Here is a 225,588-nt window from a genome sequence, read left to right on the forward strand (position 1 = left end):
CGGCAACTCGACCTCGATCGCATCGCCGGCGCGCATGCGCGGCAGGATTCCGTCGGTAAAGGCGCCGCCGGGAATGCGCCGCACATGCAGGTCGATGCGCCCGTCGCGCGGCACCGAAGCCATCGAGAAGCTGCGCGCGAGCCCGTCGGCGCTCAACAGCTTCAAATACTGGCCGGGCCGGTAGTCCAGCGCACCCGCGCCGGGCACCTCCAGCTCGACGTGCATGACGTCGGCCGACAGCGGACGCAGCGCCCGCACCACCGCGCGATGCCGCGCCGGTTCGGCGCAGGCCTCGTCGTCGCTCGCCGTGCTGATGACCAGGTCGGCCTGCGGCTGCGCCTGGCACGCCAGCGCGTAACCGGCAGCGGCTTCGTCGGGGGCCAGGCCGAACGGTTCCTCGTCGTAGCGCACCTGTCCGTCGAGCAGCCGGATGCGGCAGGTGCCGCAGCCGCCCAGCTGGCAGTCGTGGCGCAAGGCAACGCCGGCGCGCTGCGCGGCCTCCAACAGCGTCTCGCCGCGCTCGACAAGGAAGACCTGCTCCGTTTCGGCGATCTGGATGCGGTACGACATGGAACCTCCCGGCAAGCGTGCTTACTTCTTGATGTCGGCCTGCACCAGCACCTTCAGGTCCTGCGGCGCCAGCAGTTCGGCCAGCGCCTGCAGCGCGGCCAGGCCGGCCTGCGTGTCCTGCTCGCCATTGCCGCCGGACAGGCCGATGCCGCCGATCACTTCGTCGTCAACCACGATCGGGAAGCCGCCCACAAAAGCGGCGAACTTGCCCTCGAAGCTCCACTGGATGCCGAAGGCCTCGTTGCCGGGCAGCGCCGGCCCGTTCGGCGGCGTGGTGAACAGGTGCGTGGAGCGCTTGTGGCCCGCGGCGGTGAACGCCTTGTTCCACGCGATCTGCGGACCGGTGATGCGGGCGCCGTCCATGCGCTCGAGCGCGAGCGGATAACCGCCCTCGTCGACCACGCAGATCGACTCCAGCACGCCGATCTCTTCCGAGCGCCGGATCGCGGCGGCAACCATGTGGCGCGCTTCGCGCAGCTCCAGCTTGATGGCTTTCTTCATGACGATGACTCCTTGCTGCGGGACGGGCTCATGCGCCCCGGTAGACGGTCTTGACTTGCGTGTAGAACTCCAGCCCGGTGCGGCCCGACTCGCGGAAGGTCGAGGTGCTCGACCGCTTGACTCCGCCGAACGGCGCATTGACCAGATTGCCGGTGGTGGTGCGGTTGATCTTGACCGTGCCCGCCTCGATGTCGTTGGCGAAGTGGTGGATGTAGCGCGGGTCGCTGGTGACAATGGCCGCGGCCAGGCCGTACTCGGTATCGTTGGCCTTGGCGATGGCGTCGGCGTAGCCGCTGAAGCCGATGATGGCGATCACCGGGCCGAAGATCTCCTCGCGCGCGATCCGCATCTGCTGCGTCACGTCGGTGAATACCGTCGGCGCGACGTAGTAGCCCTTGTCGAACTCCCCGCCGCTCAGGCGCATGCCGCCACAGCGCAGCGTCGCCTCGGACTTGCCGATGTCGATGTAGCGCAGCACGGTTTCCAGCTGCTTTTGCGAGGCCAGCGGCCCCAGATCCATGCCCGGCGTCATGCCGCTGCCGACCTTGAGCGTTGCGACCTTCGCCAGCAGGCGTTCGGTATAGGCGGCCTTCACGGATTCGTCCACCAGCACGCGGCTGGTGCCGGTGCAGGCCTGCCCCGACAGCGAGAAGCCGCCCTTGATGGTCAGGTCGACGGCGCGGTCCAGGTCGGCGTCTTCCATCACGATCAGCGGATTCTTGCCGCCGAGTTCCATCTGCGTGCGCGTGGTCAGCGGCGCCGCGCGGTGGATCTGCTCGCCCGCGCGCGACGAGCCGGTGAACGAGATCGCGCGCACCGCAGGCGCTTCGGTGATGGCTGCGCCGATCTCGGCGGCGCTGCCGGTGATGAAGTTCAGCACGCCCTTGGGCAGCCCGGCCTTGACCAGCGCCTCGGCCAGCCGGTAGCCCGACAGCGGCGCCTCGGACGACGGCTTGAACACCACCGTGTTGCCGGTCACCAGCGCCGGCGCGATCTTGCGCGCGGGGATCGATATCGGGAAATTCCACGGCGCGATCACCGTCACCACGCCCAGCGGCTCGCGCTGGCTGTAGACGAGCTGGTCGGGATCGTCGTTGGGATACACCTCGCCGGTGAAGGTCTGCCCTTCGACGGCATAGAAGCGCAGCGTCTGCGCCGAGCGCAGCACCTCGTCGCGCGCCAGCGCCAGCGCCTTGCCTTCCTCGCGGGTCAGCTCGGCGGCGATGCTGTCGGCGTTGGCCTCCAGGTGCTCCGCCGCGCGGTTGAGGATGGCGGCGCGCTTGCCGACCGGCGTCTTTTTCCAGCCGGCAAAGGCCGCTGCCGCGGCGGCCACGGCGGCTTGCCCGTCCACCGCGGACGAGGCCTGGAAGCGGCCCACCAGGTCGGCGGTGTCGGCGGGGTTGACGTTGTCGAAGGTCCGGCCCGACTGGCAGGCCGTCCATTCGCCGTCGATATGGTTCAAGAACACAGTCATCGTCGGTCCCGTTGCGTGGCGCTGCTCAGGCCGCCATGTCCAGTTCGGGCAGCGGCAGCTCTTGCTCGACATAGTCGTGATAGAGCGCGGTCGTGTACAGCAGCCGCATTTGCGCGCCGATCTCGCAGATCTTCAGGCAGCGCTGCTGCAGCTCCGGCGTGTTGGCGTGCTCCAGCACGATCTGGTAGCCGCGCTCGCCGTGGATCTCGTCCGAGACGATATGCAGGTCGAAGAACTCGACCTCTTCGTCGGTGAACTGGTACTTGTCGCGCAGCGTCGGCGTCTGCTTGCGGTAGATCGACGGCACCTGCGATTCCAGCCCCACCACCAGGCCGGCCACGGCCACGATCGGATCCTCGCGCATCGCCACCGCGTAGCACCAGCTCTGCAGGCCGCGCGTGGTGGGCGACATGTTGTCCGGGTCGAGCACGCGTTCGCGGGTGGTGCCGCAGGCTTCGGCAAAGCGGATCAGCAGGTCGGTGTGGCGGTCGCCGCCGATCTCCTCCTCGTACATATTGGCCAGCAGGAAGTCCTTGGCCTCGGTGTAGCGGTCCGGCGTGCGCGCATAGATATAGCCAAGGTAATCCGCGAACGGTCCGACGTAGTGGTAGTGGTTCTCGGCCCAGCGCGCGAGATGGGCACGGGTCAGCTTGCCACTGGCCCAGGCCACGCTGAACGGCGCCTGGTTGGCGCTCTTGCCTTTGATCGCTTGTTCGAGGGCGGCTCGGAATGCTTCGCGGTTCATCAGTTCGGCCATAACGGACTCCTTGGTGTCGAGGGGACGATGCAGTGGGTCGGAATGCCGGAATCCAGTTCGCTTCGAAGTTGTTCCGGCATTTTTGTATACTATATACATTCATTCGGCGGCGACAAGGGCCCTGTTGACTCATCACCTCAGTGTTTACCCGCGGGCGTTGGCCCGCGAGGATCAGCCGGCGCGGCGCTCCACCTCGCCCGCGATACGCGACCACGCGTATCCCGCCAGCGCGACGTCCTCCAGCCCCACGCCGACCGACTTGTAGATCAGGATGTCGTCATCGCGCTGTCGCGGCGATATCTTGCCGAGCACCACGTCGGCCAGTTCGACGATCTTTTCCGGCGGCAGCGCGCCGGGACCGGCCAGCACGATATCGCCGGCCTCGCGGGTGGATTGCGGCCGCCACTCCACCACCACCGCGGCGGCGCGGCGCAGCGCGGTGTCGTCCAGTTCGCGCGTGTGCGGCAGGCTCGAGCCGATCGCGGCGACGAACGCGCCGGGCCGGATTGCCGCACCGGAGAACAGCGGCGTGGTCGCACGCGAGGCCGTGACGATGATGTCGGCTTCGGCCACCGCGGCATCGGGCTCGGCCAGCGCAACCGGAATGCCGCACTGCGCCGACAGCCGTTCCGGCATGCCGGCGTCGGCGTGCGGATCGGACACCAGGATGCGCTCGAGCCGGAGCGTGGCGCTGAGCTGGCGCGCGTGCTGCGCGCCCTGCGTGCCGGCACCGAACAAGGCCAGCGTGCGTGCGCCGGCGCGGGCCAGCCGCTGCGCCGCCAGCGTGGTGCAGGCCGCGGTGCGCAGCCGCGTGATGGCGCCGGCGTCGAACGAAGCCAGCGGGCGGCCGTCGTCGGTGGAGAAGATCAGGATGACGAAGGAAAACTGGCCGTTGATGGTGGTGTAGACCTTGGCCCCGGCCACGCCCTGCTGCGGAATCACCGCACCCAGCGTCGAAAGCTTGACCCCGCCCGCCTCGGTGCGTATCCGCGCCTGCATCGCGGCATCGCCGCGCCCGAAGCTGGAAAAGGCGGACGCCATGACGTCGAGGGCCGCTTCCGGCGTGACATGGGCATCGATCATGGCATCAGTGATGTGCTGCATGGAAACTCCGCTGGTGGGTTAGTTGGCAAAGCGAGAAGGTCCGTGGCGTGTGGGCACGCCGTCTCAGGCAAATGCCGCGCGGCCGAGCACGCCCAGCGCGCCGGCTGCGCACAGGCCTAGCAGCAAGCGGCGCACGGCTTGGGCGGAAACGCGCCCGCGCAGCCGGTTCGACAGCGCAAAGCCGGCCACCAGGAACGGCGCGAGCGCCAGTGCCAGTAAAAGCTGCGGCATGCCGAAGCGCCCGGCCAGCGTCAACATGGCCAGCGACAGCACGGCGCCGCCCGAGAGGATGGTGCCCATGGTTGCGCGCATCGGCGCGGGCGCCATGTGCTGCATGACCAGCGCGAACGGCGGCGCGCCGGCCGAAGTGATGGTCCCCATGAAGCCGGACAACGTGCCGGCGATCACCACGTTGCGCGGGCCCGGCAACAAGCGCCAGCCAAGCAAGCTCAGCGCCACCGCGGCCAGGATAGACAGCGAAAACAGCACCGCCAGCGGCCCCGGCGCTAGCCAGGCGATGGTCAGCACCGCCGCCGCGCCGCCGGCTGCCCGCCCCACCAGGGCAAAACCCGCCACCGGCCAGACGATGGCTTCGCGCTCGCGCAGCGCGCCCATCAGCGACAGGCAGCAACCCATCGCGAGGAGCGGTCCCGGCACCAGCTCCGGGAAAAAGATCGCCCCCAGCGGCGCGCACAGCATCGCAAAGCCGATCCCGCCCACGCCCTGCAGGCAGGCGCCGGCCAGGATAAGCGTGCCCATCCACAGGTAGTCCGGAGCGGAAAGGTCAGGTGGCAGCAGCGTCAGCAAGGCGGCGGGGATGGCGTCGGTCATGGGCAGGGAACAGCATGGCGGGACGGCTGGTGTGCATCGCCGGTTTACACGTCTCTATTGGTATACAGTCTACATATCGACATGAGCGTAGGCAACTCATAGACCGGATCCATGCACCATCGCACAGCACACGACAACCGGGGAATCCCAATAAATGTGCGGTTCCCAGCCACATTGCACCGATCCGGAATCCGCGTAAGTCCCGATGAAAAATCGCTTGGCGCGGAATAACTCTGGAATATAGTATACCGACACGGACCAACGCAGTCCGATGGAACCGCCCCCAAACCCCTCCGCCCCCAGGGAGTCTTCATGTCACAACAAGTCGTGATCGGTGCCGCGCACTGGATCTATCTGTCAGGGGTAGCAGTCATCGTGCTGACGATGATCCTGCGCGCCAATGTCGTCGTTCCCTCGATCGTAGGCACCGCCCTGGTCGTGTTTGCGCTGACCGGCAGCCCGGTGTCGGCGCTGGCAGGGGTGTTCTCGGCCAGCCTGGTCGCCGCGCGCGAGCTGTTCAACATCTTCCTGGTGATCGCCTTCATGACGGCGCTGCTCAATGCGCTCAAGACGCTGCGCTCGGACATCCGCATGGTCGAGCCCTTCCGCGTGGTGATGAAGAACGGGCATTCCGCGTTCTTTATCCTGGCCGGCATCACCTACGTGATCTCGCTGTTCTTCTGGCCGACGCCGGCGGTGCCGCTGGTGTCGGCCATCCTGCTGCCGGCCGCGATCGCCGCCGGGCTGCCGCCGCTGGCGGGGGCGATGGCGATTGCCATCGCCGGACAAGGCATGGCGCTGTCGTCGGACTACGTGATCGGAGTCGCGCCCGGCATCAGCGCCAAGGCCGCCGGCGCGGCGGTCAGCGCCGCGGTGGTGGCCGACCGCGCGCTGGCGCTGTCGCTGATCACCGGCGGCATTGCGCTGTGCCTCGCCTACCTGTCGATGCGCAAGCACATCGTGCCGGCGTGCGGCACGCTGCTCGACCGCTGGCAGGCGCGCGCCGGCGGCAGCGCCGAAGCCATCGACGGCGGCATCACCTTCGACAAGGCCGAGATCGCGAAGGGCACCGCCCACGCCGAACCGCTCGCCACCGACAGCAATATCGAAGCCAGCCTGTCCATGGTCGCACTGCGGCGGGTGAAGTGGTCCAAGTGCTTTGCCATCGTGACGCCGCTGGCCTTCCTCGCGGTGGTCGCCGTGATGGTGCTGCCCAAGGTGGGCACCGGCGTGCAGGACCTGAAGGGCGGCGAGGCCGCCGCGCTGGTGGGCGGGGTCGCCGTGGTGCTGATGATGCTGGCGACGCTGGCCGCGGAAGGCCCGCGCCGGATGCTGGACGTTTGCCCGGAGCACATCACCGACGGCTTCGTCTTCGCCTTCAAGGCGATGGGCTCGGTGCTGCCGATCGCGGGCTTCTTCTTCGTCGGCGCCGGCGAGACCGCGGCGCACATCCTGGGCCTGCCGCCGGGCAAGGCGCCCAGCCTGCTGTTCGAGCTGATCCAGGCCTACCAGCACCTGATCCCCGACAACCACATGCTGGTCGCCTTCGGCGTGCTGCTGGTCGGCATGATCACCGGCATCGACGGCTCCGGCTTCGCCGGCCTGCCGCTGACCGGCACGCTGGCCGGCGCCCTGGGCCCGGTGGTCGGCTTCGACCCCGCCACGCTGGCGGCGGTCGGCCAGATGGGCGCGGTCTGGACCGGCGGCGGCACGCTGGTGGCATGGTCGTCGCTGATCGCGGTGGCCGGCTTTGCCCGCGTGCCGGTGCTCGAAGCGGTGCGCGCGCTGCTGATCCCGGTGCTGATCGGGCTGGCCTGCTCAACCGTGGCCGCAATGGTGCTGTGGTCGTAGGCGGCCGCGGCACCGCGACGAATTTCCCTGACCTGTTTCGCGACCTTTGCCCAGACCAACGATGCCAAAAGTCATCCTGCACAAGTTCGGCCAGACCTTTACCGACGAGGTCGGCCCCAACACCAACCTGGTGGTCCGCGCCGGCATCCGGCAGTTCCCCTACCCCAACCTGCGCTACGAATGCGGCATGGGCAAGTGCTCGAAGTGCGCGTGCCGCGTGATCGCCGGCGCCGAGCACCTGCCGCCGCCCAACTGGAAGGAAAAGAAGCAGCTTGGCGAACGGCTCGAACAGGGCTACCGGCTGGCCTGCCAGCTGTGGCTCGAGCATGACATCGAACTGGCCCAGGACGATGTGCCGGCCGCGGCCGCGCTGGCCGGGGCAAGCGCGGGGGCCTGACATGTTCGTGCTGCTGACCAGCCGCCCCGGCCAGTTCCGTACCGAGCCCACCGACGGCATGACCGCCGTCGAGGCCTACGACTACGTCTTCTACGGCAAGCGCACCGCCCGCTTCGTCATTGCCGAGCTGGCCGCGGATACCAGAGTCCGCATACGGGAGGAAGCGCCGCCCGGCATCGTCAACCTGGTCTCGACCCGTTTCCTCGACAAGTACGCCACGCTCGAAGCCGCCCGCGACGCGCTGCGCCAGCTGGCCAGCTTCGGCAGCATGGATATCGCCTTGGTAGCCGTGCCGGTTGCCGCGGACGGCCGCTCCTGAAGCCTTACACCTGCCGCCAGGCATCTATCGCCATGATCCAGATCACCTTCCTCACCAACCACGGCAAGACCGTCACGGCACCGGCCAACAGCAACCTGCTGCGCGTGTCGCTGCGCGAACAGGGCGGCATCCCGTTCAAATGCGGCGGCGGCCTGTGCGGCACCTGCAAATGCCGCATCGAGCAAGGCCGCGAGCATACTGATGCGGTCAAGCCGAAGGAGCGGAAGCTGCTGACGGAAGCGGAGCTGGCCGATGGCTTCCGGCTGGCATGCCAGACCTTCATGGCCGGCGATGTCGCGGTCTCGTGGCAGCCGAAGGCGATGGCCGGGCGGCCGCAGCCGGCCGCCGCCAGCGGCGAATAAGCGGGCGCCGCCGCTAGCGCCGCCTGGCCCCTACCAGCCCCGCGACCTCATCCAGCATCGCCATATCCACCGGCTGCGACAGGTCCAGCGCGAGCGTGTGGCGGTAATACGGGCTCAGGTCCAGCCCAACCCCCAGCCCGAGTATTTCCACATCCCGCAGCGCCTCGTGCCGAGCCACCACGGCCTTCAGGTGGTTGTCGAGGTAGCAGGCGTCGTTGGCCTGCCCGGTCGCGGTATCCATCGGGCTGCCGTCGGACACCACCACCAGGATGCGGCGCGCCTTGCCGCTGGCATGCAGGCGCGCGCAGGCCCACTCCACTGCCTCGCCGTCGACGCCCTCGCGGAACAGGTCGGCCTTCAGCAACGCGGTGATGTCGGTGCGCGCGCGGCGCCAGCTGCGCTGCGCGTCCTTGAACACCATGTGGCAGGTTTCGTTGAGCCGGCCCGGGTGCTGCGGGCGGCCGCGCGCGAGCCAGTCGCTGCGCGCCCGCCCGCCGTTCCACGCGTTGGTGGTAAAGCCCAGCACTTCGGTGGCGACGCCGGCCTGGTCCAGCGCGCGGGTGAGCAGGTCGACCAGCAGGGTCAGCGGCTCGGCCTGCGCCTTCATCGAGCCGGAGCAGTCGACCAGGAAGCCGACCACGCAATCGGCATGGGCCTTGTGCGCTTCCTGGCGAAACAGCCGTCGCTCGGCCGGCGAACTGACCAGTTGCGCCAGGCGGCGGCCGTCGATGCGGCCGCTTTCCTCGCCGAACGACCAGCCGTCCACGCGCGGCTGCGACAGCGCGGCGCGCAGCCGGCGCGCCAGCCGGGCGATGTTGACGCCGGCGCGCGCGATGCGTGCGTCCAGCCGCGTGCGGTACTCGTCCAGCAAGGCACGGCGCACCAGCGTGGCGGCGCACACTTCGCGGTCGTAGCGGGCGGTATAGATGCGGTAGCCATCGGTGGCGTCGGCAAGCACGCGGCTATGGCCGCTGTCGGCCAGGGCAAAGGCCTCCGCGGGCGGTTCGTCGAAGTCGAGCCACAGCGCGAAGCCGGCGCGCGCGGCGGAGGCAGCATGCTCATCGTCTTCGCCGGCACCTGGCGCTTCGGTGCGGATCATCTGCGCCACCGCATGCGCCAGCGCCAGCGCGTGCACGGCGTACGCGGCCTGGTCGTGGCGTTGCGCGCGCAGCCCCGCCAGCTGGTTGCCCAGCATCGGCACGATGGCGGCGCGCGTGGCCTCGATCAGGTCTTCGGTTTCTTCCAGCACCGGCGCGCCGGTCAGCCGCGACCAAGCCACCTGCGCCACGGTATAGAGCAGGATGCCGAGGTGGCCGTCGGTCAGGCCGGAACGATGGAAGGCGCGCGACCACGCCAGGAAGCGGTGGCGCAGGTTGGCCTCGACGCCGGCCATGCCGCGCGGCAGGCGGGTCTCGCAGCGCAGCTGCTCGAGCAGCTCGAACACCAGGCGCTCGACCGCATCGGCCGGGCACAGCCGCCGATGCAGGGCGGCGTCGGAATGCGCCTGGCGCAGCGCGGCGCCATCGGCGGCCCCACGCAGGCACGCGGCAGTGTCGGTGTCCGCATCGGTGCGCAGGTGCGGCGCATGCAGCGGCACCGGGCGCAGCGCGCGCCACAGCTGGCCGTCGCGGAAATGCAGCGCCGCATCGCCGGTGAGCGCGCGCACGGCCGCGCCGGACAACTCATCCTGCCGCTGGCGCCGACGCAAGCGCTGGGCCAGCGCCGCCGCATTCATTGCACGGGCTCCGATGCCGCGCTGGCGCCAGCGGCCTCGCCAGGCAGATGGCCGAAGCAGCGCTGGTAGTACTCCGCCACCACCGGGCGTTCGGCCTCGTCGCACTTGTTCAGGAAGGTCAGCCGGAACGCAAGCGCGGGGTCGCGGAAGATCTGGCAGTTCTCGGCCCAGCTGATCACGGTGCGCGGCGACATCAGCGCCGAAACATCGCCCGCGGCAAAGCCGCGGCGGGTCAGGCCAGCCAGCGCCACCATGGCATCGACCAGCGCGCGCCCGCCGGCGTCGTCCAGCTCGGGCACGCGTGCCAGCACGATGCCCGCCTCTTCGTCGTGCGGCAGGTAGTCCAGCGTCGCCACCACGTTCCAGCGGTCGATCTGCGCGTGGTTGAGCAGCTGCGTGCCGTGATAAAGCCCGTTGACGTTGCCCAGCCCCACGGTATTGGACGTGGCAAAGAGACGGAACGAAGGATGGGGGCGGATCACGCGGTTCTGGTCGAGCAGCGTGAACTTGCCGTCGCGCTCCAGGATGCGCTGGATCACGAACATCACGTCGGGCCGGCCCGCGTCGTATTCGTCGAAGATCAGCGCCACCGGACGCTGCAGCGCCCACGGCACGATGCCTTCCTGGAACTCGGTGACCTGGCGGCCGTCGCGTACCACGATGGCATCCTTGCCGACCAGGTCGAGCCGGCTGATGTGGCCGTCCAGGTTGACGCGCACGCAGGGCCAGTTCAGCCGCGCGGCCACCTGCTCGATATGGGTCGACTTGCCGCTGCCATGCAGGCCCTGCACCATCACGCGCCGGTCGCGCATGAAGCCCGACAGGATCGCCAGCGTCACCTCGGGCTGGAAGCGGTAGGCCGGATCGATCTCCGGCACGTGGTCGTCGCGCTGGCTGAAGGCCGGCACCATCAGGCCGGAATCGATGCCGAACACGCTGCGCACCGGAATCATCCGGTCCGGCTTGCCAAACTGCTCTTGCGTCACCTTGTGCTCCTCGTTGCCTCGCTGCCCCATCGGGGCACGCCATGCCATCGGCACGGCGGCAAGCGGTGCGGTGCCGCGTAACGCCGTGCCTCTATTCGTCCTCTTCCGCGGCGTCCGTGGCCTCGGCGCCGCCCTGCCAGCTGCCTGCGCTGTCGGCCTCGATTGCCGCCAGCGCCGCCGCCGCCCGCTGCAGCGCGGGCAGCAGCTGCACTGCCTTGTCGCGCGACACGCGCATCACCGGGGCCTGCAGCGCCAGTCCCAGGTTGGACTTGCCGCCGTCGGCGGCCGGCACCAGCACGCCGATGCAGACCAGCCCCGGCAGGAATTCCTCGTCATCCATCGCGTAGCCGTCGCGCTTCACGCGCTCCAGTTCCGCTTCCAGCTGGCCATGGTCGGTCAGCGTGTTCTGCGTGTAGCGTTCCAGCTCCACGTTGGCCAGCAGGCGCTGCCGCTGCGCCGGCGCCAGCTGCGCCAGGAACAGCTTGCCGGTGGCCGAGCAGTGCGCCGGCACGCGCGAGCCCGGATGCAGGTAGAAGCGCAGCGGCGCCGCGGTCTCGACGCGGTCCAGGTACAGCACCTCGCCGCCGGAGAACGCGGTCAGGTTGCAGCTCTCGCCCACCTCTTCCACCAGCCGGCGCAGCACCATGTGGCGCGCGCCATGCGAGGTGCTGTTGAGCAATAGGTTCTCCGCCAGCCGGCGCAGCCGCAGGCCGGTGCCGTATTGCCGCCCGTCGCCGTTGCGCTGGATCAGTCCGGCCGCCTCCAGCTGCTGCAGCATGCGGTGCAGCGTGGGCTTGGGCAGGCCGGTCTCTTCCACCAGCGCCTGCAGGTTGAAGGACTGGTCCTTCTCCGCGATGACCTCGAGCAGGCCGAACAAGCGCAGCGCCGGCGTGTCTCCGTCCGGCCTGGCTTCACTTTTGGCGAGGCGCATATCGTTCATGCCTGGCTCCATCATAGGTAAGTTTCATTTTCAGAGTCAAATCATATCAATTATCGAAACTTCTGGTTGACCTTCCCGCTCGGACAGCCTACATTCCGGTTAAACAATAATTTTTTGGAACTTCTGGTTCCATTTTTTAAGCGAACACCGGAGACAAGTCGACATGTACGGATAGGCCATCCTCTCCCCGGGATTGCAAATACTGAACGACCACGGCCCCAGGCTGGCATTTACTGCCCCGCCACCTATACCGAAGAGAAGCCGTGGCGCCTGCCTTAATCGCTGGACTGGCTGCAATGCAGTACCGACAGCAAGCGCAGCACAGGAGACATAACATGATCCAACAATCACCGTCCGGCAACGGACTATCCCACGGCCTCAAGCAACGCCACATGACCATGATCGCGCTCGGCGGCGTGATCGGCGCGGGGCTCTTCGTCGGCAGCGGCGTCGTCATCAAGTCGGCCGGCCCGGCCGCGGTCCTTTCCTTCCTGATCACCGGCCTGCTGGTGGTGCTGGTGATGCGCATGCTGGGCGAGATGGCCTGCGCCATGCCCGGCAGCGGCGGCTTCTACGAGTATGCACGCGAAGCCTGGCGCGATCGCCCCGCGGTGGGCAACCTGGCCGGCTTCCTGACCGGGTGGATGTACTGGTACTTCTGGGTCATTGTGGTGGCGCTGGAAGCGGTGGCGGGCGCGGACCTGGTGCGCTACTGGCTGCCTGACGTGCCCAACTGGATCATCAGCCTGGTGCTGCTGGTGATGCTGACGCTGACCAACCTGGTATCGGTCAAGTCCTTCGGCGAGTTCGAGTTCTGGTTCGCCTCGATCAAGGTGGCGGCGATCATGGTGTTCCTGTTCGTCGCCGGCGTCTACGTGCTGGGCCTGGCCCCTGGGTCGCACGGCATGGAGGTGGCCAACCTCACCGCCAACGGCGGCTTCATGCCCAACGGCATCGTGCCGGTGCTGACCGGCGCGGTGGCGGCCACCGGCTTCTACTTCGGCGCCGAAATCGTCACCATCGCCGCCGCCGAAACCGCCGAGCCGCAGAAGGCCGTGGCCAAGGCCACCAGTTCGGTGATCACGCGCGTGCTGGTGTTCTATGTCGGTTCGATCCTGCTGGTGGTCTGCCTGGTGCCGTGGAACTCCACCAGCATCGCCACGCCGTACGTGAGCGCGCTGAACGTGATGGGCGTGCCGGCGGCCGCGCAGATCATGAACGCGATCGTGCTGACCGCGGTGCTGTCGGCGCTCAACTCGGGCCTGTACGCGTCGTCGCGCATGCTGTTTGCGCTGACCCGTCGCGGCGACGCGCCGCAGTCGCTGGCCCGCGTCAGCCGCAACGGCGTGCCGGTGCGCGCCATCCTGGTGGCGACGCTGTTCGGCTACGGCGCGGTGGTGATGTCCTATGTCTCGCCCGACACGGTGTTCGCCTTCCTGGTGAATTCGTACGGCACGGTGGCGATCTTCGTCTACATCCTGATCGCGATCTCGCAGCTGCGCCTGCGTTCGCGGCTGGAGCGCGAGGCGCCGGACCAGCTGCGCGTGCGCATGTGGTGCTATCCGTACCTCACCTATGTGGCAATCCTGGGCATGCTCGGCATCGTGGTGGCAATGGCCTTCATTCCCGACCAGCGCACGCCCCTGGCGCTGGGCGTGGTGAGCCTGGCGCTGCTGCTGGTGGCCTACTTCGCGCGGCAACTGTTTCGGCGTGGCGTGGATCCCGTAGTGCCGCTGGCGGAACTGCCGCGCCGCGACCTGCGCAAGTTTTGAAGCGCAATCAAGGCGCAAGGAAGCGTCGCTGCCTGGCGCCGACATGCCCGAAGCAACTTAACCATGACTGACGTGGCGCGCCGGTGCGGTATGCTGGCGCGCTTCGCCGTTCAGGAAACGCCCCCTGTCCCATGAGCCTGAAGTCTCCCACCACCCTCTGGTCGCAGCTGTTCCAGCAGCATGTGCATTCGGGCCTGAGCCTGCAGGGCAAGATCCGGCAGATGCTGGTCTCGGCCATCCTTGACGAGCAGCTGCCGCAAGGCGAGCCGCTGCCCAGCAGCCGCGAGCTTTCGGCGCAGCTGCGGGTGGCGCGCAATACGGTGGTGCTGGCCTACCAGCAGCTGGTCGACGAGGGCTACCTGGTCGCGCGCGAGCGCAGCGGCTACTTCGTCAACCCGGAAATCCTGGGCACCCGCGTCAGCGGCGTCGCCTCGCTGCGCGGCGAACCGGTGCCGGCGCGCGCGGGCGAGCCCGACTGGGAACGGCGCTTCGTGTTCCGTCCCACGCAGCAGCGCAATATCGTCAAGCGCGCCAACTGGCGCGACTATCCCTACCCCTTCATCTACGGCCAGTACGACCCGGCGCTGTTCCCCACCGCGGACTGGCGCGAATGCTGCCTGAAGGCGCTGAGCGTGCTCGACATCCACGACTGGGCCCAGGACATGATCCTGCGCGACGACGAGTCGCTGGTGCAGCAGATCCGCACCCGCGTGCTGCCGCGCCGCGGAGTGTGGGCCGGCACCGACGAGATCGTGATCACCGTGGGCGCGCAGCAGGCGCTGTACCTGCTGGCCGACCTGCTGGTCAGCCCCGACACCCCGGTCGGCATCGAGGACCCCGGCTATCCCGACGCGCGCAATATCTTCGGCTCGCACACGTCGAACCTGGTGCCGCTGCCGGTCGATGACCAGGGCCTGACGCTGTCCGACGCGCAGCGCGCCTGCGACTACGTCTACGTGACCCCCGGCCACCAGTGCCCGACCACCGTCACCATGCCGCTGGCGCGGCGCCAGGCGCTGCTGCGACAGGCCGAGGAAGCCGACTTCGTGCTGATCGAGGACGACTACGAGGCCGAGAGCCGGTTCGAGGGCGATCCCACGCCCACGCTCAAGAGCCTGGACCGCAGCAACCGCGTGATCTACGTCGGCAGCCTGTCCAAGAGCCTGGCGCCGGGCCTGCGCATCGGCTACATCGTCGGCCCCGCCGCGCTGATCGCGGAGCTGCGCGGCGCGCGCCGGCTGATGCTGCGGCACCCGTCGGCGTATATCCAGCGCGCGTTCTCGCTGTTCCTGTCGCTCGGCCACTATGACGCGCACCTGCGCCGGCTGGCCGCCGCGCACCGGGAGCGCGCCGAAGCGGTGCTGGCGGCGCTGGCCATGCATATGCCGGACTTCCGCGCAGTGCCGATCGCCGGCGGCGCGTCGTGCTGGATCGAAGGGCCGTCCTGGCTCGACGCCGATGCGCTGGCACGGCTGGCAGAGCTGCAGGGCGTGCTGATCGAGCCCGGCAGCGTCTTCTTCATGGCCGAGCCCGCGCCGCGCAACGGCTTCCGGCTGGGCTACTCGTCGATCTCGCTGGACCGCATCGAGCCCGGCATCCGCGTGCTGGCCGGCGTCGCGCGTGAACTGCAGGCCACCGCCGGCAGCGCAACGGCCCCCGCCGCCGTTACTTCGCGGGCCCGCCCCGCCGCCTGAGCGGGACTGCGGCCGCGCTGGCGCCGCTGGCCCAAGCGATAGTCCCGAACTGGCGCTACAGCGCCACGGCCGGTTTCCCTATCCTCGAGTTATGGCCGGTTCCCGACGGACCGGCACACAACACTCACGGAGACCAAGCCATGTCCAAGGACAACACCGCCGCCGGCATCGAACTGCTGCAAGCCTTCAACGACGCCTGGAACCGCCACGACATCGACGCGCTGATGGACTGCATGGCCGATGACTGCGTGTTCCACGGCGTCGCCGGCCCCGACCTGCTCGGCCGCAGCTTCGTCGGCCGCGAGGCGGTGCGCGAAGGCTTCCAGCTGGCCTGGCAGACCTTCCCTGATGCGCAATGGGTAGATGGCGACCACTTCGTCACGGGCGACCGCGGCGTCAGCGAATCCACCTTCCGCGGCACCCGCGCCGATGGCGCCCGCGTCGAGGCCCGTATGGTCGACGTGTTCACCTTCCGCGGCGGCAAGATCGCGGTGAAGAACGCCTACCGCAAGGACCGCCCGCCGGTGGTGGCCGCCGCAGCCTGAGCGAGGAGACGCGCCATGCAAGCCGTAGCCCCCCGCAGCAGCCTCCTGGCCGGCGAGCAGTCGACCGCCCCGACCCGGCCGTACGACCCCGCCTACGACCCGCTGCACACGCCCACGCCCGGCCATGGCCGGGAATATGCGCCCACCTACTGGATCGGCACCGCGGGCGAGCCGCCCGCCGACGACGGCCCGATCACGCACGACATCGACGTCGACGTGGCCATCATCGGCTCGGGCTTCACCGGCCTGACCTGCGCCATCTTCCTGGCGCAGGAATACGGCATCAAGGCCACCGTGCTCGAGGCCAACCGCGTCAGCTGGGGCTGCAGCACGCGCAACGGCGGCCAGGCGCAATGCGCGTCGGGCCGGCTCAAGCGCTCGCAGTGGATCCAGCGCTACGGCCTCGATACCGCGCTACGCCTGCACCAGGAGGTCTGCGACGGCATGGAGACCTTCAAGGGCCTGATCAAGGACATCGACTGCGATCCGCAGCCCGGCGGCCACCTGTATATCGCGCACCGCGACAAGGTGATGCCCGCGCTGGAGAAGGAAGCGAAGATCCTGCGCGAGGTGTTCAACTACGACGCGCGCATCCTCGATGCCGACACCGTGCGGCGCGAATACGTCGACGACAAGGAAGCCGCGGGCGCCATGCACGAGCCCGAGGGCATCGGCATCCATGCCGGCAAGCTCGCCTTCGGCTACCTGCGCCGCGCGCGCGCGCTCGGCGCCAAGGTGCATCCGTCCAGCCCCGTGACCGGTTGGGAAACGCGCAACGGCGTGCACTACCTGCGCACCCCCGGCGGCATCGTGCGCGCCCGCGCCGTGGGCGTGGCCACCGGCGGCTATACCTCGCAGTCGCTGCACCGCGAGCTGAAGAACCGGCTGTTTCCGATCCTGTCGAACTCCATCGTCACGCGCCCGCTCACCGCCGACGAACTGGCCGCGTGCAACTTCCGCACCACGCAGGTCATCACCGACACCCGCATCCTGCGCCACTACTACCGGCTCATGCCCGACGGTCGCCTGCAGATCGGCAGCCGCAGCGCCATCACCGGCAACGACGCGCCGCAGGACCAGTACAAGCAGAAGCTGATCGCCGACATGCACCGCAAATTCCCCGCGCTGCAGGGCATCCAGATCGACTATTCCTGGTGGGGCTGGGTCGACGTCAGCCACGACATGATGCCGCGCATCACCCAGCCCGACCCGGCGCAGTCGATCTACTACGCCATGGGCTACGGCGGCAACGGCGTGATGTATTCCGCCCAGGCCGGCAAGCGCCTGGCGGCGCTGATCGCCGGCAAGTCGTCGGCGCTGCCGGAACTGCCGATCTTCCGCTCGCCGCTGCCGTTCCCGAACGTGCGCGAAATGGTGGAATCGCAGATGTTCGCACCGTTCCGGAGGCTGGGGCAGCGGGTGCTGTATCACTGGTATCACTTGAAGGACGACGTGCTGTAAGCAGTCTGGCGCTGCCGGCTGAAAGCGCACGCCATCCCTGCCACCGTCCTTCGAAACTCGCGATTGCGTACTCCCTCTCCCGATTGCGGGAGAGGGAGCACACCGTCAGCCGCGTTGCGTTGAATCGGTTCGTCAAGCGCGACCCCGCTTGTCAGACCCCCACCGACACCCGAACCAGCCCCCACCGCCTCCACACCCGGCAACGCTGCGCAGTATGATGCCCAGGTCTCCCTCCGCGGGAGCATCGCGGCCGCGCGCCGGCCGCAGTGCATCAGGAGGCACGCTTGGACACGACCCGGCAGCTACCCGATTCCGCCCGCCCCGGCGACCTCATCGTCGCCCGGCCGGAAGGCCTCTATTGCCCGCCCGGCGACTTCTACATCGATCCGTGGCGCCCGGTCGAGCGCGCCGTCATTACCCACGCCCACTCCGACCACGCCCGCTTCGGGCATGCGCACTACCTGTGCGCGGCGCCCGGCCGCGGCGTGCTGCTGGCGCGGCTGCCCGGCATCCAACTCGATACCCTGCGCTACGGCGAACGCATCACCCACCACGGCGTCACGCTGAGCCTGCATCCGGCCGGGCACGTGCTGGGCTCCGCGCAGGTGCGGCTGGAGCATGGCGGGCAGGTCTGGGTGGCCTCGGGCGACTACAAGCTGGAAGCCGACGGCACCTGCGACCCGTTCGAGCCGGTGCCCTGCGACACCTTCATCACCGAAAGCACGTTCGGCCTGCCGATCTACCGCTGGCCGCCGCAGGCGACGCTGATGGCCGAAATCTTCGACTGGTGGCAGGCCAATGCCCGTGCCGGGCGCGCCAGCGTCGTCTACGCCTATACCTTCGGCAAGGCGCAGCGCATCCTGCATGGCCTGCTGCGGCATGCCGGCGCCGATGGCATGCCCGGCCCGGTGATCGTGCATGGCGCGCTGACGCAGCTCAACGCCGCCTATGCCGGGGCTGGCGTCGCGCTGCCGCCCACGGCACTGGTCTCCGAACTGCCCGCGCGCAGCCCGCTGCTGCGCCAGGCGCTGGTGGTGGCGCCGCCGTCGGCGCAGCGTTCGCCCTGGCTGCGGCGTTTCGGCGATGCCTCCGACGCGTTCGCCAGCGGCTGGATGCAGCTGCGCGGCACGCGCCGGCGGCGCGGCGTCGACCGCGGCTTTGCGCTGTCGGACCATGCCGACTGGCCCGGGCTGCTGCAGGCGATCAGCGCCACCGGCGCGGCCCGCATCATCGTGACCCACGGCAACGTGCCGGTGATGGTGCGCTATCTGGGCGAGCGCGGCTGGCAGGCGCAGGCCTTCGATACCGAGTACGGCGACGACGATGAAGCCGCGCGCCCGGACCCGGCGGTGTCCGCCGAAGCGGGCCAGGAAGCGGGCCAGGAAGAGGGCCACGAAAAGGCCGCGCCATGAAGGCCTTTGCCGACCTCTACGCCGCGCTCGACGGCACCACGTCGACCAAGGCCCGGCTGGCCGCGCTGGTCGAATACCTGCGCGTCGCGCCGCCCGAGGATGCCGCCTGGGCGGTCTATTTCCTGGCGGGCGGCAAGCCGCGCCAGATCGTGCCGGTATCGCTGCTGCGCGACCTGGCACGGCAGGCCGCCGACCTGCCCGACTGGCTGTTCGAGGAAAGCTACCAGGCGGTCGGCGATCTTGCCGAGACCATCGCGCTGCTGCTGCCGGAGCCGCGCGATGCCGACCACGCCGGCCTGGCGGAATGGGTCGAGCAGCGGCTGCTGCCGCTGCGCGGGCTGCCGCCGGAAGCGCTGATGCCGCGACTCGATGCGCTGTGGCGCCCGCTCGATGCGCATGGCCGGCTGGTGCTGTTCAAGCTGATCACCGGCGCGTTCCGCGTGGGGGTGTCGCGCCTGCTGGTCACGCGCGCGCTGGGCGAGGTGGCCGGCATCGACCCCAAGCGCGTGGCCGAGCGCATGGTCGGCTACACCGATCTCTCGGCGCGCCCCGACGCGGCGCGCTTGCTGGCCCTGCTGGCGCCCGAGGAAGAAGACGACCGCGCCCTGCGCGCCGGCGGCCAGCCGTATCCGTTCTTCCTGGCCCATCCCCTGCAGGCCCCGGCCGAGCAGTTCGACACCGTGCTGGGCGCGCCCGGCGCGTGGCTGGTGGAATGGAAGTGGGACGGCATCCGCGCCCAGCTGGTGCGGCGCGGCGGCCAGACCTGGCTGTGGTCGCGCGGCGAGGAACTGATCACCGAGCGCTTCCCGGAACTGCAGCAGGCCGCCGCGACGTTGCCAAACGGCACCGTGCTCGATGGCGAGATCGTGATCTGGCAGCAGGGGCGCGTGCAGCCGTTCGCGTTGCTGCAGCAGCGCATCGGCCGCAAGACGCTGAGCGCCAGGCTGCTGCGCGAAGCGCCCGCCATCCTGATGGCGTACGACCTGCTCGAGTGGCAGGGCGAGGACTGGCGTAGCCGCCCGCAGGCCGAGCGCCGCGCGCGGCTGGAACAGGTGGTCGCCGCGCACGTCCACCCCGCGCTGGAACTGAGTCCGCTGGTCGACGCCGACAGCTGGGAACACTATGCCCGCCTGCGCGACGCCTCGCGCGAGCTGGGCGTGGAGGGCTTCATGCTGAAGGCCGCCGGCGCGGCCTATGGCGCGGGCCGCACCAAGGACGTGGGGGTCTGGTGGAAGTGGAAGATCGACCCGTACTCGGTCGATGCCGTGCTGGTCTACGCACAGCGCGGCCACGGCCGCCGCGCCAGCCTCTATACCGACTTCACCTTCGCCGTCTGGAACGGCCCGCCCGGAACGCCGGGGCGGGCGCTGGTGCCGTTCGCCAAGGCCTATTCCGGGCTGACGGACGCCGAGATGCGCGCGGTCGACGCCATCGTGCGCCGCACCACGGTCGAGAAGTTCGGCCCGGTGCGCAGCGTGGAGCCGACCCAGGTGTTCGAGCTCGGCTTCGAAGGCATTGCCCGCAGCGGGCGCCACAAGAGCGGCATCGCGGTGCGCTTTCCGCGCATGCTGCGCTGGCGCACCGACAAGCCGATCGACGAGGCCGACACGCTGGCCACGCTCGAAGCGATGCTGCCGGCCACCGGCGCGCCGCGCGAGGATGCGGCATGAACCCGCCCCGTGGCGCAAGCCGGCAAGCGACGGCGGCGGTCGACCCGGCCCTGCCCGACCCGCCCGCGTTGACCGTGGCCCAGGGCATGCAGGCGCTGTTCGACGCGCGCGGCTGGCAGCCCTTCGCCTTCCAGCGCGAAGTCTGGACCGCGATCGCGCGCGGCCAGAGCGGGCTGCTGCATGCCACCACCGGCACCGGCAAGACCTATGCGGCGTGGCTCGGCGCGCTGATGGCGTTTGCCACGCCGCGCGCGGCCCCGTCGCACGGCAAGCCCGCGCCGCCGCTGACCGTGCTGTGGCTGACGCCGATGCGCGCGCTGGCGGCGGACACCACGCGCGCGCTGCAGGCGCCGCTGGCCGAGCTGGACCTCGACTGGACCGTCGCGCTGCGCACCGGCGACACCGGCAGTGCCGAGCGCGCGGCGCAGCAGCGGCGCTTGCCGACCGCACTGGTGACCACGCCCGAAAGCCTGACGCTGATGCTGACCCGTGCCGACGCGCACGACACCCTGCGGCGCGTGCGCATGGTGGTGGTCGACGAATGGCACGAGCTGCTCGGCAACAAGCGCGGCGTGCAGGTGCAGCTGGCGCTGGCGCGGCTGCGGCAATGGCAGCCCGCGCTGATGGTGTGGGGGCTGTCGGCCACGCTCGGCAACCTGCCGCACGCGGCCGACGTGCTGCTGAGCGGCGTGCCCGGCGAGCGGCGCGTGCTGGTGCACGGCCATACGCCGAAGACCCTGGTGATCGATACCCTGCTGCCCGACAACGCCAGCCGCTTCCCGTTTGCCGGCCACCTCGGCCTGTCGATGCTGCCGCACGTGGTCGAAGAACTGGCGCACGGCGGCACCACGCTGGTGTTCCTCAATACGCGCTCGCAGGCCGAGCTGTGGTACCAGGCGCTGCTCGACGCGCGCCCGGACTGGGCGGGCGAGATTGCCCTGCACCACGGCTCGCTCGACCGCGCGGTGCGCGAATGGGTCGAGCTGAACCTGAAGAACGGCGCGCTGCGCGCGGTGGTGTGCACCTCCAGCCTGGACCTTGGTGTCGACTTCCTGCCGGTGGAGCGCGTGCTGCAGGTCGGATCGCCCAAGGGGGTGGCGCGCCTGCTGCAGCGCGCCGGGCGCTCCGGCCATGCGCCCGGCCGCGCCTCGCGCGTGACGGTGGTTCCCACGCACAGCCTGGAACTAGTCGAGGCCGTGGCCGCGCGGCATGCGGTGCAGGCCGGCCGGATCGAGGCGCGCGAGTCGCCCGACAAACCGCTCGACGTGCTGGTGCAGCACCTGGTCACGGTGGCGCTGGGCGGCGGCTTCCGGCCCGAAGCATTGCTGGCCGAGGTGCGCTCCGCCTGGGCCTACCACGGCCTGACCGGCGAGGAATGGCAGTGGTGCCTTGACTTCGTGCGCCAGGGTGGCGCCACGCTGACGGCGTACCCGGATTTCCGCCGCGCGGTGCCCGACGACGAAGGCGTCTGGCACGTGCCGGATGCGGGGCTGGCGCGGCGCCACCGCATGAGCGTGGGCACCATCGTCAGCGATGCCACCATGCAGGTGCGCTACTGGAGCCGCGCGGGCAGCGGCGGCGCCTCGCTGGGGTCGGTGGAAGAAGGCTTTATCGCGCGGCTCGCGCCCGGCGACTGCTTCCTGTTCGGGGGCCGGCTGCTGGAACTGGTGCGGGTGCAGGAGATGACCGCCTTCGTGCGCCGCGCGAGCGGCCGGCGCCCGGTGGTGCCGCGCTGGAACGGCGGCAAGATGCCGATGTCGACCGAGCTGGCCGAGGCCGTGATCGACACGCTCGCCGCCGCCGCGGCGGGCCGGCTGGATCCGCGCGACACCCCCGAGCTGCCGCTGATCCAGCCGCTGGTGGACCTGCAGGCGCAGTGGTCGGCCCTGCCCACGCGCCACACCCTGCTGGCCGAATCGCTGCATTCGCGCGAGGGCTGGCACCTGTTCCTCTATCCGTTTGCCGGCCGCTCGGTCCACCTTGGCCTGGGCAGCCTGCTGGCATGGCGGCTGGGGCAACAGGTGCCGGCCACGTTCTCGGTGGCCGTCAACGATTACGGGCTGGAACTGCTGGCGTCGGCGCCGGTGGACTGGGCCCGCTGGCTGCCGCAGGTATTGGCCGACGAGCGCCGGCGCGACCTGGCCGCCGACGTGCTGGGCAGCCTCAACGCGGGCGAGCTGTCGTTGCGGCGTTTCCGCGAGATCGCGCGCATTGCCGGGCTGATCTTCCAGGGCTACCCCGGCGCGCCCAAGAGCGCGCGCCAGCTGCAGGCGTCGTCCAGCCTGTTCTACGAGGTCTTCCGCAAGCATGACCCCGGCAACCTGCTGCTGGGCCAGGCCGAACGCGAAGTGCTGATGCAGGAGCTGGACGCGCATCGGCTCGCCGCGACGCTGGAGCGGCTGGCGGCGCTGAAGCTGGACCTGCACGCGCTGAAGCGGCCCACGCCGCTGTCGTTCCCGCTGGTGGTGGAGTTCCTGCGCGAGAAGCTCAGCACCGAGAAGCTCGCCGACCGCATCGCCCGGATGCTGGCCGACCTGGAACTGGCGGCCGGACCCGAGCCCGGCGAAGCCGCGGGCATGCCGGCCGAAGCGACGGCCGATGCCGTTGCCGAGGCCGCGCGCTTCGGCATGGCCGACCATGCCGGCCCGTCCGCCAGAACACCGCGCCGGGCGCGCCGGCCACGCAAGCCGTCGAAGCCGTTGCCGCTGCTATGACGCCCGACGCCCGCACCTTGCAGCAGGGCGGCGCGACGGCGGTGGCGGTCGCCGGCGAAACGCTTTGGCTGCTGCCCGAACATGCGCTGTGGTGGCCGGCGGCCCACATGCTGATGGTGGCCGACGTCCACTTCGGCAAGGCCGCGGCGTTCCGCGCGCTCGGGCAACCGGTACCGCACGGCACCACCGGCGACAACCTGTCAGTGCTGACCCGGTTGGTGCGACAACTGCCGGTCGATGAACTGGTATTCCTCGGCGACTTCCTGCACGCGCGCGCCGCGCGCACGCCAGCGGTGCTGCAGGCGTTATACGACTGGCGCCAGGACCTGCCGGCGCCGTTGCGCTGCACGCTGGTGCGCGGCAACCACGACGCGCGCGCCGGCGACCCGCCCGCGTCGCTCGGCATTGCCGTGGTGTCCGAGCCCGCGGTGGCGGGCCCGTTCGCGCTCTGCCATATGCCCGGCACGTCGCCGCTGGGCTATGTGCTGGCGGGCCATCTGCACCCGGCCTGCCGGCTGCGCGGCAGCGGCGCCGACAGCCTGCGCCTGCCCTGCTTCCTGTTCGGGCCGCGCGGTGCCATCCTGCCCGCGTTCGGCGCCTTCACCGGCCATGCCACGGTGCGGCCGCAGGCCGACGAGCGCGCCTATGTGGTCGGCGGCGGCAGGGTCTGGCCGGTGGGCACGGGGCGTCAGAACAACGTATAGCCGCCGTCGATGACGAAGGTATCGCCGGTGTGGTAGGCCGAGGCCGGGCTCATCAGGTAGACCGCGATGCCGGCGAAGTCGCTGCCCTCGCCCCAGCGGCGCATCGGCACGCGCTTGTGCACCATCTCCTGGAAGGCATCGTTGCCCTGCGCCGCGCTCGTCATCTCGGTCTTGATCCAGCCCGGCAGGATCGAATGGGCGCGGATGCCCTTGCGCGCATACTCGACCGCGAGCCCCCGCATCATCGAGATCACGCCGCCCTTGGTGGCGGCGTAGTGCTCGGCGCGCGGCGCGCCTTCGATGGCGGCGACCGAGGCCGTGCTGCACAGCACGCCGCCGTCGCCCTGCGCCAGCATCTGCCGCACCGCCGCGCGCAGCGTGAAGAAGGCGCCGTCCAGGTTGACGCGCAGGGTCCGGCGCCAGGCCTCGGTGGCGATCTGGTCGAACGGTGCCTTGCTGCCGCTGCCCACGCCGGCGTTGGCAAAGCAGCCGTCGAGGCGTCCCAGCGCCGCCACCGTGCGCATCATTGCGGCGTCGACCGCCTGCTCGTCACCGACGTCGCAAAGCTCCGTATGCACCTTGCGCCCGTGCCGGCCCAGCCGGTCCGCGGCGGCGGCGTTCTTGTCCGCGTTGGTGCCCCAGATCGCGATATCGGCACCGGCCGCGGCCAGCCCCTCGGCAATGCCCAGGCCAATGCCGCCGTTACCGCCGGTCACCAGTGCCACCTTGCCGGTCAGGTCGAACGGATGCGTGCTCATGTCTGTCTCCTCGGATGGTTTTGTCGCTGTCTTGGCCGGACATTGTTGGCAAGACAGGCGCAAAAACTCGTCGTCGGAACAGATGAAATTGACCCAGCGGAAGGGGAAATCAGGGAAGCGGGCGTGGCGCCGCCACGCCGCACTGCAGCAAAGGCATCCTGCGATGCCGGCGGTACGCGCATGCCGCGGCGATTGCGCCGGCGGCGCGGCGCGGCACGCTACGCGATGTGGTCTAGCGCAAGCCGAAGAAGCTGAGTACCGCGAGAATGATGACCACGGCTCCAACAAGCCAGACGATATTCATGACAGCTCTCCTTGTCCCAAAGGTCCCGACGCGGCCTCTACCGACGCCTTGTGGCGGGTGGATGGTCGACCCGGTCACATGACTCTCGGGCCAGCGATATACCCATCGCTGCTGGAACTACCGCAACATCCGTGCCTTGCGATCCCGGCGCGGCGGGTGGCGCATCGTTGGCGGCTCCGCGCCCGGGCACCTGCCGCTGGCGCCACGACTCCATGGATTACAAAGAAAACCCGCGCCTTAATTACAAAGGCATGACATGGCGGCCGGCGGCAGCGTCGGCAAGGCAGTTGCCTGGCGGGGTGGTCCGTCATGCGGCACTCCGTCCTGCGCACCGCGATATGAGTGCTGTCCTCCGGATCGGGCACCCGATGGCGCACCGGGGCCTGGCCGCCGATCTGGTCACGAGTGGCGCTATCATGGCCGCCTCCCCATACTCAGGTTGCCAGTCATGGACAAGGCCCGAGTCCTCACCCTCTTCCTCGGCGTGGTGCGCGCCGGCAGCTTCCGGCGTGCCGCGGTCGAGGCCGGCGTCACCCCGCAGGCGGCGAGCAAGGCGGTGCGCACGCTCGAGGCCCACCTGGGCGTGCGCGCCTGCTGCACCGGACCACGCGCAAGCTCAGCCTGACCGAGGAAGGCGCGCGGCTGTTCGAACTGACCGCCCCCGGCATGCGCCAGCTCGACGAGGCGCTCGAGCAGGTGCGCGCCAGCCGCGGCGACGACGACGGGCTGATCCGCCTGACCGCGCCGCCGTCGCTCGGCAGCCGCGTGCTGGTGCCGCTGGTCAAGGGCTTCCGCGACCACCACCCCGGCATCGGCTTCGACGTGGTACTGAGCGACCTCTTCACCGACCTGGTCGAAGCCAGGATCGACGTCGGCTTCCGCGTCGGCACCAGCCCCGGCCAGAACCTGGTGGCGCGGCGCCTGTGCGACCTGCCGCTGGTGATCTGCGCCGCGCCGGATTACCTGGCGCGGCACGGCGAGCCGGCCACGCTCGACGCCCTGATGCGGCATCCGTGCACCGGCTTCCGCCGTCCGGCCACCGGGCGCATGGTGCCATGGGAATTGCAGGTCGACGGCAACCTCGTGTACCAGGAGATACCGGCCGTGGCCAGCTTCAACGATGTGGAGGCCGAGGTCGAGGCGGTACGCGCCGGCATCGGCATCGGCCAGCTGCCCGCCTACATGGTCCATGCCGACCTGGTCAGCGGGCGCCTCCGGGCCATCCTGCCCGGATACAGCAGCAGCCAGGTCGGGCTGTACATGTACTACCCGCACCGCAGCCAGATGCCGGTGCGGGTCCGGCGCTTCATCGACTTCGTGGTGGCGGCCTCGCGCGGCGCGGAACAGTCGTTGTCGCGGCTGGTAGGGCTGGTGGATTAGGTCTTCCGTTGCGGACTGGTGGCATGGTGCCCGAAGCCAAGCGGCTGGCCTGATTGGCAACTATCGGTTGCCATTGAAGCGCTATTGCTGCGTCTAGTGTTGCGGGCTGCGCCAGCCTAAATTTGTCTCCGTGGCCCCCGCCATCCGACATCGCAGTCCAACACCAAGCAACCGCAAAGGAGATTCACCATGTCCACCACCCAAATCCAAGCCATTCCCACCCACCCCGCCGGCACCGGCGCCAAGGTCTGGTTCATCACCGGCGCCTCGCGCGGCTTCGGCCTCGAGCTGACCCGCGCCGCGCTGGCCCGCGGCGACCGCGTCGTCGCCACGGCGCGCAACCCGCAGGCCGTCATCGGCGCCGTGGGCGAGCATGAACACCTGCTCGCGGTGGCGCTCGATGTCACCAGCGAAGACCAGGCGATCGCTGCTGCCGCGGCCGCGGTGGCGCGCTTCGGCCGCATCGACGTGCTGGTCAACAACGCCGGCTACGGCCTGCTGGGCGCGGTGGAAGAGGCCTCGGCCAGGGAGGTCGAGCAGCAGTTCGCCACCAATGTGTTCGGCGTGCTGGCAGTGACGCGCGCGGTGCTGCCGCAGATGCGCCGCCAGCGCAGCGGCCATATCGTCAACATCTCGTCGATCGGCGGCTATGCCGCGTATCCGGGCTGGGGCGTGTACGGTGCCACCAAGTTCGCGGTCGAAGGGCTGACCGAAGCGCTGTCGGCCGAGCTGGCGCCGCTGGGCGTCCGTGCCACAGTGGTCGAACCGGGCTTCTTCCGCACCGATTTCCTCGATGCCAGCTCGCTGGTGCGCGTCGGCACGGAGATCGGCGAGTACGCGGAGACGGTCGGCGCGATGCGCGCGCACATGGCCTCGGCCAACCACCAGCAGCCCGGCGATCCTGCCCGCCTGGCCACCGCCCTGCTCGCGCTGGCCGACAGCGATAACCCGCCGGTGCGGCTGCCGCTGGGTTCCGACACGGTCGCGCGCATCGCCGACAAGCACCGCAAGGTGGAAGGCGAGCTGGCCGCGTGGCATGCGCTGGCGGTGTCGACCGACCACGCCGACGCGCGCGGCTGAGCCTGCGCGGCACACGGTTTGCTGCACTGCAGTCAAGCCCGTGCGTCTCCAAAAGCGGCCGGCGGAGAGCCGGCCGCTTCACTTGCAGTCACCCTTGCGTCGGGCATTGCACGGTATCGGCACGCATATATGTCGCTTCCGCCGAATTTCGCCAATAATGCCCTGAGAGTCATTGCCGGACGAACCGAGAGCCACCATGCACGAGAGTCCCGATGCCATCCGCACTGTCGCCCTGCTCGGGCACGCAGGAAGCGGCAAGACCTCGCTCGCCGAGGCGCTGCTGCACAAGGGCGGTGCGGTGCACACGCCTGGCAGCGTCGAACGCGGGTCCACCGTGTGCGACAACGATCCGCTCGAGCGCAAGTACAAGCGCTCGCTCAGCGCCGCGGTCGCCCACCTGGACTACCGCGACACCCGCATCTACCTGATCGACACCCCGGGCTACCCGGATTTCTCCGGGCACGCCATCAGCGCGCTGGCCGCGGTCGAAACCGCGGCCATCGTCATCAATGCGCAGACCGGCATCGAAATGACCACGCGCCGCGCCATGGCGTGGGCGCAGGCGCGCCAGCTGTGCCGGATGATCATCATCAACGGCATCGACGGCGAGAAGGTCGACCTGCCCGCGCTGCTGGCGGAGATACAGGAGGCCTTCGGCAAGGAATGCCTGCCCATCAACCTGCCTGCCGACAGCGGCGGCAAGGTGGTCGACTGCTTCTTCAATCCGGCCGGCGAGTCGGATTTTTTATCGGTGGCGTCCGCGCACGACGCGCTGATCGACCAGGTGATCGAGATCGACCCCGAGCTGATGGAGCTGTACCTGGAGCAGGGCGAGGCCATCACCCCCGAGCAACTGCACGCGCCGTTCGAGCGCGCGCTGCGCGAAGGCCATCTGGTGCCGATCTGCTTTACCTCGGCCGTCACCGGCGCCGGCATCGAAGCGTTGCTGGACGTGTTCGTGCGGCTGTTGCCCAACCCCACCGAAGGCAACCCGCCGCTGTTCTACCGCTCCACCGGCGCGGATGCCGAGGGCACCGAACAGCGCCAGGCGGTGCGCGCCGAACCGGTGCCGGACAAGCATGTGCTGGCGCATGTGTTCAAGGTGGTGATCGACCCCTATGTCGGCAAGCTGGCGATTTTCCGCATCCACCAGGGCACGGTCACGCGCGACAGCCAGCTCTATATCGGCGAAGGGCGCCAGCCGTTCAAGGTGGCGCACCTGCTGCGGCTGCAGGGCAAGGAGACCCAGGAAGTGCCGCGCGCCGGCCCCGGCGATATCTGCGCGGTGGCCAAGGTCGATGAACTGGGCTTCGACGCGGTGCTGCACGACGCCACCGAGGACGGCAACATCCACCTGACGCCGCTGGAATTTCCCACCCCCATCTATGGCCTGGCGATCGAGCCGGCGCGGCGCGGCAACGAGCAGCGCCTGGCAGAAGTGCTGCACAAGCTCAGCGCGGAAGACCCGTGCCTGCGCGTCGAGCATCCGGCCGGTACCAACGAGACCGTGGTGTTCGGCCTGGGCGAGTTCCACCTGCGCTGCGCGCTGGAGCGGCTGACCGATCAGTACAAGCTGGAAGTGGCAACGCGCCCGCCCAAGATCGCCTATCGCGAAACCATCGGCGGCAAGGCCGAGGGCCATCACCGGCACAAGAAGCAGACCGGCGGCGCCGGGCAGTTCGGTGAAGTGATGCTGCGCGTCGAGCCGCTGTCGCGCGGCGAAGGCTTCGACTTTGTCGATGCGGTCAAGGGCGGCGCGATTCCGGGCCAGTTCATTCCCGCCGTGGAAAAAGGCATCCGCCAGGTGCTCGACAGCGGCCCGCTGGCGGGCTTCCCGATGCAGGACGTGCGCGTGACCGTGTACGACGGCAAGAGTCATCCGGTCGATTCCAAGGAAGTCGCGTTCGCTACCGCCGGACGCAAGGCCTTTATCGACGCGGTGCTCAAGGCCAGGCCGAGCGTGCTCGAGCCGATCGTCGATATCGAGGTCACGGCGCCTGGCAGCGCCATGGGCGACATCATCGGCGACCTGTCGACCAAGCGCGGTCAGGTCCATGGCACGCGCACCGCGGCCGGCAATACGGTGATCGTCGCCGGGCAGGTGCCGCTGTCGGAGCTGAACGACTACCAGTCACGGCTGAACAGCATCACCGGCGGGCATGGCAGCTACACCATCCAGTTCAGCCACTACGACAACGTGCCGCCCGCGCAGCAGGAGAAGATGGCGGCGCGGCACAAGGCGCAGCCGGATACGGACTGAAGGCCTTACGCCGAAGATTTACGCGCACAATGCCGCGGGTGTGCTCCCTCTCCCCCAAGCAGGAGAGGGAATACACAAGCGGTTGACGGGAGACAAAGCAAGTTCAATACGTCTCCAGATGCAAGCGCCCCTCCCGCTTCAACCGCTCAGCCACCCCCTCCCAATTCAACCCCGCCTGCTGCGCCACATCGCGCAGCGCCAGCACCACGCCCTCTTCCATGCTCTTCAGCCCGCACACATAGAAGTACGTGTCAGGGCTGGCCAGCAGTGCCGCCAGGTCCGCCGCGCGCTCGCGCATCAGGTCCTGCACGTAGCGCTTCGGCTGCCCCGCCGTGCGCGAGAACGCCAGGTTGATGTCGATGAAATCCTTGGGCAGCTTCTGCAGCGGACCGAAATAAGGCAGTTCCTCCTGCGTGCGGGCGCCGAAGAACAGCATCAGCTTGCCGCCGTCGAACTTGCCCGCCTTGCGCAGGCGCCGGCGCCATTCGGTCATCGCCCGCATCGGTGCGCTGCCGGTACCAGTGCAGATCATCACGATGTTGGAGCGCGGATGGTTGGGCATCAGGAAGCTGGCGCCGAACGGGCCGATCACCTCGACCTTGTCGCCCACCTTCAGGTCGCACATATAGTTCGAGCCGACACCGCGCACGGGATTGCCGTCGTGGTCCTGCAGCACGCGCTTGATGGTCAGCGACAGGTTGTTGTAGCCCGGCCGCTCGCCGTTGCGCGGACTGGCGATGGAGTACTGCCGCGCATGATGCGGGCGGCCGCTGGCGTCGGTGCCAGGCGGCACGATGCCGATCGACTGGCCTTCCAGCACCGGGAACGGCGTGGTGCCGAAGTCCAGCACGATGTGGTGGGTGTCGTAGTCGCGGCCCACCTCGGTCACGCGCACGTTGCCGGTGACGGTGGCGGTGATGGTCTTGGTGGGCGCCTTGGCGCCATACAGGTTGGTGTAGGCATGCGCGGCGGACCACGGCGGCACGGTGGCGCCGTAGCGGGCGCTGTTGAAGGCCTCCTCGGCGCTGCCGGCCAGCGGCGATGCCGTGGGAACCTCCGGCGCTGCCGGCTGCAGGCCGGCGCCAGGGGCCATGTCGGCGAGCTGCTCCGGCGACAGTTCATCCGGCAGCGCGTCCCAGGTCAGCTGCTCGTCGACGCTATAGGCGCGCAGCTTCGGCACGTCGCGCCAGTTGTCGATCGATCCGGTCGGACACGGGGCAATGCAAGCCATGCACAGGTTGCACTTGTCGGCATCGACCACGTAGTTGCGCGAGTCATGGGTGATCGCGCCCACCGGGCAGGTGGCTTCGCAGGTGTTGCAGCGGATGCAGATCTCGGGATCGATCAGGTGCTGCTTGATGACTTGAATTTCTGCCATGTCCATGGCGGTCTCCAGAATCAGAGGGCAACGCGGGGACTGCGCTCGGGCTTGCCAAGGCCCGTCGCGAACGCTCCCCTCTCCCGCGCAGTGGGAGAGGGGTGGGGGAGAGGGCCGGAGTGTCCACGAAGTGAAGCGCGTCGGTATGCCAGCGCCTGCCCTCTCCCCTGCCCCTCTCCCGCAAGCGGGAGAGGGGAGCAAACAGGGAGCGATTGTGAGACCGTGGCTCAGTTAAACCGCACGTACTCGAAATCCACCGGCTGCCGGTTGATACCCATCACCGGCGGCGCGATCCAGTTGGCAAACTTGCCCGGCTCGACCACGCGGCCCATCAGGCTGGCGACAAAGGCGCGGTCGCCGTCGGTGGGCAGCCACTGGTCGCGGAAGTCGCGCCATTCAGCGTCGGAGATCACACGGCCGTCGGGCGAGACCTTGACCCCGGCGAGCGCGCCGATATTGCGGTGGAAGGCCTTGTGCGGCACCTTCAGGCGGAACGGGATGCCGGCCTTGTCGATGACCTTGTTCCAGCGCTCGATGCCGGCCATGCTGTCCTTGATGTAGTCGTCGCGCAGCACTTCGTTGAGCGCGTTCAGCATCGGCACTTCCTTCTCGGTCAGTTGGCCGTTCTGCGCCTGCAGGATGCGGTAGGTCTGGCCCTTGAGCACGTGGTCGTCCATGCGCTTGCCTTCTTCGTAGCGGCCCTTCAGGCCGGTGCTGTAGAAAGTGGCGGCGTTGCTGGATTCATCGGCACCGAACAGGTCGATGGTGACGCTGTAGTGGAAGTTCAGGTAACGCTGCAGCGTGGGCAGGTCGATCACGCCCGCGGCGCGCAGCTTGGCCGGATCGTCGGTCTTGAGTTCGTTCATCACCTGGCAGGTGCGCTGGATCACGCGCGACACGCCCGATTCGCCCACGAACATGTGGTGCGCTTCCTCGGTCAGCATGAACTTGGTGGTGCGCGCCAGCGGGTCGAAGGCGGACTCGGCCAGCGCGCACAGCTGGAACTTGCCATCGCGGTCGGTGAAGTAGGTGAACATGAAGAACGACAGCCAGTCGGGCGTCTGTTCGTTGAACGCCTGCAGGATGCGCGGGTTGTCCTGCTGGCCGCTGCGGCGCTCCAGCAGCGCCTCGCCCTCTTCGCGGCCGTCGCGGCCAAAATACTTGTGCAGCAGGTAGACCATGGCCCACAGGTGGCGGCCCTCTTCCACGTTCACCTGGAACAGGTTGCGCAGGTCGTACATGCTGGGCGCGGTCAGGCCCAGGTGGCGCTGCTGCTCGACCGAGGCGGGCTCGGTATCGCCCTGCGTCACGATGATGCGGCGCAGGTTGGCGCGGTACTCGCCCGGCACGTCCTGCCACGCGTCCTCGCCCTTGTGGTCGCCGAAATGGATCTTGCGGTTGGCCTCGGCCGGGTTCAGGAAGATGCCCCAGCGGTAGTCCGGCATCTTGACGTGGCCGAAATGGGCCCAGCCCTGCGGATCGACGCTGATCGCGGTGCGCAGGTAGATATCGTGCTGGTGCGAGCCTTCCGGGCCCATGTCGTTCCACCAGCTCAGGTAGTTGGGCTGCCATTGCTCGAGCGCGCGCTGCAGCGTGCGGTCTTCGCTCAGGTTGACGTTGTTGGGGATCTTGTCGCTGTAGTTGATGCCGGACATGGTGGTCTCCGTTTCCGTTATGCGGGCGATTCGGTATGGGTTCGGCGGGCGGTCAGACCCGGTTCCAGTCGAAGGCGGCCTTGTCGCCCTTGCCATAGACCTTGAGCGCGCCCTTGTCGCCGACCGCGTTGGGGCGCTGGAAGATCCAGTTCTGCCACGCGGTCAGGCGGCCGAAGATGCGGGTGAACATGTTTTCCTGGCCGTTGAAGCGCAGGTTGGCTTCCATGCCGGTGAGCGCATCGGGCGACATCGCCACGCGCTCTTCCAGCGCGATGCGCACTTCGTCGGTCCAGTCGATGTCGTCCGGGTTGGCGGTGACCAGGCCCAGCGCGTAGGCGGCATCGGCATCGAGCGGCTGCCCTGCCCTGGCGCGCACGGCATCGAGCGCGGGCTGCTCGTCGTAGAAGCGCCGTCCCAGGCGGCTCTGGCCGGTGGCCATCGGGTACAAGCCGAAGTTGACATCGGCCACGGTGATCTTCGGCGCGCGCGCCTCGTCGTCGGGCAGCGCCAGGTGGTAGCTGCGGTCGCACGCCAGCGCCAGTTCCAGGAAGGTGCCGGCAAAGCAGGAGCCTGGCTCGATCAGCGCGAACAGGCTGCGCGACGACACGTCCAGGCGGCTCAGCGTGCGGCGCAGCAGGCCGATGGTCTCGCGCACGAACCAGTGGTCCCTGTGCGCCAGCAGCGTGGCGTCGGTGGCCAGTACCGCGGTGGCATCGCCGCTGGTCTTGATCAGCCAGGTGCCGATGTCGAGCTCATTGGTGCGCATCGACAGGATCGCGTCTTCCAGCTCGCGCGCCAGCTGCAGCGGGTACCAGCCGGCGCCGGCCTGCACGATCGCGCCGATGTCCTGCGGCTGCGCGCCCGTCGGTGCCTTCACCGTGAAGGTGGCGGTGCGGCCGGCGCGGTCGATCTCGACCGTGACGTGCGTATAGCGCAGCGCATCCGCTTCGATCACGCGCTCGATCGGGGTGAGCGCGACGCCTTGCGCATCGGCCGGGCGGTCGCTCTGCGCGGCCAGCGCCAGCGCGCGTTCCCGCACCTTCTGCGCAAACACCGCGGGCTTGGCGATATCGTCGACCAGGCGCCAGTCCTTGGCGCGCTGGCCGCGCACGCCCTCGGTGGTGGTGCAGAAGATATCGGCGAGGTCATGGCGCACATGGCGCTTGTCGGTGACGCGGGTCAGGCCGCCGGTGCCCGGCAGCACGCCCAGCAGCGGCACTTCCGGCAGGCTCACCGCCGACGAGCGGTCGTCCACCAGCAGGATCTCGTCGCAGGCCAGCGCCAGCTCATAGCCGCCGCCGGCGCAGGCGCCGTTTACCGCGGCCAGGAATTTCAGGCCGCTGTGTGCCGAGGAGTCCTCGATGCCGTTGCGGGTCTCGTTGGTGAACTTGCAGAAGTTGACCTTCCACGCATGGCTGCTGACGCCGAGCATGAAGATATTGGCGCCCGAGCAGAACACCTTGTCCTTGCCGCTGGTGATGACCACGGTGCGCACTTCCGGATGCTCGAAGCGGATGCGGTTGAGCGCGTCGTTCAACTCGATGTCGACGCCGAGGTCGTAGCTGTTGAGCTTGAGCTTGTAGCCGGGGCGCAGGCCGGCGTTCTCGTCGATATCCACCGCCAGCGTGGCGACGGGGCCTTCGAAAGCCAGCTTCAGGTGCTTGTATTGGGAAGGATCGGTCTGGTAGTCGACGCGGGGGGCGGTGGTCACGGCGGGGTCTCCTCAGCGAAACTGCACTATCGTGCATCAACGGGTATCTGGTTTAGACGAACTATAGTTCATCAATCAGATCTTCAGCAAGCACTATTGTGCAGATTTTCAGAGGCGTGACTCGGGATGCTCTCCACCCCCGCTGACTGAGGCAGCGCCGTCACACCGGCATGCGCAACGCCTCCCGCACCAGCCCGCGCAGGCCGGCAAAGGTAGCGTCGAGCGGCTGCGCGCTGGTGTCCAGCGAGAATTCCGCCTTGGAATAGAAGGCGGCGCGGCCGGCCAGGATCTGGCGCAGGTCTTCCATGGCCTCCTTGCTGGCGGCCATCGGACGGAAGTCACCCTGCGCCCGCACCCGTTCCATATGGTGTTCCGGCTCGGCCTGCAGCCACACCGTGGTGCAGTGGGCCAGCAGCAGGTTGAAGGTGGCCGGGTCCGACACCAGGCCGCCGGGCGTGGCGATCACGGCCTCGGGATAGATCTGGATGGCCTCCTCCAGCGCGCGCCGCTCATAGCGGCGATAGGCGTTCATGCCGTACAGGCCCTGGATCTCGGAGATGCTGCAGCCGGCGAATTTCTCGATCTCGCGGCTCAGCTCCACGAACGGGAAATCCAGGTCTTCGGCCAGCATCCCGCCCAGCGTGGTCTTGCCCGCGCCGCGCAAGCCGATCAGCGCCACGCGCGGACTGCGCGCGGCCTGGGCCGCGTTCTCGCCGCCGGTACCGAGCAGCTCGCCCACGGCAATACGCACGCGCCGCAGCGTGGCTTCGTCGCGGTGTTCCAGCAACTCGCGCAGCAGGATCCATTCCGGCGACGACGTGGTGACGTCGCCCAGCAGCCCGGCCAGCGAGCACTGCAGCGCCTCGGCCACATGCTGCAGCACCAGGATGGAGGCGTTGCCGCTGCCGTATTCCAGGTTGGCGAGGTGGCGCTCGGAGACGCCCGCCGCCTGCGCGGCGGCCTTGCGGGTCAGGCCCCGGCAGGCCCGCTGCTGGCGCACGCGCTCGCCCAGGGCCACCAGGAAGGGGTTTTTCTCCGGCCCGTTGGCGGCCGCGTCGCTTGAACCATGGTGCAGTTCCGCCTCAGGGGTTAACCCAGATTCATGCAATATAGTGCTTGACATGATTTCCCCGCGGCTCTATTTTTCATACATGCACAATAATGCATGATGCCGGTGAAGGCAACCGGCGCATCAGACGGAGCCCCTCCCCTATGTCCCCAACAGAATTCCGCAGCCAGATCGCGCGCCTCACCGCGCAACTGGAAGGCCGCCCGCTCGATACCGCGCTCGATGCATGGCTGAATGCCGAGCACGGTGCGGGCAGCCCGACCTACCAGCAACTGATGGCGTCATGTCAGGCCGGCGTAGCCGAAGGCTGGCTGTGCGACCGCGAAGGCGGCGGCATCCGCTACGGCCGGGTCTTCAAGCCCGCCGACGACCTGCACGGCTTTTCGGTCGACGTGGTCGACATGCACGACATCGCCGGACCGCACCACACCCATCCCGAGGGCGAGATCGACCTGATCATGCCGCTCGACCGCGACGCGCGCTTCGACGGCCGCCCCGCCGGCTGGCTGGTGTGCCCGCCGGGCAGCGCCCACCGCCCTACCGTCAGCAACGGCCGCGCGCTGGTGCTGTACCTGCTGCCGCAAGGCCGCATCGACTTCACGCGCTGAGAGCCACCATGACCGAACTCCTTTCCAATTACCTTGGCGGCACCTGGCAACGCGGCAGCGGCGCCGGCACTGCACTGTTCGATCCGGTGCTTGGCAATGAACTGGTGCGTGTCGACGCCACCGGCCTGGACCTGGCGGCCGGCTTCGCCTTCGCCCGCGAGCAGGGCGGCGCCGCGCTGCGCGCATTGACCTACCGGCAACGCACCGCGCTGCTGGGCGAGGTGGTCAAGGTGCTGCAGGCCAATCGCGATGCCTATTACGACATCGCCACCGCCAACAGCGGCACGGTGCGCAACGACTCCGCGGTCGACATCGATGGTGCCATCTTCACGCTGGGCACTTACGCCAGGCTGGGCGATACGCTCGGCGACCGGCATTACCTGCCGGACGGCGAAGCGGCGCGGCTGGGCAAGGATCCGCTGTTCCAGTCGCAGCATGTGCTGGTGCCGACGCGCGGCGTGGCGCTGTTTATCAATGCCTTCAACTTCCCGGCGTGGGGACTGTGGGAAAAAGCCGCGCCGGCGCTGCTGGCGGGCGTGCCGGTGATCGTCAAACCCGCCACCGCAACCGCCTGGCTGACGCAGCGCATGGTGCGCGACGTGGTCGAGGCCGGCATCCTGCCAGCCGGCGCGCTGTCGGTGGTGTGCGGCAGCGCCGCGGGGCTGCTGGACGCGCTGCAGCCGTTCGACGTGGTCTCGTTCACCGGTTCGGCCGATACCGCCGCGGTGATCCGCTCGCATCCGGCCATCGCCCGGCGCTCGGTGCGCGTGAACATCGAAGCGGACAGCATCAATTCGGCCGTGCTGCTGCCGCAGGACGGCGCCGGCAGTGCTGCCTTCGACCTGCTGGCGAAGGAGGTCGTGCGCGAGATGACGGTCAAGTCCGGCCAGAAATGCACCGCGATCCGGCGCGTTTTCGTGCCCGAGGCGCTGTACGCCCAGGCCGCCGAGGCCATCGGCGCGCGGCTGTCCAAGGTAACCGTGGGCAATCCGCGCCACGATTCGGTACGCATGGGCGCACTGGTCAGCCGCGCGCAGTTCGACGCCGTGCAGGCGGGACTGGCCGGGTTGCGCGCGCACGCGCGGGTGCTGCATGACGGCGCGCGCCAGCCGCTGCTCGATGCCGACCCGGCGCTGGCCTGCTGCATCGGCCCGACGCTGCTGGGCGTGAGCGATGCCGACGCGGCCGCCGCGGTGCACGACACCGAAGTGTTCGGCCCGGTCGCCACGCTGCTGCCCTACCGGGATACGGCCCATGCCCTCGACCTGGTGCGCCGTGGCCAGGGCTCGCTGGTGGCCTCGCTCTATGGCAGCGACGCGGCCGCGCTCGGCGCCGCCGCGCTGGAGCTGGCCGACAGCCATGGACGCGTGCATGTGATTTCGCCCGAGGTGGCGCAGCTGCACACCGGCCACGGCAACGTCATGCCGCAATCGCTGCACGGCGGCCCGGGCCGCGCCGGCGGCGGCGAAGAGCTGGGCGGCCTGCGCGCCCTGCACTTCTATCACCGCCGCTGCGCCATCCAGGCCAGCACCGCAGTGCTCGGCAGCCTGGCCTGAGCGAACCGCCCCACCCGCATTCTCGCGCCGCCACATCCGCATGGCGGCGCGCGGCACACCGTACACCAGCAACAGGGGAGACAACCCATGAACGCCACGCCCGCAGCGCCACCGGTCCGGCCACCCGGCACCCCCTTCAACTTCGCCGCGCACCTGCTCCAGGGCAATGCCGCGCGCGCCGGCAAGGTGGCCTATGTCGACGACGACGGCCAGCTCACCTATGGCGAACTCGACCAGCGCGTGCGGCGCCTGGCCGCGGCGCTGCTTGCCGCCGGCATCCGCCGCGAAGAGCGCGTGCTGCTGCTGATGCACGACTGCACCGACTGGCCGGTGTGCTTTCTCGGCGCGATGTACGCCGGCATCGTCCCCGTTGCCGTCAACACCTTGCTGACCGCCGACGACTACGCCTACATGCTGCAGCACAGCCGCGCGCAGGCAGTGATGGTGTCGGCCGCGCTGGTGCCGGTGTTGCAGGACGCGCTGGCACGACCGGGGCATGAGGTGCGGCAGGTGCTGGTATCGCGTGCGCAAGCAGCATTGCCCGATGGCATGGCGACGCTGGAAACTGCGCTGGCCGCGCAGGCGCCGCTGCCGGCGCCCGCCGCCACCGGTTGCGACGATCCCGGCTTCTGGCTCTATTCGTCGGGCTCGACCGGCCAGCCCAAGGGCGTGGTGCACAGCCACGGCAACCCGTACTGGACCGCTGCGCTCTACGCCGGGCCGGTGCTCGGCCTGACCGAGCAGGATGTGTGCTTCTCCGCGGCCAAGCTGTATTTCGCTTACGGCCTGGGCAACGGGCTCAGCTTTCCGCTCAGCGTCGGCGCCACGGTGGTGCTGATGGCCGAGCGGCCCACGCCCGATGCCACGTTCCGGCGCTGGCTGCAGCACCAGCCGACGGTATTCTTCGGCGCGCCGACCGGATACGCCGGCCTGCTCGCCTCGCCGGCGCTGCCGGCCCGGGCCGAGGTCGCGCTGCGGCTGTGCTCGTCGGCCGGCGAAGCGCTGCCGGCGGACCTCGGCGAGCGTTTCACCGCGCATTTCGGCTGCGAGATCATCGACGGCATCGGCTCCACCGAGATGCTGCATATCTTCCTGTCCAACCGTCCCGGCCAGGTGCGCTACGGCACCACCGGCTGGCCGGTGCCGGGCTACACCATCGAGCTGCGCGACGAGGACGGCCGCCCCGTGCCCGACGGCGAGATCGGCGACCTGTATATCCAGGGCCCCAGCGCCGCGATGATGTACTGGGCCAACCGCGAGAAGTCGCGCGAGACCTTCCGCGGCGGCTGGACCAAGAGCGGCGACAAGTACGTGCGCAACGGCGACGGCAGCTACAGCTACGCCGGGCGCAGCGACGACATGCTCAAGGTCAGCGGCATCTATGTGTCGCCGTTCGAGGTCGAGGCCACGCTGGTGCAGCACCCCGCGGTGCTCGAAGCCGCCGTGATCGGCGTGCCGGACCACGACGGGCTGGTCAAGACCAAGGCCTTCGTGGTGCTGAAGGCCGGCGCGCAGCTGGGCGAGGACGAACTGAAGGCCTTCGTCAAGGAACGGCTGGCCGCCTTCAAGTACCCGCGCGCGATCGCCTTCGTCGAGGCGCTGCCCAAGACCGCTACCGGCAAGATCCAGCGCTTCATGCTGCGCGAACGAGAACTGCAGGCCGCCGCAGAGCGTGCCGCCGCGGTGGCGTGAGCGGCAACGCCGCCCACCGCCGCACCCCAACCATATCCGGAGACAAACCATGCGTCAGATCGATGTCCACCAGCTGGCCGACACGGCCCGCTTCAACCGCTTCCATGCGCTCATCCTGTTCTGGTGCGCGCTGATCATCATCTTCGACGGCTATGACCTGGCCGTCGCCGGCATCGCGCTGCCGTCGATCATGAAGGAGATGGGCGTGAGCGCCACCAGCGCGGGCTTCATGGTCAGCTCGGCGCTGTTCGGCATGATGTTCGGCGCGATCTTTCTCGGCACCGTGGCCGACCGCATCGGACGCCGGCGCGCCATCGCCATCTGCATCGCGCTGTTCAGCGTGTTCACCGCGGCGGCGGGCCTGACCAGCGACCCGGTCAGCTTCAGCGTGACGCGCTTCCTGGCGGGGCTGGGCATCGGCGGGGTCATGCCCAACGTGGTGGCGCAGATGACGGAATACTCGCCGCGCAAGCTGCGCGGCACGCTGGTGACGCTGATGTTCAGCGGCTATTCGGTCGGCGGCATGCTGGCCGCGCTGCTGGGCAAGGGCCTGATCGAAAGCTACGGCTGGCAGTCGGTGTTCCTTGCCGCCGGCCTGCCGGTGGTGCTGATCCCGCTGGTGCTGCGCGCGCTGCCGGAGTCGATGCCCTACCTGATCCGCACCGGCCAGACCGATGCCCTGCAAGCCGTGGTATCGCGGCTGGCGCCGTCGCATCGCCCGCAGGCCGGCGACGTCTTTACGCTGGCTGCGGACGACAAGGCCGGCAGCACGCCGATCCGCCGCCTGTTCCAGGATGGCCGCGGCGTCAGCACGGTGATGTTCTGGGTCGCGTTCTTCATGTGCCTGTTCATGGTGTATGCGCTCAGCTCGTGGCTGGCCAAACTGATGGCGGGCGCGGGCTACAGCCTGGGCTCGGCGCTGACCTTCGTGCTGGTGCTGAACTTCGGCGCGATGCTGGGCGCCATCGGCGGCGGCTGGCTGGCCGACCGGCTGCCGATCAAGCACGTGCTGGTCGGCATGTATGCGCTGGCGGCGGTGTCGATCACGCTGCTGGGCTATCCGATGCCGAGCGCCGCGCTGTTCGTGGTGGTGGGCCTGGCGGGCGCGTCCACCATCGGCACGCAGATCGTCACCTACGCCTACGCGGGCCAGTTCTACCCGATGGCGGTGCGCGGCACCGGCATCGGCTGGGCCTCCGGCGTGGGCCGCAGCGGCGCCATCCTGGCCCCGATCGTGATCGGCGTGCTGGTGGGGATGTCGCTGCCGCTGCAGCAGAACTTCATGGCGATGGCAATCCCGGCGGTGATCGCGGCGGGTGCGGTGTCGATGATCAACCACCGCAAGTCGGCCTCGGCGCAGGCGGAAGTCGCTGCGCCGGTGCGGGCGGCGGTGCGGGAGGCATGAGGGAAATTGCTTGTGACTTGAGTCCTCCCGCATGCCCATTGTTTGCTCCTTCTCCCGCAAGCGTGAGAAGGGAGCAAACCGGCAGCTTGGCAAAGGGTATTCCTACTTCCCGCCCTTCACAGTCGTATAGGCCGTGATCAGGTTGCGGTAGTCCGGGATATGGTTCGAGAACAGCGTGCCCAGGCCTTCGATGTCGTTGCGCCAGTCGCGGTGCAGCTCGCACGCCACGCCGAACCACGTCATCAGCTGCGCGCCGGCTTCCGCCATCCGGTGCCAGGCCGAATCGCGCGTGATTTCGTTGAAGGTGCCCGAGGCATCGGTCACGACGAACACTTCAAAGCCTTCTTCGATCGCCGACAGCGCCGGAAATGCCACGCATACTTCCGTGACCACGCCGGCAATCAGCAGTTGCTTCTTGCCGGTGCCGCGCACGGCCGAGACGAAGTCTTCGTTGTCCCAGGCATTGATCTGGCCCGGGCGTGGAATGAACGGCGCATCCGGGAACATGGCCTTGAGCTCGGGCACCAGTGGTCCGTTGGGGCCATCCTCGAAGCTGGTGGTCAGCACGGTCGGCAGCTTGAAATACTTGGCCAGGTCGGCCAGCGCCAGCACGTTGTTCTTGAACTTGTCGGGCTCGATGTCCCGCACCAGCGACAGCAGGCCGGCCTGGTGGTCGACCATCAGCACGGCGGCCTGGGTCTTGTCCAGGCGCTTGTAGGGCTTACTCATGGCACGCTCCTGTGGAGAAATTGCGGGCGCTGCAAAGGATCCCTTGCAGCGCCCGCGTTGAGAGGCAGTGCCTACAGGTTAGGACGTTAACGCTGGGAGTCCAGTACCTCGTGCTTCTTCTCGACTTCCTGCGCCTTCATGTAGCTCTCGATCAGCAGCTGGTAGGCCGGGAAGATCCTGGTGTAGACCTCGGCCCATTGCTGCGCGTCCGGGCGGTTCCAGGTCTGCTGCAGCTCCGACGCCACCGCGGCGGTGTCCATCGGCACCACGCCGGCCTGGACGATGCGCGCCAGCGTGATTTCCTGCGCCATCTTGGAATAGGTGCCGGAGGCGTCGACCACCGCGAACACCTTGTAGCCGTCGGCGACCGCGCTGATCGACGGGAACGCCATGCATACGCTGGTGATGGTGCCGGCGATGATCAGGGTCTTCTTGCCGGTCTCGCGCACGGCGGCGACGAAGTCGGGGTTGTCCCAGGCGTTGATCTCGCCCTTGCGCGCGACGTATTTGGCATGCGGGGCATTTTCATGGATCTCGGGGATCAGCGGGCCGTTGGGGCCCTGCGGCACCGACGCGGTGGTGATCACCGGCAGCTGGCACAGCGTCGCCATCCTGGCCAGCGCGGCGGCACGCAGGCGCAGCTCGGGCATCGGCATGTCGCCCACGGTCTGGAACAGGCCACTCTGGTGGTCGATCAGCAGCATTGCCGTATCGGCGGGATCGATGGCCGGACGCTTGCCGTTGAATTTGGCGGGTGTGGTCATTGGGCATTCTCCTATGCAGTGGGCAAAACCGGCGGTCCGGGCCATCCGGAACCGACCGTGTTGCGAAAGCATAGGACTTGGCAAATCCTGCCGGTAGACCGGAAAATCTGCCTTCAGCGTCCTACTGGCAGGACGACAGGAGCCGCCCTTTGCATCCGGACCTCAATGACCTGTACTACTTTGCGCAGGTGGTCGACCACCAGGGCTTTGCCCCGGCCGGCCGCGTGCTGGGCGTCCCCAAGTCCAAGCTCAGCCGGCGCGTGGCCCTGCTGGAAGAGCGCCTGGGGGTGCGCCTGATCCAGCGCTCGACGCGGCGCTTCTCGGTGACCGAGCTGGGACAGACCTATTACGCCCACTGCAAGGCCATGCTGGTCGAGGCCGAGGCCGCCGAGAGCGCGATTGAGCAAAGCCGCGCCGAGCCCAGCGGGCTGGTGCGCATGACCTGCCCGGTGGCCCTGCTGCATGCGCACGTGGGCGGGATGGTGGCCGACTTCATGGCGGCCAATCCCAAGGTCATCGTGCACCTGGAGGCCACCAACCGGCGCGTCGACGTGGTCGCCGAGGGCATCGACCTGGCCGTGCGCGTGCGCGTGCCGCCGCTGGAAGACAGCGACCTGGTGATGCGGGTGCTGGCGCAGCGCGCATGGTGCTTTGTCGCCAGCCCGGCGCTGCTGGCCAGGCACGGACCGCTGCTGGCGCCGGCGGACCTGAACGCCCTGCCCACGCTGGACCTGGGGCCGCCGCGCCCGTCGCACACCTGGTCGCTGTACGGGCCCGGCGGCGCCAGCGCCGACCTGCACCACAAGCCCCGGCTGGTCACCGACGACATGATCATGCTGCGCACCGCGGCGATGGCCGGCGCCGGCGTCGTGCAACTGCCGGTGATGATGATGACCGACGAGCTGCGCGATGGCCGCCTGGTCAAGGTGCTGCCGGAATGGTCGGTCAAGGGCGGCGTGATCCACGCCGTGTTTCCGTCGCGGCGCGGGCTGCTGCCGTCGGTGCGCGAGCTGATCGATTTCCTGTCGCAGCGCTTCGCGCAGATCAACGAATCCTGAGAGCGGCGGCGCGCCCCGCGCCAGGGGCAGTGGCCGTCACGCGGGCGGCCGTGGGCCGGAAGTGGTATCATCCACGTTCCCATGTACAGACCGGATCGGCAACGCCCGCCTTCTGTGCATCTGCCGCAGACACTCTCTGCTTGTAAGCACTTCAGTAGCGGCATATCAGGCGCAAACCCGGGTCGACACCCTCTGCGTCCTCGGGCCCACAGCCCATCACCCTTTTCCGACCAGCGGCTGGTCCGCTCCGCGACGATCGCCCGTACCCTCCCCCGGTACGCCGGCGCCTCGGCTTGCGCAGGCATGGTCCACTTCACGCCAGATGCAACGCCCGTGCTTGCGCGCGGGCCCGATGCTGGCACATCGCAACGGCTGACGGCCGCCACCGCGCCACGCGCCGCATCGGCATGCCGATGCCCACGCTGCCGACGGCCGCGCCCAAGAACAGGTAACCCATTGAATCGAGTCAACTCCATCCAGCACAGCCCTTATACCGTTTCCGTCTATCCGATCGAGCAGGAACCCGGCCTCTGGTTCGCGACCTACATGATTGCGGAATACCGCAACGGCGCCGAACGCATCGTGGCCAACGTGGCCATGCGCCATGACACCCACCGCTCCGAAGCCCGCGCCAGGCAGGCAGCGCGCCGCGCGGGCGAACATGCCGCGGCGCGCCTGCGCCAGCAGTAGGCCGCGCCGCAAGCTGCTTCGTCAGTCCCCTCCCATCGGCCTGCCGCTATCCGGCTGGCCGCCACCACGGCGCGCGCGCAAGCCGCGCGGCTACAGCAAGGAGCTCCCTTGGCAAAAGAAGAACTGGTCGAATTTGGCGGCAAGGTGTCGGAAGTGCTGCCCGACAACCGCTTTCGCGTGACCCTGGAAAACGGCTTCGAAGTCTGGGCGTATTCGTCCGGGCGGCTGAAGAAGAACCGCATCCGCGTGCTGGCGGGCGACCGTGTCACGCTGGAGATGTCGCCCTATGACCTGACCAAGGGCCGCATCAACTACCGGCACAAGTCCTAGCCGGCACCCCTTCGCCATGGCATGCGCCGCGCCGGCGCGTGCCGTCCCGCAATGCTCTATCCCTCAATCAAGGAGAATCGATCATGTCCGTCATCGAAGAATGGGAAGCCCTGCACCTGACGCCGGAAGGCTGGCAGCCGGGCAGCTACCGGCACGCGCCCTGGCAAGCCGTGGAAATCGCACCGCCCGCGGCGGGCGTGCTGACCGTCAGGCGCCATGTGACAGCCACCTATTGCGGTCCGTCGCGCGCGGTGGAGGACCGTACGCCGGAGATCACGGACATGGCGCTAATCGAAGCGCTGCTGGAGCGCCACGGCGACCCCGTGTTCCGGATCTGATAGCCAGGCGGCGTTCCGCGCAGCCGCCTGCCGTTGCCGCCGGCGCACTGACACGTCAGCCAAGCACGCGCACATGCGGCCGGGCCGTCCTGAGCCCGGCGCCGACCGTGCGCAACTCGCCGTCCCACGGGGCGGCGGACAGGTCCAGCACATAGTCGCCCTCGCGCGCCTTGTCGTGCAGCTGGTCGCGCACCACCTGGCCGATGGCCAGGCGGCACAACGCCTCGCCACTGGTGGCAAGCTGGCCGCGCAAGGCAGCCGGGTCGGTCAGCACGCCGAACGAACGCCGCCCCACGCCCACGAAGCTGGTGAACAGCACGCCGGTGGGACGCTCGGCATCGATAAAGCAGATGGCCACGTGATAGGTGGTGCCTTTGCCCTCGCCGGGCAACGTGCACAGAAAACCGGATGATCCCGTACGCATGTCCATGAACGGACTCCTTGCAGTCTGACGGATGACGCCGCGCGCCTCCGGTTGCGCAACCGGCCGGATCTGCCGGCACGCTGCAAACACCCGCGCCCTGAAGCGACGCCCCGCAGTGACGCCCTGCAGTGACGCCCTACAGCGACGCCACGGATTCGCCGGCAACCAGGCCGTTGATGATGTCTTCGCCGAACTGCAGCGCGCCGCGGCGGGCCGAGCCGATGTTCTCCCAGCGCGACTGGCCCAGCGGGAACACGCGTGCATGGTCCTCGCCCGGGCGATAGCCTTCGCGGCAGATCACGATCGAAGCCTGGAAAGTGTTGTCGGGCCGGGTACGCGGCCAGGCCTGCCCGGGCCGGTTGCGGTAGACCAGCGGGTACAGGTCAAAACCCTTGTAGCTGGCAAAGGGTGTGGTGCCGGGAACATTGTTGCCGGGACTACGGCTGGGACTGCTGTCGCTCACGACGGCTCCATGCGGCATGGCGCCGCGTTGATGGAAAGAGAAATGCAGGAACGGCGCCGGCCTTAGCTCAGGACGCCGGCAATCCGGACGAGGTCACCGATACCCCGGGCACCGCGCCGTTGATGATCGCTTCGGCATAGCGCAGCGCACCACGGCGGGCGCCGCCGACGTTGTCCCACGGCGTGGCATCCAGGCGGAACGTGCGCGCCTGCGCGCCGTCCGGCGACTCGCCCTCGAGGCAGATCACCACCGCCGCATCGAACGAGCGGTCGGGCCGCGGCTCTGGCCACACGCGCGTGATGGTGTGCTTGTACACCAGGGGATAGAGGTCGTACCCCTTGTATGTCGCAGCTGGATAGATATCCATGGCAGCCTCCCGCGCAATGATGGTGTTGCCCCCACTCTACGCCTGTTGCGGGCCGCGCAGTGGCTTTATTTCACCATCGGCCGGCATCATGCCGGGCAAAATGAAAAAGCTCCGCCGCAGCGGAGCTTTTCTTATCAAGCTGGCGCCGGGGCGCTCAGCTCAAATCGGTTCGACGCGCTCAGATCGGCTCGATCTTGGTCGCGGCCGGGCCCTTCTGGCCGACGCCGGCGACATAACGCACCTTCTGGCCTTCTTGCAGCGACTTGAAGCCGCTGCCCTGGATTTCAGAGAAGTGCGCGAACAGGTCGTTGCCGCCTGCATCAGGCGTAATGAAGCCAAAACCCTTCGAATCGTTGAACCACTTTACGGTACCGGTTTCCATGCTGGATTCCTCAATAAGTTTTTCTCACCGGCAAAAGCGCCGGCAAGGCATGACGATCAAGGAAGACACAAGGAGAAAAAGTGGCGCCGTGTGGGCAAGCACCTGGACTTCTAGGTTGCTGCTTGAAAGATCCTGCACCGACCCTTGTACACGCCAGCCCTTGCCGTGTCAATCAACTTCGCCGGATCGATGGTGAATCGGCACGCAAAGTGCGGGGTGAAGGTCTTCCCGTCCTGCACGCGGCATGCATGCTACAGTGGCCCATCGAACGGAACGCTACGGATGACACTCTGCACTGCCTGCCAGGCCATCGAACGCCATGTGCGCGGCGCCCCCGGGCACGCCGCGCTGCGCATCACCGACACCCGACGCATCAAGCCGCCCCGCTCGGCGGCCGTCACCATCAGCAGCTTCGTCTGCCAGGATTGCGGTGCCGCATGGACCTACCGCGACCAGAAAAGCGGCCCGGAACAAGGGTGGGACCTGCCCGCCGAAACGCCGCAGCCGTAAGCGGAGCGGCGATGCAAGGAAAAAACCCCGGACCAGGGTCCGGGGTTTTGCTCACGCGCGGCCCGCAACGCGGGCCGACCGCGCTCAGGCAGCCACCGCAGCCAGCGCGGCGTTCAGCGTCTGGCTCGGGCGCATCGCGGCGCTGAGCTTGGCGGCGTCCGGCTGGTAGTAGCCGCCGATGTCGACCGGCTGGCCCTGCACCGCGGCGAGTTCGCCGACGATCTTCTGCTCGTTGTCGGTCAGCGTCCTGGCCAGCGGTGCGAACCTGGCGGCCAGTTCGGCGTCGTCCGACTGCGCGGCCAGTTCCTGGGCCCAGTACATCGCCAGGTAGAACTGGCTGCCGCGGTTATCCAGCTCGCCGGTCTTGGGCGACGGGCTCTTGTTGTTGTCGAGCAGCTTGCCGGTGGCGGCATCCAGCGTCTTCGCCAGGATCTTGGCACGGGCGTTGCCGGTCTTGATGCCGACGTCTTCCAGCGACACCGCCAGCGCCAGGAACTCGCCCAGCGAATCCCAGCGCAGGTGGTTTTCTTCGACCAGTTGCTTGACGTGCTTGGGTGCCGAGCCGCCCGCGCCGGTTTCATACATGCCGCCGCCGGCCATCAGTGGCACGATCGACAGCATCTTGGCGCTCGTGCCCAGCTCCATGATCGGGAACAGGTCGGTCAGGTAGTCGCGCAGGATGTTGCCGGTCACCGAGATGGTGTCCAGGCCGCGGATCACGCGCTCGAGCGTATAACGCATGGCGCGCACCTGCGACATGATCTGGATGTCCAGGCCGCTGGTGTCGTGGTCCTTCAGGTACGTTTCCACCTTCTTGATCAGCTCGGCCTCGTGCGGACGGTACGGGTCCAGCCAGAACACCGCCGGCATGCCCGAGTTGCGCGCGCGCGTGACGGCCAGCTTGACCCAGTCGCGGATCGGCGCGTCCTTGACCTGGCACATGCGCCAGATGTCGCCCTGCTCGACGTTCTGCGTCAGCAGCACTTCACCGGTGGCGAGGTCGACGATGTTGGCGACGCCGTCTTCAGCGATCTCGAAGGTCTTGTCGTGCGAGCCGTATTCCTCGGCCTTCTGCGCCATCAGGCCGACGTTGGGCACGGTGCCCATGGTGGTCGGGTCGAAGTTGCCGTTGGTCTTGCAGAAGTTGATGATCTCCTGGTAGATGCGGGCGAAGGTGCTTTCCGGGATCACCGCCTTGGTGTCCTTCGGACGGCCGTCGGCGCCCCACATCTTGCCGCCGATGCGGATCATGGCCGGCATCGAGGCATCGACGATCACGTCGTTGGGCGCGTGCAGGTTCGAGATGCCCTTGGCCGAGTCCACCATCGCCAGTTCCGGGCGATGCTCGTGGCAGGCGTGCAGGTCGCGGATGATCTCTTCGCGCTTGGAGCTGGGCAGCGACTCGATCTTCTCGTACAGGTTGACCAGGCCGTTGTTGACGTTGACGCCCAGTTCGTCGAACAGCGCGCCGTGCTTGGCGAAGGCTTCCTTGTAGAAGATCTTGACGGCGTGGCCGAACACGATCGGGTGCGACACCTTCATCATGGTCGCCTTGACGTGCAGCGACAGCATTACGCCGGTCTTGCGCGCGTCTTCGAACTGCTCTTCATAGAAGGCGCACAGGGCCTTCTTGCTCATGAACATGCTGTCGATGATCTCGCCGTCCTGCAGCGAAACCTTGGGCTTGAGCACGATGGTCTTGCCGCTCTTGGTGATCAGCTCCATCTTGACGTCGCGAGCCTTGTCCAGCGTCATCGACTTCTCGCCGTGGTAGAAGTCGCCGTGCTTCATGTGGGCCACGTGCGTGCGCGAGGCCATGCTCCACTCGCCCATGCTGTGCGGGTGCTTGCGCGCGTAGTTCTTGACCGCGGCCGGGGCGCGGCGATCGGAGTTGCCTTCGCGCAGGACCGGGTTCACGGCCGAGCCCAGGCACTTGGAATAGCGCTTCTGGATCGCCTTTTCTTCGTCAGTCTTCGGGTCTTCGGGGTAGTCGGGCACCTTGTAGCCCTTGCCCTGCAGCTCGCGGATGGCGCTGACCAGCTGGTGCACCGAGGCGCTGATGTTGGGCAGCTTGATGATGTTGGTGTCCGGCAGCTGCGTCAGCTTGCCCAGCTCGGCCAGGTTGTCCGGCACGCGCTGCGCTTCGGTCAGGAATTCGGGGAACTCGCCCAGGATACGGCCCGCCACCGAGATGTCGCTGGTGGTCACGTTGATGCCGGCCGGCTTGGTGAAGGTCTGGATGATCGGGAGGAACGCACTGGTCGCCAGCAGCGGGGCTTCGTCGGTCAGCGTGTAGATGATGGTGGGTTGCTGGGTACTCATTGCTTCTCTCAGATCCTCTATCGGTGGGTGGGACTTCTGCCTGCCGGGTCACGGTCAGGGCAACAAACTAGGCGAAAAGTAGAATTTTGCCTCAGTTTGCTTTCAGGAATCTGAAAACCACCGCATCCGGGGCGGCAATCGGGCAGAAAATTGGGCTGATCACGGGCTTGTGCAGTCGGATGGCGTCCATTGCACCTGAACGGTGCCGTCCGCGCCGCGCCTCAAAAAATGGGGACAGGAATCCGCCGCCGGGTGGCCGGCAAGTGCCACCGACGGATCACATCCGCTCGGAGGGCGCGCCCCTCTCCGCTGAGGGGAGAGGGGAAAACTGCAGCAAGCCCCTCAGGCCGCCAGCCTGAACGTCGCCACCGCCTCCTTCAGCCGCTGCGCCTGCTCCTCGAGCGAACCCGCCGCCGCCGCGGCCTCTTCCACCAGTGCCGCGTTCTGCTGCGTCACCGTATCCATCTGCGTCACCGCCTGGTTCACCTGCTCGATGCCCGAGCTCTGCTCGGCCGACGCCGCGCTGATCTCGCCCATGATGTCGGTCACGCGCTTGACGGCCGCGACGATCTCTTCCATGGTCTGGCCCGACTGCGTCACCAGCATCGAGCCCTTTTCGACGCGATCGACCGAATCGCCGATCAGCGCCTTGATCTCCTTGGCCGCGGTCGCGCTGCGTTGCGCCAGCGTGCGCACTTCGCCCGCCACCACGGCAAAGCCGCGGCCCTGCTCGCCGGCGCGCGCGGCTTCCACCGCGGCGTTCAGCGCCAGGATATTGGTCTGGAACGCAATGCCCTCGATCACGGCGATGATGTCGACCACCTTCCTCGACGCGCCGTTGATCTCTTCCATGGTCTCGGCCACCTTGCCCGCGACTTCGCCGCCCTTGGCCGCGATATCGGAGGCGTTGACCGCGAGCGTGCTGGCCTGGCGCGCGTTGTCGGCGTTCTGGCGCACGATGCTGGTCAGCTCTTCCATGCTGGCCGCGGTCTGCTGCAGCGACGAGGCCTGTTCCTCGGTGCGCTGCGACAGGTCGGTGTTGCCGGCGGCGATCTGGCTGGTGCCCGACACGATCGACTCGGTGCCGGCGCGCACCTGGCGCACGATACGCAGGATATTGGCGTTCATGTCCGCCAGTGCCTGCAGCAGCTGGCCGGTTTCGTCGCGCCTGTCGACGTCGATGCGGCTGGTCAGGTCGCCCGACGCCACCGTGCGCGCCACCGCCACGGCGCGATGCAGCGGACGCGTAATGCCGATGGTGAGCCAGAACGCGAACGCAATGCCGATGCCCAGCACCACCACGCCCAGCCCGATCAGGCTGTTGCGCGCGTTGACGTAGATGGCGTTGATCTCGCGCGCGGTGGCGTCGATGCTGGCGCGCTGGATGTCGAGCAGCTTCTGGATCTCGGCCAGGTAGGCGTCGCCGGCGGGCACGAACTCTTTCTCCAGCACCTGGTTGGCTTCCTCGGTCAAACCTTCCTGCTTGAGCTTCGTGATCTTGTCGCGCCCGTTGTTGTACGGGTCGCGCACGCTCAGGATTTTCTGGAACGCGGCCTTTTCCTGCTCCGAGCTGAGCATCGGCTGCAGCTTGTCGCGCAGCTGGGCAATGCCTTCGATCGATGCCTTGGTCTCGGCGGCAAAGAACTGGCCCAGCGACGGGTCGGCGCTGCGCGCCACCGCGGTGGTGCGGCGCACGCTGGTATGCATGAGGCGGTACCAGTCGCTGACCAGCCGCTCCTTGGTCAGCGGCTGCTGCATCATCGCGTGGGTGCGCTCGGCCACCTGCTGCAGCCGCAGCATGCCCAAGCCCGTCATCAGCGCCGCAAGCAGCAATACCACCCCAAAACCGATGCCGAGGCGAACCCCGATACCTAGATTCTTCATTTCTTCTACCTGATTAGCATTGGTCACGGCGAAGTGCTGCCGCGCACGGCATGGGTCGGCGCAGCGCTCTTCGCTCTCATCGTCCGCGGGCGGGCCGGGTCGGGCCGACGCACAGGCGGGCTATGGATGCCAACGGCAGGGGCGGCGGTAACTTTAGGGTCTTCCTCGATTGACGGCCAGAAGTGTGCGGATACCGGCTATAGTGGACAAGATCCCGGCCAAAACGGACACGCCGTCCCCGCCGCCGGCCGACCTGCCAGTCCTTCCACCAGGAGACCCAGCATGGCCACCACGCCTCCCAATCCCTTTGCCGATTTCACCAGGATGATGGAACAGTTCCGCCTGCCGGGCGTGGACATGAGCGCGGTGGTCGAAGCGCGCCGCAAGGACATCGAAGCCCTGGCCGAGGCCAACCGGCTGGCCTATGAAGGCATGCAGGCCATCGTGAGGAAGCAGCAGGAAATTTTCGCCCAGACCATGCAGCAGTTGCAGGCGGCCGCCCAGCAGTACGGCACGGCGAGCAATCCGGCCGAGGCCATGGCCAGGCACAGCGAGTTCGTGCAGCAGCAGCTGCACCAGGCGCTGGAGAACATGCGCGCACTGGCCGAGACCGCGCAGAAGGCGCAAGCCGAGGCGCTTGCCGTGATCAGCAAGCGCGCCGAACAGAACGTGAAGGAGGCCGGGGAAATTCTCCAGCCGAAAACCAAACCCCGCGGCTAGCGCCGCTCAGCGAAACCGCGCGGCTAGCGCCGCTCAGGCGGGACCTGCCCCACCGCCTCGACCAGGCGGGCATGCGCGGCCAGGTCCACCGGCCGGTGCTTGACCTTGGTACTGGCCGGGTTGTTGCCCAGGTAGTTGCCGTTCTTCCAGTCGCGCGCCGGTCGCACCGGCCGGGGCGCGAAACCACCCCCGCAGTTCGGGCAGACATTGCCGAGCAGTTCGACGCAGCCCGCGCAGAAGGTGCATTCGAACGAGCAGATGCGCGCTTCGGCGGAATCCGGCGGCAGGGCCTTGTTGCAGTGTTCGCAGCCTGGTCTGAGTTCCAGCATGGCGCATGGCTCCTTTTCTGGATGAGCGGTTCGGGACCGCCATCGTAGCCGGATTCCGCGCGGCCGGCATGGCGCCGGCCGCTGCTTCAGGTCAGATCACGCCTTGCGCCAGCATGGCGTCGGCCACCTTGACGAAGCCGGCGATGTTCGCGCCTTCCACGTAGTTGATGTAGCCATCCGCCTTCTGGCCGTGGTGGATGCAGTTCTGGTGGATGTCCTTCATGATCGCGTGCAGCTTCTCGTCGACCTCGGCATGGTGCCAGGACAGGCGCATCGCGTTCTGCGACATCTCCAGGCCCGAGGTCGCGACGCCGCCGGCGTTGCTGGCCTTGCCCGGCGCGTACAGGATCCTGGCCTCGACAAAGCGGTCCACCGCCTCCAGCGTCGACGGCATGTTGGCGCCTTCGGCCACGCAGATCACGCCATTGCCCAGCAGGGTCTCGGCATCGTTGCCGTCGAGTTCGTTCTGGGTGGCGCACGGCAGCGCCACGTCGGCGGGCACGTGCCACGGGGTGCGGCCGGCTTCGAAGCTCATGCCGTGGCGGGCGGCAAAGTCCGACAGGCGGCCGCGCTCTTCATTCTTGAAGGCCATGACTTCGGCCAGTTGCTCGGTGGTCATGCCCTGCGGGTAGTGCAGCACGCCGCCGGAATCGGACAGCGTCAGCACCCTGGCCCCGAGCTCGATCGCCTTCTCGGCCGCGTACTGCGCCACGTTGCCCGAGCCGGAAATCAGCACGCGCAGCCCGTCGAAGCCACGCCCGCGACGGTGCAGCATTTCCTGCGCGAAGTAGACCGTGCCGTAGCCGGTCGCCTCGGGACGCATCAGGCTGCCGCCGTAGGCCAGGCCCTTGCCGGTAAACACGCAGGCCGACTGGTTCGACAGCTTCTTCATCATGCCGGCCATGAAGCCGACTTCGCGCGCGCCCACGCCGATATCGCCGGCCGGGATGTCGGTATCCGGGCCCAGGTGGCGGTACAGCTCGGTCACCAGCGCCTGGCAGAAGCGCATCACTTCACCGTCCGACTTGCCCTTGGGATCGAAGTCCGAGCCGCCCTTGCCGCCGCCCATGGGCAGCGTGGTCAGCGCGTTCTTGAAGGTCTGCTCGAACCCCAGGAACTTCAGCACCGACAGGTTCACGGTCGGGTGGAAGCGCATGCCGCCCTTGAACGGGCCGATGGCCGAGCTGTGCTGCACGCGGAAGGCGCGGTTGACCTGCACGCGGTTCTGGTCGTCGGTCCATGCCACGCGGAACTGGATCACGCGCTCGGGCTCGACCAGCCGCTCGAGCAGGGCCTGGTCGGCGTAGCGGGGATTGCGCTCGACGAACGGCCACAGCGTCATCATGACTTCCTTCACGGCCTGGAGGAATTCGGGTTGATTGGGGTCGCGGCGGGCAACCCCCGCCAGAAATGCGTCAAGGGAAGGAGAATTCACGGATGTCTCTTGCTGTGCTGGAGTGGCAGGATGCGGCAGCCTTGCCGGCTGGATGCCGGTCTGCGGTGCCGTGTGGCGTTGCGCCGATGGAAGGTGGGTCGCCTCCGGTTTATCGGACGGGCACGGCTGACCGTGCCGGTCCGACAACCCAGCACTTTAGCACCACCATGGGGCACAGGACAGTCAAAACACCTGTGACAGCGGCGTCAAAGCCGCATTTTGGTCCGAGGGCGGACGGATTTGCGTGCGAACAGCGGACAGCCCGGCCCTGGCCTGGCGAGACCGTCAGGCTATCAGCAGCTTGTTGCCCCGTTCCTTCAGCGCCGCGCCCAGCTCCGGCTCCGGCGCCATGTCGGTAATCACCCAGGCGGCCAGTTCGGCATGCTTGATGGTGACGCCGGTGTTGCGGCCGAACTTGGTGTGGTCGGCGACCACGCAGGCCACGTCGGCCGCCAGCAGCATGCGGCTGCGCAACTCCGCCGCGGCGCGGGAAAAGTCGCAGATCTCGCCGCGCGGCGTGATGCCGCCGATGCCGATAAAGGCGAAGTCGGTGTGGTAGCGCGACAGCTGCTCGATGGTGTCCCAGCCATGGGTGGCGTCTTCGTTGTCCTGCAGCTCGCCACCCAGCACGATCACGCGGTTGCCGTTGCGCCGGCCCAGCAGCTGGGCGATGGCCAGGTCGTTGGTGTAGACCAGCAGGTTATGGTGCCCGTGCAGCGCCTGCGCCACCGCATGGGTGGTGGTGCCGTAGTCCAGGATCAGCGAGGCACCGTCGCGCACCAACTCGGCCGCGCGCACGCCGATGGCGCGCTTGCCCTCGGCATTGACCTGCGCGCGGGTCTGGGTATCGGGCTCGGTCCGGTCCGGCGCCAGCGCGCCGCCATGGGTCAGCACCAGCAGCCCGCGCGTGGCCAGCGCATTGAGGTCGCGGCGGATGGTCTCGCGCGATACGTCGAGCTCGCTCACCAGCTCGCTGATGGCCAGCGCGCCGGTCGCGGACAGCTGGTCGAGGATATATTTCTGCCGTTGTTCGGCGAGCACGGGGACTCCGGAAGGGTCGGGGACTTGGGGGCTGATTCTAGCGCAGCCTATCCTTCGCATGCCAAGGCACCATGACCCGCAGACGACCGCTGCTGGTTTGCACCCCTCTCCCGCCTGCGGGAGAGGGGCCGGGGGAGAGGGCAGGCGCTGGCACACTGACAGCCTTCACTTCGTCGACGCTCCCGCCCTCTCCCCAACCCTCTCCCGCAAGCGGGAGAGGGAGTCAACCAGCGGTCAGGTCATGCATTGCGGTGCCTCACCCCCACGGCAACGTAATCGTCTTCAAATTGGTAAAGCTCTTCGCCGCCTCCTGCACCCCCTCCTTGTACCCCAGCCCAGAATCCTTGATCCCGCCGAACGGCGTCAGTTCGATCCGGTAGCCAGGCACCTCCCACAGGTTGACGGTGCCCACATGCAGCGAATTGGCGATTTTCGTGAAGGCCTCGATATTGTTGGTGCACACCCCCGACGACAGCCCGAACGCGGTGCCGTTGGAAATCCGGATGGCATCGTCCACATCGCGGAAGGTGATGATGGGCGAAACCGGACCGAAGGTTTCCTCGCGCACCACCGTCATCGACGGATCGACGCGGTCCAGCACCGTGGGCGCATAGCTGGCGCCGCGGCGCTGGTTGCCGACCAGCAGCCGCGCGCCCTGCGCCACCGCCTCGTTGACGCGGGCCTCGAACAGCTGCGCGGCCTGCTCGTCGATCACGGTGCCCATGTCGACACCGCGGTCCATCGGGTCGCCGTACTTCCAGGCGCGGGTCTTCTCCACCACCAGTTCGGTAAAGCGCGCCGCCACGGCCTGGTGCACCAGCATGCGCTTGACCGCGGTGCAGCGCTGGCCGGAGTTCTTGTACGAGCCCTGCACCGCCAGGTCGGAGGCACGGTCCAGGTCGGCGTCGTCGAGCACGATCAGCGGGTCGTTGCCGCCGAGTTCCAGCACCACGCGCTTGTAGCCGGCCTTGCTGGCGATGTACTTGCCGATCGCGACGCCGCCGGTGAAGGTGACCAGGTCCACCGCCGGGTGCGTGATCAGCTCGTCGGCGATCTCGCGCGGGTCGCCGGTGACCACCTGGAACATCTGCGGCGGCAGGCCGGCTTCGTACAGCAGGTCGGCCAGGTAGAACGCCGACAGCGGCACCTTTTCCGATGGCTTGAGCACCATGCGGTTGTTGGTGGCGATCGACGGCGCGACCTTGTGCGCGACCTGGTTCATCGGGTGGTTGAACGGCGTGATGGCGCTGATCACGCCCATCAGCGGCTCGCGCTGCGTCATCACGCGGCGCTTCTTGCCGTGCGGCGTCAGGTCGCACGAAAACAGCTGGCCGTCGTCGCGCAGCGCCTCGGTGGCGGCAAAGCCCAGCACGTCGGCGACGCGGCCGATCTCGTATAGCGAATCCTTCTTGGACAGGCCGGATTCGAGCGTGATCAGGTCCGAGGCCTCCTCGGTGCGCTCGCGCAGCAAGGCCGCGGCGCGGTTCAGGATGGCGGCGCGCTCGTAGCGGGTCAGCGTGGCGCGGTAGGCCTGGCCCACCTCGAAGGCGCGGCGCACGTCCTCGAGCGTGGCCTTGGGCACGGTGCCCACCAGCGATCCGTCAAACGGGTTGCGCACTTCGATGACGCGCTCGCGCACGATCTTCTGGCCGTCGATGCGCAGCGCTTCGGCACGGAAATGGGGGCTGACGGCGCCAGCGGGAAATTGGGGGGCGTTCATGAGTCTCCTCCGGTCAATGCGTGTTCAGGCGGCGGTTCGCACCGCCGTTGTGATCCTGACGGTCAGTGCAGGTGGTTCAGCGCGACATCGAAGATGTCGAAATTGCGCAGCACGGCCTTGCCGGGAATGCCGGCGGTGGCGCGGTTGAACACCAGCGGCACGGTCTGCTCCGACACGCCGCCATGCGAGCGCAGCGGCGCGTCGAGGCCGGACAGGTCGTGGCGGCTGCGGCTGGTGCCCAGCACCACGTGCTTGTCGCTGGTGACCACCAGGTCGCCGACGCGGTCGGGCGGCAGCTCGAAGCGCGCGCAGGCGTCGGCGTTGGTCAGCACGCTTTCCACGCCCTGCAGGTCCGACAGGCGCGCCTGGATCGCGGCAGCGTCGGCATCGTCGGGCAGGTAGATGGTGGCGTAAGAGCCCAGCGCGCCATGGTGGACCACATAGGGATCGGTGATCGGCAGAATCACGCGCGCGCCGCCGTCTTCCACGCCGCGGCCCAGCCAGGCATCCAGCTGGTCCTGCAGGTAGATCACGTTGGGCGCCTTGGTGGCCTCGTCATGCTTGGCGTTCATGCCGTGGTCGGCGGTCAGCGCCACCACGCAGCCGAGTTGGTCCAGCCGCGCCAGGTACTTGTCCATCATCGCGTAGAAGGCATTGGCGCCGTCCGAGCCGGGCGCGAACTTGTGCTGGATATAGTCGGTGGTGGACAGGTACATCAGGTCCGGGCGGCGCGTTTCCATCAGGCGCACGCCGGCGGCGAAGACGAACTCGGACAGCTCGGCGCTGTAGACGTCCGGCACCGGCATGCCCACCAGCTCGAGCACGCCGTCGATGCCGTTTTCCGCCACCGTGGCCTGGTCGGCCTTCTCCGACGAGAAGCAGATGCCGCGCATGCCGTGGCCCAGCAGCCGGCGCAGCTTGTCCTTGGCGGTGACCACCGCCACGCTGGCGCCGGCCTCGGCAAAGGCGGCCAGGATGGTGCCGGCGCGCAGGTACTTGGGATCGTTCATCATCACTTCCTCGCCCCGCCCGCCATTGGCGCTGCGGTCGAAGAAGTAATTGCCGCAGATGCCGTGCACCGCGGGCGGCGCGCCGCAGACGATCGAAAGGTTGTTGGGGTTGGTGAAGGTCGGCACCACGCACGCGCCGCGGAAGGCGGAGCCGGCTTCCAGCAGACGCTTCAGGTAAGGCGCGCGGCCGCTGGCCGCGGCGGCCTCCAGGTAATCGAACTCGCAGCCGTCGACGCAGACCACCACGACGGGCTGCTGCATCCAGCGATAGCTGCGCTGGTTGACGGTGATGGTGCGGGCGTTGGTATCGGGCATGGTCGGTTCCTGTGCGGGATCGCGGTCGGTAAGGCGGTAGCTGAATTGGATTGGGTCAGGTTCAGGCGGCGCTATCGATGCCGGTGCCGGGGCCCGCCGGGGCCACCGCGGCATGCATGCGCGCGCGGCCGCGCTCGACGTGCTCGCGCATCAGGCGCGCCGCCAGTTCGCCGTCGCGCGCGGCAATCGCCGAGACGATAGCGCGGTGCTCGCGGGTGGAATCGGGCATGGCGGCGTGGCTGCGCGACAGCGCCTCGCGCCGGAACAGCGTCAGTTCCTTGACCAGGCGCCGGTAGGTCTCCAGCAGCTTGCGGTTGCCGGCCAGCTCGACCATGCGGTCGTGGAAGGCCAGGTTCAGCCGCGTGTATTCATCGACATCGCGCGCCTGGCTCGCCGCGTCGAGCGCCTCCACCAGGGCGCGCAGTTCGCGCAGGCTCTCGGTCGTGATGCGCGCGGCCAGCTGCCGGCCGATGAATTCGTCCAGCACCGCGCGCAGTTGATAGATCTCATCGGCTTCCTCCACCGAGATGGCGCGCACGTACACGCCGCGGTTCTTCTCGGTGCGTAGCAGGCCTGCCTGCTCCAGCGCCCGGAACGCCTCGCGCACCGGACCGCGCGACACATTGAGCTGCCCCGCGACTTCGATCTCATTGAGCTTGGCGCCGGGCGCCAGTTCGCCGGACATGATCCGCAACTCCAGCTCGCGCTGCACCAGGGTGGTCAGCGACTGGCTCTGCAGGATGGTGATTTCGCTCGCCAGCGGGGCTTGGCGTGACATGAACACTCCCGTTTGTGACGGATTCAGCAGTATCGAAAATCCTTGTTGCCATTAAAGCAAGCGGTTTGTATATTGTCAACAATCAAGACATCGGCGCAGTCAGATGGGTGACGAAGCAAGCGCCAAAAGTTTGGCACATGTCTTGCAAGTGTTGTAGCACAAGGGTTTTACGGTGATTCGATGTTGTGCAGCGCGCCCCATGGCATTGCAACAGATTCACCACATTGACACATTTCTCCACCTACAATGCCGGAAGGAGTCCCCATGCAACCGTCCTTCACCACCACCCTGCGCACCGCCGCCACCCTGCTTGCGCTAGCCGCCTCCGGCACCGCGCTGGCCCAGAAAACCACCCTCACCGTCTATACGGCGTGGGAAACCGAGACCCTCAAGCCCTATGCCGAGGGCTTCGCCAAGGTGGCGCCCGATATCGAGCTGAAGTACGTGCGCGATTCCACCGGCGTGATCACCGCCAAGGCACTGGCGGAAAAAGCCAACCCGCAGGCCGACGTGATCGCCGGGCTGGCGGCGTCGAGCCTGGAACTGCTCAAGCAGGAAGGGATGCTCGCGCCCTACACCCCCAAGGGCTTCGAAAAGCTGACGCGCGACTACAGCGACAAGGCCACGCCGCCGTCATGGGTGGGGCTGGATGTGTGGGGCGCGACCATCTGCTTCAACACCATCGAGGCCAAGAAGCGCAACCTGCCCCGCCCCGACACCTGGAAGGACCTGGCCAAGCCGGTCTACAAGGGCACCATCGTGATGCCCAACCCGGCCTCGTCCGGCACCGGCTTCCTCGACGTGACCGCCTGGCTGCAGCTCTACGGCGAGCAGGAAGGCTGGAAGTACATGGACGCGCTGCACGAGAACATCGCCCAGTACACGCATTCGGGGTCCAAGCCCTGCAAGCAGGCCGGCTCGGGCGAGTTCCCGATCGGCATCTCGTTCGAGCTGCGCGCGCACAAGACCCTGGCCGCGGGCGCGCCGATCGAGATGATCTTCCCCAAGGAGGGCCTGGGCTACGACATCGAGGCCGCCGGCATCGTCAAGGGCACGAAGAAGATGGAGGCCGCGCAACGCTACCTGGACTGGCTCGCCAGCAAGGAAGCCAACCAGCTGTTCGCCAAGGACTGGGCCATCGTGGCCTACCCCGGCGTGGCAAGAAAGGTCGAGACCATCCCGGCCAACTACGAGCAGATGCTGGTCAAGAACGATTTCGGCTATATCGCCAAAAACCGCGAGAGGGTGCTGACCGAATGGCAGAAGCGCTACGCCAGCAAGTCGGAGAAGCAGCCCTGAGCGCCTGAGCGCCGTTTTGTACCGGCGCCGCCGGCCCGCCTCGCTGGCGGGCGGCGCCGGGGTCCCCCAACAGAACACACCAGGCCCCACGCCATGCAGACCTCCACATCCACGGCCGAGACCTATCTCAGCCTGAAAGGCATCCACAAGCGCTTCGGCGGCAGCAGCGGCGCCTTCGTCGCCCTGCACAACATCGACCTCGACGTGCGCCAGGGGGAGCTGCTGTGCTTCCTGGGCCCGTCGGGCTGCGGCAAGACCACGCTGCTGCGCATCATCGCCGGGCTGGAATCGCAGAACGCCGGCACCATCCACCAGGGCGGGCGCGATATCTCCACGCTGCCGCCGATGGAGCGCGACTACGGCATCGTGTTCCAGTCCTATGCGCTGTTCCCCAACCTGACCGTGGCCGACAACGTCGCTTACGGCCTGGTCAACCGGCGCATGCCGCGCGACCAGCGCCGCGCGCGCGTGGCGGAACTGCTGACGCTGGTGGGGCTGCCCGATCGCGGCAACCAGTACCCGGCGCAGCTGTCGGGCGGCCAGCAGCAGCGCGTGGCGATCGCGCGCGCGCTGGCCACCTCGCCCGGCCTGCTGTTGCTGGATGAGCCGCTGTCGGCGCTCGACGCGCGCGTGCGGGTGCGGCTGCGCAGCGAGATCCGCGCGCTGCAGCAGCGCCTGAACATCACCACCATCCTGGTCACGCACGACCAGGAAGAGGCGCTGTCGATGGCGGACCGCATCGTGGTGATGAACCAGGGCGCGATCGAGCAGGTCGGCACCCCGGCGCAGGTCTACCAGCGCCCGGCCACGCCGTTCGCGGCGGACTTCGTCGGCAAGACCAACATGCTGGGCGCGCGCGTCTGCGGCGACGGCGAGCTGCACCTGGGCGGCGTGCGCATGCGCTGCGCCGCGCCGGCGGGCTGCTGCCCCGACGAGGACGTGCAGGTGTTCTTCCGCCCCGAAGATGTCTGCGTGCGCGGCATCGAACAGCATGGCCCCAACGTGCTGGAAGCCACCGTCGACAAGATCGAGTTCCTCGGCGCCTTCTCGCGGCTGACGCTGCGGCTGCCCGATGCCGGGCCCGCGGCAGCGGGTGCCGCGGCCGGCGGCGCGCTGTATGCCGACCTCTCGCTCAATGACCTGCACGAGCTGCGCCCGCACACCGGCGACCGGCTGCGCCTGGCCATTCCCGCTGACCGTATCCGCATCTTCCGCCACGCATGCGCATGAGCCTCACTGCGGCGCCGGCCACCACGTCTGCCTCCCTGCCGGCTACCGATACCCTAGCCCCCGCCTCGGCCAGCGCGCCGGCGGGGCCCGCCAACCCCGGCGCGCAGCCCCCGCTGCCCGCATCGCCGGCCTCGCCCGCGCTGGTCGCCAGCGCGGTGCGCGCGCACTGGACCGACCGCCTCGCCCATGTGCTGCTGGCGCTGGCCGCGCTGGCGCTGGCCTGCTTCGTGCTGGCGCCGATCGTGATGATCCTGGCCAAGAGCGTGCAGAACCGCGACGGCACCCTCGCCGGCATCGCACACTTCCGCGCCTACTTCGAATCGCCCGCGCTGCTGCGCTCGGTCTGGAACAGCCTGTGGGTCTCGGCGCTGGCCACCTGCATCACGGTGCCGCTGGCGTTCGGCTTTGCCTATGCGCTCACGCGCAGCCGCATCGCCTGCAAGGGGCTGCTGCGCAACCTGGCGCTGATCCCGCTGCTGGCGCCCTCGCTGCTGGCGGCGATCTCGTTCATCTTCTGGTTCGGCAACCAGGGCCTGCTCAAGCCGTGGATGGGCAGCACGCAGATCTACGGGCCGCTGGGCATCGTCGCGTCGCTGGTGTTCGCCACCTTTCCGCACGCGCTGATGATCCTGATCACGGCGCTGTCGCTGACGGATGCGCGGCTGTATGAAGCCGCCGATGCGCTGGGCACCTCGACCGTGCGCAAGTTCTTCACCATCACCGTGCCGGGCGCGCGCTACGGGCTGGTCAGCGCCGCGATGGTGGTGTTCACCTATGCGATCTCGGACTTCGGCATTCCCAAGGTGATCGGCGGCAACTTCCATATGCTGGCGACCGACATCTACAAGCTGGTGATCGGCATGCAGGACTTCTCGCAGGGCGCGGTGGTGTCGCTGATGCTGCTGGTGCCGGTGGCCGTGACCTACTGCGTCGACGCGCGCGTGCAGCGCCGCCAGATGGCGCTGATGTCGGCGCGCTCGGTGCCCTACGTGCCGCGCCGCAGCCCGCGCTTCGACCTGGCCATGGCGGTGTTCTGCTGGCTGATGGCGGCGCTGATGCTGGCGGTGATGGGCATGGCGGTGTACGCGTCCTTCGTCAAGCTGTGGCCGTACAACTTCTCGCTGTCGCTGAACCACTACCGGGTCGGGCTGGTCGAGGGCGGCGTGGTCGATTCCTACCTGAACAGCCTGCGCATGGCGGGCCTGGCCGCGGTGATCGGGCCGGTGTTCATCTTCGCCACCGCCTACCTGCTGGAGAAGACCCGCGGCATGGACTGGCTGCGCGGCTTCGTGCGGCTGATGGCGGTGCTGCCGATGGGCGTGCCGGGGCTGGTGCTGGGGCTGGGCTACATCTTCTTCTTCGTGCCGCAGGCCAATCCGCTGCACGGGCTGTACCAGACCCTGGGCATCCTGGTGCTGGTGACCATCGTCCACTACTACGCGTCGTGCCACCTGACCGCGGTGACCGCGCTCAAGCAGCTCGACAGCGAGTTCGAGGCCGTGTCGGCATCGCTCAAGGTGCCGTTCTACAAGACCTTCTTCAAGGTCACGGTGCCGGCCTGCCTGCCCGCCATCCTGGAGATCTCGCGCTACCTGTTCATCAACGCGATGACCACGGTCTCGGCGGTGGTGTTCCTGTACGGCGCCGACACCAAGCTGGCCTCGGTCGAGATCGTCAACCTGGACGAGTCCGGCGACATCGGCCCGGCCGCGGCCATGGCCACGCTGGTGGTGCTGACCTCGGCCGGCGCCTGCCTGCTCTATTACCTGCTGCAACGCGTGCTCGATTGCAAGACCCAGGCCTGGCGCCAGGGCCAGGGCAACGACTGACCTTCCCTTTCCAAGCCTTCCCAATCAGGAGCTCAACATGATTCGCGGCAACGACCCGATCCTTCTGACCCCCGGCCCCCTGACCACCTCGCTCGCCACCAAGCAGGCCATGCTGCGCGACTGGGGCTCGTGGGACGCCGCCTTCAACACCATCACGCGCAGCCTGTGCGACGACCTGGTGCGTATCGTCCACGGCGAAGGCACCCATGTCTGCGTGCCGATGCAGGGCAGCGGCACCTTCTCGGTGGAGGCCGCCATCGCCAACGTGGTGCCGCGCGACGGCAAGGTGCTGGTGCCGCAGAACGGCGCCTATTGCCAGCGCATCCTGAAGATCTGCAAGGTGCTCGGCCGCGCCAGCGTGGAGCTGCCGATCCCGGAAGACCAGCCCGCCAGCGCCGCGCTGATCGAGGAAGCGCTGCGGCGCGATCCGTCGATCACGCACGTGGCGCAGGTGCACTGCGAGACCGGCGCCGGCGTGCTCAACCCGCTGCAGGACATCGCGCTGCTGTGCCAGCGGCTGGGCAAGGGCCTGATCGTCGATGCCATGAGCTCGTTCGGCGCGATCGAGATCGATGCGCGCACCATGCCCTTCGACGCGCTGGTGGCCGCCACCGGCAAGTGCATCGAGGGCGTTCCCGGCATGGGCTTCGTGCTGGTGAAAAAAGACGTGCTGGAAGCCAGCCAGGGCAACAGCCACTCACTGGCGCTGGACCTCTACGACCAGTACGTCTACATGCAGAAGACCACGCAGTGGCGCTTCACCCCGCCGACGCACGTAGTGGCCGCGTTCCGTGCGGCGCTGGACCAGTTCCTGGAAGAAGGCGGCCAGCCGGTGCGCGGCGCGCGCTATCGCCGCAACTGCGACACGCTGGTACAGGGCATGGCGGCGCTGGGCTTCCGCGCCTTCCTGCCGGCGGCGGTGCAGGCCCCGATCATCGTCACCTTCCACGCGCCGGCGGATGCGCGCTATGACTTCAAGAGCTTCTACGCCAAGGTGCGCGAGCGCGGCTACATCCTGTATCCGGGCAAGCTGACCCAGGTGGAAACTTTCCGCGTAGGCTGCATCGGCGCGATCGACGACAACGAGATGCGCAACGTGGTGACGGCAATCGGCGAGGTGCTGAGGGAGATGGGGATCGAGATGCAGGGGCGGCTGGCGGAGGCGGCGTAGCTCATATTCCTCCAACGCCCAGCAGCAAGCTCCCCTCTCCCGCGCGCGGGAGAGGGGAGCAAACAAGCGGGCGTACGAATGCACCAGCAGATCACAAGAACAACTACCCTTCATGTCCCTCCCCCCCGATTTCCACGGCCTCGCCTTTGCCGCCGTGATGCTGTCGGCACTGATGCATGCGTCGTGGAACGCCATCGTCAAGATCGGCGGCGACCGCCTGTCGTCGATGGCGCTGATCGACACCTTCTGCCTGCTGGTGGCGCTGCCCTTCCTGTTCCTGGTGCCCGTGCCGGCACCGCAGGTATGGCCGTTCCTGCTGGCCACGGTCGCGCTGGAGGTGGTCTACAAGCTGTCGCTGGTGGCCGCCTACAACCGCGGCGACTTCAGCCAGGCCTATCCGCTGATGCGCGGCTCGGCGCCGATGATGGTGGCGATGCTGCTGTTGCTGACCGGCAGCGAACGGCTGGGCCCGGGCGGCTATGCCGGCATCGCGCTGATCTGCTGCGGGCTGGTCAGCCTGGTGCACTGGCGCCGGCAGGCGCCCGACCTGCTCGGCTTCGCGCTGCTGGCGGGGGCTTGCCTGGCGGGCGGCACCGTGATCGACGGCACCGCGGTCAAGCGCCATGGCGAGGTGCTGACCTACATCGTCTGGCTGCAGGCGATGTCGCATGTGTTCATGCCGGGCTATGCCTTTGCCCGCCGCGGCACGTCACTGCTGGCGCTGTTGCGCACGGAATGGAAGCGCGCCGGCATCGGCGGTATCAACCGCGTAGGCTCGTATGCGCTGATGCTGTGGGCCATGACGCTCGCGCCGGTGGCCAAGCTGGCGGCGCTGCGCGAGTCGAGCGTGATCTTCGCCGCGCTGCTGGGGCACTTCCTGCTGCGCGAGGCGTTCGACCGGCGCCGGCTGATTGCCACAGCGCTGGTGCTTGCGGGCATTGTGACGCTGCAGATGGCGCGGTAGGGATCATTTTCCCGTGGCGATCCGCGTCAGCTAGCGGTTCATTTCGCGGGCTACCCGCGTGAAGCAGGCGATGGCATTCTGCGCCATCGGCGATGGCGTCCGGTTGCGAAGGCTCACCACTCCCATTTCGGAATACAGCGAGGGCAGCCCGCGGATTTGCAGCGGCAACAGCGCGCCTGACTCAACATCTGCCCGCATCGACACCTGCGTCGCGGCAAGCACCGTGTCGGTGGACAACGCCACGCGCCGGAGCACGGCAATGTCATCGCATTCCAGCGCAAGGACGGGTTCCTGGCCCGCAGGTAAACCAAGCAACCTTGCCAGCGCAGCTCGCACCGGGCTTGGCAGCTTCGTCGCCGCGATGCCGTACGCCCAGGCGTCCTTCAATGAGCATTGACGTCCGGCAAGCGGATGCGCGGCGCGGACGTAGAGGTCGCCGCGCTGCTTTCCCAGGGGACGGATATCCAGCGCCGCGTCATCGGGCAGGTCGCGCACATCGGCGACGAAGAACTCGATATCCTCGGCGCGCAGGCGTTCCAGCAACTGCTGCCAGTTGCTCTCCTCCACGCGCAAGGCAACCTCCGGATGCAGTCGGCGCAATTCGGTCAGCACCAGCGGCAAGAGGGTCGCGGCCGGGAAGGGCCCGATGCCGAATGCCGTGTCGCCCAACTGACTGTCGCGATAGAGATCGACATCGCGCTGCAGGCAGCGTGCCTCGAACAGCAGCCGCCGCGCCCGCGCGACCACGAATTCGCCGGCCGGGGTTGGCCGCACGTCTCCGATGTCGCGATCGAACAGGCGGATGCCAAGGTCGCCTTCAATGGCCTGGATGCTGCGACTGAAGGCTGGCTGGCTAAGGTGAACACGCTCCGCCGCCCGCGCGAAATGCAACTCATCGGCAAGCGCCAGGACATGACTGAGGCGGCGGAGGTCCATCATTTCAATGCTCTCAACGCATTAGAACATTGCGAATGTATGCATTGGACGCATTAGCACGGCAAGCCTACAGTCATCCGGACGCTGGCGTCATACAGGCCATAAAGCGAGATCGGAGACACCCACATGAGTCCGCAGCTACAGAACATATTGATCGTGACACTCATGCTTGGCTTTGCCGGGCTGGAGATCGTCACACGGCGCTACAAAGATAGCGTTCACGCTACACAGGACGACACCCGGCTGGAACTGGCCATGTTCCTGAGCTTGCTGGCGGTCGTGCAGCCGCTGCTCTTGCTCGCCACGAACGTGCTTTGCACGTGGCTGATGCCGGAACAGCGTGGCGCCTGGGCGGACCTGCCGTGGTGGGCCATGGCCGCGATCCTGCTGGTTTGCGATGACCTGACCCAGTACTGGTGGCATCGGATCTCGCATACCCCATTGTTGTGGCCATTGCACCGCGCGCACCACACCGCGCAATACATGAGCATCCGCATCACGTACCGCAACAACTTCTTCTATTACCTGATGATGCCGGGTCTCTGGTTCGCGGGTGTGTTGCTGTACCTCGGCTTTGCCAAGGTCTACGGCGTCTACTTCGTCATCAAGATCGCCGTGATTCTCGGGGCGCATAGCGCATGGCGCTGGGACGAGCCCTTGTACAGGATCCGTGTGCTGCGCCCGCTGATGTGGCTGCTGGAACGGACCATCTCGACGCCTGCCACGCACTGGGCCCATCACGCGCTGACCAACGAGGACGGCATCGGGCATTACAAGGGCAACTTCGGCAATCTCCTGTTCTTCTGGGACATCCTGTTCGGCACCGCCCACATCACGCGCAAGTACCCGGCCAAGGTCGGCTTGCAGGACGATCTGATCTTTGGCCAGGAGCGCTGGTTCATCCAGATGTTCTACCCGCTGTGCCAGTCTCGTCGCGAACATTCCGCGCTGCGCTTTGGCGGCCGCGCCTATGCCGAAGAGGAAACCCGATCCGATGCGCTGCCGCAGGCCACCGAACAGCGGAGGTCGGCATGAATGACCGCGCGCTGACAGATCAGCAGGCCAGCCAGGCCATTGAGCATGCCCGCGTGGAAGCGCTATTCGCTGCCCAGCAGCAAGCCTTCCTGCAGGACACCTGCCCGGACGCCGGCACAAGACGGAACCACCTGCACGCACTCAAGCGGCAACTGCTGCGCTACCAGGACGTGCTGGCCGAGGCAATTTCGCGCGACTTCGGCGAGCGGGCCGTGGCCGAAACCAAGATGTTGGAAGTCCTGCCGACCACGCTCGAAATCCGGCACGCGATCTCGCACCTGCGCCGCTGGATGCGCCCGAGCCGACGCAGGCCCGAACTGCTGTTTGCGACCAACAGCCTCCAGGTGAGATACCAGCCCAAGGGCGTGGTCGGGGTTATCGCCACCTGGAACTTCCCGGTCTATCTGTCGCTCGGGCCGCTGGTGACAGCGCTGGCGGCAGGCAACCGCGTCATGATCAGGATGCCGGAGACCACTCCGGCCACCAACGCCACGCTCAGGAAGATGCTGGGCGAGGTCTTCGCCGAGGACCATGTTGCGCTGATTGGCGAGGAGCTGGAAGATCCCGCCGTCTTCACCGCCCTGCCCTTCAACCACATTGTCTTCACCGGCTCGCCGGCGGTGGGCCGCATTGTCATGGCCCAGGCAGCGCGCAATCTCACGCCGGTCACGCTGGAACTCGGCGGCAAGTCGCCTGCCATCGTGTTGCGCGACTATCCGGTGCGCGAGGCCGCCAGAAGCATCGCCCATGGCAAGGGGATCAACTGCGGGCAGATCTGCGTGGCACCTGACTATGCATTGGTGCCGCGAGAACAGGTGGACGCCTTCGTCGAGGCATTGCAGCAGAGTTTCGGGAAACTGTTCGGCAAGCTGACTGACACCAACGCCGACTACACAGCGCTGGCCACCGACCGCCACGCGGCGCGGATACTGGACCTGCTGGACGATGCACGCGCCAAGGGCGCGACGGTCATCGCCTGCGGCGAGGTTGGCAGCGGGCGGCGCATGCCACTCCATATCGTCACGCATTGCACGCCGCAGATGCGCCTGATGCGCGAGGAAATCTTCGGCCCCGTCTTGCCCGTGGTGCCCTACGACACGCACGAGCAAGCAATTGAAATGGTGCAGCGGCAAGCACGCCCGCTGGCGCTGTACTGCTTCAGCCATGACAAGCCTGAACGCGAGAAGCTGCTGGCGCGCACGCATTCCGGCGGGGTCACGATCAACGACTGGGCCTGGCACGTGGTCAACCACGATGCGCCCTTTGGTGGCGTCGGCCAGTCAGGGATGGGCAATTATCACGGCGAGGAGGGTTTCCGGGAACTGTCGCACGCGCGCACCGTGTTCAAGCGGCATCGCTTCTTTCCCATCGGCTTGTTCCTTCCGCCGTATGGCAACCTTGCGCAGCGCCTGACGCTGAAGCTGTTCGCCGGACATGGCGATCCTGAGGTGAAAGGGCCCTTCTGACCTCCGGCGCTTTAGTTGCCGCTGCCGCGCGGCCTCGCGAGCTATGTTGCATTTTGCGTTGTTATTTGGCATTTTGTGGAATAAGATTCAGCCACACGCTGATCATCGTTCCCAAGGTGCCCTACATGCCCCCACTGCCCTCCCACTCCCGCGTCGTCATCATCGGCGGCGGCATCATCGGCTGCAGCGTGGCCTACCACCTGACCAAGCTGGGCTGGAAAGACGTGGTTCTGCTTGAGCAAGGGCAGCTCTCGTGCGGCACGACCTGGCACGCAGCGGGCCTGGTCGGCCAGTTGCGCGCGCAGGAGAGCATGACCAAGCTGATCCGCTACTCGACCCGCCTCTACAGCGAGCTGGAAGCGGAGACCGGCCTTGGCACCGGCTGGAAGCAATGCGGGTCGCTGTCGGTGGCGCGCACGGCTGAGCGCATGACGCAACTGCGCCGCACCGCGGCGGTGGCGCGGGCCTATGGTGTTGAATGCGAAGTCATCTCTGCGTCCCAGGCCGGCGAACTGTGGCCAGTGATGCGCACCGATGATCTGCTTGGCGCGGTGTGGCTGCCCGGCGACGGCAAGGCCAACCCGACGGACCTCACGCAGGCGCTGGCGCGTGGCGCGCGCTCACGCGGCGCGGTGGTCGCGCAGGACACCAAGACCATCGCGGTCCACACCCGCGATGGCCGCGCCACCGGCGTCAGCTGGCGCAACAAGGCCGGCGAGGAAGGCCGCATCGATGCGCAGATCGTGGTCAATTGCGCCGGCCAGTGGGCGCGCCAGGTTGGGCTGATGTGCGGCGTGACCGTGCCGCTGCATTCGGCCGAGCACTACTACATCGTCACCGAGCGCATTGCCGGCGTGCATCCCGACCTGCCGGTGATGCGCGACCCCGACGGCTTTATCTACTTCAAGGAGGAAGTGGGTGGGCTGGTGATGGGCGGCTTCGAGCCGGACGCCAAGCCGTGGGGCATGCAGGGCATCCCCGAGCCGTTCGAGTTCCAGCTGCTGCCCGATGACTGGGACCAGTTCCAGATCCTGATGGAAAACGCGCTGGTGCGCGTGCCGGCGCTGGAAACCGCGCAGGTCAAGCAGTTCTACAACGGCCCGGAATCGTTCACGCCGGACAACAACTTCATCCTGGGCGAGGCACCGGAGCTGCGCAACTTCTACGTCGGCGCGGGCTTCAACTCGATGGGCATCGCCTCGGCCGGCGGCGCCGGCATGGCGCTGGCCGAATGGATCGTCGCGGGCGAGCCCACCATGGACCTGTGGCCCGTCGATATCCGCCGCTTCGCCGGCTTCAACGGCAACCAGTGCTGGCTGCACGACCGCGTCAAGGAAACGCTCGGGCTGCATTACGCGATGCCGTGGCCGAACCGCGAACTGGAGAGCGCGCGGCCGTTCCGCCGCTCTCCCCTGTTTGCGCAGCTGCGCGAAGCCGGCGCAAGCTTCGGCAGCAAGATGGGCTGGGAGCGGCCCAACTTCTTCGCGCCGCCGGGTGCATCGCCACAGATCGAATACGCCTTCGGCCAGCAGAACTGGCTGCCGTGGAGCGGCGCCGAGCACCGCGCCTGCCGCGAGGGCGTGGCGCTGTTCGACATGAGCTCGTTCTCCAAGTACCTGGTCAAGGGCGCCGACGCCGAGGCGGTGCTGCAGTATGTGATGAGCAACGACGTGGCGGTGCCGCCCGGGCAGACCGTCTATACCGCGATGCTCAACGAGCGCGGCACCTATGAGTCCGACCTGACCGTGACGCGGCTGGCGCACGACCAGTACCTGGTGGTGACCGGGTCGGCGCAGACCACGCGCGACTTCAGCTATATCGAGCGGCTGATTCCCGCCGACAAGCGCTGCGTGATCGTCGACGTCACCGGCCAGTACGCGGTGCTGGCGGTGATGGGACCGCGCTCGCGCGAGCTGCTGCAGAAGGTATCGCGCGCGGATTTCTCCAATGAGGGCTTCCCGTTCGGCAGCTCGCGCGAGATCGACCTCGGCTACGCCACCGTGCGCGCGACCCGCCTGACCTACGTCGGTGAGTTGGGCTGGGAACTGTACGTGCCGGTGGAATTCGCCGTGGGCGTGTACGACACCCTGCATGAGGCCGGCCGCGCGCTCGGGCTGGTCAATGCCGGCTATTACGCGATCGAGTCGCTGCGGCTGGAAAAGGGCTACCGCGCCTGGGGCCGCGAGCTGTCGCCGTCGGTCGATCCGTTCGAGGCGGGACTGTCGTTCGCCTGCAAGCTGGCCAGCGGCATCGATTTCCGCGGGCGTGAAGCGCTGCTGCGGCTGCGCCAGGCGGGCGCGCCCAAGCGGCGCATGGTGGTGGTGACGGTCGACGGCGCCAGCGACGCCATGCTGTGGGGCGGCGAAGCCGTGCTGCGCACCGGCCCCGACGGCAGCGTGCGCGCGGTGGGATCGCTCAGTTCCGCCGCGTTCGGGCATACGCTGGGCTGCCCGGTCGGCATGGCGCTGCTGGCGCGCGCGGACGGGCCGGCCGATGCGGCGTGGCTGGAAGCCGGCAGCTACCACGTCGACCTGGCCGGCGCCCTGCTGCCCGCGCGCGTGCACCTGCGGGCGCCCTACGATCCGGCCTCGGCAAGGCCCAGGGCCTGAACGGAAAGCCGGCGGGGAATATTCGCGCCGGCTGATAACCGTTATTCAACGCCCCGCCTTGAGGTAAACCCTAGGCCACGGCGACAATCGCGGGGTCAGCGCAGCCGTTCAGCGCCAGGACCATGACAACCATGCCCCGCCCCGATTCACCCGCGCCGCAGCCGTAGTGACTGGCGGCACGCCATGCCCTGCAGCGGCCGCACCATCGCGGCCGCGTCCCCTGAACACCTGAACCGTATCCGCGCCAGCCCCCGGGCTGGCCCGCGGATGGCTGCCCTTGCCGCGCAATCTTGCGCAACCCCCAAGGAAATCCATGCCCAGCTTCAACCCTTCACGGCGCACCTTCCTCAAAGCCAGCGTCGTGGCCGGGGTGTCGGTCTATATCGCACCCATCGGCGGCAAGGCCTTCGCGGCCTTGTTCGAAGACAAGATCCTGACCCCCGTGCAGTGGGACGCCAGGGCCGGCGCCCCCAGGTTCCGCATCGACGGCATCGCCAAGGTCACCGGCGCCAAGGTGTTTGCGCGCGATATCCGCTCGCGCGACATGCCGCACTGGCCGCGGCAGCAGTCGCACGCCTTCATCCTGCGCGCGGCCCGGGCCGACCGCATCTATGAGGGCTTCGACCTGGGCGTGCTCGGCGACGGGCTCAAGCCCGACCGCGTCGTCACCGCCGACGACCTGGCCCGCGACGGCGTCGCCTTCCCCGCCTTCTACGGCGACGACATGCTGCTGCCCGCCGGCAAGACCCCGGCCTACCTGGGCCACGCGGTGGCGATCCTGATCTACCACGACTTCGCGCGCTTCCGCTTTGCCAAGGACAAGCTCAAGTTCCGCGACGACGTGATCCGCTACGGCGCCAAGACCGGCCCGCTGGAACGCGACCCGTGGGGCACCTTCCGCTTCGTGCGCGTGGGCGGCGCCACGCCCTATGCGGACGACGTGTTCTCCAGCCTGAAGCATGCGCCGGTGTTCCCCAGCATGATGCGCAAGCACCAGCCGGTCTGGCCGGACGGCAAGGACCACGGCCAGCTCGGCGAACAGGGCATGCACCACGCCGCACGGATCCGAGCGCAGCTGGCAAGGCCGTCTGACGACTGGCTGGTGCTCGAGCGCGAATACAACTCGCAGTCGGCCGATACCGCCGCGCTCGAGCCCGACAACGCCAACTGCTGGTACGACGCCGCCGCGCAGGCGCTGCACATGGTGGTGCCGACGCAAGGGCCGAACGAGGTCGCCGAAAGCGTGGCCGAGATGCTGGCGAAGGCCAAAGGCGCATTCCCGGTGAAGCAGGTGTTCCTGCACCCGTGCTACACGGTCGGCTACGGCTCCAAGGACCACTACAACTTCCCGTTCTATGGCCTGGTCACGGCGCTGTACGCCGACGGCAAGCCGGTGCGGCTGGCCAACGACCGCTACGAGCAGTTCCAGACCTCGATCAAGCGCCACGCCTTCAGGATGCGCTACCGCATCGCGGTGGACCGCAACACCGGCCTGTTCCAGGCTTTCCAGGGCGACCTCGAAGCCAACGGCGGCGGGCGCTCCAATTTCTCGCCGTCGGTGGCGATGGTGGGCGCCACCGCGGCGCAATCGATCTACTACTTCCCGAACAACGACCTGACCGCGGTGGCGATCGCGTCGCGCGCCATCGACGCGGGCTCGGCGCGCGGCTACGGCACGCTGCAGAGCATGGCCGCGACCGAGATGATGGTCGACGAGTTCGCCGAGCAGCTCAAGCTCGACCCGATCGAGTTCCGGCTGAAGAACGCGCTGCGCTCGGGCATGAAGAACACGCAGGGCGCGATCCCTGCCGGGGCGATCCGCGTCGACGAGGTGCTGGAAGCCGCGAAGGCCTATCCGCTGTGGACCAACCGCGCCAGCAAGAAGGCGGAGTACGAAGCCGCCCACCCGGGCCGCCGCTATGGCGTGGGCTTTGCCTGCGTGCAGAAGGACTTCGGCACCGGCGCGGAAGCGTCCTTCGCCAAGGTCGAGCTGAAGGCCGACGGCAGCATCGCGCTGCATCACTCCGGCGCCGAGATCGGCACCGGCATGTCAACCTCGCAGGCCGCCGCGGTGGCGCGCTGGCTGGGCAAGCCCGCGGGCGAGGTGCGCACCTCCGTCACCGACTGGACCGACCTGCCGGTGACCGCCTCCGGCGATCCCTACCTGATGAGCCAGGCCGAGCAGGACAGGCTGTCGGCCAATCCGCGCTGGTCGCCGGCCTATGCCTCGCCCGCCAGCGCCACCAACTCGGCCTACTACTTCACCCACAGCACGCGCGAGGCCGCGCGCGTGGTGTTCCTGCACGGGCTGTGGCCGGCGGCAATGGCGATCTGGAGCCAGGGCATCGGCGGCGGCCAGGCGGCCTCGCTGGTGGTGCGCGTGGAAGACGCGCGCTGGGTCGACGGCAAGCTCAGCGCCGGCGGCCTGCAGGCGCTGCCGCTGGAGCAGCTCGCGGCCAAGGCGCACGAGCTGGGGCTGGTGACCGGCGCCACCGTGCACGCCTTCAACCGCTGGCAATGGAGCGAGGCCGATTTCGACATCAACGGGCACGCCGCGCGGCTGCCGGTCGACGGCCTGTCGGTGCGCTATGGCGACGGCGCCGATGCAGCACGCAAGGCGCGCATGCGCAGCCCTGGCGGCTGGCATGTGCTCGATCGCAGCAAGGTCCATATCGCGCCCACGCAGCGCAACAACGCCGCGGTGACCTACTACAGCGCGGTCGGCACCTTCGTCGAGCTGTCGGTGCACGAGGCCAGCGGCAAGGTGGACATCCTGTCGCACCACTCGATCATGGAATGCGGCACGCAGCTGTCGCCGCAGCTGGTGTCCGGCCAGCTGCAGGGCGGCATCGCCATGGGCATCGGCCACGCGCTGCATGAATACCTGCCGCTATACGAGGACGGCCCCGGCAACGGCACCTGGAATTTCAACCGCTACCACCTGCCGCGCGCCAGCGACGTGGCGGTGTGGAGCCAGACCGGCACGGTGCTGCCGCCGGTCACCGAAACCGACCCGCCCAAGGGCATTGCCGAGGTGGTGATGATCCCGGTGGTGGGCGCCATCGTCAACGGCATCGCGCATGCCATCGGCCACCGCTTCACCGACCTGCCGGTGACGCCGGCCAAGATCCAGGAGGTACTGGCATGAGCATCGCCACCCAGCCCATCACGCTCAACCTCAACGGCAAGGACGTCGGCCCGGTCGACGTGCCCGAAGGCCTGATGATGATCGATTTCCTGCATGAGTACCTGGACCTGACCGGCTCGCGCCTGGGCTGCGGCCAGGGCATCTGCCACGCCTGCGTGGTGATCCACGACAAGCCCGACGGCACCAGCGAGGAAGTGCGCAGCTGCATCACCGGCGCGCACTGGTTCAACGGCCGCAAGGTGCGCACCGTGGAAGGCCACGGCAAGCGCAACGAGCAAGGCGAGGTGGTCGAGCTGACGCCGGTGCAGCAGAAGTTCCTGGAGCATTTCAGCTTCCAGTGCGGCTACTGCACGCCGGGCTTCGTCAACGGCGCCACCATCCTGGTGGAACAGCTCAAGCGCAAGCCGGTGCCGAAGGACCAGGTCGAGGCCACCATCACCCGGGCGCTGGACGGCCACATCTGCCGCTGCACCGGCTACGTGCGCTACTACGAGGCGGTGAAGGACGTGATCACCAGCACGCCGGGCCTGGTGCTGGATAGCGGGAGCGACAAGTGATGCAGCGCACGCCCCTGATGATCGCCACGCGCGCCGCACTGGCAGCCATTGCCGCGGCCGCGGTCATGGCCGGCTGCGGCAGCCGCACCGAAGCCATTGCCCCCGCCGCCGACCAGGCCCCCCAGGCGCAGCTGTCGCCCGCCGGGCAGATCGCGCGCGGCCGCTACCTGGTGCGCGCGGCCGACTGCGCCGCCTGCCATACCGCACCGCAGGGCGCGCCGTTCGCCGGCGGCGTGGAACTGGCCTCGCCCTTCGGGACCTTCTACGGCACCAACATCACGCCGGACAAGACCCACGGCATCGGCAACTGGAGCGCGGACGACTTCTACCGGGCGCTGCATGACGGCAAGGCCCCGGACAAGCAGCTCTATCCCGCGATGCCGTACACCTCGTATCGCGGCCTGTCGCGCGCGGATTCCGATGCCATGTACGCCTACCTGATGCAGGTGAAGCCGGCCGCCGTGGCCAACCGTGCGCACGACCTGCAGTTCCCGTACAACCTGCGCTTCGCGCTGGCGGGCTGGAACCTGCTGTTCCTCGAGGACAAGCTGCCGGATGCTTCCCAGGGCAATTCGGCATCGTGGCAGCGCGGCCGCTACCTGTCGAACGCGCTGGGCCACTGCGCCGAATGCCACACGCCGCGCGCCGCGTTCGGCCGGCTGGACTCGTCGAAGCCGCTGGCCGGCTCCGCGCTGGCGCGCGTCGGCGCGCCGGACATCACGCCCGCCGGCCTGGCCGCGCGCGGCTGGACCGCCGCCGACCTGCAGCAGTTCTTCGCCACCGGCATCGCGCCGCAGGGCTCGGCCTTCGGCGAGATGTACCCGGTGGTGCATCTGAGCAGCCAGTACCTGAACCAGGCCGACCTGGCCGCGATGGCCACCTACCTGCTGGGCGACCAGCCGCCGGCGCCGCAGCCGGTCAAGGCCATCAGTGCCGACGCCGCGCAACTGGCACCGGGCCGCCGCCACTATGTCGCCGTCTGCGCGGGCTGCCATGGCCGCGAGGGCGAAGGCAAGCCGCACGTGGCGGTGTCGATGGCCGGCAACTCGACGGTGCGCAACGCCGACGCGCGCAACCTGCTCGTGTCGATGCTCGATGGCATCGCGGCGCAGCGCTTTCCCGGCGTGGAGGCGATGCAGGAAATGCCGGGCTTTGCCGAACGCATGAGCGACGACGAGCTGGCGCAACTAGCCAATTACCTGCGTGCGACGTGGGGCGGGCAGCCGGCCGATGTGAGGCCGGATGATGTGAAGGCGCTGCGCGCGGCCGGGCCCGGGCATTGAGGACTGCCTGCGGCGCTAATCATCCCGCCGGTTTGCTCCCCTCTCCCGCTTGCGGGAGAGGGGCCGGGGGAGAGGGGAGCGATTGCGCGGGTTAGCGGCAATCGCCAACGCACGCGCATAACAACTCCGAGAGTGTTCCAATCCTGAACACCCGCTGTCACGCACTGGCACACCTGGCCCGATTCCGCGGCCAGATCTTCGGTTTCTCCCCGCTTTTACGCCCTTTTCCGCCCTCTCCCGCCCCGGCACACCTCTTGCGATCTGCTCCCGTGCGCACGGCCCACGCCGTGACGGCACCACACAGATCACTCGAACGGAGCGAGACATGAACATGGCGGAAATCGCCCAGCTGGGCGTCAGCAACCCCTACAAGCAGCAGTACGACAACTATATCGGCGGCCAGTGGGTGCCGCCCGCCGGGGGCGAGTACTTCGAGTCCATCACGCCGATCACCGGCAAGCCGTTCACGCGCGTGCCGCGCTCGAACCAGCAGGATGTCGACGCCGCGCTGGATGCCGCGCACGCCGCCAAGGCCGCGTGGGCGCGCACCTCCACCACCGAGCGCGCCAATATCCTGAACCGCATCGCCGACCGCATCGAGGCCAACCTGAAGCTGCTGGCCGTGGCCGAGAGCATCGACAACGGCAAGCCCGTGCGCGAGACCACCGCCGCCGACCTGCCGCTGGCGGTCGACCACTTCCGCTACTTCGCCGGCTGCATCCGCGCGCAGGAAGGCGGCATTTCCGAGATCGACGGCGACACCATCGCCTACCACTTCCATGAGCCGCTGGGCGTGGTGGGCCAGATCATCCCGTGGAACTTCCCGCTGCTGATGGCCACCTGGAAGCTGGCGCCTGCGCTGGCCGCCGGCAACTGCGTGGTGCTGAAGCCCGCCGAGCAGACGCCCGCCTCGATCCTGGTGCTGATGGAGGTGATCGGCGACCTGCTGCCGCCGGGCGTGGTCAACGTCATCAACGGCTTCGGCCTGGAAGCCGGCAAGCCGCTGGCATCGAGCCCGCGCATCAGCAAGGTGGCGTTCACCGGCGAGACCACCACCGGCCGGCTGATCATGCAGTACGCCTCGCAGAACCTGATCCCGGTCACGCTGGAACTGGGCGGCAAGTCGCCCAACATCTTCTTCGAAGACGTGCTCGCCGCCGACGACGCCTACTTCGACAAGGCGCTGGAAGGCTTTGCCATGTTCGCGCTGAACCAGGGCGAGGTCTGCACCTGCCCGTCGCGCGCGCTGATCCAGGAATCGATCTACGACCGCTTCATGGAGCGCGCGCTCAAGCGCGTCGCGGCGATCCGCCAGGGCCATCCGCTCGACACCGGCACCATGATCGGCGCGCAGGCGTCGGCCGAACAGCTGGAGAAGATCCTGTCGTACATCGACCTGGGCCGCAAGGAAGGCGCGCAGTGCCTTGCCGGCGGCGAGCGCAACGTGTTCGACGGCGACCTGGCCGGCGGCTACTACGTCAAGCCGACCGTGTTTGCCGGCCACAACAAGATGCGCATCTTCCAGGAAGAGATCTTCGGCCCGGTGGTCTCGGTCACCACCTTCAAGGACGAGGAAGAGGCGCTGGCCATCGCCAACGACACGCTCTACGGCCTCGGCGCCGGGGTCTGGACCCGCGACGGCGCGCGCGCGTTCCGCATGGGCCGCGGGATCCAGGCCGGGCGCGTGTGGACCAACTGCTACCACGCCTACCCGGCCCATGCCGCGTTCGGCGGCTACAAGCAGTCCGGCATCGGCCGCGAGAACCATCGCATGATGCTCGACCACTACCAGCAGACCAAGAACCTGCTGGTCAGCTACAGCCCCAACGCGCTGGGGTTCTTCTGACCATGGCGGGCCCGGACACCGCGCCCGCCGCGCCGCCCGCGCTGCCGGTCGAGCGCGTGGTGGCAACGCCGGCTGCGCTGGCACTGATCGCCGAGCTGGCCGCGCGGCACGGCCCGCTGATGTTCCACCAGTCCGGCGGCTGCTGCGACGGCAGCGCGCCGATGTGCTATCCCGCCGGCGAATTGCTGGTGGGCCCGGGCGATGTCTGCCTGGGCCAGATCGGCGGCGCCGCGTTCTACATGACGCGCGCGCAGTTCGAGTACTGGCGCCACACGCGGCTGGTGATCGACGTGGTGCCGGGCGCGGGCGGGATGTTCTCGCTGGAGGGGCGCACGGGCAGACGGTTCCTGACGCGCTCGGAGCTGTTCAGCGACGCAGAGGCGGCGTGGCTGGCGGCGCAGCCGGAACCGTAATGCGGCGATGGGGTGGCGGGTCGTAACAGGTCGGATCGCTGTGCCATCGCATTTCAGGGCTCAGCGATTTCCCACGCACAAGCGTTTGCGGCAAGCTTCGTCCGCCTGTTCGGAATGCGACAACTCTTATCGCCTGCCTGACTCCGGAAGGGAATACTGGACACGTCATCGGGTTGCCGATGACCGGGCGTGGAAACCCGATAGTCTCCGGGCAGGTGTGCCGCAACGGCACACCTGCGTGCTCGCACGAACGCATCGTTCCAAGGCGGGCCAGGTGAGGCGGCCGTAAGGCCGGCCGGTTCCCCCGGAGACTGGTTTCCACCCTCGCTCTATGGCCCGCCACCCTCACTTTCAGTTGAGTGAGCGTGGCTCAAACTGAAAGGAGTCAATCATGACAGTCGATGCGATCGAAGCCAATGTGTGTCTGAACGAAGTGCGCGCCGGGATAGAGGGCGTGCTGGTATTGCTGGAGCAGCAGAGTGTGCGGTCGGACGCCTGCTTTAGCGCCCTTTGTCTGCTGGAGCTGGTGAAGGCTAAGTTGGATGCGTTGATGGCGGAAGGGCCGCTGGCTGCGTAGATTGCGGATCTCGCTTGAGGCCGTTGGCACGTGCGGTTGGGTGTCGTGCTTGGCGGGCGTGGCTGTTTCGCCGGCGTAGCCGGCGACCTACTTCTTGTCCGAGCGACAAGAAGTAGGCAAGAAACGCGTCGCCTGTGCGGCTGGCAATCAATTCCACGGTGTTGGTGGTTCGGGCGGTGGTGATTTCCGTTTGGCTTGGGTGCCCGTTCCAACCTGCTAACGCTATGTGAGTCAGGGGCGGTGCCTTCGATCACCCACTTTTGAACGATCCCAACAGGGTGTAGGCAGCCTGCTGCTGGCGATATCGCGGGGACGCCTGCGGCTGCTGCGCAGGCAGTATCGCAGGTCAAGGCCCCGCGCGCGGAAGAGGGGGAAAGCAAGCGGGAGGCGAGAATCCTTTGGGCTCGTCCGCGATTGCGCGTGCGAGCGCAGCGACGCACTCCGTGCCAGAGCAGCAGACCTGAGATAGGGTGTGCGCGCAGCGCAGCCGAAGGCGTCCCACCAATAACGCGCTTAGCAGGCGGCCACCGACCTAAAGTCGGGTTCGTCCATCCGACCCCGAACGCCAGGCACATCCAGGTAGCGTCAGCAGGGTCGAACCACCAACCGCTTTGCCGGAAGTCACCACCGTTCGAACCCCCAACGCCGCCTTAGCCAGCCGCTTAGGCGACGCGTTTTTTGGTTACTTTTTGGCGCTCGGCCAAAAAGTGACCCGCCCAGCAGGGCGGAACCACGCGGTTCAAAGGCCGACAGCATGTCACCAACAGCAACAACACAACGCCGGCCTCGCCAGTCAAGCACGATCGCCCAACCAACGTGCCCAAACCAACTACTTCCCATACTCCAACTCCGGATACCAATCCCCCCTCCCCTCCGGCGTGGTATCCAGCAACGTCCACAACGCATCCAGATCCGGCGCCCCGCGCGGATCCTGCCCCGGATCGCACGTCAGCGCATACATCTCGCTACTCCAGAAATGCCGCACCTTGCCATCGCGCCGCGAAAAGACGGTATATCCCGGCACGTCCGCATCCTCCGCACTGACGTAGTCGCGCGTGAAATCGCCGTCCACATCCGCATACACCTTTAGCTGCGTCCACCCTCGCGCCCGCTTGGCCGCGACCAGGCGATCGATCGGCGAGCGCGCCACCATCGCCAGTGCCGTGCGCTGCTCGATATCCGCAACCTTGTGGTCCCAGCCGGCCATGATGGACGTGCACATCGGACAAGGCCGCTCCCGCTGCGGCCCGAACATATAGCTGTAGACCACCAGCGTATCCTTGCCGGCGAACAGGTCTTCGAGCGTTACCGGCCCGTGCTCGCCCTGGAACGTATAGCGCTTCGTCACTTCGCCGCCGGGCGGCAACGCGCGGCGCTGCGCGGCCACGCGTTCGATGTGCCGCCGCAATTCGATTTCTTCCGCCAGCAAGGCGTTGCGCGCCTCGCGGTACGCCTTGCTCTCATTGGGAAAGTGGACGGGATTCTGCCGCGCCAGCTCGGTCGACGGAACCAGCTTTGCCGTGGTGTTCATGTCAGTCCTCCTGGAAGATCGCGTGCCGGGCGCGGCTTTCGCCACGCGGCGATGGCCGCTTCGCACGCCTGTCCTGTTTCGTTCCCGCGCGGCGCCAATCGTTCCAATGCGACGGCTGCACGCCGCCCTCGCTCCGCGCTCCACTCAGCACAAACGGCGGTTCACACTCGCGTGTGAACCGCCGTCTCTCTCTGCGTAACGCCGCTTCAGCCTTGCTGGGACCTGGCCGTGCGCGCGGCCTGCTCGCGCAGCCGTTCCTCCTGCTCCCGGAGTTCCGGCGTCAGTTCCGCGCCAAAGTCTTCAAGCTCGAACAATGGCCGGATCTCGATGTCGGATTCGCCTTCCATCGGATTGGGACAGCGCTTGACCCATTCCACGGCCTCATCCATCGACTTGACCTGCCACAGCCAGAACCCGGCGACGAGTTCCTCCGGGTGCTCAAAGGGCCCATCGGTCACGGTGCGCTGGCTGCCTGAAAAGCGCACGCGCTTGCCCTTCGCGCTGGGCTGCAGGCCCTCGCCCGCCAGCATGATGCCGGCCTTGACCAGTTCTTCGTTGAAGTTGCCCATGGCTGCCAGCAGCTCGGTGCCGGGCATCTTGCCGGCTTCCGACTCGCTGGTCGCCTTGACGATCACCATTACACGCATCGACATGCCTCCTCAGGTACGTGTGTGGCGACATGCGCGCCGGGTGGCGCGCTCCACGCACCCGCCATGGGGCGTGTCGCACACCGGTCCAGCATAGACGCTGTGGGGCAGAACCCTATCAGGCAGAAGCTATTGCTGCATCGACCAGGACGACTGCCGGCGCAGGTCCTCCTGTCCCGGCTGCCGCGGCGGCTTGCCAAGGTCATCGTCGTGCCGCGGCGGAAGGTGCTCTTCGCTCTTGCGCGAGGGATCGGCCGGCGGCACCTCGGGTACGTGCGGCCCTTCCTCTGGCCGTGGAATTTGATGTGCCATGATGCCCTCCTGCTTGCAGAGTACGACACCCTTGGCGATGCAACCGCCATGCCAAGCCGCGCGGCGCGTTTTTGTGCGCCCCGGCGATCCCGCGCGCCGCGCCGTGCTGCGCTGGGGGGTGCGCCGCGCAATCTCGGCGCGCAAATCTGCCTGACTTTGTAATGCGGCATGCGGGTGCGCCGTCGATGCGCCGCGGCGGCGCCCCGTCCGGCATGGCGCGGAGGCGGTCACGCCGGCAGCCAGCGCCCGGCACGAAAGGTGCACCGCCCTCCCGTGGCGCGCCGGGTTCACCCGGTGCGCCATGGATACTTCAACGCGGAGGCGCACCATGGAACAGACGGAAACGACAAGCACGCCCACCAGCACATCGGGCCTGCGCCAGCAGGAGACGCGCATGTCTTCGGTATCGGGGTCGGAGACGCGCACCGGCGCGTCGTGGAGGGACACGTCGGCACGATCATCGGCATCGCAGGACCTGGCGCGCGAGCTGGACCGGCTGATCGATCGCCTGCCCACGTTGTCCGGCGATAACCTCGAGCAGGCCAAGGCGGAGTTCGTCCAACTTGCCGCCAAGTCGGGCAGCGCAGCGACGGAACTCGCGGCCAAGTCCGCGGAGGTTGCCCGGCACGTGAAAGGACGCGTCAAGAACGAGTGGGAAACCGGCCTCGAGCGGACTGAATCGTTCGTCCACGCCAACCCCGTGCGCGCGCTGGCGATGGCGCTCGGGATCGGCGTGGTGCTGGGCGCGCGGCTGTTCGGCGGGTCGCACCGGCATCACCGCGACATGTGAGCCGGCGTTGGCCGGATCGGCGCGCCGGCGAGAGCAACGGCTCAGCCGGCGCGCTGGCGCGGCAGCGCGCTGCCGAACTGCTTGCGGTAGGCCGACGGCGACACCGCCAGCGCCTGCGTGAAATGCTGGCGCAGCGAAACGGCCGAGCCGAAGCCGACCAGCTCGGCCACCAGGTCGACGCCCTTGTCGGTGGTCTCAAGCAAACGCCGCGCCGCCGTCAGGCGGTGGTTCAGCAGCCACTGCGTCACGGTGGTGCCGGTCTTCTCCTTGAAGCGCCGCGTGAAATTGCGCCGGCTCATGCCGGCCTTCTCGGCCAGCGTGTCGAGCGTCATCGGCTCGGCCAGGTGCGCGATGGCCCAGTCCAGCGTCAGGCTGAGCCGGTCGGCGCCGTCCGCCTGCGGCAGCGGGTGCTCGATGTATTGCGCCTGGCCGCCGTGCCGGTGCGGCGCCACCACCATGCGGCGCGCCACCCGGTTGGCCACCTCGGCGCCATGGTCGCGCCGCACCAGGTGCAGGCAGCAGTCGAGCGCGGCGGCGGTGCCGGCCGAGGTCAGGATCGCACCATCGTCGATATAAAGCGAATCGCGGTCGAGCCGCACCCGCCGATAGCGCTGCGCGAAGTCGTCGGCCCAGGCCCAGTGCGTGGCCGCGGTGCGGCCGTCCAGCAGGCCGGCCTCGGCCACCACGAAGGTGCCCAGGCACAGGCCGGCGATGCGCGCGCCGCGCGCGCTGGCGGCCCGCAGCGCGTCGAGCAGCGCTTGCGGCGCGCGCTCGCCCGGGTCCCGCCACGCCGGCATGATCACGGTATCGGCCTGCTCCAGCACGGACAGGTCGTGTTCCACCTCGATGCGGAAGCCCGACATGGTGGCAATCAATCCCGGCGTCTCCCCGCAGATCAGCAAGCGGTAGCGCGGCACGCCCAGGCGGTCGAGGTCGTCGCCAAAGACGATGCAGGGCACGGACAGGTGGAAGGGGCTGATGCCTTCGAAGGCAATCACCGCGACGGTGTGCATCGCAATCTCTCTGGGTCGGAGGCTTGGTTAGGGCGGTTTGGAAGACGGCCCCGCATGGCCACGTTGACGTGGTTTGGCCCGATTCTATCGGATGTTGTCCATCGGGCCACTTCCGGCGCTGCCGGCGGCGCCGGAAACTACGCTCCATGCCGCGCCTGCGGCGAACGCAGCGGCTGCCACTGGCACCGCCCACTACTTCCCTGTCGACGAGGACCATCATGCCCCACCCGACCCTACGCACCATCGCCGGCGCGCCGGCGCGCACCGCCATCGACGCCGCCAGCACCGCCGTGCTGGTCATCGACTTCCAGAACGAGTATTTCAGCGGCAAGCTGCCGATCCCCGACGGCCCGGCCGCGCTTGGCAACGCGCGGCGCCTGGTCGACCACGCGGATGCCGCCGGCATGCCTGTGTTCCACATCCAGCATGTCACGCCGGCGGGCAGCCCCGTCTTCGCCGAACACGGCGCCACCGTGGCGTTCCACGGCGACCTGCAGCCGGCCCCGCACCACACCGTGGTGCAGAAGACTTCGGTCAGCGCCTTCCCCACCACCGACCTGGACCAGCGCCTCAAGGCGGCCGGCATCAAGACCCTGATCATTACCGGGCTGATGACCCACGCCTGCGTCACCGGCGCGGCGCGCGACGCGGTGCCGCTGGGATACGGCGTGATCGTGGCGGCCGACGCCTGCGCCACGCGCGACCTCGAAACCGCGGCCGGCACGGTGTCGCACCAGGACCTGCACCGCGCCGCGCTGGCCGCGCTCGACGACGCCTTCGGCGATATCCTGAGCACCGAGCAGGTGCTGAAGCTGCCGCTGGCCTGAGCGACTGCGGCCTGGCCTGGCGATACCGGGCCGGCCGCACGGTCCCAATCAGAACCGGTGCCGCATCCCCACCGCCACCGCGGTCATGCTGCGATGGCCGCTGCCGAGGAAATAGCCGTTGGCAAAGCTCACCGCCGAGGTATCGAAATTGATGCCGGCATGCTGCACGTAGGCCGTGGTCAGGTAGACGTCGGTGCGCCGCGACAGGCTGTAGTCGGCGATCAAGCTGACCTGCCAGGGGTTCTTCACATTGCGGCCGGCAAGCGCCTTGACGTCGTCGTAGTAGAACGCCAGCGTCAGGTCCAGCGCCGACGTGGCGCGGTAGTTCACGCCGGCCCAGTAGTAATCGTCGCGCACGATGGTGGCGCCGTTGGCCGCCTTGTTGAGGCCCCAGCGATAGCCGCCCATCAGCTTGACCGGCCCGGCGCGATAGCTGAGCGCGGCGCCGGCCTTGCGGAAGTTGCCGACCGCGCCGCCGGTCCCGAGCGTCGGATTGAATCGGTTGAACGCCAGCGCCGCGCCGAAGCCGCCGGCGAAGTAGTTCAGGCCGGCACCATAGCCGGTATCCCGGCGCGATTGCCCGGCGTTTTCGCCGGCGCCGAGCACGCCATTGCCGAATGAATAATTGCCGATGGCGGTTACCGCGCCGAAGGTGCCCGTGTACTTGACGGTGTTGTCCGAGCGGAAATCCAGACCCAGCTGTGCCGCGATCGGCTCGTACTGGGTGGAATAGCCGCTGGGCGAGAAGTTGGAAAAGGCGTCGAAGATGGCCGTGTACTGGCGCCCGAAGGTAAGGCGGCCGGCACGCTCGCTCAGCAGTCCGACAAAGGCCTGGCGGCCGAACAGCCGGCCGGATTGCGTCTGCCGGCCGTCGTCGATGCCGAAGCCGTTCTCCAGCACGAACAAGGCCTTCAGCGCGCCGCCCAGGTCCTCGGTGCCGCGCAAGCCCCAGCGCGAGCCCGACAGGCCGCCGGAGCCCAGCGCCACGCGGCTCTGGCCCGGCTCGGGAAAGCCCGCCTGCGTCGGCAACGTGGCCGACAGGTGGTTGACGTATTCGATATTGGCATCCGCCACGCCATACAGCGTCACGCCGGCGTGCGCGCCAGCCCCCGGCATGGCCAGCATGGCCAGCGCCGTTGGCAGCATCAGCGGGTAAAGCCTCGTCTTCATGTCTCGCTCCTTCGTTCTGCTTGGTCATCGCCACGGAAGAAGCGCCGTGGCTGGATGGCGGAGGTCGACCGGCGTGCGCAGCCGGCCGCGCCGCAGGCGCGCAGGTTCCCCGCGCACGGCCTGGCGGCGTGCGGGGGAAACTCGGTGCCGGGGGAATTTGCCGGGCGGCCCCGGCGAGGATCAGCGGCTGGCCGCGCGCAGCAGGGCGTGCGCCGCCGCCACCATGGCCTCGGAGGACTCCAGCGCGCGCGCCGGATCGTCGCGCTTGCGCACGGCGGCGGCGCTGGTCGCGCGCGCGGCGCCGTCGGGGCTGGCCGAGAACTTCACCACGGTCAGCTCGCGGGCGGGATTGATGTAGATCTTCTGGCCGAAGCGGCCGCCGGCCTCGATGCTGCCGTCGCCGTCGTTGCGCTGGAACCAGTAGTTGCGGTAGCCGTAGCCATCGCGGCCCGCGGTGGTGTTGCCGCGCGCGAAGCGGGCCTGGTTGCTGGCGGGCTGCAGCGCGATCCGCACCGCCTTCGGCGAAATCCCGAGCGTGGCATCGCCGGCCGCGGCGCGGCGCACGGCCTCGGCGAAGCGGGCGGCATCGCGCAGCGTCGAGTTCATGCCGCCGCTGGCCATTTCGGTGCCCTGGCGATCGACCTGGGTGTAGGCATCGTCATCGGCAAAGCGCGACCACAGCCGCTCGGTGACGAGGTCCGCCCAGCGCTTGCCGGTGATGCGGCGCAGCGCCCATGCCACCGCTTCCGGCGAGCCGTTCTGGTAATACCAGACGCCGCCCTCCGGGCCTTCGCCCGCGGTGCCGGTGGCGTGCACGACCTTAAGGAAGTCGTAGATGGTGTCGGGCGCATCGGGCTTGCGCGGCACGATGCCTACGGCACCAAACAGCCCCAGGTCCGGCGGCAGGGCCTGCGGATAACCCACCGGCACCTCCATGTCCAGGTTCTGCTGCACCGTGGCCTCGCCGAACGGATTGCCGGCCAGCTCGGGCACGTACTGCGCCAGCCGCGCCTGCGGATCGAGCTTGCCCTCTTCGACCAGCATCGCCGCCAGCAACCCGGTCACGGACTTGGTCATCGACGCCCAGATATGCGGCTGGTGCGGGCCAAAGCCGGCAAGATAGCGCTCGTACACGATCCGGCCCTGGTGCAGCACGATAAAGCCATCGGTATGCGTATCGCGCAGGTAGTCCGCCACCTGCACCGTCTGGCCGGCAACGCTAAAGCGGACGGCGTCCAGCTCCGGCGCCGCCTGGCCTGGCAGCGCCAGCGGCTGGCTCGCATGCCGGATACCGACGGTGGGCGACATCTCGCGCGCATGCCGGAAGGCCCAGCGCATATAGGGCGGGCGCAGGCCGGTGCCGCGACTGACCTGCTTGTCCGGCGGCGGCGGAAAGCCCTGCATGACTTCGCTCTCGGCCACTGCCGCGGGCTGGCCCGCGCCCTGCGCCAGCGCCACGCCGGCCGGCGCCGCCATCAATGCCACCAGCGGCACCACCGTCCACCACCCCCGACTGCGCCGGAACCCCGTCCCGCGCGATTTCGCTTGCGCCTGCATGCTGTCTCCATGGCTGTCGAGGCGGCTGCACACACGCTGCGCCGCCTTCTGTGATCAGATGCCAGCCTGCCGCAGCAGGCCGCGGGCGCCATGTTGCAGGCCAGCGGCCATGGCCACAATCCTCTGTTCGGAATAGAGCCATAACCCTTGGGAATGTCGGCGCAGGCGCAGCCTCAGACAGCCAGTCGCGCTTGCGGCCGCTCCCGCCTGACCACGCCCAGCGAGAACATCGACAGCCCGGCAACCAGTGCCGGCACGCCGATCAAGGCGAACAGCGCGGGCAGGCCCAGGCCCATCGACAGCAGGGTCGCCCCGCCGACCGAGCCCACCACCGAGCCCATCCGGCCCACGCCGTTGGCCCAGCTGACGCCGGTGGCGCGGCAGTCGGTCGGATAGAAGCTGGCCGACAGCGCATTGGCGCCCACCTGCGAGCCCGAGACGCAGAAGCCCGCGACGAACACCGCCACGCCGGCGGCAACCGGCTCGGCGGCAACGCTGCCCACCGCGGCAATGCCCAGCGCCGCCAGCGCGTAACTGGTGGCCAGCACATGGTGCGGGTTGAACCGGTCCATCAACCACCCCAGCGCGATCGCGCCGACCGTGCCGCCCACCTGGAACATGGTCGTCACCAGCGCCGCGGTGCGCAGCGAATGGCCGGTGCCGCGCAGCAGCGTCGGCAGCCAGCTCGACAGCAGGTAGATCACCAGCAGGCTCATGAAGAACGTCAGCCAGAACAGCAGCGTGCCGCGCAGCAGCTCGGGCCGGAACAGGTGCCGCACCGGCGAGCTGGCGGCGCGCTGCTCGCTGACGGCGAAGGTGGCGCCGCGCAGGTCTTCATGCGGAGCGATCTTCTGCAACGTGGCAACGATGCGCTCGCGCGACTTGCCGGTCATCACCAGGTAGCGCACCGATTCCGGCAGCAGCCACACCAGCGCCACCGCCAGCAGCAGTGGCAGCACGCCGCCCGCCACCAGCACCGAGCGCCAGCCGAAGGCGTCGATCAGCCCGGCCGAGGCCAGCCCGCCCAGCGCCGAGCCCAGCGTGAAGCCGCAGAACATGGTCGTGACCAGGAACGAACGCCGCTTCTCCGGGCAGAACTCCGAGGTCAGCGTGATGGCATTGGGCATGGCCCCGCCCAGCCCCAGGCCGGTGACGAAGCGCAGCAGCACCAGCGTCCACAGGTCCGGCGACCACGCCGACGCCAGGCTGGCCGCGCCGAAGCACAGCACCGACAGCACCAGCACGCTCTTGCGGCCGAACCGGTCCGCCAGCGGACCGAACAGGAAGGCGCCGGCCATCAGGCCGCCCAGCCCGGCGCCGAACAGCGGCGCCAGCTGGGCCGGCGTCAGCTGCCATTGCGCGCGGATGGCGGGCGCGATAAAGCCGATCGCGGCGGTATCGAAGCCATCGACGGCGACGATCAGGAAGCACAGTACGACGATGGTCACCTGGAACGCCGAGAGCGGCTGGCGGTCGATGAACGCGGTGACGTTGAGCGGTTGGCTGGCAGGCATGGTGTCTCCTCCTTGTTGCCAGATTTAGGGCGCGAGTGGGCCGGCGGCTTCGTCGGGCGCCGGCTCGCTGTCAGGATTTACGACGCGAGGTTTTCAGCGCGGAATGAAAGGCGCGTTCAGTGATCTACAGCCAGGGCGTGGGGCTCAGGCACTTGTCGGCACGCCAGCCATGCAGCCATTGCAGCGCATCGTAAAACTGCGCCTGCGTGCGGCCGGTCCACAGGCTGTTGCGCACCAGGCGGTCGACCCCCTTCGCGTGGTAGACGCGGCCCATGTCGCGCGCGGCATAGAGCACGCGCGCGGTGCGGGGGATGCGGGCCTGCTCGTACAGCCTGAAGGCGGCGGCGTAGTCGCCAGCCGCGGCTTTGACCGCCGCGCCCAGCGTCACGGCATCCTCCAGCGCCTGGCAGGCGCCCTGCGCCACGTACTGGGTCATCGGGTGCGCGGCATCGCCAAGCAGCGTGGCGCGGCCGAAGCTCCAGCGCTCGACCGGGTCGCGGTCGGCGGTGGCCCAGCGCTTCCATGAGGTCGGGCGGTCCAGCATCTGGTGCGGCAGCGGGTGGATGCCCGCGAAGTACGACAGCACCTCTTCCTTGCTGCCGTCGCGCACGCCCCAGGTTTCCTGTTCGCGGCTGTGGAAGGTCACCACCAGGTTGTACTGCTGGCCGCCGCGCAGCGGGTAATGCACCAGGTGGCAGTGCGGGCCGGCCCACACCACGGGTGCGTTGACCTGCAGGTCCCGCGGCATGTCGGCCACGTCGACCACGGCGCGGTAGACCACGTGCCCGGTCACGCGTGCCTCATCGCCGATCAGCGCCTGGCGGATCGCGGACTTGACGCCGTCGCAGCCGATCACCGCGTCGCCGCGGTGGTGCCCGCCATGCTGGTCGACCACGGTCACGCCGTGCTGGTCCTGCACCAGTTGCTCCACGCGGGTGCTGGTGCGGAAGGTGATCAGCGGGTGGTCCTGCACCGCCTCCAGAATCGACAGGTGGATGTCGGCGCGATGGATCACCGCGTACGGGTTGCCGAAGCGCTCGCGGTACGCCTGCCCCACATCGACCTGCGCGATCACGCTGGTGTCGATGGCGTCGCGCAGGCTCAGGTAATCGGTAAAGACCGCGCGGCCGCGCGCGGCCTCGCCCACGCCCAGCGCGTCGAGCGCGGCAAACGCATTGGCGGCCAGCTGGATGCCGGCGCCGATCTCGCCGATCTGCTCGGCCTGCTCCAGCAGTTCGATGCGGATGCCCTGGCGTGCCAGCGCCAGCGCCGCGGCCAGGCCGCCGATGCCGCCGCCGATGATCAGGACCTCGCCGGTCGTGTTGCGGGTGTTGCTCATTGCTGTCTCCTGCCTGCGCCGCTGGCGTCAGGCGATGTAGTCCGGCTGGCGCGCGGGCGCGGCCTGGGCGAAGGCGGGATGGGCGCTGGCGTGGGTGAAGACGGCCATCGCCCGCTCGTAGCGATCCAGCTCGCAGCCCATGCGCAGCGCGTTGGCCACCTGCGGCACCAGCGTAACGTCGGCCAGCGTGGGGGCATTGCCGAAGCACCACTTGCCATGGCCGTGGCGCGCCAGCAGCCGTTCGACGCCGGCCATGCCCTCGTCGATCCAGTGGCGGTACCAGGCGTCTTTCTGCTCGGGGGTGATCTTCAGCGTGTCCTGCAGGTAGCGCAGCACGCGCAGGTTGTTGACCGGGTGGATATCGCAGCCGACCAGCATCGACAGCTCCAGCACGCGCGCGCGCTGCTCAGGGTCCTGAGGCAGCAGGCGCGGCTCGGGATGGCGCGCATCCAGGTAGTCGATGATCGCGAACGACTGCCCCAGCGTGAAATCGCCATCGACCAGCGCGGGCACGGAGGCGGACGGGTTGATGCCATCGACATACTCGGCGTGGCGATGCTGGCCGGTGCGGATATTGACGCCGAGGTAGTCGTACGGCAAACCCTTGAGGGCCAGCGCGATGCGCACGCGGTACGACGTCGAGCTGTTGAAGAAGCTGTAGAGCTGCATGATTCGGCTTGCCTGTGTTCAGACCACGCGCACGGTCAGTTCGCCCAGGCCGTCGACGCCGGTGACCATGGTGTCGCCGGCCTTGACCGCGCCCACGCCCTCGGGCGTGCCGGTGAAGATGACGTCGCCCGGTTCGAGGCGGAAGAACTGCGAAAGATACGCCACGGTCTCGGCCACCGACCAGATCAGGTGTGACACGTCGCTGCGCTGCCGGGTTTCGCCATTGACCGTCAGCCAGATGCCGGCCCGCTGCGGGTGGCCGATAACGCTGGCGCGGTGGATCAGGCCAACCGGCGCCGAGGCGTCGAAGGCCTTGCCGATTTCCCACGGGCGGCCCATCTCGCGCATCTTCATCTGCAGGTCGCGGCGCGTCATGTCGAGGCCGACGGCGTAGCCCCACACGTGCTCCAGCGCCTGCCCGGCGGGAATATCCGAGCCGCCCTTGCCGATCACGGCGACCAGCTCGGCCTCGTAGTGATAGTTCTGCGTCTGCGCGGGATACGGCAGGTCGAGCGTGGTGCCGGCCTGCACCGGGACAATGGCGTCGGCGGGCTTGCAGAAGAAGAACGGCGGTTCGCGCTCGGGATCGAAGCCCATTTCGCGGGCGTGGGCGGCGTAGTTGCGGCCGACGCAGTAGACGCGGCGCACGGCGAACTGGTCATCGCTGCCGGCAACGGGAATGGCAACGGTGGCGGGAGGCGTGAAAACGTAAGGCATGGTGAGGCTTCCAGTGATTTGGCAGGTAAGCGCCGGCCCGGCAGTACCGGATGGCACCGCCGGGCAGCGGCTTGGCCGGGGTTGCGGGTTCAGGTGCGCGCTTCGCGCAGCAGGTTCAGCGCTGACAGCACCGGCCGGTCGGAATAGCTGAACAGCACGGCATCTTCCAGCGCGCCCAGCTGCACCGGCGCCCAAGACGGCGCCACGAACACGTCGCGCGGCTCGAACTGGAACTGCGCATCGCCGATGCGCACCGTGCCGCGCCCCTCCACCACGCTGTACACGGTGGCGTCGGTGCTGCGGTAGGTCTTGCCCTGGAAGCCCGCCGGCAGGTACTGCATGAAGGTGGCGATGGTCGGCATCGGCCAGCCGCCGGTGGCCGGGTTGACGTAGCGCAGCTTGACGCCGTCCCACGGATCGAGCTCGCCGTTGCGGTAGAGCTGGTCCAGCGCCTCGCGCGAACGGGCATATGGGTAGCTGAACACCGGCGAAGTGGGATCGGTCACGCGGTGCCGCACCGGCACCATGTTGTGGCCGAAGCGGGCAAAGCTGTCGCCCTCGGCGCGGGTCACGGGCTGCTGCGATTCGGGGTAGTTCTCGGCAAAGCCGGCGTCGAACTGCTGCACCATGGGGATGTCGAGGCCGTCCAGCCACACCACCGGCTCGCCGCCCTGCTCGACCGACGGGTTGCCATGGTCATGCCAGGTCCACGACGGCGTGATGATGAAATCGCCGGGATGCATGGTGGCGCGCTCGCCGTTGACGGCGGTCCACGCGCCCTTGCCCTCGACGATAAAGCGCAGCGCCGACTGCGTATGGCGATGGCTGGGCGCGATCTCGCCCGGCAGGATCAGCTGCAGGCCGGCGTACAGCGTCGAGGTGATGCTGGACTTGCCGGGGATGCCGGGGTTTTCCAGCACCAGGACGCGGCGCACCGCCTCCTCGGCGCTGATGATGCCGCCGGCCTGCATCACCAGCGGGCGGATCTGCGCGTACTTCCAGATCGCGGGAACGATCTGCGGCCGCGGTTGCGGCGGCACCAGGGCGTGCAGCGACTCCCACAAGGGGGTCATGTGGCTGTGGCCGATCTCTTCGTAGTAGGCCTGGCGGGCCGGGTCTGGGGTGTGCTCGGACATGCTGTCTCCATAACTTTGTACAAGGCGTTCGGGAGCGCTTTGGGTGGGTGCCTGCATCGCTGCGCACCGTCTGTGTTGTCGTTATACGCCCCGGCCTATAAGATCTGAAATGAAGTTTTCATCTTATCGATACGATTTACCGTATAGGTCACGCCCCATGGATTGGACCCAGAGACTGCGCCTGCGCAACCTGCAGATGCTGCTGAGCCTGGCCGAGACCGGCAATATGAGCCAGTCCGCCGCCATGCTGAACACCACCCAGCCCGGGCTTTCGAAGTGGCTGAAGGACCTCGAGGACGATATCGGCCTGCCGCTGTTCGAGCGCCAGGCGCGCGGCCTGCGGCCCACGCCCTACGGCGAGTCGCTGATCGAGCACGCGCGCCGGATCGAGGCCCAGCTCGATACCGCCCGCGACGACCTGCAGGCCATGCGCGACGGCGGCAGCGGCATCGTGGTGGTGGGCACCTCGGGGGCATCGGCGGCCGACACCGTGCCGCTGGCCGCGCTGCAGCTGATGCAGCGCATGCCGCGCGCCAGCGTGCGGCTGCTGGAAACCACCATGGACCGGCTCATGACCCAGCTCGCGCGCAGCGAGCTGGATATTGTGGTGGGCCGCTCCGCGCCGGAGCTGCAGGACGCGCAGATGCGCACCGAATCGCTCTACATGGAGCCGATCCACTTCGTCGCGCGGCCGCGGCACCCGCTGCTGCAGGGCGGCAAGGTGGCGTGGGACGACCTGTACCGCCACCGCTGGGTGGTATGGCCGCGCGGCACGCCGATCCGCAATGCGTTGGAAGGGGCGCTGGCCAGCGCCGGGCGCGCGCTGCCGGCGGACTGCGTGGAGAGCAATTCCACCGTGCTGAACCTGACCCTGTTCAACAACAGCGACATGATCGGGCTGGCCTCGCACCGTACCGCGCGCCGGCTGGAAGAGCTGGGCGCGCTGCGCATCGTGCCGCTGCGGCTGGCCGGGTTCGGCTCGGTGTCGATGTACTGGCGCGCGGATGGCGAATCGCGTGCCGCGGTGGCGGCGATGCTGGATTGCCTGCGGCGGGCGGCGGGGGCGCAGCAGGTGCCGGCGGAGGCGCCGCTGGCTTAGGCGGATAACCCATAGGAATGTCGCCCGTGCCCGCGGCGCTCAAGGTTGGGCGGCCGCGGCCGTCATTGGGTGTTGGCGGTATCCCGCCGTCTCTCCCCACCTTCGCCAAGGAAACCCTCTTCATGGAAATCTCCAACGTTACCGCCGGCCTGGCTGGCGATCCGGGCGCCGATCCGGTAAGCCTGCTGATGCTGCGCAAGTCGCTGGACATGCAGGCACAAGGCATGGCTGCACTGCTGCAGGCCATGCCCCAGCCGGTCGCGGCCAGCAACCCGCCGCACCTGGGCCAGACCATCGACGTCAAGGTCTGACTTCGCGCGGCGCAAGCCGACGCGGCGCGGGCGTCGCGGCACCGCGGGCCGGGCACTTGGGCGCCCGCCGACGCATAATGTCGGCACCTGCACTCTCCGGTGCCCGCCATGCAGCTTCTCGACGCCCGCGTCCGCGACCTGCTCCGTCATCCGGGGCGCTTCCTGTGGCGCACGCTGGTCCAGTTCCGCGCCAACCAGGGCCTGTTGCTGGCCGGAGCGGTGGCCTACTACGCGCTGCTGTCGATCGTGCCGTTGCTGATCCTGATGGTGATCGCGCTGTCGCATGTGATCGACCCGCAGCTGTTGCTGTCGACGCTGGCGCGTTACCTCGAGTGGGTCGTGCCCGGACAGTCCCGCGCGCTGGTGCCCGAGCTGGCGTCGTTCCTGCGCACCCGCGCCACGGTCGGCTGGGTCTTGCTCGGCACGATGCTGTTCTTCAGTTCGCTGGCGTTCACGGTGCTGGAAAACGCCATGTCGGTGATCTTCGTCCATCGCGTCGCGATCCGGCGCCGGCATTTCCTGATCTCGGCGGTGCTGCCTTACTGCTATATCGCGGTGCTGAGCCTGGGGCTGCTGCTGGTGACAGTGGTCTCTGGCGGGCTGATCGCGATCGGCCAACGGCACGTGGAAGTGCTGGGCCATGAATGGTCGCTCGACCGGCTTTCCACCACGCTGCTTTACCTGCTCGGGTTCCTCGGCGAAATCCTGATGCTGACGTCGATCTACATGGTGATGCCGGTCGGCCGGCTGTCCTTGCGGCATGCGCTGTGCGGCGCGGTGCTTGCCGCGGTACTGTGGGAGATCTCGCGCCATGCGCTGGTGTGGTACTTCACCACGCTGTCGCAGGTGGGGCGGGTCTATGGCTCGCTCACCACGGCGATCGTGGTGTTGCTGAGCCTGGAGATCGCGGCGACGCTGCTGTTGCTCGGCGCGCAGGTGATCGCGGAATTCGAGCGCAGCGGCTGGGAGCGGCCGCCTGCTTCGGACGCTCCCACCGGCGAGTTCCATACCTGACGTGCGCCACGAGGATTGCAGGGGTGCGGCGCGGCGGCTTATGCGAATCCGCCGTTTGCGCGCAGCACCTGCCCGTTGATCCAGCCACCATCCTCGCCGGCAAGGAACGATACGACGCGACCGATATCCTCGGGCGTGCCGAGCCGTTCGAGCGGAGCGAGCCGCGCGATCTGGTCGACCTGCTGCGCACTCTTGCCATCGAGAAACAGCTCGGTGGCCACCGGCCCCGGCGCCACGGCATTGACGGTGATACCGCGCCCGCGCAGCTCGTTGGCCAGTACGCGGACCAGCCCCTCCACGCCGGCCTTGGACGCAATGTACGGCCCATAGGACGGCAATGACTTGGCGATGACGCTGGTCGACACCGCAATGATCCGTCCATTCGCGCCGACGTTTTCGGCCGCTTGCGCCAGCACCAGGAACGTGCCGCGCAGGTTGGTCGCAATGACCTTGTCGAAGTCGGCCAGGCTGCCCGGCGCGATCGGTGCCAGCGGCATCACGCCGGCGCAGTTGGCGACCACGTCGATGCCGCCGAATGCCGCCTTGGTCTGCGCAAACAGACGGGCCACATCATCGGGGCTTCCGACATCGCCCTGGATCGCGATGGCCCGGCCGCCGGCCGCTTCGACCGCCGCGACGGTGTCGCGGGCGTGCGCCACATGGCCGGCATAGCCGACCGCGACGGCAAAGCCGTCGGCCGCGAGACGCAGGGCCACGGCCCGGCCTATGCCGCGCGATCCGCCGGTGACAATGGCCGCTTTGGTGGTGTTCGTAGTCAGGGTGTTCATGGGAAGGCTCCGGGTGGGATAAGGCGACATGCCGTTGAAGCCAATTGTGGTTGTTCACCCCGATTAGATAAATGGTGCAGAATCGCCATATCAATTCAACCAGCCTCAACAATAATTGCCTTCCCGTGGACCGCTTCGATTCCCTGCAACTGTTCACCCGCATCGTCGAATTGGGCAGCTTCAGCCACGCCGCCGCCGCGCTCGACATCCCGCGCGCCACCGCCACCCATGCCATCAAGGCGCTCGAGACGCGGCTCGGGGTCCGGCTGCTCGAACGCACGACGCGGCAGGTCAGGCCGACACTCGACGGCCAGGCGTTCTATGAGCGCTGCGTCCACCTGCTGGCTGAACTCGACGACGCCGAGTCGTCTCTGCAGCACGTGGCGGCGAATCCGCGCGGGGTGTTGCGTGTCGACATGCACGGGACCCACGCAACGAAGATCGTGCTGGCGCGAATCGACGAATTCCGGGAGCGGTATCCGCGCATCGATCTGGTGGTATCCGGCGGCGACCGCCTGGTGGATCTGGTAAGGGAAGGCGTCGATTGCGTCATCCGCGCGGGCACGCCGCGGGATTCTTCACTGGTGGCGCGGCGCCTGGCGCTCATGCCGCAGGTAGTGTGCGCCAGTCCCGCCTACCTGAAAGCATTCGGCACGCCGCAACATCCCGACCAGCTCTCCCGGCACGAAGTCGTGAAATTCTTCTCGCGTAGCGGCACGGCCGGCTATCCGCTGGAGCTGCACGTCAATGGGCAACTCCAGGCCTTTTCACTGGGAGGGTGGATGTCCGTCAACGATGCCGAGAACTATGTCACCGCGGCCCTGCGCGGCTGCGGGCTGATCCAGGTGCCGCGCTTCCACGTCGGCGACGCCTTGCGCGAGGGGCTACTCGTCGAGGTCCTGAGCGACTGGCCCAGCCCGGACCTGCCGGTGTCGGCACTGTATCCGCATCACAGGCAGCTGTCTCCGCGCGTGCGCGTGTTCGTCGACTGGCTGGTGGCTCTTTATGCGGAGGCGTTTGGATAGTGCGAGTTCCATGCCTGACGTCTTCTGTCTCAGGCCAGTGCAGACTCCATGCTCGCGGAAATGGCATCCGCTTCCGCGGCATCGAAGGCACCGATGAAGACCAGCGCGGAGTCGCTGAATTCGCCGAATCCACCGAATTCACCGGCTTCGCCGTGCGGCATGGACCGCATCCGCATCCTGCCCCCGACCACGTGTACCTCGTGCAGCCGCGGATCGGCCGCCAGCCTGACCAGGCCCTTCGCGCGCAGCAGCCGCACGGGCAGCTTCAACAGTGCCTGTCGCAGCCGCGCCTTGTCGAAGGCGCGGCCGGTCCGGTAGGCGATGCTGCGGATGCCGGCATGTAGCGCAGGCCGGTGCCAGCCGGCATGCGACTGCAGCACGCCGGTGCCGGCCGGTGTCGGCATGGCTGCGTCGATAAAGACTGACAAAGGCAGCGCGCCATCGCACGCTTCCAGCACCGTGGCGCGCGGCGCAAGCGTACCGACGGTCCTGGTCGTTGCCGCAGCGCCACCGGCAGCGCACAGGTCGGTCTTGGTCAGCGCCACCACCGATGCTCCCGCGATCTGCTGCCGCACCATCTCGCCGACCAGCGGGTCGCCCAGGCTGTCGTGCACGGCCGCGGCATCCACCGCCACCAGCACCGCGTTGAGCCGGAACGCCGGATCGAGCAGGCCGATCTGCGCGATGCGCTGCGGGTCCGACACGCCGCTGGCCTCGATCACCAGCAGATCGGGCCGCGCGTCGCGGTCGGCGATTGCCAGCATGGCCTCGGCCAGCCGGCCACCGATGGAACAGCACACGCAACCATTTTCCAGCTGGATCACATCGTCGCTGCGCGTGCGGATCAGCGCGGCGTCGATATTGATCTCGCCGAAGTCATTCACCAGCGCCGCAATGCGCAGCCCTTGCGCATTGGCCAGCAACCGGTTCAGCAGCGTGGTCTTGCCCGCGCCCAGGTAGCCGCCGACGACAACCAGCGGAATCGGAAGCCGGGCGCTCATAGCGCAGGCGCCTCGAACACGCGGCCGCCCAGCACCGTGCCCCACACCCGCACGTCCTTGAGCCGCGCCGGATCCACGCTGGCGGGATCGTCCTCCAGCACGGCAAAGTCGGCCAGCTTCCCGGGCGCGATGCTGCCGATGCGATGGTCGAGCCCAAGCGTGTAAGCCGCGCCCATCGTGACCGCGTGGAGGGCGTCGGCCACCGTCAGCCGCTCGGCTTCGCCCATGTCGCGGCCCGACGCGCTCTGGCGCTGCACCGCGCACCAGGCGGTGAAGAGCGGGTTCAGCGGCGTGATCGGCGCATCGGAATGGATCGCGAACGGGATGCCGAGGCGCCGCGCGGTGCCTGCCGGGTTCATGCGCGCGGCACGTGCCGGGCCCACGGTCTGCGTGGCATGGGCATCGCCCCAGTAGTAGAGGTGGTTGGCGAAGAAGTTGATGCACAGCCCGAGGCGCTTCGCCCGCGCCAGCTGCGCCGCATCGGCCAGCTGGCAGTGCTGCAAGGTGTGGCGATGGTCGGCACGTGGATGGCGCGCCAGCAGCGCTTCCAGCGTATCGAGCACGACCTCGGTGGCTTCGTCGCCGTTGGTGTGGATATGCAGTGGCAGGCCGGCCAGGTGGAACGGCGTGAACGCGTCCAGCAGTTGCTCGGGCGGGATCAGCCACAAGCCGTTGGGCTGGCCGCCGGCGTAGCCGGGTGCGCGCAGCCGCGCGGTAAAGCCCTGGATCGAGCCGTCGACGATGAACTTGACCGGACCGAAGTGGAGCTTGTCGGAACCAGCGGCGACGGCCTGCTGTACGCGTGCGGGCCCGCCCTGTGCGTCGCGCTGCGGCGCGAAGGCGGGCACGATGCGCAGCGGGAAGCCGTCATCCGACGTCACCGCGCGCAGTGTTTCCAGGCCCCTGGCCGACAAGTCGTTGACCAGGTCCGTAGCGGTGGTCACGCCCGCCAGCTGTGCCACGCGCCCGAAGCGGCGCACCGCCTCCGCGTCCTCCGCCGCAGCCAGTGACAGGCCTCGGCCGATTACGCGCTGCACCGGGAACATCGCCGCGAACTCCTGCAGCTCGCCGGTGGGCTTGCCGCCCGCATCCTTGTGCACGCCGTCGATGTCGGTGTCTTCATCGATGCCGGCCCGCGCCAGCATCGGCGAATTGACGTTCATCAGATGCACGCTGGCATGCATCACCACCACCGGCCGCGTCGCCGATACGCGATCCAGCTCGCGCACCGACAGCCGCGCGGTGCCGAAGTAGATCGGGTCGAAACCCCACGCCAGCAGCGGCGTGTCGGGGTCTTTCAACTTGCTGGCCGCGTCCGCAAGGCGCCCGATGACTTCGTCCAGCGTGCGCAGCCCGCGCCAAAGCCTGCCATCGGGGTCGCGGCGGTCGAAGTAGCCGACGTAGACCGCGTCCCACATCGCGCCTTCCATCAGGTGGCAGTGGCCTTCGACCATGCCGGGCATCAGCACCTTGTCGCGGAAGGTGTCGACCACCACCGCGTCGGGCCATGGCGCCATTTCCGCAGCGCCGCCGACCGCAAGGATCTGGCCATTGCGTACCGCGACATGGGTTGCTTCCGGCCGCGCCGCTTCCATCGTGAGGATCTTGCGCGCCACGAATACCTGCGTGCGCGCCGTGTCGTTATGGGTCATCGCTTGTTGCATGAGTCGCAAGGATCAGGCCGGCTGCACGCGCGCCAGGCGCGGCGCGTAGTTCGCCACCACGGTCACCAGCAGGTTGACCGCAAGGCTGACCAGGCCGAGGTTGATGCCGCCGAAATCGGCCTGCTGCGCGTACAGTGCGATCGCCAGCCCCTGCCCGCTCAGGATGCCGAGCGCGATCGCCATCGGCCGCACCTTCAGCGAGAACAGGATCACGATGACGCCGGGGAAGAACTGCGTCACGCCGTAGTAGGTGGTGTTGATCAGCGTCAGCATCAGGTTGGGCGTGGCCAGCGTCATCGCGATCGACAGCACCAGGTACACCACGATCACCATCTTGGCGCCCTGCTTCTGGCGCTGCTCGGGCATGCCCGGCAGCAGGTTGCGCGTGACGATCGGGCCGATCGCCAGGCAGATGCCGGCCAGCACCAGCAGCCCCGACAGCGCGGCGCCCGCGGTCACCAGGCCGAGCAGCCAGTCCGGCAGCAAGCGCACCGCCGCCGCGAAGAAGGCTTCATTGGGCGAGGCCAGCTGCAGGTTCTGGCTGATCGCGTAGTACGACGCCAGCACCAGGAACGGGTACATCAGCATATACAGCGGCATCGCCACCTGCGTGCGGCGGATGGTGTTGGCGCTCCTGGCTGTGAAGAAGTTCTGCACCGCGAACGGCATCACGTAGAAGCCCAGCGCCTGGAACAGCATGGTGCTCATCGAGAAGCGCAGCTGCGTGTCGCTCATCTGGTTGCTGACCTGCAGGCTGGCGGCATGGAAGACATCGCCCACGCCGGCCTTCCAGCCGACCGCGACGCCGGTGGCGACGATCGCCACCACCATCAGGATGTCTTTCAGGATGGCGATGTAGGCCGACGCACGCACGCCGGAGATGGCGATATAGGTGAAGGCCAGCGCCGCCGAGATCAGCACCAGGTAGACGGGATCGAACTCCCAGCCCAGCCCCTTGAGCGCCGCCACCAGCCCGGTGAACTGCAACTGGCCCCAGGGCAGCAGGAACAGGATCGAAGAGCCCGCCACGATCAGTTCCAGCGCACGGCTGCCGTAGTGGCCCTTGAACAGGTCCGGCAGCGTGATCGCGTTGTAGCGCGCGCCGGCCTGCCAGATCTTCGGCCCGAGGAAATAGCCGAGCGGGTAAGCCAGCAGGATGTAGCCGAGGAACCAGACGCCATACGTCGGGCCCTTGGCATAGATGCCGCCGGGAAAGCCCACCATGGTGCCGATACTGTAGATCTCGCCGGCCGCGAGGAAAAACACCAGGTAGGCGCCGAACTGCCGCGAGGCGACGAAGAAGTCATGCACGCTCTGCGCACCGTGGCCCTTCTTCGAGCGGATGGCGAGATAGAGCGAGAAGACGATAAAGCCAAGGAATACCGCTGTGGTCATGGCTGCTCTCCCTCACGCTTCATGCGCCGCGTCGGCGGCATGGCGGTCGTACAGCAGCCAGCACGCCAGCATGCAGCCCGACGTCAGGACGAACCAGGCAAAGATCCAGGCGTAGATAAAGGGCACGCCGAGCACGAAGCGCTCGACGGTCGCCACCCAGGGCAGCAGCCCGATGACGCCGATGTATGGCAGGCCGAGGCCGATAAACAGCTTGAACATGATGTCTCCGGTTTCCGATGGACGGTGGATGGCAGGCGCCGTGTGTGTGCTGTCACCGGGCCGCTCTTGTGTTCCGGTCATCATAGGGAGCGGCGATATATGATTCAAATGCAAATATCGAACCGCTCCCATAACTGACACGCATGGGATTCCGCATGGACACCCAGAAACTTCTGCACCTGCTTGCCATCGTCGAGCACGGCACCTTCTCCGAAGCCGCACGCGCCGTGCACCTGACCCAACCGGCGCTGAGCCGCAGTATCCGCGCGCTGGAGCACGAGCTGAAGGCGCCGCTGTTCGACCGCGGCGCGCGGCGCGCGCGCCTGACAGTGTTCGGCGAACTGGTGGCCGACCGCGCGCGCCGCATGCGGCTGGAAGAACGCCAGCTGCGCCGCGACCTGGAGCTGCTGCGCGGGGGCGAGGAAGGCTCGCTGACGATCGGCGTGGCGCCCGCGCCTGCCGCGCTGCTGCTGACGCCGTTCCTGATCCACATGGCGCAGGCGCACCCGCGCATCAAGGTGCGCACCGAGACCGGCGCCACCAGCGCTCTGCTCGACGCGTTGCGGCGCGAAACCATCGACGCGATCGTCGGCGACGCCTACGTGCTGCGCGCCGCCGACGATGTCGACATTGAACCGCTGGGCGAGCTGCCCGCCGGGCTGGTGTGCCGCGCCGGCCATCCGATCCTGCGCAAGCGCCGCATCGATATCGAGACGATCCGCGCCTACCCGGTGGCGACCACCACGCTCAGCACCATCGTCAGCCGCCAGCTGGCCGAGCTATGGGGCCCCGAGGCCGCACCCGACAAGCTCTTCACCCTGCACTGCGACAACCTCGACATGCTGCGCAGCGTGACGCTGGCCACCGACACCCTGCTGTTCGGCGTGTTGTCCATCACCCGGCAGGAACGAGCCGCGGGGCTGATGGCGGAAGTGCCGATGCCACCCGACCCGCGCCGGTGCGGCCGCTACGGCATCGCGCGCATGGCCGCGCGCTCGCTGTCGCCGGCGCTCGAGACGCTCTACGCCTTCACGCGCGAGCACTGGAAGGAATTGTCGTCGGCGCCGGCCAGGCAGGGCGCTCGCCGCTGACCGCCCATGCCCGCTGATGTATGCTCCGGCTGATTCCCAGCTCAAACCCGGCATGACCGATTCCACGCCCGACCGCCCCCGCCGCCTCACCATCCACGACGTCGCCCGCGCCGCCGGCGTGTCGCTGACCACGGTCTCGCACGCGCTGAACGACCGCGGCGTGCTGGACCCGGCCACGCGCGCGCGCGTCAAGCGCATCGCGGCGGAGCTGGGCTACCGGCCCAGCGTGCGGGCGCAGCGGCTGCAGTCGGGCCGCGCCAACTGCATCGCGCTGCTGTCGTCGATGCCGTTCGCGGTGGCGGGCGGCACCTCGCGGCTGGGCTTCATGATGGAGGTGGCGGCGATCGCCGCCGAGGCGGCCATGGGGCGCGGCCTGGGCGTGGTGCTGGTGCCGCCGCTCGAAGGCGCCGGCGGGCTGCTCGACACGCTCGATATCGACGGTGCCATCGTGATCGAGCCGATTGCCGGCGATCCGCATATCGCGCGGCTGCGCGAGCGCGGCGTCAGCATCGTCTCGATCGGGCGCGAGCCGCTGACCGAGACCCCGGTGCCCTGCGTCGACCTGCAGTCCGCCGCGACCGCGCGCCTGCTGCTGGAACACCTGCACGGCCATGGGCGGCGCCGGATCGGCCTGATGATCGGCGCGGCGCCGCGGCAGTCGTATGTGGAAACGGAACGCGCCTACCGCGAGTTCACGCAGGCGCTGGGGCTGCCCTGCCATGTCGTCAAGGCGGCCGAGGAACATGGCGAAGCCGCGGGCGCCGAGGCCTGCGCGCAACTGCTGGCGCAGATGCCGGGCCTGGATGCGCTGTGCGCGCCGGTGGACGCCTTCGCGGTCGGCGCCATGGCGCACCTGCAAGGGCTGGGCAAGCGCGTGCCCGACGATGTGCTGGTGGTGACCCGCTACGACGGCATCCGCGCGCGCAGCGCGCAGCCGCCGCTGACCGCGGTCAACCTGCACCTGGAACGGGTCGCGTCGCTGGCGGTGGAACTGCTGTTCGCGCACCTGTCGGGCGAGCGCGGCCGCACGGTCATCGCCGGACCCAAGCCCGAACTGGTGGTGAGAGCGTCGTCGATGCCGGGGGCTTGACGGACTTTTCGGGAAGCGATGGCCGGACTTCGTAGATGCGCCGGCCCTCTCCCCCGCCCCTCTCCCGCAAGCGGGAGAGGGGCGCAAACAAGCGAGAGAGAAAGACCCTTGGGCTCGCACGCGACAACGCCATGCGAGCGCAGCGATGCACTGCGTGCCCGAGCAGCAGACCTAAGATTGGGAGTGCGCGCAGCGCAGCCGAAGGCGTCCCACCAATAGCACCAGCAGCAGGCTGCCTACACCCTGTTGGGATCGTTCAATAGTGGGTGATCGTAGGCACCGTCCCTGACTCACATAGCGTTAGCAGGTTCGAACGGGCAGCCACGACAAACGGAAATCACCACCGCCGGAACCGCCAACGCCGCGGAATTGATTGCCAGCCGCACAGGCGACGCGTTTCTTGCCTACTTCTTGGCGCTCGGCCAAGAAGTAGGTCGCCGGCTGCGCCGGCGAAACAGCCACGCCCGCCAAGCACGACACCTCACTCAACACCCCCACCCCTTAACCCTCACCCCCTAACCAACACCACCACCCCCGACACCAACGCAAACCCCAACACCGCCACTCTCAACATCCTTTGATTAATCCGCCGATGCACCAGATGGCTGGCCACCATCCCCACGCCCAGCACCGGCAGCAGCCCCGCGGCATAGAACACCTGCTCCATGCCGAGCCGGCCGCCCAGCGCCAGCACCACCAGCGAGATCACCTCGCCCACCAGGAAGCACAGCGCCACGGTGGCGCGCAGCGTCGCCACCGGCGCGTGCTGGTAGGCCAGTGCCAGCGGCGGGCCGCCCACGCCGGTGGCGGTCTCGGTGACGCCGGTGATCAGGCCGGTGGAGGCAAAGGTCAGCCGCCCCGGCGAGAACGCCGGCGCCAGCAACGACACCACCGCCGCGGCAATGGTGCTGCCGCCGACCAGCGCGTTGAGCCACGCCATCGGCATCGCCACCAGCACCCACAGGCCGCCGAAGGTGCCGGCCACGCGTCCGGCGCTGATCCAGCCGGCCCCGCGCATATCGATGGCGTGGCGCTCGCGCCAGGCCACGTAGGCGTTGAGCGGCAGCATCGCCAGCAGCAGCGCGCCCGGCAGCATCGCCGGCGCGGCCAGCGCCAGCACCGGCACCACGATCAGCGCAAAGCCCATGCCGGTGGCGCCCTGGACCAGCGCGCCGGTAAACACGGCCACGCCGACGCTGAACAAGGTCATGTCCATGCTCATGCCGCCTCCGGGCCGGCATGGCGGGCGCGGTGCACGTCCGCGGCGTCATGCAGCTTGCGGATCGGCGCGCCGGCAACGGTGTGCCCAGCCATGGCATGGATGTCGCGCATCAGCGCGCGCGCGTCCCAGTCGGTGGGCCAGCCCTGCCACAGGCGCAGGTTGCCGTCGACGAAGACCGCGCGGATCTGGTCGCGGTTGGCCAGGCGCACCAGCTCCCAGGTCAGGTCCCACGACGGCGTCAGTTCCGGCACGTCGAGGTCGACCAGCAGGAAGTCGGCGCGCTTGCCGGCGGCGATCTCGCCGGTGAGCGCGCCCAGCCCGGCCACGTCGGCCGCGTCGTGCGTGGCCATGTCGACCCAGCGCCAGCCCGCGCCGCAGGACGAGTCGCCCACGCCGATGCCGAAGGCAAAGCGCTGCGCGGCCTCGGCATAGTCCAGCAGGCGGAAGCCGTCGCTGCGGGTGCCGTCGGTGCCCAGGCCGAGGCGCACGCCGAAGGTGGCCATGGTCTCGGCGGGCGCCACCGCGTTGCCCTTCCAGGCGCTGGCGACGGGGTTGTACGCCACGGCGGCGCCGCTGTCGGCCAGCAGCCGGATCTCCTGCGGCGTCACCAGCGTGGCGTGCGCCAGCAAGGCGGCCGGCCCGAGTGCGCCGATCGCCGCGAGGTGCTCGATCGGCCGGCGCCCGCACGCGTTGAGCGAGCGCTCCACCGCCACCAGGTGCTCGTTGGCATGGGTCTGGAAGATGCGGCCGGACTCGGCGCACAGCTGGTAGACGTGATGCAGCATCGCGTCCGAGGCCACCTCGGGGATCGAGATCGCCAGCGACGGCGCCACCAGCGCATCGCCGGCGTAGCGGTCCAGGTGCGCGGCGGCGCGGCGCAGGATGGGCGCGGCGTCGAGCATTTCGGCGCCGGGCTTGTCGTTGCAGATCAGGCCCAGCACGCAGCGCACGCCGGCATCGGTGACCGCGCGCGCGACCGCGTCCAGCCCGGCCTCGCTGCGCGTGCCGGCGTCGACCACGGTGGTAAAGCCGCCGCGCAGCGCTTCCAGCGCCGCCAGCTTGGACGACAGGTACAGGTGCTCCGCCTTCAGGCTGCCCTCCAGCGGCACCCACACGCGCCGGAAGATCTCCGACGGCTCGCCGAACACCAGCGACTTGCCGAACGACTGCGTCAGGTGGTGATGGGTGTCGATCATGCCGGGCATCAGCAGCATGCGCGGCAGCGGCTGGGTCTCCAGATGCGGAAAGCGCGCGGCGACGTCTTCGGCGGGGCCGACCGCGGTGAAGCGGCCGCCCTCCACCACCACCGCGTGGCCGCGCACCGCGCCCTGGCGTAGCAGGGTCCATTCCGGCAGCAGGATGCGCTGGCGCTGGAAGCTTTCAGGCGCCAGCGCCGGGTTGAGGTCGCCGGGCCAGGCCGGCATCGAGGCATAAGCTTGAGTCATGGCAATGCAGTAGGCGGGGTCAGTGCGTGGCGGCGGCATCGTCGCGAGCGATTGCGCCCGTATCAGCCGTCGCGGTCCGCAGACCCGTATGGAAAAACAGGAAGTTGAGCAGCGCCGCGGTGATGGCGCCCATCGCCACGCCATTGCCCACCAGGATGCGCAGGTTGGCCGGCAGGCCGCCATAGATGCCCGGCACCAGGATCGGCAGCAAGCCCACGGCCAGCGCCACCGCCACCACGTACATGTTGGCGTGGTCGCGCAGATCCACCTTGCGCAGCATGTCGATGCCCATGGTGCCGACGATGCAGAACACCACCAGCCCGGTGCCGCCGACCACGGCTTCGGGAATCGCGCTGATCAGCGCCGACACCGGCACCAGCAGCCCGAACGCCACCAGGATCGCGCCCGACATCGCCGTGACAAAGCGCGAGCGCACGCCGGTGGCCCGCACGATGCCGATGTTCTCGCCGCTGGTGATGATCAGCGAGGTGCCGAACATCCCGCCCAGCAGCGAGGTCAGCGCGTCGGCGCGGATGGTGCGCGGCACGTCGCGCTGCTGGTCCACCGGCCGGCCCACGGCATCGCTGATCGCCAGGGTCTGGCCGGTGGCCTCGACCATCGAGATCACGGCGAACACCATCAGCGGGATCGCGGCCACCACGTCGAAGGTGGGCCAGCCGAACGGCAACGGCGTCGGCAACGCCAGCACCGGCGACATCGACACCTGGCCAAGGTGGAACGCGCCGGCCAGCCCAGCCACCAGCGCACCGCCCAGCAGGCCGAGCAGGATCGCAAGCTGCGCCAGCATGCCGCTCAGCCAGCGCGACGCCGCCACGGTGCAGGCGATGGTGGCAAAGGCCAGCAGCAGGTTGAGGGGATCCACCGCGCTGCCCGCGGCCGGATGGCCGGCGACCAGCTTGCCCGAGACCTGCGCCAGGTTGATCGCCACCAGCAGCAGCATGGTGCCCACCACCACCGGCGGGAAGTAGCGCAGGCAGCGCCGGAACACCGGCAGCACCAGGAAGTAGAAGACGCCGGTCAGGATCACCGCGCCGGCGGCGGTCTGCACGTCGGTCTGCTGCGCGATCAGGATGAACAGCACGATCGGCGCGCCGCCGGGCAGCATCACGAACGGCAGGCGCGCGCCGATGCCGCGCTTGCCCAGCGACTGCAGCAGCGTGCCCAGGCCGCAGATCACAAAGGTGGCGCTGAGCAGCTGCACCGCCAGCGCGGGCGGGAAGTTGAGCGCCTTGCTCATCAGGAAGACCGACGCTATCGGCGACGCGGCCATGACCAGTACGTGCTGAAGGCCGAAGACAAACAGGCGCCGCCATGGCAGCCGTTCATCCACCGGCGCGGGGGCGGGGTGGGACATTGCTTTGCTCCTCGTTTGGTGTGTCGGGCGTTGTGCCGGTGGCGCTTCGGCCCCTGGCTGCGTCTGTGCGCAATTCGCCGCAGATATTATCGATTTCCGCTAACAAAAACGTTTTGGTAAGTGTAGGGAAACCCAATTTGCGATGCAAGCGGTTTTGTCGGCGAGGCAGCCGTGGTCTTCCCCTATATCGAATAAATCGATAACGGCTAGCAGCAAAACCCGTTTCACAAGTTGATGGCGTGGCGTCAAAGTACCCGCCACAGCGCCTTGCGCGCCACAACAGCCCCCGAAGGAGACGCCCCATGCGAGACAAGAACCGTCCGGCGCAATCTGCCGACCACGACCGGCCGCTATCCAGGCGGCGCCGTTTGGTGCAGGGCGCCGGCCTGATGGCGCTGGGTGCATCGCCGCTGGGCGCGCTGGCCGCGCGCGCGACCGACGGCGTCACACTGGCCGACGGCCCGCGCCCGCTGGTGCGCTATCCGGGCAAGCGCCCGCTGGTTCGCGTGAGCACCCGGCCGCCGCACCTGGAGACGCCCTTCTCCGCCTTCAACGAGGGGCCGATCACCGCCAACGACGCCTTCTTCGTGCGCTACCACCTGGCCAACCTGCCGCTGTCGGTGGACCTGGCCACCTACCGCCTCAGCGTTGGCGGCCACGTCGGCAAGCCGCTGCAGCTGTCGCTCGATGAACTGAAGCGGCTGGCCGAACCGGTGCACGTGGTCGCGGTCAACCAGTGCTCGGGCAATAGCCGCGGCTTTTCCGAGCCGCGCGTGTTCGGCGCGCAGCTGGCCAACGGCGCGATGGGCAATGCGCGCTGGACCGGCGTGCCGCTGCGCAAGGTGCTCGAGCATGCGGGCGTCAAGGCCGGGGCCAGGGTGGTCACCTTCAATGGCATGGATACGCCCGTCCTGCCGGGCACGCCGGACTTCCGCAAGTCGCTCGATATCGCCCACGCGATGAACGGCGAGCCGCTGCTGGCGTGGGGCATGAATGGCGAAGACCTGCCGCTGCTCAACGGCTACCCGCTCAAGCTGGTGGTGCCGGGCTACTTCGGCACCTACTGGATCAAGCACCTGCACGAGATCGAGGTGCTCGACCACCCGTTCGAGGGCCATGATGCGTTCTTCATGACCAAGGGCTACCGCGTGCCGGACAACGATTGCCAGTGCGTGGCCCCGGGCACGCCGGCGGCCAAGACGCGGCCGATCTCGACGCTGGCCGTGCGCAGCTTTATCACCAGCGTCGAGAGCGGCGGCAGGTTGCCGGCCGGCCGCGCCGTCGAACTGAAGGGCATTGCCTTCGACGGCGGCTCCGGCATCCGCACGGTCGAGGTGTCGGTCGACGGCGGGCAGAACTGGCAGGCCGCGAAGCTGGGCGAAGACCTGGGCCGGTTCTCGTTCCGCGCCTGGCACTTGCCGGTAAAGTTCGCGCGCAAGGGCCCGGCGGTGCTGATGGTGCGCGCCACCAGCAACAACGGCGAGACCCAGCCGGCAAAAGCCAACTGGAACCCCGCCGGCTATCGCCGCAATGTCATCGAAGCCACGCCGGTCACCATCGCCTGAGGAACGCGCCATGAAAGCAACCATCGCCCCCGCGCTGCTGGCGCTCGCCCTGCTCGGTGCCGGCCATGCCGGCGCCGCGCCAAAAGACATCAAGTTGCCGGCGGAGAACGTCAAGCTCAAGCCGGCCAGTCTTCCTGGCTACGGCATCGCCATGCAGAAATGCGCGATCTGCCATTCGGCCGACTACGTCTCGTACCAGCCGCCCGGGCTGACGCTGGCGCAGTGGACCGCCGAGATGAAGAAGATGCAGCAGGCCTACGGCGCACCGATCGACGATGCCGAGGTCGAGCAGCTGGGCGCCTACCTGGCGGTGGCCTATGGCTCTGCCAAGGCGAAGGATCCCGAGATCGTGGCGATCGCGCAGAAGGCGCTCAAGCCGGCTGCCGAGGCGCCCGCGCCTGCGGCAGCGGCCAGCGTCGACGTGCAGGGGCTGCTGTCGAAGAACGCCTGCCTGAGCTGCCACAGCGCCACGCAGAAGATCGTCGGCCCGGCCTATCACGAGGTTGCGGTGCGCTACAAGGGCGACCCGCAGGCCCAGGCCAGGCTGGAAGCCAGCATCCGCGGCGGCAGCAGCGGCAAGTGGGGGGCGGTGCCGATGCCGCCGTTCGCCGGCCTGAAGCCCGAGGAAGTGAAGGCCCTGGCGGCCTATGTCCGCCAGCAATAGGCTCGACCGCACTGCCCTGACGGCAAGACGCCCCGGCTGGTCCGGGGCGTCTTGCATTTCGGCCTTGCAAGTTCCGGCCGGCTTCTTATACTTAGCCGCATGGCTAACCATTGTGCCGAGTTTGCAGACGTGTCCGAGGCTGTCGATCCTGCCCCGCTGTCCGGCGTGTTCTACGCGCTGGCGGACCCGACCCGCCGCGCCATCGTCAGCACGCTCGGGCGCGGGCCGGAAACGGTTTCGGCGCTGGCGGCGCCGTTCGCGATGGCGTTGCCCTCGTTCATGAAGCACCTGCGGGTGCTGGAGCGCAGCGGCCTGATCCGCTCGCGCAAGACGGGGCGCGTGCGCACCTGCGAGCTGGTGCCGCAACCGCTGTCCGACGCGCAGCAATGGCTGGCCGACCAGCGCGCCCTGTGGGAGGCCCGTACCGACCGCCTGGCGGCCTTTGTCGAAGCACCTGATCAAGAGGAACAGTCCCATGACGAATGAAAACGCCGCCGGCCCGGAAGGCCACGACCTGGTCATCTCGCGCCTGCTCAAGGCCCCGCGCGCCAAGGTCTGGCGCGCCTGGAGCGATCCGCAGCTGCTCAAGCAATGGTGGTGCCCCAGGCCCTGGACCACCGAGGTCCGCGCCTTCGACATGCGTCCCGGCGGCGCCTTCCATACCTTCATGCAAGGCCCCGATGGCGGCACCAGCGACAACCCCGGCTGCTTTCTCGAGATCGTGCCGATGGAGAAGATCGTCTCCACCTCGGCGCTGGTCGCGGGGTACCGGCCCGGCACGCCGTGGCTGTCGATGACCGCGGTCATCACCATGGCCGACGAGGGCGACGGCACCCGCTACATCGCCCGCGTGATGCATCCCGACGAGGCCACGCGCAAGCAGCATGAGGAGATGGGGTTTTATGAGGGCTGGGGGATATGCATTACGCAGCTGGAGGAGTTTGCGCAGCAGTTGAAGTGACCGGCATTGCTCGGGCCGCTTGCACGCTGCGGGTTTTCTCCCCTCTCCCGCTTGCGGGAGAGGGGAGCCTATGCGAGCGGTGGCGCCTTTCGCTAACTCTCCCGGTTGCTATGCGATCTCCCTTCAAAACCGGTGCCGCAACCCCACGCTCACCGACTTCGCATCATCCCCGCTGCCCGGATCGATCACGATGCTGTTGTTGCTGACGCTGCCGCCGGCGCTGTTGTGCACCAGCACCGCGCGCACGTAGGCCGTGGTGCGCTTGCTCAGGTCGTGGTCCCAGCCCAGCGTGACTGCCAGCGGCCGCTGGCCGCCGCCGAGGATCTGGCGCTTGAGCGCGGCGGCCTTGAAGGTGTCGCGCGGGGTCACGGCCCAGCTGAAGGTCACGCCGTAATGGCGCGCCGAGCGGGTCTCGGGCCGGTCGCTGCTGGCCGCGCTGAACAGCAGCCCGATCTCCACCGGCTTGAAGCGGTACGAGCCGCCGACGAAATGGTTCGACGTCAGCGTCGGCTCCACCGGCACATTGGCGCCCGAATACATCCCCTGGTAGCTGTAGAACGCATAGGCGTTGCCCGCCTCCCAGGTCGCGTTCATGCCGAAGTTAAGCCCGGAGCGCGCCGACCCCGGCACCTCGCCCGGCGCCACCGCCGCGCCGAAGGCGAAGCCGCCCCACTTGGGCGAGAAGTACTGCACGGCGTTGTCGAAGCGCGCGCCGTAGGCCACATGTCCGGTGCCTTGCGATGCGGTCGCGCTCAGCAGGTTGAACGGCGACACCGCGCCATTCAGCAGGAACGGGTCCAGCCGCAGCAGCGCATAGAACGACGGCGTGTACTGCCGCCCCAGCCGGAGCTCGCCCCAGCCGCCTGACAGGCCCAGGTAGGCCTGCCGCCCGAACAGCCGGTTGTTGCCGAAGAACTCGGTGCCGGTGTCGATATTGAAGCCCGACTCGACCAGGAAGTTGGCCTTGAGCCCGCCGCCGAGGTCTTCGATGCCGCGGATGCCCCAGCGCGACGCGGCCTGCTGGCCTTCGCGCATGCGCACCACGCTGTCCGAGCCCCTGGCGTATTCGATCGATGCGTCGACCACGCCGAACAACTGCATGGTGCCGGCCGCGGCATTGCCCGCGGCCAGGGCCACGCCCATCGCCATCCACTGTGTTGCCTTCACGCTCCCGGTCTCCCGTTCTCGTTGTGGTGTGTTTGCCCTACTTCGCCTGCAGCCCCGCGACCTTCACCACCTCGCCCCATGCAGCCAGGTCGGCGCTGACCAGCTTGCCCAGGTCCGCGGGACTCGACGGCGCGGCCGGCTGCAGGTTCAGCGCGGCAAACCTGGCGCGGTCGGCCGGGGTCTGCAGGATGCGGTTGACCTCGGCGTTGAGCCGCTCGACGATGGGCGCGGGCACACCCCTGGGCCCGAAGATCGCGACCCAGCTGGCCTGCTGGAACGGCACGCCCTGCTGCGACATGGTCGGCACGTCGGGCGCGGTCAGCAGGCGCTCCGGGCCGGACACCGCGATGCCGCGGATGCGGCCGGACTTCAGGTGCGGCACCGCGGAGATGGCATCGGTAATGCCGATGGTGACGTGGCCCGCGGCCAGGTCGTTGCTGCACTGGGTGGCGGTCTTGTACGGAATGTGGCGCAGATGGATGCCGACCTTCGCCTTCAGGTATTCCATTGCCAGATGGCCGCCGGAGCCGACGCCCCACGAGCAATAGGCCAGCTCCGTCTTGCTGCCCTTGGCATAGGCGATCAGTTCCCGCAGGTTGTGCACCGGCACTTCGGCGCTGACCGCCAGCAGGTTGCCGCCGGGCTGGCTGGGCCGCGCGATCGGCGTGAAGTCCTTGAGCGGGTCGTACGGCAGCGACGGCGTGGTCCACGGGTTCACCGTCATGGTCGCGGCATAGGTGAACAGCAGCGTGTAGCCGTCGGGGGCGGCGCGCGCCACGGTCTCGTTGGCGATGATGCCGTTGGCGCCGGGACGGTTGTCGACCACCACCGGCTGCTTCAGCCCCGCGGTCAGGCGCTCGGCCACCAGCCGCGCGGTCTGGTCGGTCACGGTGCCCGCGCCCGATGGCAGCACCATGCGGATCGGCCTGCTGGGGTAAGGTGCCTCGGCGTGCGCGCTGGCGGCGCCCGCCAGGATCAGCGCCGCGGCCAGGGCCGTGCGCGTGGCGCGCGCCCGGTGGGCGAGGGCGCCATTGTGCTGGCTGCTCATATTGCTGTCTCCGTTGCGGCGCATTGGCCGCGCATGCCGGTACGTTGCCGGCGTGTCGTCAGCGGGCGCGCCGGATTTTCAGGGCGCCCGCGCTGAACCGGCTCAGGCCTGCGCCTGCGCCGCGTGATCGAGTGCCGCCAGCCGCTCGTAGTGCCAGTCGGCATCGCCGAACAGGTTGGCATGCGCTGCCAGTCGCTTGTAGCAGTGGCCGACTTCGACCTCGTCGGTCATGCCGACGGCACCGTGCAGCTGCACCGCGTCCTCGCCCAGCGCGCGCCCGGCATCCGAGACAAAGGCCTTGGCGTGGGAGACCGCGCGCATGCGCGCGACCGGATCGCGCTGCAGCGCCTCGGCCGCGGCTTCGGTGATGGCACGCGCCTGCTCGACGCTGACATAGAGGTCCACCAGCCGGTGCCGGATCACCTGGCTGGCGGTCAGCGGCCGGCCGAACTGCTCGCGCGCCGCCAGGTAGTCGCGGGTCAGGTCGAAGGCGCGCGACATGGTGCCGACGGCCTCGGCGCAGGCCATCACGGTGGCGCGGTCGATGGCGGCCTCCACCAGCGGCCAGGCGCCGTCGCGCGCGCCGATGCGCGCGCTGTCCGGCACCACCGCGCGGCGCAGCGTCACGCTGGCGGTCTGGCGGCCGTCGTAGGTCGGCAGCGCCTCGACGCTCACGCCGCGCGTATCGGCCGGCACCGCGAACAGGGTCAGGCCATGGCGCTCGCGGCGCTGGCCGCCGGTGCGCGCCAGCACCAGCAGCAGGCCGGCGCTGCCGCCGCCCAGGACCAGCGTCTTGCGGCCGTCCAGGCTCCATTGCCCCGGGGCGTGGGCGTGCGCGGTGGTGCTGATATCGAACGCGTCATAGCGCCCCTGCGTTTCCCAGGCGGCCAGCGCCAGCATGGCGCCGCCTTCGGCCATCGCCGCCGCGGCGGCCGCATGGGCGGGATCGCCGCAAGCGGCCAGCAGCGGCGCGCACAGCGCGGCATTGGCCAGCCACGGCTCGGCGGGCTGGGCGCGGCCCAGTTCTTCCGCCAGCAGCGCCTGGTCGGCGGCGTCGCCCAGGCCGCCGCAGGCTTCCGGCAAACCCAGCGCCAGCCAGCCCATCTCGGCAAACGCCCGCCAGTGCGTACGCGAGAACCCGTCTGGCTCGGCCAGCGCGGCGCGGCGCTGCTCGAAGCCGTAGCCGCGTTCGACATAGCGCCGCACGCTGTCGCGCAGCATGCGGCGATCGTCCGTTGCATCGCTCATCTGTTCGTGTCCTTATGCAGAGGTTGCAGCCATCTTGGCCGCGCTACAGGCCCAGCACCTGCTTGGCCAGCAGCTCGTGCTGGATCTCGCTGGAGCCGCCGGCGATGGTGTAGCCGCGCGTGACGAAGCGGCGCGCCGACGCCGCGGCGGCGTAGGCGGAGCGCCCCGGTTCCGGCGCCGCCGGCTCGAAATGCGCGGCGCGGTCGTAGGCCAGCGTGTCCGGGCCCAGCGCGTCGACCGCCAGGTTCTCGATGTCCTGGATCAGCCGGCTGCCCAGCAGCTTGAGCATGCCGGTCTCGGGCCCCAGCGCCTGGCCCGCGCGCGCCTGCCGGCGAAAGCGCAGCACGGTGGCCGCCAGCGCCTCCAGCCGTACCTCCAGCGCGCGCAGCCGGCGCGCGAACCACGGCCGCTGCAGCAGCGGCTGGCCGCCCTCTTCCAGCTCCGCGCCGATGGCGCGCACCTTGGCCAGACGGCGGCGGTTCTCGGCCACGCGCGCCAGGTTCAGCCGCTCGTGCTCGAGCAGCGACTTGGCGATGGCCCAGCCGGCGTTCTCGTCGCCGACGCGGTTTGCCACCGGCACTTCCACCTCGTCGAAGAACACCTGGTTGAACAGGTGCCAGCCGTGGATGCCGACCAGCGGCCGCACGCTCACGCCGGGGCTGCGCATGTCGATCAGCAGGAAGCTGATGCCCTGCTGCGCACGCGCCGCGGTGTCGGTGCGCACCAGGCAGAAGATCCAGTCGGCGTACTGCGCGTACGAGGTCCAGATCTTGCTGCCGCTGACCACGTAGACCTCGCTGCCGTCGGCCCGGGTCCTGCGCACCGCGCGCGTCTTCAGCGCGGCCAGGTCGGAGCCGGCGTTGGGCTCGGAATAGCCCTGGCACCACCAGTGCTCCAGGTTCAGGATGCGCGGCAGGAAATACTGCTGCTGCGCCGGCGTGCCATAGCGGATCAGGATCGGCCCGATCATCTCGAGGCTGATGCCGCCGCTCTCGGGCGCGTGCGCCAGCACCAGTTCCTCCTGGAACACGGCGCGGCGCTCGGCGCTCCAGTCGCAGCCCTGCCAGGCCGCCGGCCAGTGCGGCACCAGCCAGCCGCGCCCGGCCAGCCGCTGCTGCCAGTCGACCAGCTCCGGCTTGCTGAGCTCCAGCCCGAGGCGGACTTTCTCGCGCACGGCATGAGGCAGCGCCCGCGCGACGAACTCGCGCACCTCGTCGCGGAAGGCCTGCAGCGAGGCCTCGTCGTCGTTGTCAATGTTGATAAGGGAATCGGTCATGGTGTCTGCCTTCAAGCGTTCCTGTCGCGCGCAACCGAGGCCGCGCGCATGCCGCCCTTGATCGCGGCCACGCCATCCGCCGGAAAGCCGCCGATGGTGGCGGCCAGCCCGCGCGCGCGGTCCAGCACCTGGGCGTCGTCGACCATCTCGGTGGCGATGCCCAGGCGCAGCAGCTCCGGCGCGGGCACGCGGTCGCCCAGCAAACACAGGCGCGCGGCCACGGCTTCGGTGTGGCGCAGCGCCAGCCACTCGGCATTGCGCGGCGCGGACATGCCCAGGCGGATCTCGCCGATCTGCAGGAAGGCGCCGGCGCCGCACACCAGCAGGTCGCCGGCCAGCGCCAGCGCCGCGCCGCCGTTGATGGCATGGCGCTCGAGCGCCACCACCCAGGCCTTGCGGCTGTGCCGCAGGCCCTGGTGCACGCGCTCCCACACCGGCGCGAACGCCGCCAGCCCGCCGGCTTCGGCCTGCAGCGCCTGCAGGTCCAGGCCGGAACAGAAGCCGCCGTCGGCGCCGCGCAGCAGCACCGCGCGCACGCTGTCGTCGGCGGCCAGGGTCTCGATCGCGTCGCCCAGCGCGTGCGCCAGCGCCATGTCGATGGCGTTGCGGCGCGCCGGGCGGTTCAACACCAGCTCGGCCCAGCCGGCGTGGCGCTGCAGCAGGACGGCAGGCTGCGGCGCGTTCATGCTGCCTCCTGCTGCACGGGTTCCACGCCGATGTTGCGGGCACGGGCCATGGCGTCGATCTCGGCGGCGCCGTAGCCCAGTTCCGCCAGCACCTCGGCGGTATGCTGGCCAAGCCGCGGCACCGCAGGGAGTCCGCCGGCGGGCAGGCCGGCCATGGTGAAGGGCAGCCCGGGCAGCTCCAGCCGGCCGCCCTCGCCGTCGTCGACCGCCTGCAGGATGCCGCTGGCACGCACGTCGGGGCTGGCCTTGACCTGGTGGTAGTCGCGCACCACGCCCACCACCACCTGGTGCCGCTCCAGCAGCGCGCGCGCGGCATCGCCGCTCAGGTGGCGCAGCGCGTCGTGCAGGATGGCCAGCAGCGCGGCGCGGTGCCGCACCCGCAGGGCATTGCTGGCAAAGCGTGGGTCGTGCGCCAGCGCCGGCTGGCCGATGGCTTCGCACAAGCGCGTCCAGTGTTCGTCGAGATAGGCCGACAGCACGATATGGCCGTCGGCCACCGCGATCACGTCGGCGGCCGGCGCGGCCTTGGGCTGGCTGTTGCCGCTGCGCACGGGCAGCGCGCCGGAGCACTGGTATTCGGCCCACAGCTGGGCCTGCAGCTGCACCCCCACCGACAGCAGCGAAGTCTCGATGGTCGCGCCGGCGCCGGTGCGCTCGCGGCGGAACAGCGCGGCCAGGATGGCATTGCCGGCCGCCAGCGCGGTGGCCGCGTCGATCAGCGCGAAGCCGGCCTTGAGCGGCTGCCCGCCGGACTCGCCGGTGACCGACATCATGCCGCTCTCCGCCTGCGCGGCGATATCCAGCCCGGGCCGTGTGCGCGACGGCCCGCGCGTGCCGAAGCCGCTGATCGAGGCGTGGATCAGGTCGGGACGCGCGGCGCGCAGCGTGGCGGCGTCCAGCCCCAGCGCTTCCATCGCGCCGGCGCGGGTGTTGTGCAGCACCACGTCGCTGGCCAGCGCCAGCCGGCGCGCCGCATCCAGCCCGCCGGGCGTGCGCAGGTCCAGCGCGATGCCGCGCTTGCCGCGGTTGTAGGCCAGGAACATCGGGCTCTGCGGGCTGGTGCCGTCGAAGCGCCGAGCACTGTCGCCGCGCAGCGCCTCCACCTTGACCACGTCGGCGCCCAGGTCGGCCAGCATCATGGCCGCGCCCGGCGCCGCGATGAACTGCCCGAACTCCGCCACGCGTATGCCTGCCAGCGGCAGGTGTTGCCGGTTTGCCGTGCTCGCCATGCGGTTCTCACTCCCTCGAAGTTGCCGGCGCGGCCGGCGGTTGGCGTCGATGTGGAGCGATCATGCGTTAGCAGCGCGCATCACGGCAGATGCCAAAACGGCTGCGGTGCAAACCACGGGTTAGCACCCCGGGTTATCCCGAACCCCGCGGATTGCCGCTATGCTGGGCGCCCTGGCCATCGTCTGTACGGGACCTTCCATGCGTCTGAACCAACTCCAGGACTTCATCGCCGTGGCCGAGCACGGCAGCATCCGCGCCGGCGCCCGTGCCCGCGACGTGTCGGCGCCGGCACTTACCAAGAGCATCCGCCAGCTCGAGGAAGAGCTGCACGTGCCGCTGCTGACCCGCACCACCCGTGGCGTGGTGCTGTCGCGCTATGGCGAGGCCTTCCTGCGGCGCGCGCGGCTGATCGCCACCGAGGCGCGCAAGGCCAGCGACGAGATGCGCCAGATGCTGGGCGCGCGCAACGGCGTGGTGCGCGTGGGCGCCACCGGCGGCCCGGCGCACCTGCTGCTGCCGGCGGTGCTGACGCGCTTCCGGGCCCAGCATCCGGACGTGCTGGTCTGCATCGACAGCGGGGTCTATCCGATGCACCTGGACGACCTGCGCGCGGGCGTGATGGACATGGCGGTGAGCCCGGTGCCGGACGAGGGCATCGAGCGCGAGTTCACCTGCGAGCCGCTCTACAACAACGATTCGGTGGTGGTGGCGCACCGCGAGCATCCGCTGCGGCATGCGCGCCGCCTGCGCGAGCTGGTGGGTTCGGACTGGGTGCTGACCGGCCAGCGCATGCAGGGCCCGGGCGCCGCCATCCTCGATGCCTTTCGCGAGCACGACCTGCCGCTGCCGCGCGTGGCGGTGCGCTGCGACACCATCGGCATGATCCAGTCGCTGCTGCAGGACCGCCACCTGCTGTGCATGCTGCCGCGCCAGCTGGTGCCGGGACAGCTCGCTGCCGCCGGGCTGGTGCCCTTGCCGATCGAAGACCGGCTGCCCAGCCACCGGGTCAGCCTGATCTACCGCGCCGATTCGCCGATGACGCCGGTCGCCGCGCAATTTGCCACGCAGCTGCGGCGCGAAGTCCACTACCTGACCCACCTGCCCGACAGCCCGCTGCGCCGCCCCGCCTAGGTCGCGCCTGGCGCGCGTTAGCGCAGCGCGCGGCGCGCGGGAACTGCCAGCAGCGGCACGGTGCTAACCAGCGGTTTACACCTGAAATTCCCTAACCGCCGCCGGGCCGCGCCGGCGCTGGCGTTGCGGCCGCCGCGCCGCGGCGCGGCGGGATTTTCCCCAATCCCTGCGCAGTGCCCTCTTGCCTGACAGTGGCACCGGACACCAACCGGATAGCAGGGAGGCAAGCATGCAAGACATCGAAGACCGGCCGTCGGCGCTGGTCACGGGCACGGGGATCGACAGCGCCGGCGACGGCGTCTGGCTGCTGCACGGGCAGGGCCAGAGCTTTGTTGCCGATATCGGCGGCGGCCTGCTGGTGGTCGACAGCGGCCCCGGCGGGCGCGTCACGCGCGGCATGATCGAGGCGCTGCGCACGCAGACCAGCCTGCCGGTGCTGGCGATCTGCTACAGCCACGGCCACCTGGGCTACAACGCCGGCCTGCAGCAATGGCTGGACCACGCCGCCGCGCGCGGCGAGCCCGCGCCGCGCGTGCTGGCCCACGTCAACGTGCTGGCGCGCCAGGCGCGCTACCGCGAGACCCAACGCATGCAGCAGCGCATGGCCGAGATCCAGTTCCGCCAGCCGGCCGGCGCGCTCGCGGGCAAGCTGGTCCATGTTGCCCCCACCGAGACCTTTGCCGACGGCATGACGCTGGGCCACGGCGAGCGCCGCGCCGAAATCCTGTGGGCGCCGTCCGAAACCGACGACGCCGTCGCCGTCTGGCTGCCGGGCCGGCGCGTGCTCTACGGCGGGCCGGCGGTGATCGACTCGATACCCAACATCGGCACCCCGTTCCGCACCATGCGCGACACCGTGCGCTGGGCCGACACGCTGGAACGCCTGGCGGCGCTGCAGCCGCTGTCCGTTGTGCGCGAGTTCGGCGCCACCGTGCAGGGCGAGGCCGAATGCCAGCGCGTGCTGGGCGAAACCGCGCGCGCCCTGCGCTGGCTGCGCGCCGAGGTGGTGCGGCTGATGAACGCGGGCTGCAACGAGCGCCAGATGCTGGCCGCGCTGCAGCCGCCCGCGGCGCTGTTCGACCAGCCCTGGATGCGGCCCACCTACGGCGACCCCAGCTACATCGCGCGCGACATCTACCGCTCGGAGAACGGCTGGTGGGACCGCAACGCGACCACGCTGCACCCGGCGCCGCCGCAGCAGGCCGCAGCGGAGATCGCCGCCGCCGTGGCCGACCACGGCGCGCTGCTGCGCCACGCGCAGGCGCTGGCCGAGCGCGGCGATACGCAGCTGGCGCTGCACGTGATCGACGTGCTGGCGCTGGCGCCGGACGAAACCCCGAGCGTGCGCGAGGCGCGCCGGCTCAAGGCGGCGTGGCTGCGCCAGCGCGCCACGCAGGTGCGCAGCTATGTGTCGCGCAGCCTGTACGGCGCGGCCGCCGACGCGCTGGAGAGCGAAGCGGCGGACAACTTCGGCCTGCACTAGCACTGCCCTCTGCATCAGGGAGACACCATGCAAGACATCGAGCCACGCATCCCCCTTGCAGCCGCGGCCACGCTGCGGCCAGAGCCACGGCGGCGTGCGCTGCTGCGCGGGCTGGCCGCCCTCGGGATGAGCGCCGCGGCGGGTCCGCTATACGCCGGCAACGGCTGGCCGGCGCGGCCGCTCCGGCTGGTGGTGCCGGCGCCGCCGGGCGGCGGCACCGACCTGTTCGCGCGCACGCTGGCGGCATCGCTGGGCAAGGCGCTGGGCCAGACCATCGTGGTCGACAACAAGCCCGGCGCGACCGGCATCATCGGCAACGATGCCGTGGCCAAGGCCAGCCCCGACGGCTACACGCTGCTGTTCACCTACGCCGCCGCGGTGGTGATCAACCAGACCTTGCAGCCGAAGCTGCCGTATGACGGCCTGCGCGACCTGCTGCCGGTGGCGCAGATCGGCGCAGGCGGCAATTTCCTGGTGGTGACGCCGGACTTCCCGGCGCGCACGCTGAAGGAATTCGTCGAGCAAGTGCGCAAGCGCCCGGACGGCTACGACTACGGCTCATGGGGCATCGGCTCGGGCGGCCACCTGACCATGGCGGCGCTCGCCATGCAGACCGGCCTCAGGCTGCGCCACGTGCCGTACAAGGGCGTGGCGCCGATCCTGGCCGACCTGCAGGGCGGCGTGATCAAGGCAGCCTTCGTCGATACCTCGTCGTCGCTGCCGCTGCTCCGCGCCGGCAAGCTGCGCGCGCTGGCGGTCAGCGGCACGCGTCGCGCCCCGGCCACGCCCGAGGTGCCGACCATGACCGAGCAGGGCTATCCGTTCGACACCGACAGCTGGTACGGGCTGTTCGCGCCCGCCGGCACCAGCGCCGCGATCGTGCAGCGGCTCAATGCCGAGGTTAACCGGCTGCTGGCGGACGCGGCCATGCGCGAGCGCTTCCTGCAGCTGAACATGGGCATGGCGCCGGCGAAGACCCCGGAGCAGTTCGCGCAGACGGTGCGCGCGGATGTGGGGGTGTGGGGCAAGGTGATACGGGCGAACAACATCAGCGTCGACTGAAGCCCGGGGCAAGCGCGAAGACGGGCACGCTGGGGAGGCGCCTGCCCTCTCCCCCGCCCCTCTCCCGCAAGCGGGAGAGGGGAGCAAACCCGCCGCGCCGCAATTTCCCCGAGCCCTCCAAACTCCCGCTTGTGTACTCCCTCTCCCGCTGGCGGGAGAGGGTTGGGGAGAGGGCCGGAGTCTCGACGAAGTCCCGGGCCTGCGTATGCCACCGCCTGCCCTCTCACCCTTCCCCCTAGCGCACGGCGCTGCCGTGAGGCGCCGCCGCCTCCGGGCAGTCGACTTCTTCCTATATCGATGTCGGAGCCTCACCGACAGCGGGCGCCCGACCCAGCCACTAGTATCGATTCAGAAAAACAGCACGCCCCACGAAGACCCGGTGCCGCAAGCGGCATCCGGGCACGGCTGCGCGCTGCATGGACTGACAGCAACAACAGGAGGAGCGCCATGGACCGCCGCCAGTTTCTCAAGTGGGGAAGCTTCCTGACCGTCACCGTGGCTACCGGCGGGCTCAGCGCCTGCGGCGGTGGCGATGACGATCCGGCACCGGAACCGGATACCGGCAACCCCGAGAACTTCAACTTCGTGCATGGCGTGGCGTCGGGCGACCCGCGTCCCGACAGCGTGATCGTGTGGACGCGCGTGGAAGGCAGCAACGGCAGGCGCCCGGTGGTGGTGCGGCTGCAGGTGTCGACGCAGCAGGATTTCGCGCCGCCGACGCTGCTGGTCAACCAGCCGCTGATGGCGCTGCCGGACTGGGACTACACCATCCGCAACAAGGTCACCGGCCTGAGCCCGGGCACGCGCTACTTCTACCGCTTCCTGTTGGGCAACCGCCCCAGCACCACCGGCCGCACGCGCACGGCGGCAGCCGCGGGCACCCCGCTGGAACAGCTGCGCTTCGCCTTTGTCAGCTGCCAGGACTGGAATGCCAACCACTGGGCCGGCATGGAAGAGCTGGTGCAGCAGGACCTGGACTTTATCGTCCACGTCGGCGACTACATCTACGAGGCCGTCCCGGGCGGCTCGCGCGCGGGCAACGTCGAGGACCGCCACACCGTGCTGCAGCTGCCCAACGGCACCGCGCTGCCGGATGGCAGCGTCTACGCCACCACGCTGGACGACTACCGCTACCTGTACCGCAACTACCGCAGCGACCCGCGCCTGCAGGCGCTGCACGCGGCGTTCCCGATGATCGCGATCTGGGACGACCACGAGTTCTCGGACAACTGCTGGCAGGACCGCCAGACCTACAACATCACCGACGACCAGACCCCGCGCAGCGCGCGCCGGCGCGCCGCCAACCAGGCCTGGTTCGAGTTCATGCCGGCCGACGTGACGCTGGACCAGGACAACCCGTCGTTCCAGAACATACAGATCTACCGCGCCTTCACCTTTGGCAACCTCGCCACGCTGCTGATGACCGACGAGCGCCTGTACCGCGCCGACCACATCATTCCCGAGCAATCGGTCGGCCGTTCGATCGGCAGCCTGTATTTCGTGCCGACGGCAACGCTGGCCGCGGCCGAGGCGCAGAAGATCGCGGCCGCCGGCAACGCGCTGACGCCGGTGTCGATGCTGGGCGACACCCAGCGCGCCTGGTGGCAGGACCGCATTGGCGCCGACGCCACCACCTGGAAGCTGTGGGGCAACCAGCTGTCGCTGCTGCGCATGCAGGTCGACGTGCCGCTGGCTGTGGCGCGGCTGATCGCGCGCGCGCTGGTGCTGGCCAACAACGCGCTGGCCTCGCTCGAGACCGCGATCGCCAACGCGCTGGCCGACGACCTGCGCGCGGCGCGCATCGCCGGCACCTATGCCAACCTGGCCTATACCGCGCTGCGCAACGTGCTGGTACAGGCCGGCATCGACAGCGCCGCGTTCGACGCCAGCATCAGGCCGCTGATCGAAGCGCGGCTGCCGGCGGTTACGCTGCTCGAACGCTTTATCCTCAATGCCGACCAGTGGGACGGCTTCAACGCCGAGCGCAAGAACCTGATGGCGTTCCTGAAGACCAACGGCATCCGCAACGTGGTGGCGCTGAGCGGCGACATCCACGCCTTCTTTGGCGGACAGGTGATGGACGACTACGATGCCGCCGCGCCGGCGCCGGTGATGGTCGACCTGGTCACGGCAGGGCTGTCGAGCAACACACTGCTCAGTTCCTTCCGCACCGTGGTCGATACCGACGCGGCCTTTGCCGCGCTGCGAGAGCTGATCTACAGCAACGTCGGCGGCACCCTCGTCAATACTTTCGACGCCACGCTGCGCGCCTTCAACCCGTGGCTGCGGCATGCCGACACCAATGCCGAGGGCTATGCGCTGGTCACGCTGACGCCGCAGAAACTGAGCTGCACCTTCCACACCCTGAAGCCGCTCGCCGGCGGCACGGCGCCGGCACAGCCGGCCACCGCCAGCACGCGCTTGCTGGAAGTGGCGGCAGGCACGGCCGACGTGACGGTAACCTAGTGGCGATGACCCGGTGACCGTAGCCTAGTATCCGGCCTGCCGATCCACCAGGTTCAGCAGCGGGCGCCCCTCGCGCGCGCGCCGCAGGTTGTCCAGGCATTGCCGGGCCACCAGCGGGTACGACGGATCGGCCGCGATATGCGGCGTGGCCTCGATGCGCGGATGGTTCCAGACCGGGTCGTCCGCTGCCGGCGGTTCCTTGGCGAATACATCCAGCGCCGCGCCCGCCAGGTGCCCTGCATCGATCAGCGCCACCAGGTCGGGCTCGACCACATGCTCGCCGCGGCCGACGTTGATCAGGTAGGCGCCCCGCGGCAGGCGCGACAAGGTGCGCCGGTCGAGCAGCCCCTCGGTGCGCGGCGTCAGCGGCAGCGTGCAGACCAGGATATCGCTCTGCGCCAGCATGGCGTCCAGGCCGTCGTCGCCGGTGAAGTCCGTCACGCCGGGCAAGTGCTTGGCGGCGCGGCTCCAGCCGCTGACCGGCTAGCCGATGGCGGCGAACATGCGCGCCACCTCGCTGCCGATCTCTCCCAGCCCCAGCACGCCCACGCGGCACTGCGCGGCATCGCGCCCCGCGTGGCGCTTCCATTCGCCGCGGCGCTGCTGTTCGGCGTACAGGCCCAGCGCGCGGGTATGGCGCAGTGCCATCGCCAGCACGAAGCGGGCGATGCCGGCCTGCTGGCCGGGATCGACGATGCGCGTCACCGGGATATGCGCGGGCAGGTCGGGCGCGGCCAGCAGCTTGTCGACGCCGGCGGTGGCGGCGCACACCAGCCGCAGGTTGGGATAGGCCGGCACCACGCCGGGCTTCAGGCCCCACGCGATGATGGCCTCGACCTGTTCCGCGACGGCGGCCTCGCGGCCGTTCCACACGGTGATGTCGGGCGCGGCCTCGCGCAGCAGCGCGGTAATGGGAACCGCCATGAACGACGGCAGGTGGACGAGGATGGCCATGGTCAGTTGCGGTAGTCGGGGTTGATGCGGTCGAGGCGGCGCAGCAGGCCCGGCCAGGCCAGGCTGGAACCCTTGCCCTTGGTGGCCTGGCGTGCCTGCTGTCCCATGTTGGCGCTGGCGGCCTGCGGCACCCGCGTCAGCGCCGTGCCGCCGCTTTGCGCCAGGATCTGGATGCGGCACGCCGACTCCAGCGTGTACATGGTCAGGAACGCATCCGCCACGGTGCGCCCGCAGGTGAGCAGCCCGTGGTTGCGCAGGATCATCTGCTTGCAGCGGCCCAGGTCGGCCACCAGCCGCGCCTTTTCGTCCTCGCGCAGCGCCACGCCTTCATAGTCGTGATAGGCGAGCCCGGTCAGCGCGAACATCGCCTGCTGCGAGATCGGCAGCAGCCCCTCCTGCTGCGCGGACACGGCGACGCCGTGCGCGGTATGCGTGTGCATCACGCAGCCGACTTCGGGCCGCGCCTCGTGCACGGCGCTGTGGATGATGAAGCCGGCCGGGTTGACGTCATACGGCGTGTCCAGCACGGGCTCGCCGTCGTGGTCCACCTTGACCAGGCTCGAGGCCGTGATCTCGTCGAACATCATGCCGTACGGGTTGATCAGGAACTGGTCCGGCGCGTCCGGCACGCGCGCCGAGATATGCGTGAAGATCAGGTCGTCCCAGCCGAAGTGCGCCACCAGCCGGTACGCGGCGGCCAGGTCGATGCGCATCTGCCATTCGGCGTCGGAGACGCGGTCTTTTACGGATTCGTTTGCGGCTTCGACAAGCTGGACTTGCGCCATGTGCGGCCTCCCAGGGGGCATGTGAGTGAATCATTGGACCGCTGCATTGTCCCGGCGCCCCGCGCCAAAGTCTGTTAAGTATTAGACAATCTCGGCTCCGGCAAGGAGGGCGATGTGGGACGTCAGGTGAAGGCCAGGGTAAAGCATGCGTTGAAAGCGGATGAACCGGTGCGCGCGCTGCCGCGCAGCGTGCTGGCCAGCGGCTGGCTGCGCAACGCGCCGCCGCGCGTGCTGGACGCCGTGGCGCTTGCCGCACGCCGCCAGCGCTTTGGCGACGGCGCCATGATCTTCGCGCGCGGCGATCCGCCGACGTATTTCTGCATGGTGGTGTCCGGCCGGGTGCGCATGAGCCGGGTCAGCAGCGGCGGGCGCGAGTCGGTGTACTCGGTGATCGGGCGCGGGCGCTGGTTCGGCGAAATCTCGCTGCTCGACGGCAAGCCGCGCACGCATGATGCCTTTGCCGTCGGCAACACCGAGCTGCTGGTGCTGGGCCAACGCGATTTCCACCGCATCCTGGCTACGCACCCGGAAGGCATGCAGCTGATCGTGCAGCAGATCTGCGCGCGCCTGCGGGTAGCCTTCGACCATGCGCAAAGCGCGGCGCAGGCCCCGGTCGACGCGCGCATGGCGGCGCGCCTGCTGGAGCTGGCCGACCGCACCGACCACGTGGTGCGCATCAGCGCGGAAGAACTCGGCGACATGGTCAGCCGCTCGCGCCAGACCGTGGCCAAGACGCTGCAGGCGTGGCAGGACGCCGGGCTGATCCGCCGCGCCTATCGCCAGATCGAACTGCTGGACCCGGCCGCGCTGAAGCGCATTGCCCGGCGATGACGCCGCGCACGGCCACCCGCGTGCGCAAATAACCTGCCTTGGCCGCGATGGCAAGACTGGTTAACGACCGTTGCAAAAACAAACAGAATGTCAGGTGCCCCGGCGCTACAGTGGTCATTCCCTGCCTGTAGGCGTTTCTAGGAGGTACACGAATGAAGCAACATCTGGCGAAATCCCTGGTCATGGCTGGCGCGATGATCGCGTCCTATCCGCTGTTCGCGCAGCAGGCCCAGCCGCTGCAGCCAGCCCAGCCGATGCCGATGACCCAGCCGACGCAATCCGCGCAACCGGTGCAGGCGATGCCTGCGGCCCCGTCGGCCCCGTCGGCTCCGATGGCCCAGATGGCCCCCGCTGCCCCGGCGGCCGGTGGCAGCTACGCGCAGGCCCCCATGCCCCCGGTCCAGCCCGGCATGGCGCCGGCGCCCGCCGATGCGTCGCTGGCAGGCGGCACGATGTCGGCAGTGGATCCCGCCAGCATGAGCCTCGCGCCCGATGCCCTCGGCAGTCGCCTGGGCCAGCGCAGCACCTTCCTCGACGGCGCCTGAGCGCCGGCCGGCGTGGGCCCGCAGCGCGCGGGCCATGCGCCATGCATCCCTGCATCACGACACACGTAACACGCGGGCGCGCCCCGCCTTACCCTTCCCCGGCAGCCGCGCCCTGCTGCTGCAGCCATTCCAGGAAGGCGCGCAGGTGCAGCGGCTTGTCGGCATCGCGCGGCACCAGCGCATGGTAGGTGTTGCCCGGCGCGCGGATCGCGCCGAACGGCGTGGCGATGCGCCCGCCGGCGCGGTCCGCCTCCAGCGTGGGAAAGGTGCCGATGGCAAAGCCCAGGCTGTCCGCCACCGCCTGCAGCGTGACAAAGAAATGGTCGAAGCGCAGCGTGCGCACCGGCAGCAGCGACGCATGCCCGGCCTGCTGCAGCCATGACTCCCAGCTGCCCGGCCGCGTTTCCGTATAGAGGAACACGCCCTCCACCAGGTCTTCCACCCCTTGCAACGGCAACTGCCGCAGCAACGCCGGGCTGGCGATCACGGTCTGGTACTCGGCAAACACCGGCATCGACTCGAACTGCTCGCCGCGCTCCAGCGTGCGCCGTATCGCCACGTCGAAGGTGCCGTTGAAGCCCGCTTCATTGCTGAAGGCGGTCGAGACCCGCACGTCGACCTCCGGCTGCAGGCGCCGGAAATCATCCAGCCGCGGGATCAGCCAGCGCATGGCAAAGGTGGCCGGCGCATTCACGCGCACCACCTTGCGCGTGGCGATGCGGCCATAGCGCTCGGACGCGGCGCCGATCTGGTCGAACGCCGTGCTGATCTCGCGCGCGAACGCCTGCGCGTGGACGGTCGGCACCATGCGCTGGCCCTGGCGGATAAACAGCGGCTGCCCCAGCCATTGCTCCAGGATCTCGATCTGCCGGCTGACCGCCCCGTGGGTCAGGTGCAATTCGCGCGCGGCGGCCGAATAGCTGCCGGCGCGGGCGGCCACCTCGAAGATGCGCAGGGCGTTGAGCGGGGGCAGCTTGTGCGGCATTGTGAGATTTCCTGACAGAACCTGGCAAATAAACTCGTTTGTGAGAGTTTATCGCTTAACTTAGCATCGGTCTCAGGTAAACCTCTTCACAAAACCTGCACCAAGAGACCCCATGAGCACCCAGATCCAGGCCAACGGCCATGCCTACCAGTTGCCCGCCCGCCCCACCGTCATCGTCTGCATCGACGGCTGCGAACAGGAATACATCAACCTCGCGGTGCAGGCCGGCGCCACGCCCTTTTTCGCCAGCCTGGCCAAACGCGGCACCGTGCTGACCGGCGACTGCGTGGTGCCGTCCTTCACCAACCCCAACAACCTGTCGATCGTGACCGGCGTGCCGCCATCGGTGCACGGCATCTGCGGCAACTTCTTCTACGACACCGAAGCCGGCGCCGAGGTGCTGATGAACGATGCCCGCTACCTGCGCGCGCCCACCGTGCTGGCCGCCGCGGCACAAGCCGGCGCAAAGGTCGCGGTGGTCACCGCCAAGGACAAGCTGCGCGCACTGCTGGGCCACGGCCTGCAGGGCATCTGCTTCTCGGCGGAGAAGGCCGACCAGGCCACCATCGAAGAAAACGGCATCGACGACGTGCTGGGCAAGGTCGGCATGCCGCTGCCGTCGGTCTACAGCGCGGACCTCTCCGAGTTCGTGTTTGCCGCCGGCGTGGCCTTGCTGGAAACCGTGCGGCCCGACCTGATGTACCTGTCCACGACGGACTATGTCCAGCACAAGCATGCACCGGGCACGCCGCAGGCCAATGCCTTCTACGCGATGATCGACAGCTACCTGCAGCGCCTGGATGCGCTAGGCGCGGTCATCGGCGTGACCGCCGACCATGGCATGAACGCCAAGACCGATTCGCTCGGCAAGGCCAACATCCTGTTCCTGCAGCAGGTGCTGGACCAGCGCTTCGGCACCGATGCCACCCGCGTGCTGCTGCCGATCACCGATCCCTATGTCGCCCACCACGGCGCACTCGGTTCCTACGCGACCGTGTACCTGCCCGCCGGCACCGACCAGCGCTCCGTGCATGAGGCCATCGCCGCACTGCCCGGCATCGAGCTGGTGCTGGACAAGCGCGCCGCCAGCGAGCGCTTCGAACTGCCGCCCGACCGCATCGGCGACCTGGTGGTGGTCAGTGAACGGCTGACCGTGCTCGGCACCACGCCGGCACGCCATGACCTGAGCGGCCTCGATGCACCGCTGCGCTCGCACGGCGGCTTGTCCGAGCAGAAGGTGCCGCTGCTGTTCAACCGCAAGGTCAGCGTGCCGGCCGGCCAGCGCCTGCGCAACTTCGACATCCTGCGGCTGGCGCTGAACCACGCCGACTGAAGCGGGTGCGTGCCGGCAAGGCTGGCACGCTTCATCAGCAAGGGGTGACGGCCGCCAACACGGTCACCACCAGGGAGCGGCGCCATGCAAATCCTGCTTTCCCTGATGTCCGGGGTTGCACTGCTGATCTGGGGCGCGCATGTGACGCGCCACGGCATGCTGGAGCTATTGGGGCCGCGCTTGCGGCTGGTGCTGGCCGCGGGCACGGCCAGCCCGGCGCGCGGCTTCCTGGCCGGGCTGGGCGTGACCGCGCTGATCCAGAGCAGCAGCGCCACGGCCTTGATGACAAGCAGCTTTGTGGCGGGAGGCCTGGTGTCGTTGCCGGCGGCACTGCCGATCGTGCTGGGTGCCGACGTCGGCACCAGCGTGATGGCGCGCTTGCTGTCGGTCGACATCTCCTGGCTCTCGCCTCTGCTGCTGGTCATCGGCATTGCCCTGCGCCTGTCCGGCAAGGACAGCCTGCGCGGACAGGCTGGCGAAGTCATGGTGGGGCTGGGGCTGATCACGCTGGCCTTGCACCTGATCCGCCTCTACGCCGCACCGCTGCTGCAGGCTCAGATCGTGCACGCGATCTTCATCTCGCTTGGCAACGACGCCCTGCTGGCATTGGTGATCGGCGCCCTGCTGGCCCTGCTCGCATACTCCGGCCTGGCCGCGGTACTGCTGACCGCAACGTTGGCCATGGGCGGGGTCATCGGCCCGGCAACCGCCTTGCCGCTGGTGCTTGGCGCCAACCTGGGCAGCGGCCTGATTGCCTGCCTTGCCAATTCCGGCGCTGCACCGGCCGCACGGCGGGTATCGCTCGCCAACCTGATGTTCCGGGTGGTGGGGATACTGGCATTCCTGCCGTTGCTGGACGCCATGCCGTGGCTGCTGGCCCGCCTGGGCAGCAGCGCCGCGACCATGGCCATCGACTTTCACATGGCCTTCAACCTGGCCGTGGCGGCAACGCTGATCTGGTTCGTCAAGCCGGTGGCGTCGCTATGCAACCGGTGGCTGCCCGATGCGCACGACCACGCAACACCCGGCGGCGCACGCTACCTGAGCCAGGGCGACCTGCGGCACCCGTCCGTCGCGCTGGGCAATGCCACGCGCGAAGTCGTGCGCATCGGCGACGTGATCGAGGAAATGCTCGGTGGCATGAAGCTCTCGGTGGCGGGCAACGACCGCGCCATGAACGCCCGCTGCCGCGCGCTGGACGACCGTATCGACGACCTCTATTCGTCCGTCAAGATGTACCTGACCGGCGTCGACACCGACAGCCTCGACGACGACGATACCGCGCGCTGGGACGAAATCATGCTGGTCAATATCAACCTGGAATATGCCGGCGATATCGTCGAGCGCATCCTGGCCGACCTGGACCAGCGCAAGCTGAGCCGCAACTACCGGTTCTCGGACGAGGGCAGCGCGGAACTGCTTGCGTTGTGCGACATGCTGGTGGCCAACCTGCGTACCCGGCTGTCGCTGTTCGTCGCTGGCGACCGTACCGCTCCGGCCTTGCTGCACGACTGTGCCGCCGGATTCCAGGCCCGTGCCGAGCGCTTCACCGCGCGCCACATTGCGCGTGTGGCGCAGCGGCGCACGGCAAGCGTGGAGACCAGTGCCTTGCACCTGGATATCCTGCGCGAGCTTTCGCAGATGAACTCGCTACTGTGCGCTGCGCCCGCAGGCATGCCCGGCGCCCAGCGCAGTGCCCTCGCCGAGGACCCTCCGTTCCTGCCTGCCGAATACCCCGGCGCGCCGGACGCACAGGAACGCCTGCTTAATCCGTGACGCCGTCGCGCCCCTGCGTCCAGGCCACCGCCGCACCGGTACGTTTGTGGACAATGACATGCCGTACCGCCTCGCAGCCGCCCGCCAGCGCGTCGTCGGCGATGGCCTTCAGCGGCAGAGCCTTGCCGCCGCGCATCTGCTCGTCGGCGGTGATCAGCGCCACCGCGCCCACGTCGACCAGCCGCTCCTGCAGCGACTTGGCAGAGAAGCCGCCGAACACCACCGAACGCGTGGCGCCCAGGCGCGCGCTGCTTACCAGGGCAGCGAGTAGGTCTTGGTGTTGCAGAAGCTCTTCATCGCCTCCAGCACGCCCTCCTTGTAGCCCAGGCCGGAATCCTTGATGCCACCGAACGGCGTCAGCTCCAGCCGATACCCCGGCACTTCGCGCACATTGACGCTGCCGACCTTCAGCTCGCGCACGAAGCGCGTGATGTAGTCGAGCCGGTTGGTGCAGACCGATGACGACAGCCCGTAGGCGGTGCCGTTGGAAACCCGGATGGCATCATCAATATCCTTGAAACGGATCACCGGCGACACGGGCCCAAAGGTTTCATGCTTCACCACCGTCATCTCCGGATCCACATGGTCGAGCACGGTGGGCGAATACAGCGCGCCGCGGCGGATATTGCCGTAGCGCAGCGTGGCCCCGGCGGCAATCGCTTCATTGACCACCGCCTCGAACTGGATCGCCGCGGCTTCGTCGATGACGGTGCCCATGTCGACCTTCGGGTCCATCGGGTCGCCGTAGTTGAGTGCTTCGGTCTTCGCCACCAGCAGGTCGACAAAGCGCTCCGCCACCGACTCATGCACCAGCATGCGCTTGATCGCGGTGCAACGCTGCCCGGAATTCTTGTACGAGCCGCTTGCCGCCAGCGTCGCGGCCTCTTCCAGATCGGCGTCTTCCATCACGATGATGGGATCGTTGCCGCCCAGCTCCAGCACCTGGCGCTTGTAGGTGGCGGTAGCGGCAATGTACTTGCCGATCGGCACGCCGCCGGTAAAGGTCACCAGGTCGACGTCGGGGTGCGTCAGCATCTCGTCGGCGATCTCGCGCGGGTCGCCGGTGATGATCGACAGCATCGGCGGGGGCAGGCCTGCCTCATACAGGATGTCGGCCAGCAGGTACGCGGCAAGGGGCGTTTTCTCGCTGGGCTTGAGCACCATGCGGTTGTTGGTGGCCACTGCCGGCGCGACCTTGTGGATCACCTGGTTGAGCGGGTGGTTGAATGGCGTGATCGCGGTGATCACGCCCAGCAACGGCTCGCGCAGCGTATAGACCTTGCGGCTCTTGCCGTGGTGGGTCAGGTCGCACGAGAACACCTGGCCGTCGTCGACCAGCGCCTGGTTGGCGGCGAACAGCAGCACGTCCGAGGCGCGGCCGACTTCGTACAGTGAATCCTTGCGGCACAGGCCCGACTCCAGCGTGATGGTGCGCGAGATCTCGTCCAGGCGCGAAGCGATGATCTCGCCCGCGCGCATCAGGATCTTGTAGCGCTCGTAGCGCGTCAGTGTGGGCTGGTAGTCGCGCGCGATGCGGTAGGCGCGGCGCACGTCGTCGAGCGTGGCCTTGGGCACCGTGGCGATGACTTCGCCGGTGTAGGGGTAGGTCACCTCGATCACGTCTTCGCGGTAGATCTTTTCGCCGGCGATGCGAAGGGCCTCGTGGCGGATATCGGGAATGGCATGCAATGCGGTCATGGTTTTACCCTCGCGGGTTTCTGAGCAGTGTGTTGAAAGACAATGCGGGCGTCGCAGGCGGGCCGGCGCGGTGCCGGCCCCGCCCGGCTAGCGTTAGCGGCGGATGAACGCCGCGATCACGGCGCTGATGATGCAGCTGGCTGCCACGATCGGAAACACCAGCGAGGTATTGCCGGAGTGGTCCAGGATGCGGCCGATCAGCGGCTCGCCCAGCCCGGCCAGCAGGTAGGAGAAGAAATTGAGGATGCCAGTGGCCGTGCCCGCGCGCTTTGCGCCGACCAGGTCCGGACACAGCGCCCAGAACGACGAGGCCGGGCCATAGACGAAGAACCCTGCCAGGAACAGCGCGACGATGGCGCCCATGCCCGTCGGCAGCTGGTACATCACCATCGAGGCGATCGCGCCCAGCACCATGTAGAGCATGATGGCCTTGCTGCGGCTGGAGCCGAACAGCCGGTCCGAGATCCAGCCGTTGGACAGCGCGCCGAACGCCATGCCCACCGGCAGCGCCACCGAGATCCAGGCCGGGTCGATCAGCGTTTCCGCGGTCTTCCAGTTCTTGCCCAGGAAGTGCACCGGGACCCAGACGATCAGGCCGTAGCGCGCCGCGTTCTGGAAGCCGATCGACAGCCCCGCGATGATCAGGCGCGGATTGCGCAGCACCGCCTTGTAGCGCGACCACGAGCTTTCCTCGGCATCGGTTTCAGGCGCTGTGTGGGCCGTTGTGCGTGCCGTTGCGCGCGGGTCGTCATCCTCGCCCCTGGCCACGCCGGTATCGGGCGACTTGTAGCCCAGGTCTTCCGGCCGCTCGCGCACGATCAGGTAGAAGGTGATGCCGCCCACCAGCATCAGCAGCACTGGCAGGCGGAAGATCCAGCGCCAGTCCAGGTGCAGGATGTTCACCACCACGATCGAGGTCACGAACGACAGCACCGAGGCGCAGCCGGCCGCGAACACGTAGAAGCCATAGACCTTGCCGCGTTCCTCGGCGCCCCACCAGTTCGACAGCAGGCGGCTGCCCGGCGCCCAGCCGAGTGCCTGGAAATAGCCGTTGATGCCCCACGGAATCGCCAGGCTCTTGAAGCCGACGGCGAAGCTGACTGCCCAATTGGCCGCGCACGACAGGATTGCGCCGGCGGTCATTACGCGGCGCCCGCCGAACTTGTCGCCGAGGTTGCCGTTGATGGCCTGGCCGATGGCATAGCACCACAGCAGGCAGGTCGAGGCCCAGCCCAGCGCCGCCTTGGACAGGCCGAACTCTTCCTGGATGCCGGGAATGGCAAAGCCGAAGGTCTGCCGGCCGGTGTAGAAGAAGAAGTAGCAGAACATGGCGGCCAGCAGCATCCGCCACTGCGCGCGCCGGAACGATTGCTCGGCCGGGGCAACGAACGCTCCCACCTGGATGCGGTCGGCTGTTTCCATGGTTGTCTCCTTTTATATTGTCGGCCCGTCTGTCGGGCTCGTGTGGCCGGGTAAACACCCGCCCGGGGGAACGGCTAGGCAGGCACGGCGCCGATAAAGTTCTTGCCGCGGGCGCCCTCCAGCGCACGCGCGATCATGGCGCCGGCCTCGTCGTCGCTGACGCCGTAGTCGGCAAACTCGGTCTTCACGCCCAGCCCTTGCAAGAAGCCACGCAGGCGCTGCTGCGCGGCGGGCAGCGATGGGCCGAACAGCCGCTGCAGCGTGCGGTCGCGGTCGGGGCGGCGCGCCCAGGCCTTTTCCAGCACCAGCGGCAACGTGAACGAGCAGGCAATGCCGTGCGGCAGGCCGTGGCGCAGCGTCATTTCGTAAGAGATTGAATGCGCCAGCGCGGTCTTGGTGTTGGAGAACGCCAGTCCGGCCTTGAGTGCGGCCAGCGCCATGCGTTCGCGCAGCGCCAGGTCGTCCAGGTTCCGGGCCAGCTGCGGCAGGGTCTCGAAGATGTCCTCGACCGCCGACACCGCAAAGGTGTCGGAGACCGGGTTGGCATTGACGTTCCAGATCGATTCCAGCGCATGCGACAGCGCATCGAGGCCGGTGGCAATGGTGGTGCCGCGCGGCACCGACAGCATCAGCTGCGCATCGACGATGGCCGCCTCGGGCCAGGTCTGCGGCAGGTGCAGCGAGTATTTCTTCTGGTTCGCCGCGTCCCAGATGGTGGCCCACGGCGTGACTTCGCTGCCGGTGCCGGCGGTGGTCGGCACCGCGATCAGCGGCTTGACCTGCGCCGGCGTGAACGACTTGCCGCTCGCCAGCAGGCTGACCAGCGAGTCGAAGCGGCCCGAGCGGGTGCCGGCCATCAGCGCCTTGGCGGTATCGATGGCGCTGCCGCCGCCGACCGCGACGATGGCGTCGCAGCGGTCGGCGTGTTCCCAGAAGCGGTTGTACAGGCCGGACAGATGCGCCACGTCCGGGTTGGGCTGCACGTCTTCGATCATCCCGGCCAGGTCTGCGCCCAGCAATGCTTCCAGCCGCGCCAGCAGTCCCAGCGCGCGCGCCTCCGGGAAGGTCACGACCACGGCGCGCCGGCCGTGGAGCAAGGCCGGCAACTGGTCGAGCGCGCCGGCCCCGCAATGGATCGACACGGGGTTGTGGTAGGCATGGGTCATGAGGTCTCCTCGGTTCTGGTTCTGGGTTGCGTTGGCCGCGGTCGGCACCGCGCGCCTGGTTGCCAGAAGTGTGGGAGACGCCAAACCCCCGGTCCAATCGCATCTTTGACGCCCGGGCGCGCCAAAACCGATGGATCGCCGCGGCGCCGCGCCGGCCTCGGGGAAACCCTGTACGCATCGGCGCGCGGCTGTGGGAGACTCGCCGGACACGCCGCCGAAGCGGCGGCCAGCCCCCATCCGATCCATGTTCCACCAGTACTACAAGTCGATCCGCTGCTTCCACGCGGTGGCGCGCACCGGCGGCTTCACCGCCGCGGCGCAATACCTGCATATCGGGCAACCCACCGTGACCGACCAGGTCAAGGCCCTGGAGACGCGCTTCGGCGTGGAGCTGTTCCTGCGCAGCGGGCGCAGCGTGCGCCTGACCGACACCGGCGAGCGGCTCTATGCGATCACGCAGGGGCTGTTCGGGCAGGAAGAGGAAGCCATGCAGTTCCTGCACAGCGCGCACAAGCTCAAGACCGGGCTGGTGCGGGTGGGCGCGGTGTCACCACCGATCGCGCTCGGGCTGGCGCGCAGCTTCCGCAGCGCGCATGCGGCGCTGGAGCTGACCGTCACCATCGGCTCGGAGGCGTCGGTGCTGCGCGGCCTGCAGGACTTCGACATCGACGCCGGCATCCTTGCCGAGCCTGACCCGGTGGCGGGGCTGCATGTGGTGCCCTATCGCAAGGAACGCATTGTCGCGGTGATGCCGGCGGGCCATGCGCTGGCCGGGCGCACCACGGTCACGCTGCGGGACCTCGCCGGCGAACCCGTGATCCAGCGCGAGCCGGGCTCGAAGACGCGCGACCGTGTCGAACGCGCCTGCGCGCAGCATGGCGTGGCGCTGCACTGCGCGATGGAGATCAACAGCCGCGAGGCCATCCTGCATGCAGTGGCCAGCGGCATGGGACTGAGCTTCGTCACCGAGATCGAATGCATCCCCTTGCCGGGGCTGCAGGTGGTGCCGGTGGACGAGCCGCTGCTGTCGATCGACTATTCCCTGTGCTGCCTGGCGGTGCGCAAGGAACGCCCGTTGATCTCGGCGCTGTTCGCGGTGGCGCTGGGCGGCGGCTGAGACTGGGACCTGGCGCGCTCGCGTTCGAGTTCGCGCTCGCGTTCGAGTTCGCGCTCGCGCTCGGCCGCGGCCTCATGGCGGCGCGAACCGTAGCGCCGTGCGTACTGCCAGGTGAACTCGGCCCCCAGCAGGAAGATCTGCGCGGAGTAATACACCCACAGCAGCAGCACCACCAGCGAGCCGGCGGCACCGTAGCCGTTGGCGACGCCGCTCTTGCCGATATACAGGCCGATCAGGAACTTGCCCAGCGTGAACAGCAGCGCCGTCACCGCCGCGCCCAGCCAGACGTCGGGCCAGCGCACCTTGGCGCGCGGCATGATCTTGTAGATCATGGCAAAGACCACCGTGATCAGCACCAGGCTGACCACGGTGTCGAGCACATGGGCGATCAGCTCCTCCGCCCCGAACAGCGGCCCCCACAAACGGTTGAGCGCGGAGATCCCCGCGCTCAGCAGCAGCGACACCACCAGCAGGAAGCCGATGCCCAGGATCATGCCGAACGACAGCAGCCGCGCGCGCAGCAGTGCAAACAGGCCGGAGGTCTTGCGCCGCTCGGGTACCTCCCAGATCCGGTCGAGCGCGGACTGCAGCTCGGCGAACACCGTGGTCGCGCCGATCAGCAGCACCACCACGCCGACCACCGCGGTCAGCGCGCTGGCCGCGGGCTTGCTAACCGCCAGCAGCATGGCTTCGACGGTCTTGGCGCCCTCCGGGCCAAGCAGCCCCTGCAGCTGCGCCACCACTTCGCCGCGCGCGGCCTCGTGGCCGAACACCACGCCCGCCACCGAGATCACGATCAGCAGCAGCGGCGCGATCGAGAACACCGTGTAATAGGCCAGCGCCGCGCCCATGCTGGGGGCGTAGTCTTCCACCCAGGCGTTGACGGTATCCCGCAGCAGCCCGTAGAGCGCGCGGGGCGAGGACAGCAGAACCGACGAAATGGAAGGCATCGCTCGATCCCCAGTCACGATACTGCCCTGCCCCCGCAATTCCCGTTCCTGCCCGCTGCCATGTGGTGCGGCGATGTGCTGCGGCGATGGCAGGCGTGGCGCCGCGGCGCCGCCAGAGTCCCACCGGCGCCCCACCGGACCGCCGCGGGTGCCTCAATCCCGCGCCAGCGTGGCGACCCCGCGGTGCCGGATCGCGTGCATTCTTTACAACCTCCGCTTCACGGCGCCTGCATCGACACGCCGTAGCCTCCGAAGATGCGCGCCAGCTCGCCGTTGGCGCGGATCTTGTCCAGCGCCGACTGCAGCGCTTCGGCCAGCTCGCGCTCGCCCGCCTTGACCGCCATGCCGACGGCCCAGCCGCGCGGCGGCAGCAGCGGCGCGCTGATGTCGGCCGCGGCATAGCGGCCACCGGCGTGGCCGCCCGCCTTGAGCGCGCTTTCATACTGCGCGCGCGTCACCAGCGCCGCGGCGATCTCGCCCGAGAACAGCGCGTGCAGCGCCAGCCCGGCCTCGGGATAAATCCTGACCCGGTCACGCAGCGCGCCGCCGCCGGCGGACAACAGCGCGTTGGCCCCGGCCGAGCCCGCGGCCGCGCCGGTGGGCTGGCCGGCAAGGTCTTCCAGGCCGCGCACGTCCGGCACCCGCTCGCGGTCGTGCACCAGCACGAAGGTCTCGCGGTAGTAAGGTGCGACGATCAGCGCCTTGTCGTTGGCGCGCATGAAGGCGCGGTCGACCGGCACGTGCAGCATCACGTCGGCCGGGCCGTAGCCCAGGTAATGGCCGCGCCAGACCATCGCGCGCAGGTCGTCGGCCATGTTCTCGTCGGCATCGAACGGCAACAGCGCCACCGACAGGCCCAGCGCCTTGCCCAGCGCCTGCGCCAGCGCCACGTCGATGCCGGCATACTGGCTGCCGGCCAGCGCCGAGAACGGCGGCAGGCCCTTGTACACTGCCACCTTCAGCGTGCCGGCCTGGCGGATGCGGGCCAGGTCGGCATGCGCCGGCGACACGCCGAGCAAGGCAGCGGCGGCCAGCAACAGGCAGCCGAGCCAGCGCAGGGCAAGCACCCGCGGCGCGGGCGCGACGGAAAAGGTAAGCAGTGGGCCGCGGACAGGGCTGTCAGGCATGGCATATCTCCTGTTAGGGCGAAGGGACCGGCATGGATCGCACTGACGCGCCGCTTACTCGTGGCGCGATTCCAGGTAGGTCTTGATGGCCCAGACCGCCTCCTGGCTCAGCACGCCGTCGAACGGCGGCATGTAGACGCGGCCGTCGCGGGTGCGGCCCTTGCGCACGGTGGTGGCGTAGAACTGCGAAATCTCGCTCTGGCAGGCCTGCTTCTTTTTGGCGTCGGCCAGCGCGACGCAGTCGCCGTCCAGCTTGCGCAGGTCGGGGGCAATGCCGCCCGACACGGCTTCCAGCCCGTGGCAGCGCGCGCAGTTCTGGTTGTACGCCGACGAGCCGATGCGCAGCGCCTCTTTGTGCGCATCGCCGCTGCGGTAGGGATTGTCCGGACGCCATTCGTCGCCCAGCTGTGGTAACGCTTTGGTATCGACGGCCTGGGGCGTGACATCGCCGTGAGCCAGCACCGGGCCGGCGGAAAAAGCGGTCAGGGACGCGCAAAGTGAGAGCAAGGCGAGCAGGCGGCGCTGCGTTTTCATGGATTTGTCTCCTACAGTGATGGGGCTGGCTTTGTTTGCCCTATTTCCGCAAGAGCCATACCAACACCGAGGCCAGGCGAAAATGCCGCGTTTGCCGGGCAAGATCCCCCGGGGCAGCGCAGCGGTGTCCCGGAATGCCACACCCTGGCAAGTGTTTTGCTTCACCACGCAACACTGTCGAGCCCGCGCCTGGCGCGGCCGGCGGCGACCCGCGCAAAGATCGCGGGCGGATTTTCCACAAGGAGACCGAGACATGACCATCCAGACGGATCCGGCCCGTCCGCGCGCGGACGCCCCCGGTGATGCCGGGCAGCACGAGCGAGCCGAGCTGATCGCCCAGGCCCACCAGCGCTCGGAATCCTACGGCCTGCGACCCTATGAGTCGCCCGATTTCTGCCCGGTGCTGCAAAGCGAGCTGAAAACCCGCATCGAACGCAGCCAGTCGCTGTTCACCTATGCCCTGCCGGTGATGGAGACGCTGCACGACCAGATCGTCGACACCCAGAGCATGATCGTGCTGACCGACGCCGACGGCCTGATCCTGCACGCCATGGGCGACGACGACTTCCTTGCCCGCGCCGACAAGATCTCGCTGCGCCCGGGCTCGGAGTGGTCGGAGGCGCGCCGCGGCACCAACGCCATCGGCACGGCGCTGGCCGAGAACCGCGCCACGCTGGTCCACGGCGCCGACCATTACCTGGAGGCCAACCAGTTCCTGACCTGCTCGTGCATGCCGATCCTGGACCCTTACGGCAAGACCGTGGGGGCGCTGGACGTGACCGGCGACCAGCGCGGCTTCCACAAGCACACCATGGCGCTGGTGCGGATGTCGGCGCAGATGATCGAGAACCAGCTGTTCGGCAACGCCTTCCGCGACATGGTGTGCATCCGCTTCCATTCGCGCGCCGAGTTCCTCGGCACGCTGGTGGAGGGCATCGTCTCGTTCACGCCCGGCGGGCGCTTCCTGTCGGCCAACCGCAGCGGGCAGTTCCAGCTGGGCCTGTCCAACGGCGCGCTGCAGGCGCATACCTTCTCGTCGCTGTTCGGGCTGTCGATGTCGCAGCTGTTCGACGCGGCGCGCGCGGCCCATGCGGGCATGGTCCAGCTGCACCTGCCCAGCGGCGTCAAGGTCAGCGCGCGCGTGGAATGGAAAAGCCCGGCCGCGGCGCTGCCCGGCGGCACCGAGGCGCGCCACGCGGGCGCGAGCGGCGCCAGCGGCATGCCGCGCAGCCTGGCGGCGGGCCCCGCGCCCTCGCCAGGGCTGGATGAGCTGGACACCGGCGACGCGCAGATCCGCACCGTGATCGGCAAGCTGCGCAAGGTCATCGGCAAGGACATCCCGGTGATGGTGCTGGGCGAAACCGGCACCGGCAAGGAGTTGCTGGCGCGCGCCATCCACGCCGACAGCGGGCGCCGCACCGGGCCCTTCATCGCCGTCAACTGCGCCTCGATTCCGGAAAACCTGATCGAGTCGGAGCTGTTCGGCTACGAGGAAGGCGCCTTCACCGGCGCGCGCAAGAAGGGCGGCATCGGCAAGATGCTGCTGGCCAACGGCGGCACGCTGTTTCTCGACGAGATCGGCGACATGCCGCTGCACCTGCAGGGCCGCCTGCTGCGCGCGCTGCAGGAGCGCGCGGTATCGCCTCTGGGCAGCAGCAAGGTCATCCACATCGACGTCTCGGTGGTGTGCGCCACCAACCGCAACCTGCGCGACCTGGTCGCCAGCGGCCAGTTCCGCGAAGACCTGTACTACCGCCTCAACGGGCTGGTGGTGCGGCTGCCAGCGCTGCGCGAGCGCAGCGACCTCGACGTGGTCGCCGGCAAGCTGCTGCGCCAGGACCACGGCGCCGCCGCCGGGACGGCCGGTGCGGATGACAACGTGCCCCGCATCAGCGACGCGGTGATGGCGCTGTTCCGCCGCTACCACTGGCCGGGCAATATCCGCCAGCTGTGCAACCTGCTGCGCACCGCGCGGCTGATGGCCGAGGGCGAAGCCGAGATCACCGAGGAGCACCTGCCGGACGACTTCCTCGACGACCTGCGCGAGGCGCAGCCATCAGTGCCCGCGGCCGCGCCGGCCGTGGCGATGGCGCACGGCATGCAGCCCACGCGGCTGGCCGAGGTCGAGGCGATGGCGATCGTGGCCACGGTCAAGGCCCACAACGGCAATATCTCGGCGGCGGCCAAGGCGCTGGGGATCTCGCGCAACACGGTCTACCGCAAGATGGAGGAGGCGCGCGGGCTGCCGCAGCAGGGCGGCTGACTCGCGCCCGCGCGCCAGGCCGCAGGGTCAGGCCGGCGCCTCGCCCTGCATCCACGCGTCTTCCAGCTGGCGCCAGGCGCGCTGCAGGTTCAGCGGGTGGCGGGTCGGGAAATGGCGCCAGTGGCGGAACGGCGCCGCCACCACGGCATCGGCCGCTTGCGATGCATCGCGGCCCGCGGCCAGCGCGGCGCCAATGCCCTGCGCCAGCGCATCGAGATAGGCCAGCGTCGGCGCCAGCGTCTGCGCGGGCGTGCCGGTTGCGGTGGCGACGACGGTGTCCGCCGGCAGCGCGATCAGCTGGCGCAGCGCCTGGCGCCAGCCTTGCAGCGACGCCTCCTGCATCTCCGGCACACGTTCGCGGTACCCCAGCCCTCCCGCGCACAGCAGCCGCAGCTGCGGCGCGTACAGCACGGTATCGGATGCGCTGTGGGCCGGCGCATGCACCTGCACCTGCCACGCGGTATCGCCGGTCTGCAGCCAGGCGCCGTGCTGCAGCACCGGCTCCGGCAACACGATCGCGGTGCCGCGCATGGCAGCGTGCCCGAGCTGCGCGCCCAGCCGGGCCAGGCAGTCCGAGCATCGTTGCCGCATCAACGCGGCGGTGGCCGCCGAAGCCAGGAACTGCGGCCGCGGCCGCAGCCCGGCAAAGGCGGCATTGGCCAGCACGTTCTCGGGATGGGCGTGGCTGTTGACCACCCAGCGCACCGGCTGCCGCGTCAGCGCGCGGATCGCGCCGAGCAGCGCCCTGCCCCACGCTGCATGCGGCCCGGGATCGACCACCAGCACCCCCGTGTGCGTGACATGGACCAGGCTGGGCACCACCGCGCCCGCGTTGGCGCGCATGGCTTCGGCATTGGCGGCCCGGGCGACGTAGACGCCGGGCTGCAGGGGGTCCAGCACGACCCGCGTGCCGGCCGCCGCGGCCGGCTGCCACGCGTCGAGCGCCAGCGCCAGCGAGGTTCCGAGAAAGGCACGACGCGTGGCCATCAGCGCTGCCAGGCGCTGGCACGGATCGCGTCCGCGAGCGCAGCGCGCATGGCGCCGTCGGCCAGGTGCCCGGCGTCGACCCATGCCAGCCGCGCGTCCGGCATGGCTTGCCGCAGCCGCAGGGCATTGGCGGGCCGGCACACCGCGTCGGCACGGCCATGCAGCAGCGTCACCGGCAGGCCGTGCGCGGCGATGTCGCGCGCCGCGCGCAGCAACGCGGGCTTGCCCAGCCCGGCGCGGTGGCGCAGGTAGTGCGCCTGGATGCGGTACTTGCGTACCGTGGCGAGCCGCTGGCGCGCGCACTGCGCACGTTCCCGCGCAATGCCCCGCAGGCCGAGCCGGTCCAGCTCGAGCCGGCGCCACGCGGCCGCGGTGTCCCGTTTTTGAACAGTCGTCCCACTTTGCAACAGTCGAGACACTGTCAGCAGCCGCGCGCGCGCCTCGGGCAGCCGCTCGCCCGCCGGCGCGGCGCGGCGCAGCAGGCCGGCGCCGGGGCGCGGCGCAAACAGGCCCAGCACGTCGTCGCGCCCGGTCAGGAACGCGCCGCGCAACACCAGCGCGGCGACCGCATGCGGATAGCGCGCGGCATAGGCAAGCGCCAGCGCCGCGCCCCACGATCCGCCCACCACGCCCCAGCGCGCGATGCCAAGGGCCGCGCGCAGCTGCTCCAGGTCCGCCAGCAGGGCGCCGACGTTGTTGCGCCGCACCCCGCCGGCCGGGGTCGAGCGGCCGGCGCCGCGCTGGTCAGGCATCACCACGCGGTGCCGTTGCGGGTCGAACCACGCCGCCATCGACGGGGTACAGCCGCTGCCCGGCCCGCCGTGCAGGACCAGCCAGGGCTCGCCGTGCGGCGGGCCTCCCAGCCGCACGTGCAGGCGCTGCGCGTCGGGCGTGCGCAGGTGGAAGACGGTGTGGTCCAGGGTTGCGTCGGGCATGGTTGTTGCCTTTCCGGGCATTGCGGCAGACACGCTGCCATGCCGCGACGCTAATCACTAACCATGCCAACCAAGGAGACCGACATGACCTGGACCACGCCCGCCTACACCGAGCTGCGGCTCGGCTTTGAAATCACCATGTATATCGCCAACCGCTGACCGGCCGCGACGTTCCGCGGGCGGGCGCCGCCGGTGGTTGCCGGCATGGCGCCTGTGCGCGGGGCAGCTGTGATCCACCCTCGAGCGCTCGCGCCATGACAACCATCCGGGTACTGGGATCGGCCGCCGGCGGCGGCTTCCCGCAATGGAACTGCAATTGCCGCAACTGCGACGGCGTGCGCCGCGGCACCGTGCGCGCCACCCCGCGCACGCAATCGTCGATCGCGCTGTGCGGCGACGGGGCGGATGCGATCCTGGTCAATGCCTCGCCCGACATCCTGCAGCAGCTGCGCCAGACCCCCGCGCTGCAACCCGGCCGCGCCGGGCGCGACACCGCGATTGCCGCGGTGCTGCTGATGGACGCGCAGATCGACCACGTCACCGGCCTGCTGATGCTGCGCGAACACCGCCGCGCGCTGCCGCTCTACGCCACCGCCAGCGTGCTCGAAGACCTGGCCGGGGCGTTCCCGCTGACGCGCGTCCTGTCGCACTACTGCGGGCTGCAGTGCCACGCGCTGCCCTGCGACGGCACGGCGTTCTCGGTGCCGCCGCTGGATGGCGTGGCGCTGACCGCGGTCCCGCTGCAAAGCAAGGCCCCGCCCTACTCGCCCAGGCGCCACGCGCCGCAGCCAGGCGACAACATCGGCCTGCGCATCGAAGACCGCCGCAGCGGCCGCAGCGCGTTCTATGCGCCCGGGCTGGGCCAGGTCGACGACCACGTGTTCGCGCAGCTGCGCCGCGCCGACGTGGTGCTGGTCGACGGCACCTTCTGGCGCGACGACGAAATGCAGGCGCTGGGCTTCTCCACGCGCAGCGCCGCCGACATGGGCCACCTGGCGCTGTCCGGGCCGGGCGGGATGATCGAGGTGCTGGACCGCCTGCCCGCCCGCCGCAAGATCCTTATCCACATCAACAACACCAATCCGGTGCTGGCGGAAGACTCGCCCGAGCGTGCCGAGCTGGCCCGGCACGGCATCGAACTGGCCTACGACGGCATGGAAATCGCGCTATGACAGCCACCGTTGCATGGAGCCCGGCCGAGTTCGAGGCGCGCCTGCGCGCCCGCGAAAGCGGCTATCACATCCACCACCCGTTCAACCAGCGCATGGCGGCGGGCCAATGCACGCCCGCGCAGATCCGCGCGTGGGTGGCCAACCGCTTCTACTACCAGGCCAGCATCCCGCTGAAGGACGCCGCGATCCTGTCGAACTGCCCCGACCGCGCCACGCGCCGCGAGTGGGTGGTGCGCATCCTCGACCATGACGGCACCGACGACCAGCCCGGCGGCATCGAGGCCTGGCTGCGGCTGGGCCAGGCCGTCGGCCTGGAACGCGACGCGCTGCTGGATCACCGGCAGGTGCTGCCCGGGGTGCGCTTCGCCGTCGACGCCTATGTCAACTTCGCGCGCCGCGCGCCGTGGCAGGAAGCGGTGTGCTCATCGCTGACCGAGATGTTCGCGCCGAAGATCCACCAGGAGCGGCTGGCCGGCTGGCCCACGCACTATCCGTGGATCGAGGCTGGCGGCCTGGATTATTTCCGCTCGCGCATCCCGCTGGCGCAGCGCGACGTCGACCACGGCCTGCGCGTGACGCTGGACTACTTCCGCAGCGCGGCGCAACAGCAGCGCGCCCTCGATATCCTGCAATTCAAGCTCGACGTGCTGTGGTCGATGCTCGATGCCATCCAGCAGGCCCAGCCATGACCGCCGGCTCGCAAGACCTCGCCACCCCGACCCTGCACCGCACCTTCCGCCTGCAGTGGGAGGACTCGCAGCAAAGCTGGGTGCTGCTATATCCGGAAGGGATGGTCACGCTCAACGACAGCGCCGCCGCGATCCTGCAACGCTGCGACGGCAACCATACGCTCGACATGCTGATCGACGACCTGCAGGCCGCCTTTGGCGTGCAGGGCATCGCGCCGGAGGTCCACGCCTTTGTCAAACATGCCACCGAACGCGGCTGGCTGGTCTGAGCCCGCGCCGCCCGGCCCGCCGCTGTGGCTGCTGGCGGAGCTGACCTACCGCTGCCCGCTGCACTGCGCGTTCTGCTCCAATCCGGTCGACTATGCCCGCCATGCGCAGGAACTGGATACCGCGCAGTGGTGCGACGTGTTCACCCAGGCGCGCGCGCTGGGCGCGGTGCAGTTGGGCCTGTCCGGCGGCGAGCCGCTGCTGCGCAAGGACCTGGAGACGCTGGTGCGCCATGCGCGCGGCCTGGGCTTCTACACCAACCTGATCACCTCCGGCGTGGGCCTGACCGATGCCCGGCTGGCGGCGCTGCGCGAGGCGGGCCTGGACCATATCCAGCTGTCGTTCCAGGACTCCACCCGCGAGCTCAATGATTTCCTGTCGAGCACGCGCACGTTCGAGCTTAAGCAGCGCGTGGCCAGGCTGATCAAGGCGCACGGCTATCCGATGGTGATGAACTGCGTGCTGCACCGGCATAACCTGCCGCATGTCGGCACCATCATCGAGCTGGCCTTGCAGCTGGGCGCCGAGTACCTGGAGCTGGCCAATACGCAGTACTACGGCTGGGCCTGGGAGAACCGGCAGGCGCTGATGCCGACCCGCGAACAACTGCGCGAAGCCGAGGCCGTGGTGCGGCAGTACCGCGCGCGCATCGGCCGGCAATGCCAGATCCTGTTCGTGGTGCCGGACTATTTCGAGGAACGGCCGAAGAAATGCATGAACGGCTGGGGCACCACCTTCCTGGGCGTGGCACCGGACGGCACCGCGCTGCCGTGCCACGCGGCCCGCATGCTGCCGGACCTGGAGCTGCCCGACGTCCGGACGGAAACCCTTCACGACATCTGGCACCACAGCGACGCCTTCCGCCGCTTTCGCGGCACGCAATGGATGCCGCAGCCGTGCCGGTCCTGCGAGCACAGCGAGGCAGACCTGGGCGGCTGCCGCTGCCAGGCCTTCCTGGTCACCGGCGATGCCGCCGCGACCGACCCCGCCTGCGCCAAGGCGCCCGGGCATGGGCGGCTGCGCGAGATCGTGCTGGAGGGTCGGCTAGCGGCGGCGCGGACGAACGAATATCCGCTGGTGTTTCGGAGTGATGGAAACTCGTTGAGACTGGGTTCATCGCGGAGTTCGCGGGGATGAGGTTGGGCAGCGCGGACGGATGCGATTGACTTCGTGGATGCTCCGGCCCTCTCCCCCGCCCCTCTCCCGCAAGCGGGAGAGGGGAGCAAACCAGCGGGAGGCGAAAATCCTTTGGGCTCGCCCGCGATAGCGCGTGCGAGCGCAGCGACGCACTCCGTGCCAGTGCACAAGACCTGAGATTGGGAGCGCGCGCAGCGCAGCCGAAGGCGTCCCACCAATAGCGTCCGCAGCAGGTGGCCTACACCCTGTTGGGATCGTTCAAAAGTGGGTGATCGGAGGCGTTGTCCCTGACTCACATAGCGTTAGCAGGTTCGAACGGGCACCCACGCCAAACGGAAATCACCACCGCCCGAACCACCAACGCCGCGGAATTGATTGCCAGCCGCACAGGCGACGCGTTTCTTGCCTACTTCTTGGCGCTCGGCCAAGAAGTAGGTCGCCGGCTGCGCCGGCGAAACAGCCACGCCCGCCAAGCACGACAAACCAAGAACCGACGGATGGGGGCAAGCGCTGAATCAACGCCCGCGCCGGCGCCGCCGCAAGCGGGTCTTGCGCCGGCCGCCGACGCCCGCAACGGGGCCGCGTCCGACGCAGCGTCCGCCGCCCACGCCCCGCCCCCCCTCAGCCGACCCCAAGCACCCACTCCGCCAGCTTCTTCGCATCATCCTCTCCCAGACTTCCATGCGGCGGCATGGGGATCCTGCCCCACGCCCCCTTGCCGCCCTCGCGAATCTTCTTCGCCAGCGAAGCGGCCGCCTGGCTGTCGCCCTTGTACCGCGCCGCCACCTCGGCAAACCCCGGCCCCACCACCTTCGACTGCATGCCATGGCAGGAAAAGCAGCCGCTCTTGTCCGCCAGCGCCTGCATCTCCGCCGCCGTGGCGGCCAGCGCCGCGCCCGGCAACATCGCGCCAACCGCAGCCAGCGCCATCCATTCTTTCTTCATACCTGTATCCCGATACCGTGGCGACGGTGCCCCGCGCACGCCATGCAGCGCCGCTGCGATGCCATGTACGCGGGGCTGAATCACCGTTGATTCCCTCAGCTCTTGTGCAGCTTGAACACCCACACCGAGCCGCCCTGCTCCAGGAAGTTCACGCGCTTGGCCACCTCGCCGCCCCACAGCGGCACCGCGCCGCCCCAGCCGGAGACCACGGCGACGAACTGCTCGCCGTTCTCTTCCCACGTGACCGGCGGCGCGACCACGCCGCTGCCGGTCTGGAACTGCCAGAGCTCCTTGCCGGTCTTGGCGTCGGCGGCCTTCAGGTAGCCTTCGGGCGTGCCCCAGAACACCAGCCCGCCCGCGGTGGTCATGGCGCCGCCCCACAGCGGCGCGCCGTTCTTGACCTCCCAGACGATCTTGCCGGTCTTGGGGTTGATCGCGCGCAGCGAGCCGATGTAGTCCTCGTTGAGCGGCTGGATGGTGAAGCCCGCGCCCAGGAACGCAGCACCCTTCTTGTAGCTGATGGGCTCGTTCCAGATGTCCATGCCCCACTCGTTGGCGGGCACGTAGAACAGGCCGGTCTGCGGGCTGTAGGCCATCGGCTGCTGGTTCTTGCCGCCCAGGAAGCCCGGTGCCGCGAACACCGACTTGCCCTTCTTCTCGCCGTTGGCGGCGGCCGGGTCGCCGGGACGGCCCTCGGCGACGTAGTTGGGGCGGCCGCTCTTCAGGTCGATGCCGCTGGCCCAGGTGATCTTGTTCACGAACGGGAAGGCATTGACCAGCTTGCCGCTGGTGGCATCGTTGACGTAGAAGAAGCCGTTGCGGTCGGCCTTGCCGCCCATGCGCTTGCCGTCCAGGTCGAAGGTGACGAACTCGTTCACGCCGTCGAAATCCCAGCCGTCGTTGGGCGTGTTCTGGTAGTGCCAGACGATCTTGCCGGTGGCGGGATCGAGCGCCACGGTCGAGGCAGAGTAGAGGTTGTCGCCCTTGCGGATATGGCTGTTCCACGGGCCCGGGTTGCCGGTGCCAAAGTAGGCCAGGCCGGTGGCCGGGTCATAGGTGCCGCCCAGCCACGTGGCCGCGCCGCCGGTCTTCCAGGTCTCGCCGGGCCAGCTGGCGTTCTGGGTGCCGGTCATGCCGATCTCGGTCTTGTTGCCGTCCTTGTCGTACTTGTAGCCCATGTGGCCTTCGACCACCGGCCGCGACCACACCAGCTGCCCGGTCTTGGCATCGCGCGCCTCGACGCGGCCGACCACGCCGAATTCGCCGCCCGAGATGCCGGTCAGCACCAGGCCCTTGGCCACCAGCGGCGCGGCCGTGTACGAATAGCCGGCGGCGTAGTCTTCCAGCTTCTCTTTCCAAACCACCTTGCCGCTGTTCTGGTCCAGCGCCACCAGCTGCGCGTCGAGCGTGCCGAAGATCACCAGGTTGTCGTACAGCGCCGCGCCCCGGTTGACCACGTCGCAGCACGGCATGATGCCTTCGGGCAGGCGGTGCTCGTACTTCCACAGCTTGCGCCCGGTCTTCACGTCGAGCGCATAGATGCGCGAATACGACGCGGTGACAAACATCTTGCCGTCGTGGATCAGCGGCTGCGACTCCTGCCCGCGCTGCTTCTCGCCGCCGAACGAGAACGACCACGCCGGCACCAGCCGGCCCACGTTCTTGGTATTGATGCGCGCCAGCGTCGAATAGCGCTGCCCCTGCGGGCCCATGCCCCACGACAGCACGTCGCCGGGGGACTTCGCATCGTTCTCGATCATGGCGTCGCTTACCGCCGCCTGCGCGGCAACGCTCGCCGCAGCGGCCGCGATTGCCGCCGCGGTTGTCGCAATTGCCAGCCCTACTCGTAAGGTCCTCATTGCCATCTCCTCTCTTGTTTTCGATTTCGCTGGTGCGCCACTGCGCCACACACCAGCACGCAAATGGCAAATCCCATGCCAGTGGGGCGGGGCCCGATCACGCGCCCTGCAAGCCCGCCGCAAGGCTGCTGCCCGCGCCAGCGTGCAACACTGCGTTGCAGCTGCGCCAGAATTGAACAGGCATCGTCGGTCCCGTCACTGGCCCAGCGCGGCTTCCTCGTGCGCCGGGTAGAGATGGATCACGTTGCGCAGGTACTCGGCCGGCAGCGCGCCCCAGCGCGCGAAGGGCTCGGGCACCGGCAGGGCCATGACCTCGGCCAGGTCGCGTCCCTGCGCCGCGGCCTCGCGCAGGCGCGCGTCGAGCCATTGCAGGTAGGCACGCGTCTGCGCGATGGCTTCCGTGCCGCCCAGCGCGGGCCCGTGGCTGGGCACCAGCAGGCGCGCCCCGCTCTGCTCCATCAGCGCCTGCAGCCGCGCCAGGCTGTCGAGCCAGCGCCCGATATGCGCGTGCGGCGTGGTGGGGATGCGCTCGCGGAACACCAGCCCGCCGGCGAAGACGATGCCGGCGGCGCGGTCCAGCAGCACCAGGTCTGCGTCGGTATGGCCTTCCAGGCGGATCAGTTCCAGCGTGCGGCGCCCGATCGTCCGTGTGCCGGCCTCCAGCGCGTGCAGCGGCGGCGCGGGCTCGGTGCCGCGCATCCAGTCGCCGCACAGGCGGTAGAGGTTGTCGGCATAGGCCGCGCCCTCGCGGCGCGCGCCGTCGATGGTGGCGGGCAGCGCGCTGCCGCCCACGTCGGCATAGGCCTGGTTGCCGAAGAAGTAGTCGGGATGCAGGTTCAGGTTCAGCACCAGCCGTACTGGCGCGCCGGTCAGCGCGGCGATGGCGCGGCGCTGCTGCTCGCCGTACTCGCGCGAGGGGCCGGTGTTGATCACCACCACGCCGTCGCCGGTATCGATGAACGCGGTATTGATGATGTTGCAGCCATTGGCCGGGGCGAAGTCGGCATTGGCGCCTTCCAGCAGCCACACGCCGGCGGCGATCTCGCGCGGCGCCAGGCGGTAGTCAGGTGGCTGCGCGGGCGCCGCGAGGACCGCAGCAGTGGCCAGCCACAGCAGCAGCGACGGCAATACGCGCTTCATGGCGACACCCGCGCCGCGATGCGGTTGCCGTTGTTGTCGTGGCCGGACACGGTCATGCCGGGCACCACCGCCTCGCGCAGGTCGAACGAGAAGATCGGGTTCTCCGCCACGGGCTCGTGCAGGGTCAGCCGCAACAGCGGCTGCCGCGCCGCGTCGGCCAGCACCAGCGTCTCGAGATGGAACGCCGGGATGCCGGCGACCAGGCCGGTGTCCATCGGGTGCATCACGCGCAGCCGCACGCGCGCGCCGGCGTCGCCCAAGGGCGGGAACACGCGCGCCTCGACCCGATTGAGGGTGCGGCTCCAGCTGCCGTCGCGGCGGGTCGCGCCCGGCACGGTGCAGCCACCGCCGCCGGCGTCGACCCACGCGCTGCCGACATGCCAGGTGCCGTCGCGCGTGCGCGCCGCCACCCGCACCGGCGAGGCCTGCTCCAGCTTGAAGCGGAACGACAGCGACGGCCGCACCCGCAGCGGCTCGAACGCCAGCACCGGGCGGATCGGGTTGCGGTCCACCGCCACCACGATGCGCTCGACCTCGCCCAGCGCCGACGCGTCGAAGGCAATCGGCACGCGCATCGGGTCTTCGGCGAAGGCGGGCCCTGTCACGCGCACGCGGCTGTCGAACACTACCGGGCCCTGCTGCAGCAGCTCCTTGTGGATCCAGGCCCATTGCGGCGACTGCATTGGATCGCTGTGCACGATGCCGGCACCGGTGCCCGGTGCCGCGGACACCCTCGGGACGGCCAGCGCCAGCCATGCCAGCGCCAGCAACGCCAGGCCCTGCCGGTGGCCGGTCATGCCGGTTGCCCGCGACGCGCCATGCCGCGCTGCGGGTCGTAGCCGCGCAGCGCCAGCGCGAAAAACGCCACCGCGCTGGCCGCGACGATGGCCAGGCTGTGCGGCGCCAGCTGCCCGTACAGCGCAAAGCGGATCGCCTCGACCGCATGCGTGAACGGGTTCAGCCGCGCCAGCTGGTACACCGCCTCGGCGCCCGACTCCTGCAGGCGCCACAGCGGATACAGCGCCGAGCTGATGAAGAACATCGGGAAGATGACGAAGTTCATGGTGCCGGCAAAATTCTCCAGCTGGCGCACATGGACCGACAGCAGCAGGCCGAGCGCGCCCAGCATCAGCGCCGCCAGCGTCATCGCGCCCAGGCCGGCCAGCAGGTGCAGCGGCGCGAAGCGGATGCCGAACGCCGCGGCCACCAGCAGGAACGCCGCCATCTGCAGCAACGACAGCAGCGTGCCCGCCGCCAGCTTGCAGCCCAGCAGCCAGCCGCGCGGCAGGGGCGCGGTCAGCAGCAGCCGCATCACGCCCATCTCGCGGTCGTACACCATCGCCAGCGACGACTGCATGCCGTTGAACAGCGCGATCATGCCCAGCAGCCCGGGTGCGACATAGACCTGGTATTCGATGTAGCTGTCGTACGGCGGCGCGATCGCGACCCCCAGCGCATTCTGGAAGCCTGCGGCGAACACCAGCAGCCACAGCAGCGGCCGCACCAGCGACGACAGCAGCCGTCCGGGCTGGCGCAGGTATTTGCGCAGTTCGCGGCCGCAGACCGCGCGCAGTGCGCGCCAGCGATGGCGCATCGACGGTGGCAGGGTGGCGGGCATGGTCATGGGGTCAGGTCGGGGCGCGGCACGCGGTGTCGGCTTCGTCGGCGCCCAGGGTGTCGAGGTTGTTCTTCGGATGCAGCACGCCTTCGACCGGCGCGGTGCCGACCACGCCGTCGGGGTGCGCCAGCATCAGCGGCTGGCGCAGCTGGCGGTCCCAGCGCCGGAACGACAGCGGCGGGCCCTTGAAGCCATCCACCACCACCTGCCCCGCGGCCAGCGCCTGCGCCTGCGCGGCAAAGCCCGCGGGCTGCCGCACCACGCTCTCGGCAATGGCCTTGACGGCGACCCACGCGGCCCAGTCGTAGCCGGTCATCGGCCGGCCCGCGGCGCGGGCGAAGCGCCGGTTGAGCTGCGGCCCGCCGTTGCGCTCCCAGGTCCAGTGCCAGGCCTGCGCGCCCAGCCCGCTGGCGCCAACCACCGGGCGCGGCAGCTGCGTGGCGTAGGGCAGGCCGCGCGCGAACTCGCCGTCGGCGTCGGCCACCACCACCACGTCGTAGTCCGCGCCACCGGTCAGCAGCCTGACATTGGCCTGGTCGCGCTCGCGCGGATCGTTGGACAGCCGGAATGCGCGCTGCGCGCTCCAGGCGATGCCGAAGCGCCGCGCCGCGCCCAGCAGCGCCTCTCGCTGCGCGGCGTCGGCCGGGGACGGGCCGCTCAGCAGCAAGGCGCGGCGCCACTTGCGCGCGGCCAGGTATTGCATCAGCGCATCGGCGCGCATGCGCAGGCTGGGCAGCGTATGCAGCAGCACCGGCGCGCAGCCTGAGCCGCGCAGCGCATCGTCGTCGGCCGAGACATTGAACAGCAGGGCCTCGCCCGGCCTGACCGCGCCCACCGCGGCCCGGACCGCGGCCGCCGGCAGGTCGAGCACGATGTAGCGCGTGCCCTGTCGCGCCAGCGCCGCGACCAGCGTGGCCACCTCGGCTTCGGTGCGGGCCTGCTGCGCCTCGACCCGCAGCGACTGGCCCGCGGCCTCCAGCGCAAAGCGCGCTTCCGCCGCGGCCACCTGGGCGGCGTCGAGCGCGCTGCCCTGCGGCTGGTCGGGATAGCGCTGCGCCAGCCGCCGCGGCGCGTGGCGGGCATCGTCGGCCAGCGACACCACCGCCACGCGCACCTCCGCGCCATGCAGCGGCGACGCCAGCGCCGCCGCAAGCGTAAAGGCCAGCACGGCCAGCGCCCGCTCAGTCATCGATCGCCACCGAATGCGGCACGCGGCCCGCCTTGAGCGTGGCCACCGCCTTGCGGCTGGCGGTGTCGACCACGCTGACATCGTCCGACATCCCGTTGGCGACGTAGAGCCGGGCGTTGTCGCGGCTCAGCGCCAGCCCCCAGGCGCGCCGTCCCACCAGCACGTAGTCCTGCACGCGGCGCGACGCCACCTCCACCACCGCGACATGGTTGGCGCGGCCCAGCCCGATATAGGCGTGGCTGCCGTCGCTGCGCGCCGCCATCCCGACCGGGGTCACGTCCTCGGCGCGCATGCCGCGCGGCGCGAAGGCAATGGTCTGCACCACCTCCAGCGTATCGGTGCGGATCACGCTGACGCTGGCCGACAGCTCGTTGGAGACCCACAGCTCCTTGCCGCCGCGCACCAGCAGCAGCCGGCGCGGCCGGTTGCCGACGCGGATATTGCGCACCACCTTGCGCGTGGCGAGGTCGACCACGTGGACCAGGTTAGCCACCTCGGAAGCCACGTACACCTGCCGCCCGTCCGCGCTGACCCGGACGCCCTCCGGTTCCTCCCCCACCGCGACCGCGAACACGCGCTTGCCGGAGCCGGTGTCGTAGGCCGACAGCAGCGCGTCCTCTTCATTCGACACGTAGAGCGTGCGGCCGTCCTGGCTGAGGTCGAACAGCTCCGGGTCGTCGCCCACCGGCAGCGACGCCACGGTCTTGCGCGTGCCGACGTCGACCACGTCGACGCGGTGGTCGTCGCTGCAGGCCACGTACAGCCGTGCGCGGTCCGGCGACAGCTGCAGGTGGCGCGGCCGCCGGCACTGGCGCCACGACGCCAGCTGCTGGCCGCTGGCGGCAGCGTAGGCGGTCAGCGCGTCGTCCTTTTCGCTGGAGACAAAGACCTGGCCGGTGGCGGCGCGCGCGGGGCCGCCCTGGGTGCCCTGCGCGCCCTCGGCCAGGCCGGCGGCAACCAGCAGCGCGGTGGCCAGCAGCCAGGCGCCGGCAAGCCAGGCGGGGGATGGCATCGGCTTCATGCGGTCAGCTCCGTTTGCGCCGCGCGGCTGACCGACGGCGTCATGGCGAGGAAAGCGGCTTCCAGCGTCGCGGCCGCGGTGACCCCCAGCAGCGCGGCCGGGGTGCCGTCGAAGCGCACCGCGCCGCGGTCGAGCACGATCACGCGGTCGGCCTGCTCCACCTCCTGCACCAGGTGGGTCGCCCACAGCACGCCGGCGCCTGCGTGCCGCGCCAGCCGCCGGGTCTCGGCCAGCAGCTGCACGCGCGAGGCGGGGTCGAGTCCCACCGTCGGCTCGTCGAGCAGCAGCATGGCCGGCTCATGCAGCAAGGCGCGCGCCAGTTCGACCTTGCGCCGGCTGCCGCCCGACAGCTCGCGCACCGGCGCTTGCGCGCGCGGCGCCAGGCCGAAGGCCTGCAGCAGGCGCGCGATCCGCTGCGCCGCCTCGCGCCGCGGCAGGCCATGCAGGTCGGCATGGAAGCGCAGGTTGGCCAGCACCGGCAGGTCCAGGTCGATGGCGGGCTGCTGGAACACGATGCCCAGCTGCGCCAGCGCGCGCACCGGGTCGCGCCGCATGTCGCAGCCCATCACCATGACCTGCCCGGCATCGGCGACGAACAGGCCGCTGAGGATCTGGAACAGCGTGGTCTTGCCCGCGCCGTTGGGCCCCAGCAGCGCCACGAACTCGCCGCGCCGCACGCACAGCGAAACCCCGTCGAGCGCGACGCGCCCGCCGAACGCCTTGCGCACCGCGTCGCAAGCAAGCGCCGGCGCTTCCTGGATTGGCAGTGCGTTCATAACTGCTCCTTCGCCCGGGCCGTGCCCGCACGCTGGGCAAAGCTGCGTTCGGTGTCCCAGGCCTGGCGCAGGAAGGCTTCGTATTGCGCGGTGCCCAGGTAGGTCAGCTCCTGGTCGTAGCGAGCCAGCTCGGCGAGATGGCGCGGGTGCTGCATGGCGATGCGGAACGCGTCGTGCAGGCGCCTGACGATGGCCGCATCGGTGCCGCGCGGCACGCCGATGCCATAGGGCGAGTTGTGGACCGCATCGGCGAAGCCCAGCTCGGCCACGGTCGGCACCTCGGGCCAGCGCGCCGAGCGCTGCGCGCTGAACACCGCCAGCAGGCGCAGCTTGCCGGCTTCGACGAACGGCGCGAAGCCGGTGGAATTGACCCCCGCCATCAGCGAGCCGTTGGCCACCGCCAGCATCTGGTCGGCGGTGCCGTGGTACGGCACGTGCAGGTAGCGCACGCCGCTGCGGCCCAGCACGTCCTCCATCGCCAGGTGCGCGGTGGTGCCGATGCCGGTGGAGCCCACGGTCAGCCGGCCCGGATGTGCGCGGCCCCAGGCAATCAGCTCGCGCAGCGAGCGCCACGGGCTGTCGGCGGGCACCACGATGCCGAAGGTATAGCCCGAGATCATCAGCACCGGCTGGATGTCGCGCAGCGGCTGCCACGCGGTCTTCTGCTGGTGCGGGAAGCGGTACACCGTCAGCGGCAGCTGGCCGATGGTGTAGCCGTCCGGCCGCGCGGCGGCAAGCAGGCCGCCCACCAACGTGCCGCCGGCGCCGGGCCGGTTCTCCACCACGATCGGCTGCCCCAGCTCACGTCCGGCCAGTTCGGCCAGGACGCGCATCGATATATCGGTGGCCCCGCCGGCCGGCCACGGCACCACCAGCGTGACCGGACGCGACGGATAGGCGGCTGCGCCCTCGGCCCGCGCGAAGCCCGCCGGCAACAGGCCGAGGCACATCGACAGCAGGCAGGCAAGGCAACGGAACATGGCGAAGCACCGGACCGGGTTGGGATGCGGTGTGACAGAGCAAGGCCGATACCATGTGCGATGCAACACGGCATGCCGCATCCCCGCGGACCTTGCCGGGCCGGCGCTGCACCGCTGCCGGCCGCCGGCTCGCAGCGACGCGTGCTGCGATGCGCCGCGCGGCACTGTGCCGTGATGGAACACTGTCCCGCTGATGGCAACGCCCCCTTGTCCTGTTTTGTGACAGGGCGCAGGCCCCATGCTGCTGCCCGGTACGAAAACTGCTGAAGCCCTGCCCACAGGCGCGGCCCGATGCAGGCATGCGCCGCTATCCCGAGGAGACCCGACCATGCCAGCCATCCCGCGCCCTGCACCGCCAGGCCTGCGGCCATCCCGACTTCCGCGCGCCGTCGCAGCCCGCCCGTGCCGCCGCGCCGCGGTGCTGTCCGCGCTGATCACGCTGCTGTGCCAGCGTGCCGCTGTGGCGCAACAGGACACTGTTGCGCCAAACCAGGACAGTACGCTGCTGCCCGAAGTGCTGGTGGTGGCCGCCGCGCCGCTGCCCGGCATCGGCGTGGCCAGCGACCTGGTGCCCTACACCGTGCAGACCGTGCGCGGCAGCGAGCTCGGCGGCGCGCGCGCCGGCAACCTGGCCGACTACATGAACCGCCACCTCGCCGGCGTCAACGTCAACGACATCCAGGGCAGCCCGTTCCAGACCGACATCACCTACCGCGGCTTCCGCGCGTCATCCATCCCCGGCGTGCCGCAGGGACTGTCGGTTTACCTTGACGGCATCCGCGTCAACGAGCCCTTCGGCGACGTGGTCAGCTGGGACATGATCCCGGAGGCGGCGCTGGCGAGCGCGTCGCTGGTGTCCAGCGCCAACCCCGCCTACGGTCTCAACACGCTCGGCGGCGCGCTCGCCATGACCACGCGATCCGGGCTGGACTCGCCCGGCTTTACCGCCGACCTGTCCTACGGCAGCCATGCCCGCAAGCGCGCCGACCTGTCCGGCGGCGTGCGCAGCGACGGCGGCTGGCATGCGTTCGCCGCCGGCACGCTGTTCCAGGAGCATGGCTGGCGCGACCATTCCGAGGGCCGGCTCGGCAATGTCTTTGCCAAGGCGGGCTACGCCGGCGCCAGCAGCAGCTGGGACGTGTCCGTGCTGCACGGGCGCAGCACGCTGACCGGCAACGGCCTGGTGCCCAGCTATCGCGCGACTGACGGCGGCACGCTGCCCGAGCTGTACCAGTCCAACCGGCGCGCGGTCTACACCTATCCCGACCAGACCCGCAACCAGGTCACGCAGGCCGCGCTCAACGGCCGCCACTGGTTCGACGACAAGACCAGCGCCGCGGCGCTGGCCTATGTGCGCAACAGCCGCCGCGACACCGCCAACGGCGACGTGAACCCGGACTACGAGGCCTACGCCGAAGACTGCGAGGACGGCTTCGACGCCGACGGCAGCCCGCTCGGCGACGACTGCGGCATGACCCGCGCCGAAGGCGCGGCGCTGCACCCGGCGGTGCTCAACACCAGCCATATGCGGCAGCAGACCGTCGGCATGGCGCTGAGCCTGGCGCGGGAGAGCGAGCACCACGTGACCAATGCCGGCCTGACGCTCGACCGCAGCCGCCTCACCTATTCGCAATACGCCCAGCCCGGCAGCTTCACCGACGACCGCGGCGTGGTCGCCGACCCTGCCGCGGCCAACGCCCTGTTCTCCGGCGTCAGCGGCAACGCGCGCACGCTGGGCCTGTACCTGTCCGATACCTGGTCGCTGACGCCCACCACCTTCCTGACCGCGTCGGCGCGCTGGAACCATGTCACCGTCAGCAATACGCTGCGCAACAGCGACGGCAGCGAGCAGCCGCGCGAAAGTTTCACCTATCGCCGCCTGAACCCGGCGCTGGGGCTGGCGCAGAAGCTGGGCGGCGGCGTCACGGTGTTCGGCGGCTATGCGCAGAACAACCGGGTGCCGACCGTGCTCGAGCTCGGCTGCGCCGACCCGGAACGGCCGTGCCGGCTGCCGGCCGGCCTGCAGGCCGATCCCTACCTGAAGCAGGTGGTGTCGCATTCGTTCGAGGCGGGCGTGCGCTGGCACCCGCGCCCGCACACCGAGCTCACGGCGTCGCTCTACCGCATCGACAACCACGACGACATCCTGTTCGTGCGCGCGCCGAACACGCAGCTCGGCTACTTCGCCAACTTCGACCGCACCCGCAACCAGGGGCTCGACCTGAGCGCGCGCCACCGCCTCGGCCCGGTCACGCTGCGGCTGGCCTACAGCTACCTGCAGGCCACCTACCAGTCCGCCGGCGCGCTGGCCGCCGGCGAACGCACCATCGACATCCGCCCGGGCATGCGCATGGCCGGGCTGCCGCGCCATACGCTCAAGCTGGGCGCGGACTGGCAGGCGCTGCCCGCGCTGGTGCTGGGCGCCGACCTGGTGGCGGTGTCGGGCTCCGTCTCCAGCGGCAACGAGGACGGCCTGCGCAGCGACCCGCAGGCGGGCGAAGCGCCGCAGGCCGCCGACTGGGGCACGCCCGGATACGCCACCATCAACCTGCGCGCGGCGTACCAGGTCAGCAAGCGCTTCGAGGTCTACGCGCGCGTGGCCAACCTGCTGGACCGGCGCTACGAGACCTATGGCCAGATCGCCAATGACGTCTTTCCCGGCGGCAGCCTGGTGCGGCCGCACGTGGCCCCGGGCGACGCCGCCAGCGCGCTGTTCGTGGCGCCGGGCGCGCCGCGCAGCTTCTGGCTGGGCGTGGTGCTGCGGATGTAGCGCCGGCGGTGTTCACGATTCCTTACAGACAATGGCGCTGGCACAATCTATTCTCCTGTCGCAAACGGAATCCCCCACAACAAGGAGAATGCAATGAAATCCGTCCTGGCCCTTCTGGTCGCGTGCAGTGCGCTGCTCGGCGGCTGCGTGGTCGCCCCTTACGATACCTACGGCGACGGCCCGCAGGGTTGCCCGCCGGGGCAGGCCAAGAAAGGCAACTGCCGCATCGACCCGTACGGCAACGAGTCGTTCTGCCCGCCGGGCCAGGCCAAGAAGGGCCGCTGCTAAACCGGCGCGGGCCGGCGCCGGCCTCGCCGGCCGCTTGCGCCAGGCGGGCCGGCGGCCGGACAATGGCGGCTGCGGACATCCTTTTCGCAGGAGCGCGCCATGCCCACCCGGTCCCTGCCCCGCCGTCGCCTCGTCCTCCTTTGCATAGCCGCCGCCCTGCTCGGCGCCTGTGCCACGCTGCAACCCGAGCAGACTGGCCAGCAGATGATCGGCAGCCCAGAAAGTGCGGTGCGCGAGACTTTCGGGCCTCCGACCGAGACTCACCGCCTGGCCGACGGCACCAGCCGCTGGCTGTGGTCGCGGCAGCCTTTCGGCCATGAGGTCTACGCCGCCGATTTCGACGCCGCGGGCAAGCTGACCCGCTACCGCCAGATGCTGACCGAGGCCGAAATCTATCGCGCCCAGGTCGGAATCTGGACCAAGCAGGACGTGCAGCAGCACTTCGGCCTGCCGCGCGAGCCGGTGCAGTATTACCCGCTGATGCAGCGCGAAGCCTGGTCCTGGCGCATGTACAAGGACGGCCTGCAGACGGCGCACTTCAGCTGTTATTTCGACAACGCCGGCGTGCTGCGCCAGACCATGATCATCGTCGATCCGCTTGGCGGCGACGCGCGCCGCGCGCGCTGACGGCTGACGCGGAAGCCGCGTCCGGAGCCAATGCCGGCAGCAGGGGCTCCCCGGCCCCGCCACCGTTTTGCGCGCAGAATGGAGGCGATGCGGCAATGCCCGCCAACCCTCCATGCGGAAAACCAACGTGACCACAGCCATCCTGCTCGAGAACATCCACCAGAGCGCCAACGCCCGGCTGGCCGAAGCCGGCCTGCAGGTCGAGCGCCGCACCGGCGCGCTGGCCGGTGCCGAACTGCGCCAGGTGCTGGCCGACCATGACGTGATCGGCATCCGCTCCGCCACCCACCTGCGCGCGGACGATATCCGCAGCGCGCCCGGGCTGCTTTCGATCGGCTGCTTCTGCATCGGCACCTCGCAGGTCGACCTCGACGCGGCCACCGCCGCGGGCATCCCGGTCTTCAACGCGCCCTTTTCCAACACCCGTTCGGTGGCCGAGCTGGTGGTCGCCGAAGCGGTCATGCTGCTGCGCCGGATCCCCGAGAAGAACACGCTCGCGCATGCCGGCAAATGGGCCAAGGGCGCCGCCGGCGCATTCGAGACACGCGGCAAGACCATCGCCATCGTCGGCTACGGCAATATCGGCTCGCAGGTGGGCGTGCTGGCCGAATCGATGGGCATGCGCGTGGTCTACTACGATGTGCTCGCGCGGCTCTCGCACGGATCGGCCCGCGCTGCCGGCTCGCTGGAAGAAGCGGTGTCGCAGGCCGAGGTCGTGACGCTGCACGTGCCGGCCACCCCGCGCACGCGCAACATGATCGATGCCAACATCCTGGCGGCGTTCAAGCCCGGAGCGATCCTGATCAATGCCTCGCGCGGCAGCGTGGTCGACATCGCCGCGCTGGCCGCGGCGCTGCGCGAGAAGCGGCTGGGCGGCGCGGCCATCGACGTGTTCCCCGAAGAGCCCAAGACCAACCAGGACCCCTTCACCAGCGAACTGCAGAACCTGCCCAACGTGCTGCTGACCCCGCACGTCGGCGGCAGCACCGAGGAAGCGCAGGAGAACATCGGCACCGAGGTCGCGGCCAAGCTCGCGCACTTCCTCGCCACCGGCGGCACCATCGGCGCGGTCAACTTCCCCGAGGTCGACCCCGGTCCGCTGCATGCGCCGGCACGCCTGCTCAACGTGCACGGCAACGCGCCCGGCGCGCTGGCCGCGCTGAACACGCTGCTGGCGCAGGAAGGCGTGAACATTACCGGCCAGCACCTGCAGACGCGTGGCCACACCGGCTATGTGGTGACCGACCTGGACCGCGCGCCGTCCGAGCAGCTGATGCAGGCGCTGCGGACCCATGCCGGCTTCGCGCGCTCGCGGCTGATCCTGCGCGGGGCGGCTTAGCATTGCCCAGGATCGCGGACCCAGGGCGCCCCGCCATGGTCGCGGCTCGCTCTCTTCAATCTCCACCAAACTGTCTGAAACTCCAAAACTGCTCTGAACCAGGGACTATGCTGAATGCAGCCCACAAGCGCATTCGTGGGCCTGCACGCTAGCGATGTCAATGGCGGCCCGCGTTGGCGCCGCACCAACAATCGTGAGGTTCAGCTATGTCGCTTGAACGGAGCAGGAAGGCCGCCACCCTGGTCGGCCGGCTGGCCGGGGCCGCGCTGCTGGGGAGCGCCGGGATCGGCAGCGCCGCAGCGCAAACCGGCACCATTACGTTCCTGGGGGCGATCACGAATCCGTCCTGTGCATTGCGCCCCTCCGCCGGCATGGTGCAGGCCAGTTGCCAGCAGCCGTCCGGGCAGATGCTCTCGGCCCCATTCGCCGTGACTCCGCCGCGACAGGCAGGACCCGCGCGCATCGGCATCGCCAGGCTGAACGTGGAACCCGCCCGCGCCGCCCGGCGCGGGGCGGCGCCCGCCTACCTGGTCGTGGTGACCTATCACTAGATGACATATCCGGCCGGCATTGCGCCCGGCCCGTGCTACCGCAATCGGGTCATCGCACAGCCGGCGCCGCGGCCTATGCCGCATCTCGCGCTGGCGCGGGCAAGTGCAGTCTTGACACCTTGCCCTGCGCTTCCTTTAATGGTGTAACGCATCGGGCCGCGCCTGATCCCTTTTGCCGAGGACGTCAACGACGATGGATACCGGTGAAACCCACGATCCCCAACGCAAGCAAGAAGAACTGCGCAGCTTCCTTTTCCTGACCGCGGTCATGGTGCCGGTGCTGTCCGTCATCATCGTCGCGGGCTATGGGTTCATTGTCTGGATGACCCAGTTGATCAGCGGACCGCCGTCCCACTAGGCGACCCACGCAGGCCGGTGTTGCGCAAGCGGCGCCACCGGGGCATTGAATTGATAAAAACAAGCTGCAGCACAGACTGAAACGGCATCGAACCGGAGCTTGCGCATGCCCGCTGCAAGACGTGCCATCCCCATCCAGCCACTGCCGACGGGCGCAGAGTGGCATATAGCCGGCATCGTGGTCCATGCACTTCCCGCCAGGCTGCCGCAGGTGCGCGCGGCGATCGACGCCATCGGCGGCGCCGAGATCCATGCCGCCAGCGACAGTGGCAAGCTGGTAGTCACCATCGAAGCGCCCACCTCGCGCGCCATCGCCGCGCATCTGACCTTTCTGCACCAGCTCGACGGCGTGCTGTCGGCCGCGCTGGTCTACCAGCACAACGAAGATGCCGAGGCCATGCACGAGGCCGTGAATCCCGCAATGAACGAGGAGGCTGGCATATGACCCTCTCCCGCCGCGATTTCATCAAGCAGACCGCCGTCGCCGCAACGGCATCGGTGGCCGGCGTCACGCTGCCCGCCGGAGCCGCCAACTTTGTCACGGACAGCGAGGTGACAAAGCTGAAATGGTCCAAGGCGCCGTGCCGCTTCTGCGGCACCGGCTGCGGCGTCACGGTGGCGGTCAAGGACAACAAGGTGGTTGCCACCAACGGCGACCCTCAGGCCGAGGTCAACAAGGGGCTGAACTGCGTCAAGGGCTACTTCCTGTCGAAGATCATGTACGGCCAGGACCGGCTGACCAGGCCGCTGCTGCGCATGAAGAACGGCCAGTACGACAAGAACGGCGAATTCGCGCCGGTCACGTGGGAGCGCGCCTTCGACGAGATGGAGCGCCAGTTCAAGCGCGTGCTGAAAGAGAAAGGCCCGACCGCGGTGGGCATGTTCGGCTCGGGCCAGTGGACCGTGTGGGAAGGCTATGCCGCGTCCAAGCTGTACAAGGCCGGCTTCCGCTCCAACAACATCGATCCCAATGCACGCCACTGCATGGCGTCCGCGGTACAGGGCTTCATGCGCACCTTCGGCATGGACGAGCCGATGGGCTGCTATGACGATTTCGAGGCCGCCGATGCCTTCGTGCTGTGGGGCTCGAACATGGCCGAGATGCATCCCATCCTGTGGACCCGCATCACCGACCGGCGCCTGAGCCATCCCAAGACCCGCGTGGCGGTGCTGTCGACCTTCACCCACCGCTCGTTCGACCTGGCCGACATCCCGGTCATCTTCAAGCCGCAGACCGACCTGGCGATGATGAACTACATCGCCCACTACATCATCAAGAACAACAAGGTCAACAAGGACTTCGTCAACAAGCACACGGTGTTCAAGGAAGGCGTGACCAACATCGGCTATGGGCTGCGTCCCGAGCATCCGCTGCAGAAGGCGGCCAAGAACGCGGCCGATCCCGGCGCCTCGCGCCCGATCACCTTCGACGACTTCGCGCGCTTCGTGGCCAAGTACGATGCCGATACCGTCAGCAAGCTGTCGGGCGTGCCCAAGGACAAGCTCGACCAGCTGGCCGAGCTCTATGCCGATCCCAACATCAAGGTGATGTCGCTGTGGACCATGGGCTTCAACCAGCATACGCGCGGCAGCTGGGCCAACAACATGATCTACAACCTGCACCTGCTGACCGGCAAGATCGCCACGCCGGGCAACAGCCCGTTTTCGCTGACCGGGCAGCCGTCGGCGTGCGGCACCGCGCGCGAGGTGGGGACCTTCTCGCACCGGCTGCCGGCGGACATGGTGGTGACCAATCCCAAGCACCGCGAGGAAGCCGAGCGCATCTGGAAGCTGCCGGCGGGCACCATTCCCGACAAGCCGGGCTACCACGCCGTGCTGCAGAACCGCATGCTCAAGGACGGCAAGCTCAATGCGTACTGGGTGCAGGTTAACAACAACATGCAAGCGGCGGCCAACCTGATGGAAGAGGGCTTGCCGGGCTACCGCAATCCCGCCAACTTCATCGTGGTGTCTGACGCCTACCCCACCGTCACCGCGCTGGCGGCCGACCTGATCCTGCCGAGCGCGATGTGGGTCGAGAAGGAAGGCGCCTACGGCAATGCCGAGCGCCGCACGCAGTTCTGGCACCAGCTGGTCGATGCGCCGGGCGAGGCGCGCTCCGACCTGTGGCAGCTGATGGAGTTTTCCAAGCGCTTCAAGGTCGAGGACGTCTGGCCCGCCGACCTGATCGCGAAGAAGCCGGAATACCGCGGCAAGACCCTGTTCGACGTGCTCTACCGCAACGGGCAGGTCGACAAGTTCCCGCTCAAGGAAGTCAGCACCGAGTACCACAACGCCGAGGCCAAGGCCTTCGGCTTCTACGTGCAGAAGGGGCTGTTCGAGGAATACGCCACCTTCGGCCGCGGCCATGGCCACGACCTGGCGCCGTTCGACGCCTACCATGAGGCGCGCGGCCTGCGCTGGCCGGTGGTCAATGGCAAGGAAACCCGCTGGCGCTACCGCGAAGGCAGCGATCCCTACGTGAAGGCCGGCACCGGCTACCAGTTCTACGGCAACCCGGACGGCAAGGCGGTGATCTTCGCCCTGCCCTACGAGCCGCCGGCCGAATCGCCCGACAAGGAGTACCCGTACTGGCTGGTCACGGGCCGCGTGCTGGAGCACTGGCATTCCGGCTCGATGACGCGCCGCGTGCCCGAGCTGTACCGCGCCTTCCCCAACGCCGTGGTGTTCATGCATCCGGAAGATGCCAGGGCCATGGGACTGCGCCGCGGCGTGGAAGTGGAAGTGGTGTCGCGGCGCGGGAGCATGCGCTCGCGCCTTGAGACCCGCGGGCGCGATGCGCCGCCGCGCGGGCTGGTGTTCGTGCCGTGGTTCGACGCCAGCCAGCTGATCAACAAGGTCACGCTCGACGCCACCTGCCCGATCTCGCTGCAGACCGACTTCAAGAAGTGCGCGGTCAAGATCGTCAAGGTCTAGCGCGGCCGATACAACAGGAGACGCCATGAAACCGAGTCGATCCTGGGCGCCACTGCTGGCCGTGCTCACGCTGCTGCTGGCGGCGGCATTGCCGCTGCCGGCGCGTGCTCAGCAGCAGCAGCAAGGCCTGGTCGATGCCATGCGCGGCAACACGCCCATCGGCAACGAGACCAAGGCCCCGATCATATACCCGACCGAGAACAAGGACATACGCCGCAACCGCAACTACACCATGCAGCCGCCGACGATCCCGCACAAGATCGACGGCTACCAGGTCGACAAGGACTTCAACCGCTGCATGTTCTGCCACGCGCGCACCCGCACCGAAGAGACCCAGGCGATCCCGGTCAGCATTACGCATTACATGGACCGCGACAACAACGTGCTGGCCGAGGTGTCGCCGCGCCGCTATTTCTGCACGCAGTGCCACGTGCCGCAGGCGGACGCCAAGCCGCTGGTGGGCAATACCTTCATCGATGTCGAGCAGATGCTCAAGCGCAAGCCCGGCGCCAAAGGAGCGGCCGACACCAAGGGAGCGGCCAAATAAGGGCGCGACCAGATAGCAGCGCCCGGCCCCGACCTCAACCTCATTGCGGATGCGCGCCATGCTCGACCTGCTCAAGCGCTACTGGCGGACCATCAACCGGCCCAGCGCCTACTTCAGCCTGGGCTTCCTGACACTGGGCGGCTTTATCGCCGGGGTGGTGTTCTGGGGCGCGTTCAACACCGCGCTGGAACTGACCAACACCGAGCAATTCTGCACCGGCTGCCACGAGATGCGCGACAACGTCTACCAGGAGCTGCAGGGCACCATCCACTTCACCAACCGCAGCGGCGTGCGCGCCAAATGCTCGGACTGCCACGTGCCGCACAACTGGACCGACAAGATGGCGCGCAAGATGCAGGCGTCCAAGGAAGTCTGGGCCAAGATCTTCGGCACCGTCGACACGCGCGAGAAATTCCAGGCGCACCGGCTGACGCTGGCGCAGCACGAGTGGGCCCGCTTCAAGGCCAACGATTCGCTGGAATGCCGCAACTGCCACGATTACCAGTCGATGGACTTCACCCGGCAGAGCCCGCGCGCGCAGGCCATGCATTCGACCTACCTGGCCAACAAGGAGAAGACCTGCATCGACTGCCACAAGGGCATCGCCCACCATCTTCCGGACGTATCCAAGGCCGAGGAGAAATGACGCGTGCTGCCGCGCCCGTGCTCAGCGCCAGCGGCCTGGCGGTGTCGCGTGCCGGCCGCAAGGTATTGCATGGCATCGACCTCAGCTTGGCGCCGGGCGACCTGCTGCAGGTGCTGGGTGCCAACGGCAGCGGCAAGACCACGCTGCTGCGCGTGCTGTGCGGCCTGGCCAGCGCGGATGCCGGCACGCTGCACTGGCACGGCCGTCCGCTGCACGCCGCCGATCCGGAGTTCCAGCAGGCGCTGGCCTACCTGGGCCACGCCAACGGCATTGACGTCGACCTGACCCCGGCCGAGAACCTGCGCTTTGCTGCCCGCCTCGTTGGCCACCGTGCCGGCCGCCATGCCGATGCCGGCCAGCGCGCCGACGGCGTCGCGCGCGCGCTCGCCGCGCAAGGGCTGGAGCACGTCGCGCAGGTGCCGGTGCGCACGCTGTCGCAAGGCCAGCGACGCCGCGTCGCGCTGGCGCGGCTGGCGCTGGCGCCGCGCACGCTGTGGCTGCTGGATGAACCGGTGACCGCGCTGGATGCCGATAGCTGCGCGCGCTTCCAGCGCCAGCTGGACGCGCACCTGGCCGCGGGCGGCATGGCCGTGATCGCCACGCACCAGTTGCTGCCCGCCGGCGGCGCGGTGCTGCGCCTGGAGGGGCCGGCATGATGGGCATGACCGGCATGCCAGGCACCCTCGCCGCCATCGTCGCGCACGATGTCTCGCTGTCGTGGCGGCGGCGCGGCAGCCTGCTCGGCGGCGTGGTGTTCTATGTCATGGCCGCCAGCCTGTTCCCGCTGGCGCTCGGGCCCGAGCCGCAGCAGCTGCGCGCGCTGGCGCCGGGCATCCTGTGGGTGACGGCGCTGCTGGCCTCGATGCTGTCGCTGTCGCGCCTGTTCGCGCAGGAGCATGCCGACGGCAGCCTGGACCAGCTGCTGCTGTCGCCGCATCCGCTGGCGCTGCTGGTGCTGGCGAAGATTGCCGCGCACTGGCTCACCAGCGGGCTGCCGCTGCTGGTGCTGACGCCGCTGCTGGCGCAGCAATACGGGTTGCCGTTTGGCGCCGCGCTATTGCTGGCCGCATCGCTGCTGGTCGGCACGCCGGCGCTGAGCTTGATCGGCGCAGTGGGCGCGGCGCTGACGCTGGGCGTGCGCGGCGGCGCGGTGCTGCTGTGCATCCTGGTGCTGCCGCTGTGCGTGCCGGTGCTGGTGTTCGGCGCCAGCGCCGCGGCGGCGGCCGACGCCGGGCTCGACGTGGTGCCGCAGTTCTCGTTGCTGGGCGCGTGCCTGGCGTTGTCGCTGTTCCTGTGCCCGCTGGCCGCCGCCGCGGGGCTACGCATCGCCATGGAGACGCCGGCATGAGCCAGCCGCTGCACTCGCTGCATACCGCCGGAGCGCCGCGGGCGCGCTTTGCCTGGATGGCATACGCGGCGCCGGTGCGGTTCTATCCGCTGGCCGGGCGCATGGCACCGTGGTTCTTCGCCGCGGCGGCGGTGCTTGCCCTCGCCGGCCTGTATGTCGGCTTTGCCGTGGCGCCCACCGATGCGCAGCAGGGCGAGGTCTACCGCATCATCTTCATCCACGTGCCGGCGGCATGGATGTCGATGTTCATCTACCTGGTCATGGCGTGCTACTGCGCGCTGGCGCTGGTGCTGCGCACGCGGCTGTCGTCGATGATGGCCTCGGCGCTGGCGCCCACCGGCGCGCTGTTCACGGCGCTGGCGCTCTGGACCGGTGCGCTGTGGGGCCAGCCGACGTGGGGCACTTGGTGGGTCTGGGATGCGCGGCTGACCTCCGAGCTGATCCTGCTGTTCCTGTACCTCGGCTTTATCGCGCTGGAATCCGCCATCGACGAGCCGCGCCGCGCCGAGCGCGCCTGCGCGGTGCTGGCGCTGGTGGGCGTGGCCAATATCCCGGTGATCTACTTCTCGGTGCAGTGGTGGAACACGCTGCACCAGGGCGCTTCGGTCAGCCTGACGGCGGCGCCGTCGATGGCGGCCACGATGCTGGCCGGCATGCTGCTGATGACGCTGGCATGCTGGATGTACACCATCGCCGTGGCGCTGGTGCGGGTGCGCTGCATCCTGCGCGAGCGCGGCGAGGTGCCGCCCACCGGAGAGACATCATGACCCTGTCGTCGCTGCTCCCCGATGGAGGCCATGGCATCTTCATCGCCGGCGCGTTCGGCATGAGCGCGCTGCTGCTGGCGCTGGAACTGGTGCTGCTGGCGCGCCGCTGCCGCGCCGGTGCAAAACGGGCCGGCACGCGCCGATGACGCCGCGCCAGCGCCGCTTCGGCATGCTCGCCGCGGCCCTGGCCTGCGGCGGCATCGCGCTGGCGCTGGTACTTAATGCCTTCCGCTCCAACCTGGTGTTCTTCTTCAGCCCGAGCCAGGTGGCGGCGCAGGAAGCGCCGGTGGCGCGCAGCTTCCGGCTTGGCGGACTGGTCGAGCCCGGCTCGATCCGGCGCGAGGGCGACGGCATGACCGTGCGCTTCGTCGTCACCGACACCGCGCGGCAGGTGCCGGTGCTCTACCGCGGCCTGCTGCCCGACCTGTTCCGCGAGGGCAAGGGCGTGGTCGCGCGCGGCAAGCTGGAAGCCGACGGCACATTCATTGCCAGCGAGGTGCTGGCCAAGCACGACGAGAACTACATGCCGCCCGAAGCCGCCGACGCGCTCAAGCAGGCTGAACAGGTGAACCGCCGCATGGCCGGGGCCCCCGCGCAGGGAGCGCGCCAGTGATCGCCGAACTGGGGCACTTCGCGCTGATCGTCGCGCTGCTGGTAGCGCTGGTGCAGGCGGCAGTGCCGCTGGCGGGCGTGGCGCGCGGCAGGCTGGCGTGGATGGCGGTGGCGCGGCCGGCTGCGCGCGTGCAATGCGCGCTGGTGGCATTGTCGTTCGCGGCACTGGCATGGGGCTTCGTCGCCAACGACTTCAGCGTGCGCTATGTCGCCGCCAATTCCAACAGCGCGCTGCCGCTTGCCTACCGCATTGCGGCGGTATGGGGCGGGCATGAAGGTTCGATGCTGCTGTGGACGCTGATGCTGGCGCTGTGGTCGCTGGCGGTGGCGCGCTACAGCCGCCAGCTGCCGCTGGCCACGGTGGCGCGCGTGCTGGGCGTGATGGGAGCGATCAGCGCTGGTTTCGTGCTGTTCCTGCTGTTTGCCTCCAACCCCTTCGTGCGGCTGCTGCCGCCGGCGATGGCGGGGCGCGACCTCAATCCGTTGCTGCAGGACCCCGGCATGGTCTTCCACCCCCCGCTGCTCTACATGGGCTATGTCGGCTTCTCGGTGACCTTCGCCTTCGCCGTGGCGGCACTGCTGGCCGGGCGCGTCGACGCCGCCTGGGCGCGCAGGTCGCGGCCGTGGACCACGGTGGCGTGGGCCTTCCTGACGCTGGGCATCATGCTGGGCAGCGCCTGGGCGTATTACGAACTGGGCTGGGGCGGCTGGTGGTTCTGGGATCCGGTCGAAAACGCCTCGTTCATGCCGTGGCTGGCGGGGACCGCGCTGATGCATTCGCTGGCGGTCACGGAGAAGCGCGGGGCGTTCCGCGCGTGGACCGTGCTGCTCGCCATCTTCACGTTCTCGCTGAGCCTGCTCGGCACCTTCCTGGTCCGCTCCGGCGTGCTGACCTCGGTCCATGCGTTCGCGGTCGATCCGAAGCGAGGCATCTTCATCCTGGCCCTGCTGGGCCTGGTCACCGGTATCGCGCTGGCGCTGTACGCATGGCGCGCGCCGCGCTTGTCGTGCGTGTCGCGGCGGGTCGAGTTTGCCGCGGTCTCGCGCGAATCGCTGCTGCTGGCCAACAACGTGCTGCTGGCGGTGGCGGCGGCAACGGTGCTGCTCGGTACGCTCTACCCGTTGCTGGTCGATGTGCTGGGACTGGGCAAGATCTCGGTCGGGCCTGCCTACTTCGAGCAGGTGTTCGTGCCGCTGATGGCTCCCGCGGTGCTGCTGATGGGCGCGGCGCCGCTGGCGCGCTGGCGCCATGGCAGCCTGCCCGACATGGCGCGGCGGCTGCGCTGGGCCGGCATCGCCAGCGTCGCCATCGGCCTGGGGCTGTTGCTGGTGCTGCGCAACACCTCCGCCATGACCGGGCTGGGGCTGCTGCTGGCGGCATGGTGCGTGCTGAGCGCGGTGGCGAGCCTGGCGGGCCGGCTGCGCCATCAGCAGGGGCGCTGGTTCAGCGCGCTGCGCCAGCTCGCGCCCAGCTACTGGGGCATGCTGCTGGCGCACGCCGGCGTCGGCATCTTCATCGCGGGCGTGACGTTGGTCACCGGGCAGGAAAGCCTGCGCGAACTGCCGATGCGCGCGGGCGATACCGTCAGTGTCGGCGGCTACGACTTCCGCTTCGCCGGCGTGAGGCAGGCCGCCGGTCCCAATTATGACGCGCTGCGCGGCACGCTGACCGCCTCGCGCGACGGCAAGCGCGTGGCGGTGCTCCATCCCGAGCGCCGCATCTACCGCAGCCAGGACATGCCGACCACCGAGGCCGCGATCGACAGCGGCCTGACGCGCGACCTGTACGTGGCGCTGGGCGAGAACGTGTCCAACGGCGCCGACGGCAGCGCCTGGGCCGTGCGCATCCACGTCAAGCCCTTCGTCGACTGGATCTGGGCGGGCTGCGTGCTGATGGCGCTGGGCGGCCTGCTGGCCGCGTGCGACAAGCGCTACCGGCTGCGCCGCCGCGCCGCGGCCGAAGCCGCTCCCGCGCCGACGAGTGCCCCTGCCGCGCCCGCACTGGCCTCCACGCGCGAGGAGACGCCGGCATGACGCGTTTCCTGCTGCCGCTCGCCGCCTTCCTCGCGCTCGCCGTCGCTCTGGCCGCGGGCCTGCGCCACGATCCGCGCGAACTGCCCTCGCCGCTGGTAGGCAAGGCCGCGCCCGCCTTCACGCTGCCGCTGCTTGAACCGGAAGGCCGCACTCTGGCGTCCGCCGACATGCGCGGCAAGGTGTGGCTGCTGAATGTGTGGGCCTCGTGGTGCACGGCCTGCCGCACCGAACATCCGGTACTGGTCGACTTCGCGGCGCGCGCGCCGGTGCCGCTGTACGGCCTGAATTACAAGGACGAGGCCGGCGCCGCGCGCGACTGGCTGCAGCGGCTCGGCGACCCCTACACCGCATCGCTGGTCGACGCCGACGGGCGCGTGGGGATCGACTACGGCGTCTATGGCGTGCCCGAGACCTTTGTCATCGACCAGCACGGCGTGGTGCGCTACCGCCAGGTCGGCCCCGTCACGCGCGAGGTGCTGGAGCAGAAGCTGATCCCGCTGATCGAGCGCCTGCAGCGCCAGGGAGGTGGCCATGCATAGGCTTCGCGCTGCGCTTGCCCTGTGGCTATGCTGGCTGCCAGTGCTGGCGGCTGCCGCGCCGACCGAGGCCGAGCTCGATGCGCGCGTGCATGCGCTGTCCAATGAACTGCGCTGCCTGGTGTGCCAGAACCAGACGCTGGCCGATTCCAACGCCGACCTGGCCGTCGACCTGCGCCGCCAGATCCGCGAGCTGCTGCGCGGCGGCGCCAGCGACCAAGCGGTCAAGGACTACCTGGCGCAGCGCTATGGCGACTTCGTGCTGTACAAGCCGCCGCTGCGGCCGCTGACGTGGCTGTTGTGGTTTGGCCCGCTGCTGCTGGTTGCCGGCGTCGCATGGGCGATCGTGCGGGCCCGCGCGCGTCACCGCGGCACGGGCGCTGCACTCGATGACAGCGCCCGGCGCCACCTTGAAAGCCTGCTCAACGACGCCGCCGATCCTGCCAGCCCCCGACAACCATGACGACCTTCTGGCTGCTCGCCGCCGCGCTGATCGCCGCCGCCATGGCCGGGCTGTTGTGGCCGCTGCTGCGCCGCTTCGCCACTCCCGACCCTGGCACGCCGGAGCGCACGCTGCTGGTCGACCTGTACCGCGACCAGTTGCGCGAGCTCGACGCCGACCTGCGCACCGGCACGCTGAGCGCGGCCCGGCATGCCGAAGCCCGCGACGAACTCGGCCGCCGGCTGCTGGATGAAGCCGCGGACACCGCCACCGGCACGCACCGCGCCAGCACTTCCCCCCTGCTCGCCGCGGCATTGCTGGCGGCGTTGCCGAGCGCCGCCATCCTGCTCTACCTGCACCTGGGCAACCCCGTCGCGCTCTGGCGCGCCGGCGACATGCCGGGCGTTGGCGGCAGCCAGCACCAGCTCAGCGGCGCGCAGGTCGAAGGCATGGTCAACCAGCTGGCGCAGCGGCTGCGCGAAGCGCCGGCCGATCCCGAAGGCTGGGCCATGCTGGCGCGCTCCTACAGCGTGCTGGAGCGGCATGCCGACGCTGCGGCGGCCTACGCCCGCGCCGTCGAGCTGGCGCCAGAGGTGGCATCGCTGCGCGCCGATTACGCCGATGTGCTGGCCAGTCTCAACCATGGCTCACTGCAAGGTCTGCCAATGGCGGAGATCGGCCGGGCGCTGGCGCTGGACCCGGATGACCCCAAGGCCCTGGCGCTGGCGGCCAGCGCGGCGGTGGAGCGCGGCGACAAACAGGCGGCGATCGGCTACTGGGAACACCTGCACCGGCTGCTGCCCCCGGACTCGCAGACCGCGGCGCGCGTGGCCGCAAACCTTGTCGCGGCGCGCGGCGATTCCGCCGCGCCGCCGGCGAAGATCACCGGCATGGTCACGCTCAGCGAAAAGGCCGGGCGCACGCCGCAGCCGGGCGACACCCTGTTCGTCTACGCCCTGCCCGCCGACGGCTCGCGCATGCCGCTGGCGGTGGTGCGCCGGCAGGCGCGCGACCTGCCGCTGACGTTCACGCTGGACGACGCAATGGCGATGCGGCCAGACCGCAAGCTGTCGGCGCACACGCAGGTGGTGGTGGAGGCGCGCGTTTCAGCAAGCGGCAATGCCATGCCGCAGTCGGGCGACCTGGTCGGGCGCAGCGGTCCGCTGGCAGTCGGCAGCGAAGGCGTGCGGATCGCGATCGACGCCGCCGTGCCATAGCGCTCAGGCAGCCAGCGTCGCCCTCAGGTTGGCCAGCATGTCCGCGACCATTTCCTCCAGGCCGTACTGCGCCTTCCACCCCCAGTCCGCGCGCGCCACCGAATCGTCGATCGAATCCGGCCAGCCTTGCGCGATCGCCTGGCGGTAGTCGGGTTCGTAGCGGATCTCGAAGTCCGGCACATGCTTGCGGATCGCCGCGGCGATCTGCGCGGGCGTGAAGGTGGTGCCGGCGATGTTGTAGCTGCCGCGTTCGCCCAGCCGTTCCGCAGGTGCCTCCATCAGTTCGATGGTCGCGCGCAGCGCGTCGGGCATGTACATCATCGGCAGGGCCTCGTCTTCCTTCAGGAAGCAAGTGTAGGGCTCGCCCTTCACGGCAGCATGGAAGATATCGACCGCATAGTCGGTGGTGCCGCCGCCAGGCGGCGTCTTGTGCGAGATCAGCCCCGGATAGCGCACGCTGCGCACATCGACGCCGTGGTTGGCGTGGTACCAGCGGCACCAGCCCTCGCCCGCCTGCTTGGAGATGCCATAGACGGTGGTCGGCTCCATCACGGTCTTCTGCGGCGTATCCACCGATGGCGTGGTCGGGCCGAACGCCGCGATCGAGCTGGGCCAGAACACGCGCTCCAGCCCGGTCTGCCGCGCCAGTTCCAGCACGTTGAGCAGGCTCGTCATGTTCAGGTTCCAGGCCCACTGCGGCGCCTTTTCGCCGGTGGCCGACAGCGCCGCCGCCAGCAGGTAGACCTGCGTGATGCCATGGCGCTCGACCACGGTGGCGAGTTCGCCGCGGTCGGTGGCGTTGAGCATCTCGTGCGTGATGTGCACGTGGCGGCCGGTCGGCACCACGTCGGAGGTAATGACGCTGCCGCGGCCGTAGCGCTCGGCCAGCGCCAGTGCCAGCTCGGAGCCGATCTGGCCGTTGGCGCCGACGATCAGGATCCTGGGAGTGCCGTCGGTCATCGGATCAGCCCCAGTTCGCGGCCGGCCTGGCCAAAGGCGTCCAGCGCCGCCTGCAGCGCGGCCTCGTCATGCAGCGCGCTCATCTGCACGCGGATGCGCGCCTGGCCCTTGGGCACCACCGGGTAAAAGAAGCCCACCACGTACACGCCCAGCTCCAGCAGCCGCTGCGCCAGCTGCTGCGCCTTGTCGGCGTCGTAGACCATGATCGGGATGATGGGGTGCTCGCCGGCCTTGACGTCGAAACCCAGCTGGTCCAGCCCCGCGCGGAAGAACTTCGTGTTGCGTTCCAGACGGTCGCGCAGCTCGGTGCTGCCTTCAAGGATATCGAGCACCGCGATCGACGCGCCCACGATGGCCGGCGCCACCGTGTTCGAGAACAGGTACGGCCGCGAGCGCTGGCGCAGCAGCGCCACCACTTCCTTGCGCGCACTGGTGAAGCCGCCCGACGCGCCGCCCAGCGCCTTGCCCAGCGTGCCGGTGATGATGTCGATCTTGCCGAACACGCCGCGCGCCTCGTGCGTGCCGCGGCCGCGCTGGCCCATGAAGCCGGTGGCATGGCATTCGTCGATGCCCAGCAGCGCCCCGTACTCGTCGCACAGCGCACGCATCTGGTCCAGGCGCGCCACGGTGCCGTCCATCGAGAACACGCCGTCGGAGAACACCAGCGTGTAGCGCGCGCCGTCGGCGCGAGCCTGCTCCAGCTGCGCGCGCAGGTCGTCCATGTCGTTGTGCTGGTAGCGGTAGCGCCGCGCCTTGGACAGGCGGATGCCGTCGATGATCGAGGCGTGGTTGAGCGCATCGCTGATGACCGCGTCTTCCGCCCCCAGCAGCGTTTCGAACAGGCCGCCATTGGCGTCGAAGGCCGAGCCGTAGAGGATGGTGTCCTCGGTGCCGAGGAAGCTCGACAGCCGGGCCTCGAGCGTCTTGTGCAGGTCCTGCGTGCCGCAGATGAAGCGCACCGAGCTGAGGCCGAAGCCGTGCGTGCGCAGCGCTTCGTGCGCGGCCTCGATCACGCGCGGGTGCGACGACAGGCCCAGATAGTTGTTGGCGCACAGGTTGATGACCTCGCGGCCGTCGCTGGTGCGCACGCGCGCGCCTTGCGGCGTCGCGATCACGCGCTCGTTCTTGTACAGCCCGGCGTCGCGGATGGATTGCAGCTCGTCGCGGATGGACGCGTAGAACGCCTGGGCATTCGGCATGGCTTGGCTCCTGGGTCTGGGTGGTGGATCGGTCGATTGGTGTGCCGGCGGATGTGCTACGATCCGATCGATAAATCGAACACGTTCTGTATATCGAACATTTTGCGCAATATAACGAACATCATTCCATGACGCAAGCCCTGCTCCAGACCCCGCCGGCCGACGGGCCGCCCGCCGTCGGCATGGCGCTGCAGGCGCTGCGCCAGCAGCAGCGGCTGTCGCTCGACGAACTGTCGCGCCGCGCCGGTGTGTCCAAGTCGATGCTATCGCAGATCGAACGCAACCTGGCCAATCCGACCGTGGCGGTGCTGTGGCGGCTGGCCAATGCGCTCGGCGTGAGCCTGACCGACTTCCTGGCCGGCGGCGCCGCGGAGCGTCCCGGCGGCGGCATCACCGTGGTCCAGCCGCACGCGATCCCTTCGCTGAAGAGCCCGGACACGCGCTGCGATCTGCGCATCCTGGGCCCGATCGATCTGGCCGGGCGTTTCGAGTGGTATGAGCTGACGATCCAGGCCGGCGGCGTACTGGCCTCCGAGCCCCACGAGGCCGGCACCCAGGAACACCTGTCGGTGCTGAGCGGATCCATGACGGTGCGCGCGGGCGCCGACGAGAAGAAGCTGCGGCACGGCGAGACCGCGCGCTATGCGGCCGATGTCGCACATGCGATCTCCAATGGTGGCAAGACCACGGCCACCGCACTACTGGTTGTAGTGCATCCTGGGTAAGGCGGGCAAGGAGGCCGCGCTCCCCGCCTTCCCCGCCAAGGTGGTTCAGCGCGGGCCGAACAGGCGCCGCACGCGCTCCCACAGCACGCCGCAGAACATCGCCACCGGATTCAGCCGCGCGACCTGGTTGCGTTCGGCCTCGCTCAGCGTCGGATCCATCCTGCGCGATACCGACCTGCCGAAGTCGGCGATCATCCGCCGCACGAAGTCTCGCACCAGCCCCGAGCGCGAGAACTGCGCGAGCGGCCCCTGCAGCGAATACTGCAGGTCGACCGCAACTTCGGTCTCGCCGGCGGACAAGGCCCTGAGCTGGTAGGCGATATCGCCCGCCGCCTTGGAATTGCTGAGCGAGTCCTGTCCCGCACCCTTCAGCACGCCACGCTTGTTCGCGTCATCGCGCTGAAGGCGGGCGGCGCCTTCGAACCTTGCCGACATGGGGCCGAACTTGATGGCGATATGGCCCTTGACCTTCTCGCCGGCCACTTCCGTCAGCACCGCACCGGGCAGGCAGCCCGCCACGGCCGGCAGGTCCGCCATGAAGGCCCATACCTCGTCCAGCGCATAGGGCACGGTAAAGCCGCCCTCGATGCGCGACCAGCCCTTGCGGTCGGCCGAGCGCTCCGGCTCGGCGCTGCCTGCTGCAGCCAGGTGCGGCTGCGTGCCGAGCGCCTCATCGGCAACCGTGAAGCCCGCGAATGGCAGCGGCGCGGCTGCCGCGCCGGCATGCCGCGCGATCACGCCGGTGGCCGCGCGGCGCGCGTCCAGCACCGAACGGATCGCGGCGACGATGCCCATATAGCCGGTACAGCGGCACAGGTTGCCCGACAGCTCATGCCGGATGGTGGCTTCGTCGGCATCGGGCAGGCGCAGCACGATATCGCGCGCGGTAGCCAGCATCCCGGGCGTGCAATAGCCGCACTGCAGCGCGTGGTGCCGGTTGAAGGCGGCGCGCAGGTCGGCCATGACCGCGTCGTCCTCGTAGCCCTCCACCGTGACGATGTCGGCGCCCTGGCAGGCGGCGGCAAAGGTGATGCACGCGCGCACCGGCTTGCCGTCCACCAGCACGGTGCAGGCGCCGCACACGCCGTGCTCGCAACCGAGGTGGGTGCCGGTCAGGCGATGCGTTTCGCGCAGGTAGTCGCCCAGGTGAGTCCGGTCCGCGCACGCGCCGGACACCCGGCGGCCGTTGACGGTGAATTCGATGGTCTGCACGGGGCGCTCCTCAATTCAGCAGTTGCGTGACGCAGCGCATCACGACGGTTCGGTACAGCTTGCGGTCGATGGCGTCCCTGCCCGGCGCGGCTTGCGCGACGGCTTCGGCGACGGCGTCGGCCGTCAGCGCCGCCGCGCCCTGCGCCGCGACGGCGCGAGTCAGGCCGGGCAGCACCACGGGCGGGCCGTCCAGCGCGCCGAGCACGATGCGGGCGAAGCTGCGGCTGGCGTCGAAGTACGCGGCGCAGCTGGCCTCGGCGAACTCGCCGGTCTTGCGGCACAGCTTCTGGTAGCCCCAGCGGCTGTGCGCGGTCTGCGGCGGCACCCGCACCGCGGCAATCAGCTCGCCGTCAGCCAGCACCGTGGTGTAGGCACCGAGCATGAACGACTCCATCGGCACTTCGCGCGTGCCGGCAGCGGATGCGATCTCGATGCGCGCGCCCAGCGCGGTCATGGCCACGACCCAGTCGGCCGCGGGGTCCGCATGCGCTAGGCTGCCGCCTACGGTGCCGCGGTTGCGGATCGCCCGATAGGCGATGCCGCCGGCAACGGCCTGCAGCATGGTGCCGCGCAGCGGCTCGAATACGCCGTCCTCGATCTGCGCATGAGTCACGCAGGCGCCGATGCGGATGCCGTCGGCGCCTGCGGTCACGTCGCGCAATTCGCGCAGCGCCGACACGTCGACCACCGTATCGGGCCGCGTCAGGCGCAGGTTCAGCATCGGCCCGAGCGATTGACCGCCGCCCATGGCCTTGGATACATCAATGTCCGCGCCCAGGCGGCTCAATGCGTCCGGCAGCGAGCCGGGTGCGTGGTAAGAGAATGCAACGGCTTTCATCGGTCAGGCTGCCTTCCGGTTATGCGCATCGGCCTCGGCCGCATCCAGCGCTTCCAGGATCTTGCGCGGTGTCAGCGGCGTCTCCTTCAGCTCGACGCCGAAATCGCGCAACGCGTCGTTGACGGCATTGAAGATCGCCGCCGGCGGCGCGATCGCCCCGCCCTCGCCCATGCCCTTGGCGCCGAACTCCGTATGCGGCGACGGCGTCTCGAAATGATGGATGCGGATCGACGGGATCTCGGTCGGCCCCGGCAGCATGTAGTCCGCCAGCGTCGACGCCAGTGGCTGGCCGTTGCCGTCGTAATGCATCGCTTCGAACATCGCGGTGCCGATACCCTGCGCCACGCCGCCGTAGGTCTGCCCTTCGACCACCATCGGGTTGATCATGGTGCCGCAGTCCTCCACCACGACGTAGTCAAGAATCTCGACGTGGCCGGAATCGATGTCGACTTCCACCGCCACCGCATGCGTGGCATAGGTAAAGCTGCCGGTATCGACGGCGGGCTTGAAGCCCATCGTGACTTCCAGCCCCTGCGCATCGACGTCCGGTGGCAACAGGTGCGGGTTGATGTACCAGGCGTTGGCGATGCGCGCGATGTCGGCGGTGCCCGCATCCCCGGCCGCCACGGCCCCGTCGCGGAACACCACGGCATCCTGCGGCAGGCCCAGCATGTGCGCACCGATCCTCAGCAGGCGCGGCAGCAGCGCCTTGCACGCGCGCGACACCGCGCCGCCGGACATCACCAGCGAGCGCGACGCATACGTGCCCGTCGAGAACGGCGTCAGGCCGGTATCGCCGTGCACGACCTTGATCCGCGCGATGTCGATGCCAAGGATCTCGTTGGCGATCTGCGCGAAGGTGGTCTCCATGCCCTGCCCGTGCGAATGCACGCCCACGCGCACCTCCAGCCCGCCGTCCGGCGTGATGCGTACCGTCGCCGAATCGAAGCCCGGAATCACCGGAGTGCCCCACGCGGCGAACACCGAGGTGCCGTGCGCCGATTGCTCGGTGTAGGTGCCGAAACCCACGCCGACATAGATGTTGCCCTGCGGGCCCGCCTTCTGGCGCGCGCGGATCGCGGGCAGGCCGATCATCTCCATGGCCTTGCGTACGCTGGCCGGGTAATCGCCGCCGTCGAAATGCTTGTTGGTGACGTTGACATAAGGCATGGCCTCGGGCGGCACGAGGTTTTCACAGCGCACCTCCCACGGTTCGCGTCCCACCTCGCGGGCGATGGCGTCGATCATCAATTCCATCGCAAAGCAGACGCCGGTGCGCGCCACGCCGCGATAGGGTACGAAGCCCGGCTTGTTCGTCGCCACGCAAGTGGTTTCGCAGCGGTAGCCGTCAAAGGCGTACGGCCCCGGCAGGTTGCCGATCGCCTGCCCCGGTTCCAGCCCGATGGTAAAAGGCCATACCGAATAGGCACCGCCATCGATCACGACCTTTGCATCGAGCGCCAGCAGGCGGCCGCGCGCATCGGCATACGCAGTCAGGTCGTAGTGGTGCTCGCGCGAGTTCGCGCCGGCGGTCAGGTGCTCGCGCCGGTCCTCTATAAAGCGGAACGGGCGCTTGTACGTCATCGCCAGCCACGCGATGCATAGTTCTTCCTGCTGCAGCACGCATTTATAGCCGAAGGCGCCGCCCACGTCGGGCGAGATCACACGCACGCGCTCCTGCTCCAGCCCCAGGCAGTGCGCCAGGATCGTGCGGATCATGTGCGGCACCTGCGTCGCGCTGTAGACCACCAACTGGTCGAACTGGTGGTCCCAATAGGCCAGCACCGCCTTGCCTTCCATCGGCACCATGCACTGCCGAGCGAGGTCGATCTGGCGGCGCACCACCACCGTCGCCTCGCGCTGGCGCGCCTCGAAGTTCTTGTCGGCGGTCAGCGTCAGGAAGGTGTTGTCGCGCCAGTGCTCGTGCACGCGCACCTCGCCGGCAAGCTGGCGGGCCTGGGTTACGTCGGCAAGCGCGGGCAGTTCGTCGAACGACACGGCGACCTGCTCGGCGATGTCCTCGGCCTCGGCGCGCGTGGGTGCAAAAGCCATCGCCATCGGTTCGCCGACGAAGCGCACCTTGCCGCTGGCCAGCGGAGGCTGCGCCGAAGGCTGGTAGGACGGGAAGGCCGAGTCGGCGATGATGTCGGCAGCCGCCGTCATGTCTTCACGCACGACCACCGCGGCGGCGTGACTGGACGGCTTGGTCACCGACAGCAGCCGCGCGTGCGCGACCGGGCTGCGCAGGAACGCCACTTCCTGCAGGTCCGGCATGGCGATGTCCGCGACGAAGCGGCCTTTGCCGTGAAGGTGCCGCGCGTCCTCCTTGCGCGCCACGCGAGCGCCGACGCCCTGGCCGCGCGCGCTATCCGGGTAATCCGGTTCCATCGACGATGTCATTGCCCTGTCCGTTCCGATGATAAGCGTGGTTTATTCAGCATACTGACCAAAATCCTATGGAAATGCCGGAGTGCCTGTCAATTGCGGCTTTACCGCATGCCGGCCCCTTCAGGCGCCTATTCCCGCACGCCAATGGCAGCAAGCCCGTCTGCCCGCGTGGCGACGGTTGCGTACTTCTGCGCCATGTCGAACAGGTTGGCCTCATGCGGCCCCAGCGCGCGGTCGCCCACGCAGTCGGACAGCACCAGCGGGCGGAAGCCGTACTGCATCGCATCGACCACGCTGGCCCGCACGCACCCGCTGGTGACGGCGCCGGCCACCACCAGCGTGCGCACGCCGCGCTGCGTCAGCCATGCCGCCAGCGACGTGCCGAAGAACGCCGACGGCACCGTCTTGCGCACCACCAGTTCGCCCGGGCGCGGCGCCAGTTCTTCCACGATGGCGCTGTTGAAGGCATGCTCCTTCAGCGTCAGCATGTTCGGCACCTTCATAGAGAAGACGTTGTGGTCGGCGCCGTCATCGGCATAGACGATGCGGCTGTGCGCGACCGGCCAGCCTTCGCGCCGCGCCACCGCGAGCAGCGGCACGGTACTGGCAATGGCCTCGCGGATATTTCCGCCGCCGAACACCGCCGGATCGGCAAAGCCGTTGACGAAGTCCACGATCAGCAGCCCGAAGGGCCCATCCAGCTCCAGCGCATTGCCGAAGCCCTGGCGCTGGTACGCGCCGATTTCCCTGTGCATCACGACTTGTCCTCCGGGTAGCGGAAGCCGTCGGTCACCTTGCCCGCAGTCACCACGTCGACGCCGTCCAGGCGCACGGTGCAGCGGCGCACCGGGATGTCGATATGGCAGGCCGTGGTGCGATGGCCGCCGGCCTCGTTGTTCGGGCCGAGCGAGAACAGGAAGTTGCCCTCGAACGCGCGCGCATCCATGCCAATGGTGGCCTCGCGGTCGTACAGGCCCAGCGTCGACCAATGTGCACGAGGCTGGAGCCCCCAGCCGATATGCGAGATCGCATACGCTTCGGGATCGTTGAATGACGCCATGTATTCGCTCAGCAGTTCGGCATGGAGCCCACCTTCGATGCGCGTCGCAAAGCCCGCTTCGACCGTCAGGCGGATCGGCTCGGTGACGTAGCTCTTCTGCGGCAGCAGGATGTCGCCCTTATCGAGCACGATGGTGCCGTGCGCAGCGCCTTCGTTCGGCCAGGTGAGCGCGAAGCCGCTGGGCCAGTGGTCCCAGCGCCCGGGCTCGTCGACAAAGCCGTACTCGCCGATGGCGGCGAATTCGCCCAGCGGGCAGCGCAGGTCGGTGCCGGCGGGCGAGACGACGTGCATTTCCTTCGCGCTTGCCAGCCGCTGAGACGCCGCCTTCACGCGTTCGCGATCGGCCTCGCAGGGCACCAACCGGGCCAGCACCTCGGGCGGCTCGACGGCGAGCAGGATTTTGGTGCCGCCCTGCAGGATCTCGTGCTGCTCCGGCGAGAACAGCAGCGTCATCAGATCCAGCACCAGGTCGCTCGCCTTCAGTGCGGCGATGGCCGCCGGATTGCCGGTCAGCGGCGTGGTACCGAGGTAGGCGAGCGCATCGCGGCTCAGTGCCTTCTCGCCGTTGACGGGGGGCAGGTCGAGCCGGTTGACGATGGCACCCATCGATTGCGTGGCGGTGAGCGCGGTGGACAGCGTCTGCGGGTGGGTGGCGGCACTGGTGAGGATGGTGACGGTCTGTCCCGGCTCCAGCCGGGACAGCCGCAGCACCTTGCGCCAGGCCTCGATCATCTGGTGGTCACTTACCGGCATGTCGGCTCCTTGCTCGCTGATTGTCCCAGCGCTTGCGCCAGCGGCGCGCCGAGGAAGTCCCCCAGCGCCGCGTAAAAACCCGCTTCGTCGTCCCACGGGATCATGTGGCCGGCATTGGCGACGTGGCTGACCAGCACGCCGGGCAGCAGCGTGCGGATCTCGGCGACGTCTTCGGGCCGGACGACGTCGCCACGGCCTGCGGTCATCAGCAGCGTGGGCACCTTTACCCGCGGCATGTCGGCGTGGATGTCGTCACGGTGGAAGTCCTCGAAACTGCGCACCACCGCGTCTTCATTGCAGGTGTGCAGCCATTCGGCGCGCAGGCGCAGTTGCTCGTCGGTCCAGGTCGTGCAAAAGCGGCGCATGCCTTCCAGGCCGGTGCCTTTCCGGGACAGCCGGATCGAATCGACGTACCAGGGCAGTTGCGCCGGATATGGGCGACGCCCGGGGCCCGAGACAGGCGGGTCGACCATCACCAGCCGCGCCAGCCCGTGCGGCCTTGCCGCCGCGGCACGCAGGCCGATCCGTGCGCCCATCGAATGGCCGACCACGCTGTAGCGCCGCAGGCCCAGCGCTTCGGCAAAGGCGACGACGTCTCGCGCCTGCGCATCGAGGCCATAGTCGAGCCCCGGCTCCGCCGACGACAGCCCGCGGCCGCGCACGTCGAGGATGTAGGTGTCAAAGTGCACGCCGAACTGCTCGCCGACAAAACCCCATGTGATCGCGGGGCTGGTGATGCCGGGCACGATAACGACGGCGTCGCGCCCGCCATGCTCGCCCCCATTGCCGCCGTAGCGCAGGTAATGCTGGCGGATGCCATTGGCATGAACCTGGCCTCCGTATTGGAAGGTACTCATGGCCCCCCCTCAGTAAGCGCCGGACAGCAGCGCACCCGCGCCCGGCACGACCGGTTCCAGGTCCAGCGCGCGCAGCATGGCGTAGGTGGTTGCAATGGCGGCGGTGAGCACCGGCTTGCCGGTCATCGCCTCGACCTTGGCCACGGCCGGCAGCGATGGCATCTGCACGCAGGCAGACAGCACGATCACGTCGGCGTCCCGCGTGTCCATCTGCGCAACGATCTCCGGCAGGCGCGACGGATCATGGCGGCCGACGTCGAGGTTGTCGGGGATTTCCAGCGCGCGGTAGTCCACGACTTCATAGCCCTCGTTGCGGATGTAGTCCACCACCAGTTCGGTCAGCGGCTTCATGTAGGGCGCGACCACTGCAATGCGCTTCGCGCCCATCACCTTGAGCGCATCCACCAGCGCCCCGGCACTGGTGATGACTGGCGCGTCGCCGCCGTTCGCTGTGGTATGTGCCTTCAGGCGCTGTTCGGATTGCCGGTGGTAGCCATGGCCCATCGCCATGATCGCGACGAGGCAGGCATAGCCAAGCACGTCGACGCGGGCATCGCTCAGCTCCACCGCGCAGCGGTCGGACTCGGCATCCATTGCCGCCAGTTCTTCCTTGACCACCTTCTTCATCCGCATGCGGCTTGAATGGAAGGTGAAGCGTTCCGGGCGGATCTGCTGGCGCGCCATCAGCATGGCGGGGATTTCGGTTTCCATCGTCGTGTTCGAGCTGGGGACGATCTGGCCGATACGAAAGACTTTTTGCATGGGGTTTCCAGGTTGGGCAATCAGAGCTTGAGCAGGCGTTGCGCGTTGCCGTGGCAGACCAGCGCGCGCGTGGTGTCGTCAAGCGGCGCGCTGTCGATGAACCGCGCGGCCACTTCGGTGGACTCATAGGGGTAGTCGACGGAGAACATCACCGCCTCCGGTCCCAGTTCGGCAAGGGCGCCCATCAGCGCGCCGTGCGAACACACGCCCGAGGTGGTGATGACGATATTGCTGCCGATGTACTCGGACGGCGCGCGCTCCAGCCTGACGCCATGCGAATAGACCGCAAAACGGCTGTCGAAGCGCCAGCGCTGGTAAGGCAGGCCTTCGCCCATATGGCCGAGGATCAGCTTCAGGCGCGGGAAGCGGTCGAACACGCCGCTGAACAACAGCCGCAGCGCGTGCGAAGCGGTTTCCACGCCCCACCCCCACGCGGCTCCGGCCAACTCCGGATGGCCGGCGAGCACTTGCGGCGACACGAAGGCATCGGTCGGATGCAGGTACATCGGCACGTCCAGCGCCTGCATGCGTTCCCAGAGCGCGTCATACGCCGGGGCGTCGTAATAGCGACCATGTGTATGGCCGTTTACCAGCGAGCCCTTGAAGCCGAGCTGCAGCACGGCACGCTCCAGTTCGCCAGCGGCCTGCCCTGGATCGTGCATCGGCAGCGCGGCAAAGCCGGCATAGCGCGTCGGATGGCGGGCGATCTGCGCCGCCAGGAAGTCATTGCTCTGGCGCGCACGGGTCAGCGCCAGTCCGGGATCGGCTTCGCCCTGCACGCCGGGTCCGGTTTGCGACAGCACGGTGATGTCGATGCCGCACCGGTCCATCTCGGCAAGCCGCTCTTCGTCGAAGTCGGCAAGACGGCGACCAAGCTCGGCGAACACCGCCGGATCGATATGCTGCGTGAACCCTTTGGAATAAGCCTGGAAGCCGGGGGTCATGAAATGCTCTTCCAGGGCGATCTTCTTCACGTAAGTCATGCTGGTGGGGGCTCCTGATGGATGGAATCGGTGCGTGCCGAGCTTTGTCCCGCGTGCGCCGATGCGTCGCCTCGTCGATTACTCAGTACACTGATTAGTTTTCGGATTCTAGTGAGCGGATTTTCAAAAGTCCAGAAGGAGCGCGGAGGGTTAACACCTATAACGATGGCCGGAACCGCTCATTACACTGGCCCCAGATGATCAGTATGCTGATGATATGAAACATCCATTTAAATCGGGCTTTCCGGCGCCTTCGCAATATCCCAGGTGCCGGCTCTGGCCCGCATTTTGCTCAGCATACTGCGCTTCTCATCAGCATACTGACTGATGCACCGGCAGGATGCGGCACCGCACAGTGCCGGGTCAGCAATGACCCGCGCCATCGGGGCCCGGCACCACCGGGAAGCAAACAAACAATAGAGACATACGGCCTGACCAAAAGGAGCCCCCGCCATGACGATCAGCCTGACCCGCGCCAAGACGCGCGCCGAGACGAGTGCCCCGGCCTCCGGCATGACCGCCGAAGAACGCAAGGTCATCCTTGCCTCATCCTTCGGCGCCCTGATGGAGTGGTACGACTTTTACATCTACGCGGCGCTGGCGGTGTATTTCGGCGCACTGTTCTTTCCGCCGGGCAATGAAACGGCCGCCTTCCTGGCCAGCCTGGCTACCTTCGGCGCCGGCTTCCTGATCCGGCCGGTGGGCGCGCTGGTGTTCGGGCGCCTGGGCGACCGGATCGGCCGCAAGTACACCTTCCTGGTCACCATCCTGCTGATGGGCGTGGCCACGGTGGGCGTCGGCGTGCTGCCGACATACGAGCAGATCGGCATCACCGCCACGGTGCTGCTGGTGCTGCTGCGACTGCTGCAAGGCCTCGCGCTGGGCGGCGAAGTGGGCGGCGCGGTCACGTATGTCGCCGAGCATTCGCCGGCAGGCAAGCGCGGCCTCTACACCAGCTCGCTGCAGACCACCGCCACGCTGGGGCTGCTGTCCTCGCTATTCGTGGTCTACCTGCTCAAGACCTTCCTGACCGAAGCGGAATTCCGCGCGTGGGGCTGGCGCATCCCGTTCATCGTGTCGCTGGTGATGCTGGTGATCTCGGTCTATATCCGCGGCAAGCTGCATGAATCGCCGGTGTTCGCACGCATGAAGGCTGGCAATGCCACCTCGAAGTCCCCCATCCGCGAAAGCTTCACGCGGTGGGAGAACCTGAAGTCGGTGCTGCTGCTGTTCGTGGTGGCCGCCGGACTCGGCGCGATCTTCGGCACCGGCCACTTCTACAGCATGTTCTTCCTCAACAAGACGCTGCACGTGCCGATCGAAACCGTGCACAAGCTGATCGCGATCGCCCTGGTGGTGGCGACGCCTTGCTACCTGTTCTTCGGCTGGCTGTCGGACCGCATCGGCCGCAAGTACATCATGATGGCCGCCTGCCTGCTGGCTGCGCTCTGCACCCAGCCGGTGTTCAAGGGGCTGACCCACTACGCCAATCCCGCCCTGGAGCAGTTCCAGCGGCAAGGCACGGTGCAAGTGACCGCGGGCGACTGCAAGGCGCGCCTGTTCGGCGAACCGGTGTCGGCCTGCGACAAGATCCGCGGCTACCTGACCGACCTGGGCGTGGGCTACACCTTCGTGCCGGCCAGCGACCCGGGCCGGGCGGAAATCCAGATCGGCGCGCGCACGCTACAGGGCTTCGACCGCACCGCCATCAAGACGGCACTGGTCGAGGCCGGCTGGCCGGAGCGCGCCGATCCCGGCAGGATGAATACGCCGATGGTGTTCATGCTGCTGCTGGTGCCGATCCTGTTCCTGGCCATGGTCTATGGGCCGATGGCCGCCTTCATGGTCGAGCTGTTCCCGGCCCGGGTACGCTACACCTCGCTGTCGCTGCCCTTCCACCTTGGTGCGGGCTGGGTCGGAGGCATGCTGTCATTCGTGGTGACGGCGATGAACGTCTCCAGCGGCGACGTGTATTTTGGCCTCTGGTACCCGGTGGTTATCGCCGGCCTCGCCTTCGTCATCGGCATGGTGTTCGTGCCGGAGACGCGCGGGCGCGACCTGTCCACCTGAGCGCTGCTCTCCGGCGCACTTGCAGGGCGGAGAACTCCGCCCTTTTCATCGGCATATATTCAGCATACTGATTTTCTTCCCGAGCGCGCGCAGCGATGGCGCCCGCGTCGGGCGCATGCAGCCATCGCCAACTTCCATCCCTTCGCGCAGACAACCTGGAGCCCCCATGTCCACCTCTCGCATCCTACGCACCCTAGCCTCGTCGTCCGCACTGCTCGGCCTGGCGCAGGCCACGCCCGCCCTGGCCGACGCCAGCGGCGTGAAGATCGGCGTCATCACCGATATGTCCGGCTCCTATGCCGATCTGTCCGGCAAGGGCTCGGTCGTCGCCGCCCAGATGGCCGTCGATGAGTTCGGCGGCAAGGCCCTGGGCAAGCCCGTCACGGTGCTTTCGGCGGATCACCAGAACAAGGCGGATATCGCTTCGTCGCTGGCGCGCCGATGGTTCGATACCGACGGCGTCGACATGGTGATCGACTTCCCCAACTCGTCAACCGCGCTCGCGGTGCAGGAAGTGGCGCGCCAGAAGCAGAAGATCGACATCGTCTCCACCGGCGGCGCCATGGCGCTGACCAACCAGAACTGTTCGCCCACAGGCTTCCATTGGGCCTGGGACACCTACTCGGTGTCGTATCCGCTGGTCCGCCGCCTGATCGACCAGGGCCGCAACAGCTGGTACTACATCACCGTGGACTATGCCTTCGGCCAGTCGCTGGAAGCCGATTTCCGCAAGGCCGTGGATGCCGGTGGCGGCAAGAACGTCGGCAGCACGCGCCATCCGCTCAATGCCAGCGACTTCAGCAGCCCGGTGGTCGCGGCGTCGGCCTCCAAGGCCAAGGTGGTGGTGCTGGCCAACGCCGGCAACGACATGATTAATGGCGTCAAGGCCGCCGGCGAGTTCGGCCTGATCAAGGCGGGGCAGACGGTCATCACGCCGTCCACCTTCATCACCGATATCAAAAGTCTGGGTCTGCCCGCCGCGCAGGGCCTGACCTATGTCGATCCGTTCAGGCTCGACCTCGACGCGAAGTCGAAGGACTTCGTCGAGCGCTACCACAAGCGCCACAAGGCGTATCCCACGCACGGGCAGATCGGCGTCTATTCCGGCGTGCTGCACTACCTGAAGGCCGTGGAAGCCGCCAGGACCGTCGAGGGCCCCGCGGTGGCGGACAAGATGCGCGCGCTGCCCGTCAACGACGCCTTCGTGCGCAATGGCAAGGTCCGGATCGATGGCCGCATGGTGCACGACATGTACCTGGCCCAGGCCAAGACGCCGGCGGAGTCGAAAGGCCCGTGGGACCTGGTCAAGTACATCGGCACCATTCCCGGCGACGAGGCCTTCCGCCCCCTCTCCGCCAGTGAATGCCCGCTGGTCAAGAAGTGAGCGCGCCAATGCCTGAGCAAGACGTGATCCTGCGCACGCAGCGGCTGACCAAGGCGTTCAAGGGCTTTACCGCCGTCAGCGATGTCAGCCTGTCGGTGCGGCGGGGCTCGATCCATGCGCTGATCGGCCCCAACGGCGCCGGCAAGACCACCTGTTTCAACCTGCTGACCAAGTTCCACGCGCCGTCGTCCGGCTCCATTCATTTCAACGGGGCCGACATCACCGCTCTGCGCCCGGCGCAGATCGCCCGCATGGGCGTGATCCGCTCGTTCCAGATTTCCGCGGTGTTCCCGCAGCTGACCGTGCTGGAGAACGTGCGCATCGCGCTGCAGCGCAAGCTGGGAACGTCGTGGCATTTCTGGCGCGGCAAGCGCTCGCTGTCACGGCTGGATGCGCACGCCATGGAACTGCTGGACGAGGTGGGCCTGGCCAGCTTCGCGCACCTTGGCACGGCGGAGCTGGCCTATGGCCGCAAGCGCGCACTCGAGCTGGCCACCACGCTAGCCACCGATCCGGAACTGATGCTGCTGGACGAGCCCACGCAGGGTATGGGCCACGAGGACGTCGAGACCGTGACCGCGCTGATCAAGCGCGTGTCCGCGGGACGGACCGTGCTGATGGTGGAGCACAACATGAGCGTGGTGTCGTCGATCGTCGATCGCATCACGGTGCTGCAGCGCGGCGCCGTGCTGGCCGAGGGCACGTACGACGAAATCTCGCGCAATCCGCAGGTGAAGGAAGCCTATATGGGAACCACCGAAGACCAGCAGGAGGCCGCATGACCGCAACCGCCACCCCGGCCCTCGAATTGCGGGGCCTGCATGCCTGGTACGGCGAATCGCACATCCTGCACGGTGTCGACCTGGCGGTCCATCCGGGTGAAGTGATCACGCTGCTGGGCCGCAACGGCGCCGGGCGCACCACCACGCTGCGCGCCATCATGGGACTGACCGGCACGCGCAAGGGCTCGGTGCGCGTATTCGGCCGGGAAACGATCGGCATGAAGACGCACCGCATTGCGCCGCTGGGGCTTGGCTACTGCCCGGAGGAGCGCGCCATTTTCGCCAGCCTGTCGTGCGAAGAGAACCTGCTGCTGCCGCCGGCCTTCGAGGCAGCGCCGGGCGCGACGGGTCTGCTCGAGCCCATGTCGGTCGCCGAGATCTACGAGATGTTCCCCAACCTGCATGAGCGGCGCAAGAGCCAGGGCACGCGCATGTCGGGCGGCGAGCAGCAGATGCTGGCAGTGGCGCGCATCCTGCGCACCGGCGCCAGCGTGCTGCTGCTCGACGAGATCTCGGAAGGGCTGGCACCGGTGATCGTGCAGAAGCTCGCAAAGATGATCGCCACGCTGCGCCGGCGCGGCTACACCATCGTCATGGTGGAGCAGAACTTCCGCTTCGCGGCGCCGCTGGCGGACCGCTTCTTCGTGATGGAGCACGGCCGCATCGTGGAGGCCTTCGCCGCCAGCGAGCTGGAACGGAAGATGTCCACGCTCAACGCCCTGCTGGGCGTGTAAGGAGACCTTGTCATGGAATTGTTTGGAGTGCCCCTGCCCGCGCTGCTGAGCCAGCTGCTGCTGGGGCTGGTCAACGGGTCGTTCTACGCGATCCTGAGCCTGGGGCTGGCCGTGATCTTCGGCCTGCTCAACGTGATCAACTTCGCGCACGGCGCGTTGTTCATGCTGGGCGCGGTGCTGGCGTGGATGGGCCTGAACTACCTTGGGATCAGCTACTGGCTGATGCTGCTGCTGGCGCCGCTGGTGGCCGGTGCGCTGGGCGTTGTACTAGAGCGCACCATGCTGCGCCACCTGTACCGCTTCGACCACCTGTACGGGCTGCTGCTGACGCTCGGCATCTGCCTGCTGATCGAAGGCTTGCTGCGCTCGGTCTACGGGGTCTCCGGGCTGCCCTACCCCACCCCTGAAGCGCTGACCGGTATCAGCCAGCTGGGCTTCATGGTGCTGCCCAACTACCGTGCCTGGGTGGTAGTGGCATCGCTGACGGTGTGCTTCGCTACCTGGTTCATGATCGAGAAGACCCGGCTGGGCGCTTACCTGCGCGCCGGCACCGAGAATCCGCGCATGGTCGAAGCCTTCGGCGTCAATGTGCCGCTGCTGGTGACGCTGACCTATGCCTTCGGCGTCGGGCTGGCGGCGCTCGCCGGCGTGCTCGCCGCGCCGGTGATGCAGGTGTCCCCGCTGATGGGTCAAAACCTGATCATCACGGTGTTCGCGGTGGTGGTGATCGGCGGCATGGGCTCGATCCTCGGCTCGATCTTTACCGGCCTGGGACTGGGTGTGTTCGAAGGCATCACCAAGGTCTACTATCCCGAAGCGTCCGCGACCGTTGTCTTCGTCGCCATGGTCTGCGTGCTGCTGGTGCGGCCGGCCGGTTTGTTTGGAAAGGAGAAATAATGGCAAGCCCCACTTACGCAACGCGGCCGCGGCTCGCATACGGACTGCTGCTGGCGGCGCTGCTGCTCGCGCCCTGGCTGGGCGCCTACCCGGTGCTGGTGATGAAGCTGCTGTGCTTCGCGCTGTTTGCCTGCGCCTTCAACCTGCTGCTGGGCTATACCGGGCTGGTGTCGTTCGGCCATGCCGCGTTCTTCGGCGGCGCTGCCTACGCCTGCGGCTATGCAATGAAGTCGCTGCAGCTCGCGCCGGAACTGGCGCTGCTCGGCGGCACCGCCTTCGGTGCGCTGCTGGGACTGGTGTTCGGCGCGCTGGCGATCCGCCGCCAGGGGATCTACTTCGCCATGATCACGCTGGCGCTGGCGCAGATGTTCTACTTCTTCTGCCTGCAGGCGCCAATCACCGGCGGCGAAGACGGCATGCAGGCGGTGCCGCGCGGCGAGCTGTTCGGCTTGCTGCCGCTGGCGTCCGATCACACCATGTACTACGTGGTGCTGGCGATCACGGTCGCTGCCTTCCTCGGCATCATGCGTATCGTCAACTCGCCCTTCGGGCAGATCCTGCGGGCGATCAAGGAAAACGAGCCGCGCGCGGTCTCGCTGGGCTATGACGCGGACCGGTTCAAGCTGCTGGCGTTCGTGCTGTCGTCGGCGCTGGCCGGGCTTGCGGGCGCGCTCAAGACTCTGGTGCTGGGCTTCGCCACGCTGACCGACGTCCACTGGATGATGTCGGGCTCGGTGATCCTGATGACACTGGTCGGCGGCATGGGCACCCTGTCCGGCCCGCTGGTCGGCGCGCTGGTCATTGTCGCGCTGGAGAACAAGCTGGGGGATGCGGGCAACGCGCTGGCGGCGATGACTGGGATCGGCTGGTTCGATACGCTGGGCGAGTCGGTCAGCATGGTGACCGGGCTGATCTTCGTGGTCTGCGTGCTGACGTTCCGCCGCGGCATCATGGGCGAGATCCTGGCGCGGTGGCAGACACGTCCCACGCTGCAGCACGGCGCCGCGGCCACGACCGGGACGGCCCGCACCAGTCAGGGTTAACAAGGATATTTCTCGCCCAAAACATCAGTACACTGATCTTATATACTCAGCATACTGACAAATTAGATTTACGGAGATGACCATGGCATGGATTCACATCGATGCGGCCGACACGCTGCAGAACGACGAGGTGATGCCGCTGACGCTGGGCGATCGCCAGCTTGCCGTCTATCGCAGCGATGACGCGTTCTTTGTCACCGACAACGTCTGCACGCACCAGTACGCCCTGCTGTCCGACGGCTATCTGGAAGACGGCTGCATCGAATGCCCTCTGCACCAGGCCCGCTTCGACATCCGCACCGGCAAGGCGATGTGCGCGCCCGCAACCGGCGATATCCGCACCTATCCGGTCAAGATCGAAGACAGCCGGGTGTGGGTCGAGCTGTAAGGAGGCGGTCATGACAGAGCACACGCCCATCCTGATCGTCGGTGCCGGCCAGGCCGGCGCCATGGCCGCGGCCACGCTGCGTGGCCTGGGCTACGGCGGCCGCCTGGTCATGGCAGGCGGCGAACGGCACGCGCCGTACGAACGCCCCCCGCTGTCCAAGTCCGTGCTCGCCGACGTCGGACAGGACGGCAAGATCGGCGTGCACCCCGCCAGCTTCTATGCCGACCAGGACATCGAACTGCGGCTGGGCGCCAGCGTCACCTCGCTCGATGCAGCCCGCCATGTCGCGCACCTGGCAGACGGCAGCGCCATCGGCTACGACGCCTGCCTGCTCGCCACCGGCGGCAATGCCCGCGTGCTGCCGGCGCTGCCGCCGGGCACGCCCCATGTGCATTACCTGCGCTCGCTGGATGACGCGGCGCGCCTGCGCGACGCCATGCCGCGCGCCGGTGAACTGGTGGTGATCGGCGGTGGCTTCCTTGGCCTGGAGACCGCTTCGACGGCCGCGGCCATGGGCCTGAAGGTTACGCTGGTCGAGCATGCACACCGCCTGCTGGCCCGCGCGCTGCCCGCTGAGCTTTCCACGTGGCTGGCCGACCGGGTGCAGGCGCAAGGCGTGACCCTGCGCCTCGGCTGCGGCATCGTTCATTGCGATGTCCAGGGCGGCGCCGTGCGGATGCAACTCGACGATGGCGCGTCGCTGCGCGCTCCGCTGGTGGTGATTGCCATCGGCCTCACCCCGGAAGTCACGCTGGCGGTGGGCGCCGGGCTGGCTCTGCATCCGCAGAACGGCGGCATCCAGGTCGACGCCCGGTGCCGCACCAGCGCCGAAAGCGTCTACGCCGCTGGCGACTGCTGCAGCCAGTACCAGCCGCTGTTCGGCACCGAGGTGCGGCTCGAGTCGTGGCAAAGCGCCAATGAGCAGGCGCGCATCGCGGCAGCATCCATGATGGCCGTGGATGCCGAACCCGCAGCACTGCCGTGGTTCTGGACTGACCAGTTCGGTTGCAACGTACAGATGCTCGGCGCCGCGCATCCGGAACTCCGTTATGCCTGGCGCGGCAGCGCCGCCCACGATGACGCCGCGCCGAAGTTCATGCTGCTGGGCACCCGCCAGGGCCGCCTGAGCCACGCCATTGCCGTGAATGCAGGCGGCGACCTGCGCCAGTTGCGCGCACTGGTTGGACGCGACGTCTCATCCCATCTGGCACGCCTGTGCGACGACAGACTGCCGCTGCGACAGGTCGTCCGCGAACGCCAAACCGAAGCAGACAGCTCTATCACACTCTGAGAGGACCCCCACATGTACCAGACACAAGCGGTGATCCAGCACACGCTGGGCAAGAAGAACCCGTCGCTGGATGAATGCCGCTGGCCCGAGGACGGGCTGCACTATATCCCCGACTGGGTCTATACCAGCCAGGCCGTGCATGACCTGGAACTGCAGAAGATCTTCCGCGGCCGCTCGTGGAACTATGTCGCGCTCGAAGCCGAAATCCCGCATGCGGGCGACTTCAAGCGCTCGTATGTCGGCGCGACGCCGTTGGTCGTGTCGCGCGCCGAGGACGGCTCGATCAACGTGTTCGAGAACCGGTGCGCGCACCGCGGCGCCGAGTTCTGCCGCCACAGCCAGGGCAACGCCAAGGAATTCGTCTGCCCTTACCATCAGTGGTCCTACGATCTCAAGGGTAACCTGCAGGGCGTTCCGTTCAAGCGCGGCGTCAACCGCGCCGGCGGCATGCCCAAAGACTTCCGCAACGAAGACCACGGACTGGTGAAGCTGCACGTGGCAACGCGCAACGGCGTGATCTTTGCCTCCTACGCGCCCGACATGGAAAGCCTGGAAGACTACATGACGCCGGAGATCCTGAAGGACTTCGACGTGGTCTTCAACGGCAAGCCGCTCAAGGTGCTCGGCTATTACAAGAACGAACTGCCGTGCAACTGGAAGATGTACCACGAGAACCTGAAGGACCCCTACCACGCCACGCTGCTGCACTCCTTCCTGGTGGTGTTCGGCCTGCTGGTGGCGGGCAACGAGTCGGCAATGATCGCCGACCCCGCGCACGGCCGCCACGGCACCATGGCATCGGCCAAGAAGGAAGACAAGTATGCGGCCGTCAGCGACGAGAACAAAAAGGAGATGCGCTCGTACCACGAAGGCATGCGGCTGGAGGACGAGCGCTTCCTGGAGTACGTGCGCGAGTTCGACTCACCGTGGTCGGTGACGATGCAGACGATCTGGCCCAACCTGATCGTGCAGCGCGAGATGAACACGCTGGGCGTGCGCCAGATCGTACCCAACGGCCCCGACAGCATGCTGATGCTGTGGACCATGTTCGGCTACGAGGACGATACCGAGGAAATGACGCAGCACCGCCTGCGCCAGGGCAACCTGATGGGCCCCGCCGGCTTTCTCGGGCTGGAAGACAATGAGGCGATGAAGTTCGTACAGGAAGGTGTGCGCCGCTCCAGCAGCGACCTCAACGTGCTCAAGCTGGACGCCCAGCAGATCGGCACTTCCAGTTCCCTGATCTCCGAATCCGCGATCCGCGCGATGTACCAGTACTACCGCGGCGTGATGGGATTCTGAACGCGGCCTGACGGGAATCCAAAAGCATATGAAACCGATGAACTACTCCCTCTATCGCGAGAGCACCCTCGGCACCGCGCGCGCGGCCGAACTGCGGCTGGAGATCGATGCCTTTCACGCCGACTATTGCGCGGCGCTGGACGCCGGCATGGTCGAGCACTGGCCGGGCTTCTTCACCGACGATGCGCTCTACCGCATCACCGCGCGCGAGAACGCCGAACGCAACCTGCCGGTCGGGCTGGTGTATGCCGAAGGCATCGGCATGCTGCGCGACCGCGCCGCGGCGATCGCCAATACGCAGATGTTCGCCCCGCGCTACAACCTGCACCTGGTGACCAACACGCGGGTCAGCGACGAGACCGTCGACGGCGATATCGTGGCGCAGGCCAACTTCATGCTGTTGCAGACGCTGGTCGAAGGCCCCACCACGATCCACCTCGCCGGGACCTACCATGACCGCTTCCGCCGCCAGGGCGGCAGGCTGCTGCTGCGCGAGCGCCAGGTGGTGTACGACACCACCATCATCGCGAACGACCTGGTCTATCCGGTCTGAGCCACATCGCAATGAAAAACGGCGGGCCTTGAGCCCGCCGTGGTGCTTACATGCTCCGCAAAACGGTGCGGCTGTACTGGTTGTTGGCTTCCACCAGTGTGGCCAGCAATTCCATGAATACCTCCCGCTGCGCCGGCTTCAGCGGCGCCAGCATGCGCTCCTGCGCGCGCGCCATGTCGGCACGCAGCGACGTGACCACGCTCTTGCCTTCGCGCGTCAGGTGAACGTGGCGCGTGCGCCGGTCCGCGGGATTCTCGCGGCGCTCGACCAGGCCCCGCTCTTCGAGCCGGCGCACCACGTCCATCGTCGTGGTTCGGTCCAGCCCCACCTCCTGTCCCAGCGAGGTCTGGTCCAGCCCCGGCAGCACCGACAGCACGGTCAGGATGGCGTACTGCACCGGCGTGATATTGGGCGCCTTGCACTCCTCGAAGAACATCGCCACGTGGATCTGGTGAAGCCGCCGCACCAGAAACCCGGGACGTGCCCAGAGCAGTTCCTTGGCCGGATCCGCTTCCGGCACTGCAGTAGCCAGGCCGCCGCTTTCAGTCGTTGCACTGCGCTTTGCTCTCGAAGCCATTGCCTTCACCATTTTGTATGCACACTGACAGTATATATGAGGCTCGGTCACGGCGCCCCCAAAACGGGTCGCAGCCGATGGCACGCAGATCACAGAGCGCAGCAGTCTCAACGCGCGCCGGCGTCGCGGAGTAGGCGCTCGATTTGCGTATAGCCGCGCTGGCGCGCATGCTGCACCGGCGTGACCCCGTCGCCGTCGGCCAGGTTCACGTCGGCCCCCGCGTTGACCAGCAGGCGCACGATCTCGGTATGGGCGGCGCCGCCGTTGCCGAGGATGATGGCCTCGAGCAAGGCCGTCCACTTGAGCCGGTTCACATGGTCCACCGCCACGCCGGCCGCGATCAGCAGGCGCACGGTCTCGACATGGCCGCGCTCGGCGGCGGGGATCAGCGCGGTGCCGCCGTAGCGGTTGGTGCTGAGCAAGTCGGCGCCGTGCGCCAGCGTCATGCGCAGGATCTCGTTGTGGCCGCGCGCGCCGGCATACAGGTAGGGGCTGTCGTGGATCGCGTCCTGCGCGTTCACGTCGGCGCCGGCATCGATCAGCACCCGCGCCGCCTGCACGCGGTTGTGGTGCGTGGCCAGCAGCAGCGCGGTGCGTCCCTGCGCGTCGCGCGCGTCGATGCTGGCGCCCTGGGCCAGCAGCGCGCTGACCTGCGCGGCGTCGCCGCGCGCCGCGGCGTCGCGCAGTTGTTGCTCGGGCGTTGCGCTCGCGGCGGCGGGAACGGATGTCAGCATGGCAATGAACAGGGACAGGGAAACGAACAGGCGCGCCACCAGCATGTGGAATCCTTCAGGAATACATCGGGCGCATTCTGGCACGCCGCCCGCGCCACGCGAAGTTAAGGATTCGAATGCGCGCCAGTGCCAGCCGCAATAGCCGGCCGGCGCCCGAATACGCTCTATAACAACCCGCGCCACCGTGCCCGCGCAGGCTGTCCTATAGTCGCGAGGCCCGCATCACTCAGCCTGCGCGGGCCAGGCCTGAACGGAGACAACGCGTGTCGACAACCGAAGCCTATCTGCTGGATTCCATCCGCCTCGCCATGGAGAACGTGCGCGAGCGCAATACCTGGCCCTTTGGCGCCGTGGTAGTCAAGGACGGCAAGGTGCTGGCGCGCGCGGTCAACGAGGTCGATGCCACCTGCGACCCCAGCGCGCATGCCGAGATGCAGGCGGTGCGCGCCGCCAGCCGCGCGCTCGGCAAGCCCGACCTGAGCGGCTGCACCGTATACGCCAGCGGCTATCCCTGCCCGATGTGCCTGACCGCGATGTACCTGGCCGGGGTCGAGGCGGTCTACTACGCGTATTCCAACGAGGATGGCGCTCCTTACGACCTGTCGGCCGAGCGCGGCTACGTCGAGCTGGCCCGTCCGCTCGAGCAGCGCGAGATGAAGCTGGCCTACGTGCCGGCGCGCGACGAGGGCGTCGACCTGTACGAAGCCTGGCGCGCGCGGCAAGCGCGGTAAGGGCGAGGGGCAAGCCGGGAGCGGACGGCTGCCGCTCCCTTTGCCCACGATGCCGGCATGGCCATCGCTTTGTCACCGCGGCCGGCTAGTATGGAGATGACGGCGCTGCGACAGCGGGTCACATGTAACGGACGGCGGCAGCAAGGAACCGCGCGCGGAGCCTCCCGTCAAACCAATGGATTGCGAGACTCCGGCAGCGCTGCGCATTGCGGCGCAACATGTGCAATGCATGTGGCCGCGTCGTCCCGACGATCGTATTACGCCTTCCCGCCGGCGCGATGTCGCCGCGCAGACTCCCAGCAAACGCCCCCCTCTAGCCAAGGAGACGAACGTGCTGAGCCCGCATGAACTTGCCACGCTGCTGTTGCTGAGCGACGGCCCCGATTCCCTCGATTCCACCGATTCCCGCCAGATCGATCCCACCGACCTCAAGGCCCTGGTCGACAAGCGATTGGTTCACCTCGAAGTCCTGCACGGTCGCCGCCAGGCGCCGCGCATCACCAGCCACGGTTATTCCATGCTCAAGGCCATGGGACGCTGAGGCCGCGTTGGCCGATTCGCGGCAAGCGCCGTCCAGCCCACCCGCAACCCCACGGAGGCCTCCATGACAACGGGCCCGGCGCCTGATGCCGGCGTCCCCGCAGACCCCGACGCGGCGCGCCGCCGCTTCCTGCGCGACCTCGGCCTGCTGGCCGCGGCCGGCATTGCGCCGGGCACGGCCGCGGCGGCAACGCCCGCGGCCTGCCTGCTGACGCCGGCCGCCACCGAAGGACCGTTCTACCTGGACGATGCCCTGGTGCGCGCCGATATCCGCGATGGCCGTCCCGGCCAGCCCTTGCGGCTGCGCATACGGGTGGTCGATGCCGGGCGCGGCTGCGCGCCGGTGCCGGGTGCCCTGGTCAGCATCTGGCACTGCGATGCGCAAGGCCACTACAGCGGCGAAGGCGGCGGCGACCGGCAGGCGCGCTTCCTTCGAGGGGTCCAGCCGGCGGACAGCGACGGGGTCGCCACCTTCACCTCGATCTATCCCGGCTGGTACGCGCCGCGCGCCATCCATATCCACTTCAAGGTGCTGCTCGGGCGCGCGGAGGCGCTGACCAGCCAGCTGTATTTCAGCGACGCGCTCAACCGCCAGGTCCTGGGCAGCCATCCGGCCTACCGTGCGCACGGCGTGCCGGCGCGCGCCACCGTGCAGGATCCGATCGCGGGTCCACGCCCCAACCTGATGGCAGTGCGCGAGGCCGCCGAAGCGCCGGGGTTGCTTGAAGCCGGCTTCACGGTCGGCATCGCGCGCGCCTGAGCCGGCGGCACGTCGCTCGTCTGCGGCCACGAAGTGCGTCGGCGCACACCGCGCGGGTAATCCCTAGATTGTGGTTCCCTGTGCCTTTCCTACCATGAAGGGAATCACGGGCCACCTGCCCGGCACCCCTGCCCGTCGGCAGGCCTGCCGCGCGTCCGCTGGCCCCGCATGCTCCAGTTTTTCCCGACTTTTCCGGTGTTCGCGTCAGTGGCGAGCGGCCTCGGTCCTCCATGGCCGGCACGCTCGCGGGTAGTCCCACACTCATCAGAGGGAGACGGTCATGGCATCCAGGGCGAGGAAATCAGAGGGGCGGAGCAGCGGTCAGGGTAGCGGCCATGGCAGCAGCGTGTCCCGCCGCGGCTTCCTGGGCGGCGCCGCCGGCGCGGCCGCGGGGGCGGCCGCCATGGGCTTCCCGGCCATAGTCAAGGCGCAGGGGCCGGTCACGATGCGCTGGCAGAGCACCTGGCCCACCAAGGATATTTTCCACGAGTTCGCCGGCGACTTCGTCGCCAAGGTGAACGACATGTCGGGCGGCGACCTCAAGATCGAGCTGCTGCCGGCGGGCGCGGTGGTCAAGGCCTTCGACCTCATCGACGCGGTCAGCAAGGGCACGCTGGACGGCGGCCATGGCGTGATCGCGTACTGGTATGGCAAGAACTCGGCGCTGGCGCTGTGGGGCTCGGGCCCGGCCTGGGGCATGGACCCGAACATGCTGCTGGCCTGGCACAAGTACGGCGGCGGCAAGGAATTGCAGCAGGAGATCTACCGCAGCCTGAACCTGGACGTGGTCTCGTTCCTGTACGGGCCGATGCCGACCCAGCCGCTGGGCTGGTTCAAGAAGCCCATCACCAAGCCGGAAGACTTCAAGGGGCTGAAGTTCCGCACCGTCGGGTTGTCGATCGATATCTTCACCGGCCTGGGCGCCGCGGTGAACGCGCTGCCGGGCGCCGAGATCGTGCCGGCGATGGACCGCGGCCTGCTCGACGCGGCGGAATTCAACAACGCCAGTTCCGACCGCGCGCTGGGCTTCCAGGACGTGTCCAAGGTCTGCATGCTGCGCAGCTTCCACCAGTGCTCGGAACAGTTCGAGATCCTGTTCAACAAGAAGCGCTACGACGCGTTGCCGGCCAAGCTCAAGGCGCTGATTGCCAACGCGGTGGAAGCGGCCTCGGCCGACATGTCGATGAAGGCCATCGACCGCTATTCCAAGGACTACCAGGCGCTGCAGCAGCAAGGCGTGAAGTTCTACGCCACCCCCAACTCGGTGCTGCAGGCGCAACTGAAGATCTGGGACGAGATCGTGGCGCGCAAGGAAAAAGAGAACCCCATGTTCAAGAAGGTCAATGATTCGATGAAGGCCTTCGCGCAGCGCTCCACGCGCTGGCAGAACGATACCAACGTCGACTACCGGCTGGCCACCAGCCATTACTTCTCCAAGCGCGGCTGAGTCCGCGGGACGCGCGCCGTGCAACGCCTGCTGCTGGGCATCGACTGGCTCAGCACCCTCGTGGGCCAGGCCGCCTCGTGGCTGATCATCGCGCTCACGCTGATGATCAGCTACGAGGTGTTCTCGCGCTATGCGCTGGGCGCGCCGCACGCCTGGGTGTTCGACGCCAGCAACATGCTGTACGGCGCGCTGTTCATGCTGGCGGGCGCGTACACGCTGGCCAAGCGCGGCCACGTGCGCGGCGACATCCTCTACGGCTTCCTGTCGCCGCGGATGCAGGCCGGCATCGACCTGGTGCTGTACCTGGCGTTCTTCTTCCCCGGCGTGATCGCACTGGCCTGGGCCGGCATCGATTTCTTCGAGGTCTCGCTGGCGCAGAACGAACACTCTTCGATCGCCGCCGACGGCCCGCCGATCTATCCGTTCAAGGCGGTGATCCCGGTGGCCGGCGCGCTGCTGCTGCTGCAGGGCGTGGCCGAAACCATCCGCTGCGTCCTGTGCCTGCGCAGTGGCAGCTGGCCGCTGCGCGAAGGCGATGTCGAGGAAGTCGACGTCGACAAGCTCAAGGAGATGGTGCAAGGCACGCCCACGGCCGAGCTGGTCGACGCTCCGCCGCCGCGCGACAACCCGCCGGGAGCCGGCCGATGAGGAAGGAACTGTGGTTTGGCGTGTCGCTGATGGTGCTGATCGTCGGTGCCGTGGCCTGGTTCATGCCGGCTCCGGGGGACTGGACCAGCGGGCACCTGGGCCTGCTGATGCTGGCGCTGATCGTGGTGGCGATCATGCTGGGCTTTCCCACCGCGTTCACGCTGATGGGCATGGGCGTGCTGTTTTCCTGGCTGGCTTACCGCAACGCCAACCCCGAGATCGCGGTACAGCAGACGCTGGACCTGATGGTGCAGCGGGCCTATGCGGTGATGACCAACGATGTCCTGATCTCGATCCCGCTGTTCGTGTTCATGGGCTACCTGGTCGAGCGCTCGAACCTGATCGAGAAGCTGTTCCGCAGCCTGCACCTGGCGCTGGCGTGGATCCCCGGTTCGCTCGCCGTGGCCACGCTGGTGACCTGCGCGATTTTTGCCACCGCCACCGGCATCGTCGGCGCGGTGGTCACGCTGATGGGGCTGCTGGCCTTCCCCGCCATGCTGCGCGCGGGCTACAGCACCTCGCTGTCGGCCGGCGCGGTGACCGCCGGCGGCTGCCTGGGCATCCTGATCCCGCCGTCGGTGCTGCTGATCGTCTACGGCGCCACCGCGGGCGTCTCCGTGGTGCAGCTCTATGCCGGCGCCTTCTTCCCCGGCCTGATGCTGACCGGGCTCTATGTGCTTTACATCGTGCTGCTGGCCAAGCTCAAGCCCGCGCTGGCGCCGCCGCTGCCTGAAGCGGAACGCGTGGTGCCGCTGCCGCCGGTGGCGCGCACGCTGCAGGCGCGCGGCGCCACCCATGCCCTGCCGGCGCTGGGCGCGGGCCTGATGCGCGCACTCAAGGGCCCGCGCAATGCCGAGGTGCCAAGCGCCGTGTTCGCGCGCCAGCTCGGCATCGTGCTGCTGCCGGCGCTGGCGACGGCGCTGGTAATGGGCACGATCTACAGCGTGGTCACTTCCCCGGCCGCGAGCATCGCGGTCGAGTCGCCGTTGTCGCTGGGCGGCGCAGAGGAAAGCAGCGCGGCGGTCGACGACCTGGCGGCACCGCCGTCGGAGGAACCGGCGGCGCCGGCCGCCGCGGCACCGGCCACGCCTGCGGCACCGGCCACGTCCGCCACACCCGGCGCCGCCGAGGCGGATGCCCGCCCCGCTACCACGCCTGCCGCCGCCGTGTCGGCACCGCGCTGGTTCTGGATCACGCTGGCGGTGGTGGGCCTGCTGCTGGTGTATTTCTACTGGCGCTTCAGCTTTGCGCGGGTGGAAATCTTCAAGATGCTGCTGACGTCTTTCTTCCCGCTGGCGCTGCTGATCCTGGCGGTGCTGGGTTCGATCGTGTTCGGGCTGGCCACGCCCACCGAGGCCGCCGCGGTCGGTTCGCTCGGCGGCGCGCTGCTGGCGGCCGCCTACCGCCAGCTGAACTTCCGCGTGCTCAAGGAATCGGTGCTGCTGACCGCCAAGACCAGCGCCATGGTGTGCTGGCTGTTCGTGGGCTCGTCGATCTTCTCGGCCGCGTTCGCGCTGCTGGGCGGGCAGGCGCTGGTCGAGCAATGGGTGCTGTCGATGAACCTGTCGCCGGTGCAGTTCATGATCCTGGCGCAGCTGATCATCTTCCTGCTGGGGTGGCCGCTGGAGTGGACCGAGATCATCATCATCTTCATGCCGATCTTTATCCCGCTGCTGGACAACTTCGGCATCGATCCGCTGTTCTTCGGGCTGCTGGTGGCGCTGAACCTGCAGACCGCCTTCCTGTCGCCGCCGGTGGCGATGGCCGCGTTCTACCTGAAGGGCGTGGCGCCGCCCCATGTCACGCTGAACCAGATTTTCCTCGGCATGCTGCCGTTCATGGGCATCCAGCTGATTGCGCTGGTGCTGCTCTACGTCTTCCCTGAAATCGGCCTCTGGCTGCCGACCGTGCTGTACCGCTGAGCGGCGCATCGTTGCCGCGGCGCCCGTTTCCTATACTGGTTGGCAATGCCAACCGATACCGCCCTCGCCAGCCCGCCTGCCGGCACCACCTTCCACACCGACATTCCCGGGCGGCTCGACCGCCTGCCGTGGTCGCGCTGGCACTGGCGCGTGGCGATCGCGCTGGGCGTCGCGTGGGTGCTCGATGGCCTGGAGGTCACGCTGGTGGGCTCGGTCGGCGCGGTGCTGGAGCGTCCCGATACGCTCGGGCTGAGCGCGACCGAGGTGGGCTGGTCGGGCTCGCTCTACATCGCCGGCGCGGTGCTGGGGGCGCTGGTGTTCGGGCGCATGGCCGACCGGCTCGGCCGCAAGCGGCTGTTCCTGGCCACGCTCGCGGTCTACATGGTGGCCACGCTGGCGACCGCGTTCGCACCCGACTTTGCCTTCTTTGCGGCCTGCCGCTTCTGCACCGGCCTGGGCATCGGCGGCGAATATGCCGCCATCAATTCGGCCATCGACGAACTGATTCCCGCGCGCGTCAGGGGACGCGTGAACCTGGCCATCAACGGCAGTTTCTGGCTGGGCGCGGCGCTGGGCGCGGGGCTCAGCCTGGTGCTGCTGGATGCGCGCGTATTCGGTCCGGTGTGGGGCTGGCGCGCCTGCTTCGCGCTCGGCGCGGTGCTGGCGGTGGCGATCGTGCTGGTGCGCCGGCATGTGCCGGAGAGCCCGCGCTGGCTTGCCACGCACGGGCGGCTGGACGAGGCCGAGCGCATCATCGCCGCGATCGAGGCCGAAGTGCGCGCCAGCCATGGGACGCTGCCGCCGGTGTCGCCCGATTGCGCGGCGGTGGCGATGCGCCGCCGCGCCGCGCCCGGCGTGGGCGAGGTCATGCGCCTGCTGCTGCGGCGCTTTCGCCAGCGCAGCCTGATCACGCTGGCGCTGATGGTGGCGCAGGCCTTCTTCTACAACGCGATCTTCTTCACCTATGCGCTGGTGCTGTCGCGCTTCTACGGCGTGCCGGAAGCCCGCGTGGCGCTGTATATCTTTCCGTTCGCGCTCGGCAACGCGCTGGGCCCGCTGCTGCTGGGGCCGTTGTTCGACCACGTCGGGCGCCGGCGCATGATCGCCGCCACCTACGTGCTGTCGGGCGTTGGCCTGGCCTTGACCGGCTGGGCCTTCGTGCAGGGCTGGCTCGACGCGCGCACGCAGGCGCTGTGCTGGTCCGCGGTGTTCTTTCTCGCCTCGGCCGCGGCCAGTTCCGCCTACCTGACCGCGAGCGAGGTATTCCCGCTGGAAATGCGCGCGCTGGCGATCTCGGTGTTCTACGCCGTGGGCACCGGCACCGGCGGCTTCATCGCGCCGCTGCTGCTGGGCGCGTTGATCGAGAGCGGCAGCCGCGAAGCAGTGGCGGCGGGCTACGGCTTCGGCGCGGCGCTGGTGATCGTCGCCGGGCTGCTGGCGTTGCGCTTCGGCATCGATGCCGAACGCCGCCCGCTGGAGCATATCGCGCCGCCGCTCGGCAGCGACGAATAGAGACGCTGCGCGGCGCAATTCTGCGCCTCTTCTCCACGCCGTGTTAAGCAGTGCTACAGCCTCCTCTTACACATTCTTACAGCAAGCGAAGGGGCAACTGACTAGCCTTAACTCACCCGCGGCGGCCTGAGTGCGTGAATCTTTGCTTCAGCGGGCCGCCATGTCTTGGCCAATCAACTGGCCATTGTTCAACTCTGCCTGGATGAAGCCGGGCAACTCCACGGGCTGCACGCCGCTGCATGCGGTATGTCGGTCCGATTGCAAAGTGCGCCGATACGGCCCAGCCACATCGCGCGTGCTGCAGACAACAAGCTGAATTGGGGACTTGCAAGCCGGGCCACGCGCGACAGCCCTTGCGCGACGCCACACGCTTGCCTGACGGATACGCTCGCCCGGCATCCATGCGCCGGATGCCGGCGGGGATGTTTTTTGACTTTGCTTGCCGGAGAACAACACCATGGCCGACCAGCGCAACAACCCACCGCCGCGCCCCCACTCGCTGACCCCCGCCCCGCTGCGCCAACCCCAGGGCGAGGGGCTGGTGCAGCGCCCGCAGCCGGTCGCCGTGCCGCTGTGGCATATCGTGCCGCGCATGGCGGGCTACGGCGTGGTGCTGTTCATCATCTGGGCCGTGCTGACGATCATGTTTCCAAATGTGTTTACGCGCTCGTCGGAACGCGCGGTGGTGAACAGCCCCGTCAGCCTGGTGACGTCGCCGGTGGAGGGCGTGGTGATGAAGCAGATGGTGGCCGCGGGCCAGCCGTTCACGGCCAACCAGGCGCTGATGGTGGTGCAGAACCCCAACATCGACCGTTCGCTGCTGGTCGACCTGACCGGCAAGAAGCTCGACAACCAGCAGCGCTATGACTCGGCCAAGGCGCGGCTGGAAAGCAACCGACGGCTGATGGCTGCCACCGACCAGGACCTGCAGCGCTACAACAGCGCCGCGCAGCGCGAGCATGCCGCGCGCGTGCGCGCGCTGGAAGCGCGGCTGGCTTCGGCCAAGGCGCAGGAAGACCAGCAGCAGGAAGTGGTCAACCGCAACCAGGGCATGCAGTGGGCCGGCGCGGTCAGCGAGGCCTATACCAATGCCTCGCGCTACCAGCTGTCGATGCTGTCCAACGCCAAGGCCGCGGCCAAGGCCGAGCTCGACAATGCCATCGGCGACAGCCAGGCGTCGCGCAACAAGGTCTATGCGTCGTCCACCGACGGCCCCAGCGCCACGCTCGCGCAGCGCCGCCAGGTGCTGGGGGCGGAAGCGGCACAGCTGACGGCGGAGCTGGAGCAGCTGGAAGCCTACGGCAAGTCGGTCGACGCAATGATCGCGACCGAGCAGGAACGCATCGACCGTCTCTCCAACCTTGAGATCCGCTCGCCCGAGCCCGGCACCATCGAAGACCTGATCGCGCAGCCGGGCATGCGCGTCGCCGCCGGCGCCACCCTGGCGCGCGCCAGCAACTGCGCGCAGACGCGCGTGGTGGCGGTGTTCCCGCGCAGCCTCAGCGACAACCTGCTGCCCGGTGCGCGCCTGAACGTGCAGGTCGACGGCGTGCCCACCGCGCTGCCGGCATCGGTGGCCGAGGTGCTGCCGCGCGCGCCGGACGGCGACCAGGCGCGCTACTTCGTGCCGTTCCCGCCGATCGAGAAGAACGAGATCTACGTGATCGCCAAGCTCGACCGCCCGCTGGGCAACCTGCCGGCCAAGGCCGGCGCGGCGTCGGGCAGCGCGGCCGCGCCCGCTACCGCAGGCACGGCAGCGGCGGCGGCGCCGGCGCAGTCCGGACACTGCGGCATGGGCCGCTGGGCCCGCGTCACGCTGAACCAGAGCTGGCTGGGCCAGCTGCGGGCCTCGCTGTAAGCGCCCGCGCCAAGGAGAGCCGGATGCGATTGCCGATCCCGACCGCGCGCCTGCCCCGCATGATCGCCGGCGCGCTGCTTCCCGTCCTGCTGGCGCTGGCGCCGAGCGCGGCGCGCGCCGCCGATCCCGCGCAGCAGGCGCTGCTGTCAGAAGGCTGCAAGGCGCTGGCCGACCAGGTCGCCCGCGCCGGCGGCAATGGCCCGCTGTTCCTGCCCAGCTACGAGCCCGCGCCCGGCGGCGAACCGCTGTCGCCGGCGCTGCGCAATGCCGCCTTCGTCTACGACAACGCGCTGGCCGGCATCGCGCTGGTCGCCTGCAAGCGGCCCGCGGAAGCGCGCCGCATTGCCGACGCGGTGCTGCAAGCCACGCGCCAGGACCGCCACTTCCGCGACGCGCGCTTGCGCAACGCCTACCGCGCCGGGCCGCTGCCAGCGGGCCCGGCGCCGCTGCCGGGCTGGTGGGACGAACCCAGCAAGCGCTGGTTCGAAGACGCCTACCAGGCCGGCACCGCCACCGGCAACGTGGCCTGGGCCGCGCTGCTGCTGCTGGCGGTGCATGACGCCACGCGCGATGCGCGCTATCTCGACGGCGCCGCGGCGCTGATGGGCTGGGTGCATGCCACCGTGCCCGACCCCGCCGCGCCGGCCGGCTATATCGGCGGCTTCTTCGGCCATGAGCCCAAGCAGATCCGCCAGGGCTGGAAATCGACCGAGCACAACGTCGACACCTATGCGGCCTTCAGCTGGCTGGCCAGCCTGCGCAACGAGCCGCGCTGGCGCGACGGCGCGGCGCGCTCGCGCGGCTTTGTCGGCGCCATGTGGCAGCCGCGCGAGGGCCGCTTCATCATCGGCACGCACGACGACGGGCGCGCGCCCAATGCCGGCCCGTCGGCGCTGGACGCCGTGCTGTGGCCGCTGATCGCCTTCCCCGATCCGCCGCAGGACTGGCGCCGCAACCTGGCCTGGGTCGAAGCCAGGCATCGCGCCGGCGCCGGCTACGGCTTCAAGGGCAGCCCCGACGGCATCTGGACCGAAGGCACCGGACAGGCCGCGCTGGTACTGCAGGCCGCCGGCCAGGCGCAGCAGGCCGCGCCGCTGTGGCCGCTGCTGCGGGCGCAGCGCGCGCCGTCCGGCATGCTCTACGCCACGCCGCAGGCGCGCGTCAGCACCGGGCTGTCGATCGGCCCAACCTCCACCACCGAGGACTTTCACTACTTCCACCTGCCGCACCTGGGCGCCACCGCGTGGGCGGTGCTGGCCGCCGCGCGCTGGAACCCGTTCCGCCCGGGCGGCTGCCTGGAGCCGTCCTGCCCGCCGCCGGCCATCGCTGCCACCGCCGCCGCCAGCCCCACCCCCGACAAGGACTGACGATGTTCGCCCTCTTCCTGGAAAACCAGACGCTGCTGATCATCAACGGCGGCGTGCTGCTGGCCACGGTGCTGCTGTCGCTGCTGTGCCGGCACGAACGGCCGGCGGACCGCATCCTGTTCGGCGGCATCACCGCGCTGCTGCTGGGCGTGTACCTGACCTGGCGCATCCGCGAAACCCTGCCCGACTGGCAGATGACCTTCGCCAGCGTGTGGGCCCATGTGTTCTTTATCTTCGAATGCATGACGCTGGCCTACACGCTGCTGTCGATCGTGGTGCTGTCGCGCACCAGCAACCACACGCCCGATGCCGACGCCGGCGAAGCGGCGCTGCGCCGCGCGCAGCGGGTGCCGCCGGTGGACATCTTCATCGCTACCTACAACGAAGGCCTGGAGATCCTGGAGAAGACCATCGTCTCCGCGCTGGCGATCGACTATCCGGACTTCCGCGTCTGGGTGCTCGACGACACCCGCCGCGACTGGCTGCGCGAGTTCTGCGAGCGCGTCGGCGCCAACTACGTGACGCGTCCCGATAACGCCCACGCCAAGGCGGGCAACCTCAACAACGGCCTGCGCCACAGCGCCGCCGCCGGCGGTGCGCCCTACATCCTGGTGCTGGACGCGGACTTCGCGCCCCATCGCAACATCCTGCTGCGCACCGTGGGCCTGTTCGGCGACCCGCGCGTGGGCGTGGTGCAGACGCCCCAGTTCTACTACAACGCCGATCCGATCCAGTACAACCTGCGCGCCACCGAATGCTGGGTCGACGAGCAGCGCGCCTTCTTCGACGTGATGCAGCCGGCCAAGGACGCGTGGGGCGCGGCGTTCTGCATCGGCACCTCGTTCGTGGTGCGGCGCGACCTGATCGAGCTGATCGGCGGCTTCCCCACCGGCACCGTGACCGAGGACATCCACCTGACCTACCGGCTGCTGCCGCACGGCTATATCACGCGCTGGCTCAACGAGCGCCTGAGCGTGGGCCTGTCGGCCGAGGGCCTGCCCGAATACATCAGCCAGCGCAGCCGCTGGGGGCTGGGCACGATCCAGGTGGCGCTGACCGCCGACGGACCGCTGCGCGGGCGCGGCTACACCTTCATGCAGCGCCTGCACTATGTGCACGGGCTGCTGCACTGGCTGTCGCGCCCGTTCACGCTGATGCTGCTGGCGGGGCCGCTGCTGTACTGGTACTTCGGCGTCTCCACGCTGTACGGCGAGCCGCTGCAGTTCCTGGCCTACGGCCTGCCCGCGCTGGTGGCGTACTGGGCGTACAGCATCTGGATCACCGGGCAGCGCGCGCTGCCGATCTTTACCGAGGTGACGCAGATCGTCGCGGCGCTGGCGGTGACCGCGTCGCTGGTCAGCGCGATGTTCAAGCCGTTCGGCCGGCCGTTCAAGGTCACCAACAAAGGGCTGGACCGCTCCAAGCTGGTGATCCACGGCAAGTTCGCCGCGCTCTACGCCGGCCTGCTGGGGTTCTCCGCGCTCGGCCTCGGCCGCGCGCTGGTGGTGGACCCCGATGCGCAGGGCCTGGCCTTCAACACGATCTGGACCGGCGTGGCGCTGATGCTGTACCTGGCCTCGCTGCTGGTGTGCGTGGAACTGCCGCGGCCGCGCAAGGAAGAGCGCTTTCCGCACCATGCCGCCGCGCTGCTGCGCGTCGACGGGCGCGAGTACCGCGTCACCACCCGGGACCTGTCCTGCAACGGCGTGGCCGTGAACACGCCGCTGGCGCCGGCCTTCCGCCCCGGCATGGAAGGCGCGCTGTGGCTGGCGCAGACCGGCTGGATCCCGTGCCGGGTGGTACGCCGCGACGGCCAGTTGCTGGGGATCGCGCTGCATACCAGCATGGCCGCGCGCCACGCGCTGATCCGGCTGCTGTTCACCGATCCCGCCCACAACATTGCCCGACAGGGGCAGCCCAAGCTGGCGATCTCGCGCTTCATGCGCCGTGCGCTGATGGGCTGACCCCTGCTGCTCCCGTTTCTCTCTCTCCGGAACCATCCATGCGAAGCCTGCCCCGTCCCCGCCGCCGTGCCCCCCTGCCGCCACGCCTGCTGCTGCCTGGCGCGCTGGTACTGGCGCTTGCCGCGTGCACGCTGGAGCCGCAATACCAGCGCCCCGAAGCCCCGGTCCCGTCGGCATGGCCCGACGGCGCGGCCTACCGCACCGCGCAGGCCAAGCCGGCCAACGGCGCGGCGCAGCCGGGCCAGCCGGCGCAGCCCCCAGGCCCCTCGGCCGCCGACCTGGGCTGGCGCGATGTCTTCGTCGACCCGCAACTGCGCCAGCTGATCGAGCTGGCGCTGGCCAACAACCGCGACCTGCGCATGGCCACGCTGGCCATCGACGAGGCGCGCGCGCTGTACCAGATCCAGCGCGCGGCGCAGTTTCCCACCGTGGAGGGCAATGCCGGCATGGTGTCGCAGCGGCTGCCGCAACGGCTGCGCGCGGCGGGACAGTCGCCGCAGATCACCACCTACAACGCCGGCATCGGCCTGACCGCGTTCGAGCTGGATTTCTTCGGCCGCGTGCGCAGCCTCAAGCATGCCGCGCTGGAGGAATACATGGCCACCGAAGAGGCGCGCCGCAGCGCGCAGATCAGCCTGGTGGCGGAAGTGGCCAGCGCCTACCTGACGCTGCGTGCCGACCGCGCGCTGCTGCAGCTGTCGCAGAACACGCTCAAGACCCAGCAGGACGCGGCGGAGATGGTCCGGCGCGGGCACCAGGTGGGCGCGATGGCGCAGCTTGACCAGCATCGCGCGCAAACCCAGGTGCAGACCGCGCAGGTGGGCGTGGAGCAATACACCCGGCAAGTCGCGCAGGACGAGAACGCGCTGGCGCTGCTGATCGGCGGGCCGCTGCCCAAGTCGGTCACCGATGCCGGTGCCGCGCCCGCCAATCCGAATGCCCCCGCGCCGGATCCGCTCGACGCGCGCATGCTGATGCGCGAGTTCCCCGAAGGGCTGCCCTCCAGCGTGCTGGTGCGCCGTCCCGACATCCTCGACGCCGAGCACCGGCTCAAGGCCGCCAACGCCAATATCGGCGCGGCGCGCGCGGCCTTCTTCCCGCGCATCTCGCTGACCGGCGCGCTGGGCGTGGCCAGCAGCAGCCTTGCGGGGCTGTTCTCGGGCGGCATGGCGTGGGTCTTCGCGCCGCAGCTGACGGTGCCGATCTTCGATGCCGGACGCAACCGCGCCGGCCTCGACGCGGCCAACGTGCGCAAGGACATCAACGTCGCCAACTACGAGAAGACCATCCAGACCGCGTTCCGCGAAGTGGCCGACAGCATGGCGGCACGCGCCACCTACGAGCGCCAGGTGCAGGCGCAGGAAGCGCTGGTGCGCGAAGGCAGCGAAACCCGGCGGCTGTCGGAGATGCGCTTCAAGAACGGCGTGGACGACTACTTCGGCGTGTTCGACGCGCAGCGCGAGCTCTACACCGCGCAGCAGGCGCTGATCACCTACAAGCTGGCCGGGCTGACCAGCCGCGTATCGCTGTACAAGGCGCTGGGCGGCGGCTGGCGCGAACTGACCGAGGCCGCTCCGGGCGCCAACGGCGCGCCCGCCGCCGGCCCGCAAGCCGCGGTGCGGCCCCAGGCGGTGGCGCAGCCGCAGGCCGTCGCGCAACCTCAGGCGGTCGCGCAGCCGCAAGCCGTCGCACAGCAACTCGCGCAGCCTCAAGCCGTCACACAGCAACAGCCCGTCGCACAGCCGCAGCCAGCGGCGCAGGCGCCGGCACCGGCCCCGGCGACGGTGCAGCCGGCCGCTGCCGCCACTGCACCACGCTAAGGCTCGCGCGGCGGCTCGCGGCGCTGGTCAGAAGTACTTCAGCCAGCGCCAGTCCCGCCGCGTCGCCTTCAGCACCGCGAACCAGCGCACCGCCGGCCACAGCAGCAGCGCCAGCACTGCTGCCGCCAGCCACAGCTGCCAGACATGGTCCAGGCCGAACACGCGGCCCTGGTTCAGGCCCCAGCGGTACACGCAAAGCTGGTACAGGCCCTGCAGCACATACAGGTGCAGCAGATAGAAGAACATCGGCACCGCGCCGAACACGGCCAGGCAACGCGCCGCCCGGCCAGCCTGCGCGCGCTCCAGCCACAGCAGCAGCAGGCAGCCGGTGCCCAGCGTCAGCAGCAGGAACAGCAGCGACGGCGGGTACTTGGTCACGTTGAGGAAGCTCATCGCGGTATGCAGGGCATCCGCGCCGGGCGTCCATTTCTGTTCCTGGCCGTAGCCGTTGAGCGCGCGCAGCCACGCAAACCCGGCCAGCCCGGCCAGGCCGCAGGCGGCCAGCCTCAGCTGGCGCGCGCGGGCAGGCATGGTCGCGGCAAACCACGGCCCCGCCGCATAGCCCAGCGCGATCACGCCGATCCACGGCAGCACCGGATATGAAGTGCGCACGCGCAGGCCATCGGCCACCTCGATCCAGGTACGGTCGTGCAGGATCGCCCAAGGTACGTGCCAAGCACTGTCAGCCGCAAAGTGCAGCGGATCCAGCAGGTTGTGCCCCGCCACCAGGGCAACGCCGGTGGCGACCAGCGCCGCGCGCGGCAGCCATGCCAGCGCGGCCAGCGCCATCATGCTCAGGCCGATGGCCCAGATCACCTGCAGGTAGATCACCTGCGGCGGCAAGCGCCAGGTCCAGGCAAAGCCCACCAGGGTCAGCTCCAGCAACACCAGGAACAGGCAGCGCCTGAGCAGGAAGCCGCTGACCGCGCGCCGGTCGTGCCCGGCGTTGCCGTAGAGCCAGGCCGACACGCCCGCCAGGGCGATGAACACCGGCGCGCACAGGTGGGCCAGCAGCCGCGAACAGAACAGCGCCGGCGAGGTCGCGGCGACATCCATCGGATCGGCGACCGGCACGTGCAGGAAGAACATGTCGCGCACATGGTCCAGCAGCATGATCAGGATCACCAGCCCGCGCAACGCATCGATGGAGAGCAGCCGGTGGGTCGGGCCCCGGGCAACCGCCAGTGGTGTCGGCATCATCGGTCCCCGTCAGTAGCTCAGCTGCACGCCCAGCCGCACGCTGCGGCCCGCGCCCGGCGCCACCCACAGGCTGCTGTACGAGCTGGCGTAATAGGTCTTGTCGAACAGGTTGCCCACGTTGAGCGACACGCGCACGTGCCGGCTGTATTGCCAGTAGCCGTGCAGGTCGACCAGCACGTAGGCGGGCAAGGAGAAGCTGTCCTGCACGTCGCCCGGGCGCCGTCCGACATAACGCAGGCCGGCGCCTGCGCCATAGCGCTGCCCGACCGGCGCCGCGTCCTCGTAAATCGCCAGCAGGCTGGCGCTGGTACGCGGCACGTTGGACAACGGCGTGCCGGGGGCCAGGCGGGTGTCCTGCGTGATCTCGGCATCGGTCAGCGCGAAGCTGCCCGAGACGCGCCAGTGCGTGCCGAGCTGCCCGGCCACGTCGAGCTCGACGCCGCGGCTGCGTGCTTCGCCGGCGGCGAGATAGAACGACGGATCGGCCGGGTCGGCGGCCAGCACATTGCGCTTGCGGATCTCGAACAGGGCCAGCGTGGCGCCGGTGCGGCGGTCGTCGCTGTCGAACTTGATGCCGGCCTCGAGCGCGCGGCCGCGCTCGGGTTCGAACGGCTGGCCGGCGGCGTCGCTGCCGGCATTGGGGCGGAACGACTGGCTGGCATTGGCGAACAGCGACAGGTTGTTGCTGGCCAGATAGCTCACGCCCACGCGCGGCGACACCGCGTTGTGGTGCTGCGTGGTGCGGGTGCCGCGCAGGTGGTCGTCCAGCGACTGGCTGAAGCTGTCGAAGCGCACGCCGGCCAGCACGCGCCAGCGCTCGCCCAGGCGCAGCTGGTCCTGCGCGTACGCGCCGACATTGTGCTGGCGCTCGTAGGTGTCCATGTTCCAGGCCAGCGGCGGCGCCGGCTGGCCATAGACCGGATCATAGATGTCGATCGCGTACGGTGCCGCGGCGCTGGGGTTTTTGCGCAGGATCGCCATGGTGTTGCCGAAGCGGTAGGCGTCGACCCCCAGCAGCAGTTCATGCCCGACCGGGCCGGTGCTGAACTTGCCGGTCACGCTGGCCTGCAGCGAGACATCGTCGGACTGGAAGTCGCGGTAGCGGTGCTGGCGCCAGAGCGTGCGGCCGTCGGCGGCGAGCGCGACGGCTTCGCTGGAATGCCCCGCCAGCGCGCCGCCGCGGTACGACAGGCCGAGCCTGCCCTGCCACCGCGGCGAAAACTGGTGCTCCACGCTGAGCTGGTGCGACTGGCTGTCCAGGCGCAGGCTGCCGTCGCCGGGCTCGCCCAGGAAGCGCGAGCGCGGGATGCGGCCCAGCTGGCCGTTGACGGCGACCACGCCGCGGTCCATCGGCGTGGTGTAGCGCTGGAATTCCGCCGCGTACTGCACGATGGTGTCGTTGCCGAGCATCCACGTGATCGACGGCGCGACCAGGTAGCGCTGACTGTGGATGAAGTCGCGGGTGCTGCCCTGGTGATCGGCCACCGCGATCAGCCGGCCGGCGATGTCTTCGCCCAGCGCGCCGGTGACGTCGGCGCTGGCGCGGTAGCCGTCGCGCGTGCCCAGCTCGAAGCCGTAGCGCTGCGCGGGCCGGAACTGCGGCTGGCGCGTGACCACGTTGAAGGTGCCGCCGGGCTCGCTGCTGCCGTACAGCGATGAGGTCGGGCCCTTGAGCACCTCGACGCGCTCGATGGTGGCCGCGTCCATCGGCGCGGTATAGCCGCGGTTGGCGGCGAAGCCGTTGACCAGGTAGCCGGCGCCGGTGTTCTCGTTGCCGGTGAAGCCGCGCATGGCAAAGTTGTCCCACAGCCCGCCGAAGTTGTTCTGGCGCGCTACGCCACTGACATAGTCGAAGGTCTGGTCGAAGCGGGTCGCGGCAAGGTCGTCGAGCATGGCGCGCGGCACCACGCGCACCGACTGCGGGATCTCGCGCAGCGGCGTGTCGGTGCGGGTCGCGCCCGAGGCGTCGGGCGGGTTGTATGATGCGGTGGCCGTACCGGTCACCGACACCGCCGGCAGCGTAATATCGGAGGCCTGCGCGGGATCCGCCGCATCGGCCAGGCCGGACATCGCCAGCATCAGCGCGGCCAGTGGCCGCCGCGCGGGTACTGGCCGGAATACCACGCGCAGGAAGGAAAGCGGCACCGGATGCCGGGTACGGCTGGGCTGCGCAAGCAGCATAAGGAACACCCCGAAAAAAACGAGTCGCCGCGGCGGCCATCCGACTGGCAAACCGCGGCGACTCACTAATGATAATAGATTCTCACTAAGATTCTAGGCATGGAACGCATGACCCGTCAACGCGGCGCCGTGATCGACGCGCTGCGCGAAGCCGGCCGGCCGCTGAGCCCGGCCGAGATCCTGGCCGCGGCGCAGCGCCAGGTGCCGTCCCTGGGCCTGGCCACGGTCTATCGCAATCTCCGCGCCCTGCTCGACGATGCGCAGGTGCACGCGGTGGAATTGCCCGGCCAGGCCGACCGTTATGAACTGGCGGAAGAACCTGGCGCGGTGACGCACCGCCACTATTTCCAGTGCCTGACGTGCGACCGCGTGTTCCCGCTGGAAGGATGTCCCGGCCACCTGGAAGAGATCACGCCGCCGGGCTTCGTGGTGGAGCACCACGAACTGACGCTGCTGGGGCGCTGCCCGGATTGCGCCGCCAAGCCCGGCAAGCGGCGCAAGGCCGCGGCGCGGGAGCACTGAGCCGCAGCAGGGGCCGGTCCGCGGCCGCGCGCGGCGCAACTATACTGAGCCGCCTGCGCGCACCTGTATATGGCATCCGCGCCGCGCATGCCGCATGATGCGGCAGCATTCGCACCGGCCACCAACCTCGATACAGGACCCGACCTTGCAGCACGCCACCGCCCACCGCCACTCGACCCTGATTGCCGTACTGGCCCTGACCGGCTCGATGGCCTCGCTGTGCATCGGCACCTCGTTTGCCAAGAGCCTGTTCTCGGCGCTGGGCGCGCAGGGCACCACGGCGCTACGGGTCAGCTTTTCCGCGCTGATCCTGCTGTGCGTCTGGCGCCCGTGGCGCATGCCGCTGACGCGCGCCAACGCGCGCGCGATCGCGCTGTACGGCGCAGCGCTGGGCGCCACCAACCTGCTGTTCTACATGTCGCTGCGGACCATTCCGCTGGGGCTGGCGATCGCGATCGAGTTCACCGGGCCGCTGGCGGTGGCGGTGCTGTCGTCGCGGCGCGCGATCGATTTTCTGTGGATTGCGTTCGCGGTGACCGGGCTGCTGCTGTTGCTTCCGGTCGGCGATGCCGCCGGCACGCTGGATCCGGTCGGGATCGGCTATGCGTTGGCCGCGGGCGTGGGCTGGGCGCTGTATATCGTGTTCGGGCAGATGGCCGGCAACGCCCACGGCGGGCAGGCGACCTCGCTGGGGCTTACCATGGCGGCGCTGGTGGTGCTGCCGTTCGGCCTGGCGCACGCGGGCACCGCGATGTTCAGCCCGACCCTGCTGCTGTTCGGGCTGGCGGTCGGCATCCTGTCGAGCGCGATTCCCTATTCGCTCGAGATGGTCGCGCTCAAGCGCCTGCACCGGCGCACCTTCGGCATCCTGCTGAGCATGGAGCCGGCCATGGGCGCGCTCGCCGGGCTGGTGTTCCTGCATGAGCAACTGAGCACGGTGCAGTGGCTGGCGATCGCCAGCATCATCACGGCCTCGGTCGGCTGTACCATGACTTCGCGCGGCAAGCGCGAAGCCGGCTGAGGCTTTAGCGCGCGGCAGCTCAGCGCGCGCTGAACCAGTCCGCCGGCAACCGTTGCGCGCTGCGCGCCGGCTGCGCCAGCGCCAGCGAGACTTCATGCAGGAAGCTGTCCTGCGGATTGCGGCGGCTGGCAAAGCCCAGCCCCTTCAGGATCGCCAGCATGCGCCGGTTCTCGCTGAGCACGTCGCCGCGCAGGCCGTGCAGCCCGGCCGCACGCGCCAGCTCGCACAGCCTGGCGATCAGGCGCCGGCCCAGCCCCTGCCCCTGCCAGGTGTCGGCCACCACCACCGCGAACTCGGCAATCTGGCCGGAGACGACATATTCGGCGCTGGCGACGATGGTCTGGCTGCCGTCTTCACCGGGAGCGACCACGACCAGCGCCACGCCACCGTCTCCGGGCGCGGCCAGGCCGGCGACGATTTCATCGATCACGCGCCCGCCAGTCAGGAAGCGGAAGTAGCGGCTTTCCCGCGACAGCGCGTCCACCATCGCGCGCAGTGCCGCGCCATCCTGAACCCCGGTGCGGCGCAGCGTCACCTGCGTGCCCCGTCTCGTCGTCCAGCTTTCCGTCACGCCGCCGCGCGCCAAGCCCTGTAGATCCATGCTGCCACCACCTGAATTCACAATCTGTAGCCAGAGTATAGGAGATAGCCTGACTTTTGCAAATGAAGTCAGCATGCTATGCTTCACGGCATCATGAGCACCACCGCGTCCGATCTCCGCCATTGCTCGATCGCCTCCACGCTGTCGCTGATAGGCGAAAAGTGGACGATCCTGATCCTGCGCGACGTTTTCCACGGCGTGACGCGCTTCGACGACTTCCTGCGCCGGCTGGAATGTTCGCCCGCGGTGCTGTCGGCGCGGCTCAAGACGCTGACCGATGCCGGCCTGCTGCGCAAGGTCGGCTACCGCGAACCCGGCGAGCGCGAGCGCTTCGAGTACCGCCCCACCCGTGCCGCGGTCGAACTGCTGCCGGTGCTGGTCGGGCTGATGCAATGGGGCGACTGCCACATGGCGCCCGACGGCGGCCCGGTCGAGGTCCGCTCGCGCGCGAATGGCAAACTGGTGCGCGCCGCGTTGGTCGACGAGGACGGCGCCGAGGTGTCGCCGCGCGACATGCAGATCATTCCGGTGCGAAAGCCCGCCGGCGGCGGCTAACGCCAAAGCCTTCCTTGCCGCCGGTGCCGCACCGCACCAGCGCAGTCCACCGCACTGCACCATTAGCGTGCCGCGCGCTCACCGCCCGCCCCACCACAGCGCATCCAAAGCGCTTGCGCTCCCGCCGTCCGGCCGTCAGACGCCATTGCCCGTCACATAACGGGCTGGCACACCCCTTGCGTAATTGGGTCCGGGCCCGTCAACGGCGACCGGCCCACCCCCACATACACAGCCCCTATCCCTTGTAGTGGCTGTCAGGACAACGGCGTCCCCTGAACCGGCTTCACGGCCGGTTTGCGGGACGCCATTTGTTTTTGGAGCAAGTGACGATGACCGGCAAAGCCACCCGCATCGAGCTGCTGAGCTTGAGCACTCCGCAGATGCGCGCCTTCCACCTGACCTGGATGGCGTTCTTCGTGTGTTTCTTCGCGTGGTTTGCCTGCGCGCCGCTGATGCCAGTGCTCAAGGGCGAGTTCGGCCTCAGCGCCGGCCAGATCGCCAACATCAATATCGCCGCGGTCGCGGTGACGATCCTGGTGCGCCTGGTGATCGGCCCGATGTGCGACCGCTTTGGCCCGCGCAAGACCTACACCGGGCTGCTGGCGCTGGGCGCGCTGCCGGTGCTGGGCGTGGCGCTGGCGCAGAACTACGAGACCTTCCTGGTGTTCCGCCTGCTGATCGGCGCGGTCGGCGCCAGCTTCGTGATCACGCAGTACCACACCTCGGTGATGTTCGCGCCCAACGTGGTCGGCACCGCCAACGCAACCACGGCCGGCTGGGGCAATGCCGGCGGTGGCGCCGCGCAGGCGCTGATGCCACTGGTGCTGGCCGCGGTGCTGATGACGGGCGCGGACCACGCCTTCGGCTGGCGCATCGCGCTGCTGGTGCCGGGCGTGCTGATGCTGGTGATGGCCGTCGTCTACTACCGCTTCACTCAGGACTGCCCGGAAGGCAACTACTCGGAGCTGCGCGCGCGCGGCATCGAGATCAGCGGCAAGGATGGCGGCAAGGGTGGCGGTGGCTGGGCCAGCTTCCGCGCCGCCAGCGCCAACTACCGCGTGTGGCTGCTGTTCATCACCTACGGCGCCTGCTTCGGTGTCGAGATCTTCATCCACAACATCGCCGCGATGTACTACGTCGACCGCTTTGGCCTGAGCCTGAAGGCCGCCGGCATGGCCGCCGCGAGCTTTGGCCTGCTGGCGCTGTTTGCGCGCGCGCTGGGCGGCTGGCTGTCGGACAAGGCGGCGCGCCGGCGCGGCCTGGATGCGCGCGCCACGCTGCTGTTCGCGCTGATCCTGGGCGAAGGCCTGGGCCTGCTGTGGTTCGCGCAGGCCGGCAACGTGGCGCTTGCGGTGGTGGCGATGCTGATGTTCGGCCTGTTCACCCACATGGCCTGCGGCGCCACCTATGCGCTGGTGCCCTTTATCGACCGCAAGGCGCTGGGCGGCGTGGCCGGCATCATCGGCGCGGGCGGCAACGTCGGCGCGGTGGCCGCGGGCTTCCTGCTCAAGGGCCTGGGCAACGTGCAGCAGACCCTGACGGTGCTGGGCGTGCTGGCCACCATCGCGGCGCTGTGCGCCATCGCCATCCGCTTCAGCGCCGAGCACAAGGCGCGCGAGCAGGCGCTTTACGACAGCGCGCTGGCCAACTGATTCCCAGGCATCGCCCCACCGCAACATCAAGCAGCAAAGACTGACTACCGGACAAGGAAAGCATCATGAAACTGATCATCGTCGGCCACGGCATGGTGGGTCACAAGTTCCTGGAAGCGCTGGCGGAAGCCGGTGCGGAAAACCTGGAAGTGACCGTGCTGTGCGAAGAACCGCGTCCCGCCTACGATCGCGTGCACCTGTCCGAGTTCTTCTCCGGCAAGTCGGCGGAAGACCTGTCGCTGGTGCCGGCGGGCTTCTTCGAGCAGCACGACAACATGCTGCTGCGCCTGAACGCGCGTGCGGTGGAGATCGACCGCGCCGCGCGCACGGTCAAGGTCTCCACCGGCGAGACCCTGTCCTATGACAAGCTGATCCTCGCCACCGGCTCCTATCCGTTCGTGCCGCCGGTGCCGGGCAAGGACCGCAAGGACTGCTTCGTCTATCGCACCATCGAAGACCTGGAAGCGATGCAGGAATGCGGCGCGCGCTCGAAGACCGGCGTGGTCGTCGGCGGCGGCCTGCTTGGCCTCGAATGCGCCAAGGCGCTGCGCGACATGGGCCTGCAGACGCATGTGGTCGAGTTTGCGCCGCGCCTGATGGCGGTGCAGGTCGACGAAGGCGGCGGCCGCATGCTGCGCCAGAAGATCGCGGGCCTGGGCGTGACCGCGCACACCGGCAAGAACACCGTCGAGATCGTCGACGGCGAGGACGGCACCCATCGCATGGTGTTCGCCGACGGCACCCATCTGGACACCGACATGATCGTGTTCTCCGCCGGCATCCGCCCGCGCGATGAACTGGCGCGCGCGTGCGGCCTGGAAGTCGGTGCGCGCGGCGGCATCGCGGTGGACAACAACTGCCGCACCTCCGACCCGGACATCTACGCCATCGGCGAATGCGCGCTGTGGGACGGCAAGATCTACGGCCTGGTGGCCCCCGGCTACGACATGGCCCGCGTGGCCGCGCGCCACCTGCGTGGCGAGGCGGCCGAGTTCGGCGGCGCCGACATGAGCACCAAGCTCAAGCTGATGGGGGTCGACGTGGCCAGCATCGGCGACCCGCACGGCACCGTGCCGGGCGCGCGCATCTACCAGTTCAGCGACGATCGCAAGGAGGTCTACAAGAAGCTGGTGGTGTCCGATTGCGGCAAGTACCTGCTGGGCGGCGTGCTGATCGGCGATGCCAGCGAATACGGCACGCTGCTGCAGATGATGCTGAACAGGATCGAACTGCCCGAGTCGCCCGAGTTCCTGATCCTGCCCGACAGCACCGGCAAGGCCCGCCCGGCGCTGGGCGCCGATGCCCTGCCCGACACCGCGCAGATCTGCTCGTGCAACAACGTATCGAAGGGCGAGATCTGCGCCGCCGTCTGCGATGGCTCGACCAGCATCGGCGCGCTCAAAAGCTGCACCAGGGCCGGCACGGCCTGCGGCGGCTGCGTGCCGCTGGTGACGCAGATCATGAAGGCCGAGATGAAGAAGCAAGGGATGGCGGTCAACAACCATCTCTGCGAGCACTTCCCGTTCTCGCGCCAGGAGCTCTACCACCTGGTGCGCGTGGGCAAGTTCATGACTTTCGACGCGCTGCTGGAAGCGCACGGCAACGGCCTGGGCTGCGATATCTGCAAGCCCACCGTCGGCAGCATCCTGGCCTCGTGCTGGAACGAGTTCGTGCTGAAAGAAGAGCACGCCAGCCTGCAGGACTCCAACGATTACTACCTGGCCAACATCCAGAAGGACGGCACCTACTCGGTGGTGCCGCGCATGCCGGGTGGCGAGGTCACGCCCGAAGGCCTTATCGCCGTGGGCCAGGTCGCGAAGAAGTATGGCCTCTACACCAAGATCACCGGCGGCCAGCGCGTGGACCTGTTCGGTGCGCGTGCCGAGGAACTGCCCTACATCTGGGAAGAGCTGATCGCCGCCGGCTTTGAGTCCGGGCATGCCTACGGCAAGGCGCTGCGCACGGTGAAGTCGTGCGTGGGCTCGACCTGGTGCCGCTATGGCGTGGGCGATTCGGTCGGCCTCGCGATCGAACTGGAAAACCGCTACAAGGGCCTGCGCGCGCCGCACAAGATCAAGTTCGGCGTATCGGGCTGCACGCGCGAGTGCGCCGAGGCGCAAGGCAAGGACGTCGGCGTGATCGCCACCGACAAGGGCTGGAACCTGTACGTCTGCGGCAACGGCGGCATGAAGCCGCGCCACGCCGAACTGCTGGCGAGCGATCTCGACCACGACACGCTGGTGCGCTACATCGACCGCTTCCTGATGTTCTATGTGCGCACCGCCGACCGCCTGCAGCGCACCAGCGTCTGGCGCGACAACCTGGAAGGCGGCCTGGACTACCTGAAGGCCGTGGTGCTCGACGACAAGCTGGGCATTGCAGACGAGCTGGAAGCCGAGATGCAGCACGTGGTCGACACCTATGAAGACGAGTGGAAGAAGGCCGTGACCGACCCCGAGACGCGCAAGCGCTTCCGCCATTTCGTCAACAGCGACCGCCGCGACGACAACCTGGTCTTCATCGAAGAGCGCGGCCAGATCCGCCCGGCCACGCCGGAGGAACGGAAATTGCAGCGCTCCCGGCTGAGCCACATTCCCGTGGTGTCCATGCCCGCGAAAGCCGCCTGACCGTGCCAGCAACCAAGGAGAACGTGATGAGCCATCCCCACCATGCCGAAACCTGGACCGCCATCTGCACCGTACGCGATATCGTGCCCAATACTGGTGTGTGCGCGCTGGTCGATGACCGGCAGGTCGCCGTCTTCCGCATCGGCCGCGGCGACGAGGTCTACGCCATCGACAACTTCGATCCCAACGCGCAGGCCGCGGTGCTGTCGCGCGGGCTGGTGGGCAACCTTGGCGAGCGCCTGGTGGTGGCGTCGCCGATCTACAAGCACCACTTCGATCTGCGCACCGGCGAATGCCTGGAGGCACCTGAACAGTCGGTCAACGCCTACGCCGCGCGCGTCTATGACGGCAAGGTGTGGATCGCCGCCGCCGCGGCCGTGCGCGAGGCCGAGGAAGAACTCGCCGCCTGAGCCTCGGCTCCGATCGATGCTGCCCTTGCCTACCTGCCCTGCCCACGGAGATGCCGGCATGACGCCTTCCGCCAATCCCCAAGCCCGGCCGCGCCTGGTCGTCGTCGGCAACGGCATGGCCGGCATGCGCACGGTCGAGGAACTGCTCAAGCTCGCTCCGGACCTGTACGACATCACGGTGTTCGGTGCCGAGCCGCACGGCAACTACAACCGCATCCTGCTGTCGCCGGTGCTGGCGGGCGAGAAGACAGTGGCGGACATCATGCTCAACACGCGCGAGTGGTACGAAGAGAACGGCATCGAGCTGCTCGCCGGCGATCCGGTGGTATCGGTCGACCGGCCGCGCCGCGTGGTCCGTTCCGCCTCAGGACGCGAGGTGCGCTATGACCGCCTGCTGCTGGCCACCGGCTCCAGGCCGTTCATCATTCCGGTGCCGGGACACCAGCTCGAAGGCGTGATCGCATTCCGCGACATCCAGGACGTCGAGACCATGCTGGATGCCTCGCGCAACCACCGCCATGCGGTGGTGATCGGCGGCGGCCTGCTCGGGCTGGAGGCGGCCAACGGCCTGCTGCGCCAGGGCATGGACGTGACCGTGGTGCACCTGGCCGACTGCCTGATGGAGCGCCAGCTCGACAAGCCCGCCGCCACGCTGCTCAAGGGCGCGCTGGAACGCAAGGGCCTGCGCTTCCTGCTGAGCGCGCAGACCGCGGAAATTCTCGGCACCGGGCGCGTCACCGGCGTGCGCTTCAAGGACGGCAGCGAGATCCCCGCCGACCTGGTGGTAATGACCGCCGGCGTGCGCCCCAACATCGAACTGGCCGCAGGCGCCGGCCTGCATTGCGAGCGCGCCATCGTCGTCGACGACACGCTGCAGACCTACGATCCGCGCATCTATGCCGTCGGCGAGTGCGTGCAGCATCGCCAGGCCACCTTCGGGCTGGTGGCGCCGATCTGGGACCAGGCGCGCGTTTGCGCGGCCCATCTCGCCGGTGCCGGCCATCGCCGCTACGTGCAGCAGGCCACTGCGACCAAACTGAAAGTGACTGGCGTCGACCTGTACTCCGCTGGCGACTTCATCGGCGGCGAAGGCAGCGAAGACCTTGTGCTGCGCGACGCGCGCCGCGGCGTCTACAAGCGCCTGGTACTGCAGGACGGGCGCCTGGTCGGCGCCGTGCTGTACGGCGACGTGCAGGACGGCGCCTGGTATTTCGAGCTGATCCAGCAACGCACGCCGGTGGCCGCGCTGCGCCAGCGCCTGCTGTTCGGCAAGGCGCAGTGCGAAGCGCTCGCTGCCTAGCATCACCCCAAGCCATATAACGCCCCCGCACGGAGAACGCGTGAACCTGTCCGACATCCCGGTTGTCTCTGCAACCCTGACCACTACCACCGCCACGACCTGCCCGTACTGCGGCGTCGGCTGCGGCGTGCGTGCCACGGTGCGCGCCGGCGGCCAGGTCGAGATCGCGGGCGACGCGCAACATCCGTCCAACCAGGGCCGGCTCTGCGTCAAGGGCTCGGCGCTGGGCGAAACGGTCGACCTGGAAGGCCGCCTGCTCCATCCCAAGCTGCGCGATGCCGAGGGCCGCTTGCAGCAGGTGTCATGGGACCGTGCACTCGGCACCGTGGCGCAGGGCTTCACCGACATCATCCGCCGCCATGGTCCGGATTCGGTCGCGCTCTACGTCTCGGGCCAGTTGCTGACCGAGGACTACTACGTCGCCAACAAGCTGATGAAGGGCTTCATCGGCAGCGCCAATATCGACACCAACTCGCGCCTGTGCATGTCGTCGGCCGTCGCCGGCCACAAGCGCGCCTTCGGCGAAGACCTGGTGCCGGGCAACTACGAAGACCTGGAACTGGCCGACCTGGTGGTGCTGGTGGGCTCCAACACCGCGTGGTGCCACCCGATCCTGTTCCAGCGCCTGTCCCGGGCCAAGGAAGCGCGCCCGGAGATGAAGATCGTGGCGATCGACCCGCGCCGCACTGCCACCTGCGAGCTGGCCGACCTGCACCTGGCGCTCCGCCCGGGCACCGACGTGTGGCTGTTCAACGGGCTGCTGAGCTACCTCGCGCGTGAAGGGCACGCCAACGCCGCCTTTGTCGGCGCCAGCACCGCGGGACTGGACGAAGCCCTGCAGGCCGCTGACGCCGCCTGCGCCGATCCTGCTGCGGTGGCCCGCGCCTGCAAGCTGAACCTGCAGGACGTGCTGGACTTCTACGCACTGTTCGCGCAGACCGAGAAGACCGTGACCGCCTTCTCGCAGGGCGTCAACCAGTCGTCGGCCGGCACCGACAAGGTCAACAGCATCATCAACTGCCACCTGCTCACCGGCCGTATCGGGCAGCCGGGCATGGGCCCGTTCTCGCTGACCGGCCAGCCCAACGCGATGGGCGGGCGCGAGGTCGGCGGCCTGGCCAACATGCTGGCCGCGCACATGGAACTGGCCAACCCGCTGCATCGCGAGGTGGTGCAAGGTTTCTGGCAATCGCCGGCGGTGGCCGATCGCCCCGGACTGAAGGCCGTGGAGCTGTTCGAGGCCATCGAAGCCGGCCGCGTCAAGGCGGTCTGGGTGATCGCCACCAACCCGGTGGTGAGCCTGCCCGACGCCGACCAAGTGCGCCGCGCGCTGGCCAGGTGCGAGCTGGTGGTCAGCAGCGACATCATCGAGTGCACCGACACCAACGCCGCCGCGCATGTGCTGCTGCCCGCGCTGGGCTGGGGCGAGAAGGACGGCACCGTGACCAACTCGGAGCGGCGCATTTCGCGCCAGCGCGCCTTCCTGCCGGCACCGGGCGAAGCGCGCGCGGACTGGGACATCCTGTGCGAGGTGGCACGCCGCATGGGCTTCAGCGGCTTCGACTATACCGGGCCGCACCAGATCTTCGACGAACACGCGCGCCTGAGCGCATGGCGCAATGATGACGCCCCACGCGCGTTCGATATCGGCGGGCTGGCCGGCCTGGACCGGGTGCGCTATGACGCGCTGGAACCGGTGCAGTGGCCCGTGCCCGCGCAAGGCACACAGGACGCCCACCGACTGTTCGGCGATGGCCGCTACGCCCATGCCGACGGCCGTGCCCGCTTTGTCGCCACGCCGCCGCGCGCGCCGGCCCACGCGCCCGACGACGACTTCCCGCTGATCCTGAACACCGGCCGCGTGCGCGACCAGTGGCACACCATGACGCGCACCGGCAAGTCGGCCAAGCTGGCCGACCATCTGCCCGAGCCCTTTGTCGACATGCACCCGCAGGACGCGCTGCTGTGCGGCGTGGGCGAAGGCAAGCTCGCGCGCGTCAGCACGCGCTGGGGCGCGATGGTCGCGCGCGTGCGGCATGGCGGCGGCATTCCGCGCGGCAGCGTATTCGTCCCGATCCACTGGAACGGACAATTCAGCTCCGACGCGCGCGTCGGCGCGCTGGTCAATCCGGTGGTCGATCCTGTTTCCGGCGAACCCGAGTTCAAGCACACGCCGGTGCGGGTCGAGCCGTTCGGCGTGCACTGGCATGGCTTCATGCTAAGCCGCCGCGCGCTGCCGGCCGAAGCGCTGACCTACTGGACGCGGGTGCAGGGCCGCCAGTTCCAGCGCTATGAATTTGCCGGCCGCGACACCGTCGCCGACCGCACCGCCTGGGCCCGCACGCTGCTTGGCGTAACCGACCCGGACGCCGACTGGCTGGAATACGAGGACCGCGCCGCGGGCGTGTACCACGCGGGCCATGTCGTCGACGACCGGCTCGAGGCCTGCGTCTATGTCTCGACACGTCCGGAGCTGCCATCGCGCGCCTGGCTCGCCGGCCTGTTCGGGCGCGAGCGGCTGGAAGACACCGACCGCATCGGGCTGCTGCTCGGACAGCCGATGGAGAAAGGCGCCGACACCGGCCCGACGGTGTGCTCGTGCTTCGGCGTCGGGCGCAACACCATCTGCGATGCCGTGCGCAAGCACGACCTGAAAACGCCCGCGGAGATCACGGCCTGCGTCAAGGCCGGTGGCAACTGCGGCTCGTGCGTGCCGGAGCTGAAAAAGCTGCTGGTGGAGGTGCGCGTGGCCGAAGCGGCCTGATCTTTTACCAGGCTGATCTTTCACCATGCATTAGGCATCCTTCACGAGAACCAGATTGCTGTCGCCGCGGCTTGCCGCCATGCTAGCCGCGCAACCCTGACAAGCCGCCCCGGACCCACGGCGCGGCACCTATCTGGAGACAGCAATGAAGGATGCGAAGTATCGGCTCGCCGGGCCGCGATGGCTGGCGGGCATGCTGGTAACGGCTTCTGCGATGGCAGGCGCCTCGGGCGCGGCAGCGGCCGATGCCTATCCGGCCAAGCCGATCACCCTGGTCGTGCCCTACTCCGCCGGCGGCCCGACCGATGTCGTCGCGCGCACGCTGGCCCAAGCGATGTCGCAAGACCTTGGCCAGAGCATCGTGGTGGAAAACCGCACCGGTGCCGGCGGCACCGTGGCGGCGGCCTTCGTCGCCCGCGCGCAGGCCGATGGCTATACGCTGCTGATCCACCACAACGGCATGGCGACCGCGCCGGCGCTGTACAAGAAGCTGTCGTATGCGCCGCTGAAGGATTTCGAGTATGTCGGCCAGGTGGCGGACGTGCCGATGACGCTGATGGGCCGCAAGGACCTGCCGGCGAAGACGGTGCCGGAACTGATCCAGTACGTGACGCAAAACAAGGAGAAGGTGTCGCTGGCCAATGCCGGCCTGGGTGCCGTGTCCCAGCTGTGCGGGCTGTTGTTCGAACAATCGGTGCACGTGAAGCTGAACGCCATCCCCTACCAGGGCGCGGGCCCCGCGCTGACCGCGCTGCTGGGCGGCCAGGTCGACCTGCTGTGCGACCAGACCACGGCCACCCTGCCGCATATCCAGGCCGATCGCGTGCGCCTGTTCGGCGTCACCACGCCGGCACGGATCAAGGCGCTGCCGCAGGCCCCGACGTTGCAGGAAGGCGGGCT

General features: G+C 68.8%; 203 protein-coding genes and 3 pseudogenes (2 of these 206 cut by a window edge). 116 read left to right on the forward strand and 90 right to left on the reverse strand.

Annotated features, from left to right (window positions below; all coding sequences use genetic code 11):
- The 6 genes from CBM2588_RS23790 to CBM2588_RS23815 all read right to left on the reverse strand — a co-directional run.
- Positions 1 to 570, reverse strand: partial view of a 2Fe-2S iron-sulfur cluster-binding protein gene (locus tag CBM2588_RS23790; protein WP_115682782.1) — the 5' portion only. Its footprint begins 432 nt before the window's first position; only the first 570 of its 1,002 coding nucleotides appear in the window; the start codon lies at positions 568 to 570; its stop codon lies off the left edge, out of view.
- A 21-nt stretch (positions 571 to 591) separates the two neighbouring features.
- Positions 592 to 1,071 carry a GlcG/HbpS family heme-binding protein gene (locus CBM2588_RS23795; protein ID WP_115682783.1) on the reverse strand — a complete coding sequence of 160 codons (480 nt, stop codon included), beginning with the start codon at positions 1,069 to 1,071 and terminating at the stop codon, positions 592 to 594.
- A gap of 28 nt (positions 1,072 to 1,099) precedes the next feature.
- Positions 1,100 to 2,545, reverse strand: a complete 1,446-nt coding sequence (locus tag CBM2588_RS23800) for an aldehyde dehydrogenase family protein (protein ID WP_115682784.1) — start codon at positions 2,543 to 2,545, stop codon at positions 1,100 to 1,102.
- Positions 2,546 to 2,570: 25 nt separating this feature from the next.
- On the reverse strand, positions 2,571 to 3,302 hold the full coding sequence (locus CBM2588_RS23805; protein ID WP_115682785.1) for a TenA family transcriptional regulator: 732 nt from the start codon (positions 3,300 to 3,302) through the stop codon (positions 2,571 to 2,573).
- A 171-nt stretch (positions 3,303 to 3,473) separates the two neighbouring features.
- The gene (locus CBM2588_RS23810) at positions 3,474 to 4,406 is read right to left on the reverse strand and encodes an ornithine cyclodeaminase family protein (RefSeq protein ID WP_115682786.1); all 933 of its coding nucleotides are present in this window, start codon (positions 4,404 to 4,406) and stop codon (positions 3,474 to 3,476) included.
- 63 nt (positions 4,407 to 4,469) lie between these two features.
- Positions 4,470 to 5,165 carry a TSUP family transporter gene (locus tag CBM2588_RS23815; RefSeq protein ID WP_115683708.1) on the reverse strand — a complete coding sequence of 232 codons (696 nt, stop codon included), beginning with the start codon at positions 5,163 to 5,165 and terminating at the stop codon, positions 4,470 to 4,472.
- A 384-nt stretch (positions 5,166 to 5,549) separates the two neighbouring features.
- Between CBM2588_RS23815 and CBM2588_RS23820 the strand changes: the two genes are divergently transcribed.
- From CBM2588_RS23820 to CBM2588_RS23835, 4 genes are all read left to right on the forward strand, one after another.
- Positions 5,550 to 7,088 carry a hypothetical protein gene (locus CBM2588_RS23820; RefSeq protein WP_115682787.1) on the forward strand — a complete coding sequence of 513 codons (1,539 nt, stop codon included), beginning with the start codon at positions 5,550 to 5,552 and terminating at the stop codon, positions 7,086 to 7,088.
- 61 nt (positions 7,089 to 7,149) lie between these two features.
- Positions 7,150 to 7,485: a 2Fe-2S iron-sulfur cluster-binding protein gene (locus CBM2588_RS23825; RefSeq protein WP_115682788.1), complete on the forward strand. Its 336-nt coding sequence runs from the start codon at positions 7,150 to 7,152 to the stop codon at positions 7,483 to 7,485.
- Position 7,486: 1 nt separating this feature from the next.
- Positions 7,487 to 7,804 carry a ferredoxin gene (locus CBM2588_RS23830; RefSeq protein ID WP_115682789.1) on the forward strand — a complete coding sequence of 106 codons (318 nt, stop codon included), beginning with the start codon at positions 7,487 to 7,489 and terminating at the stop codon, positions 7,802 to 7,804.
- A 32-nt stretch (positions 7,805 to 7,836) separates the two neighbouring features.
- The gene (locus CBM2588_RS23835) at positions 7,837 to 8,166 is read left to right on the forward strand and encodes a 2Fe-2S iron-sulfur cluster-binding protein (RefSeq protein ID WP_115682790.1); all 330 of its coding nucleotides are present in this window, start codon (positions 7,837 to 7,839) and stop codon (positions 8,164 to 8,166) included.
- A 13-nt stretch (positions 8,167 to 8,179) separates the two neighbouring features.
- On the opposite strand, the gene CBM2588_RS23840 is transcribed toward CBM2588_RS23835, so the two are convergent.
- The 3 genes from CBM2588_RS23840 to CBM2588_RS23850 form a co-directional block, all read right to left on the reverse strand.
- Positions 8,180 to 9,901, reverse strand: a complete 1,722-nt coding sequence (locus CBM2588_RS23840; protein ID WP_115682791.1) for a cobaltochelatase CobT-related protein — start codon at positions 9,899 to 9,901, stop codon at positions 8,180 to 8,182.
- Positions 9,898 to 10,917 (reverse strand): AAA family ATPase, encoded by a 1,020-nt coding sequence (locus CBM2588_RS23845; RefSeq protein ID WP_115682792.1) that lies wholly within the window; start codon positions 10,915 to 10,917, stop codon positions 9,898 to 9,900. The genes CBM2588_RS23840 and CBM2588_RS23845 overlap by 4 nt, the downstream gene beginning before the upstream one ends.
- Positions 10,918 to 10,978: 61 nt before the next feature.
- On the reverse strand, positions 10,979 to 11,827 hold the full coding sequence (locus tag CBM2588_RS23850; RefSeq protein ID WP_115683709.1) for an IclR family transcriptional regulator: 849 nt from the start codon (positions 11,825 to 11,827) through the stop codon (positions 10,979 to 10,981).
- Positions 11,828 to 12,162: 335 nt separating this feature from the next.
- Between CBM2588_RS23850 and CBM2588_RS23855 the strand changes: the two genes are divergently transcribed.
- From CBM2588_RS23855 to pdeM, 8 genes are all read left to right on the forward strand, one after another.
- On the forward strand, positions 12,163 to 13,599 hold the full coding sequence (locus tag CBM2588_RS23855; RefSeq protein WP_115682793.1) for an amino acid permease: 1,437 nt from the start codon (positions 12,163 to 12,165) through the stop codon (positions 13,597 to 13,599).
- 131 nt (positions 13,600 to 13,730) lie between these two features.
- Positions 13,731 to 15,293 (forward strand): PLP-dependent aminotransferase family protein, encoded by a 1,563-nt coding sequence (locus CBM2588_RS23860; RefSeq protein WP_115682794.1) that lies wholly within the window; start codon positions 13,731 to 13,733, stop codon positions 15,291 to 15,293.
- Positions 15,294 to 15,433: 140 nt separating this feature from the next.
- On the forward strand, positions 15,434 to 15,838 hold the full coding sequence (locus CBM2588_RS23865) for a nuclear transport factor 2 family protein (RefSeq protein WP_115682795.1): 405 nt from the start codon (positions 15,434 to 15,436) through the stop codon (positions 15,836 to 15,838).
- A gap of 15 nt (positions 15,839 to 15,853) precedes the next feature.
- Positions 15,854 to 17,299 carry an NAD(P)/FAD-dependent oxidoreductase gene (locus tag CBM2588_RS23870; RefSeq protein ID WP_115682796.1) on the forward strand — a complete coding sequence of 482 codons (1,446 nt, stop codon included), beginning with the start codon at positions 15,854 to 15,856 and terminating at the stop codon, positions 17,297 to 17,299.
- A gap of 284 nt (positions 17,300 to 17,583) precedes the next feature.
- Positions 17,584 to 18,711 (forward strand): ligase-associated DNA damage response exonuclease, encoded by a 1,128-nt coding sequence (locus CBM2588_RS23875; protein WP_231942258.1) that lies wholly within the window; start codon positions 17,584 to 17,586, stop codon positions 18,709 to 18,711.
- Positions 18,708 to 20,381 carry an ATP-dependent DNA ligase gene (locus CBM2588_RS23880; RefSeq protein WP_115682798.1) on the forward strand — a complete coding sequence of 558 codons (1,674 nt, stop codon included), beginning with the start codon at positions 18,708 to 18,710 and terminating at the stop codon, positions 20,379 to 20,381. The genes CBM2588_RS23875 and CBM2588_RS23880 overlap by 4 nt, the downstream gene beginning before the upstream one ends.
- Positions 20,378 to 23,095, forward strand: coding sequence for a ligase-associated DNA damage response DEXH box helicase (locus CBM2588_RS23885; RefSeq protein WP_172583657.1), 2,718 nt, complete (start codon positions 20,378 to 20,380; stop codon positions 23,093 to 23,095). The genes CBM2588_RS23880 and CBM2588_RS23885 overlap by 4 nt, the downstream gene beginning before the upstream one ends.
- On the forward strand, positions 23,092 to 23,799 hold the full coding sequence (gene pdeM, locus CBM2588_RS23890) for a ligase-associated DNA damage response endonuclease PdeM (protein ID WP_115682799.1): 708 nt from the start codon (positions 23,092 to 23,094) through the stop codon (positions 23,797 to 23,799). Before CBM2588_RS23885 ends, pdeM begins: the two co-directional genes overlap by 4 nt.
- Here the strand turns inward: pdeM and CBM2588_RS23895 are convergent.
- Complete coding sequence (locus CBM2588_RS23895) at positions 23,784 to 24,557, reverse strand: SDR family NAD(P)-dependent oxidoreductase (RefSeq protein ID WP_115682800.1); 774 nt, start codon at positions 24,555 to 24,557, stop codon at positions 23,784 to 23,786. The two genes, pdeM and CBM2588_RS23895, sit on opposite strands and share 16 nt — an antisense overlap.
- A gap of 752 nt (positions 24,558 to 25,309) precedes the next feature.
- Here CBM2588_RS23895 and CBM2588_RS23900 point away from each other — a divergent pair.
- From CBM2588_RS23900 to fusA, 3 genes and pseudogenes are all read left to right on the forward strand, one after another.
- Positions 25,310 to 26,241: pseudogene (locus tag CBM2588_RS23900) on the forward strand (LysR family transcriptional regulator).
- A 189-nt stretch (positions 26,242 to 26,430) separates the two neighbouring features.
- A complete protein-coding gene (locus CBM2588_RS23905) occupies positions 26,431 to 27,321 on the forward strand; it encodes an oxidoreductase (protein WP_115682801.1) in 891 nt (296 codons plus the stop codon).
- 196 nt (positions 27,322 to 27,517) lie between these two features.
- On the forward strand, positions 27,518 to 29,581 hold the full coding sequence (fusA, locus tag CBM2588_RS23910) for an elongation factor G (protein ID WP_115682802.1): 2,064 nt from the start codon (positions 27,518 to 27,520) through the stop codon (positions 29,579 to 29,581).
- A gap of 103 nt (positions 29,582 to 29,684) precedes the next feature.
- Here fusA and boxA read toward each other — a convergent pair whose 3' ends face one another.
- From boxA to CBM2588_RS23930, 4 genes are all read right to left on the reverse strand, one after another.
- Positions 29,685 to 30,965 (reverse strand): benzoyl-CoA 2,3-epoxidase subunit BoxA, encoded by a 1,281-nt coding sequence (gene boxA, locus CBM2588_RS23915; RefSeq protein ID WP_115682803.1) that lies wholly within the window; start codon positions 30,963 to 30,965, stop codon positions 29,685 to 29,687.
- A 221-nt stretch (positions 30,966 to 31,186) separates the two neighbouring features.
- Positions 31,187 to 32,614, reverse strand: a complete 1,428-nt coding sequence (boxB, locus tag CBM2588_RS23920) for a benzoyl-CoA 2,3-epoxidase subunit BoxB (RefSeq protein ID WP_115682804.1) — start codon at positions 32,612 to 32,614, stop codon at positions 31,187 to 31,189.
- Positions 32,615 to 32,666: 52 nt separating this feature from the next.
- On the reverse strand, positions 32,667 to 34,325 hold the full coding sequence (gene boxC, locus CBM2588_RS23925; protein ID WP_115682805.1) for a 2,3-epoxybenzoyl-CoA dihydrolase: 1,659 nt from the start codon (positions 34,323 to 34,325) through the stop codon (positions 32,667 to 32,669).
- A 160-nt stretch (positions 34,326 to 34,485) separates the two neighbouring features.
- The gene (locus tag CBM2588_RS23930) at positions 34,486 to 35,448 is read right to left on the reverse strand and encodes a helix-turn-helix transcriptional regulator (RefSeq protein WP_115682806.1); all 963 of its coding nucleotides are present in this window, start codon (positions 35,446 to 35,448) and stop codon (positions 34,486 to 34,488) included.
- A gap of 89 nt (positions 35,449 to 35,537) precedes the next feature.
- Between CBM2588_RS23930 and CBM2588_RS23935 the strand changes: the two genes are divergently transcribed.
- The 4 genes from CBM2588_RS23935 to CBM2588_RS23950 all read left to right on the forward strand — a co-directional run bounded on the left by CBM2588_RS23935 (position 35,538) and on the right by CBM2588_RS23950 (position 40,655).
- Positions 35,538 to 36,002: a DUF4863 family protein gene (locus CBM2588_RS23935; protein WP_115682807.1), complete on the forward strand. Its 465-nt coding sequence runs from the start codon at positions 35,538 to 35,540 to the stop codon at positions 36,000 to 36,002.
- A gap of 8 nt (positions 36,003 to 36,010) precedes the next feature.
- Entirely contained in the window at positions 36,011 to 37,558 is a 1,548-nt protein-coding gene (locus tag CBM2588_RS23940) for a 3,4-dehydroadipyl-CoA semialdehyde dehydrogenase (protein WP_115682808.1), read from the forward strand.
- Positions 37,559 to 37,645: 87 nt separating this feature from the next.
- Positions 37,646 to 39,250 carry a benzoate-CoA ligase family protein gene (locus tag CBM2588_RS23945; protein ID WP_115682809.1) on the forward strand — a complete coding sequence of 535 codons (1,605 nt, stop codon included), beginning with the start codon at positions 37,646 to 37,648 and terminating at the stop codon, positions 39,248 to 39,250.
- 49 nt (positions 39,251 to 39,299) lie between these two features.
- Positions 39,300 to 40,655 (forward strand): MFS transporter, encoded by a 1,356-nt coding sequence (locus CBM2588_RS23950; protein ID WP_115682810.1) that lies wholly within the window; start codon positions 39,300 to 39,302, stop codon positions 40,653 to 40,655.
- A 102-nt stretch (positions 40,656 to 40,757) separates the two neighbouring features.
- On the opposite strand, the gene ycaC is transcribed toward CBM2588_RS23950, so the two are convergent.
- A complete protein-coding gene (gene ycaC, locus CBM2588_RS23955) occupies positions 40,758 to 41,384 on the reverse strand; it encodes an isochorismate family cysteine hydrolase YcaC (protein WP_115682811.1) in 627 nt (208 codons plus the stop codon).
- Between the two features lie 86 nt (positions 41,385 to 41,470).
- Positions 41,471 to 42,148 (reverse strand): isochorismatase family protein, encoded by a 678-nt coding sequence (locus CBM2588_RS23960; RefSeq protein ID WP_115682812.1) that lies wholly within the window; start codon positions 42,146 to 42,148, stop codon positions 41,471 to 41,473.
- Between the two features lie 149 nt (positions 42,149 to 42,297).
- On the opposite strand from CBM2588_RS23960, the gene CBM2588_RS23965 reads away from it, so the two are divergent.
- From CBM2588_RS23965 to CBM2588_RS23980, 4 genes are all read left to right on the forward strand, one after another.
- Positions 42,298 to 43,206, forward strand: a complete 909-nt coding sequence (locus CBM2588_RS23965; RefSeq protein WP_115682813.1) for a LysR family transcriptional regulator — start codon at positions 42,298 to 42,300, stop codon at positions 43,204 to 43,206.
- A gap of 456 nt (positions 43,207 to 43,662) precedes the next feature.
- Positions 43,663 to 43,896 (forward strand): isochorismatase, encoded by a 234-nt coding sequence (locus CBM2588_RS23970; RefSeq protein ID WP_115682814.1) that lies wholly within the window; start codon positions 43,663 to 43,665, stop codon positions 43,894 to 43,896.
- 108 nt (positions 43,897 to 44,004) lie between these two features.
- Positions 44,005 to 44,226 (forward strand): translation initiation factor IF-1, encoded by a 222-nt coding sequence (infA, locus tag CBM2588_RS23975; RefSeq protein ID WP_115682815.1) that lies wholly within the window; start codon positions 44,005 to 44,007, stop codon positions 44,224 to 44,226.
- A gap of 83 nt (positions 44,227 to 44,309) precedes the next feature.
- Complete coding sequence (locus CBM2588_RS23980) at positions 44,310 to 44,564, forward strand: hypothetical protein (protein WP_018008446.1); 255 nt, start codon at positions 44,310 to 44,312, stop codon at positions 44,562 to 44,564.
- 55 nt (positions 44,565 to 44,619) lie between these two features.
- Here CBM2588_RS23980 and CBM2588_RS23985 read toward each other — a convergent pair whose 3' ends face one another.
- The 4 genes from CBM2588_RS23985 to CBM2588_RS24000 form a co-directional block, all read right to left on the reverse strand.
- Complete coding sequence (locus CBM2588_RS23985) at positions 44,620 to 44,994, reverse strand: hypothetical protein (protein WP_115682816.1); 375 nt, start codon at positions 44,992 to 44,994, stop codon at positions 44,620 to 44,622.
- Between the two features lie 130 nt (positions 44,995 to 45,124).
- Positions 45,125 to 45,451, reverse strand: a complete 327-nt coding sequence (locus CBM2588_RS23990) for a hypothetical protein (RefSeq protein WP_115683711.1) — start codon at positions 45,449 to 45,451, stop codon at positions 45,125 to 45,127.
- A gap of 67 nt (positions 45,452 to 45,518) precedes the next feature.
- Positions 45,519 to 45,818, reverse strand: a complete 300-nt coding sequence (locus CBM2588_RS23995; protein WP_115682817.1) for a hypothetical protein — start codon at positions 45,816 to 45,818, stop codon at positions 45,519 to 45,521.
- 178 nt (positions 45,819 to 45,996) lie between these two features.
- Positions 45,997 to 46,200 (reverse strand): cold-shock protein, encoded by a 204-nt coding sequence (locus CBM2588_RS24000; protein WP_020202065.1) that lies wholly within the window; start codon positions 46,198 to 46,200, stop codon positions 45,997 to 45,999.
- A gap of 282 nt (positions 46,201 to 46,482) precedes the next feature.
- Between CBM2588_RS24000 and CBM2588_RS24005 the strand changes: the two genes are divergently transcribed.
- A complete protein-coding gene (locus tag CBM2588_RS24005) occupies positions 46,483 to 46,710 on the forward strand; it encodes a hypothetical protein (RefSeq protein WP_115682818.1) in 228 nt (75 codons plus the stop codon).
- A gap of 84 nt (positions 46,711 to 46,794) precedes the next feature.
- Here CBM2588_RS24005 and CBM2588_RS24010 read toward each other — a convergent pair whose 3' ends face one another.
- Positions 46,795 to 49,032: an NADP-dependent isocitrate dehydrogenase gene (locus CBM2588_RS24010; RefSeq protein WP_115682819.1), complete on the reverse strand. Its 2,238-nt coding sequence runs from the start codon at positions 49,030 to 49,032 to the stop codon at positions 46,795 to 46,797.
- A gap of 342 nt (positions 49,033 to 49,374) precedes the next feature.
- Entirely contained in the window at positions 49,375 to 50,916 is a 1,542-nt protein-coding gene (locus CBM2588_RS24015) for a methyl-accepting chemotaxis protein (RefSeq protein WP_115682820.1), read from the reverse strand.
- A gap of 282 nt (positions 50,917 to 51,198) precedes the next feature.
- Between CBM2588_RS24015 and CBM2588_RS24020 the strand changes: the two genes are divergently transcribed.
- Positions 51,199 to 51,636, forward strand: coding sequence for a phasin family protein (locus CBM2588_RS24020; protein ID WP_115682821.1), 438 nt, complete (start codon positions 51,199 to 51,201; stop codon positions 51,634 to 51,636).
- Positions 51,637 to 51,659: 23 nt separating this feature from the next.
- Here the strand turns inward: CBM2588_RS24020 and CBM2588_RS24025 are convergent, their stop codons facing one another.
- From CBM2588_RS24025 to CBM2588_RS24050, 6 genes are all read right to left on the reverse strand, one after another.
- Positions 51,660 to 51,965, reverse strand: a complete 306-nt coding sequence (locus CBM2588_RS24025) for a DUF1272 domain-containing protein (RefSeq protein WP_115682822.1) — start codon at positions 51,963 to 51,965, stop codon at positions 51,660 to 51,662.
- Between the two features lie 91 nt (positions 51,966 to 52,056).
- On the reverse strand, positions 52,057 to 53,400 hold the full coding sequence (gdhA, locus tag CBM2588_RS24030) for an NADP-specific glutamate dehydrogenase (RefSeq protein ID WP_115682823.1): 1,344 nt from the start codon (positions 53,398 to 53,400) through the stop codon (positions 52,057 to 52,059).
- A gap of 285 nt (positions 53,401 to 53,685) precedes the next feature.
- Positions 53,686 to 54,441: a DeoR/GlpR family DNA-binding transcription regulator gene (locus tag CBM2588_RS24035; protein ID WP_092310324.1), complete on the reverse strand. Its 756-nt coding sequence runs from the start codon at positions 54,439 to 54,441 to the stop codon at positions 53,686 to 53,688.
- Between the two features lie 256 nt (positions 54,442 to 54,697).
- Positions 54,698 to 56,161: a phosphonoacetaldehyde dehydrogenase gene (phnY, locus tag CBM2588_RS24040; RefSeq protein ID WP_115682824.1), complete on the reverse strand. Its 1,464-nt coding sequence runs from the start codon at positions 56,159 to 56,161 to the stop codon at positions 54,698 to 54,700.
- A gap of 62 nt (positions 56,162 to 56,223) precedes the next feature.
- The gene (gene phnA, locus CBM2588_RS24045) at positions 56,224 to 57,486 is read right to left on the reverse strand and encodes a phosphonoacetate hydrolase (RefSeq protein ID WP_115682825.1); all 1,263 of its coding nucleotides are present in this window, start codon (positions 57,484 to 57,486) and stop codon (positions 56,224 to 56,226) included.
- Between the two features lie 61 nt (positions 57,487 to 57,547).
- Positions 57,548 to 58,264, reverse strand: a complete 717-nt coding sequence (locus CBM2588_RS24050; RefSeq protein ID WP_115683712.1) for a phosphonate utilization associated transcriptional regulator — start codon at positions 58,262 to 58,264, stop codon at positions 57,548 to 57,550.
- A 264-nt stretch (positions 58,265 to 58,528) separates the two neighbouring features.
- On the opposite strand from CBM2588_RS24050, the gene CBM2588_RS24055 reads away from it, so the two are divergent.
- The 5 genes from CBM2588_RS24055 to CBM2588_RS24075 all read left to right on the forward strand — a co-directional run bounded on the left by CBM2588_RS24055 (position 58,529) and on the right by CBM2588_RS24075 (position 64,757).
- The gene (locus tag CBM2588_RS24055; protein WP_115682826.1) at positions 58,529 to 59,563 is read left to right on the forward strand and encodes a putative 2-aminoethylphosphonate ABC transporter substrate-binding protein; all 1,035 of its coding nucleotides are present in this window, start codon (positions 58,529 to 58,531) and stop codon (positions 59,561 to 59,563) included.
- A gap of 93 nt (positions 59,564 to 59,656) precedes the next feature.
- Positions 59,657 to 60,793 carry a putative 2-aminoethylphosphonate ABC transporter ATP-binding protein gene (locus CBM2588_RS24060; protein WP_115682827.1) on the forward strand — a complete coding sequence of 379 codons (1,137 nt, stop codon included), beginning with the start codon at positions 59,657 to 59,659 and terminating at the stop codon, positions 60,791 to 60,793.
- On the forward strand, positions 60,784 to 62,622 hold the full coding sequence (locus CBM2588_RS24065) for a putative 2-aminoethylphosphonate ABC transporter permease subunit (RefSeq protein ID WP_115682828.1): 1,839 nt from the start codon (positions 60,784 to 60,786) through the stop codon (positions 62,620 to 62,622). The genes CBM2588_RS24060 and CBM2588_RS24065 overlap by 10 nt, the downstream gene beginning before the upstream one ends.
- A gap of 37 nt (positions 62,623 to 62,659) precedes the next feature.
- Positions 62,660 to 63,793, forward strand: a complete 1,134-nt coding sequence (locus CBM2588_RS24070; RefSeq protein ID WP_115682829.1) for a 2-aminoethylphosphonate--pyruvate transaminase — start codon at positions 62,660 to 62,662, stop codon at positions 63,791 to 63,793.
- Positions 63,794 to 63,905: 112 nt separating this feature from the next.
- Entirely contained in the window at positions 63,906 to 64,757 is an 852-nt protein-coding gene (locus tag CBM2588_RS24075) for an EamA family transporter (protein WP_115682830.1), read from the forward strand.
- Positions 64,758 to 64,787: 30 nt separating this feature from the next.
- On the opposite strand, the gene CBM2588_RS24080 is transcribed toward CBM2588_RS24075, so the two are convergent.
- Complete coding sequence (locus tag CBM2588_RS24080; RefSeq protein WP_306437252.1) at positions 64,788 to 65,696, reverse strand: LysR family transcriptional regulator; 909 nt, start codon at positions 65,694 to 65,696, stop codon at positions 64,788 to 64,790.
- A 123-nt stretch (positions 65,697 to 65,819) separates the two neighbouring features.
- On the opposite strand from CBM2588_RS24080, the gene CBM2588_RS24085 reads away from it, so the two are divergent.
- The 9 genes from CBM2588_RS24085 to CBM2588_RS24125 all read left to right on the forward strand — a co-directional run bounded on the left by CBM2588_RS24085 (position 65,820) and on the right by CBM2588_RS24125 (position 78,627).
- The gene (locus tag CBM2588_RS24085; RefSeq protein ID WP_115682831.1) at positions 65,820 to 66,728 is read left to right on the forward strand and encodes a sterol desaturase family protein; all 909 of its coding nucleotides are present in this window, start codon (positions 65,820 to 65,822) and stop codon (positions 66,726 to 66,728) included.
- A complete protein-coding gene (locus tag CBM2588_RS24090) occupies positions 66,725 to 68,194 on the forward strand; it encodes a coniferyl aldehyde dehydrogenase (protein ID WP_115682832.1) in 1,470 nt (489 codons plus the stop codon). Before CBM2588_RS24085 ends, CBM2588_RS24090 begins: the two co-directional genes overlap by 4 nt.
- A gap of 125 nt (positions 68,195 to 68,319) precedes the next feature.
- Positions 68,320 to 70,803, forward strand: a complete 2,484-nt coding sequence (locus CBM2588_RS24095; RefSeq protein ID WP_115683714.1) for a GcvT family protein — start codon at positions 68,320 to 68,322, stop codon at positions 70,801 to 70,803.
- Between the two features lie 313 nt (positions 70,804 to 71,116).
- Positions 71,117 to 73,951, forward strand: a complete 2,835-nt coding sequence (locus tag CBM2588_RS24100) for a xanthine dehydrogenase family protein molybdopterin-binding subunit (protein WP_115682833.1) — start codon at positions 71,117 to 71,119, stop codon at positions 73,949 to 73,951.
- Positions 73,948 to 74,508 carry a (2Fe-2S)-binding protein gene (locus CBM2588_RS24105; protein ID WP_115682834.1) on the forward strand — a complete coding sequence of 187 codons (561 nt, stop codon included), beginning with the start codon at positions 73,948 to 73,950 and terminating at the stop codon, positions 74,506 to 74,508. Before CBM2588_RS24100 ends, CBM2588_RS24105 begins: the two co-directional genes overlap by 4 nt.
- Positions 74,508 to 75,791, forward strand: coding sequence for a c-type cytochrome (locus tag CBM2588_RS24110; protein WP_115682835.1), 1,284 nt, complete (start codon positions 74,508 to 74,510; stop codon positions 75,789 to 75,791). The genes CBM2588_RS24105 and CBM2588_RS24110 overlap by 1 nt, the downstream gene beginning before the upstream one ends.
- 325 nt (positions 75,792 to 76,116) lie before the next feature.
- The gene (gene adh, locus CBM2588_RS24115) at positions 76,117 to 77,637 is read left to right on the forward strand and encodes an aldehyde dehydrogenase (protein WP_115682836.1); all 1,521 of its coding nucleotides are present in this window, start codon (positions 76,117 to 76,119) and stop codon (positions 77,635 to 77,637) included.
- A gap of 2 nt (positions 77,638 to 77,639) precedes the next feature.
- Complete coding sequence (locus CBM2588_RS24120) at positions 77,640 to 78,050, forward strand: DUF779 domain-containing protein (protein ID WP_115682837.1); 411 nt, start codon at positions 77,640 to 77,642, stop codon at positions 78,048 to 78,050.
- 391 nt (positions 78,051 to 78,441) lie between these two features.
- Positions 78,442 to 78,627 carry a DUF1484 family protein gene (locus tag CBM2588_RS24125; protein ID WP_221221412.1) on the forward strand — a complete coding sequence of 62 codons (186 nt, stop codon included), beginning with the start codon at positions 78,442 to 78,444 and terminating at the stop codon, positions 78,625 to 78,627.
- A gap of 829 nt (positions 78,628 to 79,456) precedes the next feature.
- On the opposite strand, the gene CBM2588_RS24130 is transcribed toward CBM2588_RS24125, so the two are convergent.
- From CBM2588_RS24130 to CBM2588_RS24140, 3 genes are all read right to left on the reverse strand, one after another.
- Entirely contained in the window at positions 79,457 to 80,158 is a 702-nt protein-coding gene (locus CBM2588_RS24130) for a DUF899 family protein (protein ID WP_115682838.1), read from the reverse strand.
- 206 nt (positions 80,159 to 80,364) lie between these two features.
- The gene (locus tag CBM2588_RS24135) at positions 80,365 to 80,805 is read right to left on the reverse strand and encodes a YciI family protein (protein WP_115682839.1); all 441 of its coding nucleotides are present in this window, start codon (positions 80,803 to 80,805) and stop codon (positions 80,365 to 80,367) included.
- Between the two features lie 129 nt (positions 80,806 to 80,934).
- Positions 80,935 to 81,117 (reverse strand): hypothetical protein, encoded by a 183-nt coding sequence (locus CBM2588_RS24140; RefSeq protein WP_147298428.1) that lies wholly within the window; start codon positions 81,115 to 81,117, stop codon positions 80,935 to 80,937.
- A 328-nt stretch (positions 81,118 to 81,445) separates the two neighbouring features.
- Between CBM2588_RS24140 and CBM2588_RS24145 the strand changes: the two genes are divergently transcribed.
- The gene (locus CBM2588_RS24145) at positions 81,446 to 81,907 is read left to right on the forward strand and encodes a hypothetical protein (protein ID WP_231942259.1); all 462 of its coding nucleotides are present in this window, start codon (positions 81,446 to 81,448) and stop codon (positions 81,905 to 81,907) included.
- A 41-nt stretch (positions 81,908 to 81,948) separates the two neighbouring features.
- Here CBM2588_RS24145 and CBM2588_RS24150 read toward each other — a convergent pair whose 3' ends face one another.
- Positions 81,949 to 82,920 carry a GlxA family transcriptional regulator gene (locus tag CBM2588_RS24150; RefSeq protein WP_115682840.1) on the reverse strand — a complete coding sequence of 324 codons (972 nt, stop codon included), beginning with the start codon at positions 82,918 to 82,920 and terminating at the stop codon, positions 81,949 to 81,951.
- A 218-nt stretch (positions 82,921 to 83,138) separates the two neighbouring features.
- Between CBM2588_RS24150 and CBM2588_RS24155 the strand changes: the two genes are divergently transcribed.
- The gene (locus tag CBM2588_RS24155) at positions 83,139 to 83,747 is read left to right on the forward strand and encodes a cysteine hydrolase family protein (RefSeq protein WP_115682841.1); all 609 of its coding nucleotides are present in this window, start codon (positions 83,139 to 83,141) and stop codon (positions 83,745 to 83,747) included.
- 48 nt (positions 83,748 to 83,795) lie between these two features.
- Here CBM2588_RS24155 and CBM2588_RS24160 read toward each other — a convergent pair whose 3' ends face one another.
- The 7 genes from CBM2588_RS24160 to gtdA all read right to left on the reverse strand — a co-directional run bounded on the left by CBM2588_RS24160 (position 83,796) and on the right by gtdA (position 91,849).
- Positions 83,796 to 84,917 (reverse strand): porin, encoded by a 1,122-nt coding sequence (locus CBM2588_RS24160; RefSeq protein WP_439897465.1) that lies wholly within the window; start codon positions 84,915 to 84,917, stop codon positions 83,796 to 83,798.
- A gap of 180 nt (positions 84,918 to 85,097) precedes the next feature.
- Complete coding sequence (locus CBM2588_RS24165) at positions 85,098 to 86,474, reverse strand: serine hydrolase domain-containing protein (RefSeq protein ID WP_115682842.1); 1,377 nt, start codon at positions 86,472 to 86,474, stop codon at positions 85,098 to 85,100.
- Between the two features lie 173 nt (positions 86,475 to 86,647).
- The gene (locus CBM2588_RS24170) at positions 86,648 to 87,988 is read right to left on the reverse strand and encodes an MFS transporter (protein WP_115682843.1); all 1,341 of its coding nucleotides are present in this window, start codon (positions 87,986 to 87,988) and stop codon (positions 86,648 to 86,650) included.
- A gap of 124 nt (positions 87,989 to 88,112) precedes the next feature.
- Positions 88,113 to 89,327: a 3-hydroxybenzoate 6-monooxygenase gene (locus tag CBM2588_RS24175; RefSeq protein ID WP_115682844.1), complete on the reverse strand. Its 1,215-nt coding sequence runs from the start codon at positions 89,325 to 89,327 to the stop codon at positions 88,113 to 88,115.
- A gap of 27 nt (positions 89,328 to 89,354) precedes the next feature.
- On the reverse strand, positions 89,355 to 89,996 hold the full coding sequence (gene maiA / locus CBM2588_RS24180) for a maleylacetoacetate isomerase (RefSeq protein WP_115682845.1): 642 nt from the start codon (positions 89,994 to 89,996) through the stop codon (positions 89,355 to 89,357).
- An 18-nt stretch (positions 89,997 to 90,014) separates the two neighbouring features.
- Positions 90,015 to 90,713, reverse strand: a complete 699-nt coding sequence (locus CBM2588_RS24185; RefSeq protein WP_115682846.1) for a fumarylacetoacetate hydrolase family protein — start codon at positions 90,711 to 90,713, stop codon at positions 90,015 to 90,017.
- A gap of 89 nt (positions 90,714 to 90,802) precedes the next feature.
- Complete coding sequence (gene gtdA, locus CBM2588_RS24190; protein WP_115682847.1) at positions 90,803 to 91,849, reverse strand: gentisate 1,2-dioxygenase; 1,047 nt, start codon at positions 91,847 to 91,849, stop codon at positions 90,803 to 90,805.
- 157 nt (positions 91,850 to 92,006) lie between these two features.
- Here gtdA and CBM2588_RS24195 point away from each other — a divergent pair, with 157 nt between their 5' ends.
- The 3 genes from CBM2588_RS24195 (at position 92,007) to CBM2588_RS24205 (ending at position 94,273) form a co-directional block, all read left to right on the forward strand.
- Complete coding sequence (locus CBM2588_RS24195) at positions 92,007 to 92,948, forward strand: LysR family transcriptional regulator (protein ID WP_115682848.1); 942 nt, start codon at positions 92,007 to 92,009, stop codon at positions 92,946 to 92,948.
- A gap of 122 nt (positions 92,949 to 93,070) precedes the next feature.
- A complete protein-coding gene (locus tag CBM2588_RS24200) occupies positions 93,071 to 93,259 on the forward strand; it encodes a YjfB family protein (RefSeq protein ID WP_115682849.1) in 189 nt (62 codons plus the stop codon).
- A gap of 108 nt (positions 93,260 to 93,367) precedes the next feature.
- The gene (locus CBM2588_RS24205) at positions 93,368 to 94,273 is read left to right on the forward strand and encodes a YihY/virulence factor BrkB family protein (protein ID WP_115682850.1); all 906 of its coding nucleotides are present in this window, start codon (positions 93,368 to 93,370) and stop codon (positions 94,271 to 94,273) included.
- A 38-nt stretch (positions 94,274 to 94,311) separates the two neighbouring features.
- Here the strand turns inward: CBM2588_RS24205 and CBM2588_RS24210 are convergent, their stop codons facing one another.
- Positions 94,312 to 95,061, reverse strand: a complete 750-nt coding sequence (locus CBM2588_RS24210) for an SDR family oxidoreductase (protein WP_439897466.1) — start codon at positions 95,059 to 95,061, stop codon at positions 94,312 to 94,314.
- Between the two features lie 125 nt (positions 95,062 to 95,186).
- Here CBM2588_RS24210 and CBM2588_RS24215 point away from each other — a divergent pair, with 125 nt between their 5' ends.
- On the forward strand, positions 95,187 to 96,086 hold the full coding sequence (locus CBM2588_RS24215) for a LysR family transcriptional regulator (RefSeq protein WP_115683718.1): 900 nt from the start codon (positions 95,187 to 95,189) through the stop codon (positions 96,084 to 96,086).
- Between the two features lie 29 nt (positions 96,087 to 96,115).
- Here the strand turns inward: CBM2588_RS24215 and CBM2588_RS24220 are convergent, their stop codons facing one another.
- Genes CBM2588_RS24220 through CBM2588_RS24235 form a run of 4 tightly spaced genes read right to left on the reverse strand, consistent with a single transcriptional unit; the run spans position 96,116 to position 100,365 of the window.
- Entirely contained in the window at positions 96,116 to 97,087 is a 972-nt protein-coding gene (locus CBM2588_RS24220) for a CobW family GTP-binding protein (protein ID WP_115682852.1), read from the reverse strand.
- Entirely contained in the window at positions 97,084 to 98,739 is a 1,656-nt protein-coding gene (locus tag CBM2588_RS24225; RefSeq protein ID WP_115682853.1) for an amidohydrolase, read from the reverse strand. Before CBM2588_RS24225 ends, CBM2588_RS24220 begins: the two co-directional genes overlap by 4 nt.
- Positions 98,740 to 98,763: 24 nt before the next feature.
- A complete protein-coding gene (locus CBM2588_RS24230) occupies positions 98,764 to 100,146 on the reverse strand; it encodes a sodium:solute symporter family protein (RefSeq protein WP_115682854.1) in 1,383 nt (460 codons plus the stop codon).
- Positions 100,147 to 100,158: 12 nt separating this feature from the next.
- Entirely contained in the window at positions 100,159 to 100,365 is a 207-nt protein-coding gene (locus CBM2588_RS24235; RefSeq protein WP_115682855.1) for a DUF3311 domain-containing protein, read from the reverse strand.
- Between the two features lie 155 nt (positions 100,366 to 100,520).
- On the opposite strand from CBM2588_RS24235, the gene CBM2588_RS24240 reads away from it, so the two are divergent.
- Together CBM2588_RS24240 and CBM2588_RS24245 are read left to right on the forward strand one after the other, a co-directional pair.
- Positions 100,521 to 101,456: a LysR family transcriptional regulator gene (locus CBM2588_RS24240; protein ID WP_115683719.1), complete on the forward strand. Its 936-nt coding sequence runs from the start codon at positions 100,521 to 100,523 to the stop codon at positions 101,454 to 101,456.
- A 52-nt stretch (positions 101,457 to 101,508) separates the two neighbouring features.
- Complete coding sequence (locus CBM2588_RS24245) at positions 101,509 to 102,546, forward strand: LacI family DNA-binding transcriptional regulator (RefSeq protein WP_115682856.1); 1,038 nt, start codon at positions 101,509 to 101,511, stop codon at positions 102,544 to 102,546.
- A 508-nt stretch (positions 102,547 to 103,054) separates the two neighbouring features.
- On the opposite strand, the gene CBM2588_RS24250 is transcribed toward CBM2588_RS24245, so the two are convergent.
- The 3 genes from CBM2588_RS24250 to CBM2588_RS24260 are packed head-to-tail and all read right to left on the reverse strand — an operon-like array spanning position 103,055 to position 106,588.
- A complete protein-coding gene (locus tag CBM2588_RS24250; RefSeq protein WP_115682857.1) occupies positions 103,055 to 103,762 on the reverse strand; it encodes a sulfite exporter TauE/SafE family protein in 708 nt (235 codons plus the stop codon).
- Positions 103,763 to 103,764: 2 nt separating this feature from the next.
- Positions 103,765 to 105,213 (reverse strand): amidohydrolase family protein, encoded by a 1,449-nt coding sequence (locus tag CBM2588_RS24255; RefSeq protein ID WP_115683720.1) that lies wholly within the window; start codon positions 105,211 to 105,213, stop codon positions 103,765 to 103,767.
- 19 nt (positions 105,214 to 105,232) lie between these two features.
- Complete coding sequence (locus CBM2588_RS24260) at positions 105,233 to 106,588, reverse strand: uracil-xanthine permease family protein (RefSeq protein ID WP_115682858.1); 1,356 nt, start codon at positions 106,586 to 106,588, stop codon at positions 105,233 to 105,235.
- A gap of 302 nt (positions 106,589 to 106,890) precedes the next feature.
- Here CBM2588_RS24260 and sorA point away from each other — a divergent pair, with 302 nt between their 5' ends.
- The 4 genes from sorA (at position 106,891) to CBM2588_RS24280 (ending at position 109,778) form a co-directional block, all read left to right on the forward strand.
- Positions 106,891 to 108,153: a SorA family sulfite dehydrogenase catalytic subunit gene (gene sorA, locus CBM2588_RS24265; protein ID WP_115682859.1), complete on the forward strand. Its 1,263-nt coding sequence runs from the start codon at positions 106,891 to 106,893 to the stop codon at positions 108,151 to 108,153.
- 10 nt (positions 108,154 to 108,163) lie between these two features.
- Entirely contained in the window at positions 108,164 to 108,817 is a 654-nt protein-coding gene (sorB, locus tag CBM2588_RS24270) for a SorB family sulfite dehydrogenase c-type cytochrome subunit (RefSeq protein WP_115682860.1), read from the forward strand.
- Between the two features lie 99 nt (positions 108,818 to 108,916).
- Complete coding sequence (locus tag CBM2588_RS24275) at positions 108,917 to 109,303, forward strand: ArsR/SmtB family transcription factor (protein ID WP_115682861.1); 387 nt, start codon at positions 108,917 to 108,919, stop codon at positions 109,301 to 109,303.
- Positions 109,293 to 109,778 (forward strand): SRPBCC family protein, encoded by a 486-nt coding sequence (locus CBM2588_RS24280; protein ID WP_115682862.1) that lies wholly within the window; start codon positions 109,293 to 109,295, stop codon positions 109,776 to 109,778. Before CBM2588_RS24275 ends, CBM2588_RS24280 begins: the two co-directional genes overlap by 11 nt.
- 123 nt (positions 109,779 to 109,901) lie before the next feature.
- On the opposite strand, the gene CBM2588_RS24285 is transcribed toward CBM2588_RS24280, so the two are convergent.
- The 6 genes from CBM2588_RS24285 to CBM2588_RS24310 all read right to left on the reverse strand — a co-directional run bounded on the left by CBM2588_RS24285 (position 109,902) and on the right by CBM2588_RS24310 (position 116,432).
- Positions 109,902 to 110,927, reverse strand: coding sequence for a porin (locus CBM2588_RS24285; protein ID WP_115682863.1), 1,026 nt, complete (start codon positions 110,925 to 110,927; stop codon positions 109,902 to 109,904).
- Positions 110,928 to 110,982: 55 nt separating this feature from the next.
- Positions 110,983 to 111,993 (reverse strand): Bug family tripartite tricarboxylate transporter substrate binding protein, encoded by a 1,011-nt coding sequence (locus tag CBM2588_RS24290; protein WP_115682864.1) that lies wholly within the window; start codon positions 111,991 to 111,993, stop codon positions 110,983 to 110,985.
- A 102-nt stretch (positions 111,994 to 112,095) separates the two neighbouring features.
- Positions 112,096 to 113,241 (reverse strand): acyl-CoA dehydrogenase family protein, encoded by a 1,146-nt coding sequence (locus CBM2588_RS24295; protein ID WP_115682865.1) that lies wholly within the window; start codon positions 113,239 to 113,241, stop codon positions 112,096 to 112,098.
- A gap of 43 nt (positions 113,242 to 113,284) precedes the next feature.
- Positions 113,285 to 114,517 (reverse strand): acyl-CoA dehydrogenase family protein, encoded by a 1,233-nt coding sequence (locus CBM2588_RS24300; protein ID WP_115682866.1) that lies wholly within the window; start codon positions 114,515 to 114,517, stop codon positions 113,285 to 113,287.
- A gap of 11 nt (positions 114,518 to 114,528) precedes the next feature.
- Entirely contained in the window at positions 114,529 to 115,203 is a 675-nt protein-coding gene (locus CBM2588_RS24305) for an enoyl-CoA hydratase/isomerase family protein (protein ID WP_115682867.1), read from the reverse strand.
- Positions 115,200 to 116,432: a CaiB/BaiF CoA transferase family protein gene (locus CBM2588_RS24310; protein ID WP_115682868.1), complete on the reverse strand. Its 1,233-nt coding sequence runs from the start codon at positions 116,430 to 116,432 to the stop codon at positions 115,200 to 115,202. The genes CBM2588_RS24305 and CBM2588_RS24310 overlap by 4 nt, the downstream gene beginning before the upstream one ends.
- Before the next feature lie 199 nt (positions 116,433 to 116,631).
- Between CBM2588_RS24310 and CBM2588_RS24315 the strand changes: the two genes are divergently transcribed.
- The 4 genes from CBM2588_RS24315 (at position 116,632) to CBM2588_RS24330 (ending at position 122,575) form a co-directional block, all read left to right on the forward strand.
- Complete coding sequence (locus tag CBM2588_RS24315; protein ID WP_115683721.1) at positions 116,632 to 117,564, forward strand: LysR family transcriptional regulator; 933 nt, start codon at positions 116,632 to 116,634, stop codon at positions 117,562 to 117,564.
- Positions 117,565 to 117,793: 229 nt separating this feature from the next.
- Positions 117,794 to 119,047, forward strand: coding sequence for an alkyl sulfatase dimerization domain-containing protein (locus CBM2588_RS24320; protein ID WP_115682869.1), 1,254 nt, complete (start codon positions 117,794 to 117,796; stop codon positions 119,045 to 119,047).
- A gap of 27 nt (positions 119,048 to 119,074) precedes the next feature.
- Positions 119,075 to 120,109 carry a Bug family tripartite tricarboxylate transporter substrate binding protein gene (locus CBM2588_RS24325; protein WP_115682870.1) on the forward strand — a complete coding sequence of 345 codons (1,035 nt, stop codon included), beginning with the start codon at positions 119,075 to 119,077 and terminating at the stop codon, positions 120,107 to 120,109.
- Positions 120,110 to 120,556: 447 nt separating this feature from the next.
- Complete coding sequence (locus CBM2588_RS24330; RefSeq protein ID WP_115682871.1) at positions 120,557 to 122,575, forward strand: alkaline phosphatase D family protein; 2,019 nt, start codon at positions 120,557 to 120,559, stop codon at positions 122,573 to 122,575.
- Between the two features lie 24 nt (positions 122,576 to 122,599).
- On the opposite strand, the pseudogene CBM2588_RS24335 reads toward CBM2588_RS24330, so the two are convergent.
- Together CBM2588_RS24335 and CBM2588_RS24340 are read right to left on the reverse strand one after the other, a co-directional pair.
- A pseudogene (locus CBM2588_RS24335) lies at positions 122,600 to 123,529 on the reverse strand (2-hydroxyacid dehydrogenase).
- A 2-nt stretch (positions 123,530 to 123,531) separates the two neighbouring features.
- On the reverse strand, positions 123,532 to 124,314 hold the full coding sequence (locus CBM2588_RS24340) for a class II aldolase/adducin family protein (protein WP_115682872.1): 783 nt from the start codon (positions 124,312 to 124,314) through the stop codon (positions 123,532 to 123,534).
- A 114-nt stretch (positions 124,315 to 124,428) separates the two neighbouring features.
- Here CBM2588_RS24340 and CBM2588_RS24345 point away from each other — a divergent pair, with 114 nt between their 5' ends.
- Together CBM2588_RS24345 and CBM2588_RS24350 are read left to right on the forward strand one after the other, a co-directional pair.
- Positions 124,429 to 125,145, forward strand: coding sequence for a Crp/Fnr family transcriptional regulator (locus CBM2588_RS24345; RefSeq protein ID WP_231942260.1), 717 nt, complete (start codon positions 124,429 to 124,431; stop codon positions 125,143 to 125,145).
- 152 nt (positions 125,146 to 125,297) lie between these two features.
- Positions 125,298 to 125,690 carry a hypothetical protein gene (locus CBM2588_RS24350; protein WP_115682874.1) on the forward strand — a complete coding sequence of 131 codons (393 nt, stop codon included), beginning with the start codon at positions 125,298 to 125,300 and terminating at the stop codon, positions 125,688 to 125,690.
- 88 nt (positions 125,691 to 125,778) lie between these two features.
- On the opposite strand, the gene CBM2588_RS24355 is transcribed toward CBM2588_RS24350, so the two are convergent.
- Complete coding sequence (locus tag CBM2588_RS24355) at positions 125,779 to 126,675, reverse strand: LysR substrate-binding domain-containing protein (protein WP_115682875.1); 897 nt, start codon at positions 126,673 to 126,675, stop codon at positions 125,779 to 125,781.
- Positions 126,676 to 126,787: 112 nt separating this feature from the next.
- Between CBM2588_RS24355 and phnA (CBM2588_RS24360) the strand changes: the two genes are divergently transcribed.
- Positions 126,788 to 128,008 (forward strand): phosphonoacetate hydrolase, encoded by a 1,221-nt coding sequence (gene phnA / locus CBM2588_RS24360; protein ID WP_115682876.1) that lies wholly within the window; start codon positions 126,788 to 126,790, stop codon positions 128,006 to 128,008.
- A gap of 84 nt (positions 128,009 to 128,092) precedes the next feature.
- Positions 128,093 to 129,784: a Na/Pi cotransporter family protein gene (locus tag CBM2588_RS24365; protein ID WP_115682877.1), complete on the forward strand. Its 1,692-nt coding sequence runs from the start codon at positions 128,093 to 128,095 to the stop codon at positions 129,782 to 129,784.
- A gap of 4 nt (positions 129,785 to 129,788) precedes the next feature.
- Here CBM2588_RS24365 and CBM2588_RS24370 read toward each other — a convergent pair.
- The 4 genes and pseudogenes from CBM2588_RS24370 to psrA all read right to left on the reverse strand — a co-directional run.
- Positions 129,789 to 130,037: pseudogene (locus tag CBM2588_RS24370) on the reverse strand (acetate--CoA ligase); the annotation flags it as partial.
- On the reverse strand, positions 130,037 to 131,482 hold the full coding sequence (gene phnY / locus CBM2588_RS24375; protein WP_115682878.1) for a phosphonoacetaldehyde dehydrogenase: 1,446 nt from the start codon (positions 131,480 to 131,482) through the stop codon (positions 130,037 to 130,039). The pseudogene CBM2588_RS24370 and the gene phnY (CBM2588_RS24375), both read right to left, overlap by 1 nt.
- A 93-nt stretch (positions 131,483 to 131,575) precedes the next feature.
- Positions 131,576 to 132,904, reverse strand: a complete 1,329-nt coding sequence (locus tag CBM2588_RS24380; protein ID WP_115682879.1) for an MFS transporter — start codon at positions 132,902 to 132,904, stop codon at positions 131,576 to 131,578.
- 74 nt (positions 132,905 to 132,978) lie between these two features.
- Positions 132,979 to 134,070: an iron-containing alcohol dehydrogenase PsrA gene (gene psrA, locus CBM2588_RS24385; protein WP_115682880.1), complete on the reverse strand. Its 1,092-nt coding sequence runs from the start codon at positions 134,068 to 134,070 to the stop codon at positions 132,979 to 132,981.
- A 244-nt stretch (positions 134,071 to 134,314) separates the two neighbouring features.
- Here psrA and CBM2588_RS24390 point away from each other — a divergent pair, with 244 nt between their 5' ends.
- The gene (locus tag CBM2588_RS24390; protein ID WP_115682881.1) at positions 134,315 to 135,187 is read left to right on the forward strand and encodes a LysR substrate-binding domain-containing protein; all 873 of its coding nucleotides are present in this window, start codon (positions 134,315 to 134,317) and stop codon (positions 135,185 to 135,187) included.
- Here CBM2588_RS24390 and CBM2588_RS24395 read toward each other — a convergent pair.
- From CBM2588_RS24395 to pedF, 3 genes are all read right to left on the reverse strand, one after another.
- Positions 135,106 to 136,137, reverse strand: a complete 1,032-nt coding sequence (locus tag CBM2588_RS24395; RefSeq protein WP_115682882.1) for a YihY/virulence factor BrkB family protein — start codon at positions 136,135 to 136,137, stop codon at positions 135,106 to 135,108. The two genes, CBM2588_RS24390 and CBM2588_RS24395, sit on opposite strands and share 82 nt — an antisense overlap.
- A gap of 218 nt (positions 136,138 to 136,355) precedes the next feature.
- Positions 136,356 to 137,264 carry a substrate-binding periplasmic protein gene (locus CBM2588_RS24400; RefSeq protein ID WP_115682883.1) on the reverse strand — a complete coding sequence of 303 codons (909 nt, stop codon included), beginning with the start codon at positions 137,262 to 137,264 and terminating at the stop codon, positions 136,356 to 136,358.
- A 54-nt stretch (positions 137,265 to 137,318) separates the two neighbouring features.
- Positions 137,319 to 137,798, reverse strand: coding sequence for a cytochrome c-550 PedF (pedF, locus tag CBM2588_RS24405; protein WP_025581905.1), 480 nt, complete (start codon positions 137,796 to 137,798; stop codon positions 137,319 to 137,321).
- 253 nt (positions 137,799 to 138,051) lie between these two features.
- Between pedF and CBM2588_RS24410 the strand changes: the two genes are divergently transcribed.
- Positions 138,052 to 140,061 (forward strand): sigma-54-dependent Fis family transcriptional regulator, encoded by a 2,010-nt coding sequence (locus CBM2588_RS24410; RefSeq protein WP_115682884.1) that lies wholly within the window; start codon positions 138,052 to 138,054, stop codon positions 140,059 to 140,061.
- Positions 140,062 to 140,088: 27 nt separating this feature from the next.
- On the opposite strand, the gene CBM2588_RS24415 is transcribed toward CBM2588_RS24410, so the two are convergent.
- Both CBM2588_RS24415 and CBM2588_RS24420 read right to left on the reverse strand, forming a co-directional pair.
- Entirely contained in the window at positions 140,089 to 141,048 is a 960-nt protein-coding gene (locus CBM2588_RS24415; RefSeq protein WP_172583658.1) for an MBL fold metallo-hydrolase, read from the reverse strand.
- Complete coding sequence (locus CBM2588_RS24420; RefSeq protein WP_115682885.1) at positions 141,048 to 141,983, reverse strand: alpha/beta fold hydrolase; 936 nt, start codon at positions 141,981 to 141,983, stop codon at positions 141,048 to 141,050. The genes CBM2588_RS24415 and CBM2588_RS24420 overlap by 1 nt, the downstream gene beginning before the upstream one ends.
- A gap of 84 nt (positions 141,984 to 142,067) precedes the next feature.
- Between CBM2588_RS24420 and pqqA the strand changes: the two genes are divergently transcribed.
- From pqqA to pqqE, 5 genes are all read left to right on the forward strand, one after another.
- Positions 142,068 to 142,142, forward strand: a complete 75-nt coding sequence (gene pqqA, locus CBM2588_RS24425; protein WP_012355514.1) for a pyrroloquinoline quinone precursor peptide PqqA — start codon at positions 142,068 to 142,070, stop codon at positions 142,140 to 142,142.
- Positions 142,143 to 142,237: 95 nt separating this feature from the next.
- Positions 142,238 to 143,155, forward strand: coding sequence for a pyrroloquinoline quinone biosynthesis protein PqqB (pqqB, locus tag CBM2588_RS24430; protein WP_115682886.1), 918 nt, complete (start codon positions 142,238 to 142,240; stop codon positions 143,153 to 143,155).
- A complete protein-coding gene (gene pqqC, locus CBM2588_RS24435) occupies positions 143,152 to 143,844 on the forward strand; it encodes a pyrroloquinoline-quinone synthase PqqC (protein WP_115682887.1) in 693 nt (230 codons plus the stop codon). The genes pqqB and pqqC overlap by 4 nt, the downstream gene beginning before the upstream one ends.
- A complete protein-coding gene (pqqD, locus tag CBM2588_RS24440) occupies positions 143,841 to 144,113 on the forward strand; it encodes a pyrroloquinoline quinone biosynthesis peptide chaperone PqqD (RefSeq protein WP_115682888.1) in 273 nt (90 codons plus the stop codon). Before pqqC ends, pqqD begins: the two co-directional genes overlap by 4 nt.
- Positions 144,085 to 145,248: a pyrroloquinoline quinone biosynthesis protein PqqE gene (gene pqqE, locus CBM2588_RS24445; RefSeq protein WP_115682889.1), complete on the forward strand. Its 1,164-nt coding sequence runs from the start codon at positions 144,085 to 144,087 to the stop codon at positions 145,246 to 145,248. The genes pqqD and pqqE overlap by 29 nt, the downstream gene beginning before the upstream one ends.
- A 621-nt stretch (positions 145,249 to 145,869) precedes the next feature.
- Here pqqE and CBM2588_RS24450 read toward each other — a convergent pair.
- The 9 genes from CBM2588_RS24450 to CBM2588_RS24490 all read right to left on the reverse strand — a co-directional run bounded on the left by CBM2588_RS24450 (position 145,870) and on the right by CBM2588_RS24490 (position 154,776).
- Positions 145,870 to 146,193: a c-type cytochrome gene (locus CBM2588_RS24450; protein ID WP_115682891.1), complete on the reverse strand. Its 324-nt coding sequence runs from the start codon at positions 146,191 to 146,193 to the stop codon at positions 145,870 to 145,872.
- Positions 146,194 to 146,288: 95 nt separating this feature from the next.
- Positions 146,289 to 148,052 carry a PQQ-dependent methanol/ethanol family dehydrogenase gene (locus CBM2588_RS24455; protein ID WP_115682892.1) on the reverse strand — a complete coding sequence of 588 codons (1,764 nt, stop codon included), beginning with the start codon at positions 148,050 to 148,052 and terminating at the stop codon, positions 146,289 to 146,291.
- 195 nt (positions 148,053 to 148,247) lie between these two features.
- Positions 148,248 to 149,192 carry a quinoprotein relay system zinc metallohydrolase 1 gene (locus CBM2588_RS24460; RefSeq protein ID WP_115682893.1) on the reverse strand — a complete coding sequence of 315 codons (945 nt, stop codon included), beginning with the start codon at positions 149,190 to 149,192 and terminating at the stop codon, positions 148,248 to 148,250.
- The gene (locus CBM2588_RS24465) at positions 149,189 to 149,989 is read right to left on the reverse strand and encodes a quinoprotein dehydrogenase-associated SoxYZ-like carrier (protein WP_115682894.1); all 801 of its coding nucleotides are present in this window, start codon (positions 149,987 to 149,989) and stop codon (positions 149,189 to 149,191) included. Before CBM2588_RS24465 ends, CBM2588_RS24460 begins: the two co-directional genes overlap by 4 nt.
- Positions 149,986 to 150,816, reverse strand: coding sequence for an ABC transporter permease (locus CBM2588_RS24470; protein WP_115682895.1), 831 nt, complete (start codon positions 150,814 to 150,816; stop codon positions 149,986 to 149,988). The genes CBM2588_RS24465 and CBM2588_RS24470 overlap by 4 nt, the downstream gene beginning before the upstream one ends.
- A gap of 4 nt (positions 150,817 to 150,820) precedes the next feature.
- Complete coding sequence (locus CBM2588_RS24475) at positions 150,821 to 151,999, reverse strand: branched-chain amino acid ABC transporter substrate-binding protein (protein WP_115682896.1); 1,179 nt, start codon at positions 151,997 to 151,999, stop codon at positions 150,821 to 150,823.
- On the reverse strand, positions 151,992 to 153,020 hold the full coding sequence (locus CBM2588_RS24480; RefSeq protein ID WP_115682897.1) for a PQQ-dependent catabolism-associated beta-propeller protein: 1,029 nt from the start codon (positions 153,018 to 153,020) through the stop codon (positions 151,992 to 151,994). Before CBM2588_RS24480 ends, CBM2588_RS24475 begins: the two co-directional genes overlap by 8 nt.
- On the reverse strand, positions 153,017 to 153,796 hold the full coding sequence (locus tag CBM2588_RS24485) for an ABC transporter ATP-binding protein (protein ID WP_172583659.1): 780 nt from the start codon (positions 153,794 to 153,796) through the stop codon (positions 153,017 to 153,019). The genes CBM2588_RS24480 and CBM2588_RS24485 overlap by 4 nt, the downstream gene beginning before the upstream one ends.
- Complete coding sequence (locus CBM2588_RS24490; protein WP_115682898.1) at positions 153,793 to 154,776, reverse strand: tripartite tricarboxylate transporter substrate binding protein; 984 nt, start codon at positions 154,774 to 154,776, stop codon at positions 153,793 to 153,795. The genes CBM2588_RS24485 and CBM2588_RS24490 overlap by 4 nt, the downstream gene beginning before the upstream one ends.
- 328 nt (positions 154,777 to 155,104) lie before the next feature.
- Between CBM2588_RS24490 and CBM2588_RS24495 the strand changes: the two genes are divergently transcribed.
- The 19 genes from CBM2588_RS24495 to ccmI all read left to right on the forward strand — a co-directional run bounded on the left by CBM2588_RS24495 (position 155,105) and on the right by ccmI (position 171,794).
- Positions 155,105 to 157,546 (forward strand): TonB-dependent receptor, encoded by a 2,442-nt coding sequence (locus CBM2588_RS24495; RefSeq protein WP_115682899.1) that lies wholly within the window; start codon positions 155,105 to 155,107, stop codon positions 157,544 to 157,546.
- Between the two features lie 93 nt (positions 157,547 to 157,639).
- Positions 157,640 to 157,834 (forward strand): hypothetical protein, encoded by a 195-nt coding sequence (locus CBM2588_RS24500; protein ID WP_018004287.1) that lies wholly within the window; start codon positions 157,640 to 157,642, stop codon positions 157,832 to 157,834.
- A 99-nt stretch (positions 157,835 to 157,933) separates the two neighbouring features.
- A complete protein-coding gene (locus CBM2588_RS24505; protein WP_115682900.1) occupies positions 157,934 to 158,461 on the forward strand; it encodes a hypothetical protein in 528 nt (175 codons plus the stop codon).
- Between the two features lie 112 nt (positions 158,462 to 158,573).
- Positions 158,574 to 159,800, forward strand: coding sequence for a phosphoglycerate dehydrogenase (serA, locus tag CBM2588_RS24510; protein ID WP_115682901.1), 1,227 nt, complete (start codon positions 158,574 to 158,576; stop codon positions 159,798 to 159,800).
- 206 nt (positions 159,801 to 160,006) lie between these two features.
- Positions 160,007 to 160,351 carry a hypothetical protein gene (locus CBM2588_RS24515; RefSeq protein WP_115682902.1) on the forward strand — a complete coding sequence of 115 codons (345 nt, stop codon included), beginning with the start codon at positions 160,007 to 160,009 and terminating at the stop codon, positions 160,349 to 160,351.
- A 193-nt stretch (positions 160,352 to 160,544) separates the two neighbouring features.
- Complete coding sequence (napE, locus tag CBM2588_RS24520) at positions 160,545 to 160,709, forward strand: periplasmic nitrate reductase, NapE protein (protein WP_115682903.1); 165 nt, start codon at positions 160,545 to 160,547, stop codon at positions 160,707 to 160,709.
- 105 nt (positions 160,710 to 160,814) lie between these two features.
- On the forward strand, positions 160,815 to 161,153 hold the full coding sequence (locus CBM2588_RS24525) for a chaperone NapD (protein ID WP_115682904.1): 339 nt from the start codon (positions 160,815 to 160,817) through the stop codon (positions 161,151 to 161,153).
- Positions 161,150 to 163,645 (forward strand): periplasmic nitrate reductase subunit alpha, encoded by a 2,496-nt coding sequence (gene napA, locus CBM2588_RS24530; RefSeq protein WP_115682905.1) that lies wholly within the window; start codon positions 161,150 to 161,152, stop codon positions 163,643 to 163,645. Before CBM2588_RS24525 ends, napA begins: the two co-directional genes overlap by 4 nt.
- Before the next feature lie 25 nt (positions 163,646 to 163,670).
- The gene (locus CBM2588_RS24535) at positions 163,671 to 164,192 is read left to right on the forward strand and encodes a nitrate reductase cytochrome c-type subunit (protein WP_115682906.1); all 522 of its coding nucleotides are present in this window, start codon (positions 163,671 to 163,673) and stop codon (positions 164,190 to 164,192) included.
- Between the two features lie 58 nt (positions 164,193 to 164,250).
- Complete coding sequence (locus CBM2588_RS24540) at positions 164,251 to 164,838, forward strand: cytochrome c3 family protein (RefSeq protein ID WP_111521201.1); 588 nt, start codon at positions 164,251 to 164,253, stop codon at positions 164,836 to 164,838.
- Positions 164,835 to 165,494: a cytochrome c biogenesis heme-transporting ATPase CcmA gene (ccmA, locus tag CBM2588_RS24545; RefSeq protein WP_115682907.1), complete on the forward strand. Its 660-nt coding sequence runs from the start codon at positions 164,835 to 164,837 to the stop codon at positions 165,492 to 165,494. Before CBM2588_RS24540 ends, ccmA begins: the two co-directional genes overlap by 4 nt.
- Before the next feature lie 14 nt (positions 165,495 to 165,508).
- Positions 165,509 to 166,186, forward strand: coding sequence for a heme exporter protein CcmB (ccmB, locus tag CBM2588_RS24550; protein ID WP_115683724.1), 678 nt, complete (start codon positions 165,509 to 165,511; stop codon positions 166,184 to 166,186).
- Complete coding sequence (locus CBM2588_RS24555) at positions 166,183 to 166,953, forward strand: heme ABC transporter permease (protein WP_115682908.1); 771 nt, start codon at positions 166,183 to 166,185, stop codon at positions 166,951 to 166,953. Before ccmB ends, CBM2588_RS24555 begins: the two co-directional genes overlap by 4 nt.
- Positions 166,950 to 167,099: a heme exporter protein CcmD gene (ccmD, locus tag CBM2588_RS24560; protein ID WP_115682909.1), complete on the forward strand. Its 150-nt coding sequence runs from the start codon at positions 166,950 to 166,952 to the stop codon at positions 167,097 to 167,099. The genes CBM2588_RS24555 and ccmD overlap by 4 nt, the downstream gene beginning before the upstream one ends.
- On the forward strand, positions 167,096 to 167,566 hold the full coding sequence (ccmE, locus tag CBM2588_RS24565) for a cytochrome c maturation protein CcmE (RefSeq protein ID WP_111521126.1): 471 nt from the start codon (positions 167,096 to 167,098) through the stop codon (positions 167,564 to 167,566). Before ccmD ends, ccmE begins: the two co-directional genes overlap by 4 nt.
- A complete protein-coding gene (locus CBM2588_RS24570; RefSeq protein ID WP_115682910.1) occupies positions 167,563 to 169,599 on the forward strand; it encodes a heme lyase CcmF/NrfE family subunit in 2,037 nt (678 codons plus the stop codon). Before ccmE ends, CBM2588_RS24570 begins: the two co-directional genes overlap by 4 nt.
- Positions 169,596 to 170,138: a DsbE family thiol:disulfide interchange protein gene (locus tag CBM2588_RS24575; RefSeq protein WP_115682911.1), complete on the forward strand. Its 543-nt coding sequence runs from the start codon at positions 169,596 to 169,598 to the stop codon at positions 170,136 to 170,138. The genes CBM2588_RS24570 and CBM2588_RS24575 overlap by 4 nt, the downstream gene beginning before the upstream one ends.
- Positions 170,131 to 170,598, forward strand: a complete 468-nt coding sequence (locus tag CBM2588_RS24580; RefSeq protein ID WP_115683725.1) for a cytochrome c-type biogenesis protein — start codon at positions 170,131 to 170,133, stop codon at positions 170,596 to 170,598. Before CBM2588_RS24575 ends, CBM2588_RS24580 begins: the two co-directional genes overlap by 8 nt.
- Positions 170,595 to 171,794, forward strand: coding sequence for a c-type cytochrome biogenesis protein CcmI (ccmI, locus tag CBM2588_RS24585; protein ID WP_115682912.1), 1,200 nt, complete (start codon positions 170,595 to 170,597; stop codon positions 171,792 to 171,794). The genes CBM2588_RS24580 and ccmI overlap by 4 nt, the downstream gene beginning before the upstream one ends.
- A gap of 3 nt (positions 171,795 to 171,797) precedes the next feature.
- On the opposite strand, the gene CBM2588_RS24590 is transcribed toward ccmI, so the two are convergent.
- Together CBM2588_RS24590 and kbl are read right to left on the reverse strand one after the other, a co-directional pair.
- Positions 171,798 to 172,754, reverse strand: coding sequence for an L-threonine 3-dehydrogenase (locus tag CBM2588_RS24590; protein ID WP_111521121.1), 957 nt, complete (start codon positions 172,752 to 172,754; stop codon positions 171,798 to 171,800).
- A complete protein-coding gene (gene kbl, locus CBM2588_RS24595) occupies positions 172,751 to 173,953 on the reverse strand; it encodes a glycine C-acetyltransferase (protein WP_115682913.1) in 1,203 nt (400 codons plus the stop codon). The genes CBM2588_RS24590 and kbl overlap by 4 nt, the downstream gene beginning before the upstream one ends.
- Positions 173,954 to 174,081: 128 nt before the next feature.
- On the opposite strand from kbl, the gene CBM2588_RS24600 reads away from it, so the two are divergent.
- Entirely contained in the window at positions 174,082 to 174,678 is a 597-nt protein-coding gene (locus tag CBM2588_RS24600) for a helix-turn-helix domain-containing protein (protein ID WP_115682914.1), read from the forward strand.
- Between the two features lie 45 nt (positions 174,679 to 174,723).
- Here CBM2588_RS24600 and CBM2588_RS24605 read toward each other — a convergent pair whose 3' ends face one another.
- From CBM2588_RS24605 to CBM2588_RS24640, 8 genes are all read right to left on the reverse strand, one after another.
- Positions 174,724 to 175,890, reverse strand: coding sequence for a xanthine dehydrogenase family Fe-S subunit (locus CBM2588_RS24605; RefSeq protein WP_115682915.1), 1,167 nt, complete (start codon positions 175,888 to 175,890; stop codon positions 174,724 to 174,726).
- Between the two features lie 10 nt (positions 175,891 to 175,900).
- Entirely contained in the window at positions 175,901 to 176,728 is an 828-nt protein-coding gene (locus tag CBM2588_RS24610; RefSeq protein WP_115682916.1) for an FAD binding domain-containing protein, read from the reverse strand.
- Between the two features lie 3 nt (positions 176,729 to 176,731).
- Positions 176,732 to 179,128: a xanthine dehydrogenase family protein molybdopterin-binding subunit gene (locus tag CBM2588_RS24615; RefSeq protein ID WP_115682917.1), complete on the reverse strand. Its 2,397-nt coding sequence runs from the start codon at positions 179,126 to 179,128 to the stop codon at positions 176,732 to 176,734.
- 116 nt (positions 179,129 to 179,244) lie between these two features.
- On the reverse strand, positions 179,245 to 179,871 hold the full coding sequence (locus CBM2588_RS24620; protein ID WP_115682918.1) for an N-carbamoylsarcosine amidohydrolase: 627 nt from the start codon (positions 179,869 to 179,871) through the stop codon (positions 179,245 to 179,247).
- Complete coding sequence (locus tag CBM2588_RS24625) at positions 179,871 to 180,929, reverse strand: 2,5-dihydroxypyridine 5,6-dioxygenase (RefSeq protein ID WP_115682919.1); 1,059 nt, start codon at positions 180,927 to 180,929, stop codon at positions 179,871 to 179,873. The genes CBM2588_RS24620 and CBM2588_RS24625 overlap by 1 nt, the downstream gene beginning before the upstream one ends.
- A complete protein-coding gene (locus CBM2588_RS24630; protein ID WP_115682920.1) occupies positions 180,920 to 181,786 on the reverse strand; it encodes an alpha/beta fold hydrolase in 867 nt (288 codons plus the stop codon). Before CBM2588_RS24630 ends, CBM2588_RS24625 begins: the two co-directional genes overlap by 10 nt.
- 9 nt (positions 181,787 to 181,795) lie before the next feature.
- Entirely contained in the window at positions 181,796 to 182,548 is a 753-nt protein-coding gene (locus tag CBM2588_RS24635) for a maleate cis-trans isomerase family protein (protein WP_115682921.1), read from the reverse strand.
- Between the two features lie 20 nt (positions 182,549 to 182,568).
- On the reverse strand, positions 182,569 to 183,531 hold the full coding sequence (locus CBM2588_RS24640; RefSeq protein ID WP_115682922.1) for an amidohydrolase family protein: 963 nt from the start codon (positions 183,529 to 183,531) through the stop codon (positions 182,569 to 182,571).
- Positions 183,532 to 183,984: 453 nt separating this feature from the next.
- On the opposite strand from CBM2588_RS24640, the gene CBM2588_RS24645 reads away from it, so the two are divergent.
- The 10 genes from CBM2588_RS24645 (at position 183,985) to CBM2588_RS24690 (ending at position 193,975) form a co-directional block, all read left to right on the forward strand.
- Positions 183,985 to 185,601: an MFS transporter gene (locus CBM2588_RS24645; RefSeq protein ID WP_115682923.1), complete on the forward strand. Its 1,617-nt coding sequence runs from the start codon at positions 183,985 to 183,987 to the stop codon at positions 185,599 to 185,601.
- Positions 185,602 to 185,767: 166 nt separating this feature from the next.
- Positions 185,768 to 186,985, forward strand: a complete 1,218-nt coding sequence (locus CBM2588_RS24650) for an ABC transporter substrate-binding protein (RefSeq protein ID WP_115682924.1) — start codon at positions 185,768 to 185,770, stop codon at positions 186,983 to 186,985.
- Positions 186,986 to 186,993: 8 nt separating this feature from the next.
- Positions 186,994 to 187,767, forward strand: a complete 774-nt coding sequence (locus tag CBM2588_RS24655) for an ABC transporter ATP-binding protein (protein ID WP_115682925.1) — start codon at positions 186,994 to 186,996, stop codon at positions 187,765 to 187,767.
- The gene (locus CBM2588_RS24660; protein WP_115682926.1) at positions 187,764 to 188,501 is read left to right on the forward strand and encodes an ABC transporter ATP-binding protein; all 738 of its coding nucleotides are present in this window, start codon (positions 187,764 to 187,766) and stop codon (positions 188,499 to 188,501) included. Before CBM2588_RS24655 ends, CBM2588_RS24660 begins: the two co-directional genes overlap by 4 nt.
- A 12-nt stretch (positions 188,502 to 188,513) precedes the next feature.
- The gene (locus CBM2588_RS24665) at positions 188,514 to 189,398 is read left to right on the forward strand and encodes a branched-chain amino acid ABC transporter permease (RefSeq protein ID WP_115682927.1); all 885 of its coding nucleotides are present in this window, start codon (positions 188,514 to 188,516) and stop codon (positions 189,396 to 189,398) included.
- On the forward strand, positions 189,398 to 190,441 hold the full coding sequence (locus CBM2588_RS24670) for a branched-chain amino acid ABC transporter permease (RefSeq protein ID WP_115682928.1): 1,044 nt from the start codon (positions 189,398 to 189,400) through the stop codon (positions 190,439 to 190,441). Before CBM2588_RS24665 ends, CBM2588_RS24670 begins: the two co-directional genes overlap by 1 nt.
- A gap of 82 nt (positions 190,442 to 190,523) precedes the next feature.
- On the forward strand, positions 190,524 to 190,829 hold the full coding sequence (locus tag CBM2588_RS24675; protein ID WP_115682929.1) for a non-heme iron oxygenase ferredoxin subunit: 306 nt from the start codon (positions 190,524 to 190,526) through the stop codon (positions 190,827 to 190,829).
- Between the two features lie 10 nt (positions 190,830 to 190,839).
- On the forward strand, positions 190,840 to 192,120 hold the full coding sequence (locus CBM2588_RS24680; RefSeq protein WP_115682930.1) for an NAD(P)/FAD-dependent oxidoreductase: 1,281 nt from the start codon (positions 190,840 to 190,842) through the stop codon (positions 192,118 to 192,120).
- A 12-nt stretch (positions 192,121 to 192,132) separates the two neighbouring features.
- Positions 192,133 to 193,422 (forward strand): aromatic ring-hydroxylating dioxygenase subunit alpha, encoded by a 1,290-nt coding sequence (locus CBM2588_RS24685; protein WP_115682931.1) that lies wholly within the window; start codon positions 192,133 to 192,135, stop codon positions 193,420 to 193,422.
- Between the two features lie 37 nt (positions 193,423 to 193,459).
- A complete protein-coding gene (locus CBM2588_RS24690) occupies positions 193,460 to 193,975 on the forward strand; it encodes an aromatic-ring-hydroxylating dioxygenase subunit beta (RefSeq protein WP_172583660.1) in 516 nt (171 codons plus the stop codon).
- A 46-nt stretch (positions 193,976 to 194,021) separates the two neighbouring features.
- On the opposite strand, the gene CBM2588_RS24695 is transcribed toward CBM2588_RS24690, so the two are convergent.
- Entirely contained in the window at positions 194,022 to 194,552 is a 531-nt protein-coding gene (locus CBM2588_RS24695; protein WP_115683726.1) for a MarR family winged helix-turn-helix transcriptional regulator, read from the reverse strand.
- A gap of 107 nt (positions 194,553 to 194,659) precedes the next feature.
- Positions 194,660 to 195,331, reverse strand: a complete 672-nt coding sequence (locus CBM2588_RS24700) for an ankyrin repeat domain-containing protein (protein ID WP_115682933.1) — start codon at positions 195,329 to 195,331, stop codon at positions 194,660 to 194,662.
- A gap of 218 nt (positions 195,332 to 195,549) precedes the next feature.
- Between CBM2588_RS24700 and CBM2588_RS24705 the strand changes: the two genes are divergently transcribed.
- The 11 genes from CBM2588_RS24705 to CBM2588_RS24755 all read left to right on the forward strand — a co-directional run bounded on the left by CBM2588_RS24705 (position 195,550) and on the right by CBM2588_RS24755 (position 209,855).
- The gene (locus CBM2588_RS24705) at positions 195,550 to 196,017 is read left to right on the forward strand and encodes a nucleoside deaminase (protein WP_115682934.1); all 468 of its coding nucleotides are present in this window, start codon (positions 195,550 to 195,552) and stop codon (positions 196,015 to 196,017) included.
- 331 nt (positions 196,018 to 196,348) lie between these two features.
- Positions 196,349 to 196,558 (forward strand): hypothetical protein, encoded by a 210-nt coding sequence (locus CBM2588_RS24710; RefSeq protein ID WP_115682935.1) that lies wholly within the window; start codon positions 196,349 to 196,351, stop codon positions 196,556 to 196,558.
- Between the two features lie 63 nt (positions 196,559 to 196,621).
- A complete protein-coding gene (locus CBM2588_RS24715) occupies positions 196,622 to 197,317 on the forward strand; it encodes an intradiol ring-cleavage dioxygenase (RefSeq protein ID WP_115682936.1) in 696 nt (231 codons plus the stop codon).
- Between the two features lie 403 nt (positions 197,318 to 197,720).
- Complete coding sequence (locus CBM2588_RS24720) at positions 197,721 to 198,764, forward strand: TRAP transporter substrate-binding protein (RefSeq protein ID WP_231942325.1); 1,044 nt, start codon at positions 197,721 to 197,723, stop codon at positions 198,762 to 198,764.
- An 18-nt stretch (positions 198,765 to 198,782) separates the two neighbouring features.
- Positions 198,783 to 199,412, forward strand: a complete 630-nt coding sequence (locus CBM2588_RS24725; protein WP_115682938.1) for a TRAP transporter small permease subunit — start codon at positions 198,783 to 198,785, stop codon at positions 199,410 to 199,412.
- Positions 199,409 to 201,334, forward strand: coding sequence for a TRAP transporter large permease (locus CBM2588_RS24730; RefSeq protein WP_115682939.1), 1,926 nt, complete (start codon positions 199,409 to 199,411; stop codon positions 201,332 to 201,334). Before CBM2588_RS24725 ends, CBM2588_RS24730 begins: the two co-directional genes overlap by 4 nt.
- A gap of 45 nt (positions 201,335 to 201,379) precedes the next feature.
- A complete protein-coding gene (locus tag CBM2588_RS24735) occupies positions 201,380 to 202,846 on the forward strand; it encodes an MFS transporter (protein WP_115682940.1) in 1,467 nt (488 codons plus the stop codon).
- 457 nt (positions 202,847 to 203,303) lie between these two features.
- Positions 203,304 to 204,704 (forward strand): HlyD family secretion protein, encoded by a 1,401-nt coding sequence (locus CBM2588_RS24740; RefSeq protein ID WP_115682941.1) that lies wholly within the window; start codon positions 203,304 to 203,306, stop codon positions 204,702 to 204,704.
- Between the two features lie 23 nt (positions 204,705 to 204,727).
- Complete coding sequence (locus CBM2588_RS24745; protein ID WP_115682942.1) at positions 204,728 to 206,071, forward strand: hypothetical protein; 1,344 nt, start codon at positions 204,728 to 204,730, stop codon at positions 206,069 to 206,071.
- 2 nt (positions 206,072 to 206,073) lie between these two features.
- On the forward strand, positions 206,074 to 208,035 hold the full coding sequence (locus CBM2588_RS24750) for a glycosyltransferase family 2 protein (RefSeq protein ID WP_115682943.1): 1,962 nt from the start codon (positions 206,074 to 206,076) through the stop codon (positions 208,033 to 208,035).
- A 38-nt stretch (positions 208,036 to 208,073) separates the two neighbouring features.
- Positions 208,074 to 209,855, forward strand: a complete 1,782-nt coding sequence (locus tag CBM2588_RS24755) for an efflux transporter outer membrane subunit (protein ID WP_115682944.1) — start codon at positions 208,074 to 208,076, stop codon at positions 209,853 to 209,855.
- Positions 209,856 to 209,882: 27 nt separating this feature from the next.
- Here CBM2588_RS24755 and CBM2588_RS24760 read toward each other — a convergent pair whose 3' ends face one another.
- Complete coding sequence (locus CBM2588_RS24760) at positions 209,883 to 211,055, reverse strand: DUF1624 domain-containing protein (RefSeq protein WP_115682945.1); 1,173 nt, start codon at positions 211,053 to 211,055, stop codon at positions 209,883 to 209,885.
- A gap of 9 nt (positions 211,056 to 211,064) precedes the next feature.
- Positions 211,065 to 213,236: a TonB-dependent siderophore receptor gene (locus tag CBM2588_RS24765; RefSeq protein WP_115682946.1), complete on the reverse strand. Its 2,172-nt coding sequence runs from the start codon at positions 213,234 to 213,236 to the stop codon at positions 211,065 to 211,067.
- 99 nt (positions 213,237 to 213,335) lie between these two features.
- Here CBM2588_RS24765 and CBM2588_RS24770 point away from each other — a divergent pair, with 99 nt between their 5' ends.
- A complete protein-coding gene (locus CBM2588_RS24770) occupies positions 213,336 to 213,758 on the forward strand; it encodes a Fur family transcriptional regulator (protein WP_115682947.1) in 423 nt (140 codons plus the stop codon).
- 208 nt (positions 213,759 to 213,966) lie between these two features.
- On the forward strand, positions 213,967 to 214,779 hold the full coding sequence (locus CBM2588_RS24775) for an EamA family transporter (protein ID WP_231942326.1): 813 nt from the start codon (positions 213,967 to 213,969) through the stop codon (positions 214,777 to 214,779).
- A 19-nt stretch (positions 214,780 to 214,798) separates the two neighbouring features.
- Here CBM2588_RS24775 and CBM2588_RS24780 read toward each other — a convergent pair whose 3' ends face one another.
- Positions 214,799 to 215,380, reverse strand: a complete 582-nt coding sequence (locus CBM2588_RS24780) for a GNAT family N-acetyltransferase (RefSeq protein WP_115682949.1) — start codon at positions 215,378 to 215,380, stop codon at positions 214,799 to 214,801.
- Between the two features lie 78 nt (positions 215,381 to 215,458).
- Here CBM2588_RS24780 and CBM2588_RS24785 point away from each other — a divergent pair, with 78 nt between their 5' ends.
- The 7 genes from CBM2588_RS24785 to CBM2588_RS24815 form a co-directional block, all read left to right on the forward strand.
- Positions 215,459 to 215,935 (forward strand): winged helix-turn-helix transcriptional regulator, encoded by a 477-nt coding sequence (locus tag CBM2588_RS24785; protein ID WP_115682950.1) that lies wholly within the window; start codon positions 215,459 to 215,461, stop codon positions 215,933 to 215,935.
- Between the two features lie 329 nt (positions 215,936 to 216,264).
- Positions 216,265 to 217,587 carry an MFS transporter gene (locus CBM2588_RS24790; RefSeq protein ID WP_115682951.1) on the forward strand — a complete coding sequence of 441 codons (1,323 nt, stop codon included), beginning with the start codon at positions 216,265 to 216,267 and terminating at the stop codon, positions 217,585 to 217,587.
- A gap of 65 nt (positions 217,588 to 217,652) precedes the next feature.
- Positions 217,653 to 220,214 (forward strand): nitrite reductase large subunit NirB, encoded by a 2,562-nt coding sequence (nirB, locus tag CBM2588_RS24795; RefSeq protein WP_115682952.1) that lies wholly within the window; start codon positions 217,653 to 217,655, stop codon positions 220,212 to 220,214.
- A gap of 26 nt (positions 220,215 to 220,240) precedes the next feature.
- Positions 220,241 to 220,624: a nitrite reductase small subunit NirD gene (nirD, locus tag CBM2588_RS24800; protein ID WP_115682953.1), complete on the forward strand. Its 384-nt coding sequence runs from the start codon at positions 220,241 to 220,243 to the stop codon at positions 220,622 to 220,624.
- 58 nt (positions 220,625 to 220,682) lie between these two features.
- Positions 220,683 to 221,924, forward strand: coding sequence for an NAD(P)/FAD-dependent oxidoreductase (locus CBM2588_RS24805; protein ID WP_115682954.1), 1,242 nt, complete (start codon positions 220,683 to 220,685; stop codon positions 221,922 to 221,924).
- Between the two features lie 40 nt (positions 221,925 to 221,964).
- Complete coding sequence (locus CBM2588_RS24810) at positions 221,965 to 224,688, forward strand: nitrate reductase (protein WP_115682955.1); 2,724 nt, start codon at positions 221,965 to 221,967, stop codon at positions 224,686 to 224,688.
- A 145-nt stretch (positions 224,689 to 224,833) separates the two neighbouring features.
- On the forward strand, positions 224,834 to 225,588 hold the 5' portion of the coding sequence (locus tag CBM2588_RS24815; RefSeq protein ID WP_115682956.1) for a tripartite tricarboxylate transporter substrate-binding protein. It continues 253 nt past the right edge of the window; the window shows 755 of its 1,008 coding nt (coding positions 1-755); it begins with the start codon at positions 224,834 to 224,836; its stop codon lies off the right edge, out of view.

The sequence above is a fragment of the Cupriavidus taiwanensis genome, from assembly GCF_900250075.1.
GTDB lineage: Bacteria > Pseudomonadota > Gammaproteobacteria > Burkholderiales > Burkholderiaceae > Cupriavidus > Cupriavidus taiwanensis_C.

Coding starts and splice junctions, on each gene's coding strand:
- CBM2588_RS24645 (WP_115682923.1), top strand. CDS start 183,985: ATGACGATCAGCCTGACCCGCGCCAAGACGCGCGCCGAGACGAGTGCC.
- CBM2588_RS23840 (WP_115682791.1), bottom strand. CDS start 9,901: ATGAATGCGGCGGCGCTGGCCCAGCGCTTGCGTCGGCGCCAGCGGCAG.
- CBM2588_RS24575 (WP_115682911.1), top strand. CDS start 169,596: ATGACGCGTTTCCTGCTGCCGCTCGCCGCCTTCCTCGCGCTCGCCGTC.
- CBM2588_RS24675 (WP_115682929.1), top strand. CDS start 190,524: ATGGCATGGATTCACATCGATGCGGCCGACACGCTGCAGAACGACGAG.
- CBM2588_RS24455 (WP_115682892.1), bottom strand. CDS start 148,052: ATGAGGACCTTACGAGTAGGGCTGGCAATTGCGACAACCGCGGCGGCA.
- CBM2588_RS24805 (WP_115682954.1), top strand. CDS start 220,683: ATGACGCCTTCCGCCAATCCCCAAGCCCGGCCGCGCCTGGTCGTCGTC.
- napA (WP_115682905.1), top strand. CDS start 161,150: ATGACCCTCTCCCGCCGCGATTTCATCAAGCAGACCGCCGTCGCCGCA.
- CBM2588_RS24735 (WP_115682940.1), top strand. CDS start 201,380: ATGCCAACCGATACCGCCCTCGCCAGCCCGCCTGCCGGCACCACCTTC.
- CBM2588_RS24315 (WP_115683721.1), top strand. CDS start 116,632: ATGCGTCTGAACCAACTCCAGGACTTCATCGCCGTGGCCGAGCACGGC.
- CBM2588_RS24185 (WP_115682846.1), bottom strand. CDS start 90,713: ATGCCTTACGTTTTCACGCCTCCCGCCACCGTTGCCATTCCCGTTGCC.
- CBM2588_RS24070 (WP_115682829.1), top strand. CDS start 62,660: ATGATTCGCGGCAACGACCCGATCCTTCTGACCCCCGGCCCCCTGACC.
- CBM2588_RS24620 (WP_115682918.1), bottom strand. CDS start 179,871: ATGCACAGGGAAATCGGCGCGTACCAGCGCCAGGGCTTCGGCAATGCG.
- CBM2588_RS24665 (WP_115682927.1), top strand. CDS start 188,514: ATGGAATTGTTTGGAGTGCCCCTGCCCGCGCTGCTGAGCCAGCTGCTG.
- CBM2588_RS24600 (WP_115682914.1), top strand. CDS start 174,082: ATGACGCAAGCCCTGCTCCAGACCCCGCCGGCCGACGGGCCGCCCGCC.
- CBM2588_RS24535 (WP_115682906.1), top strand. CDS start 163,671: ATGAAACCGAGTCGATCCTGGGCGCCACTGCTGGCCGTGCTCACGCTG.
- CBM2588_RS24390 (WP_115682881.1), top strand. CDS start 134,315: ATGTTCCACCAGTACTACAAGTCGATCCGCTGCTTCCACGCGGTGGCG.
- pqqD (WP_115682888.1), top strand. CDS start 143,841: ATGACCGCCGGCTCGCAAGACCTCGCCACCCCGACCCTGCACCGCACC.
- pedF (WP_025581905.1), bottom strand. CDS start 137,798: ATGAAAACGCAGCGCCGCCTGCTCGCCTTGCTCTCACTTTGCGCGTCC.
- CBM2588_RS23825 (WP_115682788.1), top strand. CDS start 7,150: ATGCCAAAAGTCATCCTGCACAAGTTCGGCCAGACCTTTACCGACGAG.
- CBM2588_RS23995 (WP_115682817.1), bottom strand. CDS start 45,818: ATGGATATCTATCCAGCTGCGACATACAAGGGGTACGACCTCTATCCC.
- pqqE (WP_115682889.1), top strand. CDS start 144,085: ATGCCACCGAACGCGGCTGGCTGGTCTGAGCCCGCGCCGCCCGGCCCG.
- CBM2588_RS24130 (WP_115682838.1), bottom strand. CDS start 80,158: ATGAACACCACGGCAAAGCTGGTTCCGTCGACCGAGCTGGCGCGGCAG.
- CBM2588_RS24100 (WP_115682833.1), top strand. CDS start 71,117: ATGCCCAGCTTCAACCCTTCACGGCGCACCTTCCTCAAAGCCAGCGTC.
- CBM2588_RS23815 (WP_115683708.1), bottom strand. CDS start 5,165: ATGGGCACGCTTATCCTGGCCGGCGCCTGCCTGCAGGGCGTGGGCGGG.
- CBM2588_RS24260 (WP_115682858.1), bottom strand. CDS start 106,588: ATGTCCCACCCCGCCCCCGCGCCGGTGGATGAACGGCTGCCATGGCGG.
- CBM2588_RS23930 (WP_115682806.1), bottom strand. CDS start 35,448: ATGTCAAGCACTATATTGCATGAATCTGGGTTAACCCCTGAGGCGGAA.
- CBM2588_RS24465 (WP_115682894.1), bottom strand. CDS start 149,989: ATGACCGGCCACCGGCAGGGCCTGGCGTTGCTGGCGCTGGCATGGCTG.
- CBM2588_RS24775 (WP_231942326.1), top strand. CDS start 213,967: ATGGCCTCGCTGTGCATCGGCACCTCGTTTGCCAAGAGCCTGTTCTCG.
- CBM2588_RS23820 (WP_115682787.1), top strand. CDS start 5,550: ATGTCACAACAAGTCGTGATCGGTGCCGCGCACTGGATCTATCTGTCA.
- CBM2588_RS24025 (WP_115682822.1), bottom strand. CDS start 51,965: ATGCTGGAACTCAGACCAGGCTGCGAACACTGCAACAAGGCCCTGCCG.
- CBM2588_RS24365 (WP_115682877.1), top strand. CDS start 128,093: ATGCAAATCCTGCTTTCCCTGATGTCCGGGGTTGCACTGCTGATCTGG.
- CBM2588_RS23870 (WP_115682796.1), top strand. CDS start 15,854: ATGCAAGCCGTAGCCCCCCGCAGCAGCCTCCTGGCCGGCGAGCAGTCG.
- ccmB (WP_115683724.1), top strand. CDS start 165,509: ATGCCAGGCACCCTCGCCGCCATCGTCGCGCACGATGTCTCGCTGTCG.
- CBM2588_RS23880 (WP_115682798.1), top strand. CDS start 18,708: ATGAAGGCCTTTGCCGACCTCTACGCCGCGCTCGACGGCACCACGTCG.
- CBM2588_RS23895 (WP_115682800.1), bottom strand. CDS start 24,557: ATGAGCACGCATCCGTTCGACCTGACCGGCAAGGTGGCACTGGTGACC.
- CBM2588_RS24640 (WP_115682922.1), bottom strand. CDS start 183,531: ATGACTTACGTGAAGAAGATCGCCCTGGAAGAGCATTTCATGACCCCC.
- CBM2588_RS24135 (WP_115682839.1), bottom strand. CDS start 80,805: ATGCGTGTAATGGTGATCGTCAAGGCGACCAGCGAGTCGGAAGCCGGC.
- CBM2588_RS24380 (WP_115682879.1), bottom strand. CDS start 132,904: ATGGAAACAGCCGACCGCATCCAGGTGGGAGCGTTCGTTGCCCCGGCC.
- CBM2588_RS24760 (WP_115682945.1), bottom strand. CDS start 211,055: ATGATGCCGACACCACTGGCGGTTGCCCGGGGCCCGACCCACCGGCTG.
- CBM2588_RS23835 (WP_115682790.1), top strand. CDS start 7,837: ATGATCCAGATCACCTTCCTCACCAACCACGGCAAGACCGTCACGGCA.
- CBM2588_RS24075 (WP_115682830.1), top strand. CDS start 63,906: ATGTCCCTCCCCCCCGATTTCCACGGCCTCGCCTTTGCCGCCGTGATG.
- CBM2588_RS24285 (WP_115682863.1), bottom strand. CDS start 110,927: ATGGCGATGGGCGTGGCCCTGGCCGCGGGCAATGCCGCGGCCGGCACC.
- CBM2588_RS24690 (WP_172583660.1), top strand. CDS start 193,460: ATGAACTACTCCCTCTATCGCGAGAGCACCCTCGGCACCGCGCGCGCG.
- CBM2588_RS24660 (WP_115682926.1), top strand. CDS start 187,764: ATGACCGCAACCGCCACCCCGGCCCTCGAATTGCGGGGCCTGCATGCC.
- pdeM (WP_115682799.1), top strand. CDS start 23,092: ATGACGCCCGACGCCCGCACCTTGCAGCAGGGCGGCGCGACGGCGGTG.
- CBM2588_RS23850 (WP_115683709.1), bottom strand. CDS start 11,827: ATGAACGATATGCGCCTCGCCAAAAGTGAAGCCAGGCCGGACGGAGAC.
- CBM2588_RS24330 (WP_115682871.1), top strand. CDS start 120,557: ATGGACCGCCGCCAGTTTCTCAAGTGGGGAAGCTTCCTGACCGTCACC.
- ccmI (WP_115682912.1), top strand. CDS start 170,595: ATGACGACCTTCTGGCTGCTCGCCGCCGCGCTGATCGCCGCCGCCATG.
- CBM2588_RS24225 (WP_115682853.1), bottom strand. CDS start 98,739: ATGACCCATAACGACACGGCGCGCACGCAGGTATTCGTGGCGCGCAAG.
- CBM2588_RS24140 (WP_147298428.1), bottom strand. CDS start 81,117: ATGGCACATCAAATTCCACGGCCAGAGGAAGGGCCGCACGTACCCGAG.
- CBM2588_RS24170 (WP_115682843.1), bottom strand. CDS start 87,988: ATGCCTGCCAGCCAACCGCTCAACGTCACCGCGTTCATCGACCGCCAG.
- CBM2588_RS24480 (WP_115682897.1), bottom strand. CDS start 153,020: ATGAAGCCGATGCCATCCCCCGCCTGGCTTGCCGGCGCCTGGCTGCTG.
- CBM2588_RS23830 (WP_115682789.1), top strand. CDS start 7,487: ATGTTCGTGCTGCTGACCAGCCGCCCCGGCCAGTTCCGTACCGAGCCC.
- CBM2588_RS23855 (WP_115682793.1), top strand. CDS start 12,163: ATGATCCAACAATCACCGTCCGGCAACGGACTATCCCACGGCCTCAAG.
- CBM2588_RS23805 (WP_115682785.1), bottom strand. CDS start 3,302: ATGGCCGAACTGATGAACCGCGAAGCATTCCGAGCCGCCCTCGAACAA.
- CBM2588_RS24110 (WP_115682835.1), top strand. CDS start 74,508: ATGCAGCGCACGCCCCTGATGATCGCCACGCGCGCCGCACTGGCAGCC.
- CBM2588_RS24155 (WP_115682841.1), top strand. CDS start 83,139: ATGCCCCACCCGACCCTACGCACCATCGCCGGCGCGCCGGCGCGCACC.
- CBM2588_RS24195 (WP_115682848.1), top strand. CDS start 92,007: ATGGATTGGACCCAGAGACTGCGCCTGCGCAACCTGCAGATGCTGCTG.
- CBM2588_RS24680 (WP_115682930.1), top strand. CDS start 190,840: ATGACAGAGCACACGCCCATCCTGATCGTCGGTGCCGGCCAGGCCGGC.
- gtdA (WP_115682847.1), bottom strand. CDS start 91,849: ATGTCCGAGCACACCCCAGACCCGGCCCGCCAGGCCTACTACGAAGAG.
- CBM2588_RS24540 (WP_111521201.1), top strand. CDS start 164,251: ATGCTCGACCTGCTCAAGCGCTACTGGCGGACCATCAACCGGCCCAGC.
- CBM2588_RS24230 (WP_115682854.1), bottom strand. CDS start 100,146: ATGACCACAGCGGTATTCCTTGGCTTTATCGTCTTCTCGCTCTATCTC.
- CBM2588_RS24485 (WP_172583659.1), bottom strand. CDS start 153,796: ATGAACGCACTGCCAATCCAGGAAGCGCCGGCGCTTGCTTGCGACGCG.
- CBM2588_RS24290 (WP_115682864.1), bottom strand. CDS start 111,993: ATGAGCAGCCAGCACAATGGCGCCCTCGCCCACCGGGCGCGCGCCACG.
- CBM2588_RS24700 (WP_115682933.1), bottom strand. CDS start 195,331: ATGCTGGTGGCGCGCCTGTTCGTTTCCCTGTCCCTGTTCATTGCCATG.
- ccmE (WP_111521126.1), top strand. CDS start 167,096: ATGACGCCGCGCCAGCGCCGCTTCGGCATGCTCGCCGCGGCCCTGGCC.
- CBM2588_RS24275 (WP_115682861.1), top strand. CDS start 108,917: ATGGCTAACCATTGTGCCGAGTTTGCAGACGTGTCCGAGGCTGTCGAT.
- CBM2588_RS24325 (WP_115682870.1), top strand. CDS start 119,075: ATGCAAGACATCGAGCCACGCATCCCCCTTGCAGCCGCGGCCACGCTG.
- CBM2588_RS24685 (WP_115682931.1), top strand. CDS start 192,133: ATGTACCAGACACAAGCGGTGATCCAGCACACGCTGGGCAAGAAGAAC.
- CBM2588_RS24745 (WP_115682942.1), top strand. CDS start 204,728: ATGCGATTGCCGATCCCGACCGCGCGCCTGCCCCGCATGATCGCCGGC.
- CBM2588_RS24300 (WP_115682866.1), bottom strand. CDS start 114,517: ATGACCGATTCCCTTATCAACATTGACAACGACGACGAGGCCTCGCTG.
- phnY (WP_115682878.1), bottom strand. CDS start 131,482: ATGACCGCATTGCATGCCATTCCCGATATCCGCCACGAGGCCCTTCGC.
- CBM2588_RS24670 (WP_115682928.1), top strand. CDS start 189,398: ATGGCAAGCCCCACTTACGCAACGCGGCCGCGGCTCGCATACGGACTG.
- CBM2588_RS24255 (WP_115683720.1), bottom strand. CDS start 105,213: ATGACTCAAGCTTATGCCTCGATGCCGGCCTGGCCCGGCGACCTCAAC.
- ccmD (WP_115682909.1), top strand. CDS start 166,950: ATGACCCTGTCGTCGCTGCTCCCCGATGGAGGCCATGGCATCTTCATC.
- CBM2588_RS24450 (WP_115682891.1), bottom strand. CDS start 146,193: ATGAAGAAAGAATGGATGGCGCTGGCTGCGGTTGGCGCGATGTTGCCG.
- CBM2588_RS24105 (WP_115682834.1), top strand. CDS start 73,948: ATGAGCATCGCCACCCAGCCCATCACGCTCAACCTCAACGGCAAGGAC.
- CBM2588_RS24555 (WP_115682908.1), top strand. CDS start 166,183: ATGAGCCAGCCGCTGCACTCGCTGCATACCGCCGGAGCGCCGCGGGCG.
- CBM2588_RS24050 (WP_115683712.1), bottom strand. CDS start 58,264: ATGTCACGCCAAGCCCCGCTGGCGAGCGAAATCACCATCCTGCAGAGC.
- boxB (WP_115682804.1), bottom strand. CDS start 32,614: ATGTCCGGCATCAACTACAGCGACAAGATCCCCAACAACGTCAACCTG.
- CBM2588_RS24245 (WP_115682856.1), top strand. CDS start 101,509: ATGACCGATTCCACGCCCGACCGCCCCCGCCGCCTCACCATCCACGAC.
- CBM2588_RS24085 (WP_115682831.1), top strand. CDS start 65,820: ATGAGTCCGCAGCTACAGAACATATTGATCGTGACACTCATGCTTGGC.
- CBM2588_RS24470 (WP_115682895.1), bottom strand. CDS start 150,816: ATGACCATGCCCGCCACCCTGCCACCGTCGATGCGCCATCGCTGGCGC.
- CBM2588_RS24790 (WP_115682951.1), top strand. CDS start 216,265: ATGACCGGCAAAGCCACCCGCATCGAGCTGCTGAGCTTGAGCACTCCG.
- CBM2588_RS23985 (WP_115682816.1), bottom strand. CDS start 44,994: ATGGACATGCGTACGGGATCATCCGGTTTTCTGTGCACGTTGCCCGGC.
- adh (WP_115682836.1), top strand. CDS start 76,117: ATGAACATGGCGGAAATCGCCCAGCTGGGCGTCAGCAACCCCTACAAG.
- CBM2588_RS24635 (WP_115682921.1), bottom strand. CDS start 182,548: ATGCAAAAAGTCTTTCGTATCGGCCAGATCGTCCCCAGCTCGAACACG.
- CBM2588_RS24065 (WP_115682828.1), top strand. CDS start 60,784: ATGCGCATGAGCCTCACTGCGGCGCCGGCCACCACGTCTGCCTCCCTG.
- CBM2588_RS24005 (WP_115682818.1), top strand. CDS start 46,483: ATGACACTCTGCACTGCCTGCCAGGCCATCGAACGCCATGTGCGCGGC.
- CBM2588_RS24015 (WP_115682820.1), bottom strand. CDS start 50,916: ATGAAGAATCTAGGTATCGGGGTTCGCCTCGGCATCGGTTTTGGGGTG.
- sorA (WP_115682859.1), top strand. CDS start 106,891: ATGCGAGACAAGAACCGTCCGGCGCAATCTGCCGACCACGACCGGCCG.
- CBM2588_RS24120 (WP_115682837.1), top strand. CDS start 77,640: ATGGCGGGCCCGGACACCGCGCCCGCCGCGCCGCCCGCGCTGCCGGTC.
- CBM2588_RS24715 (WP_115682936.1), top strand. CDS start 196,622: ATGACAACGGGCCCGGCGCCTGATGCCGGCGTCCCCGCAGACCCCGAC.
- CBM2588_RS24770 (WP_115682947.1), top strand. CDS start 213,336: ATGGAACGCATGACCCGTCAACGCGGCGCCGTGATCGACGCGCTGCGC.
- CBM2588_RS24235 (WP_115682855.1), bottom strand. CDS start 100,365: ATGTTCAAGCTGTTTATCGGCCTCGGCCTGCCATACATCGGCGTCATC.
- CBM2588_RS24780 (WP_115682949.1), bottom strand. CDS start 215,380: ATGGATCTACAGGGCTTGGCGCGCGGCGGCGTGACGGAAAGCTGGACG.
- CBM2588_RS23905 (WP_115682801.1), top strand. CDS start 26,431: ATGTCCACCACCCAAATCCAAGCCATTCCCACCCACCCCGCCGGCACC.
- CBM2588_RS24400 (WP_115682883.1), bottom strand. CDS start 137,264: ATGCCTGACAGCCCTGTCCGCGGCCCACTGCTTACCTTTTCCGTCGCG.
- nirB (WP_115682952.1), top strand. CDS start 217,653: ATGAAACTGATCATCGTCGGCCACGGCATGGTGGGTCACAAGTTCCTG.
- CBM2588_RS24000 (WP_020202065.1), bottom strand. CDS start 46,200: ATGGAAACCGGTACCGTAAAGTGGTTCAACGATTCGAAGGGTTTTGGC.
- CBM2588_RS23795 (WP_115682783.1), bottom strand. CDS start 1,071: ATGAAGAAAGCCATCAAGCTGGAGCTGCGCGAAGCGCGCCACATGGTT.
- CBM2588_RS24610 (WP_115682916.1), bottom strand. CDS start 176,728: ATGAAAGCCGTTGCATTCTCTTACCACGCACCCGGCTCGCTGCCGGAC.
- CBM2588_RS24090 (WP_115682832.1), top strand. CDS start 66,725: ATGAATGACCGCGCGCTGACAGATCAGCAGGCCAGCCAGGCCATTGAG.
- CBM2588_RS24320 (WP_115682869.1), top strand. CDS start 117,794: ATGCAAGACATCGAAGACCGGCCGTCGGCGCTGGTCACGGGCACGGGG.
- psrA (WP_115682880.1), bottom strand. CDS start 134,070: ATGACCCATGCCTACCACAACCCCGTGTCGATCCATTGCGGGGCCGGC.
- CBM2588_RS24355 (WP_115682875.1), bottom strand. CDS start 126,675: ATGCCGCACAAGCTGCCCCCGCTCAACGCCCTGCGCATCTTCGAGGTG.
- serA (WP_115682901.1), top strand. CDS start 158,574: ATGCGGAAAACCAACGTGACCACAGCCATCCTGCTCGAGAACATCCAC.
- CBM2588_RS24080 (WP_306437252.1), bottom strand. CDS start 65,696: ATGATGGACCTCCGCCGCCTCAGTCATGTCCTGGCGCTTGCCGATGAG.
- CBM2588_RS24755 (WP_115682944.1), top strand. CDS start 208,074: ATGCGAAGCCTGCCCCGTCCCCGCCGCCGTGCCCCCCTGCCGCCACGC.
- CBM2588_RS24055 (WP_115682826.1), top strand. CDS start 58,529: ATGCAACCGTCCTTCACCACCACCCTGCGCACCGCCGCCACCCTGCTT.
- boxA (WP_115682803.1), bottom strand. CDS start 30,965: ATGGACATGGCAGAAATTCAAGTCATCAAGCAGCACCTGATCGATCCC.
- CBM2588_RS24125 (WP_221221412.1), top strand. CDS start 78,442: ATGACAGTCGATGCGATCGAAGCCAATGTGTGTCTGAACGAAGTGCGC.
- CBM2588_RS24525 (WP_115682904.1), top strand. CDS start 160,815: ATGCCCGCTGCAAGACGTGCCATCCCCATCCAGCCACTGCCGACGGGC.
- CBM2588_RS23885 (WP_172583657.1), top strand. CDS start 20,378: ATGAACCCGCCCCGTGGCGCAAGCCGGCAAGCGACGGCGGCGGTCGAC.
- nirD (WP_115682953.1), top strand. CDS start 220,241: ATGAGCCATCCCCACCATGCCGAAACCTGGACCGCCATCTGCACCGTA.
- CBM2588_RS24220 (WP_115682852.1), bottom strand. CDS start 97,087: ATGAGCGCCCGGCTTCCGATTCCGCTGGTTGTCGTCGGCGGCTACCTG.
- CBM2588_RS23960 (WP_115682812.1), bottom strand. CDS start 42,148: ATGACCACACCCGCCAAATTCAACGGCAAGCGTCCGGCCATCGATCCC.
- CBM2588_RS24210 (WP_439897466.1), bottom strand. CDS start 95,061: ATGAACACCCTGACTACGAACACCACCAAAGCGGCCATTGTCACCGGC.
- napE (WP_115682903.1), top strand. CDS start 160,545: ATGGATACCGGTGAAACCCACGATCCCCAACGCAAGCAAGAAGAACTG.
- CBM2588_RS24295 (WP_115682865.1), bottom strand. CDS start 113,241: ATGAGCGATGCAACGGACGATCGCCGCATGCTGCGCGACAGCGTGCGG.
- CBM2588_RS24590 (WP_111521121.1), bottom strand. CDS start 172,754: ATGACCGACGGCACTCCCAGGATCCTGATCGTCGGCGCCAACGGCCAG.
- CBM2588_RS24475 (WP_115682896.1), bottom strand. CDS start 151,999: ATGACTGAGCGGGCGCTGGCCGTGCTGGCCTTTACGCTTGCGGCGGCG.
- CBM2588_RS24280 (WP_115682862.1), top strand. CDS start 109,293: ATGACGAATGAAAACGCCGCCGGCCCGGAAGGCCACGACCTGGTCATC.
- CBM2588_RS24340 (WP_115682872.1), bottom strand. CDS start 124,314: ATGGCGCAAGTCCAGCTTGTCGAAGCCGCAAACGAATCCGTAAAAGAC.
- CBM2588_RS24060 (WP_115682827.1), top strand. CDS start 59,657: ATGCAGACCTCCACATCCACGGCCGAGACCTATCTCAGCCTGAAAGGC.
- CBM2588_RS23945 (WP_115682809.1), top strand. CDS start 37,646: ATGAACGCCACGCCCGCAGCGCCACCGGTCCGGCCACCCGGCACCCCC.
- CBM2588_RS24410 (WP_115682884.1), top strand. CDS start 138,052: ATGACCATCCAGACGGATCCGGCCCGTCCGCGCGCGGACGCCCCCGGT.
- CBM2588_RS23940 (WP_115682808.1), top strand. CDS start 36,011: ATGACCGAACTCCTTTCCAATTACCTTGGCGGCACCTGGCAACGCGGC.
- CBM2588_RS24150 (WP_115682840.1), bottom strand. CDS start 82,920: ATGCACACCGTCGCGGTGATTGCCTTCGAAGGCATCAGCCCCTTCCAC.
- CBM2588_RS24200 (WP_115682849.1), top strand. CDS start 93,071: ATGGAAATCTCCAACGTTACCGCCGGCCTGGCTGGCGATCCGGGCGCC.
- CBM2588_RS24175 (WP_115682844.1), bottom strand. CDS start 89,327: ATGAGCAACACCCGCAACACGACCGGCGAGGTCCTGATCATCGGCGGC.
- phnY (WP_115682824.1), bottom strand. CDS start 56,161: ATGAACGCCCCCCAATTTCCCGCTGGCGCCGTCAGCCCCCATTTCCGT.
- CBM2588_RS24205 (WP_115682850.1), top strand. CDS start 93,368: ATGCAGCTTCTCGACGCCCGCGTCCGCGACCTGCTCCGTCATCCGGGG.
- CBM2588_RS24395 (WP_115682882.1), bottom strand. CDS start 136,137: ATGCCTTCCATTTCGTCGGTTCTGCTGTCCTCGCCCCGCGCGCTCTAC.
- CBM2588_RS24250 (WP_115682857.1), bottom strand. CDS start 103,762: ATGGACATGACCTTGTTCAGCGTCGGCGTGGCCGTGTTTACCGGCGCG.
- fusA (WP_115682802.1), top strand. CDS start 27,518: ATGCACGAGAGTCCCGATGCCATCCGCACTGTCGCCCTGCTCGGGCAC.
- CBM2588_RS23865 (WP_115682795.1), top strand. CDS start 15,434: ATGTCCAAGGACAACACCGCCGCCGGCATCGAACTGCTGCAAGCCTTC.
- CBM2588_RS24720 (WP_231942325.1), top strand. CDS start 197,721: ATGGGCTTCCCGGCCATAGTCAAGGCGCAGGGGCCGGTCACGATGCGC.
- CBM2588_RS23950 (WP_115682810.1), top strand. CDS start 39,300: ATGCGTCAGATCGATGTCCACCAGCTGGCCGACACGGCCCGCTTCAAC.
- kbl (WP_115682913.1), bottom strand. CDS start 173,953: ATGCCGAATGCCCAGGCGTTCTACGCGTCCATCCGCGACGAGCTGCAA.
- CBM2588_RS23845 (WP_115682792.1), bottom strand. CDS start 10,917: ATGGGGCAGCGAGGCAACGAGGAGCACAAGGTGACGCAAGAGCAGTTT.
- CBM2588_RS24515 (WP_115682902.1), top strand. CDS start 160,007: ATGTCGCTTGAACGGAGCAGGAAGGCCGCCACCCTGGTCGGCCGGCTG.
- ccmA (WP_115682907.1), top strand. CDS start 164,835: ATGACGCGTGCTGCCGCGCCCGTGCTCAGCGCCAGCGGCCTGGCGGTG.
- CBM2588_RS24165 (WP_115682842.1), bottom strand. CDS start 86,474: ATGCAGGCGCAAGCGAAATCGCGCGGGACGGGGTTCCGGCGCAGTCGG.
- CBM2588_RS24305 (WP_115682867.1), bottom strand. CDS start 115,203: ATGAACGCGCCGCAGCCTGCCGTCCTGCTGCAGCGCCACGCCGGCTGG.
- CBM2588_RS24415 (WP_172583658.1), bottom strand. CDS start 141,048: ATGGCCACGCGTCGTGCCTTTCTCGGAACCTCGCTGGCGCTGGCGCTC.
- CBM2588_RS24495 (WP_115682899.1), top strand. CDS start 155,105: ATGCCAGCCATCCCGCGCCCTGCACCGCCAGGCCTGCGGCCATCCCGA.
- CBM2588_RS24580 (WP_115683725.1), top strand. CDS start 170,131: ATGCATAGGCTTCGCGCTGCGCTTGCCCTGTGGCTATGCTGGCTGCCA.
- CBM2588_RS24420 (WP_115682885.1), bottom strand. CDS start 141,983: ATGCCCGACGCAACCCTGGACCACACCGTCTTCCACCTGCGCACGCCC.
- CBM2588_RS24160 (WP_439897465.1), bottom strand. CDS start 84,917: ATGAAGACGAGGCTTTACCCGCTGATGCTGCCAACGGCGCTGGCCATG.
- CBM2588_RS24740 (WP_115682941.1), top strand. CDS start 203,304: ATGGCCGACCAGCGCAACAACCCACCGCCGCGCCCCCACTCGCTGACC.
- CBM2588_RS24785 (WP_115682950.1), top strand. CDS start 215,459: ATGCTTCACGGCATCATGAGCACCACCGCGTCCGATCTCCGCCATTGC.
- CBM2588_RS24655 (WP_115682925.1), top strand. CDS start 186,994: ATGCCTGAGCAAGACGTGATCCTGCGCACGCAGCGGCTGACCAAGGCG.
- CBM2588_RS24460 (WP_115682893.1), bottom strand. CDS start 149,192: ATGAAGCGCGTATTGCCGTCGCTGCTGCTGTGGCTGGCCACTGCTGCG.
- CBM2588_RS23800 (WP_115682784.1), bottom strand. CDS start 2,545: ATGACTGTGTTCTTGAACCATATCGACGGCGAATGGACGGCCTGCCAG.
- CBM2588_RS24505 (WP_115682900.1), top strand. CDS start 157,934: ATGCCCACCCGGTCCCTGCCCCGCCGTCGCCTCGTCCTCCTTTGCATA.
- CBM2588_RS24500 (WP_018004287.1), top strand. CDS start 157,640: ATGAAATCCGTCCTGGCCCTTCTGGTCGCGTGCAGTGCGCTGCTCGGC.
- CBM2588_RS24765 (WP_115682946.1), bottom strand. CDS start 213,236: ATGCTGCTTGCGCAGCCCAGCCGTACCCGGCATCCGGTGCCGCTTTCC.
- CBM2588_RS24095 (WP_115683714.1), top strand. CDS start 68,320: ATGCCCCCACTGCCCTCCCACTCCCGCGTCGTCATCATCGGCGGCGGC.
- CBM2588_RS24240 (WP_115683719.1), top strand. CDS start 100,521: ATGGACACCCAGAAACTTCTGCACCTGCTTGCCATCGTCGAGCACGGC.
- phnA (WP_115682876.1), top strand. CDS start 126,788: ATGAGCACCCAGATCCAGGCCAACGGCCATGCCTACCAGTTGCCCGCC.
- CBM2588_RS23860 (WP_115682794.1), top strand. CDS start 13,731: ATGAGCCTGAAGTCTCCCACCACCCTCTGGTCGCAGCTGTTCCAGCAG.
- pqqB (WP_115682886.1), top strand. CDS start 142,238: ATGACAACCATCCGGGTACTGGGATCGGCCGCCGGCGGCGGCTTCCCG.
- CBM2588_RS24615 (WP_115682917.1), bottom strand. CDS start 179,128: ATGACATCGTCGATGGAACCGGATTACCCGGATAGCGCGCGCGGCCAG.
- CBM2588_RS24310 (WP_115682868.1), bottom strand. CDS start 116,432: ATGGCGAGCACGGCAAACCGGCAACACCTGCCGCTGGCAGGCATACGC.
- CBM2588_RS24695 (WP_115683726.1), bottom strand. CDS start 194,552: ATGGCTTCGAGAGCAAAGCGCAGTGCAACGACTGAAAGCGGCGGCCTG.
- CBM2588_RS24490 (WP_115682898.1), bottom strand. CDS start 154,776: ATGTTCCGTTGCCTTGCCTGCCTGCTGTCGATGTGCCTCGGCCTGTTG.
- CBM2588_RS24630 (WP_115682920.1), bottom strand. CDS start 181,786: ATGAGTACCTTCCAATACGGAGGCCAGGTTCATGCCAATGGCATCCGC.
- CBM2588_RS24625 (WP_115682919.1), bottom strand. CDS start 180,929: ATGCCGGTAAGTGACCACCAGATGATCGAGGCCTGGCGCAAGGTGCTG.
- CBM2588_RS23980 (WP_018008446.1), top strand. CDS start 44,310: ATGTCCGTCATCGAAGAATGGGAAGCCCTGCACCTGACGCCGGAAGGC.
- CBM2588_RS24650 (WP_115682924.1), top strand. CDS start 185,768: ATGTCCACCTCTCGCATCCTACGCACCCTAGCCTCGTCGTCCGCACTG.
- CBM2588_RS24350 (WP_115682874.1), top strand. CDS start 125,298: ATGAAGCAACATCTGGCGAAATCCCTGGTCATGGCTGGCGCGATGATC.
- sorB (WP_115682860.1), top strand. CDS start 108,164: ATGAAAGCAACCATCGCCCCCGCGCTGCTGGCGCTCGCCCTGCTCGGT.
- CBM2588_RS24730 (WP_115682939.1), top strand. CDS start 199,409: ATGAGGAAGGAACTGTGGTTTGGCGTGTCGCTGATGGTGCTGATCGTC.
- CBM2588_RS24010 (WP_115682819.1), bottom strand. CDS start 49,032: ATGAGTACCCAGCAACCCACCATCATCTACACGCTGACCGACGAAGCC.
- CBM2588_RS23935 (WP_115682807.1), top strand. CDS start 35,538: ATGTCCCCAACAGAATTCCGCAGCCAGATCGCGCGCCTCACCGCGCAA.
- maiA (WP_115682845.1), bottom strand. CDS start 89,996: ATGCAGCTCTACAGCTTCTTCAACAGCTCGACGTCGTACCGCGTGCGC.
- CBM2588_RS24020 (WP_115682821.1), top strand. CDS start 51,199: ATGGCCACCACGCCTCCCAATCCCTTTGCCGATTTCACCAGGATGATG.
- CBM2588_RS24750 (WP_115682943.1), top strand. CDS start 206,074: ATGTTCGCCCTCTTCCTGGAAAACCAGACGCTGCTGATCATCAACGGC.
- ycaC (WP_115682811.1), bottom strand. CDS start 41,384: ATGAGTAAGCCCTACAAGCGCCTGGACAAGACCCAGGCCGCCGTGCTG.
- CBM2588_RS24145 (WP_231942259.1), top strand. CDS start 81,446: ATGGAACAGACGGAAACGACAAGCACGCCCACCAGCACATCGGGCCTG.
- phnA (WP_115682825.1), bottom strand. CDS start 57,486: ATGCCCGATACCAACGCCCGCACCATCACCGTCAACCAGCGCAGCTAT.
- CBM2588_RS23810 (WP_115682786.1), bottom strand. CDS start 4,406: ATGCAGCACATCACTGATGCCATGATCGATGCCCATGTCACGCCGGAA.
- pqqC (WP_115682887.1), top strand. CDS start 143,152: ATGACAGCCACCGTTGCATGGAGCCCGGCCGAGTTCGAGGCGCGCCTG.